This window comes from Rathayibacter sp. VKM Ac-2928 (genome assembly GCF_022815545.1).
GTDB lineage: Bacteria > Actinomycetota > Actinomycetes > Actinomycetales > Microbacteriaceae > Rathayibacter > Rathayibacter festucae.
Window position 1 is genome coordinate 1103963 of sequence record NZ_JALGRU010000001.1, and the last position, 228082, is coordinate 1332044.

The window sequence follows — 228082 nt, forward strand, 5'->3', positions numbered from 1 at the left end:
CGGACTGCCTCGATCCTGACGCGAGCGGGTGCGCACGACGATCGATCGGCGCGCGGTGACCGGTCCTTGGCACGCCGTCCGTCCCGCCGCTTCGTGCGAGTCAGGGGAGGGGACGGCGGAGGGCGTCCAGGCGCCGGCGCCAGGCGTCGAGCCGGCCCGGAACCGCGGCGAGCGCCGGTCCGTCGACCCAGCCCGTGGCCAGTCGCAGGCCGTGCAGCGCGTTCGCCGTCCACACCTCGCGGCCGTCGAGGTCCATCGGTTCAGCCGGGGCCTCGATCACATCGACTCCCAGTGCGCGCGCGAGCACGGAGACCGTGCGGGCCGTCACGCTCCGGACCCGGCGGCTGCTCGCGGGCGGGACGACCAGCGCGTCGCCGAGCCACCAGAGCACAGCGCTCGAGGCACCGTCGATCACGGCGCCGTCGGCACCGAGGATCACGGCCTCGTCCGCGCCGGCGGCGAGAGCACGGGAGCGCAGGAGTGCCAGCCGTGCGATGTCGGGTCCCTTGCGCTCCGGGGTGCGGCGCGGATCCACGGGGCTGGTCCAGAGGACGACGGTGCGGCCCCGCGGCGGGGCAGGGCGCAGCCGGAGGCGCAGACCCTCGGCGGTGAGCTCGACGCGGGGGAAGGAGTCGCCGGTGCGGGGGAGCGCCGCGATCGCGGCGTCGAGGAACGCCTCGGCGTCGTCGGGGTCTCCGCCGACGGGTCGCCCGGCGTCGCTGAGCGCGCCCAGGAACCGCTCCCGGTGCAGCTCGAGACCGCGGACGCGGCCCGCCGACACCAGCCAGGAGTCGGCCGCGAGGAGGGCGCCGGCCGGAGCGTCGACCGCGGGACCGAGCTCGTGCCCCTCCCAGACCCGCACCAGCTCGCCGTCCATGACGGCCTACGCTAGCCCAGTGGCCGCGCTCCCCGAGGTTCCTGCCGCCCGGCGGCAGCTGACCTGGGTCGATCCCGAGCGAGCATACCTCGACTTGTTCGCCTCGGCGGACGCCTCCTTCTGGCTCGACTCCGGCCGCGACGCTGTCGAGGGCCTCTCCTTCCTCGGATCCTCGGACGACGTGCTGACGGTCGGGCCCGGCGCGGACGTGTCGACGGCGCTCGCCGCCGTCGCGGCGGAGCGCACCGGCGATCGGGCGCTCGGCCGGTACGGCTGGATCGCCTACGAGGCGGGTGCGCCGTTCGTCGCCCTTCCGCCTGCACCCGTCGGTGGGGACGCTCCGCCCGCGCTCGCGCTGATCCGGGGCGATCCGGTGCTCGAGTTCGACCACGCCCGGCGGACCCTGCACCTCGTTTCCTCCCCGGAGCGGGAGCCGGAGGCGCGGCGGCTGGAGCGAGCCCTGACGGCGCTCGCCGAGACCCCGGCCGACGCCGGCGAGCCGCGCGACGCGGAGCCGTCCGGGCCCGCCGAGTGGCGGCACGGTCCCGAGCGGTACCGAGCGTTGATCGCCCACTGCCAGGCCGCGATCCGCGCGGGTGACGCCTACCAGCTCTGCCTCACCAACGAGGTGGTGGTCGAGGGCGCGTTCGACCCGCTGGAGGCGTACCGGCGCCTCCGCCGCTCGAGCCCGAGCCACCACGGCGGACTGATCCGGGTCGGCGGGCTCGCCCTCGTCAGTGCCTCGCCCGAGCGCTTCCTCGACGTCACGGCCGACGGCCGCGTCGCCACGCATCCGATCAAGGGCACCCGGACCCGCAGCGCCGACCCCGTCGTCGACGCGGAGCTGCGGGCCGAGCTGCTCGCGAGCGTCAAGGAGCGCGCCGAGAACGTGATGATCGTCGACCTCGTGCGGAACGACCTGGCCCGCATCGCCGCTCCCGCCTCGGTGCAGGTGGACCGCCTCCTCGAGATCGAGACCTATCCGCACGTGCACCAGCTGGTGAGCGAGGTGTCGGCGCAGCTCGCGCCCGGCGTCGGACCGGCCGAGCTGCTCGCCGCGACCTTCCCCGCCGGATCGATGACGGGAGCGCCGAAGCGCCGCGCGATCGAGCTCCTGCGCGAGTGGGAGGCCGGGCCGCGCGGTCTCTACGCCGGCGCGTTCGGCCGCCTCGGCGGCGACGGGTCGCTCGATCTCGCGATGACCATCCGCACCCTCGTGCTCGACGGCGCCCGCGCCAGGATCGGCACCGGCGGGGGCATCACCGCTCTCTCCGTCGCGGACGAGGAGGTGGAGGAGACCCGCCTCAAGGCCCGTGCGCTGCTGGCCGCGCTCGGAGTCGACCTGCACGTCACGGCGGAGTCGTCGCCCGGTCGCTAGAGGCCAGTAGGGTTGTTGGTCGGACGCAGGCGCCCTCCGAGCGCGCGCCCACCCCCACCCTCACAGAAGTAGGACACACCTGTGGCAGAAGAGACCTCCCAGCAGACCGGCCCGACCGACGAGGAGCGTTACGACTTCCGCGCGCTCCAGGAGAAGTGGCTCCCGATCTGGGAGGAGACCCGGCCGTTCGCGACCGGCGACTCCACCGACAAGCGCCCGCGCAAGTACGTGCTGGACATGTTCCCGTACCCCTCCGGCGACCTGCACATGGGCCACGCGGAGGCGTACGCGCTGGGCGACGTCATCGCGCGCTACTGGCGCCAGCAGGGCTTCAACGTGCTGCACCCGATCGGCTGGGACAGCTTCGGCCTGCCCGCCGAGAACGCGGCGATCAAGCGCGGCCTCAACCCGGTCACCTGGACCTACGACAACATCGAGCAGCAGAAGCGCTCGATGAAGCGCTACGCCGCGTCCTTCGACTGGGACCGCGTGCTGCACACCTCCGACCCCGAGTACTACAAGTGGAACCAGTGGCTGTTCCTCAAGATGTACGAGAAGGGCCTCGCGTACCGCAAGGACAGCTGGGTGAACTGGGACCCGGTGGACCAGACCGTCCTCGCGAACGAGCAGGTCCTCGCCGACGGCACCTCGGAGCGCTCCGGCGCCGTCGTCGTGAAGAAGAAGCTCACCCAGTGGTACTTCAAGATCACCGACTACGCCGACCGCCTGCTCGACGACCTCAACCAGCTCGAGGGCTCCTGGCCGTCGAAGGTCATCGCCATGCAGCGCAACTGGATCGGCCGCTCGATCGGCGCCGACGTCGAGTTCGAGATCGAGGGCCGCGAGGAGCGGATCACGGTCTTCACGACGCGCCCCGACACCCTCTTCGGCGCGACCTTCATGGTGGTCGCGCCCGACTCCGACCTGGCCGCCGAACTGGTCGAGGGCGCCGAGCCCGAGCTGCAGACCGCCTTCCGGAGCTACCTGGAGAAGGTGCAGAAGTCGAGCGAGATCGAGCGCCTCACCGTCGACCGCCCGAAGACCGGCGTGTTCCTCGGCCGCTACGCGATCAACCCCGTCAATGGCGAGCGCCTGCCGATCTGGTCGGCCGACTACGTGCTGTCCGACTACGGGCACGGCGCGGTGATGGCCGTCCCCGCGCACGACCAGCGCGACCTGGACTTCGCCCGCGCCTTCGACCTGCCCGTGCGGGTCGTCGTCGACACGACCGCCTCGGTCACCGGCGCGATCCCGGTCATCCCGAAGGACCCGGAGGAGCTCGCCGCGCTCGAGAAGGAGTACTCGCTCGACCCGGCCACCACCGGCGAGGCGCTGACCGGCGACGGCCGCCTGATCAATTCCGGACCCCTCGACGGACTGTCGAAGCGCACCGCCATCGAGCGCGTGATCAAGCTGCTCGAGGAGCGCGGCCGCGGCCGCTCGGCGAAGAACTACCGCCTGCGCGACTGGCTGATCTCGCGCCAGCGCTACTGGGGCACGCCGATCCCGATCATCCACGGCGAGAACGGCGAGCTGATCCCGGTCCCCGAGGACCAGCTGCCTGTGCGCCTGCCCTCGACCGACGGCCTGGACCTGCAGCCGAAGGGCTCCTCGCCTCTCGGTGCCGCGGAGGACTGGGTGAACGTCGCCAATCCGAACGACGGCAGCCCCGCGCGCCGCGACCCGGACACGATGGACACCTTCGTCGACTCCTCGTGGTACTTCCTCCGCTTCCTCTCGCCGAAGGACGACACCCAGGCGTTCGACCCGAAGCTCGCCGAGAAGTGGGCGCCCGTCGACCAGTACGTCGGCGGCGTCACCCACGCGATCCTGCACCTGCTCTACGCGCGCTTCATCACCAAGGTGCTCTTCGACCTGGGCTACGTCTCCTTCACCGAGCCGTTCACCGCGCTGCTCAACCAGGGCATGGTGCAGATGGACGGTGCCGCGATGTCGAAGTCGAAGGGCAACATCGTCCGCCTCTCCGACCAGCTGGACGAGTTCGGCGTCGACGCCGTGCGCTTGACGATGGCGTTCGCCGGCCCGCCCGAGGACGACATCGACTGGGCCGACGTCTCGCCGTCGGGCAGCGCGAAGTTCCTCGCCCGCGCCTGGCGCCTGGCGAAGGACGTCACGACCAAGCCCGACGTGGAATGGAAGAACGGCGACGCGGCGCTGCGCCGGCAGACGCACCGCTTCCTCGCCGAGTCGCCCTCGCTGATCGAGGCGTTCAAGTTCAACGTCGTCGTCGCGCGCCTGATGGAGCTGGTCAACGCGACCCGCAAGGTCATCGACTCCGGTGCCGGCGCGGGCGACCCCGCCGTCCGCGAGGCGACCGAGGTCGTCGCGATGGCGCTCAACCTGTTCGCGCCGTACACCGCCGAGGACATGTGGAACCGTCTCGGCTACGAGGGCTCGGTCGCGCACGCGCTCTGGCGCAAGGCCGACCCGACGCTCCTGGTCGAGGAGAAGGTCACCGCGATCCTCCAGGTCGACGGCAAGGTCCGAGACCGCATCGAGGTCTCGCCGAAGATCTCCTCCGACGAGCTCGAGCAGAAGGCCCGCGCGGCCACCGGTGTCGCGCGGGCGCTGCAGGGCCGCGAGGTGGTCACGGCCGTCGTCCGCGCACCGCGCCTGGTGAACCTGGTGACGAAGCCGGCCTAGGTCCTCCCGAGCACCGGCTCACCTCGAAGGGGCTCCTCCACTGCGGAGGGGCCTCTTCGGCGTTCCCGCCGGTGACGCGCTGTCAGGCGGGCGGCACGGCGCCGTTGCGGATGTGCTGGTAGACGACCGAGGTGCGGACGTCGGCGACCTCGCGGCGCTCGGTGAGGCGGTCGATGACGAAGGCGTAGAGGTCGTCGTTGTCGCGGACGGCGACGTGGATGATGAAGTCCTCGTTGCCGGCGGTGACGAAGACGCCGAGGGTATGCTCGAGGCCGCTGACCCAGTCGCGGAACGATTCGATGACCTCGCGGGACGGCGGCCGGATGCGCACGGCGATCAGCGCCTGGACGCCGCGGCCGATCGCGGCGAGGTCGACGTCGAGGGTCGTGCCGCGGATGACGCCGCGGGTGCGCAGGCGCCGCATGCGGTCGAGCGAGGTGGTGGGGGAGACGCCGATCGCGGTGGCGACGTCGCGGTTGGACATCCGCGCATCCGACTGGAGGAGGCGGAGGATGGCGATGTCGATCGCGTCGAGGACCACTCCAACGCGGTTCTGCTGGTCGTTCATACGGACATCCTGCGGCACGCGCGCGCATCCGCCTATCTTGGGCGCGGCCGGTCGGGAGGATCGACCAGAGAGGGACGACGATGAGCACGGCACCGGTCGGCTACGCCGAGGACGAGATCGACACCGCGGCGCCCACCCGCTCCGCCCGTCTGAAGTGGGTGGTCGTGGTCGACGAGGCGCTGCCGATCGGGCGGGCGGTGAACGCCGCCGTCTGCGTCGCGGCCGCGACCGGCGCGCAGGTGCCCGGACTGCTCGGTCCTGCGGCGCAGGACGCCTCGGGCTCTGAGCACCCGGGGCTGCCGTGGGCGGGCTGCACCGTGCTCGCGGCCGACGCGGCGACGCTGCGGACGATCCGGGCGAAGGCGGAGGCGCACGAGGAGACGTTCGTCGCCGACATGCCCGCCGCCGCGCAGGACACCCGCGTGTACGACGAGTACCGCGAGGTGCTCGGGGCGACCGGGCCCGAGCTCGTCGAGTACCTGGCGGTCGGTCTGATCGGGCCGAGGAATCGCGTGGACAAGATCGTCGGGCGGCTGCGACTGCTCTGAGCGGTCGGGTCGGGCGTCCTCCACAGGACGGGATGTCGAGCTTCGTCCACTGAACCGCAGGAGTCGCTAATCGCCCGAACCGGGCCGCTCTAGCGTCGTCGGATGCAGCAGACGAGCCAGGCCGACGACCCCGCGGGGCTGCTGCGCCGTCCGCGGCGAGCGCGCTCGCGCTGGCGGATCGGGGTCGGTGCGGCGATGGTGCTGGTGATCGCGGCGGCGGTCGTCGCGGTGCTCCTCGCCGGGACGCGGGCGAGCGGCCGGACGGAGGTGCTCGCGCCGGCCGGTGGTGTCACTGCTGCGGCGGGTCCGTCCGGAGCGCCCTCGTCCACGGAAGGGAACGCGACGCCCGCGGCGAGCAGCAGCCCCGGTGAGGTGCTCTACGTGCACGTCGCCGGAGCGGTCGCCGCGCCCGGCCTGTATCTGCTCGATCCCGGTGCGCGGGTGGCCGATGCGCTCGCGGCGGCGGGTGGTTTCACGGAGCCGGCCGAGCGGGCCGCCGTGAACCTCGCGCGCCGGCTCGTGGACGGCGAGCAGATCCTCGTCCCGGAGCGGGGTGCGGCGGTCGCACCGGGCGGCCCGGCTCGGGCCGCCGGAGGTGCTGCCGGCGCGGGCGGGATCGTCCGCTTGAGCACGGCCACGGCCGCACAGCTCGAGGAGCTTCCCGAGATCGGGCCCGCGACGGCGGCGAAGATCGTCGCCTACCGCGAGGAGCACGGGCCGTTCACCTCGGTCGACCAGCTGCTGGAGGTGCCCGGCGTCGGCGAGAAGACGCTCGAGGCCTTCCGCGAGCAGGTGGCACCGTGATCCGGGCCCAGGACCTGCGGCTGCTGCCGCTCGCACTCTCGGCCTGGGCGGCGGCCGCGGCGACCGGGCTGCTGCCGGTCACCGCCGTCCTCGGCGGCGGGGTGCTGCTCTGCACGGTCGCGTGGTCCGTGTGCCTCGTCGCCGTTCTGGCTCTCGGCGTGCTCCGTCGGCGCCGCGCGGCCGTCGTCCTGGCTGGGATCGCGGTCGCGTTGGGGGGAGCGGCGCTGGCCGTCACCTCCGTCGTCGTCACGACTCCCGAGCGGCATCCGCCGGAGCTGCGGGCGGCCGCGGAGTCCCGAGCGGCTGAGGCCGTGCTCGTCCGCGTCGAGACGTCCGCGAGACCGCTCGTCACCGGTGGGGTGTGGTTCGACGGCACCGCGCTGCAGCTGGAGGATCAGCCGATGTCGGCGCCGGTGCGGGTGTTCCTCGCCGAGCCCGGAGGGCGGCTGCCGGTCGGCTCCGAGGTGGTGCTGCGGGCTCGGGCCGAGGAGCCGGGCGTCGTCGGCGAGAGCACGCTCCTGACGGCGAGCGCCGTGCTCGAGCGGCGTCCGCCCGTGGGGGTGGCGGCGGTCGCGGAGGTCCTGCGCTCGGGCTTCCTGGCGCGGACCGCGGTGCTCGGGGGAGACGTGGCCGGCCTGCTGCCCGGGCTCGCGACCGGGGACACCTCCGCCCTGTCGTCCGATCTGGAGGACGACATGCGGACCGCCTCGCTCACTCACCTCACCGCGGTGTCCGGAGCGAACTGCGCGGTCGTGGTCGCGGCCGGCTGGCTCGTCGCCGCGCTGCTCGGCGCCGGCCGTCGGCTCCGCACCGTCTCGGCTCTGGCGGTCCTCGCGGCGTTCGTCGTGCTGGTCACTCCGGAGCCGAGCGTCGTCCGCGCGGCCGTGATGGCGAGCGTCGTGCTGCTCGCGCGTCTGGGACGCCGGTCGGGTGCGGCGGTCCCGGCACTGCTGGCGAGTGTCGTCCTGCTGATGCTCGTCGATCCCGCGATCGCGGGGCGGCTCGGCTTCGTGCTGTCCGTGCTGGCGACGGGCGGGCTGCTGCTCGCGGCGGAGCCGATCGCGGACCGGCTGGGCGACGTGCTGCCGCGTCCGCTCGCGCTGGTGGTCGCGGTCCCGCTGGCGGCCCAGCTGGCCTGCCAGCCCGCGGTCCTGCTGATCGACCCGTCGATCCCGGTCTACGGGGTGCTGGCGAACCTGCTCGCCGAGCCGGCGGCGCCGGTGGGCACCGGACTCGGGCTGATCGGCTGCCTCCTGGCGCCGTGGTGGCCGGGTGGCGCCGATGTCGCGATCCGTCTCGCGGCCGTACCTGCCTGGTGGATCGCCTCGATCGCGCGCGCCGTCGCCACCTGGCCGTCTCCGCGCATCGCCTGGCTGCCCGGACTCGGCGGGATGCTGGCGCTCATGGTCCTGACCGTGCTCGCCCTGCTGCTCGTCACCCGTTCGCGTCGCCTCACGCGGGCGCGACAGGTCGCGGCGACCGTGCTCGCCGGGGCGCTGGTCGTCGGGGGAGCGTCGAGCGTGGCGACGCCGCTGCTGCGCTCCGGAGCCGTCCCGTCGGACTGGCGGGTGGCGATGTGCGACATCGGGCAGGGCGACGCGGTGCTGGTCCGCGGCGACGCCGGGGTGGTCCTCGTCGACACCGGACCGCTGCCGGAGCGGCTCGACGCGTGCCTCGACCTGCTCGGCATCGACCGCCTCGCGCTGCTGCTGCTCACCCACTACGACCTCGACCACGTCGGCGGCCTGGCGGCCGTCGTCGGTCGCGTCGACGAGGCGCTCGTCGGCCCGGTGGCGGACGAGGGCGACACCCGCGATCGCGCCGACCTCGTGTCCGGCGGGGCAGCGGTGCAGGAGGCGGCGCGCGGCGACAGCGGCTCGGTCGGCTCGCTGCGCTGGCGGGTCGTCTGGCCGGAGCGGGGGACCACCCTCCGCGGCAACGAGGCGAGCGTGACGCTGCGGATCGACATCCCGGCGGACGCGATCGGCGGGCCGCTGTCCCTGGCCATGCTCGGCGACCTCGGCGCCGAGGAGCAGGGGCGGCTCGCGCGTCTGGATCCCGGCCGCGTCGACGTCGTGAAGGTGGCGCACCACGGCTCCGCCGACCAGTCGCCCGCCCTCTACGACGCACTCGGCGCCCGCACCGGGCTCGTCTCGGTCGGCGCCGACAACACCTACGGCCATCCGACGCCCTCGCTGCTCGCGCTACTGGCCGAGCGCGGCACCCGCGCCCTGCGGACGGACCTGGAGGGGACGGTGCTGCTCTCCTCGCGACCCGAGGGGGTCGTGGTCTGGACGAGCGGTGCCGCCGCGCAGGTGGCCGCTCTGGACGACCAGGGAGGTGCAATCACGCCTGTGCTCTGCCGAGGGTCGCCGGTCGCCGGGGAGGATGGTGCTGCGGGAACCCGATCCGCGGGTGTCTTGCGACGGAGTGGACAGCGTGGCGCCGCGGATCGGTCGCGGACGTCGCCGACTGCTTGGATACGGGATCGACGTGGCGTGACGAGGAGAAGGAGTCGGCGTGACTCGGAAGGAACGACCCGAACTCCGGAAGGATCAACCCGGCGTCTCGATCTCTCTGGTCATGTTCGCCCACGTGGCACTCCTCCTGTTCCTGGCCGCGGTGCCTCACCAGCCGCCGTGGTGGATCGTCGTCTCCGCGGTCGCGCTGATCGGAACAGGGATCGGCGCCTTCTCCGATTCCCGCAGGTACCGACGGAAGTACCTGGAGAGGCAGCGACGGGGCGGTCCGTCCTGACGGCGCGTCCTCTCCTCGCTTCTCCAGCGCGTGTCTCCGGACTCGTAGAATCGAGGGTCACGGAAGGACGACGGCATGGCAGGCAGAGCCCCGGCGCGCGGCAAGGCGGCCCCCTCGAAGGCGGCGATCCCGCAGCTCGCGTGGGACCAGACGCGACCCGCTCCGATCGTGCTGATCACCGGTCCCGAGCAGTTCCTCGCCGATAGGGCACTGCGGTTCCTCCGCGAGTTCCTGCGCGCCGAGGACCCGAGTCTCGAGGTCAACGACATCGACGCCGGCGGCTATGCGCCGGGAGAGCTGCTCACGCTGGCGAGCCCGTCGCTGTTCGACGAGCCGCGGCTGCTGCGCGTCTCCAACGTCGAGAAGTGCTCGGACGCGTTCCTCGTCGAGATGATCGAGTACCTCGCCCAGCCCGCGGACGGCGCGACCGTCGTGCTCCGGCACGGCGGAGGCAATCGCGGCAAGAAGCTGCTCGACGCGATCCGCTCGGGGACCGGCGGCGGCATCGAGATCGTCTGCGCCGAGCTCAAGCGGGAGAGCGACAAGGTCGACTTCGCGATCGCGGAGTTCCGCACGGCCGGGCGTACGGCGACCACCGGTGCGGTGCGGGCGCTGGTATCGGCGTTCTCCGACGACCTGGACGAGCTCGCGTCCGCCTGCCAGCAGCTCGTCTCCGACGTCACCGGAGACATCACCGAGGCGACGGTCGCGAAGTACTACGGCGGTCGCGTCGAGACCACCGCGTTCACGGTCGCCGATGCCGCGATCGCCGGCCGGCACGGGGAGGCGCTGCTGGGGCTCCGGCACGCGCTCGCGTCGGGTGCGGACCCGGTGCCGATCGTCGCGGCGTTCGCGAGCAAGCTGCGCACGATGGCGAAGGTCGCCGGGTCCCGTGAGGGGTCCGGTCAGATCGCCTCGCGGCTGGGCCTCGCGCCGTGGCAGGTGGACCGCGCTCGCCGCGATCTGGCGGGCTGGACCGGCGACGGCCTGGGGACGGCGATCCTGACCGTCGCGGAGGCGGACGCGAACGTCAAGGGCGCGACCCGCGATCCGGTGTTCGCGCTGGAGCGCATGGTGTCGGTCATCTCGGCGCGCGGGGTCTGACGTTCGGCACTTCTCCTGCCGGGGGCGGTGGGTCTCGATACGCCCCTGCGGGGCTACTCGACCAGCATGCACGGGCAGCGACGACCAGCAGCAGCAGCAGCTTTTCGGCCAGCACAGCCGGGCGGCGGTGATCGAGCATCAGGCGGGCGGCACCCGATTCATGCTGATCGAGTAGCCCGCGGAGCGGGCGTATCGAGATCCGACCCGTCAGCACCCACGGTCTCAGCCCGCTTCGATCAGCCGGGTGAGTCGATCCGCGGCGGAGGAGATCGTCGAGACGGCGACGAGCGTGAAGACGCAGGCGACGCCCCAGAACCAGGTGCGGCCGGGAGCGTGCGCGCGACGGCGGTCGAAGGCGAGCCACCAGGCCGCGACGACCGAGACGAGCGCGGCGATCACCGACCCGAGGGCCATCCTGACCCAGTCCGCGGCTTCCGGCTCCGTCCAGGAGTTCGTGCCGACCACGATCGCGGTCGGCACGACGACCATCCCGAGCAGTCCGAGGAGGATCGCCCTGTCCTGGCTCAGCGGCTTCGCCGTCTCCGTGCTGGTCATGATCCCCCGATCGCGCGCCGGGCAGCTCCCTGCGGGAGCCGTCCGTCACGGCGACGCTACCGGACGTCCTTGCGGTGGGTGGGTCTCGATACGCCCCTGCGGGGCTACTCGACCAGCAGGTGGTCGCCTCCAGGCTGATCGACCAGCATGTGGTCGCCTCCAGGCTGATCGACCAGCATGTGGTCGTGCGGGCTCGTGCTGCGTGATGTCCTGGCGAGCCGGCGCCGGTGGGCTCAAGCCGCGGCCTCGCAGGCGAACAGGCGATTCGCGTGCCAGCGAATCGTCGTAGCCGGAACGCGACCCGCTCCACTCAGCGAGACCCCTCGGGAAGCCGACCGCGCGACGGACGACGAGGAACGAGGAGTCCGTCGACGGCGAGCGGCAACGACGAAGGGCCCGGCCAGAGGCCGGACCCTTCGTCGTTGCCGTGAGACGCAGCCTTACAGCGCGGCGACCTGCTTCGCGATGGCCGACTTGCGGTTCGCGGCCTGGTTCTTGTGGATGACGCCCTTGCTCGAGGCCTTGTCGAGCTTCTTGGCGGCGAAGGCGAGCGCGGTGGCGGCCTTCTCGGTGTCGCCGGCGGCGATGGCGGAGTGCACCGCGCGGACCGCGGTCTTCAGCTCGCTCTTGACGGCCTTGTTGCGCTCGTTCGCCTTCTTGTTGGTGAGGTTGCGCTTGATCTGCGACTTGATGTTTGCCACGTCTATTACCTTCTTCTCGGATGTGTGTGCAGCCGGCTACTCGACGGAGTGCCCCTTCCGGTGGCGTGGAAACGCCATCCCGGTGCGACTGGAGGTCGCCGGCTTCTGAATCACTCCACACACGCCAATGGTGGAGCGCAAGCCAACAAGGAACTTTAGCGCACCCGCCGCCACCCTTCAACCGCGCCGCGCCCGCCGCCCACGTCCCGTCCCGCGAGATGCCACTTGCGTACGCGACACGCCGCGCGAGGCGTACGCAAGTGCCATCTCGCGGCGGGAGCCCGCCAGTAGCCTGACCAGCGATGCCCCGACTCGCCGATCACATCCCCGCCGTTCCGCCCTCGGGCATCCGCCGGCTGTTCGAGATCGCCCTCCGCCTGGACGGCGTGACGCTGCTCGCCGTGGGGGAGCCCGACGTCGCCGTCGCACCGCACATCATCGAGGCGGCCCGCGCCGCCTGGGCCGCGGACGACACCGGCTACGGCCCGAACGGCGGTCTGATGGAGCTGCGGCGCGCGATCGTCGCCAAGCTCGCCCGCGACAACGGGTTCCGCGCCGACGTCGAGCAGGTCTGGGTCACGGTCGGCGCCACGCAGGCGCTCTACCAGGCGATGACGCTGACGCTCGGCCCGGGCGACGAGGTGCTCCTGCCCGACCCCGGCTACACCACCTTCACGATGAACGCGCGGATGATCGGCGCCGTTCCGGTGCCCTACACGCTGCGCGCCGAGAACGGCTTCCTCCCCGACCTCGACGAGCTCGAGCGGATCGTCACCGACCGCACCCGCGCGATCATCGTGAACAGCCCGTCGAACCCGCTCGGCATCGTCCTGCCGCGACCGATGCTCGAGCGCCTGCTGGACTTCGCCCGCCGCCACGACCTCTGGATCATCAGCGACGAGGTCTACGAGTGCTTCACCTACGGTCGCCCGCACGTGAGCCTCGCCGCGCTCGCGCAGGAGGCCGGCCACGACGACGACCGCGTCTTCAGCGTCTTCTCGCTCTCGAAGACCTACGCGATGACCGGCGTCCGGGTCGGCTACCTGGTCACCCCGCCCGGCCTGACCTCGACGATGGTCACCGTCCAGGAGGCGTCGATCAGCTGCGTCGCGACGCCCGACCAGCGCGCGGCCCTCGCGGCGCTGACCGGGCCGCAGGACGCGGTCGCCGACGCCTCCGCGCACTACCTCGCCAACCTGCGGCTCGCGACGGCGCTGCTCGACGAGCGCGGCATCCGCTTCCGCGAGCCGGAGGGCGCCTTCTACCTCTGGATCGACGTCTCGCACGCGAGCGACGGCGACGTCGCCTCCTGGGCCGAGGCCTTCCTGCTCGAGACCCTCGTCGCCGTCGCGCCGGGCAGTGCCTTCGGGCGCACCGGTGAGGGCTGGATCCGCGTCTGCCTCGCCGCCGACCCCGCCGACCTCGAGCACGGGCTGCGCGCCCTGCCGGCCCCGATCGCGGCGGCGAGCGCATGAGCGCCGACGACGTCCTGGTCCGCCGGGTGCGCCCGGAGGAGTACGCCGAGGTCTCCCGACTGCGCCTCGCCGCGTACGCCCACGACTACGAGCTGGGGGAGGAGTACGCGGCGGACGTCGCCGACGTCGCCCGGCACGACCGCGAGGGCGAGGTCTGGGTCGCGGAGGAGCACGGCGCGATCCTCGCGACCGTCACCACCGCGGCTCCCGGCGCCACCCTGTACTCCCTCGGCCGTCCGGGCGAGCTCGACTGGCGGCTGCTCGCGGTCGCTCCGGAGGCGCGCGGTCGCGGGCTGGGCCGCCTGCTCACCGAGTTCGTGGTGATGCTCGCCGTCGAGCGGGGACTCCAGCGCGTGGTCATGAACAGCGGCACCGACATGCTCGCCGCGCACGCCCTCTACGAGAGCATGGGCTTCGTCCGGCTCCCCGAGCGCGAGAACCCGCCCGGGATCGAGCCCACGCGCACCTACGGACTCGACCTCTAGCGAGGACCGCCCGCAGAACATCAGCGGAGAAGGGCGTTCATCGCCCCTCAGCGATGAGGTCCCTCCACAGCTGACGTTCTGCCCCGCATCCGGCCGGTCCCGGCCCCTCGCCCTCCGCCGCACCCCGGCCGTGGGACACTGGACGCACGATGTCTCCACGTGCACACCTCGGGCTCGAGCCCGCCGCGACCGATCCGGCGTCCATCCGCAACTTCTGCATCATCGCCCACATCGATCACGGCAAGTCGACGCTCGCCGATCGCATGCTCGGCATCACGGGCGTGGTCGAGGACCGCGCCATGCGCGCGCAGTACCTCGATCGGATGGACATCGAGCGCGAGCGCGGCATCACGATCAAGTCGCAGGCCGTCCGCATGCCGTGGGAGCGCGACGGGCAGACCTTCGCGCTGAACATGATCGACACCCCCGGTCACGTCGACTTCTCCTACGAGGTCAGCCGCTCGCTCGCCGCCTGCGAGGGCGCGATCCTGCTGGTCGACGCCGCGCAGGGCATCGAGGCGCAGACCCTCGCGAACCTCTACCTCGCGCTCGAGAACGACCTGGCGATCATCCCGGTCCTCAACAAGATCGACCTCCCCGCCGCCGACCCGGAGAAGTACGCGGCCGAGCTCGCGAGCCTCATCGGCGGCGACCCGGCCGACGTCCTCCGCGTCTCCGGCAAGACCGGCGTCGGCGTCGAGGCGCTGCTCGACCGCGTCACGGAGCTGGTGCCCGCGCCGGTCGGCGACAAGAACGCTCCCGCCCGCGCGATGATCTTCGACTCCGTCTACGACTCCTACCGCGGCGTCGTCACCTACGTCCGGATGATCGACGGCCAGCTCTCGCCGCGCGAGAAGATCCAGATGATGTCGACGCGCGCGACGCACGAGATCCTCGAGATCGGCGTCTCCAGCCCCGAGCCCGTCTCCACCAAGGGCCTCGGCGTCGGCGAGGTCGGCTACCTGATCACCGGCGTGAAGGACGTCCGCCAGTCGAAGGTCGGCGACACCGTCACCACCGCGTCCAAGCCCGCCACCGAGGCGCTGCCCGGCTACACCGAGCCGCTGCCGATGGTGTTCTCGGGTCTCTACCCGATCGACGGCAGCGACTACCCCGACCTCCGCGAGGCACTGGACAAGCTCAAGCTCTCCGACGCGGCGCTCGTCTACGAGCCCGAGACCTCGGTCGCGCTCGGCTTCGGCTTCCGCTGCGGCTTCCTCGGCCTGCTGCACCTCGAGATCGTCACCGAGCGGCTCGACCGCGAGTTCGGCCTCGACCTGATCACCACGGCGCCGTCCGTCATCTACGAGGTGACCACCGACGACAAGAGCAAGGTCACGGTCACCAACCCGAGCGAGTTCCCGGTCGGCAAGATCGCCAGCGTCACCGAGCCGATCGTCCGGGCCGCGATCCTCGCGCCGAAGGACTACGTCGGCACGATCATGGAGCTCTGCCAGAGCCGCCGCGGCACGCTGATCGGCATGGAGTACCTCGGCGAGGACCGCGTCGAGATCCGCTACCACATGCCCCTCGGCGAGATCGTCTTCGACTTCTTCGACAACCTCAAGTCGAAGACGGCCGGGTACGCCTCGCTCGACTACGAGCCCGCCGGCGACCAGGAGGCAGATCTGGTGAAGGTCGACATCCTGCTGCAGGGCGAGCAGGTCGACGCGTTCAGCGCGATCGTCCACCGCGACAAGGCCTACGCCTACGGCGTCCTGATGACGGGGCGGCTGCGCAAGCTGATCCCGCGCCAGCAGTTCGAGGTGCCAATCCAGGCCGCGATCGGCGCCCGCATCATCGCGCGCGAGTCGATCAGCGCGATGCGGAAGGACGTCCTCGCCAAGTGCTATGGCGGTGACATCACCCGCAAGCGCAAACTGCTCGAGAAGCAGAAGGAGGGCAAGAAGCGCATGAAGATGGTCGGCCGCGTCGAGGTCCCGCAGGAGGCGTTCATCGCCGCCCTGAGTGGTGACGTCGAGACGAAGGACAAGAAGTGAGCGTCCGGCGCTCGAGCTTCGAGGGGCAGCCGCAGGTCACCTACGCGGCGGTCGGCGGCACGCTCGCGCCGGACCTGCTCGAGTACCCGCCGGACGGCTTCACCGCCGAGCGCTTCGAGGCGCGCCTGGGCTCGGGCGCCGAGCGCTTCGCGATCACGACCGCGTCGCTGATGACGTGGGGCGTGCAGCGCGGCAGCGGCATCGCCGTCACCGACATCACCGCCGGCAGCGGCGTGCAGTACACGGGCGTGAACTTCGACTCCGCCGGCACCCCGATCGACCTCGCCAGCCGCCCGACCGAAGAGCAGTTCTCGGCGGACGGCACGCCCTACATCACCGCCGGCGTGACGGCCGTGCTCAAGATCACGCTGCTCGGCCGGACGGTGAACGCCCCCGTGCGGGTCGTGTACGTCGTCGACGAGCCCGACCAGGTCGGCTTCGCCTACGGCACCCTCGAGGGCCACCCGGAGAGCGGCGAGGAGTCCTTCGTGGTCGAGAAGCGCGCCGACGACTCGGTCTGGCTCGTCATCCGCGTGTTCTCGCGGCCCTCCACCGCCCTCTACCGTCTCGGCACCCCCGTCCTCCGGGTCGTGCAGAAGCGGCAGGTCAAGAAGTACCTGCGCGCGCTGCTGCCGGCGCGCGTCAGCTGACGTGGGCAGCGCCCTCCCGCTCGCCGACCCGGCGCCCCTCGACGGACTCCTGCCGGCCTCCGTCGCCGACGGCGTGGAGACCCGCGACCTCGGGCTGTACGTGCACGTCCCGTTCTGTCGGGTGCGCTGCGGCTACTGCGACTTCAACACCTACACCGCGACCGAGCTGCGCGGCGCGAAGCAGCAGGACTACGCCGACGAGGCGGTCGTCGAGATGGCGCTCGGCGAGGGCGTGCTCGCGGCCGCGGGTCTGCCGCGACGGCCTGCGGCGACCGTGTTCTTCGGCGGCGGGACTCCGACGCTGCTGCCCGCCCGCGATCTGGTGCGCATGCTCGACGGGCTCCGGCGTCACTTCGGCGTCGCCGACGGTGCCGAGATCACCACGGAGGCGAACCCGGATTCTGTCGACGCCGCCTACCTCCGCGAGCTGGCCGACGCCGGGTTCACCCGGGTCAGCTTCGGGATGCAGTCGGCCGTGCCGCACGTGCTCGCGACGCTCGAGCGCACCCACGATCCCGAGCGCGTGCCGCTCGTCGTCGAGTGGGCGCGCGAGGCAGGGCTGCAGGTCAGCCTCGACCTGATCTACGGCACGCCGGGGGAGTCGCTGCCCGACTGGGAGCGCTCGCTCGATTCGGCGCTGGCCAACCGGCCCGACCACCTCTCGGCCTACGCGCTGATCGTCGAGGACGGGACGAAGATCGCGCGGCAGATCCGCCGCGGTGAGGTGGCCACTCCGGACGACGACCTGACCGCCGACATGTACGAGCTGGCGGACGCTCGGCTCGCTGCGGCCGGCTACTCCTGGTACGAGGTCAGCAACTGGGCGCGCGACGACGCCCACCGGTCGCGGCACAACCTGTCCTACTGGCTGGGGCACGACTGGTGGGGCGTCGGGCCCGGTGCCCACAGCCACGTCGGCGGGGTGCGCTGGTGGAACGTGAAGCACCCGGCGGCCTACGCCGAGCGGCTGCACTCCGGCTCGTCGCCGGCCGCCGGACGGGAGACGCTCGACCCGGCGACCCGCCGGGTGGAGGACGTGCTGCTGCGCTCGCGCCTGGCGGACGGACTGCCGATCGACGCGATCGACCCGGAGCGCCGCCGCGAGGTCGCAGGGCTGATCGCCGACGGCCTCGTCGACGGCCGGGCGGCCCTCCGCGGGCGCCTCGTGCTGACCCTGCACGGCCGGCTGCTGGCCGACGCGGTCGTCCGCCGCCTGACGGACGGCTGAGCCGGACCGCTCCCACTGATCGAGCAGCCCGCGGAGCGGGCGCATCGAGATCCCCTGTCCGATGTGCGTGGGTCTCGATACGCCGCCTGCGGCGGCTACTCGACCAGCATGGGGTTCCGCCTGCGGTGGCTACTCGACCAGCATGAGGTGGAGCAGGCGCGTCATGCTGATCGAGCGGCCCGCATCGTGGGCTCCTCATGCTGATCGAGTAGCCCGCGGAGCGGGCGTATCGAGATCCCGCTCGGTGCCTACTTGAAGAAGGGGATGCTCAGCGGGTACGTGTAGTACTCGCCGGCGCTGGCGCGCACCGAGGCGATGATCGCGAAGACGATCACGAGGATCGGCACGACGATGAAGACGATGAAGCCGACGAGCACGAAGCTCAGGATCGTCCCCGCGACGTAGGCGATCAGGGTCGTGAGGTGGAAGTTCAGCGCCGTCTTCGCGTGCGCCTCGAGGAAGGGCCCGCGGCCCTTGAAGACGAGGTAGACGATCAGCGACGGGATGAAGCTGAAGAAGATGCCCGTGATGTGGGTGACGATCGCCCAGGTCTTCTCGTCGGCCGGGTTCAGCGGCGGGGCGGGCGTCGAGTAGGCGGGCGGCGGGGGCGGGGTGGCCGACATGGTGATCTCCGTCTCAGGAATCGGCGCGCCGGGCGACCCCGGGCGCTCGGCGTCCATCGTGGCAGAGAGCGAGCCGCGACGGGACGGATCCAGGGCGAGCCCCGCCCTCCTTCCTCCTGCGCGGTTATGATTGGCACTCAATCTCGCGGAGTGCCAAGCTCCGCGCGGCGCCACGGCGCCGAGGTGGTCGTGCCGCGAGGCACCCGGAGTCCGGCGGGAGGTCGGTCGTATGGTGACGGAGCGCGGTCTCCAGGTCCTGCGCGTGATCGTGCAGGACTACGTCGCGAACCGCGAGCCGGTGGGCTCCAAGTCCATCGTCGAGCGCCACGCGTTCGGCGTCTCCGCGGCGACCATCCGCAACGAGATGGCGCAGCTCGAGGAGGAGGAGCTGATCGCGGCCCCGCACACCTCCTCCGGCCGCGTCCCCACCGACAAGGGCTACCGCCTCTTCGTCGACCAGCTGACCGACCTGCGCCCGCTGACCGCGGCGCAGCGGCAGGCGATCGAGACCTTCCTCGGCCAGAGCCCCGACCTCGACGAGGTGCTCGTGCGAACGGTCCGGCTGCTCTCGCAGCTCACCAACAGCGTCGCGCTCGTGCAGTACCCGTCCTTCGGGGCCGCGCGCATCCGTCACGTCGAGCTGGTCGCCCTCGCCCCGCGGCGGTTGCTCTCCGTGCTGATCACCGACACCGGCCGCGTCGACCAGCGCGTGCTCGAGACGCCCGAGGACGTCGACGAGCTGCTGCTCGGCGAGATCCGGGCGAAGCTGAACACCGCCGTCCTCGGCCTGGGGCTCGCCGCTGCGGCGGAGACGCTGCAGAGCGCGACCGCGCAGTTCAGCCCGGAGCGCCGCGCCGTCGTCGACCCGGTGGTGCAGACCCTGCTCGAGCAGGTCGGCGCGAACCGGCAGGACCGCTTGGTGATGGCGGGCGCCGCGAACCTGGTGCGCACCGAGGAGGACTTCTCGGGCAGCATCTACCCCGTTCTCGAGGCGATCGAGGAGCAGGTCGAGCTGCTGCGCCTCTTCGCCGAGATGACGCCCGATCCGCGCGGCATCTCGGTCCGCATCGGCCGCGAGAACGCGCCGTTCGGCCTGCAGGAGACCTCCGTGCTGACCAGCGGCTACAACACGGCCGGCGGCCAGGTCTCGCGCCTGGGGGTCCTCGGACCGATCAGGATGGACTACTCCGGCAACATCGCGGCGGTCCGCGCCGTCGCCCGCTACCTCTCCCGCCTCCTCGGCGAGGAATGACCCGCTCCCAGACCCTCGCCGGAACCCCGGCTCCCGACAGGTCCGCCGCGCCCGGCGCTCCGACCACGAACGAAGGACGAAGCCCCCTGTGGCCGATCACTACGAAGTCCTCGGCGTCGACCGAGACGCCTCCGCCGACGAGATCAAGAAGGCGTACCGCCGGCTTGCACGCGAGCTGCACCCCGACGTCAACCCGAGCGCGGACGCGTCCGAGCGGTTCAAGCTCGTCACGCACGCCTACGACGTCCTGAGCGACGTCCAGCAGCGACAGCAGTACGACCGCGGCCCGCAGGACGGCTTTCCCGGCGGTGGTGGGCAGGGCTTCGGCGGCTTCGGCGACATCTTCGAGACGTTCTTCGGCCAGGGCGCGCAGGGCTCCTCGCGCGGCCCGCGATCGCGTCGGGAGCGCGGCCAGGACGCGCTGCTGCGCGTCGAGGTCTCGCTCGACGAGGTCATCTTCGGCACCCACCGCGACCTCGAGGTCGACACGGCCGTGCTCTGCGAGACCTGCCAGGGCTCGTGCTGCCAGCCGGGCACCTCGCCGGTCACCTGCGACATCTGCCACGGCTCGGGGCAGATCCAGCGCACCGTCCGCTCGCTGCTCGGCAACGTGATGACGGCCAGCCCCTGCGGCACCTGCCGCGGCTACGGCACCGTCATCGCCACTCCGTGCTCCACCTGCCAGGGTCAGGGCCGCGTCCGCGCGCGCCGGACCATCCCCGTCGACGTCCCCGCGGGCGTCGACACGGGCCTGCGCCTGCAGATGCCCGGCAGCGGCGAGGTCGGCCCGGCCGGCGGCCCGAGCGGCGACCTCTACCTCGAGATCAAGGTCAAGCACCACGACATCTTCAGCCGCAACGGCGACGACCTGCTCTGCACCCTCGAGGTGCAGATGACGGACGCGATCCTCGGCTCGACGACGACCCTCGCGGCGCTCGACGGCGACATCGAGATCGAGGTCAAGCCGGGCACGCAGAGCACCGAGATCGTCACGATCAAGGGCCGCGGCGTCACCAAGCTGCGCGGCAACGGCCGCGGCGACCTCCGCGTCGGCATCCAGGTGGTCACCCCGACCAAGCTGGGGCACCGCGAGCGCGAGCTGGTGCAGGAGTTCGCCAAGCACTATAAGCCGCAGAAGCCGGCCCTCACGCACTTCCAGCAGGGGCTCTTCTCCAAGCTCCGCGACCGCTTCCTGGGCTGACCGGATCCGGCGTGGCGCACCACTACATCGACGAGTCGCTCGACTCCGGGGACTTCGTCGCCGGCGGCCGGTTGGAGCTCTCCGGCGCGGAGGCGCGCCACCTCGCAACCGTGAGCCGGATCCGCGCGGGCGAGAGCGTCCGCGTCGGCGACGGCCGAGGCCGGGTCGCCGTGGCCGTCGTCGAGAGCGCGGAGGCGTCGCGTGTCGTCCTCGCGGTCGAGTCGGTCGAGGAGGTGCCCGCGCCGAGCCCGCGCCTCGTGCTCGTGCAGGCGCTCGCGAAGGGCGACCGCGACGAGCTGGCGATCCAGGCGGCGACCGAGCTCGGCGTGGACGAGGTCGTGCCGTGGCAGGCCGCCCGCAGCGTCTCGCGCTGGTCGGGCGTCAAGGAGGAGAAGGGCCGCGAGCGCTGGCGCAGCATCGTCCGCGAGGCGAGCAAGCAGTCGCTCCGCGCCCGGGTGCCGGAGGTGTCGGCGGTCGTCGGCCTGCGTGCTCTGGTGGAGCGGGCCGCGACGGCGCGCGTGCTCGTGCTCGAGCCCTCGGCCGAGGAGCGGCTCACCGCGATCGAGCCGGACGGGCGCGACCTCGTGCTCGTCGTCGGACCCGAGGGCGGCATCGCGGCGGAGGAGCTGCGCGCCCTCGCCGACGCGGGTGCCGAGACCGTCGCACTCGGCGACTCCGTCCTGCGCACCTCCACCGCCGGCCCGGCCGCGATCGCCGTGCTCTCGGCCCGTCTCGGCCGCTGGTGATCCCCGCGGATCCGCGCGCCCTGGGCGAACGCGCCCCCGTCGTCGCCCTCGCCCCGTTTAAGATGGATGCATGACCGAGCCCACTGTCTTCACGCGCATCGTCCGCGGCGAGATCCCCGCCGACGTGGTGTTCGAGAACGAGCGGATCCTCGCGATCCGGGACATCGCGCCGAAGGCGCCCGTCCACCTGCTGATCTTCCCGAAGACCCCCGAGTACGCGAACGTCGCCGAGCTCGCCGCGGGCGATCCGGAGCTCCTCGCCGAGATGGCCGTCGTCGCGCAGACCCTGGCCGACGCGCACAGCAACGGCCAGTTCCGCCTCGTCTTCAACTCCGGCGAAGAGGCCGGTCAGACCGTGTTCCACGTCCACGCCCACGTCCTGGGCGGCCACCTGACGGAAGGCTCCCTTGCCACCGGTTGATCACGCGGGCGATCGCTCCGCGGACCAGAACCCCACTCGAACCGGCTCGACGGAGCCGTCGGTCCCGCAGAGCGACGCGGACCGGACCACCGGCGGGACCCATCGCGTCATCGCCGTCGACGGAATCGCCATGGTGCGCCTCCTCGGACCCCAGGACCGCCTCATCCGGGCGGTCGAATCGCGATTCCCCGACGTCCGGGTGCACGTGCGCGGCAACGAGGTGACCCTCGACGGCGAGGGCGCCCCCGTCGCCGCGGCGGCGCGCCTGGTGGAAGAACTGGTGCTCATGACGGCAGGCGGCCACGACCTCGACCCGGAGGGCGTGCGCGAGTCCGCGCGCATCCTCGAGAACGGCGGGCCGGTGCGTCCCGCGGACGCGTTCGGCCAGGCCATCCTCACGGCGCGCGGGAAGAGCATCCGCCCGAAGACCCTGGGGCAGCGCGAGTACGTCGACGCCGTCGATCAGAACACGATCGTCTTCGGCATCGGCCCGGCCGGCACCGGCAAGACCTACCTCGCGATGGCCAAGGCGGTGCAGTCCCTGCAGCGCAAGGAGGTCGAGCGGATCATCCTCACGCGCCCCGCGGTCGAGGCGGGGGAGCGGCTGGGCTACCTGCCCGGCTCGCTCACCGACAAGATCGACCCGTACCTGCGCCCGCTCTACGACGCGCTGAACGAGATGATGGACCCGGAGATCGTGCCGAAGCTGCTCGCGGCGGGCACGATCGAGGTCGCTCCGCTGGCCTACATGCGCGGCCGCACGCTGAACTCCTCGTTCGTCGTGCTCGACGAGGCGCAGAACACGACGCCGGAGCAGATGAAGATGTTCCTCACCCGCCTCGGCTTCGGCTCGAAGATGGTGATCACGGGCGACATCACCCAGGTCGACCTCCCCGCCGGATCGAGCGGTCTCCGCCTGGTGACCCGGGTGCTCGACGACATCGACGACATCCACTTCGCCCGGCTGACCAGCGAGGACGTGGTCCGCCACAGCCTCGTCGGCCGGATCGTCGACGCGTACACCGAGTACGACCAGCAGAAGCAGGCGCAGAGCTTCGAGCGCGAGCAGGCCCGCGAGTTCGCGGCCCGCGCCGAGCGCCGGGCGGCCACCCGCTCGACCGGCGACGCGCAGCCCAAGCGCCCGCGCGCCTGAGCGCCGTACCACCGCCTCCCGCCCCGCCGAGCCCCTCCCGATCGAAGGAAAACCGCACCCCGTGAGCATCGAGATCAACAACGAGTCGAGCATCCCTGTGGACGAGGCGACCCTGCTGCGCCTCGCGGGCTACGCGCTCGACTCGATGCACGTGCACCCCGACGCCGAGCTCGCGATCGTGCTGGTCGACGAGGGCGCGATGGAGCAGCTGCACGTGCAGTGGATGGACGAGCCCGGCCCCACCGACGTGCTGAGCTTCCCGATGGACGAGCTGCGCCCCGGCACCGAGGACGAGCCGACCCCGGCCGGCCTGCTCGGCGACATCGTGCTCTGCCCGCAGGTGGCGCAGAGCCAGGCCGAGGCCGCCGGCCACTCCGTGCTCGACGAGCTGCTGCTGCTCACGGCCCACGGGCTGCTGCACCTGCTCGGCTTCGACCACGCGGAGCCCGAGGAGGAGCGCGAGATGTTCGGCATCCAGCGCGACATCCTCGTCGGGTTCCACATCAGCGAGCGACGCCGCTAGGCCCGGCGTGCTCACCGTCCAGCTCCTCATCGCGGCCCTCGGCCTCGTCGCCCTCGGCGGTTGGCTCGCCGCCACCGACGCCGCCCTCGGCGTGCTCTCCCGCAGCGACGTCCTCGAGATGGCGAACCACTCGCGCAGCTCGCGCGCCCTGCGGGCCATCGCCGGCGACATGAGCGCGCACGTCAACGTCGTCAACTTCACCCGGATCGCGGCCGAGACCACCGCCGCGGTCTTCGTCACCACCGTGCTCGTCGTCGTGGTCGACGCCCTGTGGCTGGCGCTCCTGCTCGCGATCCTGATCATGGCGGCCGTCTCGTTCGTGCTCGTCGGCTCCAGCCCGCGCAGCGTCGGGCGCGCCCACGCCCGCGCCGTGCTCGGCTCCAGCGCCTCGCTCGTGCACGTGCTGCGGGTCGCGCTCGGCCCGGTCGCGCACGGCCTCGTCGCGCTGGGCAACCGGGTCACCCCGGGCACCGGCCGCTCGGCCGGCTTCTCCTCGGAGGAGCAGCTGCTCAGCATGGTCGACGAGGCGACCGAGCAGTCGGTCCTCGAGCAGGACGACCGCGAGCTCATCCACTCGATCTTCGAGTTCAACGACACGCTGGTGCGCGAGGTGATGGTGCCGCGGACCGACATGGTGACGATCGAGGCCGGCGCCTCGGTCGGCGCCGGCATGGGCCTGCTGCTCAGTCGCGGCATCTCCCGGCTGCCCGTCATCGGCGACGGCGTCGACGACGTGCTCGGCGTGCTCTACCTCCGCGACGTCGCCCGGCACACCTACGAGCGCCCGGACGACGACGACTCGGCGGCCGACCTCGCCCGCCCCGCGCTGTTCGTGCCGGAGTCGAAGAAGGCCGACGAGCTGCTGCGCCAGATGCAGCTCGAGTCCAACCACCTCGCCATGGTGGTGGACGAGTACGGCGGCATCGCCGGGCTGGTCACGCTCGAGGACCTGATCGAGGAGCTCGTCGGCGACATCTCGGACGAGTACGACCGCGAGGTCGACCTCTTCGAGGAGACCGAGCCGGGCGTCTACCGTGTCTCGGCGCGGCTGCCCGTCGACGAGCTGGGCGAGCTGTTCGACCTCGAACTCGAGGACGACGACGTCGACTCGGTCGGCGGACTGCTCACCAAGGCCTACGGCCGCCTGCCCGAGCGGGGCGCGACCGCCCGGATCGACGGGGTGATCCTCGAGGCCGAGCAGGCGGATCCCCGTCGCGGCACCATCTCGACCGTCATCGTGCGGCGCGATCCCGACTACGATCCCTCAGGCGAGACCGGCACCGGACCGGTCGCGATCGTCGCCGAGACAGACCACCAGGACGAGGACGCACGATGACCGACCCCAGCACTCCCACGACCCCCTACCGGGCGGGCTTCGTGTCGTTCGTGGGCCGCCCGAACGTCGGCAAGTCCACGCTCACCAACGCGCTGGTCGGCGAGAAGATCGCCATCACCAGCTCGAAGCCGCAGACCACCCGCCGCGCCATCCGCGGCATCGTGCACCGGCCCGACGGCCAGCTCATCGTGGTGGACACCCCGGGTATCCACCGCCCGCGCACCCTGCTCGGCGAGCGGCTGAACTCCCTCGTCACCTCGACCCTCGGCGACGTCGACGTGATCGGAATGCTCTTCCCGGCCGACGAGCCGATCGGCCCCGGCGACCGGTTCATCAACGAGCAGCTCGAGGCCTTCCCGCGCGCCCGCAAGGTCGCGATCGTCTCGAAGGTCGACCTCTCCTCGAAGAAGTCCGTCGCCAAGCAGCTGCTCGCCGTCTCCGAGCTGCGCGAGTGGGACACCATCGTGCCGATCTCGGCGGTCACCGAGGAGCAGCTCGACGTGCTCGCGGTCGAGCTGCTGCGCCTCATGCCGGTCTCGCCCGCGCTCTACCCCGAGGAGGCCGTGACCGACGAGGACACCGGCTCGCGCATCGCCGAGTTCATCCGCGAGGCAGCGCTCGAGGGCGTCTCCGACGAGCTGCCGCACTCGCTCGCCGTGACGCTCGACGACATGGTCGAGCGCGAGGACGGCTCCTTCATCGACATCTACGCGAACGTCTTCGTGGAGCGCGACAGCCAGAAGGGCATCATCATCGGCAAGGGCGGTCAGCGCCTGCGCGAGGTGGGCGCCGTGTCGCGCGAGCAGATCGAGCGGCTGCTCGGCCGGCGCGTGTTCCTCTCCATCCGGGTGAAGGTCGCCAAGGAGTGGCAGCGCGACCCGAAGCTGCTCGGCCGCCTCGGCTTCTGAGCCGGTGAGCGCGGCGCCGGATCGGGAGGGGGACGGCAGTCACTCTCCCGGACGACGCCCCGCGGCGACGTCGCCGCGTAGCGTGGGGCTCATGCGTGCGCTCCTGGATCGTCCGGCGACGCTCCCGATCGCGGGAGCCCTGCTCGGGGTCCTCCACCTCGGACTGAGCGCGGCCGGCCAGATCGCGCCGGAGCACCTCAGCGGCGGTCTGCTGATCGCGCTCGGCCTCGGCCTCGCGGCCTTCCTGCCGGCCCTCGCACCGTCCCTGGTCGCCGTCGGGGCGGTCACCGGCGGCGGGATCCCGCTCCTCGGCGTGCCGGTGGACGGTGTCCTCGTGGGCCTGCTCGTCCTCTGGTCCACGGCGCGCCGGCTCGGGCCCTGGACGCGGACGCTGACCCTCGTCGGCGCCCTCCTGCTCGCGGGCGTCGCCGGGCTGGTCGCCGCACTGAGCGGGACCGAGCAGCTGCTGCCGCAGGAGGCGAGCGCCGACCAGGTCCTGCTCTTCCGCGCCGTCGCCGCGCTGGTCGTCGCCGCCCTCCTCGCCGGCCTGAAGGTCCTCGTCTGGCGCGCCGGGGTGCGGCGGCCGGTCGGTCCCGGCGACAGGATCGATGCGCTCGTGGTGCGCGTCGCCGGTCCGCAGGACGGCTTCGCCGTCGGAGCGGCCGGCTGGCAGGCGCTCCTCCTGCTGCTGATCTCGACCGTGCCGTTCGCGGCGCCCGACGGCTCGCTCCAGCCGGTCGTCGGCGGAGTGCTGGCGGTCGCGCTGGTCCTGCACCGCCGGGCGCCGGCGCTCTCCCTCACGATCGCCTGGGGCGGGGCGCTCCTGCAGATGGGTCTGCAGCTGGCACCGGGACCGGCCGACCTCGCGATCCTCGCGGTGCTCTTCGGCACCGGTGCGTCCGAGCGGCGCCGGGTGCGCGCGGCAGGGGCCGTCTCCGCGGTGCTCGGCGCGATCGTGGCCGTCGTCTACCTGATCATCGTCTTCCGGCTCGTCCAGTCCATCCCCTCGCCGATCCTGACCGGGGGAGCGGTGTTCGGCGGGATCCTCGCCACGCTCGGCCTCTCCTGGACGGTCGGCCTGCTGTCCCGCTCGGTGCGGCGAGCGCGCGAGGGGCAGACCCTCCGCGCCGAGGCCGAGCGCGAGCGCGCGGCGGCGCAGCGCGAGCTGGACACGGTCGAGGAGCGCAACCGCATCGCCCGCGACATGCACGACGTCGTGGCGCACTCGCTCGCCGTCGTGATCGCGCAGGCGGACGGCGCCCGCTACCTCGGTGCGTCCAGCCCGGCACAGACGGACGCCGCCCTGCTCACCATCTCCTCGGTCGCCCGCGACGCGCTCGGCGACGTCCGCGTCCTCCTCGCTCAGCTCCGGCACAGCCAGAGCGACGGACCGCAGCCGGAGGCGCGCGACCTGCCGGCGCTGCTCGAGAGCGTCTCCGGAGCCGGGACGCAGCTGCGGTCCGAGCTCGAGGTCGACCTCGAGACCGTGCCGCGCGGCATCGGCCTCGCGCTCTACCGCATCGTGCAGGAGGCGACGACGAACGCGCTCCGGCACGGCCGGCCCGGCGCCCCGCTCGACGTCGCGCTCCGCCGCGAGTCCGGCGAGATCGTCCTCACCGTCCGCAACGCGCGCTGCGCCGACGCCGAGGCCGCCGCTCGCGTGCCCGGGGAGGGGCACGGCCTCGTCGGCATGCGCGAGCGCGCCGCACTCGTCGGCGGAGTCCTCCGCGCCGGCCCCGAGGGCGACGACTTCGTGGTCGACGCGCGCCTGCCCGCCCCCTCGTCCACCGCCCTGCCCGTCGCCTCTGGAGGCCACCCCGCATGACCGACACCATCCGCCTCGTCCTCGTCGACGACCAGGCGCTCTTCCGCGCCGGCATCCGCATGCTGCTCAGCTCCCAGCCGGACCTCGAGGTGGTCGGCGAGGCGTCCGACGGCGCGGAGGGCGCGGAGCTCGTCGGCCGGCTGGCCCCGGACGTGGTGCTGATGGACATCCGGATGCCGGGGGTCGACGGCATCGAGTCGACGCGCCGCATCCTCGCCGACGCCGCGGAGAAGGGCGTGGAGCCGCCGCGCATCCTGGTGCTCACCACCTTCGACCTGGACGAGGCGGCCGCCCGCGCGATCCGCGCCGGGGCGAGCGGCTTCCTGCTCAAGGACACCGAGCCGGGCTTCCTGCTCGCCTCCGTCCGCACGGTGCACGCCGGCACCGCCGTGGTCGCCGCCTCCGCGACGCGCGAGCTCTTCGAGCACTTCGGCGCGCCGGGGAGCGGCCGCGAGACGCCGGCCGCGTTCGGCACGCTGACCGACCGCGAGCGCGAGATCTTCCACCTCGCCGCGCGCGGCCTCAGCAACACCGAGATCGCCCGGGCGGAGTTCCTCAGCGAGGCGACGGTCAAGACGCACATCAGCCGCACGCTCGGCAAGCTCGGGCTGCGCGACCGGGTGCAGCTCGTCGTCTACGCCTACGAGAACGGTCTCGTCGCCTGAGGACGACGTCCGCGCCGCAGTGGTGCCTCGTGGGTGCCGACCCGCGGGCGCAGTGCTACCGTGGTCGCGTGCGCATCGGTCTGCTCCTTCTTAGCCGCCGCGACGAGATCTGATCCTCAGGCCCTCCTCGTCGCGGAGTCCGTCGTCGGCTGAATCAGACCCATCGTCACCACAGACCACCCGCGTGGTTCGATCCGCATCCGGATCCCCGCGAGACGAGAGACAGGCGCGTCCGCGCGCCGGGAGAGCACCCTCATGAAGAACACCCAGAAGCCGTCGTCGCTGCCGATCGGCAAGTACAAGCCGTTCCACGAGCAGATCGTCGTCGAGCTGCCCGACCGCACCTGGCCGGCCAAGCGCATCACCACGGCGCCGCGCTGGTGCGCCGTCGACCTCCGCGACGGCAACCAGGCGCTGATCGATCCGATGAGCCCCGAGCGCAAGCGGATCATGTTCGACCTGCTGGTCCGGATGGGCTACAAGGAGATCGAGGTCGGCTTCCCGAGCGCCAGCCAGACCGACTTCGACTTCGTCCGCAGCCTCATCGAGGAGGACGCGATCCCGGAGGACGTCACCATCCAGGTGCTGACCCAGGCGCGCGACCACCTGATCGAGCGCACCTACGAGTCGATCCGCGGCGCCCGCCAGGCGATCGTCCACCTGTACAACTCGACCAGCGTGCTGCAGCGCGAGGTCGTCTTCCGCAAGGACCGCCAGGGCATCATCGACATCGCCCTCGCCGGCGCTCGCAAGTGCCGCGAGATGGAGGCGTCCGTCCCCGGCACGGCCGTGTACTACGAGTACTCGCCCGAGAGCTACACCGGCACCGAGCTCGACTTCGCCCGCGAGATCTGCGACCGCGTGGTCGAGGTCTTCGAGCCGACCCCGGACCGCAAGGTCATCCTCAACCTGCCCGCCACCGTCGAGATGGCGACGCCGAACGTCTACGCCGACTCGATCGAGTGGATGTGCCGCAACCTCGCCCAGCGCGAGAACATCATCGTCTCGCTGCACCCGCACAACGACCGCGGCACCGCGGTCGCCGCGGCCGAGCTGGGCTACCTGGCCGGCGCGGACCGCATCGAGGGCTGCCTCTTCGGCAACGGCGAGCGCACCGGCAACGTCGACCTGGTCGCGCTGGGCGTCAACCTGTTCACCCAGGGCATCGACCCGCAGATCGACTTCAGCGACATGGACGGCATCAAGCGCACGGCCGAGTACTGCAACCAGCTGGCCGTGCCCGAGCGCAGCCCCTGGGCCGGCGACCTGGTCTTCACCGCGTTCAGCGGCTCGCACCAGGACGCCATCAAGAAGGGCTTCGAGGCGATGGAGGCCGAGGCGGAGCGCACCGGCGTCAGCCGCGACGAGCTGACCTGGGCGGTGCCCTACCTGCCGGTGGACCCGAAGGACCTCGGCCGCTCCTACGAGGCGGTCATCCGCGTCAACTCGCAGTCCGGCAAGGGCGGCGTCGCGTACCTGCTGAAGACCGACCACGCGCTGGACCTGCCGCGCCGCCTGCAGATCGAGTTCTCCGCGGTCGTGCAGGCCAAGACCGACGCCGAGGGCGGCGAGGTCACCAGCGAGCAGATCTGGACGATCTTCCAGGACGAGTACCTGCCCGCGCCCGCGCACCGCGCCGAGGACAAGTGGGGCCGCTTCGAGCTGGCCCGCACGAGCACCTCGAGCGACCTGGGCGGCTCGATCGCCCTCGACGCCGTGCTGCGCGTCGGCGACGAGACGGTCACCGCGAGCGCGACCGGCAACGGCCCGATCAACGCCTTCGAGGCGGTGCTGGCGCAGCACGGCGTCGAGGTCCGCGTCTTCGACTACGTCGAGCACGCTCTCAGCGCCGGCGGCGACGCGCTGGCCGCCTCCTACGTCGAGTGCTCGGTGAACGGCCGCACCCTCTGGGGCGTGGGCGTCGACGCCGACATCTCGACCGCCTCCCTGAAGGCGATCGTCTCGGCCGTCAACCGCGCGCTCCGCGAGGAGGCCCCGGACCGAGAGCTGGCGACGGCCTCGGCCTGAGCCTCGCGCGGCCCGAGTAGCCCGCGGAGCGGGCGGGCCATGCTGGTCGAGTAGCCCGCGGAGCGGGCGTATCGAGACCCCCGTCCATGCGGTGGTGGGTCTCGATACGCCGCGTGCCGCGGCTACTCGACCAGCCTGTTGCGGAGCCGTGCCGTCAGGCGCGGCCCTGCAGGATGAGGTTCCAGTAGACCCAGGGGAGCAGGTAGCGGTCGGCGAGGAAGGTGAGGCGGCGCTCCCTCGCAAGGCCCTTCCAGAAGGGGATGGTCGGCTTGGGGCGGTAGCGGTCGTCGAACTCGGCGAAGACGACGGTCGAGCGCGAGACGACGAACGGGCAGACCGAGTAGCCGTTGTAGACCTGGGGGAGCGGCTTCCCCTGGCGCGCGGCGACGAGGTTCTTCGCCAGGGTCTTCGTCTGCTGCCGGAGCGCGCCACCCGACTTCGAGTTCGTGGTCGCCGCGGCGTCTCCCAGTGCCCAGACCTCGGGGTGGCGCGGATGGCGCAGCGTCAGCGGATCGACCTCGACGAATCCGCCCGTGCTCCCCTCCGCCACGAGCCCGGTGCCCGCGAGCCAGTCCGGAGCGGACTGCGGCGGGACCGCGTGCAGCACGTCGTAAGAGAGCGTCTCCCGCTGCTCGGTGCCGACGTGCCCGGCGTCGTGGTCGACACCCAGCTGCGCGCGGCGGCCGTCCTCGCCCGCGATGACGACCGTCCGCTTCTCGGCGTCCACCTCGACCAGCTCGCGGCTGAAGCGCACGTCGATCCCGTACTCCGCCACCTTGCGCTCGAGCTCCGCGTCGATCAGCGGCATGCCGAACATCGTGGGTGTCGGCACGACCAGCACGACGTGGACGTCCGCGAGCACGCCGGTCTCGCGCCAGTAGTCGCAGGCGAGGTACATCGGCTTCTGCGAGGCTCCCGAGCAGGTGGCGGGTCCGCTGGGCTGGGTGAAGACGACGGTGCCGGAGCGGACCCCGCGGAGGACACTCGAGGCTTTCCGCGCGTACTCGAACTCGTAGTTCGAGACGCCGACCGGCGACGCCATCGCCTCCGTCAGCCCGGGCACCGCGGACCAGTCCTTCTGGATGCCGGGGCAGACGACGAGGTCGCCGTAGCCGACCCGCCGACCGGAGGCGAGCACGACCGACTTCGCAGCGGGATCGATGGCCTCGACACGGTCCCGGATCCAGGTGACTCCCTTCGGCGTCACCGAGCCCTGCGGCCGGGTCGCCTTCGAGGCGGGAGCGGTGCCGCCGGCGACGTGGGAGAACATCGGCTGGTAGAGGTGCGTCTCGCGCGGCTCGATCACCGCGACGTCCGCCACCCCGTAGCGGCGGAGGCGCCCCGCGACCGAGAGTCCCGCGTTCCCCCCGCCGATGATCAGCACGTCGTGTCGGTCGGTCGTGGTGCCCGCAGCGGTCATGCCGCCACCCTAGGTCGGACCTCCGACACGGGCGCGGGCTTCCGCGAGCCGTCCCGACGTGCATCCCCGCCGTCAGCCGCGCTTCCGCCAGCCCAGACGCGGCACCCGGCTCAGCGCCCGCTGCTCCGGCAGGCTCCAGCCGTAGCGCACCGCCAGCAGCCGGATGACGGCCGTGACCAGCACCGCGATGGGCGCCGCGTAGTCGATCACCATCCCGAACCGCAGCGCGACCACCAGCACGACGGTGCCGGCGGTCGCCGCGATCGCGTAGAGCGAGCCCACGTGCATCAGCGCGATCGGCCGGTTCAGCAGGATGTCGCGGATCACCGAGCCGCCGACGGCCGAGACGGTGCCGACGAACACGGCGGGCACCTCCGGCACGCCGAGCGAGAGCGCCTTCGTCGTGCCGATGGCGCCGAAGAGCCCGATCGTCAGCGCGTCGAGCGCCGTGATCGTGCCGTCGACCCGGTTGAGCACGTGCTGCAGCAGCATGCCGAAGAGCGAGGCCGTCACCGCGACGAGCAGGTAGGCGTTGGTGTGCAGCGCCACGAGCGGGGTCTGCAGCAGCAGGTCGCGCAGCACACCGCCGCCGAGGCCGGTCGCCGTGCCGATGATGGTGACGCCGAGCAGGTCGATCCGGCGGTCGCGGAACTCGCCGGCGAACATCGCGCCCTGCAGGCAGCCGATCGCGATGGCGAGGAGGTCGGCCCAGGCGGGGATCTCGAAGAGGGAGGCGGCCACCGAGCCATCGTTCCACGGGCGGGAGGGGGCGGGTGCCGGTCCACCGCGGGGTTGTCAGGGGTGGGGAGGATAATCGAGCGCATGCCCACCTACCGTGACGAAGCCGTCGTGCTGCGCACCCACAAGCTGGGCGAGGCCGACCGCATCGTGACGCTGCTCTCGCGCAGCCACGGCAAGATCCGCGCGGTCGCCAAGGGCGTGCGCAAGACCGGCTCCAAGTTCGGCTCGAGGCTCGAGCCGTTCATGGTCGCCGACCTGCAGCTCTACGAGGGCCGGAGCCTCGACATCGTCACGCAGGCCGAGTCGCTCGGCGCGTACGGCGCGATCATCGCGGCCGACTACGACAGCTACACCGCGGCGAGCGCCATGGTCGAGACGGCCGACCGCCTCACCGACGCCGACGCCTCGCTGCAGCAGTACCTCCTGCTCGTCGGCGCCCTGCGCTCGCTTTCGAAGCACGAGCACGAGCCGGTGCTCACGCTCGACTCCTACCTGCTGCGCGCGCTCTCGATCGCCGGCTGGGCGCCGAGCTTCGAGGACTGCGCCCGCTGCGGCGCCCCCGGCCCGCACGGCGCGGTGGTCGTCCAGCTCGGCGGGGTCGTCTGCGAGGACTGCACGCCCCCCGGCGCCCCGCGCGTCGCCCCGGAGGTGGTCGTCCTCCTCGGCGCCCTGCTCACGGGAGACTGGGAGCACGCCGAGACGACGGAGCCCTCGACCCGCTCCCGAGCGAGCGGCGTGGTCGCCGCCTACACCCAGTGGCACCTCGAGCGCGGACTGAGATCTCTGGAGCACGTCACCCGATGAAGCCGTTCACCCACAGGGACGCCGTCCCGTTCCGCCCCCTCGACTGGACCGGCGTGCACCCGCCGGAGCTGCCGCGCAAGGCGGTGCCCGAGCACGTCGCGATCGTGATGGACGGCAACGGCCGCTGGGCCAACTCCCGCGGGCTGACCCGGGTGGAGGGGCACAAGCGCGGCGAGGCGTCGCTGCTCGACGTGGTCGCGGGAGCGATCCAGATCGGCGTCAAGCACCTCAGCGTCTACGCTTTCTCGACCGAGAACTGGAAGCGCTCGCCCGACGAGGTGCGCTTCCTGATGGGCTTCAACCGCGACGTGCTGCACCGCCGCCGCGACCAGCTCAACGAGTGGGGCGTCCGGGTGCGCTGGGCCGGCCGGAAGCCGCGGCTCTGGGCGTCGGTCATCAACGAGCTGCAGTACGCCGAGAAGCTGACCGAGGGCAACGACGTCCTCACGCTCACCATGTGCGTCAACTACGGCGGCCGCACCGAGATCGCCGACGCGGTGCAGCGGATCGCCGCCGAGGTCGCCGCGGGCAGGCTGAAGCCGTCCGGCATCACCGAGAAGACGATCGGCAAGGCGCTCTACCTGCCCGACATGCCGGACGTCGACCTCTTCGTGCGCTCCTCCGGCGAGCAGCGCACCAGCAACTTCCTGCTCTGGCAGAGCGCCTACGCCGAGATGGTCTTCCTCGACCGGCTCTGGCCCGACTTCACCCGCGAGGACCTCTGGGGCGCGATCGAGCACTACGCCGGCCGCACCCGCCGCTTCGGCGGCGCCGTGGACGTGCCGGGGGCGTCGTCATGACCGGCGGGAGGACCGTCCGCGTCGGGCTCGTCGGCTACGGGCTCGCGGGGCGGATCTTCCACGCGCCGTTCGTCGAGGCGGACTCCGACTTCGACCTGGTCGCGATCTCGACGAGCGATCCCGAGCGAGGGGCGGCGGCGACGGCCGCGCATCCCGGCGCACGGATCGTCCCCGACCTCGACGCGGTGCTCGCCGAGCGACCCGACCTGGTGGTCCTCGCGACGCCGCCCTCCGTGCACCGCGAGCAGGCCGAGCAGGTGCTCGCCGCCGGCGTCGCGGTCGTGATCGACAAGCCGTTCGCGCCGAGCACGGCCGACGTCGACGCGATCCTCGCCGCCTCCGAGGCGGGCGGCGCGCCCGTGTTCGTCTTCCAGAACCGCCGCTGGGACGCCGACTTCCTCACGCTGCGCCGGCTGCTGGGGGAGGGCGCGCTCGGCGACGTGATCCGCTTCGAGTCGACGTTCGAGCGCTGGAGCGCTCCGAAGACCGGGCGCTGGCAGACGGCGATCGGACCGGCACGGGGCGGCGGCATCCTCTTCGACCTCGGCAGCCACCTCGTCGACCAGGCCCTGGTGCTCTTCGGTCCGGCCGTCGTCACCGCGGCGGAGACCCGCGTCGTGCACGCGGGCGGCGCGAGCGAGGACGACGCCTTCGTCTCGCTGCTCCACGAGTCCGGAGTGCGCTCGCACCTGACGATGAGCCGGATCGCCCGCGCCTCCGCCCCGCGCTTCCGGGTGCTCGGGACGCGGGCTGCGTTCTCGGTCGACGGCCTCGACCCGCAGGAGGGCGCGCTGCGCGGCGGCGGCGCCACTCCGCTGGACGAGGACTTCGGCGTCGTCCCGCCGGGCGCGGAGGGGATGCTGGCCGACGAGCGCGGCACGACGGCCGTGCCGAGCGAGCGTGGGAACTACGCCGCCTTCCTCGCGGGAGTCGCCCGCGCCCTGCTCGACGGCGCTCCGTCACCCGTCGACGTGCAGGACGCTCGAGCAGTGGTCGCGCTGATCGAGCAGGCCCACGCCCTCGCCGCGCGGTGACGCACGACGCGCCCGGTCCTGCCGCGAGGTTGGCGATCCGGGCGTCGAGGGGGATCCTCGGAGGGTGAGCACCGCACCCCCGGCCCCCGCCGACCTCCGAGCGCTCTTCCCCGGCGCCCGCGGGTACCACAACGCCTGCACGCTGGGCCTGCCGCCTCGCGCGACCGCCGAGGCCCTGCGCGCGGACCTCGACGAGTGGTCGGCCGGCTGCGGCACAGCCGCGGGCTACGGAGCGGTCGCCGAGCGCGCACGAGCCTCCTTCGCGCAGATCGCCGGAGTGCCGGTCGACCGGGTCGCGATCGGCTCGCAGACCTCGGCGATGGCCGCCGTGCTCGCCGCCTCGCTCCCGGACGGAGCGCACGTCCTCTGCGTCGACGGCGACTTCTCCTCCATCGTCTTCCCCTTCCTCGCCCAGGCCCACCGCGGCGTCGTCGTGCGCTCGGTGCCGCTGGAGGCGCTCGCCGATTCGGTCGAGGACGCCGACGACCTCGTCGTCTTCTCGGCCGTGCAGTCCAGCAGCGGGGCGCTCGCCGATCTCGACGCGGTCGTCGAGGCCGCCGCCCGCCACGGCGTGCGCACGGCCTGCGATCTGACCCAGGCCGCGGGCGTGCTGCCGGTGGACGCCTCCCGCTTCGACGCGACCCTCACCCACGCCTACAAGTGGCTCTGCTCGCCGCGCGGCGTGGCCTTCCTCACCGTCTCGCCCGAGTACGCGGCCGAGCTGCTGCCGGTGCAGGCCGGCTGGTACTCGGGGGAGGACGTCTGGTCCTCCTGCTACGGGCCCGCGATGCACCTCGCCGAGAACGCCCGGCGCTTCGACGTCTCGCCCGCCTGGCAGGCGTTCGTCGGGGCGGAGGCGTCGCTCGAGCTGTTCCGCTCGCTCGACCTCGACGCGGTCTGGGCGCGTGCCTCCGGGCTGGGCGATCAGCTCTGCGAGCGCCTCGACCGCGCGCCGCAGCACCGCGCGATCGTCTCCTGGCCGGACGAGGACGGCGCCGATCTGGCGCGCCTGCAGGCCGCAGGGCTACGCGTCTCGGGCCGGGGCGGACGTCTCCGCGTCGCCTTCCACCTCTGGAACGACGAGTCCGACGTCGACGAGCTCGTCCGGGTGCTGCGGGAATAGCTCCCCGTCGCCGCGGTTGTCCTCGGAGTGAGCGAAGCGCAGACCCCCATCACCGTCGACATCTGGTCCGACATCGCGTGCCCCTGGTGCTACATCGGCAAGCGCAAGTTCGAGCGCGGGCTGGCGGCGTTCCGTGCCGCGCACCCCGACGCGCCGGAGGTCGCGGTCGAGTACCGCAGCTTCGAGCTGTCGCCGGAGACGCCGGAGGACTACCGCGGCGGTACGGCCGAGTTCCTCGCCCAGCACAAGGGCGTCCCGCTGGAGCAGGCACAGCAGATGCTCGACTCCGTCACCGCGATCGCGGCGGGGGTCGACCTCGACTACCACTTCGAGTCGGTCGTGCACGTCAAGACCGTCCGGGCGCACCAGGCGCTGCACCACGCGAAGGCGAACGGGCTGCAGCTCGAGCTGAAGGAGCGACTGCTCCGCGCCTACTTCGTCGAGGGGCGCGACCTCGCGGACTCCGACGTCCTGGCCGCCCTCTCCGCCGAGGTCGGGCTCGACGCCGACGAGGCTCTACGCGCGCTGGACGAGCAGCGGCACCTCGCCGACGTGCAGTCCGACATCGCGCAGGCCCGGGAGTACGGGATCAACGGGGTGCCGTTCTTCGTGCTCGACGGCCGCTTCGGGGTCTCCGGCGCGCAGGAGCCCACCGCGTTCACCGAGGTGCTCGAGCACGTGCTGTCGCAGCGGGCGGTCGTCGCGTGAGCGAGCCAGTGCCGAGCGGGCCGTTCGAGATGCTCGGCGCGACTGACGTGCCCGTCTGCGAGGACGGGGTCTGCGAGGTCCCGGCGTCCGCGGCTCCCGCTGTCAGCGAGCAGGCTCCTCGATCGTGATGTCGGCGACCGTCGCGCCGTAGGCGGCGATCAGCGCGTCCGCGTCGACGAAGGCGCTCCGGCCGCTCGTGCCGGCGCCCAGGGCGATCCGGCGGCCGACGACCCGCTCGTCCGCGACGACGGGCCAGGCGGTGGTCGAGCCGATCGGCGTGATCGTGCCGCGGCGGTAGCCCGTCGCCTCCAGGGCCACCGACTCGTCGGGCAGCCGGAGCTTGTTCACGCCGACCACCGCGCGCAGCAGCGGCCAGGAGATCTGCCGGCCGCCGGGCACCAGCGCGAAGACGAAGCCGCCGTCGTGGCGCTTGACCACCAGTGATTTCACGATCGAGCCGGGCTCGATGCCCAGCAGCTCGGCCGCCTCGGCCAGGCTGCCGGCCTCCGGGCGGTCGACGATCTCGACGTCGAGTCCGCGCTCGCGCGCATCCGCCTCGAACCGCGCCGGGCCGTCCTCCACAGTGCGGTCCTCCGCGGTGCCGACCTCCGTAGCTCCGTCCTCCACAGTGCCGTCCTCCACAGTGCCGTTCCCGTCCATCCGTCCCCACCTCTCCGCTCGTTCGCCTTCCCCAACACAGGATCTGGGAGAATCGATACCGATGTCCTCCACTCTCATGGCCGCACCGCCCGCGCGCACCGCGCCGGCGCTCCGGATCGGCCCCCTCGAACTCGACGCCCCCGTCGTCCTCGCGCCCATGGCCGGGATCACCAACACCGCGTTCCGCCGGCTCTGCCGCGAGTTCGGCAACGGGCTCTACGTCAGCGAGATGATCACCTCCCGCGCGCTCGTCGAGCGCACCCCGGAGTCGATGCGCCTCATCCGCCACCACCCCAGCGAGAAGGTCCGCTCGATCCAGCTCTACGGGGTCGACCCGAAGACGGTCGCCGAGGCCGTCACCATGCTCGTCGCCGAGGACCGCGCCGACCACATCGACCTCAACTTCGGCTGCCCCGTCGCCAAGGTCACCCGCAAGGGCGGGGGAGCGGCCCTGCCGTGGAAGCTCCCGCTGTTCCGTCAGATCGTCGAGGGCGCGGTGCGGGCCGCGGGCGACGTCCCGCTGACGGTCAAGATGCGCAAGGGCATCGACTCCGACCACCTCACCTACCTCGAGGCCGGCCGGGCCGCGGAGGGCGCGGGAGTCGCGTCGATCGCGCTGCACGCCCGCACCGCCTCCGAGTTCTACAGCGGCCAGGCCGACTGGTCGGCGATCACGACCCTCAAGCAGGCGATCTCGAGCGTCCCGGTGCTCGGCAACGGCGACATCTGGTCGGCCGAGGACGCGCTGCGGATGATGAGCGAGACCGGCTGCGACGGCGTCGTCGTCGGGCGCGGCTGCCTCGGCCGCCCCTGGCTCTTCGGCGACCTCGCCGCTGCCTTCGCGGGCTCGGACGAGCGCTTCACACCGACCCTCGGCCAGGTCGCCACGGCCTTCCGCCGGCACGCCCAGCTGATCTGCGAGTTCTTCGAGAGCGAGGAGCGCGGCTGCCGCGACATCCGCAAGCACGTCGCCTGGTACTTCAAGGGCTACCCCGTCGGCGGCGACCTGCGCGCGAAGATGGCCTCCGTGGTCACCCTCGCCGAGCTCGACGAGCTGCTCGCCACCCTCGACCCGGACGTGCCCTACCCGGGCGAGGCGGCCGAGGGCCAACGCGGCCGCGCCGGCTCGCCGAAGACGCCGTCGCTGCCCGACCGCTGGCTCGAGTCCCGCGAGCTGAACGCCGACCAGCGCGACGCCGTCGCGGCCGCCGAGATCCACCACAGCGGTGGATGACCGCGCGCTCTGGGGGTACTCGCTCGTCGACGTCGAGCGGTTCCTGCCGGAGGACCACAGCACCCGCCGCTCCGACTTCGCCCGCGATCGCGCCCGGCTCTTCCACTCCAGCTCGCTCCGCCGCCTCGCGGCGAAGACGCAGGTGCTCAGCCCGACCGCCGGCGTCGACTTCGCCCGCAACCGACTGACGCACTCGCTCGAGGTCGCCCAGATCGGCCGCGAGCTCGCGACGAGCCTCGACCTCGACCCCGACGTCGTCGACACCGCCTGCCTCGCGCACGACATCGGCCACCCGCCGTTCGGGCACAACGGCGAGCGCGCCCTCAACACCTGGGCCGAGTCGATCGGCGGCTTCGAGGGCAACGCACAGACCTTCCGGCTGCTGACGCGGCTCGAGGCGAAGGTGTTCGGCGAGGACGACCGCCCGTACGGCCTGAACCTCACCCGCTCGAGCCTCGACGCCAGCTGCAAGTACCCGTGGCCCGACACCCGCTCCGTCGCCGACCCGTCCGGCCGCGCCAAGTACGGCTTCTACGCCGACGACGAGCCGGCCTTCACCTGGATGCGCGAGGGCGCCCCCGAGGGCGTCCGCTGCATCGAGGCCGAGGTGATGGACCTCTCCGACGACATCGCCTACTCGGTGCACGACTTCGAGGACGCCGTCTTCTCCGGCTACATCGACGTCGCCGCGCTCGGCTCCCGCGTGGACCACGACGACCTCGTCGAGTCGATGCACTCCTGGGTCGGCGGCGAGATCGGCCACGACGAGCTCGTCGCCGCCTTCGACCGCCTCGACTCCCTCGACGTCTGGGTCGACTCCTGGGACGGCTCCCGCCGAGACCAGGCCCGGCTGAAGAACCTCACCAGCCAGCTCATCGGCCGCTTCGCCGCCTCCGCCACCGAGGCCACCCGCGAGGCCTACTCCCACCCCGACCTCGTCCGCTTCGGCGGCCACGTCGTCGTGCCCCGCGAGCAGCAGGCCGAGATCGCCGTCCTCAAGGGCATCGTCGCCACCTTCGTGATGTCGCGGAACACCCGTCAGCCGATCTACGCCCAGCAGCGCGAGGTCCTCACCCGCCTCGCCGACACCCTCCTCGAGCGCGGCGCCGGCGCCCTCGACGCCGGCTTCGCCGAGGACTGGAACGCCGCCGGCACCGACGACGCCCGCCGCAGGGTCGTCGTCGACCAGGTCGCCAACCTCACCGACCAGAGCGCCCTGAGCTGGTTCGAGAGGCTGTGCCACTGAGCTCGCCGGGCGCAGCCCGGCTCGCTCGGACGCCGGTCCCCGCCCGGCGTCCGCGCAGTCGGCTCCTCGGGGTGGTGCGTTCCGCAGAGCGGAGCGCGGACGCCCAGCGCGATTCGCTGGCACGCGAATCACGCGTTCGGCTGCACCCTGCGCCGTGCCCGCCGGTCGGCTGAGCTTTCCGGCATCCATGCTGGTCGAGTAGGGCGCGGAGCGGCCGTATCGAGACCGACGAGTCCGGTTCGGTGGGAAGCCCATGCTGATCGAGTAGGCCGCGCAGCGGGCGTATCGAGATCCACCAGCGTCAGCAGGACGAGTCTGCAGACCCGCTCTGCTGATGACGGTGGGTCTCGATACGCCGCGTTCCGCGGCTACTCGACCAGCATGTGCGCGGGAGGCGGGTGCGCCGTTCGGCGCTCCTCCTTGCTGGTTCCGCGGCTACTCGACCAGCATGTGCGCAGGAGGCGGGTGCGCCGGTCGGCGCTCCTTCCTGCTGGTTCCGCGGCTGCTCGGCCGGCAGGGGAGGGGCGGAAACGGCGCACTCGGCCGGGGGGCGGGTGGCGGCGGATACGATGGGAGGCATGCCTCGGATTCGACAGACGGATGTCGAGGAGGTCAAGGCCAGGGTCAACATCGCGGACGTGGTCGGCGAGTACGTCACCCTGAAGTCGGCGGGCGTCGGCTCGCTGAAGGGGCTCTGCCCGTTCCACGACGAGCGCAGCCCGAGCTTCCACGTGCGCCCCCAGGCCGGCTTCTACCACTGCTTCGGCTGCCAGGAGTCGGGCGACGTCTACAGCTTCGTCATGAAGATGGACCACACCTCGTTCAGCGAGACGGTCGAGCGGCTCGCCGGCCGCATCGGCTTCCCGCTGCAGTACGAGGAGGGCGGCGGCCAGGCCCCCGAGACCGGCGGACGCGCCCGGCTCATCGCCGCGAACAACGCCGCCGAGGAGTTCTTCCGCGAGCAGCTCGCGACCCCCGGCGCCGACGTCGGCCGCCGCTTCCTCGGCGAGCGCGGCTTCGACCGCGCCGCCGCCGACCGCTTCGGCGTCGGCTTCGCCCCCGACGGCTGGGACGGCCTGACCACCGCACTCAAGCGCCGCGGCTTCTCCGAGGAGGAGCTCACCACGGCGGGCCTCGTCAGCAGCAGCAACCGCGGCGGCGTCTACGACCGCTTCCGCGGCCGCCTCGTCTGGCCGATCCGCGACGTCACCGGCCAGACCGTCGGCTTCGGCGCCCGCCGCCTGCTCGAGGAGGACAAGGGTCCGAAGTACCTGAACACCCCCGAGTCGCCCGTCTACCACAAGTCGCAGGTCCTCTACGGGCTCGACCTGGCCAAGCGCGACATCTCCCGCGGCCACCGGGTGGTCGTCGTCGAGGGCTACACCGATGTGATGGCCTGCCACCTCGCCGGCGTCACGACTGCGGTCGCCACCTGCGGCACCTCCTTCGGCGTCGACCACATCAAGGTCCTGCGCCGCGTGCTCGGCGACGACAGCGGGGTCGGCGAGGTCGTCTTCACCTTCGACCCGGACGCCGCCGGCCAGAAGGCGGCGATGCGCGCCTTCCAGGAGGAGCACCGCTTCGCCGCGCAGACCTTCGTCGCCGTCGCGCCCGAGGGCCTCGACCCGTGCGACCTGCGCCTCAACCGCGGCGACGACGCCGTCCGCCGGCTCATCGACGACAAGAAGCCGATGTTCGAGTTCGTCATCCGGCAGCTGCTGGCTCGCTACGACCTCGACACGGTCGAGGGCCGGATCGCCGCCCTGCGCGCCGCCGCGCCCGTCGTCGCCGAGATCCGCGACCCGGCGCTGCGCCCCGGCTACTCCCGCGAGCTGGCCCGGATGCTCGGCCTGGACATGTCCGAGGTCAACTCCGCCGTCCGCTCCGCCGGCTCGCGCGCGCGCAACGCCCCGGGCGGCCGGGACGAGCGCCCGCAGGAGGACGCCCCCGAGGCGCCCGCCGGCGCCCGGATCGCCGACCTCCCCGTCGACGTCGTCACGCGGATCGAGCGCGAGGCGCTGATGGCCATGCTCCAGCTGCCGCAGGTGATGGGGGAGTCGCTGCTCGCCCGGGCCGCGCACGCCGCCGTCACGAACGAGACCCTCCGCGTCGTCCGCGACGCCGTGGTCGCCAACCTCGAGCGCGCGCAGGACCGCGACTGGGTCGAGCACGTGGCGGCCGACGTGCCCGGGCCGTTCGCCTCGCTCGTGCACCAGCTCGCCGTGGCGCCCATCCCGGCCGCCGACGAGGCCGGCCTCGCCCGCTACTCGAAGGACGTCGCGATCTCGCTGATCGAGCGCGACCTCCTGCGCGAGATCGCCGAGCTGCGCGGCGCCCTGCAGCGCGCCTCGACCGACCCCGTGCTCTCCCGCGCCGTGCAGGTCCGCCTGGTCGAGCTGGAGCGCGAGAAGCGGGCCCTGCGCACCGAATGAGGGCGCCGCGGGTGCCCCGTGCCCTCGATGAGGGACGTGTTGCAGTCGTGTGAAGAAAGCGCTCGACGGCCCGCGCCGGTTCGGAGAGCGCTTCCGCATGTGTTACCACTGAGGAACAGCAATGCGGGCGCTCAGCGTCGTGGCCCCCGTGCGCCCAGAGAACACCGCGCGCCTGAAGGACAGTGCGCCGGATCGACACCGCTCCGCACGGACCCCGTGCGCGACGGACTCTGCGCCGCGGGACCGCGTTCCACGCCGAGGTCCGCATCCGATTTCTGACAGGAAGAGGCAGACGGAGATGACATCCGGATTCACTCGCGGTTCGCGGGCACTCGGCACGGCAGCAGGCTTCGCCGCGGTCGCGCTCGTGCTGGCGGGCTGCTCCGCCGGCGGCGGGGACTCGACCGGCGGCGCGGCCGGCGGCACGCTCACCATCGGCACCACCGACAAGATCACCACGCTCGACCCCGCCGGTTCGTACGACAACGGCTCCTTCGCCGTGATGAACCAGGTGTTCCCGTTCCTGATGAACACCCCCTACGGCAGCCCGGACGTCGAGCCCGACATCGCCGAGTCGGCCGAGTTCACGGCGCCGACCGAGTACACGGTCACGCTCAAGGACGGCCTGAAGTGGGCCAACGGCCACGACCTGACCTCCTCGGACGTCAAGTTCTCCTTCGACCGCCAGGTCGCGATCGCGGCCGAGAACGGCCCGTCGTCGCTCCTCGCGAACCTCGACAGCGTCGCGGCGCCGGACGACACCACCGTCGTCTTCACGCTGAAGTCGGAGAACGACCAGACCTTCCCGCAGATCCTCTCGAGCCCCGCGGGCCCGATCGTGGACGAGGAGGTCTTCTCGGCCGACGAGCTGACCGCCGACGCGGACATCGTCTCGGGCGACGCCTTCGCCGGGCAGTACACGATCGCCAACTACGACGTGAACAACCTCATACAGTACAAGGCGTACGACGACTACCAGGGCGTGCTCGGCGCGGCGAAGACCGGCACCGTCAACGTCAAGTACTACGCGGACAGCTCGAACCTCAAGCTGGACATCCAGGAGGGCAACATCGACGTCGCGTACCGGAGCCTCTCCGCGACCGACGTCGAGGACCTCCGCGGGAACGACGCGGTCAAGGTCGTCGACGGTCCCGGCGGCGAGATCCGCTACATCGTCTTCAACTTCGACACGCAGCCGTTCGGCGCGACGACCGCCGAGGCCGACGCGGCCAAGGCTCTCGCCGTCCGCCAGGCCGCGGCCGATCTGATCGACCGCCAGGAGATCGCCGACCAGGTCTACAAGGGCACCTACACCCCGCTGTACTCCTACGTCCCCCAGGGCCTCACCGGCGCGACCGAGTCCCTCAAGGGCCTCTACGGCGACGGCCAGGGCGGTGTCGACGCCGACAAGGCGGCCGCCACGCTCCAGGCCGCGGGCGTCACCACCCCGGTCACCCTGAACCTGCAGTACTCGAACGACCACTACGGTCCGTCCTCGGGCGACGAGTACGCGCTGATCAAGGACCAGCTCGAGTCCACCGGCCTGTTCACCGTGAACCTGCAGACGACCGAGTGGGTCCAGTACTCCAAGGACCGCTCGAGCGACGTCTACCCGGCGTACCAGCTCGGCTGGTTCCCGGACTACTCCGACGCCGACAACTACCTGTCGCCGTTCTTCATCAAGGAGAACTTCCTCGCGAACCACTTCGACGACGCCGACGTGCAGAGCCTGATCGCCGAGCAGGTCTCCACCACCGACGCCGATGCGCGCACCGCGCTGATCGAGGAGATCCAGGACAAGGTCGCGGCGCAGCTGTCGACCCTGCCCTACCTCCAGGGCTCGCAGGTCGCGATCGTCGGCAGCACCGTGAGCGGAGCCGAGGACACCCTCGACGCCTCGTTCAAGTTCCGCTACGCGGCGCTCAGCAAGGGCTGATCCACCCCTCCGGCCGGCGCCTCCCCACCCGGGAGGCGCCGGCCGTTCTCCACGAAAGGCATCACGTGACGACAGCCACGACGGCTGCGGCGACGGCGCCCACCCGGCGACCGCGCGGCTCCGGAGGAGGACTCGGGCGCTATCTGCTCGTCCGCTTCCTGCTCATCATCCCGACCGTCTTCATCCTCGTGACGATGGTGTTCCTGCTCATGCGCTCGACGGGCGACCCGATCACCGCGGCGCTGGGCGGTCGGCTCACCGCCGACCAGCTGGCCGAGCGCGTCGCCGCGGCCGGCTACGACCGCCCGCTGATCGTGCAGTACCTCGAGTACCTCGGCAACCTGCTGCGCGGCGACTTCGGCACCACCCTGAGCGACAACCGCCCGGTCACCGAGGTGCTGGTCACCTACGGCGCCGCGACCGTCGAGCTCGCCTTCTACGCTCTGATCGTGGCGTTCCTCGTCGGCATCCCGCTCGGAATGCTCGCCGCCTACCACCGCGACCGCACGCCCGACGCGGTCCTGCGCATCTTCGCGATCCTCTGCTACGCGACCCCCGTCTTCTTCGCGGGGCTGCTGCTCAAGCTCGTCTTCTCGGTCTGGCTCAAGTGGTTCCCGGTCGCCGGTCGCGCGACCACGAACACCGAGCTCTCGCTGCAGTTCCTCGAGAACAAGACCGGCATCTACCTGATCGACGCGATCCAGACCGGCGACCCCGCCGCCGTCGCCGACGTGCTCTCGCACGCGGTGCTCCCGGCGATCGCGCTCGGCCTGCTCACCGCCGGCATCTTCCTCCGCCTCGTGCGCACGAACGTGATCGGCACCCTCGGCACCGACTACGTCGACGCCGCCCGCTCGCGCGGAGTGAGCGAGTTCCGCCTGGTCCGCACACACGCCTACCGTCCGGCGCTCATCCCGATCATCACCGTCATCGGCCTGCAGATCGCCCTGCTGCTGGGCGGCGCGGTGCTCACCGAGACGACCTTCGAGTGGAAGGGCCTCGGCTTCCAGCTGGCCGAGTACCTCCAGGCGCGCGACTTCGTCGCCGTGCAGGGCATCGTCGCCCTGCTGGCCGTGATCGTGGCGCTGACCAACTTCATCGTCGACGTCATCGCGGCGCTCATCGACCCGCGAGTGAGGTACTGACCCATGAGCACCACCACTCCGGCGCGCCCGCGCCGCCGCCTCGTCGACCGGCTGCCGGTCGTCCACCAGCTCCGGCAGAGCGTGGGCCTGCAGCGCGGGATGCTCGTCACCGGTCTCGTGATCACCGGCGCGTTCCTCCTCGTCGCGGCCCTCGCCCCGCTGATCGCCCCCTACGGCTACTCACAGCTGCGCACCGGCACCGAGTCGTTCGGCGCGCAGCAGCCGCCGAGTGCCGAGCACCTGCTCGGCACCACCGTCGGCGGCTACGACGTGCTCTCGCGCGTGATCTGGGGCGCCCAGACGGCGTTCCTCGTCATCGTGGTCGCCGTCGTGCTGTCGATCTTCCTCGGCGTCTTCCTCGGTCTCGTCTCGGGCTACCTCGGCGGCTGGCTCGACCGCGTGCTCGTCGTGATCTGCGACGCGATCTACGCCTTCCCGACCCTGCTGCTCGCGATCGTGATGTCGATCGTGATCTCCGGCGGGCAGTCGAACCTCTGGTCGGGCATCTTCGCCGCCGCGGTCTCGATCACGGTCGTCTACATCCCGCAGTACTTCCGGGTGATCCGCGCCGAGACGGTCCGGATCAAGGGCGACGCCTTCGTCGAGTCGGCGAAGGTCATCGGAGCGTCGACCCCGCGGATCATGTTCAAGCACGTGCTGCGCAACGCCACGCGCACCCTGCCGCTGATCTTCACGCTGAACTCGTCCGAGGCGATCCTCACCCTCGCGGGCCTGGGCTTCCTCGGCTTCGGCATCGAGCCGACCTCGGCCGCCGAGTGGGGCTACGACCTCAACAAGGCGCTGTCCGACGTGACCAGCGGCATCTGGTGGACCTCGGTCTTCCCGGGCCTGGCCATCGTCCTCGTCGTGCTCGGCATCACGCTGGTCGGCGAGAGCCTCAACGACCTCGCCGACCCGCGCCTGCGCGGCCGGCGCGCGGTGGCCGCCGGTTCCGGCGACGTCGCCGCGACGTCCGTCGTCCCGGGCGGTGCGCTCCCCGCGGACGGCCTGGAGACGCCGGGACATGATCCCGTCGCCGGAGTGGAGAAGACCCGATGAGCGTCCAGCGTCCCGCCGACAGCCGTCCCGCCGACGCGGGCTCCCGCCCGATCGTCGACATCCAGGACCTCGAGGTCGCCTTCGCGAGCGATCGCGGCGCCGTTCGCGCGGTGGCCGGCGTCAGCCTCCGCGTCGAGCGCGGCGAGGTGCTCGCCATCGTCGGCGAGTCCGGCAGCGGCAAGACCGTGACCGCCAAGACCATCCTCGGGCTGCTGCCCGAGACGGCGACGGCGTCCGGCGTCATCCTGCTCTCGAAGAAGGACGGCAGCTCGTCGACCGACGTCGTCTCGGTGCCGAAGTCGCGCCTGCGCGAGCTCCGCGGCACCGACGTCGCGATGGTCTTCCAGGAGCCCGGCACCGCCCTCAACCCGGTCTTCACCGTCGGCTGGCAGATCGCGGAGGGGCTGCGCGCGCACGCCTCCGTCTCGCGCAAGGACGCGCGGAAGCGCGCCATCGACGTCCTGCGCACGGTCGGCATCCCCGAGCCGGAGAAGCGGGTCGACTACTACCCGCACCAGTTCTCCGGAGGCCAGAAGCAGCGCGTCGTCATCGCGATGGCGCTCGTGCTCGACCCGGGGCTGATCGTCGCCGACGAGCCGACCACGGCCCTCGACGTGACGGTGCAGGCGGAGATCCTCGACCTGCTCCGCCGCTGCCGCGACGACTTCGGCACCTCGATCGTCCTGATCACCCACAACATGGGCGTCGTCGCCGACCTGGCCGATCGCGTCGCGGTGATGTACCAGGGCGAGCTGGTCGAGGAGGCGCCGGTCGCCGAGCTGTTCGCCGCACCGAAAGCCGAATACACCCGCAAGCTCCTCGCCGCCGTGCCGCACGTGGGCCAGGGCGTCGCCCGGGCGAAGGAGCGCGCCATCGAGCGCGCCGGCGCCCCGGAGGCGGAGACGCTCGTCCTCGCCGAGGATCTGCGGATCCAGTACCCGGGCCGCCTCGGCCGCCCCGGCTTCGTCGCCGTCGACGGCGTCTCCTTCCGCATCCGCGCGGGCGAGGTGCTCGGCCTGGTCGGCGAGAGCGGCTCGGGCAAGACGACCATCGGCCGCGCGATCGCCGGACTCACCACCGTCACCGGCGGCTCGCTGCGGGTGCTCGGCAAGGAGATGCGCGGCATCCGCGAGCGCGCCTTCCGCCCCGTCCGCGGCGACATCGGCTTCGTCTTCCAGGACCCGGCGTCGAGCTTCAACCCGCTTCTGACGATCGCCGAGTGCGTCGCCGAGCCGCTGATCGTGCACGGGCGAGCCCGCGACGCCGGTGCCGCCCGGAAGCGGGTCGACGAGCTGCTCGAGGCGGTGCAGCTGCCGCGCTCCTACGGCGACCGCTACCCGCACGAGCTCTCCGGCGGCCAGCGCCAGCGCGCGAGCCTCGCGCGCTCGCTCGCCCTCGAGCCGAAGCTGCTGATCGCCGACGAGCCGACCTCGGCGCTCGACGTCTCGGTGCAGGCGCGCGTGCTCGAGCTGTTCGCGGAGCTGCAGCGCGAGTTCGGCTTCGCCTCGCTCTTCATCAGTCACGACCTCGCCGTCGTCGACCTGCTCGCCGACCGGATCGCCGTGCTCTACCGCGGCGAGCTGGTCGAAGAGGGCACGGGCGAGGAGGTGCTGTCCGCGCCGAAGCACCCGTACACGCAGCGGCTGCTGGCCTCGCTGCCGGTGCCGGACCCGGGGGAGCAGGCCGAGCGCCGCGAGCTCCTGCGCAGCATCGTCGAGGCGGAGCGGAAGGCGTGAGCCGAGCCGCCGCCGCCTCGGCGCCCATCGTCGTCGACGACCTGAGCGTCGAGTACCCGCCGCGCGGCATCAGCGGGCGCTGGACCGCGCTGCGCGGGGTCAGCCTGCGCGTCGAGCCGGGTGAGGTGCTCGGGATCCTCGGCGGCAGCGGCTCCGGAAAGTCGACGCTGGCGCGCGTCCTCGGCGGCGAGGGTCTCGATGGCCCGGCCGGTGCCGGGGCGCGGACGCGGCCGGTGATCATCGGCGGCGAGGCCACCGTCTCCGGCCACCGACTCCGCGGGATGCCCGCCCGCGAGGTCAAGCGCTTCACTTTCGACGTCGCGCACCTCGCGCAGGACGCCGGCGCGGTGCTGCGCCCGGAGCTGACCGTCTCCGAGCTGATCGCCGAGCCGATCTTCCTCCGCGACCGGCACTACGACCCGAAGAGCGCCGCGGTGCGGGTGGCGACGCTGCTCGACTCCGTGCACCTGCCGCTGTTCCTGCTCGACCGCTTCCCCTACGAGCTCTCCAGCGGTCAGCGGCAGCGCGTCGCGATCGCGCGCGCGCTCGTCCTCGGCCCGAAGGTGCTGATCGCGGACGAGCCGACCTCCGGCATCGACGCGACCGTCCGCGAGTCGATCGTGGACCTGCTGACGGATCTGCGCCGGCAGGAGGGCTTCGCCGCGGTCGTCGTGAGCCACGACATCGACGTCCTCAGCCGGGCCACCGACCGGATCGCCGTGCTGGTCGAGGGCGAGGTGGTCGCCTACGGCCCGCTGCTCGAGGTGCTGAACGACTCCCGGCACCCGTACGTCCGCGAGCTCGGCGCCGCCTTCGCCGAGTTCGAGCGCTTCGACGCCACCCGCGCCGCGCGCACGGCGCCCGCGGAGGAGGCCGGATGAGCGCGCCGCGCGTCGCCGTCCTGCCCCGGCCGAAGCAGACCTTCACCGACGCGATCGAGGCCGGCGGCGGCACCGTCGTCGGCGTCGAGGACGCGGAGGCGCTGCTCTGGCTCTCCTACGGCCGCACCGACGAGCTCGCGGCGGTCCTCGCGGAGCACCCGGGCCTCCGCTGGGTGCAGCTGCCCTGGGCGGGCGTCGACGTGTTCGCGCCCGTGCTGCGCAGCACCGCGCATCGAGGGCTGCGCTGGACGAGCGCGAAGGGCGCCTACGCCGAGCCGGTCGCCGAGCACGCTCTCGCGCTGACCCTCGCGCTGCTGCGCTCGCTGCCCGAGCGCGCGCGTGCCGACTCCTGGGGGGCGAAGCGCGCCAGGACGCTGCACCGCGCGCGAGTCGTCGTCGTCGGCGCGGGCGGCATCGCCGTGGAGCTGCTGCGGCTGCTCAGCGTCTTCGACGCCCACGTCACCGTGGTGCGCCGGACCGACGCCGCCCTGCCCGGAGCCGACCGCACGGTCCCCGCGGAGCAGCTGCCCGACGTGGTCGCCGACGCGGACGTGCTCGTGCTCGCGGCCGCCGCGACCGACGGCACGGCCCGGCTGGTCGACGCCGAGCTGCTGCGGCGGCTGCCGGCCGAGGCCGTGCTGGTCAACGTCGCCCGGGGGAGTCTCGTCGACACGGACGCTCTCGTGACCGCCCTCGCGGAGGGACGGCTCGCTGGAGCCGCTCTCGACGTCACCGACCCGGAGCCGTTGCCAGACGGGCACCCGCTGTGGAGCGAGCCGCGCTGCCTGATCACCCCGCACTCCGCGGACACCCCGGAGATGACGACGCCGCTGCTCGCCGAGCGGGTCCGCGCCAACGTCGCCGCCTTCGCCGCGGGCCGCGAACTGCTCGGCGTCGTCGACCCGGTGCTCGGCTACTGATCCAGGATTTGGAGTTCGCGCAGACTTTGCTAAAGTAGTCACGCGCTGCTTGCCTCCGGGTGAGCGGATGATCCTCGATAGCTCAATTGGCAGAGCAATCGGCTGTTAACCGGTAGGTTCTTGGTTCGAGTCCAAGTCGGGGAGCGAAGGGCCTGGGACTCCACTCCTGGGCCCTTTTTCGTGCCCTCGAGTCGGTCCTCCGGGCCCGGTCTCCGCGCCTCGTTCCCTGCGTGCTCACCGGTCCGCCGTGCTCCCCGCCACGACCCCGACCGGAGCCCCCATGCGCGACGACGTCCTCGACCTCCTCCGCCGCCGGCCCGACGTCGAGGCCCCCGACCTCGTCGCGGTCGACGCGAGCGACCGCCTCCTCCTCGACCTCGCCGCGGGGCACTCCCGGGTCGCCGTCGTCGGCGACGCCTTCGGCGCGCTGACGCTCGCCCTCGCCGCCGACGGCGTGGCGGTCTCCTCCGCCCAGGACTCGATCGTCGCCGAGCGGGCCCTCGCGGCCAACGCCGAGGCGGTCCGCGCCGCCGGCATCGAGCTCGCGCTCTTCACGATCGCCGACTCGATCGCCCAGGCGGTCGAGGGCGCCGAGATCGTGCTGCTGCGCCTCCCGCGCTCGCTCGACGCGCTGGCCGCCGTCGCGGCCGAGGTCGCGCTCGCGAACCCCGCCGCGCAGCTCATCGGCGCCGGGCGGATCAAGCACATGTCGCTCGGCATGAACGAGGTGCTGGCCCGCCGCTACGACCGGATCGACGTCAGCCTCGCGCGGCAGAAGTCGCGGGCGCTGCTCGCGAGCGAGGCGAAGGCGGAGCAGCCCCCCGCCGCCGGTGCGGAGCGCCGCCGTCTGGCCGAGCACCGGCTCGAGGTCGTCGCACTGCCCGGCGTCTTCGCCGGCGCCAAGCTCGACCTCGGCACCCGGGCGCTGCTCGCCGCGCTCGACCCGGCCGCGCTGCCCGGGGGAGTCGCGGTCGACCTCGGCTGCGGCTCCGGAGTGCTCGCCGCGTCGCTCGCGCTCGCCCGCCCGGACCTCGACGTGATCGCCACCGACAGCTCCCGCGCGGCCGTCGAGTCCGCCGGCCTGACCGCCGAGGCGAACGGCCTGGGCGACCGCATCCGGCTGCTCCGCGACGACAACGCCTCCACGCTCGCCGACGGCTCGGTCGACGTGGTGCTCTGCAACCCGCCGTTCCACTCCGACGGCGCGGTGACCGACCTCGTCGCGCGCCGGATGATCGCGGCCGCCGGCCGCATCCTCCGCCCCGGCGGCGAGCTGTGGACGGTCTTCAACTCGCACCTCGCGCACCCGGCCGAGCTGCGCCGCTCCGTGGGGCCGACCAAGATCATCGAGCGCAGCGCGAAGTTCACCGTCGCGCGCAGCCGCCGCGAGGGCTGAGCGCTCACTCGAGTCGGGTGAGTCGACCGCAAGCCCCGCCGCGCCTCCGGCTCTCGCGCCCGCTCCCGGGTACCATCGCTCTCCGGCGTCCCCCCGCGCCGTTCCCTGATGCCCCGGAGGCCGTCGTGCTCGAAGTCGTCCTCGTCCTCGCCCTGATCGTCGCGGCGGGGGCGATCGTCCTGTGGCGCCGCTCCGCCGCCGCCGAGCGCCGCGCGCTCGACAGCCGGGCCGAGGAGACGGCGCGCGCCGTCGCCCTCGAGCTGTCCGTCCGGGAGCAGGAGGCGCGGCTGCGCATCGTCGGCGAGCTCGAGCAGCTCGCCGTCCGCGCCGCGTCGAAGGTGGTCGAGGAGGCCGAGAGCGTGCGCCTCACCATCGACCGCGATCCCGCCGCCGCCTCGCGCTCCGCCGGGCGGGCCGTCAGCGCCGCGGAGGCGTCGCTCGCCCAGCTGCGCCGCATCGCGACGGTCGCCGCGGTCGATCCGCGCGAACTCCCCGCGACCGGCGGGACGGACGCCCTCATCGAGAGCGCCCGCGAGCGCGGCCTGGTCGTGCAGGAGGAGACCTTCGGCGAGCCATTCCCGCTGCAGGACGGCGCGGACGTCGCCGTGATGCGCGTCCTCGAGTACGCCTTCGACGAGGCCCTGGAGTCCGGCGGCACCGGCACCGAGCTGCGGATCACCTCCCGCTGGACCGCCACCGGCCTCCGCGTCGAGGTCGACGACGACCGCGAGCGCCACGCCGGCGCGGAGTCCGACGCGAGCGCCGTCGACGCCGACCTGCATGCGCTGACCGACCGGATCGACAGCCCCGCGCTCTCGGAGCTGCGTGAGCGGGCCGGCCTCTTCGGCGGCGACGTCGTCGAGAAGCGCACGCCCGGCGTCGGACGCAGCGTCACCGCGTCCTTCCCGACCGTGCGCCACCACAACGGCGTGCACGGCGTCGACCTGGCCTAGGTCGGGGACCGCCGGCCGGGAATCGGAGCGCAGTCGGGGCGCCTCGGACGCTCAGTCCTCGAGGTGCTCGACGCCCGGGGTCCAGGAGACGCCGGGCACGCCCCAGCCGCGCTTGCGGGTGATCTTCGCGACGGGCTTGGCGTACTCGTGCTCGAGGCGGTCCGTGTAGAGGACGCCGTCGAGGTGGTCGAACTCGTGCTGGAAGACGCGGGCGAACCAGCCCTCCGCCTCGATCTCGAACGGCGCGCCGTCGAGGTCGACCGCGCGCAGGATCGCGCGCTCCGAGCGCCGCAGCGGGAAGCGCTCGCCCGGGAACGACAGGCAGCCCTCGGACTCGGTGTCCTCGTCGGCCTCGCCCAGCGGCGTCGGCGTGACGAAGAGCTCGGGGTTGATCGCGACACCGCGGCGGGGAGTGCCGTCGTCGGCCTCGTAGTCGTAGACGAAGAGCCGCAGCGGCACGCCGACCTGCGGTCCGGCCAGTCCGACGCCGGGCGCCGTGTCCATCGTCTCGAACATGTCCGCGACGAGCGTGCGGAGCGCGTCGTCGAACTCGGTGACGGGGGCGGCGGGGGAGTGCAGGACGGGGTCGCCGGCGATGCGGATGGGGAGGACGGCCATGGGGATCAGGGTATCGCGGGCCCTGCGGGCGGCCGTCCTGATCGTCATCCGCTGGTTAGCCGAGGTCCCCCGTGCGTCGGAGGATGCGCGGATCGATCGTGGGTAGGGTCGTGCCCATGCCCACTGACCTCGCCGACCTTCTGAACGACCCGGCGAAGTTCATCGGCATCCCGATCGCTCTGATCGGCGCGGTCTTCCTCTCCCTCGGCGCGCAGTTCCAGCACCGCGGAGTCGTCAAGGTCGAGCGGTTCTCCAAGCGCTCCGGGTCGAGCGGGCTGAGCGGCGGGCAGCTCTTCGCGCTGCTCTCGCGACCGTCCTGGGTGATCGGCACGCTGATGCTGGCGCTCGCGATCGTCTTCCAGCTCACGAGCCTCGGCTTCTCGCCGCTGATCGTCGTCCAGCCGCTCGGTGCGGTCGCGCTCGTCATCACGGCGATCGTGAACGCCCGGGTGAGCAAGGTGCGGCTCAACGCGTCCTCGATCCGCGCGATCATGCTCTGCGTCGGCGGCGTCGGGGTCTTCGTGCTGGTCGCCGCCTTCAATGCGGTCGACGAGTCGATCCGGACCTCGCAGCTGATCACGATCCTGGTGATCCTCGCGGTCGTCATGACGATCTTCGTGATCGCCTTCCGCGTCTTCCGCAAGAAGGCCCGCGCGATCTTCTACATCCTCGGCGCCGGCGTCGTCTACGGCTTCGTCGCCACCCTTGCGAAGGTCGTCCTCAACCGGATCAAGTTCGGCGAGTTCGACCCGCTGACCGTCGTCTGCATCGTGGCGCTCCTGGCGGCGACCGCGCTCGGCGGCTACTTCGTGCAGAACGCCTACGCCTCCGGGCCGCCGGACCTCGTCGTGGCCGGCCTGACCGTCGTCGACCCGCTGGTCGCCGTCGCGATCGGCATCATCGTCCTCGGCGAGGCGCAGTACGCGGCGCCGTGGGCGATCCCGCTCTTCATCGCGGCGGGAGTGGTCGCCATCTGGGGCGTCTTCCTCCTCGCGAAGCACCACCCGCAGGCCCGCTGAGCCGCCCGACGCGAGGCGCCGCAATCCCGGGTTCCGGCGCCCTCCCCGCCTACACTGGGACCGCTTCGAGACGCCGTGCACCCGCCCGAACCCACGCCGATCGCTCCACTCCCTCGAGCGACACGACATCGTTAGGACCCACTCCGTGTCAGATCCCCGCGACGCGTCACGCCCCGAGTCGTCGACCGGCGACTCCGCTCCGGCGGACGCCGCCCGCCGCCCGCTGACCGTCGTGATCGGCTGCGACACCTTCGCGCCGGACGTCAACGGAGCCGCCAAGTTCGCCGAGCGCCTCGCCGCCGGCCTGCAGGCGCGCGGCCACGAGGTGCACGTCGTCGCCCCGTCCGCCGACGGCTGGAGCGGCACCCGCGTCGAGGACCACGAGGGCCAGCGGATCATCGTGCACCGCCTCTTCAGCCTCCGGTGGCCCCCGCACGACTGGCTGCGCTTCGCGATGCCGTGGCGCATCCGCCAGAACAGCGCGCGGATCCTCGACGAGGTGAAGCCCGACGTCGTCCACTTCCAGTCCCACGTCATCGTCGGCCGCGGCCTCGGCCAGGAGGCGGCCAAGCGCGGCATCCGCATCATCGGCACCAACCACTTCATGCCCGAGAACATGCTCGAGTTCACGCTCCTGCCCAAGGCCGCCCAGGCGAAGGCCGTGGCGATGGCCTGGCGGGCCGCCCGCCGCACCTTCGGCCGCGCGGAGGCCGTCACGACGCCGACCCGCAAGGCCGCGCAGTTCCTCGAGAAGTACACCGGCCTGCAGGGTGTGCACGCCATCTCCTGCGGCATCGACGCCGACAACTACACGCCCGACTTCACCCCGCGCACCGCCAACCGCATCCTCTTCGTGGGGCGCGTCACCGGCGAGAAGCACATCGACGTCCTGCTCCGCGCGGTCTCTCTGCTCGACCCGTCGCTGGATGCGCAGCTCGAGATCGTCGGCGGCGGCGACCAGATGCGCAACCTCCAGCAGCTCGCCACCACCCTCGGCATCGCCGACCGCGTCCACTTCACCGGCTACGTCTCCGACGCCGAGCTGAAGCAGGCGTACAGCCGGGCGACCGTCTTCGCGATGCCCTCCATCGCCGAGCTGCAGAGCATCGCCACCATGGAGGCGATGGCCTCCGCCCTGCCCGTGGTCGCCGCCGACGCGATGGCCCTCCCGCACCTCGTCCACGAGGGCGAGAACGGCCACCTCTTCGAGCCCGGCAGCGCGCAGGCCCTCGCCGACGGCCTCACCGACGTCCTGACGGCCGACCCCGAGCGCCTCGAGGCCCTCAAGCGCAGCTCGCTCCGCATCGTCGCCGCCCACGACATCAACCGCACGATCAGCACTTTCGAGAGCCTGTATCGTGGGGAGCCGGTGGCCGATCCGGCCGCCGACGCAGCGTCCGCTCCGGCAGGCCGAGCCGCCTCCTGACGGCCCGCCCCGCTCGCCTCGGGCGCCGCGGGGCGTTAGCTCAGCCGGTCAGAGCAGCGGACTCATAATCCGTCGGTCACGGGTTCAAGTCCCGTACGCCCTACCAATTAAGTACTGGGGAGTGCGGCTTTCCGGTTGGAAGCTCAAGAAGCAGATTCCCTCCGATATCTTTCCGAGGGTCTCATATTCGCTTCGACGGAGGCTCCTACTGGCTCCGTGCGCTCGCTTCGGAGCGTGAGCGGATGCGTTCGATAACTGCAACGCTCTGAAAGATTTCGTGCAGCAGCTGATCTATGAGCGAGAGCACGTCTTCAGCATCCTGCGCCTTCACTTCGTTGGCAATGTCGCTGTGTGCCTTGGTTTTCCGAGGAGACGAATCGCATGGGCAGCCTCCGCTAACCCTGCCCCCTGCTTCACGTAGCGCGTCAATCTTTTCACAAAGATTTCCTTTCAGAATCTGCTTCTCCTTCGCTGATGCCTCCAGAACCGTTCGTGCCATCAAGGTCGCGGCCGTTTGAGAGTCGATGCTACTGCACGTGTGAGCTTTTTTCGAAGCCCGCGCAATGTGATTGGTATATCGGGGAAAACAGGAGATACCCCGGTTCGTGGTAACCATGACCAATCGGAGTCGCTGTGGAATCTAAAGTACGAGAGGGGCGAGCTGGTCGAGTCACGAGGGCCCCGGTTCGCAATCCCGATGCTCGGCAAGTAGCACTGGTCACACTCGAATCCGACCTGCATACTTTAGGTTTGGGAGGTTGGATCATCGCACATGGAAGTACAGCGCTCCCTCGTAGGGGACCACCGGCCGCAGTATGCGCATGTAGTCGATGTAATCTATAGACCATTGCAGGAATCACCAACATCTGCTGGACGGTTCTCTCTGGCCGTGCGACGCCCACCATAGTCCGCGGGCCCTCAGCAGCGCTGCGGCCATGGTCGGGCGAGCGGTACTCCTCAAGCTGGCCCATATCGGCTGCGTGATCGTCTGCGAAGAAGTGCAGCTAGACCTTGCAGGTAGTGGCGGTATCGGCGCGGCACAAGATGCGCGAGATCCTTGCCAGCGGCACCCTCGACGCCGCGAACAGCGACGTTACGATGTACCGGAGGTCATTGGAAGCGTCGCCAGCAGGGCGACGGCCTTTGGTACGTCTATGGTCTAATGTAGACATACGACTTTTTCGTCCGTGTACATCGACAATTCGAGTACGGCGCGAAAACAGCCGAAACCCGGCGTAGTTGCGCCCGACCAAAGCGACTCTGTTGGCTGTGCAGCGTACGGGTGCTCGGCGAGACTCTTGGCCAGCTCATGCCGCAGCGGCATCGACCAAATCGACGTGGCCGATTTAGGAAAGTCCTCACCGAAGCCGTCCCTCGTTCGGAGCAGCATCAGTCGAGTCGCCAGCGGCAGACGAACCAAGTTGACGTCGCGCATCTGTGGCGCTTGAACCGTGTTGCAGCGGATGTCAGTGTTGGCGGCCGCCCGCAAGAACTGCGCATGCGGCGAGTGGTCGTCCGAGGCAGCACTGAGTAGAGTTACCTTCGAGGCGATACATTAGCGCCGTAGCGGAACACCCCACTGGCCAAGATGACAGTTTGCTCGAGTCGTAAGACAGTAGATGAAACTTGCTGGTTTCGTGAAAACACAAAATTTGGCGCCGCCCCTTTCCTTTTGACGACAGGCTCTTACTGAAAATTCAAATTTCAGTCGGATCCATAGCGTATTACTGGAGTCCGTCGATGTTTTTGTGCCAGCTAGGGTGACGCTCATCGAGTGGTGGAGTGCGCAAGCGAAAAGTTCCGCGGTGACTGCTGGCGACACATACGCTCCGAACGGAAGGAACGCCGCGTGAAAGTCGCACTTGGCCCGCAATCGGTGCAAAACTCGCGCTACCGGAGCAACGATCTGATGGGTGGTATCTCCTGCGCGCATTACCTCAGTAGTAACTGTGTCGGCAGGTGAGGACAAAATTTCTTCAATCCATCCGGCGAAAATGCTGCCCGACCTCGAGCGCAGTCCCGTTCTCAAGCTAAAATCGCCAAGATGTGACCACTTCCGTTACTTGTGTCCCTCGATCCGATGCCGGTATGTTCAGGATCGGCGTTTTGTCATAAAACGATTGATCCTCATAGGCGCGAAGATTGGAAGCTGATGCAAGAGGCACTTGTAAGTGCAATTCGTGGCGGTTCGGCGATCCTTGTTGTTGGTACGGGTCTATCGATGGCGGGTAGTAGAAATGCTGATTGCGCAAGTTGGGCAGGTTTGCTTAAGAATGGAATCGGTCGTCTAATCGACATCGATGTGAAGGACTCGGCTTGGGCGAAACTTGTCGAGTCAATGCTCGACGCCGGTTTTGAAGGAGATGATTCGTCATTTGCAGTGCAGGCTGCTTCTCAGGTGGGTGAGGCATTCGAGGCACTTGGTGGAACTGCTTACGCGGACTGGCTCAATGGTACTGTCGGAAATCTTGCCGTTATTGACGCCGCCGTACCTAAAGCTGTCTGCGCACTAGGAATACCAATTTTGACAACCAATTACGATACTCTTATTGAGCAGGTCGATGATCGCGGATCTGCCACGTGGAAAAACCCGACAGAGATGCAAAGAATTATTTCTGGTAATTCTTCGTCTATTGGGCATCTCCATGGCATATGGTCAGAACCAGATTCAGTAGTTCTTACTAATGCGGATTACGAAGGTCTTCGGGCGAGCCCCGCGGCGCAAGCAATTCAGACCGCATTCGCGACTGACAAAAGTATCATTTACATAGGTGTCGGTAGTGGGTTAAGTGATCCAAACTTTTCCCGGTTCATTCGGTGGCAGAGGGAGACTTTCCCTAATCCCGGAGTCAGACATTATAGGTTGTGCACGAATCGGGAGAAAGCTGCCCTCGAAGTGATACACCGAGCTGATCCGATCGAGCTCATCGTGTACGGTGAGAAGCATGAAGAGCTAGAGACGTTCCTTGCTTCAATACGAGAAATGGTCAGGGAGCCACTACAGGACCCGATCAAGAATCTCGTACCCTCAGTGAAGGATGCACGTGACGCCTTCGTGGACGCAATTAAAGCGGAACTGATCGGTAACGCGTCCGGCGAGGATGCGGAGAAGACTGTTGACGAACTATCTTTAACGCCAATTTTTCTTAGCGTTCCCTATTCGCAATACCTCGCGTCAAAAATGTCAAACGAAAAGGTTGAAAAGCAAAAGCGGCTCGATCCACTTCTGGACGTCACGACAACAGAAGTAATACTTATCGTTGGTGAAGAGAACTCGGGCTTGAGTTTTGCTGCGAAGTGGCTCGCACTCAAACGCGCCGAGCACGAGGGTAACTTACCGCCGGTCTATGTAAACTTCACAGAATGCAAAAAGGGGCCCAAGCCGCTTATCTCGCGGATTCGCGCGGAGCTTAATGCAAATGGATATAGCATCGGTCGGCGCGATACGACACCTGAAGTCTCGTTGGTCCTGGACGATTATAGTCCTTACGTTAGAGGCATTTCGGATCGGGTTATTGATGATATCATGGCTCTTGAAAAAAGTCGACTTGTTGTATGTGTAAGACAAGGTACTGAAGAGGATACGAAGGCTCGTCTTCAAGCTCGTGGACTCGATGTTTCCGTTCGCTACATTGGTCGAATGGAGCGACTCGATGTTCAGCTCTTAGCTGAAATAGTTGCTCCAACTAGAGCAATTTATTTGACGGTCGAAGTGATGAAGCTCCTCCGCTCCGAGCATTTGCCTAGAACGCCTTTCACGGTTTCGCAGCTACTCTATATATTAGTCCGAAATGGTTCGGTTGGGGCGAGTGCAAGCTCAACTTCTGTTTTGGAAGAATTCGTCGCGGTCTTACTCGGACGCGGTGATCCTCATGATGATGCCCGTTTCGACATCGATCACGTTCAGCGGATGACAATCCTCGAGCGATTAGCCGAAAAGTTCGTCGTGGAAGATGAGGCGGGTCTGAGCGAAGCAAGTGCGGTTGCTTCTTTTGAAACGACTTTAGATAGCCTTGGCTGGCCAGAATCCGCGACGGATGTCATTCGTAATTTTGTCGATCGGCGTGTTCTTGCCAAGCGGGGGAAGTTCATCGTCTTTGCTCGAAGCAGCTTTCTTCATCTTTTTGCTGCAAAACGCGCGCAGAAGAGCATTGAATTTCGTGATAACATGTTGGCTCGTCCTGTTTATTATGCATCTGCCATCACGGACTATGCTGCCCTGAATAGGCATGATACGCAACTCTTGAATAATATGGAAGAGCTGCTTGGTACACTGCAGTTCGATGCTCCAAAAGCGAAAACGTTCGAAGAAGTTGAGTTGAGAAGTCCAAATATGGATCCGCTCGACATCCCGGAGCTTGATGATCGGGACGCCGATCGCCAGCCTAATCCATTTGAAGGAGCCGCGGATCTCGAACATCCCAGTGATATCGATGATGATGATCCGCCGCCCTTTCCCGTGGCGAAGGAGGAGGATATTCCCCCGGTTTGGAGGGCACTTCAGGCGGTAGATCTCGCATCTCGAGTCGTTCGAGACGCGGATGAAGCGGGGGACGTTAGCGACAAAGAGCGACTTCTGGGAAAGCTCTTGTTTGCCTGGGGTCAGGTCGCGAATTTGGTAGGTGCTGACCCAAGCTTTCAAAATATGGTCCAAGAATCTGCTGAGGCGGCGCGAAAGGAGGGCACCTCGCATGGTTTTTCAGAAGTCGATGATGACATACGCGCGACGGAGAATATCGAGCGAGTACTGCCTGCTGCGGTCATATTCGGCGGGATCAACGATTCCCTCGTGACGCGGAAACTTCTCGTGCCCATGAACAGAATCATCGACCGTCGCGCGGATGATCTTGAGACTGAATCTGCACTCGCTGCGATCGCGTTCTTATTTGCCGCTGAAGAGCGCGGGTGGCCGAGTAAAGTCCGAACAATTTTAAAAGATCAGCCCAAAGCCTGGATCTTTCAGCAGTTTATTTTGCTGGTCCTCATAAATTCACATGGGCTAGCACAACTCGATCCGACTGACGAGGCTGAAGTGGTTGAAGCAATAGTTGATCTTGTGGCGAAAGGAGCAAAGTATTCAAACGACGCGCAGAGAAAACAGCACGCGAAAAAGATTCGTTCCGATCTACCGAGAATGCGAGAGGAAGCGCACAAGAAGGCGAAAGCGCAAGAGGCGATCTCTCGTGGACGGGAAATCGACAATTCGGAGTGAAATGATCGATATTCATACCCTCGATTTACTCTTGCTGCCCTTAGTGCCTTCGGGCTGCTCTGTGAAAAGAGTTCCTGCTACGTGAGTGTCTCGATGTGCTTTCAGTGGAGAGCTCGCGGTAAGGCTTCAATAGAATGTATCGACCATCTTCTATGAGAAGAATTTCATTTCCTTGAGTTGCAGTAACATTTTGTCTCTTTTATTTGTCTGAAACGATCGGTTATGTTCTCAGAATTCTTGAACATGGTGTTGCAAGAGGATCTTCATGCCCCTTACCTTTCACTGCCATCGACTTCGAGACCGCGAACGAGCAGCGGGCCTCGGCCTGTGCTGTCGGCGTGGCACAGGTGACGAACGGGGTCGTCACCTATCGGGCCTCGACCAGGATCCGCCCGCTGACGGGCGACACCTTCTCGATGCGGAACACGTTGATCCACGGGCTGACGTGGGAGGACTGCGCAGGAGCCCCGGAGTGGCCGGCCGTGTCGGAATGGCTCGGGCAGGTCGTTCGCGATGCTCCGATCGTCGCTCACAACGCCTCCTTCGAGAAGGGGGTCCTCACCGCTTCGAATGCTCTCGCCGGGATGGACCGCCCGACACCGGACCTGCTGTGCTCTGTGGCGCTCTCGAAAGCCCACCTCGTGCTCGACTCCTATCGGCTCCCCGCGGTCGCCCGGCATCTGGGAGTCCGGCTCGACGACCATCACGATGCCGAGGCGGATGCCGTCGCCAGTGCCGAGGTCGTGCTGGCCATCGCCCGGAGGACGATGCGCGACGACATCGCTCATCTCTGGGAGGAGACGCGAACGGCGAAGAGAGCCGTACCGGCCGCGCGTCAGTACGGCCGCCTGGCGGATCTTCCTCAGGCCAGTTCGAGCGCTGACCCGGACAGTCCTCTGCTCGGAGAGGTCGTCGTCTTCTCCGGCGAGATCGAAGGGATCCCGCGAAAGGAGGCGCAATCGCTGGTCGCGCGCTTCGGTGCGACCGTGGGGTCGAACGTGACGAAGAAGACGACTCTCGTCGTGCAAGGAGTCTTCGGCCCGGGTGAGTTGAAGCCTGGCGAGACGGTGAGCGCGAAGATCCTGAAGGCGCGCGAGCTGGCGTCGAAGGGTCAGCGCGTCGAGGTCATCGACCAGACGGCGTTCCTCGATCTCCTGCGCTCGGTGGGCGCGGTGCTCTGACCTGGAGCAGCGCGGCGAACCGTCCGCGATCAGTGCGCGTGCCGGTACACCTGTGCTCGCTCACGTGCGCGAGTACGCAGAAGTCGGCGTACTCGGGCGGCGAGTACGACGACTTCTGCGGAGTGGGCGGAGTGGCGGCCGGTCAGTCGTCCGGGCGGGACTTCTTCAGGCGGGACTTCGCGGCGCGCTCGGTGAGGACGGAGAGGTAGTCCTGGACCGGGCGGTCGGCGAGGGAGTCGAGCTCCTTCTGGACGGCCGACTCCACCTCAGCGGCGGGGCGGTCGGGGAAGCGGGTGCGCAGGCGCGCGGACACTTCGGAGACGATCTGGTCGAGGTTCACTTCAGCGGTCACGGGCGGATCTTCCTCCCCGTTGGTTAACGGATGGTGTTCCGTCGGCGTCGACCACGTCCGCGCTAGCACGTCCGCCGCCCGGAAGCCCGTAGTGGCCGGTCTCCGCACGACGTGGTTCGCTGTTCTCGTGCCTGACCTCCCGATGTTCCCGCTCGGCTCCGTGCTGCTGCCGCACATGCCGCTCCCGCTCCGGCTGTTCGAGCCGCGGTATCTGCGGATGCTCGGCGACGTGCTCGAGGACGACACGCTCTCGTTCGGCGTCGTGCTCATCGAGCGCGGGCAGGAGGTCGGCGGCGGCGACCAGCGCTTCCCGATCGGCACGGTCGCGCGCATCCTCAACATCGACGGCGCCGAGTCGTTCGTCACCATCGACAGCGTCGGCGAGAACCGCTTCGAGGTCGTCCGCTGGTACGACGACGACCCGTATCCGAAGGCCGAGGTGCGTCCCGTCGCGCCGCTGGAGTGGGCGCCGGAGCACGAGGAGCTGCTGCGCTCCGCCGAATCGGCGGTGCGGACGGCGCTGGCGGTCGCGAGCGAGTTCGTCGAGCAGCGCTACGGCGCCGTCGTCGAGCTGGCCGAGGACCCGGCCGCGCACGCCTGGCAGCTCGCGGGAGTCGCTCCGGTGACCGAGCTCGACCGGCTCGCATTCCTGCGCAGCACCTCGATGATGGAGCTGCTCGAGGCCGTGCGCGAGCGCTCGTCCGAGGCGACCGAGTCGTTCCGGGCCGGCTGGGCCTGATCGTCGCCTCGCGCTGATCTACTTCAGCCGCTGATCCGGTGACTCGCGCCGACCGCGAGAGCCCGCCTCATTCCTCGAGCGCGACTCCGCGCTCGGCCGCGAGCTTCGCCAGGTCGTCGACGACGACGAGTGCCATCCGCACCGAGCGGTCTCGCTGATACTCCTCGTCGTCCGCGTCGATCAGCGGCGCGCGGTCGAGGGTCTCCTCGATCGACTGCGACAGCTCGCGCCAGGCGTCCTGCCGGGCGTCGTCGACGAGCGAGGCCAGGTACTGCTCGTCCCGCGCGCGGTGGCGCAGGGAGTCGGCGACCGCGAGCGAGAGCCGCTCGCGGTGGTCGAGGTTGTCGATGTCGGCGGAGCGGTAGTCGTGCACGTGGTCGGAGCGGCCGCCGACCAGGGTCGCGTCCGCGGCAATGGCGCGCAGGCGCTCGGCCGCCGCCTCCGACTCGTCGGCGAGCTTCTCCAGCTCGGCGGCGGCGATGACGGAGTAGTGCCGGACGTCGAAGGGGACGCCCTCGGCCAGGCCGTCCATCAGCACGCGGTTCTTCACGGCCATCCGGCTCGCGTACTGGGCGAGCAGCAGGCCCTCCTCCGCCGCCTCCTCGACCGAGACGGGCTCGCGCGACGGGTTCTCGTCCGGGTCGTACGGCTCCATCTTGAACCTGCGTCGACGGCGGAACCACACGCGCGTCACCTGCACCCTCGGTTCGAGCGCCCCGCCCGCCGGAGCACCTCTTCGAGAGTACCGGTCGGGCGGGCGCGATGGTCGGCCGGTCAGGCGTCCCGCCAGTCGTCCTGCAGCAGGTGCGAGCCGGCCTGCGGCCCCATCTGCAGCATGCCGCCGTCGACGGCGTAGGACGCTCCCGTGATGTAGGCGCCCGCGGGCGAGGCGAGGAGGGCGATCACGGCCGCGATCTCGCGCGCGTCGCCGGGACGGCCGAGCGGGATGCCCGGGCGGTCGATGCCGTGCGGATCCACGTCCTCCGCGTCGTTCATCGGGGTCGCGATCTCGCCCGGTGCCACCGCATTGGCGGTGATGCCGTAGCGGCCGAGCTCGAGGGCGGCGACCTTCAGCAGCCCGCCGAGTCCGTGCTTGGCCGCGACGTAGGCGCTCGCGCCGACGCGGGGCTGGTGCTCGTGCACGCTGGTGACGCCGATGAGGCGGCCGCCGGTGCCCTGCTCGACCATGATGCGGGCGGCGCGCTGGAGGCCGACGAACGCTCCGTCGAGGTTCAGCGCGACGACCTCGCGCCAGCTCGCCAGGCTCTGCTCGAGGAAGGTCTCGCCGCCGCCCCCGCCCGCGTTGTTGACGAAGACGTCGAGTCCGCCGAGGCGGCGAGCCAGGTCCTCGATCACGTCGCCGACCCGGTCGAGCTCGGTCGCGTCGAGGCGGGCGACCTCGGCGCGGCGGCCGTGCGAGCGCACCTCGTCCGCGGTCTCCAGGGCGCCCTGCTCGTCGCTGTGCCAGGTGATGCCGACGTCCATGCCGGCCTCGGCGAGGGCGACGGCGGCGGCCCGGCCGATGCCGGAGTCCGAGGCCGTGACGACGGCGCGGGTGGGGCGGAAGTCGCGGGGTCCCTGGGTCATGACGTCTCCTGTTCCGAGGTGGCGGCGCGCCTCCTCGATCCCGATCCCAGCACCGGCGTCGCCCGGCCGGCAGACGCTTGACACGCCGACCGCCGCGGTCGCGGGCGTGGCGGATGTCCGGGCGGGGGCCCGGATCGAGTTGACTGTCCTGATGGACTCCCGACGCATCTCCGTCGTCGTCCCCGTCAAGGACGACGCCCGGCACCTCGAGCGGCTGCTCGCCCTCCTGGCCGAGCAGACCCTCGCCCCCTTCGAGATCGTCGTCGTCGACGACGGCAGCACCGACGACAGCGCGGACGTCGCCCGTGCAGCGGGCGCGCGGGTGATCGTGCACGGCGGGACCGGCATACCCGCCAGCACGGCGCACGGCTTCGACGAGGCGGAGGGCGACGTGCTCGCCCGGCTGGACGCCGACTCTCAGCCCGACCGGCACTGGCTCGCGCGGATTGCCGCGCACTTCGCCGACCCGGGCGTCGGAGGGGTGACCGGCCCCGGCCGGTTCGTCGAGCTCGGCCCGGTCGCGCGAAACCTCGCCCGGATCGTCTACATGGACGCGTACTTCGTGCTGATGGGCTCCGCGCTGGCCAACTGGCCGCTCTTCGGCTCGAACTGCGCCGTCCGCCGCTCGGCCTGGCAGGAGATCGCGGGGGAGATGCACCGCGACGATCCCTACGTGCACGACGACGTCGAGATCAGCGTGCACCTGGGCCTGCGCCACCGGATCGTCTACGACCGCCACCTGGAGGTCGGCATCTCGGCGCGACCGTTCGGCGCCGCGGCCGACATGGTGCGGCGCCTCGACCGCGCCCTGCACACGCTGCGCCGGCACCCCGGGCTCGGCGACCCGGTGCAGCGCTGGATCCACCGCACCCGGCGCGGGCACGTGGAGCGGCTGAGGGCCCTCTCCGCCGCCCGCCGCGCTCCGCGCTAGGACTCCGCGGGGGTCGCGGCCGGAGCCTCGGCCGGTCGCGGGTCGTCCTTCGGCATCGCGCGGACCGCGAAGAGCATGCCGACGGCGAGCACCGTCAGCGCGATGCAGACGAAGCGGGTGCCGGCCGCGAGGCCCTCGGGCGTCGGATCGCCGCCACCGGCCTGGGCGTTGACGATCGCGCCGAACACCGCGACGGCGATCGCGCTGCCGATGTTGCGGGCGAAGAAGTTCGTCGAGGACACGACGCCGCGCTCGTTCCACTCGACGCTCGCCTGCGCGCGGATGAGGGTCGGCGTCGCGACCAGGCCCATCCCGGCGCCGATCAGCACGCAGAAGCCCGCGATCTCCCAGAGGCTCGACGAGGCGCCGAGGAGGATCGTCAGCCCGGTGCCGATGGTGACCAGCGCCGCGCCGAGGAAGGCCGTGCGGCGGAAGCCGATCCGCAGGTAGAGCCTGCCGGAGAGGCTCGCCGCGACCGGCCAGCCGATCGTCATCGCGGCGACCGCGAAGCCGGCGCCGAGGGCGGAGCTGCCGAGGACGCCCTGCGCGAAGGTCGGGAAGTAGGAGGTGACGCCGAGCGTGATCGCGCCGACCGTTACCGAGACGAGACTCGTCGAGAGCAGCACCCGCCGCGTGAGCACCCAGAGCGGCAGCACCGGGGCGACCGCTCGGCGCTCGATGGCGACGAAGCCGGCGAAGGCGAGCGCCGCGACGACGAAGACGCCGACGCCCGCGGGCGAGAGCCAGGGCCAGGCGTTGCCGCCCTCGAGCAGGCCGAGGATCAGCAGCGCGGTGCCGACGGCGAGCACCGACGCGCCCGCGAGGTCGAGCGGGGTGCGCTCGCCGCGGGTGGTCTCGCGGAAGCTGCGGATCAGGAGGAAGGCCGCGAGCAGGCAGAGCGGGATGTTGACCAGGAAGATCCAGCGCCAGGCGCCCAGGTCCGAGAGCACGCCGCCGAGAGTGGGGCCGACGACCGAGGAGATGCCCCAGACGCTGGCGAGGTAGCCCTGGGTCTTCGCCCGCTCGGCGACCGTGTAGATGTCGCCGGCGATGGTGATGCCCATCGGCTGGATCGCCCCGGCGCCGAGGCCCTGCAGGGCGCGGAAGGCGATCAGCGCGGGCATGCTCCAGGCCAGGCCGCAGAGCAGCGAGCCGACGAGGAAGAGGCCGATCCCGATCAGCATGATGGGCTTCCGCCCGATCACGTCGGAGAGCTTGCCGTAGAGGGGGACCGAGACCGCCTGGGCGAGCAGGTAGATCGAGAACAGCCAAGGGAACTGCTCGAAGCCGCCGAGGTCCGCGACGATCGAGGGCACCGCGGTGGAGAGGATGGTCGCGTCGAGGGCGACCAGCGCGGTCGAGATCATCAGCGCCAGGAGGATCGGACCGCGCTCGGAGCGCAGTCCGACGCTCGCGCGCGTAGGGGAGTCGGTCATTCCGCTCACGCTATTGCAGAGCCGGGCGATGGAACGGGGGCTCGACGCACTCGGTAGACTGGCCCTATGGAACTCGTGCTCTGGCTCGTCGTAGCCGCCATCGCCGGTGTCGGCCTCGTCTCCGGAGTCGCGGCTCTGGTCGCCATGACGAAGGCGCCCTGGTCGGACGGCAAGTAGCGGGGTCCGGGATCGCACCCGCCCGCCCTCACTCGTAGCACCGCACCACGCTCCAGCACGGATCTGTCGAGGCGACGACGTCGAGCACGAACGCTCCGCCCGTCTCGAGATCGGTCGCCTGGAAGCGCCAGCCGCCGATGCTGACCGGCACGCCGCCGAACGTCGGCGGGAAGCCGTCGAGCGGCGCCCACCAGTCGCTGGTGCGCGTCCAGACCGTCGGCCGATCGCTCACCCGATAGCTGGCGCCGCGCCATTCGAGTGCGACAGGCACTCCGTCGCCGTCGGTCGCGACCATCGCCGTCTCCTCGATCACCGCCATCGTGGGTGCTCCCGCCTGCTCCGTTCGACCCGCCGGACTCGACTGGCCGTTCGAACATGTGTTCGATAGTCTGCGAGTGTACGCCGCGGCGCCCGTGCTCGCCACGGCAGCGGATCGACCGGGCAGGAGGCGAGATGATCGAGTGGAGTCCCCTCCAGATGCTGCGCAGCAGCGGGCCCGACGAGTGGGTCATGGTGGACGCGATGCGGACCGGGCGGATCGGGCTGATCCGCAGGATCGAGACGGGACCGTACCGCGAGAGCTGGTATCGGGCCGTCACCTGGGCCGCGGAGCCGGGCAAGCGGACGCTGGTGGGCTACTCGCGGTCGATGGAGACCATCGCGGCCACGCTGTGGGCGCATCAGCCGCTGACCGCGCAGGAGAAGCCGTTCCCGGGCTACCCGGCATCGAGGCCGGCCGGGGCGCCCGCGCCGTGAGTCCGGCGGCCGAGGCCGTCGTCCGAGCTCGCGCCCCCGCGGAGGAGAATGGCCGGATGCTTATCGCGCTCACCGGTGGCCCCACGGGGGAGTGGCGGGCGGTCGTCGCGGACGGCTCGGGGGCCGAGGCGGGCGGCGGGCGCGGTCCGGTCGAGCTGGCCGCCTTCGTCCGCCAGCGGGAGGCGGAGCGTCCGCGCTGGGTCTGGGACGACACCGCCCGCTGGTACCAGGCGCTCCTGGCCGAGGGCGTACACATCGCGCGCTGCCACGATCTCCGCCTCGCCCGGGCGATCCTCCGCCGTTCGGAGCAGACGGCGCGCTCGCCGCTCGCCCGCTCGGCTCCCGACGCGTGGGACGCCGGGGCCGCCGCCCCGGTCGCCGGCGACACGCTGCTCGGCTTCGAGGAGGCGCCCGCGGAGACGGACGAGCTGGACCCGCTGGTCGAGCTCGCCCGGCAGGAGGAGGCGCTGGCTGCGGCCGCGCAGGGCGGGCGCCTGCGGCTCCTGCTCGCCGCGGAGTCGGTCGGCGCGCTGATCGCCCGCGAGATCGCCGCGGCCGGGCTGCCGTGGCGCGCCGACGTCCACGACCGCGTCCTCACCGATCTGCTCGGCCCGCGTCCGCGCTTCGGCGGTCGGCCGGCCCGCCTCGAGGCACTGGCCGACGACATCCGCCGCGAGCTGGACGCGCCCGAGTTGAACCCCGACTCACCGGCGGACCTCCTGCGTGCGCTCCGCCGCGCCGGACTCACGGTCGAGTCGACCCGCTCCTGGGAGCTGACCTCGATCGAGCATCCGGTGATCCCGCCGCTGCTGGAGTACAAGAAGCTCTCGCGCCTGCTGACCGCCAACGGCTGGGCCTGGCTCGACGCCTGGGTGCACGACGGGCGCTTCCGGCCCGAGTACGTCGTCGGCGGCGTCGTCACCGGCCGCTGGGCGACGTCGGGCGGGGGAGCGCTGCAGCTGCCGCGGCAGATCCGCGCCGCAGTGACCGCCGACGCGGGCTGGAAGCTGGTGGTCGCCGATGCGGCGCAGCTGGAGCCGCGCATCCTCGCCGCGCTGGCGGGCGACTCCGTGATGGCCGCGGCCGGGCGGGGCAAGGACCTCTACCAGGGCATCGTCGACGCGGGCGTCGTCCCGGACCGGCCGCGGGCGAAGGTGGCGATGCTCGGCGCGATGTACGGGGCGACGAGCGGTGAGGCCGGGCGGCTGCTCCCGCGGCTCACGCGCGCATACCCCCTCTCCGTCGCGCACGTCGAGGCGGCCGCCCGCGCCGGCGAGCGGGGCGAGCGGGTGTCGACCCGGCTCGGACGCAGCTCACCGCCCGGCGACGTCGACGCCGGTGGTCAGCGCGCCCGCGACTGGGGGCGCTTCACCCGCAACTTCGTCGTGCAGGGCACGGCCGCCGAGTGGGCGCTCTGCTGGATGGGGGAGCTGCGGGCCCGGCTGCGCGCGGAGGGCGCGCTCGCGCACCTCGTCTACTTCCTGCACGACGAGGTGATCGTGCACGCGCCCGCGGAGGAGGCGGAGCGGGTCGCCGCGGTCATGCGCGAGGCCGCCGTGCGCGCCGGGCGGGCGCTGTTCGGCGATCAGGACATCGACTTCCCGGTCACCGTCGCGATCGTCGACGCCTACGACGAGGCGAAGTGACGCGACTGCCCGACCGAGGCTCCAGTGCGGTGGCTCAGTACCAGTGCGGCGAGCGGTTGTTCCAGGCCGACCAGGCCGCGCACGGCGAGCCGTAGCGGTCGGAGATGTAGGCGAGACCCCAGTCGATCTGGGTCGCGGCGTTGGTCTGGTAGTCCGCGCCGTAGGTCGCCATCTTGCTCGCCGGCAGCGCCTGCGGGATGCCGTAGGCGCCCGAGGAGCGGTTCAGCGCGTTCCAGCGCCAGCCCGACTCGCCGTTCCAGAGCGGGATGAGGCAGCTGTCGGCCTGGTCCTGGCCCCAGCCGTGGACGCCCATGACGGAGCGCGCGTAGTTCTGCGCCTGCGCCGGCGACATGCCGTCGGTCCGGCCGGCGTAGCTGCCGAGCGCGGCGATGGTCTTCGCACTGCTGTCCTTGCCGGACGCGTCGTCGTCGCCGAGCTCGACCGGGCCGCCGCCTCCGCCTGTCGACGGGGCCGCGGGCGCCGCCGGTGCCGGAGCGGAGGGTGCGGACGGCGCCTTCGCGGCCTGCTGACGCCGGGCCTCCGCCTCGGCGGCGAGGCGGGAGAGGCGCTCCTGCTCCTCGAACGCGGCCTTCGCCTCCTGACCGGTGGCGAACTCCTCCTCGAGCGCGGCCGTGGTGTTCTTCAGCGAGGCGAGCTGCTCGTAGAGCCCGGCGCTGTACTGCTCCTGGTCGGCGACCTTCGCGTCGGCCTCGGACTGCGCGGCCTGCGCCGTGGCGAGCGCGTCCTGCGCGGCGCTGACGAGGGAGAGCCGCTCCGTGCGCGCCTGCTCCGCCTGCTCGGCGAGGGAGGCGGCGGCGTTCTCGGTCGACTCGGCATCGCTCTGGAGGCGGCTGGTCTGCAGGGTGAGCTGGCTCATGGTGCCGAGGCGGTAGAGCAGCTGGTCGGACTGATCGCCGCCGACCAGGAGGTTGAGCGTGGCGTCGGTGCCGCCGTTGCGGTAGAGCTGAGCGGCGAGCCGGCCTGCCTGCTCCTTCGCGGCGTCCGCGTCGGCACGGGCCGCGGCGGCGCGCTCCTCGAGGGCGGTCACGCGCTGGGTGGCCTCGTCGAGCGCGCTCTGAGCGGCGTCGGCTTCGGCGGCACGGGAGATGGCGGCGTCGGTGAGGGCGGCGGCCTGATCGCGCAGGTCGGCGAGGATCGCGGTGATGCGGTCGACCTCGGCGGCGGTCGCGGTCTCGCTCGACTTCGCGGCCTCGACGTCCGACCAGGACGGGTAGTCGGCCGGGTCGTAGGCGTTGGCCGCCATCGGCGCGGCCAGGGCGGCGCAGAGGACGAGGACCGTGCCCGCTCCGGCTGCGACGAGCCGTCGGCGCGCGGAGGTGGACACGCGGAGGCCGAGAGGCGAACGGATCATAGCCCCCACCCTAGGCGACGGCGCCCGCGCCTGTCTCGTGCCGGTCGTTCTGTGCGCTCAGCGGCCCCTCGGTCGCGGCGTCGTCCCGCGCCGCCGCCTTGCGTCCGCGCCGCGGGCGCTCGAGGGCGTAGCCGCGGACGGCCGCTCCGTCGCCCGCCCCGGCGAGCTCCTCTCTGGCGGCGTCGAGGAGCCGGCGCAGCGCGTCGTCGCGCACCAGCACCGCCCGTGCGGCGAGGCGGCGCTGTGGGTGCTCGTCGAGAGCCTCCTGCTCCTCGGGGAGCGTGCTCCCGTAGGCGTCGAGGACCGCATCGAGGTCGGCGTCGGAGAGGCTCGAGGCGAGGAGGATGCGGTCGAGCACGTCGTCCCAGTCCTCCTCGGCGGAGGCGCCGTCGCCGCTCAGCCAGGCGAGCGCCTCGGCCCGGCCCTCGTCGGTGAGCGCGTGCAGGGGGAGGCCGTCCTCCGTCGATCCCGCCGCGGTGACGAGGCCGCGCTCGCGGAGCCGGTCGAGCGTGGAGTAGATCTGCCCGACGTTGACCCGGCGGCGGTGGGCCGCCCGATCGAGCAGCTCGGCGTGCAGCTGCAGCCCGTACGCGGGGCCGAGGGTGAGGAGAGCGAGCAGACCGTCGCGGACCGACACGGGGCTCCTCTCGAGCGGGTCGCGGGCCCGGATCCGGGCGACGCCGCGGTTCGGGCGGACTTTCCCGAGTATAGGCAGGGGATCTGCGCGACCCGGCGGCGGGAGCGGCGAGGCGCCTTGTCGTGGCGCGGAGGGTCCTGCATAATCTCGACTGGTGGCTCGTCCACCGCACAAGAAGGCACTGCACGTCGCTCGTGGTCCAGGTCGTTGGGGAAGACGCACCAGGACGGACGGAGGACAGCGTGGTGACGCAACAGACTCGGGGTGTGCTCTTCGTGCACTCCGCCCCCCGCGCGCTCTGCCCCCATCTGGAATGGGGAGCGGGTCGCGCTCTCGGTCGTGCCGTGAACTTCGACTGGATCGAGCAGCCGGTGCAGCGCGGCGCCCAGCGCACCGAGTACGCCTGGGAGGGACCGGTCGGCACCGGCGCGGCGATCGCCTCCGCGCTCCGCGGCTGGGCCGACGTCCGCTACGAGGTGACCGAGGACCCCTCTCCTGGCGTCGACGGCGGCCGCTGGATGCACACGCCCGAGCTGGGCGTCTTCTACGCGCAGACGGACAGCGCCGGCAACACCGTCGTCCCCGAGGACCGCATCCGCTCCGCCATGGAGACCGCCGGAGCCGACCCCATCGAGCTGCACCGCGAGCTGCGCCTCGCCCTCGGCCAGGCCTGGGAGGACGAGCTCGAGCCGTTCCGCGCCGCCAGCGACTTCGCGCGGGTCATCTGGATGCACAGCGTCGGCTGAGCGGGCGGTGCCCACTTCTGCGCCGCTCCTTGCGCGGCGCAGCGCGGTCGGCTCGGGGAGGTGGTCGCGTTCTGCAGAGCGGGGTGCGGGCGGCGACGGCGATTCGCTGGCACGCGAATCGCCGGATGCGCCTCGGGGCGCCCGGCGATACGGTGCGCGCGACACTCTGAAGGGTGGGCGCATCTTCGGCTCGTGAGACGCGCTTCGGCTCGTCGGAACGTCGGGATCCGGCTGCTGGTCCGCCGTGCTGGGGACGGTGGGTCTCGATACGCCCCTGCGGGGCTACTCGACCAGCAAGCTCGTCATGGTGATCGAGTAGCCCGCGCAGCGGGCGTATCGAGATCCACCACCGCCTGAACGCGGGCCGGCGTCGGTGGGTCTCGATACGCCCCTGCGGGGCTACTCGACCAGCATGGCCGGGCGCTGGCGGAGGTTCCGGACGGAGCGAGCCGCAGGCGATGCGGTCACTTCACCCGGAGTGCTGCAGCGAGTGCCCGGCCGAGCGAGCCGCAGGCGATGCGGTTTTGTTGCCAGAACTGTGGGCGAGGGCTCGCGGTGAACGACCACCCTAGCGGCACGAGGCGCATCCGGCGATCCGCGTTCCAGCGGATCGCCGTCGCCGCACCGCACCGGCCCTGCGGAACGCGACCATGCAGGGAGCGGACGCGCCTGCGCCGCGCGATGCGCGGCGCAGCCCGCGTTCCGCTCGGAGTGACGGGGCTACGCCCCGTTACACCGACCGGAACGCGGCAACAGCATTGTGCCCCCCGAACCCGAACGAGTTGGAGAGGGCGACGAGGGGCCCTGCTCCGAGGTCGCGCGGGCTGGTGACGACGTCGAGCGGGATCTGCGGGTCCTGCTCGAAGAGGTTGATGGTGGGCGGGGCGGTGCGCTCGTGCAGGGCGAGGACGGTGAAGATCGCCTCGAGGGCGCCGGTGCCGCCGAGGAGGTGGCCGGTGGCGGCCTTGGTGGCGGAGACGGCGATGTTCGGGAGGTGGTCGCCGAAGACGCGGGCGAGGGCGCGGTACTCGGCGATGTCGCCGACGGGGGTGCTGGTCGCGTGGGCGTTGACGTGGGTGACGTCGGTGCGGGCGGCGCCGGCCTGCTCGAGAGCCTCGATCATGGCGCGGGCGGCGGCGGAGCCCTCGGGGTCGGGGGCGGTGATGTGGTACGAGTCGCTGGTGACGGCGCCGCCGGCGAGCTCGGCGTAGATGCGGGCGCCGCGGGCCAGGGCGTGCTCCTCGGTCTCGAGGACGAGGGTGGCGGCGCCCTCGCCGAGGACGAAGCCGTCGCGGGAGACGTCGTAGGGGCGGGAGGCGGTGGCCGGGTCGTCGTTGCGGCGCGAGAGGGCCTGCATCGAGGCGAAGGCGGCGAGGGGGAGCGGGTGGACGACCGACTCGGTGCCGCCGGCGATGACGACGTCGGCGAGGCCGCGCTGGAGGTGCTCGTAGGCGTTGGCGATCGCCTCGGTGCTGGACGCGCAGGCCGACACGTCGGTGCGGGCGTAGGCGCGGGAGGGGATCGACATGCTGATCGCGGCCGCGGCGGCGTTGGGCATGAGCATGGGGATGGTCATCGGGAGGACGCGGCGGGGGCCGCGCTCGCGGAGGGTGTCCCACGCGTCGATGAGCGTCCAGAGTCCGCCGATGCCGGTGGAGTAGTCGACGCCGACGCGCAGCGGGTCGACGTCGGTGATGCCGGAGTCGGCCCACGCCTCGCGGGCGGAGATCAGGGCGAACTGGCTGGAGGGGTCGAGGCGCTTGGCCTCGGGCCGGGGGAGGACCTCCTCCGGGCGCACCTTCGCCTGCGCGGCGAAGGTGACGGGGAGCTCGAGCTCGGTCACCCAGTCGGCGTGGATCGTGCTGACGCCGGACTCACCCGCGAGAAGGGCGTTCCAGGACTCGCGAGCGGTGCCGCCGAGGGGCGTGCTGGCTCCGATGCCGGTGACGACGATTTTCTTGGGACTCATGACGACGATCTCTGTTCCGTGACGGGTGGGTTCCGGGCGCACCCCGGCCGGGCTCAGGGCCCTGGCCGGGGTGTCCGCCGCGAGGACGGGAAGCGCGGGGCGCTGGTTACGCGGAGGCCTTGACGATGAAGGTGACCGCGTCGCCGACCGTCTTGAGGTTCTTGACCTCGTCGTCCGGGATCTTCACGTCGAACTTCTCCTCGGCGTTGACGACGATGGTCATCATCGAGATGGAGTCGATGTCGAGGTCGTCGGTGAACGACTTCTCCATCTCGACGGAATCGGTCGCGATGCCCGTCTCGTCGTTGACCAGTTCGGCCAGGCCGGCGAGGACTTCTTCGTTGGACAGTGCCATGGTTCTCTCCTTGAGGGGTGTTCGATCAGGGTGTTTCGACTCGGTGTACGTCGAGATCGAGGTGTTCGTCGTGTGACCGTAGGTCAGTTTAGGGGTGGGCCTGCGCCCCCTAAGGGAGCACCACGACCTGCGCGCCGAAGACGAGTCCGGCGCCGAAGCCGATCTGCAGGGCGAGTCCGCCGCTGAGCTCGGGGTGCTCCTCGAGCAGGCGGTGGGTCGCGAGCGGGATGGAGGCGGCCGAGGTGTTGCCGGTCGTCTCGATGTCGCGGCCGATGGTCACGGTCTCGGGCAGCTTCAGCTGCTTCGCGAGCTCGTCGATGATGCGCATGTTCGCCTGGTGCGGGATGAATGCGGCGAGGTCCTCGGGCGCGACGCCCGCCTCGGCCAGCGCCTGCTTGGCGACCTTGGCCATCTCCCAGACCGCCCAGCGGAAGACGGAGGGGCCGTCCTGGCGCAGCGTCGGCCACTCGGCGACGCCGTCGCGGTAGGCGGCGAGCGGGTTGTCCATCCCGACGGTGTCCCACTTCGAGCCGTCGGAGCCCCAGACGGTCTTCGAGATGCCGACGGTGTCGCTCGGGCCGACGATCGCGGCGCCGGCGCCGTCGCCGAGGAGGAAGGAGATGCTGCGGTCGGTCGACTTCACGATGTCGGAGAGCTTCTCGGCCCCGACGACGAGGACGTACTCGGCGAGGCCGGAGCGGACGAACGAGTCGGCCTGGGCGATGCCGTAGGTGTACCCGGCGCAGGCGGCGGAGATGTCGTAGGCGGGGGCCGGGTTCGCGCCGATCCGATCGGCGAGGAGCGCCGCCAGCGACGGGGTCTGCACGGTGTTGCTGATCGTGGAGACCAGCACGAGGCCGATCTGGTCGGCGCGGATCCCGGCCTTCTCGATCGCCTCGAGCGAGGCGGTCGTCGCGAGGTCGACGGCCTGGATCTCGGAGGAGGCGCGGCGGCGCTCGACGATGCCGGTGCGCTGGCGGATCCACTCGTCGGAGGAGTTGATCGGGCCGACGAGGTCGTCGTTCGGGACGACGAGGTCGCCACGGGCTGCGCCGATGCCGAGGATGCGGGTGTACTGGCTGCCGCTGGACTGGGTGAGGGAAGGGGTCGTCATGGGTCTCTCCTGCTAGGCGGCGTGCTCGTCGATGAAGGCGCGGGCGGCGTCGAGGTCGTCGGGGGTCTTGATCGCGAGGGTCGGGAGGCCCTTGAGGCCGCGCTTGGCGAGGCCGACGAGGGCTCCGGCGGGGGCCAGCTCGATGAGCCCGGTCACGCCGGCCTCGGCGAAGGCCGCCATGCAGAGGTCCCAGCGGACGGGCGAGGCGACCTGGCCGACGAGCAGCTCCAGGAAGCGGGAGCCGCTGTCGACGACGGAGCCGTCGCTGTTCGTCCAGAGGCGCAGCGTCGGGTCGGCCGGGGTGATCGAGGCGGCGACGCCGGCGAGGGAGTCGCGGGCCGGCGCCATGTAGCGGGTGTGGAAGGCGCCGGCGACCTGCAGCGGGACGACGCGGGTGCCGCGGAGGGGCTCGTCCTTCAGCGCTTGCAGGGCGTCGACCGCGCCGGCGACGACGATCTGGCCGCCGCCGTTGTAGTTGGCCGGCTCGAGGCCGAGCTCGTCGAGGCGGGCGAGGAGCGCCTCCTCGTCGCCGCCGAGAACGGCGCTCATCGCGGTGGGCGTCGCGGCGGCCGCGGCGGCCATGGCGCGGGCGCGCTCGCGGACGAAGACGAGGGCGTCGGGCTCGGAGAGGACACCGGCTCCGGCCGCTGCGGTGATCTCGCCGACCGAGTGGCCGGCAATGCCTGCGATGCGCTCGCGGCGGCCGCCCTCGAGCAGCGCGGCCAGGCTGACCAGCCCGGCGGAGACGATCAGCGGCTGGGCGACAGCGGTGTCGCGGATCGTGTCCGCGTCCGAGACGGTGCCGTGGGCGGCCAGGTCGATGCCGACCGCCTCCGAGTGCGCGGCGACCTGCTCGGCGACCGAGGGGACGGCGAGCCAGGGCTCGAGGAATCCGGGGGTCTGGGAGCCCTGACCCGGGGCGACGACGACGATCACGCTTTCAGTCTTCCGATCCGCGCCGGTTCGTGCGGCGCTCTGAGGTACTGACAAACCACAAAGAGCTTGTGGCGGTTCTACAACGGGGTGCGAGGAGGGAGCGGCTCACTTGCGGGTCGGACGGCGGCGGACCGCTCCGTCCGGGTCGCTCATCGAGCCGAGGATGAGGGCCGACTGGAGGATGAGCGCCTCGCGGGCGCCCGTCGCGTCCCAGCCGATCACCTCCGCCACCCGCTTCAGGCGGTAGCGGACGGTGTTGGGGTGCACGAAGAGCTCGCGGGCCGTCGCCTCCAGCGAGCGGCCGTTGTCGAGGTACGCCCACAGCGTGGTGAGCAGCTCGGTCGAGTGCTTCTGCAGCGGCTTGTAGATCTGGGTGATCAGGCTGTGCCGGGCGAGGGGATCGCCGGCGAGGGCGCGCTCGGGGAGGAGGTCGTCGGCGTTCACCGGCCGTGGGGCGTTGCGCCAGGAGCGCGCGACCGCGAAGCCGGCCAGGGCGGCGCGGGCGCTGCGCGAGGCCTCGACGAGCGTCGGCACCTCGTGGCCGAGGACCAGGTGACCGGAGCCGAAGCCCGGCTCGAGCGCGTTCGCGATCTCGAGGAAGGCGACCGGCGGGCCGGTCTCCTCCGTCGCGTTCTCGCTCGGCTCGGCGCGGCCGATCACCAGCACGAGCCGGCTGCCCTGCACGCCGATCAGCACGTCGGCGCTCATGTGCCGGGCGGTGCGGCGGAGCTGGTCGACGTCGAGCATCTTCGGCGCGGTGCCCACGAGCACCGCGACCTCGCCGTGGCCGTGCCAGCCGAGGGCCGCGATGCGGCTCGGCAGCTCGTCGTCGGCCTCGCCCGTGAGGATCGAGTCGACGACGAGCGCCTCGAGCCGGGCGTCCCAGAGGCCGCGCGCCTCGGCCGCACGGGCGTAGACGTCGGCCGCGGCGAAGGCGATCTCGCGCGAGTAGAGCAGGATCGCCTCGCGCAGGTCCTCGCCGCGGTTGGTGATCCGCTCCTCGACGACCTCGACGGTGACCTTGATCAGCTGGAGGGTCTGGGTCAGCGAGACGGAGCGGAGCAGCTCCCGGGGAGCCGCTCCGAAGACGTCGGCGGCGATCCACGGCGTCGCCGAGGGGTCGTCGAACCAGGAGATGAACGAGGTGATGCCGGCCTGCGCGACCATGCCCACCGCGGAGCGGCGGCCCGGGGGCATGCTGCCGTACCAGGGCAGCGTGTCCTCGAGCTTCTTGATGGTCTGCGTGGACAGCTCGCCCGAGAGGGTGCGCAGCCACGCGAGGGTCTGCTCCTTCGTGCGCGGAGCGCCCGGCCGGGTGGCCGGACGCTCCGCGGAAGGGGCAGTGCCCCGCGTCGACTGCGCGTCGTCGGAGGAGAGCACCGAGCCGTCCGTCAGCTCTCGCCGCCCGCGTTGCCGGTGGTGCCGGCGTTCACGTCGTGGAGGCTGTACTTCTGGATCGCCTGGGCGGAGAGCGAGGGGTCGACCTCGCCGCGCTTGGCGAGCAGCTGCAGCGTGCGCACCACGACCGACGGTCCGTCGATCTTGAAGTGGCGACGTGCGGCGGCGCGGGTGTCCGAGAAGCCGAAGTCGTCCGCTCCGAGCGTCGCGAAGTCGCCCGGGATGAACTGGCGCAGCTGGTCCGGGACCTGGTGCGAGAAGTCCGAGACGGCGACGAAGGGGCCCTTCGCGTCGGCGAGCTTCTGCGTGACGTAGGGGACCTGCGCCTCGTCCTCGGGGTAGAGGAAGTTGTGGTGCTCGGCGTTGATGCCGTCGCGCCGCAGCTCGTTCCACGAGGTGACCGACCAGACGTCGGCCGACACTCCCCAGTCCTCGGCGAGGAGCTTCTGCGCCTCGATCGCCCACGGCACGGCGACGCCGGACGCGAGCAGCTGGGCCTTCGGGCCGTCCCACTGACCCCAGGAGACCCGGTGGATGCCGCGGACGATGCCGTCCACGTCCACGTCCTCGGGCTCCTTCGGGTGCACGATCGGCTCGTTGTAGACCGTCACGTAGTACATGACGTTCGGCTCCGGGTGCTTGCCGCCGTACATCCGCTCGAGACCGGACTGCACGATGTGCGCGATCTCGTAGCTGTACGCCGGGTCGTAGCTGACGACGGCCGGGTTGGTGGCGGCGAGGATCGGCGAGTGGCCGTCCGCGTGCTGGAGGCCCTCACCGGTCAGCGTCGTGCGACCGGCGGTCGCCGCGATCATGAAGCCGCGGGCCATCATGTCGCCCGCCGCCCAGATCGCGTCGGCCGTGCGCTGGAAGCCGAACATCGAGTAGAAGACGTAGACCGGGATGAGCGGCTCGCCCTGCGTCGAGTAGGACGTGCCGACCGCGGTGAACGCCGCGAGGGCGCCCGCCTCGTTGATGCCGACATGCAGGATCTGACCCTGCGGGCTCTCCTTGTAGGCCAGGAGCAGCTCGCGGTCGACCGACGTGTAGTGCTGACCGCGCGGGTTGTAGATCTTCGCGTTCGGGAAGAACGCGTCCATGCCGAAGGTGCGGGCCTCGTCGGGGATGATCGGGACGACGCGGTTGCCGAAGTCCTTCGAGCGCAGGATGTCCTTCAGGATGCGGACGAACGCCATGGTGGTGGCGATCTCCTGCGTGCCGGAGCCCTTCTTGCCGATCTTGTAGGCCGAGTCGTCCGGCAGCGAGAGCTGCGTGTACTTCGACCGGCGCTCGGGCAGGTAGCCGCCGAGCGCGCGGCGGCGCTCCTGCATGTACTCGATCGCCTCGTCGCCCTGACCGGGGTGGTAGTACGGCGGGAGGTAGGGGTTCTCCTCGAGCTGGGCGTCCGTGATCGGGATCCGCATGGTGTCGCGGAAGCCCTTCAGGTTGTCGAGCGTCATCTTCTTCATCTGGTGGGTCGCGTTGCGGCCCTCGAAGCTGCGGCCGAGACCGTAGCCCTTGATGGTGTGCGCGAGGATGACGGTCGGCTGGCCCTTGTGCTCCGTCGCGGCCTTCATCGCGGCGTAGATCTTGCGGTAGTCGTGACCACCGCGGCGCAGGCCCCAGATCTGCTCGTCGCTGTAGTCCTCGACGAGCTTCTTCGCGCGCTCGTCGCGGCCGAAGAAGTTCTCGCGGACGTAGGCGCCGTCCTCGGTCTTGAAGGTCTGGAAGTCGCCGTCGGGCGTCTTGTTCATCAGGTCGAGCAGCGCGCCCTCGGTGTCGCGGGCGAGCAGGTCGTCCCACTCGCGGCCCCAGATGAGCTTGATGACGTTCCAGCCGGCGCCGCGGAAGAACGACTCCAGCTCCTGGACGATCTTGCCGTTGCCGCGGACCGGGCCGTCGAGGCGCTGCAGGTTGCAGTTGATGATGAAGTTGAGGTTGTCGAGGCCGTCGTTCGCGGCGACCTGGAGCTGACCGCGCGACTCGACCTCGTCCATCTCGCCGTCGCCGAGGAACGCCCAGACCTGCTGGTCGGAGGCGTCCTTGATGCCGCGGTTGGTGAGGTACTTGTTCGCCTGCGCCTGGTAGATCGCGTTGATCGGGCCGAGGCCCATCGACACGGTCGGGAACTGCCAGAACTCCGGCATGAGGCGCGGGTGCGGGTAGCTGGAGAGCCCGCCGCCCTGGTGCGACTTCTCCTGGCGGAACCCGTCGAGCTGGTGCTCGCTCAGGCGTCCCTCGAGGAAGGCGCGCGCGTAGGGGCCGGGGGAGGCGTGGCCCTGGATGAAGATCTGGTCGCCGCCGCCCGGGTGGTCCTGGCCGCGGAAGAAGTGGTTGAAGCCGACCTCGTAGAGCGAGGCGCTCGACGCGTAGGTCGAGATGTGCCCGCCGACGCCGATGCCGGGGCGCTGCGCGCGGTGCACGAGGATGGCCGCGTTCCAGCGGATCCAGGCGCGGTAGCGGCGCTCGACGTCCTCGTCGCCGGGGAAGTCGGGCTCGTTCTCGGCCGCGATGGTGTTGATGTAGTCCGTCGTCGGCACCATCGGAACGCCGAGGTGCAGCTCCTTGGAGCGCTTGAGGAGGCTGAGCATGACGTCGCGTCCGCGACCGGCACCCCGCTCCTCGACGAGCGCGTCCAGCGACTCGTTCCACTCCGACGTTTCCTCGGGATCCGAGTCGACGTGTCCGACGGAATACGGGTCCTGATCGTTAACAGTCACCCTCGACCTCTCTCTGGGGGCAGATCGTGCCCGAGACATCACTCTCATGAAGCGGTGCGGATCCGCGCGCAGGACCCTCGGATGACGAGGAGCGCGCGGGCACCCGTGCAAGCCTAGCGATTCCGGTCATGTGTGGCGATCCACGACGGAACCGCACAGGGCACTGTGGGATTTCTCCATCCGGACCGCGTCCAGCGGCCGATCGTCGCGGTCCCTTGGCCGATCGGCGGAGCGGGTCTAGCATTGCCCCTCGTGCTCGCGCGACATTCGTGCGCATGGAAGGACATCGTCCGATGGCTCTCGAGAAGCTCACGCTGGCTCCCGACTTCGAACTCGCGAACCAGTACGGCGAGCGCATCCAGCTCGGCGACTTCCACGGGCGGCGCAACGTCGCCCTCGTCTTCTTCCCCCTCGCCTTCTCCGGCACCTGCACCGGCGAGTTCTGCGCACTGCGCGAGAACCTCTCGCTGTTCGAGCACGCGGAGGTCGAGCTGATCGGCATCTCCGTCGACTCCAAGCACACCCTGCGCGCCTGGGGCGAGAAGCAGGGCTACGACTTCACGCTGCTCTCCGACTTCTGGCCGCACGGCGACGTCGCCAAGCAGTACGGCGTCTTCCTCGAGGGCAAGGGCTACGCGACGCGCGCGACCTTCCTCATCGACAAGGAGGGCGTCATCCGCGACACCTTCATCACGGCTCCCGGCGAGGCCCGCTCGATGGACGACTACCGCGCCGCGATCGACGCGCTCACTCCGGCCCACGCCTGACACCCTCCGCGAGATGCCACTTGTGACCGCCTTTCACGGCGTGTCGCGCTCATAAGTGGCATCTCGCGGGAGGGGTGCAGGGGTGCACACGCCAGGGCGTCAGTTGAGGATGTTCACCGCTCGGGAGATGACCAGGGCCAGCAGGACGAAGCCGGTGAAGCCCTCGAGGGCCATCAGGAGCTTCACCCGGCTGGACAGCGGCATCGTGTCGGTGGGGCTGAACGCCATGGTGTTCGTCGTCGAGACGTAGAGGTAGTCGACGAAGCCGGGGCGCCAGTCGGCCTTCTCGGAGGAGCCGACCGCGACCTCGCTGACGGTGTCGCGGTAGGTGTCCTGCGGGAAGGCGAAGTCGGCGGGCGGCAGCTGCGCGCGCTCGAGCGTGCCGCGCGAGACGGGGCCGCCGCGGTCGAGCTCCCAGTAGATCAGCGCGTAGGCGACGACGTTGGTGACCCAGACCTGCAGCGCGGTGAGCAGCAGGAGCGGGCCGTCGGCGGATCCGTCGACGAGGTCGATCACGACCCGGACGACGTTGATCTGGTTCGCCGCGGCGAGCACGACCGCGAGGGCGATCGACACTCCGCGGGACCAGCGGGTCTCGGTGTCCAGGCGCCGCGGGTTGACCACGAACAGCGGGATCAGCAGCGCGAGTGTCAGGACCGCCGCGGCGATCCGGACGACCGAGGTGCCGGGATCGTGCCCGACGAGGTTGAGCGCCACGGCCACGAGGATCGCGGCGGACGCCGGCCAGCGGCTCTCGGCCCGGCGCCTCGCGCGGGTGTCGTCCGTGTCCGCCATGCGCCGAGAGTAGCGCTGCGAGCCGTGTCGTAGGATCGATCCGATCGTCCGCGGCCCGGCCGCGACGGGGGCCTTTAGCTCAGTTGGTAGAGCGCCACGTTTACACCGTGGATGTCATCGGTTCGAGCCCGGTAGGGCCCACAGGAGAACCTCGCGGGACCTCGGGTCAGCGGGACTGGCGGCGCTTGTAGGGCTTGGGCTGGCCCTTGACGACGGGGGCGCGGCCGGTGCCCTTCGAGGCCTTGGCCTTGCCGCCGGACTTGGGGGCCTCCTCCGGCTCGTCGCCGAGGGCGGCGAGCTCCTCGCGGGCCGAGACGAGGCGCTGGCGGCCGGCGGCGGTGAGGGTCGTGGCGGCGGCGCCGGGCTCGAAGAGCGGGCGGCCGAGGTCGAGCTCGACGGCGGCGACGGAGGAGTCGAGCTTCGCGCGGGAGATGCCGAGCTTCTCGGCGGCGCGCACGAAGTGGAGCTCCTCGGCGACGGCCACGAAGTGACGCAGCTGGCTGATCTTCATGAGGAACCCTTCGCGGCCGCTCGCTGCGACCGCCTCCACCCTAGGCGGACCCCGGCGCGCGGCGGACACGCGCCCCGGCGCGGACGGACCCTCGCGGACACCCGCCCGGTCGACGCCGGCCCTACGCGGACGGCGTCAGCCGCTGATCGCCGACGACCCCGAGCAGCCGGAGGGCCTCGGCGGAGGCGGGCGATCCGGCGCGCGGCGTGAGAACCAGCAGCACCTGCGCCTGGTTCTCGGTGAAGAGGGCCTGGCAGTCGACGTCGATCTCGCCGACCTCGGGGTGGCGCAGGGTCTTGTGGTCCTCGAAGCGGGCGGTGACCTCCTGGAGCTCCCAGTAGCGGCGGAACTCCTCGCTCCGACCGAGCAGCGACTCGATGATCCGGGCGGCCAGCGGGTCGGCGTCGGGTACCGCGGCGGCGAAGCGCAGCTGGGCGGTCTGCATCCGCCCCTGGTGCTCGTGCTCGCGCTCGGGGTAGCTGCGCCGGGCCTCGTCGGGGTGCGCGAACCAGCGGTGGATGCCGCTGCGGTCCAGGCCGGTCCAGTCGGCGCCGTCGCCGAAGAGGGCGCGGGCCAGACGGTTCTGCACCAGGGTCTCGCCGAGTTCCGTGATCACCAGCGCGGGAGTGTCGTCCAGCCGGTCCAGCACGCGGAGCAGCCCGGGGGAGACGTGCTCGTCGCGCCGGTGCCGCGCGGGCGGGGTCTGCCCGGCGAGTCGGAAGAGGTGGTCGCGCTCGTCGAGGTCCAGGCGCAGCCCGCGGGCGATCGCGGTGAGCATCTGCTCGGACGGCTGCGGTCCGCGCTGCTGCTCCAGCCGCGACCAGTAGTCGGCGGACATGCCGACGGCGGCGGCGATCTCCTCCCGGCGCAGGCCCGCGGTGCGGCGGCGCGCTCCGGGCGGCATGCCGACGTCGGACGGCTGCAGCCGCTCGCGTCGGCCGCGGAGGAACTCGGCGAGCGCAGGTCGGTCCATGCGCTCATCCTGCCGGTCCGCGCGCATCGCGGACCAGGGACCGCCGATCCCTGGATCGTCCAGCCCTTCCGGCCCGTGCGGCGCAGGGCGACGCTGGGGTCAGCCGGGCGGGACAGCCCGGGACACGGAGGAGACCACATGAAGACCACGGGCAGCACCATCCTGATCACCGGCGCGACCTCGGGCATCGGCCGGGGCCTCGCCGAGCGCTTCCTCGACGCGGGCAGCACGGTGATCCTCGGCGGTCGCCGCAGCGAGCTGCTGGACGAGTTCACGGCGGCCCACCCCGGCTCGCACTCGGTCGTGATCGACGTCACCGATCCGGAGTCGATCGCCGCCGCGGTCGAGACGGTCACCCGGGAGCACCCCGACCTCGACGTTGTCGTCACGATGGCCGGCATCATGCTGCCGGAGGACCTGCGGGACTCGGGGCACCTCGACACCGCCGCGGCGATCGTCGAGACCAACCTGCTCGGCACGATCCGCACGCTGACCGCGTTCACGCCGTGGATCGCCGCGAAGCCGGACGGCGTGCTGATGACGGTGTCCTCGGGGCTCGCGTTCGTGCCGCTGCCGGCGACCCCGACTTACAGCGCGACCAAGGCCGCGGTGCACTCCTACACGCAGAGCCTGCGGGCGCAGCTCGCGGAGACTCCGGTGCAGGTGATCGAGCTGGTGCCGCCGGCCGTGCAGACGACGCTGATGGGGCAGCAGGACGACCCGAGCGCGATGCCGCTGGACGAGTTCCTCGACGAGACGGTGCGGATCCTCGCCACGCAGCCGGAGGTGGAGGAGGTGCTCGTCGACCGGGTGCGCTTCCTCCGCGACGCCGAGGCCGAGGGGCGCCACGCCGACGTGCTGGCGCTGCTCAGCAGCAGGCACTGAGCCCGGAGGGGGACGCCCCGCGCCGCTCGGCCGTCGTTCGGCGACTGTTCTCCGGCAGCCGTTGCGCTGGAGCGCTCTCACGCCTACCCTCGCGGGCGTGGTCGGAACCCGAATCCGGCTGCAGAGGAGGCCGATGTGGGCGCGCTCGTCTACAGCGGTGTCGCCTCGATCGACGGCTACACCGTCGACGAGACCGGGGATTTCAGCTGGGCCACGCCCCGTCCCGAGGTGCACCGCTTCATCAACGAGACCGAGACCGGGGTGGGCACGTACCTCTACGGTCACCGGATCTACGAGACCATGCGCGGCTGGGACGCGGGCTACGAGCTCGCCGAGCAGTTCGCCTTCATCCACGACTTCCAGGAGATGTGGCGCGCGGCCGACAAGGTCGTCTACTCGACGACCCTGCCCGCCGTGCGCACCCGCCGCACCCGGCTCGAGCGGACGTTCGATCCGGTGGGCGTGGCGCAGGAGGTGCGCTCGAAGCCGCACGACGTCTCCGTCGGCGGTGCGACCCTCGGGGCGCAGGCGCTCCTGGCCGGCGTGGTCGACGAGATCCGCTGGTACGTGGCGCCGATCGCGGTGGGCGGCGGAACGCCGTTCCTCCCGCACGGCTTCCGCAGCCGCCTCGAGCTCCGGCAGCAGCGCAGCTTCGCGGACGGAACGGTGTTCCTCCGCTACGGCGTGAAGCGCTGAGGAGGAGCGACGCGGGCGCCGGTCAGGCGCGGGCCGGCTCGTCCGCGCCGACCAGTGCGGCGATCCGGGCGGCGATCCGCGCGCCCTGCGCCCGGCCGGCCTGCGCGGCGGCGGGACGGACCTCGGGGTCGAGCGAGTTCGGGCCGAAGGCGGCGATCGACGCCTCGTCCGCGTAGACGACCTCGACGCGCGAGCCCGACAGCGCCTCGAGCTCGGCGGTGGGCAGCGTGCCGACACCGGGCGAGCCGATGCCGGACATCGGCGTGATGACGACCACCCAGTCGGCACCCGCGGCGAGGTCGGCGTTGCTCCCGGAGCGCACGCCGCCGTCCATGTAGCGGACGCCGTCGATGCTGACCGGCGGCCAGACACCGGGCACCGCGCAGCTGGCGGCGATGGCGTCGACGAGGCCGACGCCGCTCGTGCGGTCGAAGACGGCGAGCGCCCCGGTGGCGGTGTCGATCGCGGTGATCAGGAGGCGCTGCTCGGGCCAGTCGGCATCGGCGATCCGCGCGGCGATGACGTCGCGGCGGGACTCCTCGGAGAGGGTCGCGGTCTCGAGGGCGAGCACGCCGATGCGGCGCCGGGCGTCCTCCGGCGAGGTCGCGCCCTCGATCGCGGCGGCGTAGCTCGCCTGCAGGCGCTCGACGTCGACGACGGCGCCGATCTCGGCGGACTCCTCGCGCAGCTGCGACGCGTAGGCCTCGTCGAGGCCGACGGAGGTGCTCAGCTGCGAGGCGACGGCGGAGCCGGCCGAGGTGCCGATCAGGGTCGTCGAGGGGTCGAGGAGGAGGCGGGCCGCCTCGGGCGAGGCGTCGCTGAGGCCGCGGACGATGCCGAGCTCCCAGGCGATTCCGGCGAGGCCGCCTCCGGCGAGGACGAGGGCTCCGGGCATGGGTGGTCCTTTCGATGGTGCGGTGAGGGGTGCTGCCAGCCTGGCCCCCGAGGCTGGGAGGCGCCGGCCGGTGGCGCGTGTCCGGCGCCGGTCAGGCGCGGGCTGCGGCGATCGCGTCGGCCGCGAGCCGCGCTGAGCTGTCCCGGTCGCGGAGCCAGAGCGGGACCGAGTGGACGCGCAGACCGGTGCCGTCGAGGGCGCCGACGGCCGCCGCGTCCTCCTCGCCGACCAGCCAGGCGTCGAGCAGGCCGCCGGCCGAGCGGGCGCCGTAGTGCCGGCCCACCGCCTCCGCCGAGGTCTCGACGCCGATCGCGGGCAGGCAGTGGTCGGCCATGCCGCGCACCACCGCGCCGCCGATGATCGGCGAGACGCCGACGACCGGAGCCGACGTGGTCCGCACGGCCTCCGCGATGCCGGGAACGCCGAGGATCGTCCCGATCGACACCACCGGGTTGGACGGCGCGATCAGGACCGCATCGGTGTCGGCGATCGCCTCGAGCACGCCCGGGGCGGGGCGCGCCTCCTCGACGCCCCGCTGGACGAAGCGGCGGGCGGGCACCGACGCGCGCAGCCGCACCCACCACTCCTCGAAGTGCAGCAGCCGGACGCCCTCGCCGGGCAGGTCGACCTCGACGTGGGTCTCGACGTCGGAGTCGGACATCGGCAGCAGGCGGACGCCCAGCGGCCAGCGCGCGGTGATCCGCTCGGTGGCCTCGGAGAGGGTGAGCCCGTCGCGCAGCATCGAGGTGCGGGCGAGGTGCGTGCCGATGTCGAGGTCGCCGAGGGTGAACCACGGCCAGCCGACGCCGAACGCGGTCAGCTCGGCCGAGACGCGCTCGCTCTCGCCGGCCCGGCCCCAGCCGCGCTCGGTGTCGTTGACACCGGCGAGCGCGTAGGTGAGCGAGTCGAGGTCGGGGCAGACCTTCAGGCCGGTCAGCCACATGTCGTCGCCGGTGTTGGCGACGACCGTGATCTCGGAGGGACCGCCGCCGGCCGCCTCGAGGTCGCGGAGGTGCTCGCGCACCGCGGAGGTGAAGCGGGCGCCGCCGACGCCGCCGGCCAGGATCGTGATGCGCATCCGTCGACGCTACCGCGGACCGCGGACACCGCGGATTCCGAAGGGGCCGAGGCCTTAATGCTGCGGATCCGCGCCGGAAACACCCGGGAAACGTCGGAGGACGACGATGAACCCCTGTCCGGCGCACGGAGCGGAAGCGGTCATTGCCTTCGACCCTCGCGCGGACCACAGTGAGACCACGGCCCCTCGGCGCCGCCTCCCGCGTCTCGCGGGACCTCGGCGGAGCCTCGACCGGGCCGACCGAAGCATGGAGGTACCGATGACCATCGTCCGCGCAGCGATCACCCAGACCACGTGGACCGGCGACAAGGAGTCGATGCTCGACAAGCACGAGCAGTTCGCCCGCGACGCCGCCGCCCAGGGAGCGCAGATCGTCTGCTTCCAGGAGCTGTTCTACGGCCCGTACTTCGGCATCACCGAGGACAAGAAGTACTACCGCTACGCCGAGCCGGCCGACGGCCCGATCGTGCAGCGCTTCGCCGCGCTGGCGAAGGAGCTCGGCACGGTGATGATCCTGCCGATCTACGAGGAGGACATCACCGGCGTCTACTACAACACCGCCGTGGTCGTCGACGCCGACGGCACGATCCTCGGCAAGTACCGCAAGCACCACATCCCGCACCTCGACCGCTTCTGGGAGAAGTTCTACTTCCGCCCCGGCAACCTCGGCTACCCGGTCTTCGACACCGCCGTCGGCAAGGTCGGCGTCTACATCTGCTACGACCGGCACTTCCCCGAGGGCTGGCGCGAGCTGGGCCTGAACGGCGCGCACATGGTGTTCAACCCGAACGCGACCAAGCCGGGCCTCTCGAACCGCCTGTGGGAGGTGGAGGGCCCGTGCGCCGCCGTGGCGAACGGCTACTTCGTGCTCCAGCCCAACCGGGTCGGCCGCGAGGACAACGAGTACGGCGAGCTGGCCGTCGACTTCTACGGCACCAGCCAGGTGATCGACCCGCGCGGCAACTTCGTCGGCGAGCGCGGCTCGGGCGACAGCGAGGAGATCCTGATCCGCGATCTCGACCTCGACATGGTGCAGCAGATGCGCGACGACTGGCAGTTCTACCGCGACCGCCGGCCGGACTCGTACACGAGCATCCCGAAGCCCTGACCGCCGACGTCCTGACCGCGCGACCGCCGCAGCACCGGAACCACCGAGGAGCATCGATGAAGACCCTCATCACGAACGGCACGGTCGTCAACGCGACCGGCACCGCCACCGCCGACGTCCTGATCGACGGCGAGACCATCGCCGCGGTGCTCGCGCCCGGCTCGACGCTGCTGGGCTTCGACCTCGCGGCGAACGTCGACCGCGTGATCGACGCGACCGGCAAGTACGTCATCCCCGGCGGGATCGACGCGCACACGCACATGGAGATGCCGTTCGGCGGCACCTTCGCCTCGGACACCTTCGAGACCGGCACCCGCGCCGCGGCCTGGGGCGGGACCACGTCGATCGTCGACTTCGTCGTGCAGTACCCGGGCGAGAGCGTGGTCGACCGCTACCAGGCCTGGCAGGAGAAGGCGGCCGGGAACTGCGCGATCGACTACGGCTTCCACCAGATCCTCTCCGACGTGCAGGACTCGTCCCTGGTGGCGATGGACGAGCTGATGGACGAGGGGGTGACCAGCTTCAAGCTGTTCATGGCCTACAAGGGCGTGTTCCTCTCGGACGACGGGCAGATCCTGCGGGCGTTCCAGAAGGGCGCCTCGAACGGCGCGATGATGATGATGCACGCCGAGAACGGCGCGATCATCGACGAGCTGGTGAAGCAGTCGCTCGCCGCCGGCAACACCTCGCCCTACTTCCACGGCACCTCGCGGCCGTGGCAGGCGGAGGAGGAGGCGACGCACCGGGCGATCATGATCGCGGACCTCACCGGCGCGCCGCTCTACGTGGTGCACGTGTCGGCGAAGCAGGCGGTGGAGCAGATCGCGCAGGCCCGCGACCGCGGGATGAACGTGTTCGGCGAGACCTGCCCGCAGTACCTCTACCTCTCGCTCGAGGAGCAGCTCGGCGCACCGGGCTTCGAGGGCGCGAAGTGGGTGTGCTCGACGCCGCTGCGCTCGAAGGCGGAGGGGCACCAGCACCACATGTGGCAGTCGCTGCGGACCAACGACATCCAGATGGTCTCCACCGACCACTGCCCCTTCTGCATGAAGGGCCAGAAGGACATGGGCGTCGGCGACTTCTCGAAGATCCCCAACGGCATCGGCTCGGTCGAGCACCGGATGGACCTGATGTATCAGGGCGTCGTGTCCGGGCAGATCTCGCTGCCGCGCTGGGTCGAGCTCACCTCGACCACTCCGGCGCGGATGTTCGGGATGTACGGGAAGAAGGGCGTGATCCAGCCCGGGGCCGACGGCGACGTGGTCGTCTACGACCCGAACGGGCACACCTCGATCGGCATCGGCGAGGGCCGCAGCCACCACATGAACATGGACTACTCCGCCTGGGAGGGCTTCGAGATCGACGGCCACGTCGACACCGTGATCTCCCGCGGCAAGGTCGTCGTCGACTCCGGCGACTACATCGGCACCAAGGGCGACGGCAAATACATCAAGCGAGGTCTCTCGCAGTATCTGATCTGACCTGAAGTCATCTTTTTCCCACCGCAACGAAGGAAGCCCCATGGACTTCGGAGTCGTCCTCCAGACCAACCCGCCCGCCTCGCGCACCGTCGCGCTCGCCGTCCTCGCCGAGACCTACGGCTTCGACTACGCGTGGACGTTCGACTCGCACCTGCTCTGGCAGGAGCCGTACGTCATCTACTCGCAGATCCTCGAGAAGACCCACCGGATCACCGTCGGCCCGATGGTGACCAACCCGGCGACCCGCGACTGGACCGTCATCGCCTCGCTGCACGCGACCCTCAACGAGATGTACGGCAACCGCACCGTCTGCGGCATCGGCCGCGGCGACTCCGCCGTCCGCGTCACCGGCGGTGCTCCCACCACGCTGAAGACCCTGCGGGAGTCGATCCACGTCATCCGGGAGCTCGCCAACAGCCGCTCGGTCGAGTACAACGGCTCGACCCTGCAGTTCCCGTGGAGCCGCGGCTCCTCGCTGGAGATGTGGGTCGCCGCCTACGGGCCGCTCGCGCTCAAGCTGGCGGGGGAGACGGGCGACGGGTTCATCCTGCAGCTCGCCGACCTCGACATCGCGCGCTGGATGATCCAGACGGTCAAGGACGCGGCGGCGAACGTCGGCCGCGACCCGGAGTCGCTGCAGTTCTGCGTCGCGGCGCCGATGTACATCGGGACCGACCGCGCGCACATGTACGACCAGTGCCGCTGGTTCGGCGGGATGGTCGGCAACCACGTCGCCGACATCGTCGGCCGCTACGGCACGAGCGGCGCCGTCCCGCAGGCACTGACCGACTACATCGCCGGGCGCGAGGGCTACGACTACAACGAGCACGGGCGGGCCGGCAACTCGCACACCGCGTTCGTGCCCGACGAGATCGTCGAGCGCTTCTGCGTCCTCGGCACCGCCGACGAGCACATCGCGAAGCTGACGGCGCTCGCCGAGATCGGCGTCACGCAGTTCGCCGGCTACCTCCAGCACGACAACAAGGAGGAGACGCTGCGCGTGTACGGCGAGCGGGTCATCCCGGCCCTCGGCCCGCACATCGTGGCGAAGGCATGAGGTCGCCGGCCGCGACGCGCGGGGTCCTGCTCGGCGCGGCCGGGCTGCTCCTGCTCGCGGTGCTCTGGGAGGTCTACAAGGCCCTCGGGCCGGAGACCGGCGTCGTGATCCAGGGCGTCACCGTGCTCCCGCGCACCAGCGCCATCGCGATGCCGCACCTCTGGGAGATCGCCGGCCGGCTCGCGGAGCCGATCACCGGCGCCCGCAACGCCCCGGTGCTCTGGCTCGCTGTGCTGCAGGCCAGCGCCTTCTCGCTCGGGGTCGCGGCCGTGGGCTGGGTCGTCGGCGTGGTCGTCGGGCTGCTGCTCGCCGTGCTGATGCAGCGCTTCCGCACGGCCGAGTCCGCGGTGCTGCCGTGGATCGTGCTGAGCCAGACGGTGCCGCTGATCGCGATCGCACCGCTGGTGCGCCGCTGGGGCTCGCAGCTCGAGCTCGGCGCGTTCACCTGGGAGAACTGGATGTCGGTGGCGCTGATCGCCTCCTACCTCGCCTTCTTCCCCGTCTCGATCGGGGCGCTGCGCGGGCTCAACGCGCCGTCGGCGCACCAGGTCGAGCTGATGCGCGTCTACGGCGTCGGCTGGTGGAAGACGCTGCTGCGGCTGCGCCTGCCCGCGAGCGTGCCGTTCCTCCTCCCGGCGCTGCGGCTCGGTGCCGTCAGCGCCGTGATCGGCACCGTCGTCGCCGAGGTCTCGATCGGCCTGCGCGGCGGCATCGGTCGCATGATCATCGAGTTCGCCTCCTCCGCCGGGGGAGACCCCGCCAAGCCCTGGGCGCCGATCCTGGGCGCGGTGCTGGTGGGCCTCGCGGCCGCCGGCGTCGTCGGCCTGATCGGCACCGCCCTCCGTCCGTTCCGCAGAGGGGAGCAGCCCGCATGAGCGCTGCCGAACCGGCCGTCGTCGTCGACTCCGTCACCAAGACGTTCACCACGAAGAAGAACACGAGCGTCATCGCGCTCGACACCGTCTCGCTCGAGATCGCCGCGGGGGAGTTCGTGTCGCTGATCGGGCCCTCCGGCTGCGGCAAGTCGACGCTGCTGCGCCTGATCGCCGACCTGGACGAGCCGACCTCGGGCACGATCTCGGTGTTCGGCAAGACGGCGCGGCAGGCGCGGCTCGACCAGGAGTACGGGATCGCGTTCCAGCAGGCGGGGCTGCTGCCCTGGCGGAGCATCCGCGCGAACATCGCGCTGCCGCTCGAGCTGCACGGCGTCGGCACCGCGGCCCGCCGGTCGCGGGTCGACGAGCTGCTGGCGCTCGTGGGGCTCGGCGACTTCGCCGACTCCTACCCCGACCAGCTCTCCGGCGGGATGCAGCAGCGGGTGGCCATCGCGCGCGCCCTCGCCGAGAGCCCCCGGCTGCTGCTGATGGACGAGCCGTTCGGCGCCCTGGACGAGATGACCCGCGAGCGGATGCAGACCGAGCTGCTGCGCATCCGGAGCGAGACGGGGGCCGCCGTGGTCTTCGTGACGCACTCGATCCCCGAGGCGGTGTTCCTCTCCGACCGCGTCGTGGTGATGTCGCCGCGGCCTGGACGGATCCGGGACGTGCTGCGGATCGCGCTGCCCGACTCCTCCGAGCGCGAGGCGGGGGTGCGCGAGGACGCGGCGTTCTTCTCGGACGTCGGGGCCGTGCGCGAGCTGCTGCACGGCGACGCCGCGGCTGTGCCGCGCGGGGTGGAGAACCGGTGAACAGCCCCGCGCTCGCCCGGGCGGTCGTCGCGCCGCTCGTGCTCGGCGTCGCGGCGCTGCTGCTCTGGCAGGTCGGCGTCGCGGCGCTCGACGTGCAGCCGTTCGTGCTGCCGTCGCCGCTCGCGATCGGGGCGGAGTTCGCGCAGAACGCCGGCTCGGTCCTCGCCGGGAGCCGGGTGACCGGCGGCAACGCGCTGATCGGGCTCGTCGCCGGGGCGGTGCTCGCGGTGCTCGTCGCCGCGGTGTCGGCGCTGGTGCGGGTCTTCGACGGGCTGACGGCGGCGATCGTCGCCGCCGCGGCCGTCGTGCCGATCGTGGCACTGGCCCCCGTGCTCTACACGATGTTCGGCGCCAACGTGGAGACGGCGCGGCAGCTCGTGGCCGCGCTCGCGGTCTTCGTGCCGGTGTACGTCAACACGCTGCGAGGGCTCCGGCAGGCTGCTCCCGTGCACCGCGATCTCATGCGCGCCTACGCCGCCTCGCCGTGGCAGACGGCGCGGACGATCACGCTGCCCGGGGCGGTGCCGTTCTTCTTCACCGGACTGCGGATCGCCTCCTCGCTCGCCGTGATCTCGGCGCTGGTCGCCGAGTACTTCGGCGGGCCGATCGGGGGCCTCGGCAAGTCGATCACCTCGGCGGCGTCGGGCAGCGACTACGCGCTGGCCTACGCCTACGTGCTCGGCGCCGTGCTCGTCGGCCTCGTCTTCTACTGCGTCACCGCGGGCCTCGAGGCGCTCGCGCTGCGGCGCAGCCACGCGCGCTGAGACGCGCCCCTCGACTCCCGCCGGCTCGCGCCGGACGGGCACTTCGGCACCACCCGAACGCACCACCCGCACCACTGCACTCGCACCACCGCACTCGCTCCATCCGCTCCACCGCTCCATCCGCACCACGGCACTGACGGCCCGTCCGGGCCGCATCCCGCACCGCACCGCACCAGGAGGAACAGTGAACAGACGCACGCGCATCGCGATGACGACCACGGCGGGGCTCGCCGCCGTCGGCCTCGCGCTCACCGGCTGCAGCGCAACCAGTGACACCGGCTCCGGAGCCTCGGGGGACTCCGGGGATCTCACCCCCGTCACCCTGCAGCTCCAGTGGGTCGCCCAGGCCCAGTTCGCCGGCTACTACGCCGCCGTCGACCAGGGCTACTACGAGGACGAGGGCCTCGACGTGACCATCGCCGAGGGCGGCGGCGACATCGTGCCGCAGGACGTCCTCGCCTCCGGGGACGCCGACTACGCGATCTCCTGGGTCCCGAAGGTGCTCGGCTCGATCGAGAACGGCGCGAACATCACCGATGTCGCGCAGATCTTCGAGCGCAGCGCGACCACGCAGATCTCGTTCAAGGACAAGGGCATCACCTCGCCCGCCGACCTCGCGGGCAAGCAGGTCGGCAGCTGGGGCTACGGCAACGAGTGGGAGCTCTTCGCCGGCATGCAGAAGGACGGCGTCGCGCTCAGCGACATCTCGCTCGTGCAGCAGCTCTTCGACATGAACGGCTTCCTCGCCGGCGACATCGACGCCGCGCAGGCGATGACCTACAACGAGTACGCGCAGGTCCTCGAGACGGTGAACCCCGACACGGGCGAGCTGTACACGCCGGACGACCTCAACGTGATCAGCTGGAACGACGTCGGCACCGCGATGCTGCAGGACGCGATCTGGGCCGACGCGGACAAGCTCTCGAGCGACGACGCCTACGCCGAGCAGACCGTCGCCTTCATCAAGGCGTCGATCAAGGGCTGGATCTACGCGAAGGACAACCCGCAGGAGGCGGCGGACATCGTCACCGCGGCCGGCTCCACGCTCGGCACGAGCCACCAGCTCTGGATGACCAACGAGGTCAACAAGCTGATCTGGCCCTCGACCGACGGCGTCGGCATGATCGACGAGGCCGCCTGGGACCAGACGGTCGACATCGCCAAGACGACGGAGAACGAGACCGGCGCGACCATCATCAGCGAGGACCCGCCGGAGACCGCCTACTCGAACGAGTACGTCGAGAAGGCGCTCGCCGAGCTCGCGGACGAGGGCGTCGACACCAGCGGCGCCGACTACGAGCCGATCGAGGTGACCCTGCAGGAGGGCGGCGCCTGACGCGTCCTTTCCCACTGACCACCCTCTCCACTCCGCAGAAGTTGCGGTAGTCGATCCCGGCTACCGCAACTTCCGCGTACTCGGCCGCATCTTCTGAGGAGTGAGGGTGCGGGGTGTCGGCGGGATCCGCCGGACCTCCGCCCGGGCGTGGCGCGGGGGACTAGGCTCGATCCTCGTGACTACTTTCAAGAAGACGCCGTTCACCGTGAACGTGCGCGACATCGTGAACCGCCCGGGGGAGATGCGCGAGCACCGTCTCGACCTCGAGGCGCCCGAGGCCTTCGGCGAGGGAATCGTCGCCGTCCGCCAGGGCGCGCCGCTCGATCTCGACGTCCGGATCGAGTCGGTGCACGAGGGCATCCTGGCCAGCGTCCAGGTGTCCGCGGAGGCCGTCGGCGAGTGCAGCCGCTGCCTCACCGACATCTCCCTGCCTGTCGATGTCGAGTTCCAGGAACTTTTCGCGTACTCTTCTGACGAAGCTTTCGACTATGAGGTTCACGACGACCACGTGGATCTTGAACCTCTGGTCAGGGATGCGGTGGTGCTGTCGCTGCCGTTCCAGCCGGTCTGCCGGCCGGATTGTCCGGGCCTCGACCCTGTCACGGGGGAGCGGCTGGCCGAGTCCTCCGTGTCCGAGCCCGAGGCTCCGCGCGACTCCAGGTGGGCCGCGCTCGCCGGGTTGGGCGAGTCGGGGACCGGTGGGGCCGCAGCGCCCGGAGCTTCCGCAGACAGTGGTGCCGGCGCCGAGCCGCGCACCGAAGACGACCGAACCTGATCAGCCCCGCCTGATCCGACCGAGCTAGAGAAGAGAGAATCATGGCTGTTCCCAAGAGGAAGAAGTCCCGCGCGAACACCCACGCTCGTCGTTCGCAGTGGAAGGCGGAGGTCCCGCCCCTGGTGAAGACCGTCGAGAACGGCAAGACCGTCTACAGCCTCCCGCACCGCGCCAAGGTCGTCGAGGACTCCGCGGGCACCGCGCTGTTCCTCGAGTACAAGGGCCGCAAGGTCGCGAACGTCTGATCCAGTCCCTTCGGCTCCGCGTCGCTCCGCGACACGAGCCGTGCGGTCCATGGTGAACCAGACCTCTGCCACACCCTCCAGCGACGACCGGTCGCGTCTGGAGGCCACGCTCGGCGTGAGCCTCGATGGTGAGCTCTTCGAGCTCGCCCTGACGCACCGGTCGTTCGCTTTCGAGCACGGCGGCCTCCCGCATAACGAGCGCCTCGAGTTCCTCGGCGACTCGATCCTCGGGCAGGCCGTGACGGTCATGCTCTACACCGAGTACCCCGCGCTGAGCGAGGGCGACCTGGCCAAGCGCCGGGCGAGCCTGGTATCGACGGTCGCGCTGGCCGAGATCGCCCGCGGCATCGGCCTGGGCGAGCACCTCCGCCTCGGCCGCGGCGAGGAGATGACCGGCGGCCGCGACAAGTCGTCGATCCTCGCGGACACCGTCGAGGCGATCATCGGCGCGGTCTACCTCGGCACCGGCCCGGACGCCGCGCGCGATCTCGTGCTGAGGCTGATCGCCCCGCTGACCGCGGATCCGCTGCGCTTCGGCGTCTCGATGGACCCGAAGACGAGCCTCCAGGAGGCGGCGGCCGAGCGCGGTGCGCCCGCGCCCCGCTACGAGATCGCGGCGACCGGACCGGACCACAGCAAGGTCTTCGTCGCCACCGTCGTCGTCGGCGGGCTCGTCACGGCGCGCGGCGAGGGGACGAGCAAGAAGGCGGCCGAGATGGCCGCCGCTCTCGACGCCTGGACGCGCCTCTCGGCGACGGCTCCGGGTGAGCCGGTCGCGCCCGCGGCGCCCGCCGCTCCGATCGAGGGCTGACCGTGCCCGAGCTGCCCGAGGTCGAGGTGGTGCGGGCCGGGCTCGCTCCCGCCGTCACCGGCTCGCTGGTGACGAGTGTGGAGATCGTCGACGAGCGCTCGCTCAAGCGCCATGTGCACCCGCTCGGCTCGTTCGAGGGGCTGCTCGTCGGGCGGCGGCTGCGCGGCGCGGTGCGGCGCGGCAAGTTCCTCTGGCTGCCGGCCGGTCGCGACGAGGCGCTGCTCGTGCACCTCGGAATGAGCGGGCAGGTGCTGCTGCGGACGGCCGACGCGGCTCTCGCGAAGCTGACCCGGATCCGGATCGGCATCGAGCATCCGGAGCACGGCGAGCTGGCGCTGCACTTCGTCGACCAGCGGATCTTCGGCTCGATGGCGATCGACTCGCTGGCTCCCACCGCGGACGGTGCTCCGGGCGGCTACGCCGGCGACGACGCGGTCGACGGCGACTGGCTGCGCGCCGTGCCCTCGCAGGTCGCGCACATCGCCCGCGATCCGCTCGACCCGTTCTTCGACCTCTCCGCGGTCCTCGGCGTGCTGGCCCGCCGGAACAGCGGCATCAAGCGCTCCCTGCTCGACCAGACGCTGGTCAGCGGCATCGGCAACATCTACGCGGACGAGTCGCTCTGGGCGGCCGAGCTGCACCCCGAGACGCCGAGCTCGTCGCTGACCGAGGCGCGGATCCGCCGTCTCTTCGCCGAGGTCCGCTCGGTGCTCGAGCGCGCCCTGGCCGAGGGCGGCACCAGCTTCGACGCCCAGTACGTCAACGTGAACGGCGCCTCCGGCTACTTCTCGCACAGCCTCAACGCCTACGGCCGGACCGGCAAGCCCTGCCCGCGCTGCGGCGAGCCGATCGTCCGCGTGCCGTTCATGAACCGCTCGTCGCACCTCTGCCCGCACTGCCAGCGCGCACCGCGCTGAGCGGTGCGACCTCCGGTTCGGTCGGCGCTGCCTCCGATGGAGGAGCCGCTGCAGAACATCAGCTGAGGTGGCAGGTCAGCGCTGATGGGCGATGAGCAGGACTCCTGGCTGATGTTCTGCGTCGGCCCGCTCTGTAGGGCGGGGTCGAGCCGGGTCAGGCCGCGGCCTTCTCCTCCGCGGGGATGGCGTGCTTGACGTGGGCGAGGAGGTGGCCGAGGAGCGAGGCGATCAGGGTGATCGCGGCGGCGATCGCGAGACCGAGCCAGAGGCCGACATTCAGTGCCAGGGCGCCGACTCCGGCGCCGGCGGCGATCAGGACGACGGCGGTGGCGCGGCGGAACCAGGGCTGGCCCTTGCCGCCGCCGAGTCGGGAGTCGGCGGCGAGGCCGGTGATGGTCGAGGTGACGACGACGGTGGTGACGTCCTTGACCGCGATGTGGCGGGCGGTCGCGGCCTGGAGGCCCATCGCGAGGCCCAGGACGCCGGTGACGGTGAGGGCGAGAAGCTCGGGGTGCTCGGGGACGACGCCGAGCACGACGGCGAGCACGGCCATCAGCAGGCCGACGACGGTGAAGAGCCAGGAGGAGCGGGTGGTCCAGCCGGCCTTCACCGGGCGCAGGACGCGGCCGCCGATCGCGGCGCCGAGCATGAAGCCGGCGAGGGCGATGATCGGGCCGACGATGGGGAGGTCGTCGGCGCCGGCGAGCGCCATGCCGAGGATGACCACGTTGCCGGTCATGTTGCCGGTGAAGACCCGGTCGAGGCCGAGGTAGCCGACGGCGTCGATGATGCCGGTCGAGAAGGTCAGGGCGAGCATGAGGCCGAGGTGGACGTTGTCGGTGCGCGTGCGCAGGCGTCGGAACACGGGGGTCCTGTCGTCGGAGGGGTGGGCGGGCACCGCGAGATGCCACTTGTGAGCGCCTCCGTCGGCGTGTCGTGTGCACAAGTGGCATCTCGCGGGAGGGAGCGAGGGTGGTGCGGGGCCGATACTGCCATGGATGCGGCGGGCGGCCGGGACACGAGGGCGCAACACGGCGCCGCTACTGTCGGACGGAGTGCGGGGCGGGCCCGCGCGGAGAGGCGGCCATCGTGCAGGACGTGCAGAGGCGGGACGCGCAGGGGCGGCCTGCGCAGGAGCGGTCGGCGGTGTGGGCGGTGCAGCCCGGGGAGGGACTTCCGGAGGGGGTCGAGTACCTGCCGGCCGGTCCGGGATCGGTGCTGTGGGGGCGGCTGCCCTGCGCGAGCGACCGGGCGGTGCTCACCGTGGACTCCGGTGCCGAGGTCGTCATCGACACGCTGAGCCACGAGGGGGTTCTGGAGGATCAGGGGCGCGATCCGGTCGCGTTCTTCGGGGCGCACGGTGTGGCTCCCGAGGGGGTGCTGCGCGACGCGATCGAGCTCGCCGCGGCCGGGCCCTTCCGCGACACCGCCGTCGACGGGCCGCACGTGGTGACCGGGCCGATCGCGGTGCGCGGCGCGCAGCCGGGCGATCTGCTCCGGATGACGCTGCTCGAGGCCGAGCCGCGCGTCCCGTACGGCGTGATCTCGAACCGGCACGGGCGCGGCGCGCTGCCGGGGGAGTACCCGCTCGCTGCCGGCCCGTTCAGCGCCTTCGCTCGGGTGGAGGAGGGCGTCGACGGCATCCGGCGGGGCGTGCTGCCGCTGACCCCGGGCGGTGAGCGCTCGGCGCGGTTCGAACTGCACCCGTTCCTCGGGATCATGGGCGTCGCGGTGGCGGGCGACGAGCGGCCGCACTCCGTGCCCCCGGGCGCGCACGGCGGCAACATCGACATCTCGCTGCTCACGGCGGGCACGAGCGTGTACCTGCCGGTGCAGGTGCCGGAGGCGCTCGCCTACGTCGGGGACCCGCACTTCGCGCAGGGCGACGGCGAGGTCGCGCTGACCGCGATGGAGGCGAGCCTGCGGGTGCGGGTGCGCTTCGAGGTGATCCCGCGGGCGGAGGCGCTCGCCGCGTTCGGCGAGATCGCCGGGCCGCTCGGCGAGACGGCCGAGTTCCTGGTGCCGACCGGGATGGACGAGGACCTCGACGTCGCGGTGCAGAACTGCGTGCGGGCGGCGATCGCGCTGCTCCAGGCCCGCTACGGAATGGACGCGAGCCTGGCCTACGCGTACCTCAGTGCCGCGACGGACTTCAACATCTCGCAGGTCGTCGACCTGGTGAAGGGCGTGCACGCCCGCGTGCGGACGGCGGACTTCGATGACTGAGCAGGACGGCCCTGATCCGCGCGTCACGACACTGGAGGGGCAGCTGCCCGACGGGCTCGTCGACGCGGTGCTCGCCTACGAGGCCGCGCTGGCGGCCGACGACGTGCCGGCGCTCGCCGACGCCTTCGTCCGAGAGCCGACGACGCTGCGCGGCGACGCCTCCGGGCTGCTCGTGGGGCACGAGGCGATCACGGGGTTCCGCGGTCGGCGCGGCGGGACCCCTCCGAGGGCTCTCGCGGAGCTGCACGTGCGGGCCCTCGGGGCGGACGACGCGCTGGTCGTGACGGTGAACCTGCCGGCCCGCGGGGGGCGCGGGCTGGTGACGCAGCTGTGGACGCGGGACTCCGGAACCTGGCGGGTGCGCGCCGCGCAGGTGCAGGCGCCCGCGCCGGCGCTCGACGTGCGGGTGTGGCGGGCGGTCGGGGCGCCGCTCGTGCCCGCCTCCGCGTCGGGGCCGCTCGACGGGCTGGACGTGGCGGTGAAGGACCTGTTCGCGATCGAGGGGCAGCGGATCGGCGCGGGGATCCCCGTGCGGCTGGCGGAGGCCGAGGTCGAGCGATCCACCGCTCCCGCCGCCGCGATGCTGCTGGGCGCGGGGGCATCGGTGCGCGGGATCGCGCAGACCGACGAGTTCGCGTACAGCATCGCGGGGCGGAACTCGGGCTACGGGACGCCGCCGAACCCGGCGGTCCCGGGGGCGATCCCAGGCGGCTCCTCGAGCGGACCCGCGACCGCGGTCTCGCTCGGGCAGGCGGCGGTCGGGCTCGCCACGGACACGGCGGGGTCGATCCGCGTGCCCGCTTCGTACCAGGGGCTCTGGGGGCTGCGGACGACCCACGGCGCGGTGCCGGTCGCGGGGCTGCTTCCGCTCGCTCCGAGCTTCGACACGGTGGGGTGGCTGACGCGGGATCTCGAGACGTTGCGGAAGGTCGCCGCGGTCGCGCTGACCGGGCCTGCGGAGTCGCCGGTGAGTGGATTCGTCGTGGCCGAGGCGCTGCTCGAGAGGGTCGACGCTTCGGTCGCGACCGCGTTCTCGGCGGTGGTCGACGGGCTCGAGGTGGAGCGGATCGCGCTGCCGCCGGTGGCGGAGATGTTCGAGGCGTTCCGGCTCGTGCAGGCCGCGGAGGCGTGGGCGTCGGACGGTGCCTGGGTCACCGCGCACCCGGGCGTGCTGGCGCCGGACGTGCAGGGCCGGTTCGACGCGGCGGCGCGGACCGATGCCTACACCGAGGCGGCGGCGCGGGAGCGTGTCGCGGGGTTCCGCGAGCAGCTCGACGCGGCGCTCGGCGGGCGGGTGCTGCTGCTGCCGTCGGCGTCGTCGGTGGCGCCGGCGCTCGACGCGTCGGCCGAGGTCATCGACGCGGCTCGGACGGCGACTCTCGGGTTGACCTGCCTCGCGGGGATCGGCGGGTATCCGGCGCTGTCGGTGCCGCGGTTGAGCGTCCACGGCAAGCCGGTGGGGCTGTGCCTGGTCGGGCCGCGCGGGGCGGATCTGGCGCTGCTGGAGCTGGCGGCGGAGGTGCTGGGGTAGGCGGGTCTCCCGGAGCAGAGCACCTTGTCGATGGTGGATGACCCCACGCATGCTGATCGAGCAGCCCGCGGAGCGGGCGTATCGAGATCCGCCCGCGCCAGGACAGGAGTCTGCAGACCTGCCCTGCTGATGACGGTGGGTCTCGATACGCCGCTGCGGGGCTACTCGACCAGCAAAGGCTGCGGGCGTCTCTTCCCCGTGGACCCTCCGGCGCCGAAACATCGACGAAACGTCTGTTGCAGTAGAGTCGTGACCTGAAACAGGTTTTTCTCTGCACGTCCGACTGCGAAGAAGGTGGCTCCCATTCCGACCGCGCCCGCGATCTCGACGTTCCTCCCCATCGACCCGCCGCCCCGGCTGCTGATGGGCCCCGGCCCGATCAACGCCGACCCGCGGGTGCTCCGCGCGATGTCCGCGCAGCTGGTGGGCCAGTACGACCCGTTCATGACCTCGATGATGAACGAGACGCAGGAGCTCTACCGCCGCGTCTTCGCCACCTCGAACGAGAAGACGATGCTGGTCGACGGCACCAGCCGCGCCGGCATCGAGGCGGCGCTCGTCTCGATGCTCGAGCCGGGCGACAGGGTGCTGGTGCCCGTCTTCGGCCGCTTCGGCCACCTCCTCCGCGAGATCGCCGAGCGCTGCGGCGCCGAGGTGCACGTGATCGAGGCGGAGTGGGGCCAGGTGTTCCCGGTCTCGGTCATCGCCGAGGCGATCGAGCGCGTGCGCCCGAAGGTGCTCGCAGTCGTGCACGGCGACACGTCGACGACGATGGCGCAGCCGCTCGAGGAGCTCGGCGCGGTCTGCGAGAAGCACGGCGTGCTGTTCTACACCGACGTCACCGCGTCGCTCGCGGGCAACGCGTTCGGCGCCGACGAGCTCGGCCTCGACGCCGTCTCGGCCGGCCTGCAGAAGTGCCTGGGCGGGCCGTCCGGCTCCGCTCCCGTCACCTTCTCCGAGCGCGCCGTCGCCGTGATCGAGGCGCGCAAGAGCATCGAGGCCGGGATCCGCGACGAGGGCGACGCGGTCAGCGCGCACCCGGTCCGCTCCAACTACTTCGACCTCGGCATGGTCTTCGACTACTGGGGTCCGCGCCGGCTCAACCACCACACCGAGGCCACGACGATGCTCTACGGCGCGCGCGAGTGCGCCCGGCTGATCGTCGAGGAGGGCCTCGACACCACCATCGCGCGGCACGAGCTGCACGGTGCGGCGATGCTCGCCGGCGTCCAGGGTCTCGGCCTCCGCGTCTTCGGCGACCTCGCGCACAAGATGAACAACGTCGTCGCAGTGCACATCCCGGACGGCGTGAACGGCGATGCGGTGCGCGGCGCGATGCTGGAGGACTTCGGCATCGAGATCGGCACCTCCTTCGGGCCGCTGCACGGCAAGGTCTGGCGGATCGGCACGATGGGCTACAACGCGCGCCAGGACACGGTGCTGACCACCCTCGCCGCGCTCGAGGCGGTCCTGCGCCGCGCGGGCGCGACCGTCGCTCCGGGCGGCGGCGTCGCGGGCGCCTACGGCGTCTACGACTCCGCACGGGGAGGCGCGGCGTGAGCGTCGTCGACGCCGCCGCGATCATGGCGCGCTGCGACGAGCTCGCCGCGGTGTCGAGCACCCGCGGCGCGATCGAGCGCGTCTACCTCTCTCCGGAGCACGCCCGCGTCAACGCGATGGCCGCGCGCTGGATGGAGGACGCCGGCATGCGCACCTGGCAGGACGCGGCCGGCAACCAGTGCGGCCGCTACGAGGGCGCCACGCCCGGACTGCCCGCGCTGCTGCTGGGCTCGCACCTGGACACCGTGCCCGATGCGGGGCGCTACGACGGGATCCTCGGCGTGATGCTCGCGATCGCGGTCGTCTCCCGGTTGAACGCGGCTAGGACCCGGCTGCCGTTCGCCGTCGAGGTCGTCGCGTTCGGCGACGAGGAGGGCACCCGCTTCGGCACGGCCCTGCTCGGCTCCCGCGCGGTCGCCGGCACCTGGGACGAGCGCTGGTGGGAGCTGGAGGACGCGCACGGCACGACCCTCGTCGAGGCGTTCCACGAGTTCGGCCTCGACCCCTCGCGCATCTCGACCGCGGCGCGCGACGCCGCCGACGTCCTCGCCTATCTCGAGACGCACATCGAGCAGGGCCCGTACCTCGAGGAGGCGGACCGCGCCCTCGGCGTCGTCTCCTCCATCGCCGGCGCCCGCCGCTTCGCGCTGACCCTCACCGGCAAGGCCGGGCACGCGGGGGGCGTGCCGTTCGACCGCCGCCGCGACGCGCTGACCGGGGCCGCCGAGGCCGTGCTCGCCGTCGAGCGCATCGCCCGCGAGCACGGGGCGATCGCCACCGTCGGCCGCCTGGAGGCGTTCCCCGGCGCGGTCAACGTGATCCCGGGCCGGGTGGAGTTCTCGCTCGACCTGCGGGCCGAGTTCGACGACGTCCGCGACACCGTCTGGGACGGGATCGAGCACGCGATGTCGGAGACGGCCCGCCGCCGCCGGCTCGCGCTGACCGTCGAGGAGACGCACGGGGCGCCCGCCGTCGTCGCGGCCGACTGGCTGCAGGACGTGGTCCGCGCCGGCATCCGCGCGACCGGCGACGAGGAGCCGATGGTGCTGTTCTCGAAGGCCGGGCACGACGCGATGGCGATCGCCGACCTCACCGAGTACGCGATGCTCTTCGTCCGCTGCGAGGGCGGCGTCAGCCACCACCCGGAGGAGAACGTGACCGAGGCCGACGTGGCGACGGCACTGGACGCCTTCGAGGCGGCGGTGCACGCGTTCGCCGAGGCGCGGGCAGGACGGGTGTGACCGCCTCGGCGCCGATCTCCGAGCACCGCGCCGAGGCCTCCGCACCGAGCATCGGCCGTCGGATCGACGCGGGCTACGCCTCGCTCTCGCGGCAGGAACAGCGCGCGGCCGACTTCATCCTCGACCATCTCGGCGACCTCGCCAGCTACACCGCCACCGAGCTCGCGCAGCACAGCGGGGTGTCGAAGGCCACGGTCTCGCGGCTCTTCCGCCGCCTGGGCTTCTCCAACTCGCAGGAGGTGCGCGAGCACGCCCGCGCGCTGCGCAGCTCCGGGGTCCCCGTCGGCCCGGCCTCGGCCGGAGCCCCCGCCGACGCGCTCGCCGCGCACCTCCAGAGCGAGCACGCGAACCTCCGCCGCCTCGCCACGACCTTCGCCGACGGGCGGCTCGAGGAGTCCGTCCGGCTGCTCTCCGGCGCCCGCGAGGTCGTCGTGATCGGCCTGCGCAACAGCTACCCGGTCGCGCTGCACCTGCGCCAGCAGCTCGCCCAGGCGCGCGCCCGAGTGCGGATCGCGCCGCAGCCCGGGCAGTCGCTCGGCGAGGAGATCGCCGGGCTCGGTGCGGAGGACGCGGTGGTGCTGGTCGGCTTCCGGCGGCGGCCCGCCTCCTTCGCGGTCGTCGTCGAGGTGCTGGCCGCGCACGGGGTGCCGGTCGTGCTGCTCGCCGACGCGCACGCGCGGCGGTTCGCCGACCGCTGCGCGGTCTGGCTGGAGTGCCCCGTCGACAGCGAGACGGCCTTCGACAGCTACGCGGCGGCGATGAGCGCGGTCGCCGTGCTGGCCGCCGGGGTGCTCGGCGCCGTGCCGCGCGAGTCGCGCGAGCGGATCGCGGGCATCAGCACCCTGTACGCCGAGCTGGCCGAGTTGGAAGAGCGGCCGTGAGCGCCGAGGCGGCCGAGCTGATCCGGGCGCACGCGCGGCACCCGGTCGGGCGCGACGACGCGATGCCGGCCGGGGTGCTCGGCCGGGCCGAGCTGCTCACGCCGACCTGCGGCGACCGGATCGAGGTCCGGGTCTCCGGAGACGCGACGGCGCTGGCGATCAGCTGGAGCGGGCGCGGCTGCGAGGTGTCGCAGGGCTCCGCGTCGCTGCTCGCGGACGAGCTCGACGGGCTCGACGCGGTCACTGCCCGCGGGCGCGTCGCCGCCTTCCTCGACGCGATGGCGGCGCACGACGCGGTGTCCGGTCGCGGGGCGGATCCCGACGGCCCGGCGGGCCAAGCGCTCGGCGACGAGGCGGCGCTGCTGCTGGTCGCCGCGAACCCGGTGCGCTCGGTCTGCGCGGCGCTCGCCTGGCGCGCGCTGCGCGACGCGCTCGACGTGAGCGGGCTCGGATGACCGCGTCAGCCGGGTCCGTCGCGGTCGGCCCCCGAGGAGAGATCGCCGCACTCCACCGCGAGGGCGCCGTGCCGCGCGAGGTAGTCGCGGGCGCCGGAGTCGCCGGTGAGCGTTGCCGCGAGCGGCCGCCAGTGCGCGCTGCCCAGCAGCACGGGATGACCGGGGCGACCGCGGTAGGTCGCGCGGGCGAGCACCGACGGGCCGACGGGGGAGTCGCGGAGGACGCGCTCGCCGACCGCGGCGGGTTCGTCCGGCAGATCGACGAGCGTCACCAGGGCGGCGTCACCGTGCGCGGCGCGCAGCCCGGTGCGCAGGGAAGCGGACAGTCCCTCGGCCCAGTCCTCCGCGACGACGACCGCCGCTCGTTCGGGCACCAAGGGGCGCGCCTCGTCGGCCTCAGCGCCGAGCACGACCAGCACGCTCCCGCAACCCGCGTCCTCGAGTCGCGCCACGGCACGCTCGACCCAGCTCACGCCCTCCGCATCGACCCGCAGCGCCTTCGGCCCGCCCGCCCGGCGGCCGGCACCCGCGGCGAGCACCACCCCCACCACGTCCATCCGACCATCGTGCCGCACACCCGGGCCGACGAGGAGACCGCATGACCGACCCCACCCCCCTCCGCGACGCGCTGCTGGCGTGCCTCGCCGTCCCGCGCTGGGCCGATGAGGTCGCCGCGGGCGCGCCCTACGCCTCGACCGGGGCTCTCGCCGCCGCGGCCGACGCGAGCGCGCGCACGCTGACCGCCGACGAGGTGGAGGCGGCGCTGGCCGACCACCCCCGGATCGGCGAGCGGCACGCGGGGACCGGACGCTCCTCCGACTTCTCCGCCGCCGAGCAGGCGTCGAGCCTCTCGCCGGACGAGGCGCTGGCCGAGCGGCTGCTGGCCGGCAACCGGGCCTACGAGGAGCGGTTCGGGCGGGTGTTCCTCATCCGCGCGGCCGGGCGCGACCGGGCCGAGATCGTCGCCGAGCTGGAGCGCCGGCTCGGCCTCGACGAGGACACCGAGCGCGGGATCGTCGCCGACCAGCTGCGCGAGATCACGGTGCTGCGGGTGCGCGCGCTCGGACCCGAGACCGGCGCCGTCGCGGAGGCGGCTCGATGAGCGCGCACCGCAGCCACGTCACGACGCACGTGCTCGACGCCGTGCTCGGCCGGCCGGCGCAGGACGTGCCGGTCGCGCTCGAGGCGCGACGAGGATCCGGCTGGGAGCTGATCGCGACCGCGCGGACCGACGCCGACGGCCGCGTCGCCGAGTTCGGTCCGGTCGAGCTGCCCGCGGGGATCTACCGGGTCGTCTTCGACACCGCCGTGTACTTCGAGCGCTCGGGCACCGCGTCGTTCTACCCCGAGGTGGTCGTCGCGTTCCGCCTCGAGGACACGGCCGCGCACTTCCACATCCCGCTGCTGCTGAGCCCGTTCGCCTACTCGACCTACCGGGGGAGCTGAGCGTGCAGCTCCGGGAGCTCCTCGACGCGCCGACACTGCGGATCCGCGCCGTGCACACCACCGAGGAGGCGCTCGCTCGCGAGGTGAACTGGACCTTCACCACCGATCTGCTCGACCCGCGCCGCTACCTGGCGCGCGACCAGCTCGTGCTCACCGGCATGATGTGGCGGCGCACGGCCGAGGACAGCGAGACCTTCGTGTCCGCGGTCGCCTCCTCCGGCGCCGTCGCGCTGCTGGCCGGCGAGGGGCTCCTGGGCTTCGTGCCCGACGACCTTGTCGCCGCCTGCCGCGCGCACGGCGTCGCGCTGTTCGCCGTGCCGGCCGACGTGTCCTTCGCCGCGATCACCGCGCACCTCTCCAATGCGCTGGCGGGCGACCGGGTCGCGCGGCTGACCGCCGGGCTCGCGCGCCAGCGGCAGCTGCTGACCGAGGTCTACCGCGGTCAGCTGCTCGACGAGCTGATCGCCCGCACCTCGACCGAGCTCGGGAGGCCGGTGCGGGTGCTGACCGCGACCGGGCGCTCCGCCGCCGCGTCCGCGGACCCGCTGAGCGCCGACGAGGTCGACCGCGTCGTGCACGCCGCCCTCACGTCGCGCCGCACTCCGGTGACGGTGCCGGACGCGCACGGAGGAGTGCTGTCGATCCTCGCCGTCGCGGGAGCGGAGGAGCACCGCGCCGCCTCCTGGTTCGTCGTCGTCGCCGGCGACTGGAACGAGTGGCACCCCTCGCTGCTCGACGCGATCACCGAGCTGACCGGCGTCATCGGGCTCTACCGGCTGCAGCGCGAGGCGGCCCTGCTCGCCGACGCGGCGCTCGTCGACCGGCTGCTCGAGCTGATCGAGGAGGACAGCGAGCAGCCCGAGACCACGGTCTACCTCCGCCAGCTGGGCCTCGGCGGCGTCGAGCGCTTCGCGGTGCTGGCGGCCGCGGCGGACGGCGACGGCGAGCTCGCGCGCTCGGTGCTCACGGATGCGGTGGCGCACCTGGGGCGGGCCGTGGTGGGGCGCGATGCCGACGGAGCGGTGGCGCTGGTCCCGGTGGCGGACGACGAAGCCCTGGCCGTCGTGACCGCGGCGCTGCGCCGGGCCGGTGCGGCGTTGGACGGCGCGGTGCTGCGGGTCGGAGTGAGCGCGCCGAGTCCGCTGGCCGCGCTCGGCGGGGCGCTGCGGTCGGCGCGCTACGCGCTGCGGCTGCCGTCCGCGCCGGGCGACGCGTCGCCGGTGCGGATCGGGACAGCCGGCGAGGTGACTTCGGCGGTGCAGCTGCTGAGCGCGGTGCCGGACCACCTGCGCGCGGTGTTCGTCGAGCTGGTGCTGGGCCGGCTGATCGAGCACGACGCGCGCTACAACTCGCAGCTGGTGGCGACTCTGTCGGCGTTCCTCGACTGCGGCGGCTCCTGGGTGCGCGCGGCCGAGCAGACGCACCTGCACCTCAACACGGTGCGCTACCGCATCGCCCGGGTGGAGGAGCTGACGCAGCGCGACCTCTCGAACACGTCGGACCGCGCCGACCTCTTCCTGGCGCTGCGGCTGCGCTGAGCAAACCATGTCGATCGAGTAGCGCGCGCAGCACGCGTATCGAGATCCACCGTCGTCTGCGCGCGTGGGTCTCGATACGCCCCTGGCGGGGCTACTCGACCAGCATGAAAGGGGCCCTGCGGGGCTGTTCGACCAGCATGATGCGTGGGCGCAGGCGCTTCCTTCGCTGGTCGAGTAGCGCGCACAGCGCGCGTATCGAGATCCACCCACCGTTCGGACCGGGTGGGTCTCGAGACGCCCCTCCGGAGCTCCTCGACCACCATGAAGCCCGGGGCTACAGGGACGGAGCGACGACGCGGCGGCCCTGCACGTGGACCGCCGCGATGGCGGGCTCGCGCAGGCCCAGGAGCAGGGCGAACAGCAGCTGGGCCGTCGCCTCCTCCGGGTCGTCGGCGCGGACGCCGAGGGCGAGCACCTCCGCGAGCGGCTCCCAGCGGTCGGGCTCGATGCGGAGGAAGTCCGCGTCCTTGCCGAGGTCGAAGTTGCCGAAGCGCTCCTCCATGTCCAGCGCCCGCGCGCCGGCCAGCGTCGCGGTGAAGAGCAGCTGGGCCGGGTGCAGCGCGATCGACGCGTCGCCCTCCTCCGACAGGTGCACCTTGAAGGTGTCGTTCGCCACCCGCGCGAGCAGCCACTCGTCGCCGGCGCCGATGTCGCTGCCGAGCGCGATGGTCACGCCCGCCGCCGCGGTGCGCCGCCACGGCATCGTCCCCGAGCCGAGGAACTGCTGCGAGGTCGGGCAGTGCGCGATCGAGGTGCCGGTCGCGGCCATCCGGTGCAGCTCGGCGTCCTGGCAGTGCACGGCGTGCGCGAGGATCGTGCGGCGACCGAGCAGGGACGAGCCGCCGCGCTGCGAGCCGGGCAGGAACAGCCCGTCGTAGGTGTCCAGGTAGCTGCGGGTGCCGAAGCTCGCCCGGACCGCCGCGATCTCGCCGTCGCCCGGCCGGTCGTTCTCGTTGAGGTGGCTGTGCACGTACACGCCGCGGTCGCGCACACCGTCGTAGAGCTCGCCGAGCCCGGCGAGCGTCGTCGGCGTCACCGACAGCGAGAAGCGCGGCACGATCGCGACCTGCTGCAGCGCCGTCGAGGGGTCGCCGGTGTCGACCGCGTGCCAGCGGTCGATCTCCTCGGCGACGAGCGCGAGCGCCTCGTCCTCGCCGGTCAGCAGCGCCGCGGCGGACGGCGGCCCGACCGTCTGCAGTCCGCGACCCGACACCGTGCGCAGGCCCGCCGCGACACTCCGCTCGAACAGCGCGTCCTGCGCGTGCGGGAACGCCGAGCCGAAGACCATCGCCGCGGTCGTCCCGGCGCTCACCCGGCGGCGGGTGAAGGCGCGTGCGATGCGGCTCGCGAACTCCTCGTCGGCCAGCCGCGACTCCGCCGGGAAGATCGCCGTGTCCAGCCACTCCAGCAGCTGCCCGCCGCCGAACGCGTCGGTCGAGTACGTCTGCGGGAAGTGCAGGTGCGTGTCGACGAAGCCCGGCAGGAGGAACGCGCCCGCGTCGCCGGTGACCGGCCAGTCCGCGTAGTCGCGGGGGAGGGCCGCGTGCGGTCCGACCCAGAGGATCGTCCCGGTGTCGCCGACGACGAGCGCGCCGTCGGGGATCGAGACCAGCGCGTCGGCGGCCGTCTCGACGGTGGGCCGGCCGGCCACGTGCAGGACGTGGCCGCGGTGCACGCCGCGCGGGCCTGCGCCCGGACCGGACCCTCCGCTCACACCAGTCCCGAGTACGCGTACCAGGCGGGCCCGGCGTCCGGCGCGTCGTCGCGGGTGACGGCGGCCTGGATCAGCCCGTACGGCCGGTCGGCGGCGTGGTAGACCTCGTTGTCGTTCTCCACGCCGAAGGGCGAGAGGTCGTAGAGGAAGTGGTGCTTGTTCGGGGCCGAGAGGCGCACCTCGACGATCTGCGGGAACTCCTCCAGCACCGCCTTGCCCATCTCGAAGAGCGTCTGCTGCAGGGCGAGCGAGTGCACGGTGGCGAAGCGGCTGATCATCAATGCCTTCACTCCGGCGTAGACGGCCTCCCAGTCGCTCGCGGCGATCTCCTCGTCGCTGAGGGCGAAGCGCCACTTCGCGACCAGCGAGGTCGCCATCACGCGGTCCCGGGTGGGCGGGAGCACCGTGTACGGGTCGGTGAGGAAGCCGTGGAACTCCGAGCCGGTGGACTTGAGGATCGTCAGGTCCTTGAAGCCGCCGGTGATCCAGACCTGCTGCGCGTCGCCGGTGCCCTCGACGGTGACGGAGGCGATGCGCACCTCCTGGCCCTTGCGGACCCAGGTGTGGTCGTGCTCGGCGCCGTCGACCAGGACGCGCTCCCAGGCGAACTCCTCGATCTCGATCCGCGCGCCGTGCACGGTCGCGGTGCCGTCGACGAAGTGCCGGGCCAGCTCGAGGCCGTACGCCTCGATCGAGCGCAGCCCCTTCTCCTTGGCGAAGGAGTAGGCGGTCTGCTTCTGGGTGTCGGTGGGGAGGACCGCGGACTGGTCACCGGTCAGGTGCGCGGCCGCGAAGTCGCCGCGCAGGGCGGTCGAGACGTTCACGTCGTGGATCTCGTGCCGGGGGCTGTCGCGGTAGATCCGGACGACGCGGTTCTCGGCCTTCCCGTACTGGTGGTCTCCGAGGATGATCGACATGTCCGCTCCTGTTCGCGTTCGGTGGTTCGTGGCGGTGCGCGGAGTCCGCGGCCGCGGCCGGGCGGTGCCCGTCTGCCAGGATGCCGCGCGCGGAGCCGCCGTCGCACCGGCGGAGCACTCAGCGTCCGGCGCCCGCCTCACCCGAGTCTTGTGCGATCCGCCCGGAACCGCGCCCGGAACCGCGGGAGTTCACACGGCGGAAACGTGACCGGAACACGCGGCCCGGCCTCGTCACTGCGACTCCGCTGCCGGTGACGGCTCAGGGCCGCTCGAGCAGCCGGCCGACCGGCGCCGAGGTCTCGCCCGTGACCCGGATTCCGCCGATCCACGTCGCCGCGACGGCGCCGCGCAGCACGCGGCCGTCGTAGGCGGAGACCTTGTTCTTGTGCGAGAGCGCGTCGACGTCCACCGGCGACGCGGCCTCCGGCTCGAACGCGACCAGGTCGGCGTCGGCGCCGGCCCGCAGCAGCCCCTTCTGCCCGAGCCCGGCGAAGGCGGCGGTCGCCGTCGACATCCAGGCGACGACCTGCTCCAGCGGGATCCCGCGCTCGCGCGCGCCCGTCCAGACCGCGCGGAAGCTCAGCTCGAGCCCCGAGATGCCGCCCCAGGCGAGGCCGAAGTCGCCGTCGTGCGCGAACTTGAGCTCGGCCGTGGCGGGGGAGTGATCGGAGGCGATCAGGTCGATCGTGCCGTCGAGCAGTCCCTTCCAGAGCAGCTCGCGGTTGCGCTCGTCCCGGATCGGCGGGCAGCACTTGAACTGCGTGCCGCCGTCGGGGATCGTCTCCGCATCGAAGGTGAGGTAATGCGGGCAGGTCTCCGCGGTGATCCGCAGCCCCTCGGCCTTCGCCTCGCGCAGCAGCGGCAGCGCCTCGGCAGAGGACAGGTGCAGGATGTGCGCCCGCCCGCCCGTCTCGCGGACGGCCTGGATCACGCTCGCGATCGCCGAGTTCTCGGAGGCGGGCGGCCGGGAGTCGACGAAGGCGTCGTAGGAGGTGCCGCCGCTGTTCGCGCTCGCCTCGAGCTCGTCCGGGTCCTCGGCGTGCACGATCAGCAGGCCGTCGAACGCGGCGATCTCGGCCATCGCCTCGAACAGCTGCTCGGTGCTGAGGTGCGGGAACTCGTCGACGCCGCTCGGCGAGAGGAAGCACTTGAAGCCGAAGACGCCCGCGTCGTGCAGCGCGCGGAGGGTGCCGAGGTTCTCCGGGATCGCCCCGCCCCAGAAGCCGACGTCGACGAGCGCCTGCGGACCGGCCGCGGCCTTCTTGGCGTCCAGCCCCGCGACGGTGGTGGTCGGCGGGATCGAGTTCAGGGGCATGTCGATGATCGTGGTGACCCCGCCCGCGGCGGCAGCGCGGGTGGCGGAGGCGAAGCCCTCCCACTCGGTGCGGCCGGGCTCGTTCACGTGCACGTGCGTGTCGACGATCCCCGGCAGCAGCACCTGACCGGCGGGGAGGACGACCTCCTCCAGGGTCTTCCAGGGCGCGTCGATGTCGCCGACGGCGACGATGAGGCCGCCCGCGACGGCGACGCTGGCGGGCCGCGTCCCGTTCTCGGTGAGGACGGCGGAGGAGCGGATCACGAGGTCGAGCGAGGGGGAGTCGTCGGGCATGGGTTCGACCATATACTCGGCATGTTTCCCGCGTGTGAGCGCCCGCCGGCCGCACGACCCGGCTCCGCGCCCTCCCGCCCGTCGACGTCGGAGGCCGCCGTGCTCGAACTCGCCGTACCGCTCCTCGCGCGCGTCGAGGCGGGCGAGAGCGTCGCCGTGGTCACCGTCACGCACGTCTTCGGCTCGGCGCCGCGTGCCCTCGGCTCCTCGATGGCGGTCGACGCGGCCGGCAGCGCCATCGGCTCGATCTCGGGCGGCTGCGTCGAGGCCCAGGCCTACGCGCTCGCGCAGGAGGTGCTCGGCTCCGGCGGCTCCGGCTCGGAGCACTTCGGCTTCGACGACGAGGCGGCCTTCGCGGCCGGTCTCTCCTGCGGCGGGCAGCTGCGGGTCTTCGGCCACGTCGTCGACGCGAGCTCGGGGGCCGTGCTGGCCGAACTGCGGGCCGCGCGGGCCGGGCGGCCGGCGGGACTGGCGATGATCGTCGGCGGGCCGGCCGAGCTCGTCGGCCTGGTGCTGACGGGCGCGACCCGCGCTCAGGACGTGGTGGGACCGTCGCTGGACGAGGACACGGTGCGCCGGATCCTCGCCGAGCGGGCCGCGCGCCTGGCCTCGGGCCGCTCGGCGACGGTGGAGATCGCCTGCCAGGGCACCGAGCTCGAGGTGACCTACGTCGTGAGTGCCGAGAAGCCGCGTCTGCTGATCTTCGGCGCCGTCGACTTCTCCGCGGCGCTCTGCGCGGCCGGGGCGCTGCTCGGCTACCGCGTGACGGTCTGCGACGCGCGACCGGTCTTCGCGACGGCGGAGCGGTTCCCGGGCGCCGACGAGGTCGTGGTCGACTGGCCGTCCGACTACCTCGCGGCGACGGAGGTGGATGAGCGCACGGTGATCGCGGTGCTCACCCACGACGAGAAATTCGACGTGCCGCTGCTCGAGACGGCGCTGACCCTGCCGGCCGCCTACATCGGCGCGATGGGCTCGCGGCGCACGCACGAGCGGCGGCTGCGGCTGCTGCGCGAGGCCGGGGTGGCGGAGGAGTCGCTCGCCCGGCTGCACTCGCCGATCGGCCTGGACATCGGCGCGTCGACGCCGGAGGAGACGGCGGTCTCGATCCTCGCGGAGGTGCTGGCGGTGCGCGCCGGGGCATCCGGGGCGCCGCTGGCGGGGCGGTCGGGTCCGATCCACGCCTCGAGCTAGAGGTCGGTACCGAGGGCGGATGCGCTGAGGGGCGGGCGCGCTCCGCTCCGGGGTGCGGATCCTCCGATGGAAACCGCAGCGAAACACCGCGCTGGCATTCTGGGGGGATGCAGCGTCACGTCATCACCGGAGCCCACGTCGCCACCGTCGACGCCGCCGGGGCCGAGCACCCCGGCGGCCACGTGGTCGTCGACGACCGGCGGATCGTCGCCGTCGGCGCGGGGGAGCCGCCCGCCTGGGCCCTGGACGGCCGGGCGCCGACCGGGCTCCCGTCCGCGGAGCCGGTCGTGCTCACCCGGGTCGACGGCCGCGGCCACCTGCTGACCCCGGGGCTCGTCAACACCCACCACCACCTGTACCAGTGGCTGACCCGCGGCTGGGCGCAGGACTCGATCCTCTTCGACTGGCTCGTCGCGCTGTACCCGGCCTGGTCGCGGATCGACGCCGATCTGACCCGGTCCGCCTCGCTCGGTGCGATGGGGGTGCTCGCCCGCTCGGGCTGCAGCACCGTCGGTGATCACCACTACGTCTTCCCGCGCGGGTCCGGCGACATCGTGGGCGGGATCGTGGACGCCGCCTCGACGCTCGGGCTGCGCCTGCACGCGACGCGGGGCTCGATGGACCTCGGCGAGTCGCAGGGCGGGCTGCCGCCGGACTTCGCGGTCGAGACGACCGCGGCGGCGCTGCAGGCGAGCGGCGAGGCCGTCGAGCGCTACCACGACGCCTCCTTCGAGGCGATGGTGCGCGTCGCGATCGCGCCGTGCTCGCCGTTCTCGGTGACCCCGGACCTGCTGCGCGAGTCGACGGTCCTCGCTCGGCAGCTCGGCGTGCGGCTGCACACCCACGGCTCCGAAACGGTCGAGGAGGACGCTTACACCCGCGAGACCTTCGGGATGTCGCCCACGGACTACCTCGAGTCGCTCGGCTGGCTCGGCGACGACGTCTGGATGGCGCACGGCGTGCACCTCGACGACGACGCGATCGCGAAGTTCGCCGCCACGGGCACCGGAGTCGCGCACTGCCCGTCCTCGAATGCGCGGCTCGCGGCGGGCATCGCGCCGATCCCGCAACTGCTGGCGGCCGGGGCTCCGGTCGGGCTCGGCGTGGACGGCGCGGCGTCGAACGAGTCCGGGCAGCTGGGCTCCGAGATCCGCGCGGCCGTGCTGATGAACCGGCTCCGCGCCGGCGCAGACCGGATGGGCGCGCGGCAGGCGCTCTCGATCGCGACGATCGGCGGCGCGCGCGTGCTCGGCCGCCAGGACGAGATCGGCTCGATCGAGGTGGGCAAGCTCGCCGACCTGGCGCTGTGGCGGATCGACGGGGTCGAGCACGCCGGCATCGCCGATCCGGTCGCGGCCCTCGCGCTCGGCGCGCAGCCGCCGCTGACGCTGCTGCTCGTGAACGGGCGGCCCGTGGTCGCGGACGGGCACCTCGTCTCCGCGGACGAGGACGCGATCGCCCGCGAGGTCGCCCGCGCGAGCGCGGAGCTGGCGGCGCGCGTCTGACTGAGCACGGCCCGGATTGCGGACCACCCTCCGCCGCTGAGGGAGCGACCCGTGCGGCGGCCCGCCCGTTCTTGCTGATCGAGTAGGCCGCGAAGCGGGCGTCTCGAGATCCACGGTCGTCCGTGGGGCGGTCTGCAGACACCGCGTGCTGGCGGTGGTGGGTCTCGATACGCCCCTGCAGGGCTACTCGACCAGCACGGGCGGCCCTGGCCACGGCCGCCGCTCGGGTCAGCCGGGGGGCGCGCCTGCATCGACCGTCGGCACGGGGGGCGCGTCGGGGTGGAGCAGGCGCCAGACGCGGTCGCGGGAGACGGGCAGGGCGTGCGGCCGGACGCCGACGGCGTCGCGGACGGCGTTGGCGAGGGCGGGCGCCACCGGGTTGTAGGGCGCCTCGCTCATCGATTTCGCGCCGAACGGGCCTAGCTCGTCGGCCGTGTCGGCGAAGTAGACCTCGGTCGGCGGCACGTCGGCCATCTGCGGGATGTGGTAGTTCCGCAGGATCGCCGTGGTCACGGTGCCCTCGCCGTCGAGGATCACCTCCTCGTACAGCGCCGAGCCGATCGCCTGGGCGACGCCGCCCTCGACCTGCCCGCGGAGCTGCGCCGGATTGATCACGAAGCCCGCGTCGACCGCCTGCACCGACTGCAGGATCCGCACCTCGCCGGTCGGCGCGTGCACCGCGACGCGGAAGCCCTGCACGTTGAAGGCGAGCGAGCGCTGCGCGCCGTCCTCGCTTCCGGTCGCCGACACCGGTCCGCCGGCCGCGAGCACCAGGTCCGCGTAGCTCACCCGGGTCCCATCGGCGGCGAGGAGCCCCTCGTCGTCCGGCTCGAACTCGCTGCCGTCGTGACCGGTGAGCCGCTTCGCCAGCGAGCGCAGATCGGCGAGGAGCCGCAGCGCCGCGCTGTACACGGCCTTGCCGGCGACGACCGTCCCCGCGGAGCCGAACGCGCCGGTGTCGTACCGGGCCGCGGCGGTGTCCGACTGGCGGATCCGCACCCGGTCCGCCGAGGCGCCGAACGCACTCGCGACGAGCTGCGTGTGCACGGTCGTCGTCCCGTTCCCGAACTCCGCGGTGCCCACTCCGATCGTCAGAACGCCGTCGGCGTCGACCGACACGGTCGCCTCCGAGAAGTGGCCGCGCGGAGGCAGCGTCGCGATCATCGCGACCGCCATGCCGCGCCCGGTGCTCCAGCCCGGTCCCTCCGGAGCCGGCGCGCCCGTCGCGCGGTCGAGCGCCGCCTCCGCGAGATCGAGGCACTGGTCGAGCCCGTAGGAGGCGAAGCCGATGTCGTCGCCCTCCACATGGGTCACGACGAGCGGCTCGCCCGGCTTCACCGCGTTGATCCGCCGCAGCTCGAACGGGTCGATGCCGAGCTCGCCAGCGAGCTCGTCCATCGCGGACTCGATGCCGAAGATCACCTGGCCGAGGCCGTAGCCGCGGAACGCGCCCGAGGGCAGGTTGTTCGTGTAGACCGCCTGCGCGTCGACGCGCTTGTTCGGCGCCGTGTAGGTCGCGACCGACTCCGACGTGCCGTGGAACATCACCCCGGGGCCGTGGTTGCCGTAGGCGCCGGTGTCCGAGAGCACGTCGACGCTCAGCGCGGTCAGCGTCCCGTCGCGGCGCGCGCCGAGCGTGACGTCGACCCGCATCGGGTGCCGGCAGGGCGCCATCGTGAACTCGTCGGAGCGGGTGAACTCGAACTGCACCGGCCGCCCGGTCGCCAGCACGGCCAGCGCGACGACGTCCTCGGTGAGGATCTCCTGCTTGCCGCCGAAGCCGCCGCCGACCCGCGCGGTGAAGACCCGCACGGTCGCGGGGTCGCGGTCGAAGATCCGCGCGATCTCGTCGCGGACCAGGAACGGCACCTGGGTGGAGGTGCGCAGCACCAGCTCGTCGCCCTCGAGCCAGCCGATCGTGCCGTGCGTCTCCAGCGCGGTGTGCGCGACGCGGGAGGTGGTCCACCGCCCCTCGACGACGACGTCCGCCTCGGCGAGGCCGGCCGCGACGTCGCCGTACTCGCCGTGCAGCTCGGCGACCACGTTCGAGCCGGGGTCGGCGATTCGCGAGGCGATCGGGTCCTTGTCCGCGTGCAGGAGCGGGGCACCGGGCGCGCGCGCCTCCTCCGGGTCGAAGACCGCGGGCAGCAGCTCGTACTCGACCTCGATCGCGCGGCAGGCGGCCTCGGCCACTCCGACCGACTCGGCGACGACGACCGCGACGCGCTGGCCGCGGAAGCGCACGACGGTGTCGAGCATCCGGGTGTCGTCGGGGTCGTCCAGCCGCGACTCGTGCCGCGCGGTGGAGTAGAGGATGTCCGGCACGTCCGCGGCGGTCAGCACGGCCACGACGCCGGGCATCGTCGCGGCGACCGCGGTGTCCATCGAGAGGATGCGGGCGTGTGCGTGCGGGCTCTGCAGCACCTTGAGGTGCAGCAGCCCGGGCACGGCGACGTCGAGCGTGTACGGCTCCTGGCCGGAGACGATGCGGCGGCCGGCGGGGGCGCCGAGCGAGCGGCCCACCCGTGACTCATCGGCGGAGGTGCGCCCGGTGCGCCGCACGGGGGTCAGCCCGGTGGGCGGCGCGCAGACGTGCTCGGACACCGCCTCGCGGATCGGCCGGTAGCCGGTGCAGCGGCAGAGGTTTCCCTTCATCAGGCGGGGGAGGTCCCCCTCCCGCGCCCCCTGGAGGGCGCTCGCGGTGACGACCATGCCCGCGGTGCAGAAGCCGCACTGGAACGCGGCGTGGTCGACGAACGACTGCTGCACCGCGCCGGGTTCCTCCGGAGTGCCGAGTCCCGCGGCGGTGGTGACCTCGCGCCCCTCGATGCGGTGCGCGGGGTAGAGGCAGGAGTGGAAGGGCGTGCCGTCGACGAGCACCGAGCAGGCGCCGCAGTCGCCCGCGTCGCAGCCCTTCTTGACCTCGAAGTGCTCGTGGTCGCGCAGCAGCGTCCGCAGCACCTGGCCGGGGCGGGGCGACGCGTCGACCGGTTCGCCGTTGACGGTGAATCTCATGCGGCGCCTCCCGCGGTCGGGGTGGTCTCGCCGCTCGTCGCCGGCTGGTCCGCTCCGCCCAGCTCGTCGCGGATCTCCTCGGCCAGCACGCCGACCACCGCGCGCCGCCAGTCGGCCGTGCCGTGCGGGTCGGTGAACCAGGTCGTGATCGCGCCGAGCGCGGCGTCGAGCTCCTCGGCCGTCGGGAGCGCCGTCCAGCGCAGCACCTCGGGCCGGATCGTCGCGGCGGTGACCGTGACCACGACCTCCCCGTCGGCGTCCACCCGGCCGATGACGAGCGCGCCGGAGCGCCCGAGCGGCGACAGCGCGATCTTCCGGTACGCCGTCCGCGCCGCCAGCGCCCGGCGCGGGATCTCGATCGAGCGGATCACGTCGCCGTGCCCGAGCGAGGTCGTCATGTTGCCCGTGACCAGCTCGGCGACCGGCACGAGAGCGTCGGAGCCGTCCGCGCGCCAGACGAGCGCCTCGGCGTCGAGCGCCGCGGTGAGGCTGATCATCGGCCCGGCCGGGAGTGCGTTGGCGATGTTGCCGCCGACCGTCGCGACGTTCCAGATCTTGAAGGAGCCCAGCAGTGCCGTGCAGCACTGGAAGAAGAGCGGGTGCGCGGGCCGACCGCCGTCCGGCATCGCCGACAGCTCGGCGAGCGTGCAGGTCGCCGCGATCGAGAGGCCCTCGGCCGTCTCGCGGTACGGCTCCCAGCCGAAGCCCTGCAGGTCGAGCAGCTCGTCGAGGTGGTCGTGCGGGAGCGAGAACACCCAGGACCCGCCGCCGATCACCGCGGTGCGCGGACCCATCGCGGCCAGGTCGGCGCGCTCGCGGACGACGCGCACGCGCTGGATCGTGTTCAGGTCCATGCCGCGCCCTCCGCTCCGTGCGCCGACGGCGCGCTCCTCCCAGTGAACCCCAGACGTGTGACGCTCGTGTTTCCGAGCCCGCCGCGGCCGATCAGCCGAGCGACGCGACCCACTCCGAGCTGCCGTCGACGAACGACTGCTCCTTCCAGATCGGCACGGTCGCCTTGATGTCGTCGACCAGCGCCGCGCAGGCCTCGAAGGCCGCGGCGCGGTGGGCGGAGGCGACGGCGCAGGCGAGCGCGAGGTCGCCGACCACGAGGTCGCCGACCCGGTGCACCGCGGCGACGCGCACCTCCGGGAACCGCTCGACGATCCGCCGGGCCGAGGCGAGCAGTGCGGCAGGCGCCTCGGGGTGCGCCTCGTAGGAGAGGCGCAGCACCCCGCGGCCCTCGTCGTGGTCGCGGACGATCCCGGCGAAGGTGACGACGGCGCCGTGGGTCGGCGACTCGACGGCGTGCTCGCACTCGTCGACGGTGACGGGGTCGCGGGCGATCCGGGCCAGGGCGACGGGATCAGCGGACATGATCGCCCCCGCCCAGCTGGTCCAGCACGTGGCCGATGATCGGCTCCAGCACCTCGATGCCGTCGCGGACGCCCCCGGGAGAGCCGGGCAGGTTCACGATGACGCTCCGGCCGCTGACTCCCGCGCGCCCACGGCTGAGTACCGCGGTGGGCACGTGCGCGGCCCCGCGCGCGCGGATCGCCTCGGCGAGTCCGGGCAGCTCGCGCTCGAGCAGCGGCGCGGTCTGCTCCGGAGTGACGTCGCTCGGTGCGACGCCCGTGCCGCCGGTGGTGATCACCACGTCGATGCCGGCCGAGAGCGCATCGGAGATCGCCTCGCCCACCGCGTCGCCGTCGGCGACGACGACCACGCGGCCGCTCCAGCCGCGGCTCTCGAACCAGGTGAGCAGCGCCGGACCGGTGCGGTCCTCGTAGACGCCCGAGGCGGCGCGGGTGGAGGCGACCACCGCGACCGCGGTGCGGCTCACGACCGGCTCCACGAGCCGCTCCTGCCGCCCTCTTTCGCCAGGACCCGTATCCCGGTGATGACGGCGCCGCGGTCGACGGCCTTGATCATGTCGTAGACCGTGAGCGCGGCGAGGCTGACCGCGGTGAGCGCCTCCATCTCGACGCCGGTGCGGCCGCTCGTGCGCACGCGCGCCTCGATCCGGACCCGGTCGTCGCCGGGCTCGAGGTCGATGTCGACGCCGTCGAGCACCAGCGGGTGGCAGAGCGGGATCAGCGCGGAGGTGGCCTTGGCGCCCATGATCCCGGCGATGCGCGCGACGCCGAGCGCCTCGCCCTTGGGCAGCTCGCCCTGCGCGAGGAGGCGGACGACGTCGGGAGTCGTCTCGACGAACCCCTCCGCGACCGCGACCCGCGAGGTGACCTGCTTGCCGCCGACGTCGACCATGTGCACGGCGCCGTCGCCGCGGACGTGGGTCAGCTCGGTGCCGTCGGCCGTCCCGCCTCTTCCGGTCGTGTCCGTCGTGTCAGTCATCGATCCTCCAGATCTCGACCGTGTCTCCGGTCGCGGCGTGCTCGGTCCCGATCGGGACGTGGATCAGCACGTTCGATCGAGCGTAGGACGCGAGCAGGTGCGAGCTCGGCCCGCCGACGGCGTGCACGAGCCCTTCGTCGTCGAGGGTGCCGCGCCGGATCTGGTGCAGATGCCCGGGGGAGTCGAGCGGCGTGGCCAGCCGCGCGCGCAGCCGGGGACGCTCGGCCGGCAGCCGGCCGGCGAGGGAGCGGAGCACGGGGCGCAGGAACAGCTCGAACGAGACCAGGGCGCTGACCGGGTTGCCCGGCAGCGAGACGATCGGCAGGTGCAGGTCGTCGCGGACCCGGACCAGGCCCAGGCCCTGCGGTCCGCCCGGCTGCACGGCGACGTGGCCGAACTCGGAGCCGGCCGCCCCGAGCGCGTCGCGGACGACCTCGTAGGCGCCGGCGCTGACCCCGCCGACGGTGATCGCGAGGTCGGCCTCGGCCGCGTGCGCGTCGAGGAGCGCGAGGAGGTCCTCCGCCCGGTCGCTGCCGCAGGGCACCACGATCGGCAGGCCACCGGCCTCGCGGACCGCCTCGGCCAGCAGTGAGCCGTTGGCGTCGAAGATCTGGGCGTCCTCGAGCTCCGAGCCGGCCGCGCGGATCTCGTGCCCGGTCGGCACGACCAGCACGCGGACGCGGGGGAGCACCTCGACCTCGGTCAGGCCGAGCGAGGCGAGCAGCCCGTAGTGCGCGGCGCGGAGGACGGTGCCGGCGGGCAGCGCGAGCTCGCCCTGCCTCGCGTCGCTGCCCCGGGCGCGGACGAAGGCCGCCGCGACGACGGGGCGCGAGAAGGCGACCTGGGCGTCGGTGCTGCCAGGGGCAGGGAAGCGCGGCGGGTCGACGGTCTCGATCGCGACGACGGCGTCGGCGCCGGCCGGCAGCGGCGAGCCCGTCATGATCGGCACCGCGGTGCCCGCCTCGTGCCGGGGAGCGCGGTCGCCGGCCGGGATCGGCGCGGCTACAGGCAGCGAGACCGGGCTGCCGGCGCTCGCCGCGGCGAGGTCCGCCGCGCGCACCGCGAAGCCGTCCATCTGCGAGTTGTCGAAGCGCGGCAGATCCAGCGGAGCGTCGACCGAGCGCGCGAGCACGCGGCGGTCGTACGCACCCGGGTCGGCGGCGACGGCGGCGGGAGCGAGCGTCAGCGTCTCGCGGGCGCCGCGGGTGGCCAGCGGCGAGAGCAGCGCGCGCACGCGGGCGGCGTGCAGATCGATCGAGGTCATCGGGTCCTCTCGGAGGTCCTGGCCGGCGAAAGCGCTCCTGACGGGGCGGGGCGTTCCTGACGGGGCGGAGGCGTTCCTGACCGGCGGCAGGGACGTCTCCATCTTGCCCGCTCCGGCCCGGATCCGGCGCGTAGTCTGTCCGGATGAGCACAGCACTCGGGATCCCCGGCATCCGGCCCCGCCCACGCGGTGCGGTCCTCCCGGCCGAGCGGCCCGAGACCCCGCTGCTGCTCGACAGCTACGGCCGCGTCGCCGACGATCTGCGCATCTCGCTGACCGATCGCTGCAACCTCCGCTGCACCTACTGCATGCCGGCCGAGGGACTGCCGTTCCAGCCGCCCGCGTCGCTGCTGAACCGCGAGGAGATCGTCCGCCTCGCCCGCATCGCCGTCGAGCAGTTCGGCGTCCGCCAGATCCGCTTCACCGGCGGCGAGCCGTTGCTGCGCAAGGACCTCGTCGACATCATCCGCGACGTCGCCGCGATCGAGCCGCGCCCCGAGATCTCGCTGACCACCAACGCGATCGGCCTCTCCGGCCGCGCGCAGTCCCTCGCTGACGCGGGCCTGGACCGGGTGAACGTCTCGCTCGACTCCATCTGCGCCGAGACGTTCGCGAAGGTCACCCGCCGCCCCTTCCTCGACCGGGTCCTCGCCGGCATCGACGCGCTCGGCCCCGCCGGGCTCCAGCAGACCAAGATCAACGCCGTGCTCCTGCCCGGGATCAACGACCACGAGGCGCCCGAGCTGCTCGCCTGGGCGCTCGCCGGAGGGCACCAGCTCCGCTTCATCGAGCAGATGGCCCTCGACGCCGACCACGGCTGGGACCGCTCCACCATGATCACGGCGGCGATGATCCGAGACCTGCTCTCGGAGCGCTTCGTCCTCACGCCGAACGCCGCGCCGCGCGACGGCGCGCCCGCCGAGCTCTTCGACGTCCGCGCGATCGGCTCCGACGAGCTGCTCGGCACCGTCGGCATCATCGCCTCCGTCACCGAGGCGTTCTGCGGCGACTGCCGCCGCACCCGGCTCACCGCCGAGGGCGGCGTTCGCAGCTGCCTCTTCTCCAACGAGGAGACCGACCTGCTCGGCGCGATGCGCTCCGGCGCCGACGACCATCACGTCGCCCAGCTCTGGCGCGGCGCGATGTGGGCCAAGCCGGCCGGCCACGAGATGAACCGGGCCGGTTTCGTGCAGCCCGAGCGCACCATGAGCGCGATCGGCGGCTGAGCGTGCGCGTCCGCTACTTCGCCGCGGCGAAGGCCGCCCTCGGGCGCGCCTCCGACGAGCTCGACGGCGTGGCCGACCTGGCCGCCCTGGAGGCGGAGCTGGTCGCCTCCGCGCCGTCCGCGGCCGACGTCCTCGCCCGCTGCAGCTACCTGGTCGACGGCGTCTCGACGACCGACCGCGCCACGCCGCTGCCCGCCGGCGCCGCGGTCGACGTCCTGCCGCCCTTCGCCGGCGGCTGACCCCTGCGCCCTCGCCGTTCTGCAGGCTCGTGTCCGTTGTGCAGGAGATCTCGGCTCCGGTCGGCCGCGCCACGCGGCGAGACGGCACAGGGAACGCGGAAGACCTGCGAATCGGACCTCTGACCGGATCAGCGCCAGCCCACCATCCCGCCGAGCAGAGAGTCGGAGGCGATCCCCGCCGCCGCCGCCCGGTCGGCCGCGATCCGCGAGCGCACTCCCGAGGCGCAGTGCAGCACCAGCGGCCCCGCGGGCAGCAGCGCCGGATCGAACCGCGACATCGGCAGCCGCACGGCCCCGGGGATCGCGACGGAGCGGTCCTCGTCGTCCTCTCGCAGATCGACGACCGTCGGCGGCGTCGGCCCGGCGAGCCGCGCCCGCAGCTCGTCGGCGGTCACCGCTCCGGCCACGGCGAGCACCACAGCCACCGGCGGCACCGCGCGGGCCAGCGGCAGCTCGCTCCAGGTGCTGTCCAGCGCGTCGTGCACGACGACCCGCCCGAACAGCGGCTCGCCGACGCCCGTGACGAGCTTGACCACCTCGCTCGCCATCGCCGAGCCGATCGCCGCGCAGAGCGAGCCGAGCACCCCGACCGTCGCACAGCTGTCGGCCGCGTCCTCGGCCCCGGGGTGCAGGGCGCGCAGGGTGACTCCGCCCCCGGGCGCGTCGGCCCAGAACGTGGACAGCTGCCCGTCGAAGCCGAGCGCCGAGCCCCAGACGTGCGGGACCCCGGCCCGGGTCGTCGCGTCGGAGGCGAGGTAGCGCGAGCCGAAGGTGTCGAAGCCGTCGACCACCACGTCCCAGCCGGCGACGAGCGCGTCGGCGTTCGCAACGGTGAAGGAGACGGGGAAGGCCTGCACATCGATCCCGGGGGAGAGCCGCCGCGCGGTCGCTGCCGCGGACTCCGCCTTCGACGAGCCGATCGACGACTCGTCGTGCGCCGTCTGCCGCGCGAGATTCGACGCCTCGACGACGTCGCCGTCGACGATCCCGAGATGACCGACTCCGGCCGCGGCGAGCGCCGTGATCACCGGGGAGCCGATGCCGCCCGCGCCGAGGACGAGCACCCGCGCATTCCGCAGGCGTCGCTGCCCGAGCTCGCCGAGCGGCGACAGCCGGATCTGCCGGGCGAAGCGCTCGCGCTCGGCGGCGGTCAGCGGCGGCCCCGGCTCCACCAGCGGGATCACGGCGCCACCTCGTCGAGCCGCCACTGCCCCTCCACGGCGATCGCCCGGAACCCCACGGCCTCGTTGACGGCGAGCATCGGCCGGTTCTCCTCCGCGTTCCAGGTGTAGACGGCTCGGCAGTCGGGATCGGCCGCGGCCAGGTGCTCGAGCGCGTCGAGCTTCAGCAGCATGCCGAGCCGGTGCCCGCGGTGCGCCGGCTGCACGAGCGTCGCGCCCCAGAGCGCCGCGCGGCCGGGCAGCACGTCGACGGTGCAGTAGCCGACCGGCCGGTCCTCGTGCAGGGCGACCGAGGTCAGCTCCACCCGTCCACCGGCGGTCGACTCGCGGTCGTGCGCCTCGAGGCGCTCGCGGGTCCAGGTCTCCTCCGGCACCGACAGCCCGGCCGTGGGCGCCTGCGCGGACATGCTCGCGCGCAGGGCGAGCATCCCGTCGACGAGCTCCGCGGGCGTCGCACCGCTCCAGTGCCGCAGCTCGTAGCCCTCGGCGTGCGCCAGGGCACCGCGGCGCCGGGACGCGGCGAGCACGGGGTCCAGCGGCAGCCGCACCGCGCTGACCCGCTCCACCTGCTCCAGCACCCAGCCGCGGGAGGCGAGCCAGCGCGCGCCGGGGTCGTCGGCCGGAACGGAGCCCGCCCCGGAGCGCGCGGCCCGGCGCGGCCCCGAGCGGTCGGCCCGGTGCGCCGTCCAGGTCTGCAGCACGGTGCGCCCGAGCGCGTGCGCCTCCGCCGTCAGCCGCTCCAGCAGGGCGGAGCCGACCCCGCGCCCGCGCTCCGCGGCGAGGACGGAGAACGCCAGCCAGGCCGCGTCGTCGCCCTCCTCGGTGCTCCAGTGCAGCTCGCCGCTGCCGACCGCGCGGACTCCCTCGGCGTCCACCAGCTCGGCGAGGAATGCGCGGCGCGGGTCGAACTCCTGCTGCCGCCACTCGCCGAGGTTCGTCTCGGCGGGGAAGCCGAGCTCGTCCGTGCCGGTGCCCTCGGCCTCGACGGCGTTGCCGATCGCGGTGAGGGTGACGAAGTCGTCCCAGCCCCCGGCGCCCGGGTGCTCGGGGATCGGCAGCTCGCGGATCCGGAGCGCGGGGTCGGTGGGGCTCGTCACCTCCCCAGTGTGCACGCCGCCGGGCCGCACCGCGCGGTTCCGGGGCACGACGGAGCCCGTCGAGTACCGTAGGGAGCGTTTTCGAGCGGAGCGAGGCGGCCGGGTGTACCTGAAGAGCCTGACCCTCAAGGGGTTCAAGTCCTTCGCGCAGCCGACCACGTTCGCCTTCGAGCCCGGGGTCACCTGCGTCGTCGGGCCCAACGGCTCGGGCAAGAGCAACGTCGTCGACGCTCTCGCCTGGGTGATGGGGGAGCAGGGCGCGAAGACCCTCCGCGGCGGCAAGATGGAGGACGTCATCTTCGCCGGCACCTCCACCCGCGGCCCGCTCGGCCGCGCGGAGGTCGCGCTCACCATCGACAACACCGACGGCGCGCTGCCGATCGAGTACACCGAGGTGACGATCAAGCGCACCCTGTTCCGCAACGGCGGCAGCGAGTACGCGATCAACGGCCGCGCCTGCCGGCTGCTCGACGTCCAGGAGCTGCTGAGCGACTCCGGTCTCGGCCGCGAGATGCACGTCATCGTCGGCCAGGGCCAGCTCGACGCCGTCCTGCACGCTACCCCGGAGGAGCGCCGCGGCTTCATCGAGGAGGCGGCCGGCATCCTCAAGCACCGCCGCCGCAAGGAGAAGACCCTCCGCAAGCTCGACGGCATGCAGGCGAACCTGACCCGCCTCTCCGACCTCGCCGGCGAGATCCGCCGCCAGCTCAAGCCGCTCGGCCGCCAGGCGGAGGTCGCCCGGCAGGCGCAGACCATCGCCGCCGTCGTCCGCGACGCCCGCGCGCGCCTGCTCGCCGACGACGTCGTCACTCTCCGCACCGCGCTCGACGGCTTCGCCCGCACCGAGAGCGAGCGGCACAGCGAGCGCCTCGTGCTGCAGGAGCGGCTCGAGCAGAGCACGCTGCGCACCGCCCGGATCGAGTCCGAGATGGTCGGCGACGCGGTCGACGACGCCCGGCGCACCACCTTCGAGCTCGAATCGGTGCAGGAGCGGCTGCGCAATCTGGCGGCGCTCGCCGGCCAGCGCCTCGCCCTGCTCGAGGCGGAGTCGGAGCAGCCCGCCGTGCAGCCCCGCGTCACGGCGCCGATGGTCGAGGAGGCGCGCGCCGAGCTGGAGCGCCTCCGCGTCGCCGTCCTCGACGCCGAGACCGCGTGGACCGACTCACAGAAGGCGACGGTGCGCGCTCGCGGCGCCCTGGACGCGACCGACGAGGAGATCGCGGCGCAGTCGGCGCTCGTCTCCCGGCACGACCTCGAGCTGTCCAAGCTGACCGGCCAGGCCGACACCGCCGCCTCCCGCCTCGCGGCCGTCCGCGGCGAGGTCCTCCGCGCGCAGAACACCCTCGACTCCGCCGTGCAGCGCCGCGAGGCGGCCCAGCGCCAGCTCGACGCGCTCGAGGACGAGATCGGCGAGGCCGGCGGCGGCACCGACGGCACGCTCGACGAGGGCTACGAGCTCGCGCAGTCCTCGGTCTTCGAGGCGGAGGGCGAGATCGAGCGGCTCCGCGAGGAGCTGCACGCGCTCGAGCGCGAGCGCGACGGACTCGCCGCCCGCCGCAGCGCCCTCTCGCTCGCCCTCGACGTCTCCGACGGCTCGGCCGAGCTGATCGCCACCCGCCTCGACGGCATCCGCGGCCGCGTCGCCGAGCGGATCCAGGTCCGCCCCGGCTACGAGGCGGCGATCGCCGCGGCCCTCGGTGCCGCCGCCGACTCCGTGCTCGCCGACTCGCAGCCGCACGCCGAGGCCGCACTCGACGAGGCGATCCGTCGCGAGCTCGGCCGGGTCGAGCTGCTGATCGGCGACGCCGCCCGCCCCGCCCTCGCGATCGAGGTGCCGGAGGGAGCCACCCGCGCCCGCGATCTCGTCACCGGCCCCGACGGCGTCCTCGCCCTCCTCGAGCAGGTCGTCGTCGTCGACGACCTCGACACCGCCCGCCGGCTCTGGCCCGCGCTGGCCGGCGGCGAGCACCCCGTCACCGTCGTCACGCGGGACGGCGCCTCGGTCTCCGACGCCGTGCTCAGCGGGGGAGCGGGCGGGCAGCGCAGCCGCCTCGAGCTGGTCTCCGAGCGCGACGCGGCTGCGAGCCGGCTGGAGGAGATCGAGGGCCGGATCGACCGCCTCCGCTTCGACCTCGCCGAGCAGACCGGCGCCCTGCGCGCCGCCAAGGAGCAGTCGCGCCTCGCCCTCGCCGCCCTGCGCGAGCACGACGCCGCCCGCGCCGCGCACACCGAGCGCCTCGGCCGTGTCCGCGCGCAGCTCGAGGGCGCCACCGCCGAGCTCGGCCGCGGCGAGAAGGCCCTGACCATCGCCACCGAGCGGGTCGGCGACGCCGAGGCCGCCGCGCAGAGGGCGAAGGGCGAGCTCGACGTCGCCCGCTCGCGCCCGCGCCCGGTCCTCGACGTCAGCGCCCGCGACGGCCTCCAGCGCGAGGTCGACGCGGCCCGCGAGCGCGAGATCGAGGCGCGCCTCGGCGTCGAGACCGCCAAGGAGCGGGTCCGAGCCGAGCAGTCCCGCGGCGAGTCGCTCGAGCGCCAGCTCGCCGCCGACCGCGCCGCCGCCGACGAGGCCGCCCGCCGCGCCGTGATCCGCCGCCGCCAGCACGACGCCGCGGCCGACGTGACCGGCGCGATCCCCGCCGTGCTCGCCTCCGTCGACCGCTCGGTGCAGCAGTCGCGCGCCGAGCTGCTCCGCGCCGAGACCGCGCGCTCGCAGCAGAACGAGGAGCTGCAGGCGCTGCGCCGCGAGGAGGGCGTGCTCCGCGACCGGCTGCAGAGCGTCACCGAGAGCGTGCACGGCCTGGAGCTGCAGATCTACGAGAAGCGCCTGCAGCTCACCGGGCTGCTCGAGCGCGCCGGCTCCGAGCTCGGCCTGGTCGAGGACGTGCTCGTCGCCGAGTACGGCCCCGAGGTCCCGGTCCCCGACGAGGCCGACGCCGAGGCGCCCGCGCGCCCGTTCCTCCGCGACGAGCAGCGCCGCCGGCTGGACAAGGCCGAGAAGCAGCTCGGCCAGCTCGGCCGGGTGAACCCGCTCGCCCTCGAGGAGTTCGCGGCTCTGGAGCAGCGCCACGTCTTCCTCACCGAGCAGCTGACCGATCTGACGAACACGCGGCGCGACCTGCTCACCATCATCGAGGAGCTCGACGAGACGATGCAGACGGTCTTCGCCTCGGCCTTCGACGACACCCAGGCCGCCTTCGCGGACGTCTTCCCGGTGCTCTTCCCCGGCGGCACCGGCAGCATCCGGCTCACCGACCCGGAGAACCTGCTCACCACCGGCATCGAGGTGGCCGTGCGCCCGGCCGGCAAGAAGATCGAGCGGCTGTCGCTGCTCTCCGGCGGCGAGCGCTCGCTCGCGGCGGTGGCCTTCATGGTCGCGATCTTCAAGTCGCGGCCGAGCCCGTTCTACATCATGGACGAGGTGGAGGCGGCGCTCGACGACGCGAACCTCGGCCGCCTGCTCAGCATCTTCCAGGACCTCCGCACGTCGAGTCAGCTGATCGTCATCACGCACCAGAAGCGCACGATGGAGATCGCCGACGCCCTCTACGGCGTCTCGATGCGCCAGGACGGGGTCTCCGCCGTGGTCGGTCAGCGCGTGGAGGCGCCGGCGGTCTGACGCCCGCGTCCGATTCGCAGGCGATGCCGGCCGGCAGGCCCGTCCTGCCGCAGGTGCAGGCGCCGCGAAGGGCGGATCGCCTGCAGATCGGACGTCCACCCGCCGGTAGCCTGGGCGCATGGCAGAACGCAGCTCCTGGTCGCTCGGTCGCGCACTCCGCGGCCTGTTCGAGAAGCGCACGATCGACGAGCAGACGTGGGACGACCTCGAGACGGCCCTGATCACCGCCGACTTCGGGCCCGACATCACCGAGGAGATGGTCGAGGACCTCCGCGCCAAGGTCGCCCGCTACAACACGACCGACCCCCGCGACCTCCAGCGCATGCTCCGCGAGTCGCTCGAGGAGCGCCTCTCCAAGTACGACACGACCCTGAAGCTCAGCGAGCGGCCCGCGGTCATCCTGGTCGTCGGCGTCAACGGCGTCGGCAAGACCACGACCATCGGCAAGTTCGCGAAGTTCCTCCGCAACTTCGACCGGAGCGTCGTGGTCGGCGCCGCCGACACCTTCCGCGCCGCCGCGGTCGACCAGCTCGCCACCTGGGCGCAGCGCGCCGACGCGCAGATCGTCCGGCCGCAGCAGGAGCGCCAGGATCCGGCCTCCGTCGCCTACCAGACCGTGGAGTACGCGAAGACCCACGGCATCGAGATGGTCATCATCGACACCGCCGGCCGCCTGCACACCAAGGGCGGCCTGATGGACGAGCTCGGCAAGATCAAGCGCGTCGTCGAGAAGCAGGCACCGATCTCCGAGATCCTCCTCGTCCTCGACGCGACCACCGGTCAGAACGGCCTGATGCAGGCCCAGGCCTTCATCGAGCACGCCGGCGTCACCGGCCTCGTCATCACCAAGCTCGACGGCTCGGCCAAGGGCGGCTTCGTCCTCGCCGTCCAGGAGAAGACCGGCATCCCCATCAAGCTCGTCGGCCAGGGCGAGGGCATCAACGACCTCACCGGCTTCACCCCCCACGTCTTCGCCGCCCAGCTCGTCGCCTGACCCGGGGAGCCCTCCCTCCCCCTCCGCGAGATGCCACTTGTGCACACGACACGCCGTGAAAGGCATGCACAACTGGCATCTCGCGAAGCAGTTCAGTCCCCGCCGCAGCGTGAGTCACCACTGACCGCCGGGCCGAGAGTGGACGCGAACCGAGTTCTGCGGGCGGGCAATGGCCCGAGACGGATCGACTCGGCGAACAGCCCTCTCGGAAGACCGGCCACTTTGCTGATCGAGTAGCCCGCGGAGCGGGCGTATCGAGATCCACCAGCGTCAAACAGCGAGTCTGCAGACCACCCCTGCTGACGATCGTGGGTCTCGATACGCCCCTGCGGAGCTACTCGACCAGCGAGGGTCCCCAGGACCTCGTCCGCGAGATGCCACTTCTGCACTCGACACGCCGTGCAAGGCGTGCACAAGTGGCATCTCGCGGGGAGAGCGGGTCAGACCGCCTGGGAGAAGCCGAGGGCCGCGTCCGCCAGGTGGCGCAGGTGCTCCGGGACCGGCAGGCCCTTCGACTCCATCGAGCGGGCCCAGAGGCGACCGGCGCGGTACGAGGAGCGGACGAGCGGGCCGGAGAGCACGCCGAGGAAGCCGATGTCCTCCGCCTCCTCCTTGATCGCGACGAACTCCTCCGGGTGCACCCAGCGATCGACCGGCAGGTGCCGCGGCGTCGGGCGCAGGTACTGCGTGATCGTCACGATGTCGGTGCCCGCGTCGTGCAGGTCCTGCAGCGCCTGCGAGATCTCCTCGCGCTCTTCGCCCATGCCGAGGATGAGGTTCGACTTCGTGATCAGCCCCGCGTCGCGCCCCTGGGTCAGCACGTCGAGCGAGCGCTCGTAGCGGAAGGCCGGCCGGATCCGCTTGAAGATGCGCGGCACCGTCTCGACGTTGTGCGCGAACACCTCCGGCCGCGCGTCGAACACCCGCTGCAGGTGCTCGGCGCGCCCGGTGAAGTCGGGCACCAGGATTTCCACGCCCGTCCCGGGCGCCTGCGCATGGATCTGCCGGATCGTCTCGGCGTACAGCCAGGAGCCCTCGTCCGGCAGGTCGTCGCGGGCCACCCCGGTCACCGTCGCGTAGCGGAGGTTCATCCGCGCCACCGACTCGCCCACCCGGCGCGGCTCGTCGGCGTCGTAGTCCGCGGGCTTGCCCGTGTCGATCTGGCAGAAGTCGCAGCGCCGCGTGCACTGCGAGCCGCCGATCAGGAAGGTCGCCTCGCGGTCCTCCCAGCACTCGAAGATGTTCGGGCAGCCGGCCTCCTGGCAGACCGTGTGCAGCTCCTCGTCCTTCACCAGCGACTGCAGCTGCCGGTACTCCGGGCCCATCACGGCCTTGGTCTTGATCCACTCGGGCTTGCGCTCGATCGGCGTCTCGGCGTTGCGCACCTCGAGGCGCAGCAGCTTCCGGCCGCCGGTCTCGGCGCTCACGCCGCGACCCCCGCGATCGCGTCCACGGCCGCGAAGGCGGGCGCCGCCTCCCGGAACCGCGCCTCGACCCGTGCCCGCACCGCCGCCATCGACGGCGCCTCGCCGCGCTCGCGCTCGCGCTCGACGGTGGTGACTCCGGCATCGGCGATGCCGCACGCGATGATCCGGGAGTAGGGCTCCAGGCTGTTCGACACGTTGAGCGCGAAGCCGTGCATCGTCACGCCGTGCGCCACCCGGATGCCGATGGCCGCGATCTTGTCGGCGCCCTCGCCCCGGCGGATCCAGACCCCCGAGCGCCCGTCGACCCGCACCCCGGCGACACCGAGGTCGTCGAGCACGTCGATCAGCACGCCCTCGAGCGAGCGGACGTAGGCGACCACGTCGACCGGCTCCCGCAGCCGCACGATGGGATAGCCGACCAGCTGCCCCGGCCCGTGCCAGGTCAGCCGTCCGCCTCGGTCGACATCGACCACGGGGGAGCCGTCGACCGGGCGCTCGTGCGACTCCGTGCGCTTGCCCGCCGTGTAGACGGCGGCGTGCTCGCAGAGCACGAGCGTGCCCGGCCGGGAACCGGCGACCACCTCGCCGTGCAGCCGGCGCTGCAGCTCCCAGCCGTCGCGGTAGTCCAGGGGATCCGCGGCGTCGCCCGCGAGCAGTGTCTCGATCACCCGGCCACCCTAGACGAGTTCCTGCACTCGGTACAGTTAATCGACGCGGGCCGCCGTCGTCCGACCCCCGGGAAGGCTCCGGTAGAATTCCCGGCATCATGGCTACTTTCGGCACCCTCTCCGATCGACTCGTCGAGACCTTCAAGAACCTGCGCACGAAGGGCAAGCTCTCGGCCTCGGACGTCGACGGCACCGTCCGCGAGATCCGGCGCGCGCTGCTCGACGCCGACGTCGCGCTCGACGTCGTCAAGGCGTTCACCGGCAAGATCAGGGAGCGCGCCCTCGGCGACGAGGTGAACAAGGCGCTGAACCCCGCGCAGCAGGTCGTGCAGATCGTCAACGAGGAGCTCGTCGCGATCCTCGGCGGCCAGTCGCGCCGCCTCGAGTTCGCCAAGCGCCCGCCGACGGTCATCATGCTCGCCGGCCTCCAGGGCGCGGGAAAGACGACCCTCGCCGGCAAGCTCGGCAAGTACCTCGGCAAGGTCGGCCACACGCCGCTCCTCGTCGCGGCCGACCTCCAGCGCCCCAACGCGGTGCAGCAGCTGCAGGTCGTCGGCGAGCAGGCCGGCGTCGCCGTCTACGCGCCCGAGCCCGGCAACGGCGTCGGCAACCCGGTGAAGGTCGCGCAGAACGCGATCAAGTTCGCCACCGACAAGCAGTACGACACCGTCATCATCGACACCGCCGGCCGCCTCGGCGTCGACGCCGACATGATGAAGCAGGCCTCCGATATCCGCCGGGTGACGAACCCGGACGAGGTCCTCTTCGTCATCGACGCGATGATCGGCCAGGACGCGGTCGCCACCGCAAAGGCCTTCCAGGAGGGCGTCGACTTCACCGGCGTCGTCCTCTCCAAGCTCGACGGCGACGCCCGCGGTGGTGCGGCTCTCTCCGTCGCCTCGCTCACCGGCCGCCCGATCCTCTTCGCGTCCACCGGTGAGGGCCTCGACGACTTCGAGCAGTTCCACCCGGACCGCATGGCGAGCCGCATCCTCGACCTCGGCGACGTCCTTACCCTCATCGAGCAGGCGCAGAGCGCGTTCGACGAGGACGAGGCGCGGAAGATCGCCGAGAAGATCATGGGGGACACGTTCACCCTCGACGACTTCCTCGGCCAGATGCAGCAGCTGCGCAACATGGGCTCGATCAAGAAGATGATCGGCATGCTGCCCGGCGCGAAGGGCATGCGCGAGCAGCTCGACCAGTTCGACGAGCGCGAGATCGTGCGCACCGAGGCGATCATCCAGTCGATGACCAAGGCCGAGCGGGTGAACCCGAAGCTGCTGAACGGCTCGCGGCGCCTGCGCATCGCGCGCGGCTCCGGCATGACTGTGACCGACGTCAACCAGCTCGTCCTGCGCTTCGACCAGGCCGCGAAGATGATGAAGACCGTCGCCAAGGGCGGCGTGCCGAACGTCCCCGGCATGGGCCCCGTGCCCGGTGCCGGCTACCAGGGCCGCCCGAAGCCGCAGAAGAAGAAGAGCAGCAAGTCGGGCAACCCGGCCAAGCGCGCCGCGGAGAACGCGGCGATCAGCTCCGGTCCGCAGTCCACGAACGCGGGCGGCTCGGGCTTCGGCCTCGGCGGCGGCTCCGGTGCGGGTGCGCAGCCCACTCCGGAGGAGCTGGAGCAGCTGCAGAAGCTCCTCGGCCGATGAGGGGCCTGCGCGCCGGTCTCGCGGTCGCCGCGGCGGCCGCTCTCGCCCTAGGGCTGGCGGGCTGCTCCGAGGGCTCGGGAGTGGACGCCGCCTCGGCCCCGTCGCCGGACGAGCTCGTCGGCCGCTGGGTCACGGGAGTCTCCTACGAGTCGCCGGACGTCCCGTTCCTGCTCCTCGCTGAGGACGGCACCTGGACCGGCTCCGACGGGTGCAACGGCGTGCAGGGCGAATGGTCGATCGACGGCGAGGGCGCGCTGACCGTCGACGCCGGCCCCAGCACGATGATCGCCTGCGACGGCGTCGCCCTGCCGATGATCTTCGCCGACGCGATGATGGCCTCGATCGACGGCGGCCGCCTCCGCCTCTTCGACGCCGACGGCGCCACCACCGTCAAGCTCGCCCGCTCCACCAGCGACGACGCCCCCACCGCGTCCCCCGACCCGGCCGGCGAGTAGCCACCCCGGCCGGCCTCCCTTGGTCCGCTTGCTCTGCATGCTGGTCGAGTAGCCCCGCAGGGGCGTATCGAGACCCACAGCCGTCAGCACGAGAGCCGTGCAGTCCGCCCGCCGCGAGGTCTAGCGTGAAGGCATGACAACCGCTTCTCCGCGCCCCGTCCGCATCGGCGTCCAGATCGCTCCGCAGCACGTCTCCTACGAGGTCATCCGCGACACGCTCGCCGAGCTCGAGGACATCGGCGTCGACATCGCCTTCAACTGGGACCACTTCTACCCGCTCTCCGGTGAGCCCGACGGCCTGCACTTCGAGGGCTGGAGCATGCTCGCCGCCTGGGCCGAGCAGACCAGCCGCATCGAGTTCGGCCCGCTCGTCACCTGCAACAGCTACCGCAACCCCGACCTGCTCGCCGACATGGCCCGCACCGTCGACCACATCAGCGCGAAGGGCGCCGAGGGCCGCCTGATCTTCGGCATCGGCTCCGGCTGGTTCGAGCGCGACTACCAGGAGTACGGCTACGACTTCGGCACCGCCGGCTCGCGCCTCGACGAGCTCTCCGAGGCCATGCCCCGCATCCGCGCCCGCTGGGACAAGCTGAACCCCGCTCCCACCCGCGACATCCCCGTGATGATCGGCGGCGGCGGCGAGAAGAAGACCCTCCGCATCGTCGCGGAGCACGCCGACATTTGGCACAGCTTCTCCGACGTCCCCACCCTCGAGCGCAAGCTCGGCGTCCTCGCCGACTGGTGCGGACGCGTCGATCGCGACATGGACGCCATCGAGATCTCGACCGGCGCGAGTGTCCGCGGGGGCGTCGGCGACGCCTCCTTCGGCGTGCTCGACCAGCAGTTCGACCTCGGCGCCCGGCTCTTCACGCTCGGCATCACCGGCCCGGACATCGACCTCCAGCCGGTGCGCGACCTGCTCTCCTGGCGCGACGGCAAGAACAGCACCACCCGCTGAGCGGCTCCCCGGGGGTCAGCCGGGCGCGTCCGTCGCCCGCTGGTCCCCGGGGATCGCCTGCGCGAGCCCGGCCTTCTCCGCGGCGAGCACGAAGGCGTCCGCGAGCGCGACCTGGCCCTCGGCCGTCGGATGCACGCCGTCCTCGGCGAGCAGCCCGTCGGCGCGCAGCGGGTCCGGGTACTCGAGGGCGATCCCGCCTGCCGCGTCCACGGCGCCGACGAGCACCGCATCGTACGCGTCGAGGTCCTCGGGTCGCGGATCCGGCCCCCACACCGAGTCGAGCGCGATCAGCTTCGCGGAGGGGGAGGCCTCCGCGATCGCCTGCACCGCCGGGCCCATCGCGTCGGCGACCTCCTCGGGCGTCCAGCCGAGGTCGTTGCTGCTGGCGATCAGCACGATCGCGTCCGGCCGGGTGTCGGCGATCTCCTCGGCCCGGTCGCCGATCGCGACGCCGCAGTCGCCGGGCTCGATGAAGCCGCCGCCGTCGCAGCCCAGGTTGACCACGTTCCAGCCCAGGTCGTCCCCGACGAGCGCCGGCCAGGCCTGTCCGGGATCGAGCCCCAGACCGCGGACGATGCTGTCGCCCACGATGGTCACCCGCGCGCCGGCGGGCAGCGCGCCGCCGAGGGCGAGGGGAGCGGAGTCGGACAGCGGATCCGAGGTCGGCGACGGCAGGGCAGTGGCCGTCGCGGTGGACGCCGTGGGTGTCGCACCCGCTCCGGCGGGAGCGCCGCTGGCACTCGAGCACCCGGCGAGAGCCAGCACGCTCGCGCCGAGCAGCAGCGCGCCTGGGAGGAGCCGTCGTGTCATGCCCGCGGGTCCTTGAGTCCGTCACGCAGCTCGCCCGCCAGAGCCCGGACCACGGCCTTCAGATCGCCGTCGTTCTCGGCCGCGGTGCGCAGCTGGCGCTGGTAGCTCGCTCCCGCGACCAGGATCAGCTCGACGTCGGCCAGCTCCGCCGCGCAGTCGAGCCGCTCCGCCACCGGCGCGAGCGTCGTGAGCAGATCGCGGATGTCGTCCGTGACGAGCCGCTCGTTCCCGGCGGCGTCGAGGATGATCTCGGCATCGAGTCCGTAGCGCGCCGCGCGCCACTTGTTCTCCCGGACGTACCAGGGCTGCATCGTCGCGAGCGTCCCGCCCTCGTCGAGCTGGGTGGAGAGGTGCTCGACCAGGCACTGGATCAGCGCCGCGACCGCGCCGATCTCCTCCGGCGAGGACAGCCCGTCGCAGGCGCGCATCTCGATCGTGCCCCACTGCGGCGAGGGGCGGATGTCCCAGCGGACCTCGGTGTGGTCGTCGATGACGCCGGTGCGCATCATGTCGTCGACGTACTCCTCGTAGTTCGCCCAGGCGCCGAACTGCGGCGGCAGCCCGGCGGTCGGCAGCTGCTGGAACATCAGCGCGCGGTTCGAGGCGTAGCCGGTGTCGACGCCGCCCCAGAACGGGCTGGACGCCGAGAGCGCCTGGAGGTGCGGGTAGTAGTCGAGGAGCGCGTTGAGGATGGTGAGGACCTTGTCGCGGTCCTCGATCCCCACGTGCACGTGGATGCCCCAGATCATCATGTTGCGGCCCCACCATTGGGTGCGGTCGATGAGCCGGTGGTACCGCTCCTTGTCGGTGATGGTCTGGTCGTACCACTGCGCGAACGGGTGCGAGCCGGAGCAGACGAGGTCCAGGCCCATCGGGTCGGTGATCTCGCGCACCTGGCGCAGCTGGTCCTGCAGGTCGGCGACGGCGTCGCGGACGGTGCGGTGCACCCCGGAGACCAGCTCGACGGTGTTCTTCAGCAGCTCGCCGGTGATCCGCGGGTGCGGCGATCCGTCCTCGCCCCGGAGCGCCTCGAGCACGACGTCGGCGACGTTGGCGAGGTCGCCCGTCTGCCGGTCGACGATGGCGACCTCCCACTCGATCCCGAGGGTGGAGCGGTCGGATTCGGCGAAGGTGATCTCCATGACGGCGTCCTCGTCAGTCCGGCGTCCACCGGGCGGGACGCGCCCCCACATCCTCGCACCCGAGACCGGAGCGGACGCCGAGTGACGGGTGTCAGTGTCGGGGCCGCAGGCCGGGGGTTTTTCTGGCAGAATGATCCGTCGGGTCCGAGGCGGTCGACCCTCTACTCACCGCCGAAGAAACCCCCTCGAGCTTCCGGCCGGGTGTGCACCCCACGCTCACGGCTCAGTTCATCCATCATCGACCTCACGGTCAACGACCACACAGGAGAATTGTGGCTGTCAAGATTCGTCTGAAGCGCCTCGGCAAGATCCGAGCGCCCTACTACCGCATCGTCGTCGCCGACTCGCGCACCAAGCGCGACGGCCGCGTGATCGAGGAGATCGGCCAGTACCACCCGACCGAGCAGCCCTCGTTCATCAAGGTCGACTCGGAGCGCGCGCAGTACTGGCTCGGAGTCGGCGCGCAGCCGACCGAGCAGGTCGCCGCGATCCTCAAGCTGACCGGCGACTGGGGCCGCTTCAAGGGCGACGCCGACGCCGTCAGCACCGTCCAGGTGAAGGAGCCCAAGGCTCCGTTCGTCGTCGACGCCAAGAAGAAGCCGGTCCTCAAGCCGAAGTCCGAGGCTCCCGCCAAGGCCACCGCGCCCGAGGCGCCCGCCGCCGACGAAGCCTCCACCGAGGCGTAGTCCATGCTCGCTCCCGCCGTCGAACACCTCGTCAAGGGGATCGTCGAGAACCCCGATGAGGTCAAGGTCGTGGCTACGAGCTCCCCGCGCGGAGAGGTCCTCGAGGTGCGCGTGCACCCCGAGGACCTCGGCCGCGTGATCGGACGTTCCGGTCGCACCGCCAAGGCCGTCCGCACTCTCGTCGCTGCCCTCGCCGACGGGCGACGCGTGCGCGTCGACGTCGTCGACACCGACAAGTAGGGTGGCGGCCCCCGCAGCGGGCACGACGCAGCTCCGCGTCGCCCGACTCACCAAGGCCCACGGGCTCAAGGGCGCGATCAAGCTCGAGCTCTACACCGACGAGCCCGACAAGCGCTTCACCCCCGGCGCCTCCTTCACGCTCCAGGTGCCGCGCACCTCCGAGTGGCACGGCAAGAAGCTCGAGCTCGTCGAGCTGCGCTGGTACAACAGCCACCCCGTCGCGTTCTTCAAGGGCATCGCCGACCGCGACGCCGCCGAGACCCTCCTCAAGGCGATCCTCTGGATCGACGAGGAGGTGCAGACCGAGCCCGGCGACGACGACTCCTGGTACGACTACCAGCTGGTCGGCATGTCCGTCGTCCGCGACGGCCGCGAGGTGGGCACGGTCCGCCGCGTCGACCACTTCCCCGCGCAGGACCTCCTGATCGTCGGCACGCCGTCCGGCGAGGTGATGGTCCCGTTCGTGAACGCGATCGTCCCGTCCGTCGACCCGGTCGCCGGCGTCGTCACCGTCACGCCGCCGATCGGCCTCTTCGAGGAGGCTCCCGAGGAGGAGCCCGCCGAGGTGGACCTCAGCGGTATCGACCTCTCCGACCCCGAGCTGGCCGCGGCCGCTCCGGTCGAGGACGAAGCCGACGCCGACGCCGAAGCCGAATCCGAGTCCGCCGACGTGACAGCCGACTCCGCTCCGGCCGACTCCGCCGACGCCGACGCCGCGGATGCCGCGACCCCGGACTCCCAGGAGGAGCCGCGGTCGTGAGGATCGACATCGTCACGATCTTCCCGGAGTTCTTCGGCGTCCTCGACATCAGCCTGCTCGGGCGCGCGCGCCAGAGCGGGCTGATCGAGCTTGGGGTGCACGATCTCCGCTCCTTCACCCACGACCGGCACCGCACCGTCGACGACACGCCCTACGGCGGCGGCGCCGGCATGGTGATGCGGCCCGAGCCGTGGGGCGAGGCGTTCGACACGATCCTCGATCCCGCGGCGGACCCGCTGGTGATCTTCCCCTCGCCCGCCGGCGAGGTCTTCACCCAGGCGACCGCGCGCGAGCTCGCGCAGGAGTCGTCCCTCGTGTTCGGCTGCGGCCGCTACGAGGGCATCGACCAGCGCGTCGTCGACCACACCGCCGAGCGCGCCCGCGTGCGGATGATCAGCCTCGGCGACTACGTCCTCAACGGGGGAGAGGTCGCCGTGATGGCGATGATCGAGGCCGTCGGCCGCCTCGTGCCCGGCGTCGTCGGCAACCCGGCGAGCCTGGTCGAGGAGAGCCACTCCGACGGCCTGCTCGAGTACCCCAGCTACACCAAGCCCGCCTCCTGGCGCGGCCTCGACGTCCCCCCGGTGCTGCTCAGCGGCAACCACGGAGCGATCGCCGCCTGGCGCCACGAGCAGAGCGTCGAGCGCACCCGCCGCGTCCGCCCGGAGCTCCTGCCCTGACCCGCCTCCGCGCCTGGCCCCGATCCCGCGAGATGCCACTTGTGCACACCTTCTGCGGCGTGTCGCGCTCATAAGTGGCATCTCGCGGAGGGGGGTTACGTCGCGCGCGTCAGGGTGAGGTGGCGCTCGCGGAGGGCGAGGAAGAGGGGGAAGGCGAAGGCCAGGGCGACCAGGGGCGCGAGCAGGACGAGGATCCACACCCGCTTCATGCCGATGCGGCGGCCCTCGGCGATCATGAAGGCGACGGCGGCGATCGCCACCACCAGCAGGTCCGTCGTGATCGACGAGACCGCCGGTCCACCGCCCGCGAGGTCGCCGAGGAAGTCGACGCTCTCCAGCACGGCCCGGACGTTGTACGTCCAGGTGCCGACGAGGCCGGCGACGGCGAGCAGCAGGTAGATCACGGCGGGCGGCGTCCAGCCGCGGCGCAGCCGGCTCATCGCGCCACCTCGGCGGAGGCGCGGCGGACCGCGACGACTCCCGCGATCACGAGGGCGAGCACGACAGCGCCGCCGACGGCGAGGGTGAGCGCATCCGGAGCCACGATCGACTGCCCGCGCAGCGCCTGCCAGCAGGTCAGCGCGACGACCGCGGACCACGTGAGCGCCGCAAGCGCGACGAGCCGCAGCCGGAGAGTCGCATCGCCGAGCAGCCGCGCCCGCGTCCCCAGCCGTGCGAGTGCGAAGGCCAGCAGCGGCAGCCCCTGCAGCGCGTGCATCCCGAGGAAGTGCGGGATCCGCAGATCGCCGCCCGTGGTGCTCCAGCCGAGCAGCGGCAGACCTGCGCCGCCGTCCTCCACGCCGACCGCGTGCGCACCGACGAATCCCTGGTAGTCCGAGAGCTGCGACGCGGTCGGCCCGGTCATCAGGAAGGCGAGCGCCATCCCGACGAGTCCGATCACGAGGCCGGCCCGGACCGCGAGGGTGAGCGAGGGGTCGCCGAGCGGCACCCGCGCCAGGAGCGCCGCCAGCACCAGCGTGACCAGCCAGACGACGACGATCGACACCGCCATCGCCGCCCAGAGCGCCGAGTGCAGCGGGGTGGTGACGTTGAAGTGGCTCGTGACGCCGACCGCCGCGGCGCCGCCGATGACGACCATCTCGATCGCGAGACCGGCGACCGCGATGCTGCCGAGGATCCGCGCGAGTCGCCGGCGGCGCTCGGGGACGAGGCCGATCAGCCAGGCGAGCGTCAGTGCGTAGACGGCGATGGAGAGGCAGAACTTCAGCGGCTTCGCCCAGAGCGGCTGGCCGCCGAGCTCGCGCGTGTCGACGAGCAGCAGGACGAGGCAGGCCAGGACGCCGACCGCCATCGCCGCGGCGAGGACGAGGAGCGGGCGGTGCGGGCGGGCGGGGACCGCTGCCGCACGCTCCGGACGCTGGATCGTGGCGGTCAACGCGCCACCTCGGCGTTCTCTCGCACCGCGCTGTGCTCGGAGGCGGAGGTCGAGTCCTGCCGCTCTCCGAACCGCCGCTGCGTCTCCCGGGCCTGGGCGACCCGGCGCATCGACTGCAGCACGACATCACCGAGGGCCGTGCCCACCGCCGCGATCGACGTCTGCTCACTCACGCTGCTGCGCGCCTCGAGCTCGTCCAGGTCCGCGCTCGCGACGATCGCCGCCGCCCGGGCGTAGGCGTCGAGCCAGGACGGCGTCATGCCGCCCCCGGAGAGCTCCAGGGCGTCGAGCGCCCGAGCCGCTGTCCGCACGGCCGGGTGCTCGCAGTAGTCGTCCCCGACGATGGCCCGCACCCGCTCGAGCGTGTCGTCTGAGGCGACGGCCTCGGAGTCGACGTTCGCGGAGACGACGTCCTGCGCTACCTCGAACGCGACCGCCGGGGGAGCGCCCTCGTCCAGAACGGCAGTGATCCGCTTCGCGCCGGCGATGCCGACGCCGCCGCTCTCGATCAGCGCGCGGAGCAGGCGGAGCCGGGCGAGGTGCTCGTCGCCGTAGTCGGACCGCTGCGGCCCCGAGGCCGTGCCCGGCGGCAGCAGCCCCTCCCGGATGTAGTACTTGATCGTAGGCAGGCTGACGCCGCTGAGGCGGCTGAGCTCCGAGACTCGCATGCGGATAGTATTGCTATCAGATACCGCTCCTGTCCAGTACTCGGCGGGAGAACCTCCAGGGGTGGGCTCAGTCGCGCGCGGAGAGGACGACGTTGCCGGTCTCCGTGATGGCGATGGTGTGCTCCATGTGCGCGCCGCGCGAGCCGTCGCGGCTGCGGAGGGTCCAGCCGTCCTTATCGGTGTAGATCTCGTCGGTGCTCTGCAGGAACCACGGCTCGATCGCGACGACCAGGCCCGGGCGCAGCGGGTAGCCGCGGCCGGCGCGGCCGTCGTTTGCGATGTGCGGGTCGCCGTGCATGGTGCGGCCGACGCCGTGGCCGCCGAAGTCGGTGTTGATGCTGAGCCCCTCGGCGCGGGCGACCGCGGCGATGGCGGCTGAGATGTCGCCGATCTTCTTACCCGGCTGCGCGGCGGCGATGCCGGCCTCGAGCGCGCGGGTCGTGGTGTCGACGAGCTTCAGGTCCTCGGGGCGGGGCGTGCCGACGGCGACGGTGATCGCGGAGTCGGCGACCCAGCCGTCGACGGAGGCGGCGAAGTCCAGGGTCAGCAGGTCGCCGTCGCGCAGGCGGTAGTCGAAGGGGAGGCCGTGCAGCACGGCGTCGTTCACCGACGTGCAGATCACCTTGCCGAACGGGCTGGCGCCGAACGAGGGGTGGTAGTCGATGTAGCAGGACTCCGCGCCGGCCGAGCGGATCATGTCGTGGGCGAGGCGGTCGAGCTCGAGCAGGTTGACGCCCACGGCGGCCGCGGCGGACGTCGCCTTCAGCACCTCGGCGACGAAGCGGCCGGCCGGGCGCATCTCCTCGATCTCGGCGGGTGTGCGCAGCTCGATCATGCTGATCCTCTCTCGGGGGTCGCTGAGGCGTTCTTCAGCGGTCGTGGGTACCGTCGGTGCATGCGCACGAGACGGGCTTTCGGTTCCTGGCTGTACCCTGCGGCGGTCGTCCTGCCGCTCTGGATCCTCCTGGGGTACGGACTCTTCGGAGGATCGAGCGGCTGGACCGTGCTCGGCCTGGTCATCGCCCTCCCCATTCTGGCGGTCGCTCTGGCCGTCGTCGCGAGCGTCGTGGCGTTTCGGGTGACCGTGCGGCCCTCGCGGACCCCCGCCTGGGGCGACGTGGCGGCGCTCGGCGCCTGGCACGTCTCGCTGATCGCCTTCGGCTTCTTCCCTCCCGGGGCGTGGGCGCTCGGCCTGCTCTCGATCCTCCTGGGCGTCGTCGCCTTCACCCACTCCGTCTGGCGCTTCTTCACGGACGCGCGCGCGACGCTCCTCGCGTTCGCCGCGGCCGCAGAGGTGCAGGCCCAGGGCGGCCCGCAGCCGCAGCCGGTGACGGACGAGCGCTTCGACCCGGACCGCCCCCAGGACGGGCAGACGATCGTCCTGTGAGGCCGCGCGCCGGGCTCGCGGCGCCTCCGACTCCGCCGCCGAGTCCTCGAAAGTTGCGGTAGTCGAGCGCGACTACCGCAACTTCTGCGTAGCGGCGAGAATCCGGCCGGCCCGCCGCTTTGACGCCGGCTCCGGCGCCATGGCAGAATGAGCGCTTGTGCCTCGCGCAGGCTCTGCCACAGGGGAGCCGCGACGACGTGGGCACGACCGACTTCCATCAACGAAACGGTGTTCGACCTGTGGCGGGCACGGAGAGCGATACAGCATGCACATCCTCGACTCACTCGATGCGGCGTCACTCCGCACCGACATCCCCGAGTTCCGCGCCGGCGACACCGTCAAGGTGCACGTCAACATCGTCGAGGGCACCCGCTCGCGCATCCAGATCTTCCAGGGCGTCGTCATCGGCCGCTCGAACGAGGGCGTCCGCGAGACCTTCACGGTCCGCAAGGTCAGCTTCCAGGTCGGCGTCGAGCGCACCTTCCCGGTCCACTCCCCGGTGATCGACCACATCGAGGTCGTCACCCGCGGTGACGTGCGTCGCGCGAAGCTCTACTACCTCCGCAACCTCCGCGGCAAGAAGGCGAAGATCAAGGAGAAGCGCGACTCCTGAGCGGCGTCCGCACAGCGATTCCCGGACCCCGGCCCATCTATGATGGACCGGGGTCCGACCCTTTTCCGGGGCGGTACGACCCGGTGATCCACAGACCGGCGCGGCACCGCGCGGGTCGACCACAGTAGGGGCCACGGCACGCGATGACAGACAGCACGGCCCCCGTGACCCTCCCGCACGACGGCGGCCGCCACTCCGCCGATCCGGACGGCGAGCACCGCCCGCGCCGTCGCCGACGGGGGGTGCTCCTCTTCCTCCGCGACGTGCTGATCATCGTCGTCGTCGCCGTGCTGGTGTCCTTCCTCGTCAAGACGTTCCTGATCCGCTCGTTCTACATCCCGTCCTCCTCGATGGAGCAGACGCTGGTCGAGAACGACCGCATCCTCGTGAACGAGCTGGTCCCCGGGGTCGTCCCGATCTCGCGCGGCGACGTGGTCGTCTTCCGCGATCCGGGCGGCTGGCTCTCGCCGACCTCCGAGCCCGAGGTCCCCGCGTTCCAGGCCGCCATCGACTCCGCCCTCGCGCTCGTCGGCCTCACCGCGCCCGACAGCAACGACCACCTGATCAAGCGTGTCATCGGCCTGCCCGGCGATCACGTCACCTGCTGCACGCCGCTCGGCCAGGTCGAGATCAACGGCAATCCGATCTCGGAGCCGTACGTGAAGCTCCCCGACGGCGTCCAGGCGGTCTCGGCGACCCCGTTCGACGTGGTCGTGCCCGAGGGCTCGCTCTGGGTGATGGGCGACAACCGCTACAACTCCGCCGACTCCCGCTACAACACCGACAAGCCCGGCAATGGCTTCGTGCCGATCGACAACGTCGTCGGCCGCGCGATCCTGGTCACCTGGCCGGTGCAGCAGTGGGCCTGGCTCGACGACTACCCCTCGGTGTTCCGTGGCGTCGACACCGAGGCGTCCGACGAGCAGTCGGAGGACGACCGGGCCAGCGCGGGCGGGCGCTAGGTGGTCGTCGCCGACCCGGACCTCCGCGAGGAGCGCCGGCTCTTCCGTCAGGGCTTCGAGAGCGTCATCGGCTGCGACGAGGTCGGCCGCGGCGCGATCGCCGGACCGGTCTCCGTCGGCGTCGTCGAGATCGGCTCGCGCTGCGGCCGCTTCCCGGAGGGCCTGCGCGACTCGAAGATGCTCGCCCCCGCCCGTCGCGAGGCGCTGCTGCCCGGCGTGGTGAAGTGGGTGTCCGGCTGGGCGATCGGCGAGTCCTCCGCCGACGAGATCGACGACACCGGGATCATCGCCGGCCTCGGCCGCGCCGCCTCGCGCGGCATCGAGCGCCTCGTCGACCAGGGCGTGGAGCTGTCGCGCGCCGTCGTCCTGCTGGACGGCAAGCACGACTGGCTGACGCCCGCGCTCGGCCCGTGGGCGGCGGAGCTGACGATCGTCACCCGGATCAAGGCCGACCGCGACTGCGCCTCCGTCTCGGCCGCCTCCGTGCTGGCGAAGGTCGGCCGCGACGGCCAGATGGTGCGCCACCACGACGACTTCGCCGACTACGCCTGGGACAGCAACAAGGGCTACGGCAGTGCCGCGCACTGGGCCGGCCTCGACCGCGTGGGGCCGTCGCCGCTGCACCGGGTGACCTGGCTGTCGCGCTCGCGCGAGGCCGGAGTCGACGCCGTCTCCGCCTAGGGCGGTCCCGGCGCCGGGCGGTGTCGCGTAGAATCGACGGACGATGGATGAGGACGAGTTCGAGGACTACGACCGCGAGGTCGAGCTGGCACTGTACCGGGAGTACCGCGACGTCGTCTCGCAGTTCTCGTACGTCGTCGAGACCGAGCGGCGCTTCTACCTCGCCAACGAGGTCGAGCTGGTCCGCCGCGACACCGAGCACGACTTCTACTTCGAGCTGACCATGCGCGACGTGTGGGTCTGGGACGTCTACCGCTCCGACCGCTTCGTGAAGTCCGTCCGCGTCCTCACCTTCAAGGACGTCAACGTCGAGGAGCTCTCCCGCAAGGAGTTCGAGCTCCCGAAAGAGCTCGCCCTCGACGAGTAGGGCCTTCGGCTCGTTCTCTCCGGGTTGAGGAGCGCTTCCAGCGCACACTCCCCCCTGCCGAGGAGCGCTTGCAGCGCTTCATTCTCCGGCTGAGGAGCGCTTGCAGCGCACTCTTCCCTCCGCTGATCGAGTAGCGGTGGCGCTCATCGAAACCTCGCAGACGGACGTCGCTGACGGCTCTTCCCTCGCGACGCCGCCGGCACCACCCATGCTGGTCGAGTAGCCGCCGAAGGTGGCGTATCGAGACCCACCCTCACAAGGGGCCGGCAGCGGCTGGTCTCACGATTCCGGCATGCATCACGCACCGCCCGGCCTTCATGCTGGTCGAGTAGCCGCCGCTGGCGGCGTATCGAGACCCACTGTCGACGGACGATCCCGCGCCGATCGACGCCGCCGGGCCCGCCCTCCACAGCTCCGGATTCCCCGCTCCCTCCCCAGTTCTGCCGCCGCTCGCCCCGTGCCCCTTCTCCCTCCGCGACCCTTCCGCAAGGAGGTTCTGCATGGACAAGGACGAGTTGGGCCGCCGTGGCGAGGAGATCGCTGCGGCGCATCTGAGGGAGCGCGGTTTCGAGATCCTCGACCGCAATTGGCGGGTGCGGGAGGGGGAGTTGGACATCGTGGCGCGGGAGGGTGCGGCGCTGGTGGTGGTGGAGGTGAAGACGCGGTCGTCGACGCGGTTCGGGTTGCCGATCGAGGCGATCACTCGGGTGAAGGCGCAGCGGTTGCGGCGGCTCGCATATGCGTGGGCTCGGGAGCACGACGAGCGTTCGCGGCACCTGCGGATAGACGCGGTCGGGATCGTCGCGCCGGAGGGTGTGCCGTCTCAGGTGCGGCACGTGCGGGCGGTGGCGTGATGGGGCTGGGGCGGACGTCCGCGGTCGGTCTGGTCGGCTTCACGGGTGCCGTGGTGGGAGTGGAGGCGCATTCCGCGGACGGCACTCCGGGGATGGTGATCATAGGGCTGCCGGATGCGGCGCTGTCGCAGGCGAAGGAGCGGGTGCGGTCCGCGGCGATCAACTCGGGGAGCGGGATCGCGGAGTACAAGCTGACGGTGAACCTGTCGCCGGCGGCGATGCCCAAGCACGGGTCGGCGTTCGATCTCGCGATCGGGCTCGCGGCTCTGGCGGCGCTGGGGGAGGTGAACCGGGAGTCGGTCGCGGCGGTCGTGCACATCGGCGAGCTCGGGCTGGACGGGCGGCTGCAGTCGGTGCCGGGGGTGCTGCCCGCGGTGCTCGCCGCGGCGCGGGCCGGCCGATACAGGGTGATGGTGCCTGAGGACGACCGGCTCGAGGCGGAGCTGGTCGAAGGAGTCGACGTGATCCCGGTCTCCTCCCTGGCGGCGGCCGCCGTCTGGCACGGGGCGGAGTGGGACGTGCCGGTCCTGCCGGAGCGCTCTACTGCGCCTCCTGCCGCTCGTGAACCGGAGTCCCGGCTCGACTTCGCGGACGTGATCGGCAACGAGGAGGCGGCGTCCGCGATGGTCGCCGCAGCGGCGGGCGGTCACCATGTGTTCCTCCTGGGTCCGCCCGGTGCGGGGAAGACGATGCTCGCCTCGCGCCTGCCCGGCATCCTGCCGGATCTCGACGACGAGGCGGCACTCGAGGCGACCTGCATGCGTTCCCTGGTCGGGGAGCACACCGGCGGGACACTGGTGAGGCGTCCGCCCTTCGAGAGCCCGCACCACTCCGCCTCCGCCGCCGCGATCGTCGGCGGTGGCAGCGGGAGGATCCGCCCGGGAGCCGTGGCTCGCGCCACCCGCGGGGTCCTCTTCCTGGACGAGGCGCCGGAGTTCTCCGCCGTCGCCCTCGACGCGCTGCGGCAGCCGCTCGAGTCGGGCGTGATCCGCATCCACCGTGCGAACGTCATGGCGGAGTTCCCGGCCCGCGTGCAGCTCGTGCTCGCGGCGAACCCGTGCCCCTGCGGGCGCCACGGCATCCGGGGTGAGATCTGCTCGTGCTCGCCGCCGGTGCGGCGCCGCTACCTGGCGCGGCTGAGCGGTCCGCTGCTCGACCGCGTCGACATCCGGCTGACGGTACGGCGCATCGGGGCGGCACAGCTCGCCGTCCGTCGCGACGAGCCGGGCCTCTCGACGGCGCAGGCTCGTGCCCGAGTGGTCGCCGCGCGTGCTCGCGCTCGGGCGCGTCTGGCAGGCACCCCCTGGTCGGTGAACGCCGAGGTCGACGGCGCGTGGCTCCGCGCGAGCCCGCAGCGCCCGACCGCCCGGGAGTCGAGCACCCTCGACCTGGCCCTGGAGCGCGGGCTGGTGACGATGCGCGGCTACGACCGCGTGCTCCGCCTCGCCTGGACGCTCGCCGACCTCGACGAGGTCGACCGCCCCGCTGCGAGCCACCTCGCCCGCGCACTGATTCTGCGGGGAGCGGGCTCGTGACGGCCGTCGCCGAGCTGTTCGACCGGACCGAGACGCGCCTCGCGAGGCGCCTGCTTCCCGAGGACAGCGAGTCCGACCCGGTGGAGACGCTCGCGCGCGCGGCCTGGTCGTCGCTCGCCGAGCCGGGCGATGCGGTGGCAGGAACGCTGATCGAGCGATTCGGTGCCGGCGGTGCGCTCGCCCACGTCGTGGGGTCGGCGTCGGCGGGGGAGATCCTCGCGGAGTCGGCGGCGGCGGACGTGCGCCGGGTCGAGGCCGGACCCGCGGACGACGCTGCTTTGGAGACCGGCCGCTCCGAGAACTCGTTCGACTCGACGATGGGCGGAGAGAGCGACGGCGACGATTCCCGGAGCGGAACGAGAGTCCTCGCCGCCGGATTGGCGCGCTGGCGCCCCCGCGTCGACAGGGCCCTGCTCCTCCGCCGCCTGGAGATCGCGCACCGTCTCGACGCACGCCTCCTGCTGCCGGGCTGCGAGGGCTGGCCCCAGCCGCTCGCCGACCTGGGGGAGCACGCGCCGTTCATGCTCTGGAGCCGCGGCGATCCGCTCGCCCTCGCCGCTCCGTACCGCCTGGCCGTCGTCGGGGCCCGCGCCGCGACCGGCTACGGCGAGCACGTCGCCGCGGACCTCGCCGCCGGTACCGCCGAGCGCGGCGTCCTCATCGTCTCCGGAGCCGCCTTCGGGATCGACGCGGTCGCACACAAGGCCGCCCTCGGAGCGGGTGGCAGCACGGTCGCCTTCCTCGCCGGCGGCTCCGACCGGCTCTACCCGACGGCGCACACCGACCTCCTGCACCGCGTCATCGCGACGCCCGGCTGCTTAGTGGTGACGGAGGTGCCGCCGGGCACGACGCCGACGCGTTGGCGCTTCCTGCAGCGCAACAGGCTGATCGCCGCGTCGACCGCTGCCACGGTCGTCGTGGAGGCGGGAGCCCGCTCCGGGTCGCTGAACACCGCCGGCCACGCTGCGGCGCTCGGGCGCCCGCTCGGTGCAGTGCCCGGCCCAGTGACGAGCGCCTCGTCGGCGGGCTGCCACCGGCTCCTTCGGGAGTACGCCGCGACCTGCGTGACGTCGGCTCCGGAGGTCGTCGAGCTGCTCGGCATGTCCGCGGTACTCGCTGCTGTACCGGAGGTCTCACGGACGGCGTCGCGCGTCCTGGACGTCCTCCGCTCGGACGGTGCGCACGAGACCGAGGTGCTCGCGCAGCGCTCCGGCCTGTCCGTCTCCGAGATGCTCGACCTGCTCGGGACCTGCCTCGCGACCGGGCTCGTCCAGCGCGACGCGGAGGGGAGGTGGAGGGCAGCCGCGTGAGAAGCGGGTGAGGGGAGGTGGCGGTCCGCCGCAGGAGGACGGGGTGACGTTCCGCTCCGTCCCTCGCCGTCCGGCGAGGCATCCGGTCCTCGACGGCCCTGAAGGCGAGCGACTCGCGGGACGAGGTTCTTCCGGCCTCGCGAGGCGCGGCGAAAGGCCCCGCCTCAATTCACGGCGAAGCAAGCCAGTCCGGAGCATCCCGCGCGCACGGCCTGCCGCCGAGGCGACGGGGCGCTGTCGGCGGTGCGCCCTACGCTGTCGATCAAGCAGCGAGGGGAGCCGCATGGGTGACGAGACGACGACGAGGACGCAGCCGGAGAATCCGCAGCTCGGGCACTTCCGGGCCGCCGACCGGGTGGTCGCGCACCTCAGCGACATGCACTTCCTCGCGGAGGGCGCTCCGCTCTACGGGCGCGTCGACACCGTCTCCCGGCTCGAGCAGGCCGTCGCGCGGCTCGTCGAGCGCGGCGGTCGGCTCGACGCGATCGTCGTCACGGGGGACGTCGCCGATCGCGGTGAGGAGGACGCCTACCGGCGGGTCAAGGACGTCCTCGATCCCGTGGGCGAGCGCTTCGACTGCCCGATCGTCTGGGTGATGGGCAACCACGATGAGCGCGGTGCGTTCCGCCGGGTGCTCCTCGATCAGGAGCCGGGCGACGTGTCCAGCGATGCCCCGATCGACCAGGTCGTCGACCTCGGCGGGCTGCGGCTCATCGCGCTCGACAGCGCGGTGCCGGGCTACCACCACGGCGCGCTCACCGGCGAGCAGCTCGAGGCGCTCCGAGCCGAGCTCGCGACGCCTGCTCCACTCGGCACGATCCTCGCGCTGCACCACCCGCCGCTGCCGACGCCGCTCGGAGCGATGACCGTGCTCGAGCTCCGCGGAATGGACCGGCTGGAGGAGGTGGTGCGCGGGACCGACGTGCGCGCGATCCTCGGCGGGCACCTGCACTATCCGACGGCCGCCACCTTCGCCGGCGTCCCGGTCTTCGTCGCCGGAGCGACCAGCTACACGATGGACCTCGGCGCTCCGGAGCGCGAGCTCGCCGGCATCGACGGCGCGCAGAGCTTCTCGCTCGTCCACGTGCACCCGGAGACCGTCGTCACCTCGCTCGTCCCGAGCGCCACCGCGCCGATCGCCACCCGCTTCGGCACGGATCTGATCGAGAAGCTCGAGAGCCTCGACGAGCAGGGCCGCATCGACCTGTGGTCGCGGATGCCGGGCACCGATGGCTGACACGCCTCCCGCAGGCCTGCCCCCGCGTGGCGAGCCGCTCGCGGCGGCCGTCGAGGACTTCCTCCGCTACGTCCTCGACGAGCGCTCCCTCTCACCCGCCACGGCCCGCGGCTACCGCGCGGACCTCTCGACGCTGATCGACTTCGCCGCAGGCAGGAAGCAGCCGATGCTCGCCCAGCTCGACCTCGAGCTGCTGCGCGACTGGCTCTGGCACGAGTCGCAGACCGGCGTCGCACGCGCGACGCTCGCCCGGCGGACCGCGGCCGTCCGCTCCTTCTCGTCCTGGGCGCAGCGCTCCGAGCGCCTGCCGATCGACGTCGCCGCACGCCTGCGCACGCCGAAGGGCGGGCGCCCGCTGCCGCGCGTGCTCACCGAGCCGCAGACCGAGCACCTGATCGACGTGGTCGCGGCGCGCGGGGCGACCGAGGACCCGGTGGCCCTGCGCGACCTCGCGATCATCGAGCTGCTCTACGCCTCCGGCATCCGCGTCTCCGAGCTCGTCGCGATCGACGTCGGCGACCTCGACCTGAGCCGGCTCACCGTGCTGGTCACCGGCAAGGGGAGCAAGCAGCGCGTCGTGCCGTTCGGCGTGCCCGCGAAGGAGGCGCTCATCGCCTACCTGGAGAAGGCCCGCCCGCAGCTGCTCCCGGACGCGGAGGCCAGCGCGACCGGGACGAGCACCCCGGCCCTTTTCCTCGGCCGTCGCGGCGCCCGCCTCACCCCGCGCACCGTCTACGGCGTCGTCGCCCGGCTCCTCGACGGCGGCCAGGGCTCCGGCCCGTCCGGCCCGCACACCCTCCGGCACACCGCGGCGACGCACCTGCTCGACGGGGGAGCGGACCTCCGCGCCGTCCAGGAGCTGCTCGGCCACGCGAGCCTCGGCACCACCCAGATCTACACCCATGTCTCGACCGAGCGGATCCGCGAGGCCTACCGCCTCGCCCACCCGCGCGCCTGAGCGCGCCGCCGTCACCACCGCCTGCTCCGGATCGGCGACCGCTCCTGCGGCCACTCCGTCCATCGGCAGCAGCACCGCCCGCGGGATCCCGCCGAAGAACCGCATCGGGTTCACGTACTCCCCGTCCTCGCGCACCCCGAGGTGCACGCACGAGCCGTCGCAGTGCCCGCCCGAGCCCACCGAGCCGACGACGTCCCCGGCGCGGACCTCCTGACCCTCCGCGACGGACGGCTCGACCGGCTCCACGCTCGACACCAGCCCGTCGGCGTGCGCGATGCTGACCACGCTCCTGTCGACCACCCGCCCCGCGAAGGACACCCGCCCGTCCGCGACGGCCCGCACCGGAGAACCCGCCGTGGCAGCGAGGTCGATCCCGCGATGCCCCGCGGCGTAGCGATGCGCGGGCGCCCGCCACGGCTCGACGACGGAGAAGCCGTCCACCGGCGGGGTCCAGAGCATCGGAGCGAGCAGGGCGAGCACCAGGAACACGCCCGGGCGGAGGAGGAGAGGAGCAACCATGCGGACACCCTCGCCGACAGCGCAGAGGCGCGGGCGACTCGCGGCCCGACCGGGGGAGAAGCACCGGAGTACGCCGCCTGTGGAGGAGCGACTGCGAAAGCAGCGCTCCGCAACCCGTCCCGGCGGATTGGCAGGCGGGAGTAACGTGCCTGTGATCCGGAGCGGGCGCGGAGACACCGCACCCACCGGCGGCGAGAATCGGAGACGACCATGACCAGCGGACGATCTGACACCATCCCGAACCCCTCGGCGGCGAAACTGAAGAGGAAGGTGATCGGTCTCGCCATCGCGGCGGCGGTCGGCGGCTTCCTCTTCGGCTTCGACTCGTCCGTGGTCAACGGAGCGGTCGAGGCGGTGCAGGGCGAGTTCGAGCTGTCGGCCGCGCTGATCGGCTTCGCCGTCGCGTCGGCACTCCTCGGCTGCGCGGTCGGCGCCTACCTCGCCGGTCGCCTCGCGGACCGCTGGGGCCGCATCAAGGTCATGCTGCTCGGCGCAGGCCTCTTCTTCATCTCCTCGATCGGCGCCGGCGCGGCCTTCGCCGTGTGGGACCTCGTCCTCTGGCGCGTCGTCGGCGGCCTGGGCATCGGCATCGCCTCGGTGATCGCCCCCACCTACATCTCCGAGATCGCACCCAAGGCGATCCGCGGGGCGCTCGCGTCGCTGCAGCAGCTCGCGATCACGCTCGGCATCTTCGCCGCGCTGCTCTCGGACACCGTCATCGCCGAGGGCGCCGGCGGAGCGTCCGAGCCGTACTGGTTCGGCGTCGCGGCCTGGCGCTGGATGTTCATCGCCTGCGCCGTCCCCGCCGTGATCTACGGACTGCTCGCCCTGACGCTGCCGGAGTCGCCGCGCTACCTGGCCACGCGGGGTCGCTCGCAGGACGCGCGCAAGGTCCTCGCGACGGTGACCCCGCGCGACGAGGTGGACGAGGCACTGGCCGACATCCAGAAGAAGATCGACGAGGACGCCGAGAACGCCCAGCGCTCGAGCCTGCGCGGTCCGGCGCTCGGCCTGCTGCCGGTGGTCTGGGTCGGCATCCTGCTCTCGGTGTTCCAGCAGTTCGTCGGCATCAACGTGATCTTCTACTACTCGACCTCGCTCTGGAGCGCGGTCGGATTCGACGAGTCGAACTCGTTCGCCATCTCGGTCTTCACCTCGGTCGTGAACGTCGTGGTCACCTTCGTCGCGATCTTCCTGGTGGACAAGGTCGGCCGGAAGCCGCTGCTGCTCGTCGGCTCCGCCGGCATGGCGATCTCGCTCGGACTGATGGCGCTCGCGTTCAGCCAGTCGACGATCAGCGGCGAGGACGTCTCGCTGCCCGGCGCCTGGGGTCCGATCGCGTTGGTCTCGGCCAACGCCTTCGTGGTCTTCTTCGGCGCGACCTGGGGCCCGCTGGTCTGGGTGCTGCTCGGCGAGATCTTCCCGAACCGGATCCGCGCCGCCGCCCTGGGCCTCGCCGCCTCGGCGCAGTGGATCGCCAACTTCGCGATCACGGTGACGTTCCCGATCCTGTCGCAGGACGTCTCGCTGACCCTCGCCTACGGCCTCTACGCGGCGTTCGCCCTCATCTCGTTCTTCTTCGTCTTCCTGTTCGTGCCCGAGACCAAGGGCCGCTCACTGGAGGAGATGGACACCCTGCACATCCGCACCGTGATGAAGTCGGCGCGCAAGTAGGGCCGCACCGCGCCCCTTTCCGAGCTCCGGCTCGCGAGAACGCCTCCGGCTCGTGGAATCCCAGCGGTTCTACGTGCCGGAGGCGTTTCCGCGTGCCGGAGCCGCGTGGCTGAGCTGCGCGGCGGACTTCGGGCTCGTGATTGCGGGTCGGGCTCGTCAGATCGGGTGGTTCCTGCGTGCCGGAGGTGTTTCTGCGTGCCGGAGCCGCGCGGCGGGACGTCGGGCCCGAGGTTTCGGTCCGGGCTCGTGGGATCGGGCGGCTTCCGAGTGCCGGAGGTGTACTCACCTGCCGAACGTGGGTGGTGGAGCCCCGGGCTCGCGATTTCGGCTCGGGCTCGTCGGATCGGAGATTCTCCGCGTGCCGGAGGTGTTTCTGCGTGCCGGAGGTGAGCAGCGGGACCCCGGGCTCGTGATCTCGGCTCTGGCTCGTCGAATCGGGCGGTTTCCGCGTGCCGGAGGCGTCTCCGCGTGCCGGAGGTGGTCGGCAGCCGGGCGGCGGACGCGCGGGTCCCGCACCCGCGGGGGAGGCGGCCGTCCTGGTGCTAGTCTTCTCGGAGCACCTCGCTCGTCGGGGTGACTACGCGCGCCCATTCGGCCAACGCTCCCCACGGTCCCCTTCGCCCAGTGCGAGGAGGGCGGGAGCGCGCCGGGCGCCAGGGCGACGTGCCGACCGGCCGTCGCGGACAACCGAACGGGAGTTCGGCGCCGTCGTGCGCCCGAGCCCCAGAGAAGGAGAACGACTCATGGCAGTCGTCACCATGCGCCAGCTGCTCGACAGCGGCGTTCACTTCGGGCACCAGACCCGTCGCTGGAACCCGAAGATGAAGCGCTTCATCCTGACCGAGCGCTCGGGCAGCTACATCATCGACCTCCAGCAGTCGCTGGCCTACATCGACAAGACCTACGACTTCGTCAAGGAGACGGTCGCCCACGGCGGCACCATCCTCTTCGTCGGCACGAAGAAGCAGGCGCAGAACGCGATCTCCGAGCAGGCGACCCGCGTCGGCCAGCCCTACGTCAACCAGCGCTGGCTCGGTGGCCTCCTCACCAACTTCCAGACGGTCTCCAAGCGCCTCGCGCGCATGAAGGAGCTCGAGGAGCTCGACTTCGACGACACGTCGAAGAGCGGCTTCACGAAGAAGGAGCTCCTCATCAAGAAGCGGGAGCTCGACAAGCTGCACAAGTCGCTCGGCGGCATCCGCAACCTCTCGAAGACGCCGTCGGCCCTGTGGGTCGTCGACACCAAGAAGGAGCACCTCGCGATCGACGAGGCCAAGAAGCTGGGCATCCCGGTCATCGGCATCCTCGACACGAACTGCGACCCGGACGAGGTCCAGTACCCGATCCCGGGCAACGACGACGCGATCCGCTCGGTGAGCCTGCTCACCCGCATCGTCGCCGACGCCGCGGCCGAGGGCCTCATCCAGCGTCACCAGAAGCCCGAGGCCGAGGGCAACGTCTCCGCCGTCGAGCCGCTGGCCGAGTGGGAGAAGGAGCTGCTCACCACGAGCGACGACTCCGCCGCCTCGACCGACGCCCCGGCGTCCGACGTCCAGGAGCCCGCCGAGCAGGCCGGCGCCGAGACCGAGAAGGTCGCCGACGCCGAGCTCGCGACCGCCGACGAGGCCGTCGCCGAGGCCGAGGCGCCCGCCGAGGCCGACTCGACCACCGAGTCCGCGACCGACGAGACCCCGGCGTCCGTCTGACACCCGCACTGAGCCGGGGGTCGGACGGGTCGCGAGAGCGCCCGGCCGACCCCCGCTCATTCGGTGCACGTTCACCACGAAGCAGAACCGCCGACACCCCGGCGTGATGGAGTCCTCGACACCGAGGCCCGTCGCCGCGGGACCGGCAGACCACGACGTCCTGGCGGGCGCGGGTGCGCGAAGCACCGCGCCGACCGGACACAACAGAGGAGTTCGCAGAACTATGGCTAATTTCAGCCTCGCTGACGTCAAGACGCTGCGCGAGCAGCTCGGAACCGGCATGGTCGACACCAAGAACGCGCTCGTCGAGGCCGACGGCGACCTGGACAAGGCGGTCGAGATCCTCCGCCTCAAGGGCGCCAAGGGCAACGCGAAGCGCGCCGACCGCTCCACGAGCGAGGGCCTCGTCGCCGCCGCCGAGAAGGACGGCGTCGCCACCCTGATCGAGCTCGCCTGCGAGACCGACTTCGTCGCCAAGGGCACCAAGTTCATCGCCCTGTCCGAGGGCGTGCTGGACGCGGTCGTCGCCGCCGGCGCGACCACCGTCGAAGAGGCCCTCGCGGCCCCCGCCGGCGACAAGACCGTCGCCGACCTCATCAACGACGAGGCCGCGATCCTCGGCGAGAAGGTCGAGCTCCGCCGCGTCGCCACCGTCTCCGGCGAGCACTTCGCCGTCTACCTGCACAAGACCAACAAGGACCTGCCCCCGCAGGTCGGCGTGGTCCTGGGCTACTCGGGAGACGACGCGGAGACCGCGCGTTCGATCGCGCAGCACATCTCGTTCGCCAACCCCTCCTACCTGTCGCGCGAGGACGTGCCGCAGTCGGAGGTCGACAACGAGCGCCGCATCGTCGAGGAGATCTCGCGCGGCGAGGGCAAGCCCGAGGCCGCCCTGCCGAAGATCATCGAGGGTCGCGTCAACGCGTACTTCAAGCAGGTCGCGCTGCTCGACCAGGACTACGCCAAGGACAACAAGCTGTCCATCAGCAAGGTCGTGGCGGACGCCGGTCTGACCGTGTCGGGCTTCGCCCGCTTCAAGGTCGGCGCGTAGCACGCACAGCGAGGGGAGTCCGGGTCGTTCAGTCGACCCGGACTCCCTTCGCTCTGCCCGGGGGAGGCGCCCGGGCGTGGTCGCGGGGCGTCCCCCGCGCGGGATAGGTTTGTACGGGTCTACGGGAGGAAACGTCCATGACGGAGACGGATGCGAAGACGACGGGCAAGCGCCGCAGGGTGCTGCTGAAGCTGTCGGGGGAGGCGTTCGGAGCCGGCACTCTCGGGGTGAACCCGGACGTGATCAGCGCCCTGGCGCGCGAGATCGCCGACGCCGCGACCGAGGTCGAGATCTCGGTGGTCGTCGGCGGCGGCAACTTCTTCCGCGGGGCCGAGCTCTCGCAGCGCGGCATGGACCGCGGCCGCGCGGACTACATGGGCATGCTCGGCACGGTGATGAATGCCCTCGCCCTGCAGGACTTCCTCGAGCAGGCCGGCGCGGAGACGCGCGTGCAGTCCGCGATCGCGATGACGCAGGTCGCCGAGCCCTACATCCCCCGCCGGGCGATCCGGCACATGGAGAAGGGCCGCGTCGTGATCTTCGGCGCGGGCGCGGGCCTGCCCTACTTCTCCACCGACACCGTCGCCGCGCAGCGCGCGCTCGAGACGCACGCCGACGTCGTGCTCGTCGCGAAGAACGGCGTCGACGGGGTCTACGACGCCGACCCGCGGACCAACCCGGACGCGAAGAAGCTCGACACCCTCACCTACCAGGAGGCGCTGCAGCGCGGTCTCAAGGTCGTCGACTCGACCGCCTTCAGCCTCTGCATGGACAACGGCATGCCGATGCAGGTCTTCGGGATGGAGCCGGCCGGCAACGTCGCGCGCGCCATCCGGGGCACCCGGCTCGGCACGCTCGTCTCCAACTAGGGCGCCCCCGCCCCGAACTAGACTGACCACTTCCCTCTCTTAAGGAGCCCCCTGTGATCTCGGATGTACTCGCCGACGCGACCGTCAAGATGGACAAGGCCGTCGGAGTCGCCAAGGAGGACTTCTCCACGGTGCGCACCGGTCGGGCCAACCCCGGCCTGTTCCAGAAGGTGCTGGTGAGCTACTACGGCACGCCCACCCCGCTCTCGCAGCTCGCGTCGCTGCAGAACATCGAGGCGCGCACGCTGCTGGTCACCCCGTACGACAAGGGTGCCCTGCGCGACATCGAGCAGGCCATCCGGGACATGCCGAACCTCGGCGCCAACCCGACGAACGACGGCTCGGTCATCCGCATCAACCTCCCCGAGCTCACCGCCGAGCGCCGCAAGGAGTTCGTGAAGATCGTGCGCACCAAGGCGGAGGACGCGAAGATCGCCGTCCGCAACATCCGCCGCAGCGCGAAGAGCGACCTCGACGCGCTCAAGGGCGACATCGGCGACGACGAGCTCTCCCGCGGCGAGAAGGAGCTCGAGGCCCTGACCAAGCAGCACGTGGACGCCATCGACGAGGCGCTCAAGCGCAAGGAATCCGAACTGCTCGAGGTGTAGTGCCGTGCCCGTGAACCCCGAGGATCCCGAGAGCAGCGACGACGCTCCGGCGCCGCACGTTCCGGGCGCCCGGGGTTCGCGCATGGTCACGCGCGACGCCCTGCGCGCGCGGGCCCAGCAGGGCCGGGCCGACGTCGAGCGACAGCTCGAGGCGACCCGTGCCCAGCTCGAGGCGACCAACGAGCGGCTGACCGCGCGCTCGGGCCGGAACCTCGTCTCCGCGACCGTCATCGGCCTGATCGGCGGCGGCGCGATGGTCGTCAGCCTGCTGGTCGTCAAAGAGCTCTTCATGGTGCTGGCCGGCGCGTTGGTGCTGCTGGCGGCGCTCGAGCTGTCGAGCGCGTTGCGCCACGCCGGCCGCGACATCCCGCGCATCCCCACCGGGGTCGTAGCCGTGGTCGCCGTGCCGGCGGCCTACTACGGCGGGATGCAGGCCGCCTGGTTCGCCGTGCTGGGCGGCTCGGCGCTGGTCGCCCTCTGGCGGCTGGGGGAGCAGCTCCTCCGCCGGACGAGGTCGACCGGTCGCGAGCTCCTGCTCGACGTCGGGCTCGGCGCGTTCGTGCAGATCTACGTCACGTTCCTCGGCGCCTTCGCGATCCGCCTCGTCGCGGAGGAGGGCGGCCAGTTCTGGGCGCTGTCCTTCCTGATCCTCGTGATCGTCGTCGACACCGGCGCCTACGTCAGCGGTCTCACCTGGGGCAAGCACCCGATGGCGCCGCGGATCAGCCCGAAGAAGACCTGGGAGGGGTTCGCGGGAGCGGCGGTCGCGGGCGTCGTCGTCGGCGTTCTCCTCGCCCTCCTGCTGCTCGGCCAGCCCTGGTGGGTCGGCGCCGTGTTCGGCGCGGTCGTCCTCCTGACGGCGACGCTGGGCGATCTCGCCGAGTCGCTGATCAAGCGCGACATCGGCATCAAGGACATGAGCTCGTGGCTGCCCGGGCACGGCGGCTTCCTCGACCGGCTCGACTCGATCCTCCCGTCGGCCGCCGCGGCCTACGTGCTCTACTTCGTCTTCGCGCACTGACCGCGCACGCGCTGATCGGGCCGTGGCCGAGCGCACGGCCTCCGGCCCCTCGCGGCGCGGTCGACGCGTCGATTCCCGGACCGGGCCGCCGTCTTGGCAGAATGACGGGATGAACGCTCCCTTCCCCCGCGCGCGCGAGTCCCGGCCCGGCTACGACACGGACGAGGTCGACTCCTTCCTCGCCTCGGCCAGGGACGCCTACGCCCAGCTCTCGGGCGGTCCGGCCGACCTGCGCGCGGTGGATCTGCGGCACACCGCCTTCTCGCTGAAGAAGGGCGGCTACTCGGCGCCGCACGTCGACGCCGCGCTGGAGCGCCTCGAGGACGCCTTCGCCGTGCGCGAGCGCCAGTACGCGATCGCGGCGCAGGGCGAGGAGGCCTGGCTCCGGAGCGCCCGCGAGACCGCGCAGGAGATCGTGAACCGCCTGGCACGGCCCGCGCGGGAGCGCTTCACCCGCGCCGGCGTGCTGACCACCGGCTACAACATCCGCCAGGTCGACGCCTTCTCCGACCGCGTCTCCGGCTACTTCCGGGACGGCTCCGTGCTGACCGTGGACGACGTCCGGACGGTGTCGTTCGCGCCGCAGCGCGGCGGCTACTCCGAGCCGCAGGTGGACCTCGTGCTCGACGCCGTGGTCGACGTGATGCTGGCGGTGCGCTGAGCGGTCGGCCCCGCACTGGCGGATCGAGAGGTCCTCCGTTATGCTTTCGTGATCGTGGGTATGCATCAGAGAACGTCCGTCGCGCAGCCACCCGTCTCTCGATCCTCGGTCGAGACCTCGAAGCGCCCGGCGGCCCGTCGGTCCCGGACCCGTGTCCCGCTGGCGTTCCTCGCCTTCGCCGCCTCCATCGGCTTCGTCGCCGTCAGCGCGGTCGACCCGTCCAGCGGCGCCGTCGCGTCGCCCTTCTACCAGGCCCCGGAGCGCTTCAACGGCGACCCGGCCCAGCGCCTCGTCGTCGCCGAGGCGGCGGTCGAGCGCACCGTCCAGCGCGACACCTTCGACGCGCAGGCCAAGCCGACCCCCACGCCGACTCCGACGCCGACCCCCACTCCGACGAAGTCGAAGCAGGCCGTCGTCGAGGACGACGAGGAGGAGGAGTCGGCCGCCGCGGCGCCCGTCGCCCGCTCGGCCGCTCCGGACCCCGGCTCGGCGAAGGCCCTCGCCTACGACCAGATCGTGCAGCGCGGCTGGGCCGACAGCGAGTACGACTGCCTCGTGCTGCTGTGGAACCGCGAGTCCGGCTGGAACGTCTACGCCGAGAACAAGTCCAGCGGTGCCTACGGCATCCCGCAGGCGCTCCCCGGCAGCAAGATGGCGACCGTCGGCGGCGACTGGCAGACCAACGCCAACACCCAGATCACCTGGGGCCTCGGCTACATCTCGGGCCGCTACGGCTCGCCGTGCGGCGCCTGGGCGCACTCGGAGAGCGTCGGCTGGTACTGATCCCCGCCGCTGCCCGTCCGCAGGGGAATCGGCACGCCCGATAGCCTGATCGCGTGGATTACGCGCTGCTCGGGGTCGTCGGGATCATCACCGTCGTCACCGTCGCGCGCTTCTCGAGTCGGCTCGGGGTCGCAGCGCCGCTGCTGCTCGTCGTCATCGGCATCGGCGCGTCCTACCTCCCCGGCGTCCCCGAGATCGAGGTCGAGCCGGAGCTGATCCTCGCCGGGGTGCTGCCACCGCTGCTGTACTCCGCGGCGATCCAGGTGCCGCTCGCCGACTTCCGGCGGAATCTGCGCTCGATCTTCGGGCTGTCTGTGCTGCTCGTCGTCGTCACGGCGCTCGTCGTCGGCTTCTTCCTCTACATGCTGCTGCCGGACCTCAGCCTCCCGGCCGCCATCGCGCTCGGCGCCGTGGTCAGTCCGACCGACGCGGTCGCGGCCACCTCGATCGGCAAGAAGCTCGGCCTGCCGCCCCGGCTCGTGACGGTGCTCGAGGGCGAGAGCCTCGTCAACGACGCGTCGGCGCTCGTGCTGCTGCGCGCCGCCACGGCCGCGACTGCGGTGGTGGGCGCCTCCGTCTCGAGCGACGCCATCGACATCGGCGAGGTCGGCGTGCTCTTCGTGTACTCGGTCGTGATGGCCGTCGTCCTCGGGCTGGTGATGGGCGTGCTGACCGTCTTCGTGCGCTCGAAGCTGCGCGACCCGGTGCTCGACACCGCGGTCTCGTTCGCGGTGCCCTTCCTCGCCTACATCCCGGCGGAGGAGCTCGGCGCCTCGGGTGTCCTCGCAGTGGTCGTCACGGGCATCTACACCGGGCACAACAGCGCGCGCTTCCTCAGCCCGCAGTCGCGGATCAGCGAGCGGGTGAACTGGCGGACGGCGCAGTTCCTGCTCGAGAACGGCGTGTTCCTCCTGATGGGCGCCGAGATCAAGGCGATCGTCGGCGACATCGAGCCGGGCGGCGTCGGCGTCGACACCGCGGTCCTCCTCGGGCTCGCGACGGTCGTGATCCTGATCGTGCTGCGCACCCTCTTCGTCTGGCCGCTGCTGCTCTGGCTGCGCGGCTCGGGCCGGCGCGCGGAGCGGATCAACCGCCGGCTCGCGGTCGGGGTGATGCGCCTGCGCAACAGCGCCAGCAGCGACGAGCGGTTCGTCCGCCGCCAGCAGCGGGCGGAGCGGCTGTACCAGCGGCGGGAGACCGACCTCGCGGCGACGACGAGCGAGGCCTTCGGCTGGCGCGGCGGCGTCATCCTCTCCTGGTCCGGGATGCGCGGCGTGGTCACGCTCGCGGCGGCGCAGTCGCTGCCGGAGGAGACGCCGTACCGCTCGCAGCTGATCCTGATCGCCTTCACGGTCGCGGTGGTCACCCTCCTGCTGCAGGGGGCGACCCTGCCGGCGCTCATCCGGGTCACGGGCATCCAGGGGAGCGACGGCGACGCCGACCGCCGCGAGCTGGCCACGCTGCTCGACGAGGTCGCCTCGACCGGCATCCAGGCGCTGCCCGAGGCGGTCGAGGACCTGCCGGCCGGCAGTGTCGGCGAGCGGGTGCTGGAGCGGGTCCGCCGGGACACGCTGACCCGCTCGCAGGTCGCGTGGGAGCAGGTGGAGCGCGAGGCCGACGGCCCGCTGGGCCCGCAGGGGCAGTATCTGCACCTGCGGCGGGCGGTGCTCAGCGCCGAGCGCGAGGCGCTGCTGGAGGCGCGCGGTCGAGGGGTCTACTCCTCGCGGATCCTGCGGCGGGCGCAGCTGATGCTCGACGCCGAGGAGACGCGGCTCGAGATGGACGACTCCTCGCACTGACCCGCCCGGGAGGGACGGCTGCGAGCGAGTGCTCGCGCGGCGGCTCCTAGACTGGAGCAATGCCGCGCAGCAATCGACCCCGCGGACGCGGGCGCGAGGACGACGACGAGCAGCGCGACCTCTCGCAGATGCTCGCCGGCTGGCGCCGCACCGAGACGCGCCGAGGCCGGGAGTGGAACGTCCAGCCCGTCTCGTCGTCGCGCGCGGTCAAGAACTACCTCTGCCCGGGCTGCGGCCAGACCATCGACATCGGCCTCGCGCACGTCGTCGTCTGGCGCGGCGACGGAGCACTCGGCGACGCCGCGGACCTCGCCGGCCGTCGCCACTGGCACACCCACTGCTGGCGGATCGAAGGAGCACGATGACGCACGAGATCCGCGGAGGAGTCGTCCTCCCCGCCCGCCGCGAGGACGTGGAGCTGCGCACCGCCGACGGGCTGACCCTGGTCGGCGAGCTGGCCCTGCCGCTCGAGGGCGAGCCGGTGGCCACGCTGGTCACCCTGCACCCGCTGCCGACGCACGGCGGCTTCATGGATTCGCACATCCTGCGGAAGGCCGCCGCGCGGCTGCCCGCCCTGGCCGGGGTGGCGGTGCTCCGCTTCAACACCCGCGGCACGAGCTCGCCGCGCGGGACGAGCGAGGGTGCCTTCGACGGCGGCGCCGCCGAGCGGGCCGACGTCGCCGCGGCGATGGCGCTGGTCGCCGAGCGCGGGCTGCCGCACCCCTGGCTGGTCGGCTGGTCCTTCGGCACCGAGCTGGCGCTGAAGTGGGGGAGGGAGCACCCCGTCGACGGCGCGATCCTGCTGTCGCCGCCGCTGCACCGGGCGACGGCCGAGGAGGTCGCGGCCTGGGGCGAGGACGGCCGCCCGCTGGTCGCGCTGATCCCCGAGTTCGACGACTACCTGCGGCCGGACGCGGCCGCCGAGCGGTTCGTCTCGGTCCCGCAGCTCGAGCTGGTCGCCGTCGAGGGCGGCAAGCACCTCTGGGTCGGCGAGGCGCAGACGCGCCGCGTGCTCGACGAGATCGTGCGGGTGGTGGCGCCGGAGTCGTCGCCGCTGCCGACGGAGTGGGCGGGCGAGCTCGGCTGAGCCCGCCCGCGCCGGTCAGCGGTTCGCCGCGCCCCCGTCGTTCTTCGATCCGCCGCCGTCGTTCTTCGAGTCGCCGTCGTTCTTCGAGTCGCCGTCGTCGTCCTTCGATCCGCCGTCGTCGTCCGACAGGCCGTCGATGTGCCCGATCAGGCCGCGGAGGCCCGTGACGTAGCCGGCGATCGCGTCGCGCTCGGTGCGGATCTCGTCGAGACGGGACTCGGCCGTGTTCTGCAGCTCGCGGGTGCGCCGCTCGGCGTCGGCGATCATCTCGCGGGCGCGGTCGCGCGCGGAGTCGAGCAGCGCGTCCGACTCGTCCTGCGCCTCGCGGCGCAGGCGCGTGACGTCGTCGAGGGCGTCGCTGCGGAGCGCGTCGGCCTCCAGGCGCTTGTCGTTCGCGCGGCGGATGGCGTCGGCGAGCTGCAGGTTCGACTCGTCGAGGTAGCGCTGCGTCTGGGCGACCGCCTCCTGGTGGCGGAGCAGGTAGTCGCGGTCCGCCTCCTCGCGGCGGGCGGCGAGCTCGACGACGAGATCGATCCGGGCCTGCTCGACCTCGCGCGAGAGTGCTGCGGCCTCGTCGGAGGCGGCGGAGCGCAGCGCGGCGAGCTCGGCGTCCAGGAGGGCGACGGCCTCGGCCCGGTCGCGGGCGAGCTGGGTGCGCAGATCGGCGAGCTCGCGCGCGCCCTCGGCGCGACCGGTGGCCAGCTCCGCGGCGAGGTCGGCGCGGCCGGACAGGACCTCGGCCTCGAGGTCGGCGCGGGCGGCCAGGACCTCGGCCTCGATCGCGGCACGGGCCTCGGCGACCTCGGCGGTGACGGCGGCGCGCAGGCGGTCGACCTCGGAGGCGACCTCCGCGCGCAGCAGCTCGTTGCTCTGCGCCAGGCGGGCGGCCTCGGCGCGGGCCACCTCGACCTCGCGGGCGGCGACGGCGCGCATCTCGGCGGCCTCGCGGCCGGCCTCGGAGCGGATCGCTGCGGCCTCGCGCTTCGCGGTCGCGCGGGTCTCGGCGGCCTCGGTGGCGACGGTGCCGCGGATGGCGGCGGCCTCGCGGACGGCGTCCTGGGTCATCACGTCGCGGTCGTCGGCGGCCTTGCCGAGCGTCGCGGCGGCCTGCGCCTCGGACTCCTCGCGGGTGCGGTCGGCGCGGCGGCGCGCCTCCGTCACGAGGCGCTCGGCCTCGTCGCGCGCGTCCTTCAGCAGGCTGTCGCGGTCGTCGCGGGTCGAGCGGCGCAGCGCCGAGGCGTCGTTCTCCGCCTGGGCGATGATGCGCTCCGACTGCTCCTCGGCCACCCGGAGGGTGTGCTCGAGCTTCGCCCCGAGTCCCGCGTAGGTGGGCGCACCGACCTGCTGCAGCTCCTTCTCGAGCCCGTCGATCCGGGAGGAGAGACGCTTGGCCTCGCGACCGCTCTCAGCGGCCTGGGTGTTGGCGTGGATGAGCTCGCGGCGCAGACCCTGGATGGCCTTGTCGACCTCGTCCCGGTCGTAGCCCCGGAACACCTGGGTGAATTCGGCCTCGTCGCTTGCCACGTCGTCTCCTCCGGAACACGGCCGCGGTGGGGTCGCGGCACTCCAGGGAGTTTAGTCAGCGGGTGCCTCGCGGCCCGGGCCGACACCCGCACCGCGCGCCCCTGGATCGGGGCTCTCGGCCGATCCCTGGGTTCGGCTCGGCCCATCCGCTAACCTGGACTGTCTTTGTCTGTTGCCGTCGCGCCCCGGTCCGGCCGTCACCGGAGCCGTCCCGGGCCGCCACCCCCCCCCGATCCGGCAACGCAGGAGGAGTTCTTTCGTGCGGTTCGTCTTCGCCATCATCGCCACCGTCATCGCCGCGGCGCTCATCGCGCTCGGCATCGGCCAGCGGACGGTGTGGGCTCCACCGGAGTCGCTCACCGCGCAGACCGCGCTCGAGTCCGGCGCCCCCTACGCCGTCATCGACGGCAGCACGCTTGGCGCCAATCCCGGCCGGCAGACGATCACGGTCGAGGGCGAGGGCGACCTCGTGATGGCGTACGCGCCGACGACCGACGTGCTGGGCTGGGTCGGCGGCTCCGACTACGACCGCATCGACTACGCGAGCAGCGAGGACGGCGCGGACAGCCTGTCCGCCGAGCAGGAGACCGGGACGGCGCTGACGCTGGCCTCCGACGTGGCGGACGCGAACGCCGCCGTCGTCGATCCCCGCGATTCCGACCTCTGGCTCGAGCAGTTCGAGGGCACCGGCAGCATCACTGTCGCCCTCGACCTGCCGGAGGACGTCTCGCTGATCGTCGCCACCGACGGGACCGCCCCGGCCGCGAGCGACATCCGGGTGAGCTGGCCGGTCGACACCGCGACGCCGCTGGCCGGTCCGCTGCTGCTGGGGGGAGCCGTGTTCCTGCTGATCGGGCTGATCCTCTACATCTGGGCGTTCCTGCACCTGCGCCGCCAGCACGGACCGCGCCGCAAGGGCCCGCAGGGCAAGGTGCCGCGCGGTGTCCGGCTGCCGCGCGCCCGCGCCGGCATCCAGTCCTCCCTCGCGGCGGCTCAGCCCTCGCGGCGCCGCCGGCTGCTGGTGCTCCCGATGGCGCTCGGCGCGACCGTGCTGCTCGCCGGCTGTAGCTCCGACTACTGGCCCGACCTCGCCGCGAGCGCCTCCGGGACGCCGACGGCGTCCGCCACCGCGACCCCGGGCGCCGAGCCCGTCGCCGAGGAGCCGACCCCGGTCGTCACCACCCAGCAGGCGGAGGCGATCGTCGCCTCGGTCTCCGAGGTCGCGGCTGCCGCCGACGCCGCTCGCGACGCGAGCATCCTCGCGGAGCGCTTCCAGGGCGAGGCACTGACCGAGCGCACCACGAACTACGAGGTCCTGACGAAGGGCGGCACGATCGACGCGCCGCAGGCGATCCCGGCGTCGCCGGTGAGCCTCGTCCTCCCGCAGGACACCGACAGCTGGCCGCGGCTGGTCACGGCGGTCGTGCAGAACACCGCCGACGCCACGCAGGCGCCGATCGCCCTGATGATGAGCCAGGCGAGCCCCCGCCTCGACTACAAGGTCGACTACGCGATCTCGCTCGAGGCCAACGCGCGGATCCCCGACGTCGCGCCGGTCACGGTCGGCACCTCGATCGTCGCCCCCGACTCGAAGCTGATGAAGCTCGCTCCGGAGAACGTCGGCGCGGCCTACGCGGACATCCTCGCCAACGGCGACTCCAGCCAGTACGCCGGGACCTTCTCGGGCGACGGCGACACCCTCCGTGGCCAGGTCGGCGTCGACAAGAAGAACGCCGATCGCGAGGCGCTGCCGGACACCGCCTCGATCGAGTTCACCAACGCAGCGGGGACCTCGGACACCATCGCCCTCGCCACCAACGACTCCGGCGCGCTCGTCGCCGCGAGCATCGCCGAGACCGCGACGGTCCGCCCGACCGCCGAGGGCTCGACCGTGTCGACGTCCGGCGCCTCGCAGACCCTGCTCGGGATCGACAAGTCGACCACGGGCATCGCGACCACCTACGGTTATCAGTTGCTGTTCTACGTACCGCCCGTCGGATCGGAGGAGAAGATCGTCATGCTCGGATGGAGCCAAGGACTCGTCTCGGTGGTGCAGCTGCCGTGAGCACCCCCCTGCCCCCGCTGCCCGGCAACCTGCGCGGTGCCGTCGACCTGTCCACTCTCGTGAACCGGCGCACCCCGCCGGCCGCGCCCTCCGCACCCGCGGGCGGCGGTGAGGCCCCCCAGGGCGCCCCCGTCGCGAACCCGCTGCTGCTCTCGGCCGGTGACGCGGAGTTCGACCAGGTCGTCCAGCTGTCCTCGCGGGTCCCCGTGATCATCGACCTGCGCGGCTCGTGGTCCGACCAGAGCCTGAGCATGACCGCTCTGCTCGAGAAGGTCGTGATCTCCTACGCCGGTGCCCTCGTGCTGGTCGGCGTCGACGTCGAGTCGAGCCCCCAGCTCGCGCAGGCGTTCCAGGTGCAGTCGGTCCCGACGATCGCCGCGGTGATCGCCGGCCGCCCGGTGCCGATGTTCAACGGCCTCATCACCGAGGAGCAGCTCCGCGACCTGCTCGAGCAGGTCCTCCAGCTCGCCGCGCAGCAGGGCGTCACCGGCACCGTTCCCGTCGACCCGGCCGCCGGTGCCGAGCCGGGCGCCGAGCCCGAGGCCGCCCCGCTGCCCCCGCACCACCAGGAGGCGTACGACGCGATCGACCGCGGCGACTACTCCGCCGCGATCACCGAGTACGAGACCGCCATCGCGCAGAACCCGCGCGACGACCTCGCCGTCGCGGGACTCGCCCAGGTGAAGCTGCTGCAGCGCCTGCAGGGCCGCACCCTCGACGACATCCGCTCGACCGCGGCCGCCGAGCCCGCGAACCTCGACGCGCAGCTCGCCGTCGCCGACCTCGACGTCTCCGGCGGCCACGTGGAGGACGCGTTCGACCGCCTCCTGTCGATGTACCCGCGCCTCGACGCCGACGGCAAGGCGAGCGTCCGCGCCCGCCTGCTCGAGCTGTTCGAGATCGTCGGCACGACCGACCCGCGCGTGAACAAGGCGCGAGCGCGGCTCACGGGGTTGCTGTACTGAATTGAATTGCGGGAGGAGCGCTAGCGCTCCTCCCGCCGCGGTCGGCAGATCGTGTGCGTGCGTTCCGCAGAGCGTCCTGCGTCCGGCTCGCGAGAAACGCTGGCACGCGTTTCTCGCTCATCGCCTTGTGGGACTCGGCTGGTTCTGGGGACGGGCGGCTCAGCATTCGTTGTCGTCAGCGCACGTGCTCCGCAGAGGCCGACCTCTGGCCGCTGTATCCCGCATCCGGCCATGGTGGTCGAGTAGTCCCGCAGGGGCGTGCCGAACATGCTGGTCGAGTAGACCCGCGGGGGTGTGCCGGACATGCTGGTCGAGTGGCCCCGGAGGGGCGTATCGAGACCTGCCGTCGACCGGGGTGGAGGCTGCCGCCTCCGTGGATCGAGGGTTGCGATCGTGCCGCTGCGCGAGCTGCTCCTCGCGTGAGGCAGCAAGGGCGAGGCCTGAGGTCGCGGGTCGAGCAGTGCGCAGGGCTCAGCGGGGCCCGCTGGTGCAGGTGGAGGGGACCGGCGCTGCTGGTTCCGACCGTGGTGGATCTCGATACGCCCGCTGCGCGGGCTACTCGATCAGCATGCGGGGGCCGCGTCGGGGCGGGGTCGGCAGCGTTCGGGCGGGGCGTCGCGCTCAGCCGCAGGAGCAGTTCTCGGAGCGGGGGGCGGTGATGCTGCGCTGGTGGACGAGCACCTCGCGGGCCACGATCGGCAGGTCGAGACCGCTCGACGCCGCCTCGGCGCGCAGCGTGAGGAAGGCGACGTCGGCGGAGATCCGCAGGCTAGCGCTCAGGAAGCCGACGGCCTGGAGGACCGCCGCCTCCTCGTCCGTGACGTCGGGCAGGGACTCCACCCAGGAGACGAACACACCGTCGACCGAGTCCTCAGGCACGGGGGCCACCACCGGCACGACGACGGCTCAGGGAGGTACGGAACGGTGACAGCATCCCCATCAGTGTCACCGAAACGGTGACATGAGCGCGGGGGGCTCGCCGCTGCGGGAGGAACACGGACGAGGACGACCGGTCCCGCCTCGTGTCGGGCGCCTCAGGGGCGGTGCGTGCCGAGTGAGGAGTGGACACCCGGCGCTCGGAGTCGACGCGAGGTCCCGCGGTCAGCCGATCCGGCGGATCGCTTCGGGTCGGCGCGGATCGACCGCGGAGAAGTTCCATGGTGGTCGTCCTGTCTGCCGGGGTCTGGGGCGGATCGGATTGTCGGATCGACGCAGACAAGGTAACTTTTTTGCCGGTATCTCCTTCCTGTGCGGTTGTCCGCTCAGCGCACTCCTCGCACCGGGAGGTCGCTCACGGCGGCGGCTACCGCGGATCGGCACGGGCGGAAGGGGGAGCAGTGGCGGAGCACCTGCAGTTCGAGCCGAGCGGAGACCGGGCCGCGCGCCTCGTGGAGGCGGTCGTGCACGCGCAGGACGCCCAGCGCCGGTTGACCGCCCGAGGGCGGGTGCAGCTCGGCCTCGGCGCGACCGACATCGCGGCCCTGCAGTACGTGGCGCGGACCGGCCGCTCCCCGGTGACCCTCGGCCAGCTCGCCGACTGGCTCGACGTCACTCGCGCTGCGGCGTCGATGGCCGCCAAACGGCTGGTCGCGGCCGGCTACCTGCACCGCGTCGACGACGAGTCCGACGGCCGACGGCGCTGGCTCGCCCTCACTCCACGCGGTCGCGAGGCGATCGACGAGGCGTTCGGCCCTGCCGACCGGGATGCGTCGGCGCTCGTCGCGCAGCTCGACGACGCCGTGGTCGAGTCCGTGCTCTCGACCCTGCAGCAGCTCGCGACCGTGCTCGACCCGCCCGGTGGGCCGGAGCGGACGAGAGCGCAGCATGGCGACTGATCGGGCTCCGGACTCCGCACGGGAGGATCGGGGGAGCATCCGCATCGAGGCGGTCGGCACCGACCTCGAGCGCGCCTCCGAGGTCCTCGGCGGCTTCTACTCGGGGACGGGGTGGTCGGTGGCGGCCACCGAGCAGCCGTTCTCGTTCCGCTACGCGGCGCTGGGCGACCCGGTGATGACGCTGCGCACCTCGCAGATGCGCGGCGCGACCACCGGGGAGGACCCGGCCGGCGGCGACTACGTCGTGCAGTGGCTGGTCGAGGGCAGGGGGATCGTCGACGTCCACCGGGACGCGATGCCGGTGACGCGTGGTGTGCCGCTCCTGAATCCGGCCCATCGACCGTTCGTCTTCTCCTACGCCGACTACGACCAGAAGCTCGTGCACCTGAGCCGTGAGCACGTCGACCGCAGCGCCCGCGAGCACGGCTACCGCCGCACGGGCGCGCTCCGCTTCGACCACCTGCACCGCCACGGCGTGGAGGCCGTGGCGCAGTGGCACGCGGTGATCGGCGAGATCTCCACGGCGATCCGCACCGGCCGGGTGACGCCGCTGCTCTGGGACCGGCTGACCCGCCGGGCGGCGGCCGCGTTCCTGGAGCTGTACCCGCCCGAGGGCGCGGCGCTCCCGGAGGTCCTGCTCGCCCCGAGCAACGCCGGGATGCGCTCCGCCGTCGAGTTCGTGCACGAGAACGCGCATCTCCCGATCGGACCGATCGAGATCGCCGCAGCCGCGCACCTCAGCGTGCGCGGTCTGCAGGTCGCGTTCCAGCGCCTGCTCGGCACCACGCCGCTGCAGTACGTCCGCGACGTGCGCCTCGACCGGGTGCACGCGGACCTGCGCCTGGGCGATCCGGCGCGCTCGAGTGTCGCCGGCACGGCACGCAGCTGGGGCTTCGGACACCTCGGCCGGTTCTCCGCCGCCTACGCCGCGCGCTTCGGCGAGTACCCGAGCAGCACCCTCGGCCGCTGATGCGGGCGTCCGGTCAGGGGCGGTAGAGCGCCCACTCGTCCCGGGGCAGCTCGCGCAGCTCGTCGACGACCCGCAGCTGCCAGGTCGCCGGCGTGTGCCCCTCGAGGCGCCCGTGCACGGTCTCGCTGGTCCAGCCGTCGCGGGTGCGGGTGTAGCGGATGAATCGGACGTGCCGGCCCTCGAGGGGTGCTCCGCTGGTGGCCATCCCTCGATGGTCCCCGATCCGAGGGGCGGTTATCCGCTCTTGACAATGCGCGCGACCAGCTGGGCGACGTACGGGAAGGGGATCGGCGGCTGAGCACCGACCGCGGAGTGCGGTCGGGGCGCTCGCCACCGACCCCTAGGGTGAGCGGATGAGCACCGCCGCCCTCTCCCCGAGCGCCCGATTCCACCAGCGATTCCTCGTCGAGCAGCGGGAGATGACGGAGCCCGCCCGCCGCCGCCTGATGCGCGCGGGAGGCGGTTCGGTGGCGGTCGGTCTCGTGCTCTTCGCCGCGCTGATCGTCCAGGTCGCGACGGGCACCGGCCTGGCGGCGCTCGACCCCGCGGTCTCGGAGTGGTTCCGCGCGAAGCGCTTCGCGGAGGGGACGGTGGTGATGGACACGCTGGCCACGGTGTTCGGCCCGGTCTTCCTGCCGATCATCATCCTCGGCGTGCTCGTGCTGTGGATCGCGCTCGCCCGGCACCTCTGGCGGCCGCTCCTGCTCGCGGGCGGGATGATCACGGGGATGCTCAGCGTCCAGCTCGCCGCGCACCTGGTGCAGCGGATGCGGCCGCCCGTGGAGTACATGCTGCTCGGGGCCGACGGGACGTTCTCCTTCCCGTCCGGCCACGTGACCGGCGTCTGCGACTTCTTCCTGATCACGACCTTCCTGCTCGCCTCGCGCCGCTCCTCGCCGGTCTGGGCGATCGGCGGCTTCGCGCTCTCGCTCGGGATGATCGCCGGCCAGGTCGTCGCCCGCCTGTACCTCGGCTACCACTGGCTGACCGACACTCTCGCCTCGGTGGCGCTCGCGCTCGTGATGCTCGGGTCGGTCGTGCTCATCGACACCTGGCGCACCGCGGTGGCGCGCGGGGACGAGGCCTGACCGGAGGTCGCCGAACCGCACCGCTCAACGACGACGCCCCCGGGCCGCAGGGCTCGGGGGCGTCGTCGTCCATCGGGGGAGCGTCAGCCGCCGACGGCCTGGCGTGCGCTGTCGAGTCCGGAGGAGAAGGCGTCCGCCGACGAGACGTTGCCGGACTCCAGCTCGACCAGGGCGCCGGAGAGCGCCGCGCCGATCACGCCGGTGTCGGGCCCGTTGACGAAGGACGGGAACTGCTCGACGGAGGTGGCGATCACGTCGCCGATCTTCGAGTCGCCGAAGAACGGGTCCGTGTAGGCGCGGACGCTCTCGCTCTCGAGGGCGTCGGTCGCCGCCGGGAAGGTGCCCGAGGTGGCGAAGTGGTCCTCCTGGCCCTCGGCCGACATCATCGTCTCGATGTACTGCCAGGCGGCCTCGGGGTGCTCGGCGCGGGCCGGGATGGCGATGACGCTGCCGCCCCAGTTGCCGCCGACGCCGGGGACCGTGGTGACCCGCCAGTTCCCGGCGGTGTCGGGGGCGTCGGTCTTGATACCCTGCAGGATCCACGAGGGAGCGACGGTCACGGCGAACGCGCCGTTCGCGCGCCCGGGGCCCCAGCCCGAGGAGAACGCGGCGATGCCGGCGCTGATGCCCGCGTCGTGCGCCTGCACGGCGGTGTCGAAGGCGTCCTCGACCTGCGGGTTGGTGTCGTAGACCAGCTCGCCGTCGGGGGAGTAGTACTTCTCGGTCACCTGGTTGATGGTCGAGTAGAAGACGCTGGTCTCCACGTTGTCGACGAACGGCTTGCCGGTCGCGGCGGTGTACTTCTCGCCCGTCGCGAGGAAGCCGTCCCAGTCGCTCCAGAGCGCGGCGACCTCGGCAGGGTCGGTCGGGAGGCCGGCCTGCTCGAAGAGGTCGGCGCGGTAGGCGAAGCTCAGTCCGCCGACGTCGGTCGGGATGCCGACGACCGAGCCGTCCTGCGCGGTGCCGGCGTCGGCGGCCCACTTCAGATAGGAGGCGTCGAGGTCGTCGCCGCCGAGGGTGCGCAGGTCGAGGAAGTTGGCGCTGTTCTCGACGAAGCGGGGCAGGTCGTCGCCCTGGATCATGACCAGGTCCGGCACCTTGCCGCCGGCGAGCGCGGCGGTCAGGGCGGTGGCGGTCTCCTGCGAGGAGCCGACCTCGGTCAGCTTGACCTTCGCGTCGGGCTTCTTGGCCAGATACTCGCTGACGTTGTCCTTCGCCTGGATGCCGGTGAAGGACCAGAACTGGACCTCGGCGTTCGGGTCGTCGGACGCGCCGCCGCCACCGCCCGAGGAGCAGCCGGTCAGGGCGAGGGCGACGGTGGCGACCGCGGCGGCCGCGGTCAGGATTCTTCTTCTCACGGGGGAGTCCTCTTCATCGGGGAGTCGCGGTGGTGCCCCGCGCGCGGGCGGGAGAACGATCTCTAGCTCGACGCTATCCCGCGCCTGGCCCCCTACGCAACAGCTGTCGGTCTCGGCGAGAGTTCGATCTCCCATCCACGGCGGGTCCGTGCATGCTGGTCGAGTAGCCCCGCAGGGGCGTATCGAGACCCCAGGTCCTCTGCAGGGCGGTCTGCAGACTCGGCTTCTGACGCCGGGGGATCTCGATACGCCCGCTCCGCGGGCTACTCGATCAGCATGAGGTGGCCCGTTGCGCATGCAGATCGATCAGCATGCGGTGGCCCGCTCCGCGGGCTGCTCGATCAGCATGGCCCGGTCCGCTGAGCGGCCGCCCGACCGGCACGACGACGAAGGCGGGCGGAGGGACGCGTGTGCGTCCGCTCCGCCCGCCTCCGGGTGGGGTGGTGCCGGTCAGCCCAGGTGGCGCAGGAAGAGCGCGCCGAGCGGGGGCAGGATCAGCTCGGCCGAGGCGGGTCGGCCCGCCCAGGGCTCGTCGCGGGCCTCGACGGCGCCGAAGTTGCCGACTCCGGAGCCTCCGTAGATCTCGGCGTCCGTGTTGAGCAGCTCCTCCCAGCGGCCGGCCTCGGGGAGGCCGACGCGGTAGCCGTGCACCGGCGAGCCGGAGAAGTTGACGATGACCGCGACCGCGCGGCCGGCCTTGTCCTTGCGGAGGAAGGAGATCACGTTCGGCGCCGCGGCACCGCCGTCGATCCACTCGAAGCCGGCCTGGTCGTTGTCGAGCTCGTTCAGCGACGGGACCTCGCGGTAGAGCCGGTTCAGCTCGCCGACGAGGCTCCACAGCCCGCGGTGGCTGGGCTGGTCGAGGATCCACCAGTCGAGCCCGCGCTCCTCGGACCACTCCGAGTACTGCCCGAACTCCTGGCCCATGAAGAGCAGCTGCTTACCCGGGTGCGCCCACATGAACGCCAGGTAGGCCCGCACGTTGGCCAGCTGCTGCCAGTGGTCGCCCGGCATCTTCTGGATCAGCGAGCCCTTGCCGTGCACGACCTCGTCGTGGCTGATCGGCAGCACGAACTGCTCGCTGAAGGCGTAGACGAAGGAGAAGGTGATCTCGCCCAGGTGGTACTGGCGCCACAGCGGGTCGTTCGCCATGTAGCGCAGCGAGTCGTTCATCCAGCCCATGTTCCACTTGAGCCCGAAGCCGAGCCCGCCGGAGACGGTGGGCTGGGTGACGCCGGGCCAGCTGGTGGACTCCTCGGCGATCATCATGATGCCGGGGTAGAGCTTGTACGCGGTGGCGTTCACCTCCTGCAGGAAGCTGATCGCCTCGAGGTTCTCGCGGCCGCCGAACTGGTTCGGCAGCCACTCGCCCTCCTTGCGGGAGTAGTCGAGGTAGAGCATCGACGCCACGGCGTCGACCCGCAGGCCGTCGACGTGGAACTCCTCGAGCCAGAACAGCGCGTTGGCCACGAGGAAGTTGCGGACCTGGGTGTGCCCGAAGTCGAAGACGTAGGTGCCCCAGTCCATCTGCTCGCCGCGGCGCCAGTCCGGGTGCTCGTAGAGCGGCTCGCCGTCGAAGCGGGCGAGCGCGAAGTCGTCCTTCGGGAAGTGCCCGGGCACCCAGTCGACGAGCACGCCGATGCCGGCCTGGTGCAGCCGGTCGATCAGGTACTTGAGGTCGTCGGCGGTGCCGAAGCGGCTCGACGCGGCGTAGTAGCCGGTGACCTGGTAGCCCCAGGAGCCGCCGAAGGGGTGCTCGGCGAGCGGCATGAACTCGACGTGGGTGAAGCCCAGCGTGGTGACGTACTCGATCAGCGGATCGGCGAGGTCGCGGTAGCCGAGACCGGGCTTCCAGGAGCCGAGGTGCATCTCGTAGACGCTGATCGGCTGGGTGTGCGGGTCGATGCTCGCGCGCTGCTCCATCCAGCCGGAGTCGCTCCACCGGTGGTGGGAGACGGGGACGCGCGAGGCGGTCGCCGGCGGCACCTCCGTCGCGCGGGCCATCGGGTCGGCCTTCCGGACCCAGCGGCCGTCCCGCGAGAGCAGGTCGAACTTGTAGGAGGCGCCGGGCTCGACGCCGGGGACGAAGATCTCCCAGACGCCGTTGACGCCGAGGTTGCGCAGGGCGTGGCCCTCGCCGCTCCAGTCGTTGAAGTCGCCGACGACGCGGGCGGCCTGGGCGTGCGGCGCCCAGACGGCGAACGAGGTGCCCCAGACACCCTCGTGCTCGCGGTGCCGCGCACCGAGCGCCTCCCAGAGCCGCTCGTGCCGGCCCTCGCCGATCAGGTAGAGGTCGAAGTCGCCGACCGTCTTCGAGAAGCGGTACGGGTCCTCGGCGGTCCAGGAGGAGCCGTCGCCGTAGTGCGCCTCGACGGTGTACGCCTGCGGGTCCTCGTCGTGGACGCCCTGCCAGAGGCCGTCGTGCAGGTGCTCGAGCTCGACGCGGACGCCGCCGGCCAGGACGGCCGTGACGGCGTCGGCGAGCGGCCGGCGCACGCGGACGACCGCGCCGCCGCCGGGGAGCGGGTGCTGCCCCAGGACGTCGTGGGGGAGCGCGTTGCTGCCGGTCGCCAGCTGCTGGAGGACCCACTCGGGGAACTCGGGGAGCGCGTCGACCTCGGCGTCCGGCGCCGGGGCGGGGTCGGAGTCGCTCGTCTCGGCGATCGGTGCGTCGGCCGCGGCGGTCGGCTCCGGCGGCGTCAGCGGCTCGAGGGTCGCGGACGGAGCGGTCGGCTCCGGCGGCGTGAGCGGCTCGGGGGTCGCGGACGCCGTGGTCGGCTCGGGCGGCAGGAGCCGCTCGGGCGGCGCGACGGGCTCGGGCGGGGTGAGCCGCTCGGGCGCCGCGGACGACTCCTCGGCCGCGGGCTCCGCGACGTGCGCGCCCGTGGTCGTGGCCGAGCTCGTGCCGGTCGTCACGACCGTCTCCGTGCGCGGCTCGACGTCCGCCGCGTCGGCGGGGCTGCCGGCCTCGGCGGGGACGACGTTCTGCGCCGGCCCCGTCCCGCGCTCGCTCTCGTCCGTGCTCTCGGCCGGGCTCGTGCCCTTGCCCTCGGGAACCGTCATCGTCCGTCCGCCTTCACGCTCAGGATGTGCGCGGGCTCGACGAAGGAGTCGAGCCGCACGTAGTTGTCGCTGCCCCAGGTCCACACGGCACCGGTGATCAGGTCCTCGACCTCGTAGGTCGAGCTCCAGTCCAGCCCGAGGGACGGCAGGTCGATGTGCACCGTGGTCTCGCGCGCCGAGTGCGGATCGGTGTTGACGACGACCAGGAGGGTGTCGTCGCTGCCGGTGCCGGTGAACGCGCGGTCCAGGTGCTTGGAGTAGACGAGGATCGCGTCGTCGTCGCTGCCGTGCACCTGCAGGTTGCGGCGCTGGGCGAGCGCGGGGTGCGCCCGGCGGATCTCGTTGAGCCGGGTGATGTACGGGGCGATCGTGGTCCCGGCGGCGTCGGCCGCGGCCCAGTCGCGCGTCTTGTACTCGAACTTCTCGTTGTCGATGTTCTCCTCGGCGCCGGGGCGCGCGACGTTCTCGATCAGCTCGTAGCCGGCGTACACGCCCCAGAGCGGCGAGGCCGTCGCGGCGAGCGCGGCGCGGACCTTGTAGGCCGAGCGGCCGCCGTACTGGAGGTACTCGGTGAGGATGTCCGGCGTGTTCACGAAGAGGTTCGGCCGCATGTAGTCGGCCGTCTCGTGCGAGATGCTCGTGAAGAACTCCTCGAGCTCCTCCTTGGTGTTGCGCCAGGTGAAGTACGAGTACGACTGCTGGAAGCCGACCTTGCCGAGCGCCCGCATGATCGCCGGGCGGGTGAACGCCTCCGCGAGGAAGACGACCTCGGGGTTCTCGGCGTTGACCTCGTGGATGATCCACTCCCAGAAGTCGAGCGGCTTCGTGTGCGGGTTGTCGACGCGGAAGATCTTCACGCCGAGCGAGATCCAGTACCGCAGGACGCGCAGCGCCTCCTGGCGGATGCCCTCGGGGTCGTTGTCGAAGTTGATCGGATAGATGTCCTGGTACTTCTTCGGCGGGTTCTCGGCGTAGGCGATCGAGCCGTCCGGCAGCGTCGTGAACCACTCCGGGTGGCTGGTCACCCAGGGGTGGTCGGGCGAGGCCTGCAGCGCGAAGTCGAGCGCGAGCTCGAGGCCCGCGGCGGTGACGGCGTCGTGGAAGGCGGTGAAGTCCTCGACCGTGCCGAGGTCCGGGTGGATCGCGTCGTGCCCGCCCTCGGGGGCGCCGATCGCCCACGGCGAGCCGGGGTCGCCCGGGCCGGCGTTCAGCGTGTTGTTCGGGCCCTTGCGGAAGTTGCGGCCGATCGGGTGGATCGGCGGCAGGTAGAGCACGTCGAAGCCCATCGCCGCGACGGCGGGGAGGCGGTCGATCGCGGTGCGGAAGGAGCCGGAGGTGACGGTGCCGTCCTCGTTCCGGACCGCGCCCTCCGAGCGGGGGAAGAACTCGTACCAGGCGCCGACGCCGGCGCGGGTGCGCTCGACGTGCACCGTGCGCGGCTCCGAGACGCTCGCGAGACTCATCACGGGACGCGCGGTGAAGGCGCCGTGCACGGCGGGATCCTCGGCCGCGGCGAGGCGCGCCTCGGGGGAGAGCGACTCGTCGGCGACCGTGGCCGCCGCGTCGGACAGGAGGGAGCGCTCGGCCTCGGAGCGGGAGTCGTCGCCGGCCGCGGTGCGGAGGAGGCCCTCGCCGATCGCGAAGGTGACGGCGATGTCCAGGCCGGCCGGGATCTTGACCTCGGCGGTGTGCAGCCAGGTCGCCCAGTCGTCGGCGAAGGCGCGGATGCGGTACGTCCAGTCGCCCTCGTCGTCGAGGAGGACGAGGCGCCCGTAGCGGTCGGTGCCGGTGGCGATCAGTGCCATCCGGTGCTCCGACTCGGTGCCGGCGGGGGAGGTGAGCAGCAGGTCGACGCCGATCAGGTCGTGACCCTCGCGGAACGCCGTCGCCGCGAACGGGACGACCTCGCCGACGAAGGCCTTCGCCGGCCAGCGGTCGTCCTCGAGCCGCGGCTGCGGGTCGATGATCGGGATGCGCTCGGCGCGCACCCGGTAGCCGGAGCCGGTCGGAGGGGACTGCTCCGCGGTCTCCGCCGCAGCCTCGGGAGCCGGCGCCGCGTCGGCCGTCCCCGGTGCCACGGGCGCCTGCGCCTGCGCGGCCGGAGCCGGTGCCGGTGCCGTGCGATCCTGCGCATCCTGTGCCGCCGCCTCGGGCGACAGGGGTGTCTGCGCGGCGGGAGTCTCCTCCCGGGCCGCACCTCCCCGAGCCGCTCGTCGTGCGTCCTTGCCGTGCGAAGCCTTGCCGAAAGGTGTCTGAGCCACGTCACGACAGTAGCGACCGGCGATGCCTTTGGCACGCCGGTTGCGAACGCGCGCGCCGCTGTGCAAAAGGGCCTGCGCCACGGCCGACGGCGCCCGCGGGCACTCCGCTACAGTGTGCGAGCGCGACCGCCCCGGCCGTCCGCAGGGGGTGCTCGCCGGGGTCCGCAGTCGCCGGGATCAGCCGGTCGTCGTACCGGCAGAGAGTCGAGGAGTGCCGTGAAGGCCATCCGCCGCTTCACCGTCCGATCGGTCCTGCCGCCCGAGCTGTCCGCGCTCGGCGAGCTGGCGGGCAATCTGCGCTGGGCCTGGCACGAGCCGACCCGTCGCCTGTTCGAGCGGGCGGACGCCGAGCTGTGGCAGCGCAGCGGCGGCGACCCGACCGCGCTCCTCGGCGCGATCGCGCCCGAGCGCCTCGCCGAGCTGGCCCGCGACCAGGGCTTCGTCGACGACGCCTGGCGCCTCCGCGACGACCTCGAGCGCTACCGCACCGAGCCGCGCTGGTACCAGTCGCTGCCGGAGTCGGCGCCGCGCTCGATCGCCTACTTCTCGCCCGAGTTCGGCATCGCCGCGGCGCTCCCGCAGTACTCCGGCGGCCTGGGCATCCTCGCGGGCGACCATCTCAAGGCGTCCTCGGACCTCGGCGTCCCGCTGACGGGCGTCGGCCTCTTCTACCGCTCGGGCTACTTCTCCCAGGGCCTCTCCGCCGACGGCTGGCAGCTCGAGTCCTACCCCTCGCTCGACCCCGACGGCCTGCCGCTGCGGATCGTGCGGCTGGCCGACGGCTCGGCGGCGCGGATCGTCCTGGCCCTGCCGGACGGGCGCGCGCTCTACGCGCGGGTCTGGCGGGCCGAGGTGGGCCGGGTGACGCTGCTGCTCCTCGACACGGACGTCCGCGAGAACGAGGACGCCCTGCGGACGGTCACCGACCGGCTCTACGGCGGCGGCGGCGAGCACCGCCTCCTGCAGGAGCTGCTGCTGGGCATCGGCGGCGTGCGCGCCCTCGAGCTGTGGGCCGAGGTCTCGGGCACGCCGCTCCCGGAGGTGTTCCACACCAACGAGGGGCACGCGGGCTTCCAGGGGCTCGAGCGCATCTCCGGCCTGATCGGCTCGGGCCTCGACTTCGACCAGGCGCTGCAGGTCGTCCGGGCGAGCACGGTCTTCACCACGCACACGCCGGTGCCGGCGGGCATCGACCGCTTCGACCGCGGGATGATCGAGCAGTACTTCACCACCGAGCTGCTGCCGGGCGTGCAGATCGAGGACGTGCTGGCGCTGGGCTCCGAGTCGACCACGGGGGGCGCGAGCGACGTCTTCAACATGGCGTTCATGGGGCTCCGCCTGGCGCAGCGCTCCAACGGCGTCTCGAAGCTGCACGGCGAGGTGAGCCGCTCGATGTTCTCCGGTCTCTGGCCGGGCTTCGACACGGCGGAGGTGCCGATCGGCTCGGTCACCAACGGCGTGCACGCGGCGACCTGGACCGATCCGATCCTCCGGGGTCTCGCCCGCGACCGGCTCGGCACCGACGACACCACCCGCGCCGACTGGGCGTCCGGCGCCCTGAGCGACGGCGAGCTCTGGCAGGCGCGGCGCTCGATGCGCGAGCAGCTGGTGCGCGACGCCCGGGCGCGCGCCGCCCGCAGCTGGCGCGAGCAGAACCCCGGCGGCCTCACTCCGGCCTGGCTCGACGAGCTGCTCGACCCGGACGTGCTCACCATCGGCTTCGCCCGGCGAGTGCCCACCTACAAGCGGCTGACGCTGATGCTGCACGACCCGGAGCGGCTGCGCGCGCTGCTGACCCACCCGGAGCACCCGATCCAGATCGTGATCGCCGGCAAGTCGCACCCCGCCGACGAGGAGGGCAAGCGGCTGATCCAGAAGCTGGTCCGCTTCGCGCAGGAGCCGGACGTGCGCCGGCGGATCGTCTTCCTGCCCGACTACGACATCGCGATGGCGCAGCTGCTCTACCCGGGCACCGACGTCTGGCTGAACAACCCGCTGCGTCCGCTCGAGGCCTGCGGCACCTCCGGGATGAAGGCCGCGCTGAACGGCTCGCTGAACCTGTCGATCCTCGACGGCTGGTGGAACGAGTACTTCGACGGCGAGAACGGCTGGGCGATCCCGTCCTCCGACCGCGACCTCGACCCGGAGTCGCGCGACACGCTCGAGGCCGATGCGCTCTACGAGCTGCTCGAGAGCGAGGTCGTGCCGCGCTACTACGAGCGCGATCACGACGGAGTGCCGCGCCGCTGGGTGCGCTCGATCCGGCACACGCTGGCGACGCTCTCGCCGGAGCTGTCGGCCGAGCGGATGGTGCGCCAGTACGTCGAGGCGCTCTACCAGCCCGCCGCGGAGGCCGGGCGCGAGATCGCGGCCGACCACTTCGAGCCCGCCAAGGAGCTGTCGTCCTGGAAGCAGCGGGTCCGCGCGGGCTGGCCGGGAGTGGCGGTCGCCTCCGTGGAGTCCGGCGGCATCGACGCGGTGCCCCAGCGCGGCGACCGGCTCGCCCTGCGCGCGGGAGTGCGCCTCGGAGAGCTCTCGCCCGAGGACGTCGTGGTGCAGGTCGTCTCCGGCACGACCGCGGCGGACGGCTCGCTCGTCGACGTGCGCCTGCACGAGCTCGAGGTCGCCGAGGAGTCGGGCGCGGTCGTGCCCGCCGACGCGGTCGGCCGCGTGCCCTACGCCGGCGAGATCGTCCTCGACCGCAGCGGCTCCTTCGGCTACACCGTCCGCGTCGTGCCGCGGCACCCGCTGCTCGCCCGCTCGGCCGAGCTCGGCCTGGTCGCGGCGGCCGGCTGACGCGCCCCATGCCGGTCGAGTAGCCGCGCAGCGGCGTCTCGAGCGGGGAAGCCGCTCCGCGTCTCAGTGGTGAGCTGAAGGACGCGGCTGCGCCGCGACATGCTGGTCGAGTAGCCCCGCAGGGGCGTATCGAGACCCGACGTCACCAGAAGGGCTGGTCTGCAGACTCAGGTTCTGACGGTGGTGGATCTCGATACGCCCGCTCCGCGGGCTACTCGATCAGCGTGGAAGCCCGCTGCGCGGGCTGCTCGATCAGTATTGACGTGGCCTCAGTGCATGCCGGTGGAGCTGCCGCGAAGCGTCCTCTCAGATGCATGCTGGTCGAGTAGCCGCGCAGCGGCGTATCGAGACCCGCCCCGCTCAGCGCGCGATGTCCGCCAGGGTCGCGCCCGTCGCGGCGACGAGGTCCGCCGGCGCGAGCTCGATGTCGAAGCCGCGCCGCCCGCCCGAGACGAGCACGGTGTCGTACAGCTCCGCCGTCTCGTCGAGCACCGTGCGGTGCCGCGTCTTCTGCCCGATCGGCGAGATGCCGCCGAGCACGTAGCCGGTGCCCCGCTGCGCCAGCGCCGGGTCGGCCATCGCGGCTCGCTTGCCGCCGACCGCCGCCGCGAGCTCCTTGAGCCCCAGCTGCCCGGTCACCGGCACGATGCCGACGACCAGCTCGCCGTCGACGTCGACCAGCAGCGTCTTGAACACCCGCTCCGGCTCCACCCCGAGCGCCTCGGCCGCCTCGCCGCCGTAGCTCGCCGCCCCGGGATCGTGCCGGTACTCGCGCGGCACGAAGGCGATCCCCGCCGCGGTCAGCGCGAGCGTCGCCGGAGTCCCCGGTCCGCCCTTCATCAGCTCGCGGCGGCCGGACGCGGGCCGTGCGCGGCGAAGAGCTGCATCGACGTGCCGGCGACGCGGACGACCTGCCCCGGCTCGAACGACTCGCCGTGCTCGAGCGGCACCGACTCCTCGCTGCTCCAGAGTCGCGTGTACCCGGTGACCCCCTCGCTCTCGGCGAGGACCACCGAGGTGTCCGCCTCGACTCCGTGCACGATCAGCAGGACGCGGTCGAACTCCTCCGTCTCGGGAGTCGACGCGGCGAGGTACTGCAGCGTGCGGTTCTCCGCCGAGGTCCAGTCGTGCTCCGACATCGTCCGCCCGTGCGCGTCGAACCACTGCATGCTTGTGGCTCCCGGTGTCACCGCACCGCCGCGCCCGTAGTGCGAGGGCCGCAGCGCCGGGTGCTCGCGGCGCAGGCGGATCAGCGTCCGTGCGTGCTCCCGCAGCTCGAGCTGCCAGTCGCTGCGCCCGTCCCAGCGCAGCCAGGTGAGGTCGGAGTCCTGGCAGTAGGCGTTGTTGTTGCCGCGCTGGCTGCGGCCGAACTCGTCGCCGGCGGTGATCATCGGGACGCCGGCCGAGAGCAGGAGCGTCCCGAGCAGGTTCCGCATCGCCTTCCGCCGGCCCCGGTTGACGCCGTCGTCGGCGGTCGGGCCCTCGAAGCCGTGGTTGAATGAGCGGTTGGTGTCGGCGCCGTCGCGGTTCGACTCCCCGTTGCCGATGTTGTGCTTGACGTTGTAGGAGACCAGGTCGGCGAGCGTGAAGCCGTCGTGCGCCGTGACGAAGTTGATGGAGGCGAGCGGCCCGCGCTCGAGCGAGAACGTGTTCGACGAGCCGGAGAGCCGGGTCGCGAAGCCGCCGATGCCGACCGGCGCCGTTCCCGCGCGCCGGGCGTAGTCGATGTCCGAGAGCCAGAAGTTGCGCGCACGGTCGCGGTAGCGGTCGTTCCACTCCGACCAGCCGTCCGGGAAGTTGCCGGTCTGCCAGCCGCCCATGCCGACGTCCCAGGGCTCGGCGATCATCTTCACGTCGGCGAGCGACGGGTCCTCGACGGCCGCGCGCAGCAGCGGGTGGTCGCGCTGGAAGTGCGCGATCTCGTCCCGCCCCAGCGTCGCCGCGAGGTCGAGACGGAACCCGTCGACCCCGACCTCGTCGGACCAGTAGCGGAGCGAGTCGAGCACCAGGCGCTGCGCGACCGGCCGGCCGAAGTCGATGGTGTTGCCGCAGCCGGTCACGTCGATGTAGTGGCCCTCGCCGGTCTGGCGGTAGTACGCCTGGTCGTCGATCCCGCGCAGACTCGAGCGCGGACCCTGTGGCCCCTCCTCGGCGGTGTGGTTGTAGACGACGTCGAGGATCACCTCGAGCCCGGCCTCGTGCAGCAGCTTGACCATGCCCTTGAACTCGCGCAGCACCGCGGTCGGGCCGCCGCGCTGGGCGGCGGGGGAGGCGTAGGCGGCGTGCGGGCTGAAGAAGTTGAGGGTGTTGTAGCCCCAGTAGTTGGTGAGCCCCTGGCGCAGCAGCCGCTGCTCCGAGACGAACGCGTGCACGGGGAGGAGCTCGACGGCGGTGACCCCGAGGTCGAGGAGCGACGAGACGGTTGACTCGTGCGCGAGGCCGGCGTAGCTGCCGCGCAGCTCGACGGGCAGGGCCGGGTTGAGCTTGGTCAGGCCCTTCACGTGCGCCTCGTAGATCACGGTGCGATCCAGCGGCGTGCGCGGCTTCTCGGAGGAGCCCCAGTCGAAGGAGTCGTCCACGACGACGGAGCGCCACTCGTTCTCGGCGACCCGGTGCAGCCCGCGGGAGTAGGGCTCGAGCAGGGGGACCCGCGGATCGAAGCGCCCGGGGACGCCGGAGGGCCCGTCCACCTTGATCGCGTAGCGGCGGCCGACGGTCAGCTGCGCGGCCCGGGCCGACCAGACGGCGTCCTCCCCGCGCACCAGCGGCACCGTGCGGGTGACCCAGCTCGGGTCCTTCTCGTCGTAGAGCAGCAGATCGATGGCGGTCGCGTGCTCCGACCAGACCCGCAGCTCACCGCCCTCCGCGTCCACGACGACTCCGAGGCGGGCCAGGGAGTCGCGTGTCTGCATGCGACCTACAGTAGTGAGGGGCCGGAGACCTGCTCCGCACCCCGGACGCGGGACGGAGGGCGCCATGATCTATCTCGACCACGCGGCGACCACCCCGCTCCGGGCCTCGGCGCTCGCCGCCTTCGCCGAGGCGTCCGCGCAGCCCGGCAACCCCTCGTCGGTGCACGGCTCGGGCCAGGAGGCGCGCCGCCGGCTCGAGGACGCCCGCTCGGCGATCGCCGTCGCCCTCGGCTGCGAGCCGATCGAGGTGATCCTCACCGCGGGCGGCACCGAGGCGATCAACCTGGCGCTCAAGGGCCTCTACTGGCAGCGCCTCGCGGAGTCCCCGGCGCGCACGCGCATCCTCGTGCCCGGCGGCGAGCACCACGCCACGATCGACACGGTGGAGTGGCTCGCGGCCCACGAGGGAGCCCGGATCGAGTGGCTCGCGCTCGACGCGGAGGGGACGCTGCGGCCCGAGACGCTCGAGGCGGCGCTCGCCGCGGATCCCGGCTCCGTCGCGCTGGTCTCCGCGCTCTGGGTGAACAACGAGATCGGCACGATCGCGCCGGTCGCCGAGCTGGCCGCGGTCTGCGCGCGGGCCGGCGTGCCGTTGCACCTCGACGCGGTCGCGGCGCTCGGCCACGTGCCGCTCGAGATCGCGGCGGTGCGGCGCGCCTCCGGCTCCCGCGACGGCGCGGGTCTCGTCGCGGTCAGCGTCTCGGGGCACAAGGTCGGCGGGCCGATCGCGACCGGCGCCCTCATCCTGGCGCGCGACGCCCGGGTCGTGCCGGTGCTGCACGGCGGCGGCCAGCAGCGCGGCGTCCGCTCGGGCACCCAGGACGTCCCCGGGGCAGCCGCGTTCGCGGCGGCCGTGATGGACGCGGTCGCGGAGCTGCCCGGCGAGGCGCTGCGACTGGCGGCTCTGCGCGATCGGCTCGTCGCGGGGATCCTCGCGGCCGTCCCCGGTGCGACGCTGACCGGGCCGGCCGTCGACTCCGGCCGGCGGGTCGCGAGCAACGCGCACGTCGCCTTCCCCGGTGCGCAGGGCGACTCGCTCCTCTTCCTCCTGGACATGGCGGGCGTCTCGGTGTCCACCGGCTCGGCCTGCACGGCGGGCATCCCCGAGCCCTCGCACGTGGTGCTGGCGCTCGGCCGCAGCGAGGACGAGGCGCGCGGCGTGCTCCGGATGACGCTGGGCTGGACCACGACGGACGCTGACGTCGACGCGCTGCTCGCGGCGCTGCCGGACGCGTACGCGCGGGCGGCCCGCGCCGGGTTGTCCAGCCGCGCCGTGCTGCCCGGCTGACGCCGCCTCCGCGCGCCCGCCCGCCCGGTCCGTTGTGCAGGCGTCCGGCGCGAGTCGCCCGCTCCTCCGTGCAGGTCTGCACCGAACGCACGCGATCGCCTGCAGATCGGACGCGACGGGGGACGGACCGCCGCGAATCGCGCACACCGCACGCCCGCCGCCCGCTCGTAGACTCGGACGGTGAAGGTTCTTGCGGCGATGAGCGGTGGAGTGGACTCGGCGGTGGCCGCGGCCCGCGCGGTGGAGGCGGGGCACGAGGTGGTCGGCGTGCATCTCGCGCTGAGCAGGATGCCCGGCACGCTGCGCACCGGCAGCCGCGGCTGCTGCACGATCGAGGACTCGATGGACGCCCAGCGCGCCGCGAACGTCCTCGGCATCCCCTACTACGTGTGGGACTTCTCCGAGCGGTTCAAGCTCGACGTGGTCGACGACTTCGTGGCCGAGTACGCCGCCGGCCGCACCCCCAACCCGTGCATGCGCTGCAACGAGCGGATCAAGTTCGCCGCCCTGCTCGAGAAGGCGCTCGACCTCGGCTTCGACGCCGTCTGCACCGGCCACTACGCCTCCCTCGAGACCGCGGCCGACGGCAGCCCCGAGCTGCACCGCGCGAGCGACGAGGCGAAGGACCAGTCCTACGTGCTCGGCGTGCTCACCACCACGCAGCTCGAGCACTCGATGTTCCCGCTCGGCTCGACGCCGTCGAAGGCGGTCGTCCGCGCGGAGGCGGCCCGCCGCGGCCTGAGCGTCGCGAACAAGCCGGACAGCTACGACATCTGCTTCATCCCCGACGGCGACACCCGCGGCTGGCTCTCGGAGCGCGTCGCCCCCGAGACCGGGGCGATCGTCGACCGCGACGGCGCGGTGGTGGGGGCCCACGAGGGTGCCCACGGCTACACGGTCGGTCAGCGCCGGGGCCTGCACCTCGGCGTGCCCGCGCCGGACGGACGACCGCGCTTCGTCCTCGAGGTGCGGCCGAAGACGAACGAGGTCGTCGTCGGTCCGCGGGAGGCGCTGCGCATCGGCGAGATCGCCGGCGCGCGCTTCACCTGGGCCGGCGCGGCGCCGGAGGACGCGTCGACGCCGTTCCGCTGCGACGTGCAGATCCGCGCACACGCCGACCCGGTCCCGGCGACCGCCGTGGTGTCGGACGTCTCTGGGAAGGTGGAGCTCGTGATCACTCCCGACTCGCCGCTCGACGGCGTCGCCCCCGGCCAGACGGCCGTCGTCTACCTCGGCACCCGCGTGCTCGGCCAGTGCACCATCGACCGCACGGTCGCGGCCGACCTCGTCGGTGCCTCCGCGAGCGGGGCGGTGCTCTGATGGCCGCGACGTCCGAGGCGGGCGCGACTCCGGCGGCGGACCTCGATCCGGCGCAGCGCGTCGACGAGCTGCGCGCGCGGATCCGCTCGGCGAGCGAGGACTACTACGCGGCCGACGCCTCGCCGCTCGCCGACGCCGAGTACGACGCGCTGGTCCGCGAGCTCGCCGAGCTCGAGACGGCGCACCCCGAGCTGGCCAGCGAGGACTCGCCGACGCAGACCGTCGGGGGAGTGGTCGCCGCCGGTCTCGACCCGATCGATCACGCCGAGCGGATGCTCTCGCTCGACAACGTCTTCTCGGCCGAGGAGCTGCGCGAGTGGTGCGACAAGACCGTCGCCTCCGCCGCCCGCCCGGTCGCCTGGCTGACCGAGCTCAAGATCGACGGCCTCGCCATCTCGCTGCACTACGAGAACGGCCGCCTCGTCACCGCGGCCACCCGCGGCGACGGGCGGACCGGCGAGGACGTCACCGTCAACGCACTGCGCGTGGCGGGCATCCCTCAGCAGCTGGCGGGCGAGGGGCACCCCGCGCTGGTCGAGGTCCGCGGCGAGGTCTTCATCCCCGTGCGCGAGTTCGCGGCACTGAACGCCCTGCAAGAGACCCTGCGGGACGAGGCCGTCGAGGAGGCGCGCGAGCGCTGGTCGGCCCGGCCGAGCGCCACCCGCAAGCCCTTCGACGAGGAGCGGGTCCGCGACAGCGCCCTGCGCCGCTTCCCCACCTTCGCCAACCCGCGGAACGCCGCGAGCGGCGGGCTCCGCCAGCAGCTCGACAAGAAGTCCGGCCTCGACCTCCGCGCCGGCGAGGCGCGCGTCGGCTCGCTCGCGCTCTACGTGCACGGCATCGGCGCCTGGCCGGACCCGCCGGTGCAGAGCCAGTCCGAGGTCTACGGGCTGCTCGCCTCCTGGGGGCTGCCGGTCAGCGCGCACAACCGGGTGTCGGAGTCGGTGGACGAGGTCCTCGCCTTCGTCGAGCAGTACGGCCGCGAGCGCCACTCGGTCGAGCACGAGATCGACGGCGTCGTCGTCAAGGTGGACGAGCTGGAGCTGCACGACGAGCTCGGCGCCACCAGCCGCGCCCCGCGCTGGGCCATCGCCTACAAGTACCCGCCCGAGGAGGTGCACACCAAGCTCCTCGACATCGTCGTCAGCGTCGGCCGCACCGGCCGGGCCACCCCGTTCGCGCAGATGGAGAAGGTCAAGGTCGCCGGCTCCGAGGTGCGCCAGGCCACGCTGCACAACGCCGACGTGGTGAAGGCCAAGGGCGTGCTGATCGGCGACACCGTCGTCCTGCGCAAGGCCGGCGACGTCATCCCCGAGGTGCTCGGCCCGGTGATCGAGCTGCGCGACGGCAGCGAGCGCGAGTTCGTGATGCCGACGCAGTGCCCCGAGTGCGGCACGACCCTCGCTCCCGCCAAGGAGGGCGACGTCGATCTGCGCTGCCCGAACGCCCGCTCCTGCCCCGCGCAGGTGCGCGGCCGCGTCGAGCACATCGGCAGCCGCGGCGCGCTCGACATCGAGGTGCTCGGCGAGGTGACCGCCGCGGCGCTGACCCAGCCGTTCGTGCCCGCGGAGCCGCCGCTCGACACCGAGGCGGGCCTGTTCGAGCTGCGGATCGAGGACGTCTTCCCGATCGAGGTCGTCGTCCGCGACAGCGAGACCGGGCTGCAGAAGCTCGACGACCGGGGCGAGGCGAAGGTCGTCGGCCCGTTCAAGCGCAAGCGGCAGAAGCGCGACGGCCCGTTCGACCCGGAGGCGGAGGTGTTCGGCGGCGACGCCGAGTACGTGCCCTCGACGACCGGCCTCGCGCTGATCGCCAACATCGAGAAGGCGAAGACCTCGCCGCTCTGGCGCTTCCTGGTCTCGCTCAGCATCCGGCACGTCGGCCCGGTCGCCGCCCGCGCCCTGGCCGGGCACTTCGGCTCGCTCGACGCGATCCGCGCGGCCAGCCGCGAGGAGCTCGCGGCGGTCGACGGCGTCGGCGGCATCATCGGCGACGCGGTGCTCGCCTGGTTCGAGGTCGACTGGCACGCCGAGATCGTCGACCGCTGGGCGAAGGCCGGCGTGCAGTTCGCCACGCCCGGCCACCCCGGCCCCGGCGCGGCCGACGCCGCGGGCGGCGTGCTCGCCGGGCTGACCGTCGTCGCGACCGGCTCGCTCGAGGGCTACAGCCGCGAGGGGGCACAGGAGGCGATCCTCGCCGCCGGCGGCAAGGCCGGCTCGAGCGTGTCCAAGAAGACGCACTACGTCGCCGCGGGGCCCGGTGCCGGGAGCAAGCTCGGCAAGGCCGAGGCGCTCGGCGTGCGGATCATCACCGCCGCGGAGTTCCACCTGCTCGTGACCGAGGGGCCCGAGGCGATCGCGCTGCCCGAGGAGGCGGCCTCGGAGGAGACGGCCGGCGACGCGCCAGTGGCCGACGCGCCCGCCGCCGACGGCACCGACCCGGTCGCCGCCGAGGCGCCGGCCGACGAGACCGCCGATGCGTCGACCGCCGATGCGCCCGCCGCCGAGGAGACCCCCGACGCGGATGCCTGACCGGCCCGGCGAGGAGCGGCGGGCGTTCCTCCGCCGCTCCCTCGCCGAGGCCGCCTCGACCGCGCTGGACGCCGCCGCCCGCGCCGTGCCGCTCACGACTCGCGAGCGCGAGGCCGCCGCCGCACTGGCCCGGATCGACCACCTCGTCGTCGTCTCCTTCGCCGGCCGGCCGCGCCGGGAGGTCTTCGGTGCCCTCGACGGCGAGCCGGGCACCGACTTCGCGGGCGGCACCGACGAGGTGCTGACCGCCCCCGGCCCCGGAACCGAGGGCGACCGCTTCGCCCACGCGATGCTCCCCGTGCACACGCTGCTCGCGCAGTCGTTCGCGCGCGCCGACCACTGGCGCGCGGACGGCCGTGACCCGCTCCGCTCACTGCTCGACTCGGCCAGGCACGTCGGCACCCCCTGGTGCCTGGTCGTCGACGACCGGCAGGGTGTCTCGACCACGCTGCTCGCCGACCCCGAGTGGCCGCACCACGACCCCGCGGCCGTCGCCGCCGCCGAGGGAGTCCTTCTCCCGCTCTCCCGTCTCGCGGAGGCGGCCGCCGCGGGCACCCTGCCGCCGGTCGTCCTGGTCGAGCCCCGCTCGCTCGTCGATCCGGCCGACTTCGCCGCCGCCGACGATCCGAGCGCCTCGCGGTCCGCGGACGCGCGGGTCGCCGAGCGGCTCCTGCACGAGACCGTCGACGCGGTCCGGGCGGCGGAGTCGGCCGGCCGCCGAGTGCTCCTGCTCGTCATCGCGCGCGGACCGGCCGGTCGCCCCGGCGACGTCCCGGCCCTCCTCATCGCCTCGAGCGCGCGGCCCGGTGATCGTCTGACTGCCCGGCTCGGCCCGGCGACTCCCGCCCTCCTGCACCGCGCCCGCTTCGCCGCGGACCGCCGGGCGCTGGCGGACGACGGCGTGCTCGCCGTCGCCGAGGCGCTCTCCGGGCCCGCCCGGCCGCTGTCGCGCTACCCGCGCACGGCACCCGCCTTCGCGCCGGAGGACCGGGAGCGCTCGATCGGGCCGGCCCTGGCCGCAGCCCTCGCCGCGGCAGGCGTCAGCGGCGCGCCCATCGACGTCGATCAGGCCCTCATGATGCTCCGAGCCGCCGCCCCGGGCGCGTCGCTACACTCCCGGGAGGCACGGATCCGCAGCACGCGGGAAGGGCGGGACGCATGAGCGGCACCGACGGCGGCGGCGATCGCACCCCGCGAGACGATGCCCCTCGTTCGCGCTCCCGCCGCCGCTTCCTGGCCGGCGGCGCGGTCGCCGGCGGAGTCGCCGCCGCGGGCCTCACCGGCGGAGCGATCGGCGCGGCCGTCGCCTCCGGCCGGGACCGCGAGGCGGAATCGCCGCTGCCCGAGCGCAGCGAGCCGGGCTTCGACCACGTCGTCGTCGTGATGTTCGAGAACCGCTCCTTCGACAACATCCTCGGGCAGCTCTACACGGCCGACGGCCCGCCCGCGGGCGCGACCTTCGAGGGCCTGCAGAGCGGCGAGCACTCCAACACCACCGCCGCGGGTGACACGGTCGCCGCGCACGTCTACCAGGGCGCGACCGACACCGTCATGCGCCAGCCCGATCCCGACCCGGGCGAGGAGTACCCGCACGTCAACACCCAGCTCTTCGGCACGATCGACCCGCCGTCGAACGCCGGGGCGTCCGTCGGCGCGATGACGGCCCCCTACAACGCGCCCGCCGACGCCTCCGCGCCGACGATGAGCGGGTTCCTCGAGGACTACGTGCAGAACCTCCGCCACCTGAAGAAGGGCGAGGAGCCGACCCGCGAGGAGTACGGCACCATCATGGGCGGCTTCTCGCCCGACATGCTGCCCGTCTTCTCGACACTGGCCCGCGAGTTCGCCGTCTTCGACCACTGGTTCTGCGCCGTCCCCTCGCAGACCTTCTGCAACCGCTCGTTCTTCCACGCCTCGACCTCGCACGGCTTCGTCACCAACAAGCACGGCGGCGGCTACGAGAAGTGGCTCGCCGACGACCTCGCCGACGCGCCGACGGTCTTCAACCGCCTCGAGGAGGCCGGGAAGAGCTGGCGGGTCTACTTCGACGCGCTCCAGGTCGTCTCCTACACCGGCTTCCTGCACGCGCCGGCGCTCGAGAAGTACTGGAAGACCAACTTCGCCCCGATGGAGCAGTTCCACGCGGACGTCGCGAACGGCGAGCTGCCCGACTACGCCTTCGTCGAGCCGCGGCTCGTCTTCGACCACAACGACATGCACCCGCCGACGGGCGTCCTGCACGAGGACGAGGTCGACGGGCAGCCGCTCTACGACAGCGCGCTCTCCGACGTGCGCGCGGGGGAGCTGCTGCTGCACGAGATCTACTCGGCGATCCGCGAGAGCGCGTCGACGACGGGCTCGAACGCGATCAACACCCTGCTGCTGGCCACCTTCGACGAGCACGGCGGTCTCTACGACCACGTGCCGCCGCCCGCCGCGACCCCGCCCGGCGACGGCCGCGAGGGCGAGATGGGATTCGGCTTCGACCGCCTCGGCTGCCGCGTGCCGGCGATCGCGATCTCGGCCTACACGCGGGCGGGCACGATCCTGCACGACGAGATGCATCACGGCGCCCTGATCCGCACGCTCAGCCGCCTGCACGGGCTCGAGCCGCTCACGGCGCGCGACGCGGACGCGCCCGACCTCTTCGGCGTGGTCACCCTCGACACCCCGCGGCAGATCGACGACTGGCCGACCACCGTGCCGCAGTACCTGCCGCCGAATCCGGAGGCGACCCCGCCGCACCCGGCCAACGCGAACAGGGACAAGCCGCTCAGCCCGCCGGCCCTCGGGCTGATGGGCCTGCTGCTCGCCCGCTACGGCGAGCCCGGCGACGACCTGCCGACCACTTACCAGGGCGCCTACGAGGCGCTGCTGAAGCACGGCACGAGCCTCTTCGGCACCGGCACAATCACTGCCTCGCCCACCGCCTCGCCCACCGCGTCGCCCGGGGCCTGAGCGGAGGGAGCGTCGGTGCCCCTGGCTAGACTGGACGCCGATTCCCACGAACCACCCGACGGAGACGCATGTCCGAGATCACGGCCGACACGGTCGCCCATCTGGCCTCGCTGGCCAGGATCGACCTCACCACCGAGGAGATCGAGAACCTCACCCGGGAGCTCGGTCAGATCGTCGACTCGGTGACGGCGATCCAGGCCGTCGCCACCCCCGACGTCCCGGCCACCAGCCACCCCATCCCGCTCGAGAACGTGTTCCGCCCCGACGTCGTGGGCGAGACGCTGACCCTCGAGCAGGCGCTCTCCGGTGCTCCCGAGCACGACGGCAGCCGCTTCCAGGTCTCCGCGATCCTGGGGGAGGAGCAGTGAGCGCCCACGGCGACGAGCTCGTCCGCCTCAGCGCCTCCGCCCTCGCCTCGCACCTCGCCGACGGCTCCGTCTCCTCGCGCGAGGCGACGCAGGCGCACCTCGACCGCATCGCCGCCGTCGACGGCGCAGTGCACGCCTTCCTGCACGTCGCGGGCGACGCCGCGACCGCGACGGCCGACGCGATCGACCGCCGCCGCGCCGAGGGCGAGTCGCTGCACCCGCTCGCCGGCGTCCCGCTCGCGGTCAAGGACGTCATCGTCACGAACGACATGCCGACCACCGCGGGCTCGCGCATCCTCGAGGGCTGGCGCCCGCCGTACGACGCGACCGTCATGCAGAAGGTCCGCGCGGCCGGCCTCGTGCCGATCGGCAAGACCAACATGGACGAGTTCGCGATGGGCTCGACCACCGAGCGCTCCGCCTACGGCCCCACCCACAACCCGTGGGACCTCGACCGCATCCCCGGCGGCTCCGGCGGCGGCTCGGCCGCGGCCGTCGCGAGCTACGAGGCGCCGCTGGCCCTCGGCTCGGACACCGGCGGCTCGATCCGCCAGCCCGCGCACGTCACCGGCACCGTCGGAGTCAAGCCGACCTACGGCGGGGTCTCCCGCTACGGCGCCGTCGCCCTGGCCTCGAGCCTCGACCAGATCGGCCCGGTCTCGCGCACGGTCCTGGACTCGGCGCTGCTGCACGACGTCATCGCCGGGCACGACCCGCGCGACTCGACCTCGCTCCGCGACGAGTGGCCCTCCTTCGCCGATGCGGTCCGCCGCGCCGACGTGAAGGGCCTGCGGATCGGCGTACTCAAAGAGCTCGACGGGGGAGAGGGCTTCCAGCCCGGTGTCCTCGCGCGCTTCCACGAAGCCCTCGCGGTGCTCGAGAAGGCCGGCGCCGAGATCGTCGAGGTCAGCGCGCCGAGCATCGAGCACGCCGTCGCGGCGTACTACCTGATCCTCCCCGCGGAGGCGTCGAGCAACCTCGCGAAGTTCGACTCCGTCCGCTTCGGCCTGCGGGTCACCCCGCAGGGCGGCGGCACCGTCGAGCAGGTCATGGCCGCGACCCGCGAGCAGGGCTTCGGCCCCGAGGTGAAGCGCCGGATCATCCTCGGCACCTACGCGCTCTCGGCCGGCTACTACGACGCCTACTACGGCAGCGCGCAGAAGGTGCGGACCCTGGTCCAGCGCGACTTCGACGCCGCCTTCGCCTCGGTCGACGTGATCGCCTCGCCGACCGCGCCGACCACCGCCTACCGGCTCGGCGAGAAGCTCGACGACCCGCTGGCGATGTACCGGGGCGACATCGCCACCATCCCGGCGAACCTGGCCGGCATCCCCGGCATCTCGGTCCCCGCCGGTCTCGCCGACGAGGACGGCCTCCCGGTCGGCGTCCAGTTCCTGGCCCCCGCCCGCCAGGACGTCCGGCTCTACACCGTCGGCGGCGCGCTCGAGGCGCTCCTGGAGGAGCAGTGGGGCCACCCGCTGCTCTCGCAGGCGCCCGATCTCGCCGCCGCCCAGCTCTCCGCCCCCCAGGAAGGTGCCGTCTGATGGCCTCCGCGCACGCGTCCGCCCCCGAGCTGATGGACTACGACGAGGTCTTCGAGCGCTTCGAGCCGGTCCTCGGCTTCGAGGTGCACATCGAGCTCAACACGAAGACGAAGATGTTCTCGGACGCCCCGAACATCGCCGGCTCCGAGCCGAACACGAACACGACGCCCGTGTGCCTGGGCCTGCCCGGCTCGCTGCCGGTCGTCAACGAGCAGGCCGTCCGCTACTCGATCAGCCTCGGCCTCGCGCTCGGCTGCTCGATCGCGCCGTCCAGCCGCTTCGCCCGGAAGAACTACTTCTACCCGGACATGGCGAAGAACTACCAGATCTCGCAGTTCGACGAGCCGATCGCGTTCGAGGGCTCGGTCGAGGTCGAGCTCGCCGACGGCAGCGTCGTGCACATCCCGATCGAGCGCGCGCACATGGAGGAGGACGCGGGCAAGCTGACCCACGTCGGCGGCTCCACCGGCCGCATCCAGGGCGCGGAGTACTCGCTGGTCGACTACAACCGCGCCGGCGTCCCGCTGGTCGAGATCGTCACGAAGCCGATCCACGGCGCGGGCAAGAGCGCTCCGGAGTACGCGAAGGCCTACGTCGCCACCATCCGCGACATCGTCCTCGCGCTCGGCATCTCCGACGCGAAGATGGAGCGCGGCAACCTCCGCTGCGACGCGAACGTCTCGCTCAAGCCGATCGGCCAGGAGAAGCTCGGCACCCGCACCGAGACCAAGAACGTCAACTCGCTCCGCTCGGTCGAGCGCGCCGTGCGCTACGAGATCCAGCGCCAGGGCGCGATCCTCGCCGCCGGCGGCACGATCACCCAGGAGACGCGGCACTGGCACGAGGACACCGGCCGCACCTCGGCCGGGCGCCCGAAGAGCGACGCCGACGACTACCGCTACTTCCCGGAGCCCGACCTGCTGCCCGTGGTGCCGAGCCCCGAGCTGATCGAGGAGCTGCGCGCCGCGCTGCCCGAGAAGCCCGCCGCCCGCCGCCGCCGGCTGAAGGCCGACTGGGGCTTCACCGACCTCGAGTTCCAGGACGTCGCGAACAGCGGTCTCCTGGTCGAGATCAGCGAGACCGTCGCCGCCGGCGCCTCGCCGCAGGCCGCCCGCAAGTGGTGGACCGGCGAGATCGCCCGGCTCGCCAATGCGGCGGGGCAGGACCCGGCCGAGCTGGTCGCTCCCGAGCAGGTCGCCGAGCTCGCGACGCTGATCGACGCCGGCACCCTCACCGACCGGCTCGCCCGCGAGGTGCTCCAGGGCGTCATCGCCGGCGAGGGCACCCCGCAGGAGGTCGTCGACGCCCGCGGGCTCGCGGTCGTCTCGGACGACGGCGCCCTCATCGAGGCGATCGACGCCGCCCTGGCCTCGCAGCCCGACGTGCTCGTGAAGATCCGGGACGGCAAGGTCCAGGCCGCCGGCGCGGTCATCGGCGCGGTGATGAAGGCGATGAAGGGCCAGGCCGACGCCGCCCGCGTCCGCGAGCTCGTCCTCGAGCGCGCGGCCGGCTGAGTCGATGCGCGGGGAACGGACGGCGGCGTGAGCACCCTGCCCGGCGACGCGTCCGTCCCCGCTCGGCTCGATCTGCCGGGCGGGGCGTTCCTCCGCCCGCTCGTGACGAGCGACGCGGATCTGCTGCACCCGGTGATCGGGCAGCGCCGCGGCTGGCTCGCCGCGCTGCTGCCCAAGGGCGACCCGAGCGGCCTGCCCTCCGCCTCCCCGGGTGACGACCTGCGCGCGCTCCGGCGGCTCGAGACCGCCGCGCGCGAGCGGCGCCTCTTCGCCTACCTCCTCGTCGGCGCGGACTGGACCGAGGTCCTCGGTGCCCTGAGCGTCCGGCCCGTCGGCGACGACCACGGCGAAGCGTCCTGGTGGGTGGTGCCGAGCCTCGTCGGGTCCCGCCTCGAGGAGGAGCTCGACGCCTACGCGCGACGCTGGCTGCTGCTGCGCTGGCCGTTCGAGCGCGTCGAGACCCCCGACAACCACCCCGAGGAGCCGGCCGCCCTGGCCGGGGCCAACCTGCTCCCGCTGCTCCCCGAGACTCCGGCGCGCACGCCGCTGCCCGAGCCGGACCCCGCGGCGGCGGAAGTACTCTGGGCCGCCTACCGGGCGCACGAGCCGACTGCGCCCGAGGAACTGCCCCTCGTCGAGTCCTTCGGCGACTCGGTCGAGCTCGCCGACGAGCTGCTCGCCCTGGTGCGGCGCGGCGTCAAGACCGCGACGGCCTCGCTCGTCGGCGACGAGCCCGTGCTCCGCGTCGGCGACCACTGGATCGTCTGCGACGGCGCCGGTGTCGCCCGCGTCGTGCTGCGGACCGTCGAGATCCGTCTCGGTCCCCTCGACAGCGTGGACGACGCCTTCGCCTGGGACGAGGGCGAGAACGACCGCTCGCGGGAGTCCTGGCTCGCCGGGCACCGGCGCTACTTCGAGCGCGAGTCACCGGGCGGCATCGGCACCGTCGTCTTCGAGCGCTTCCGCCTGGTCTGGCCGGAGGAGGATGCGACCGTCGCCGCGGGCTTCTCGCGGCGGATCGCCTCCGAGCGGCCGGACGGCGCACCCTAGGCCGGTTCGGGGGGTTCCCCTGATGCTCCACTCAGCGGCCCTGCGTCAGAGTGGAGGCATGGCTACTCTCGTGCGCCCCCGTCGGGGCAAGATCATCGCCGGCGTCTGCGCCGGCCTCGCTAACCGCTTCGGCTGGAGCCCCTTCCTGGTCCGGCTGCTCTTCGTGCTCTCCTGCCTGCTCCCCGGGCCGCAGATCATCGCGTACCTCGTGATGTGGGTGGTCGTCCCGAAGCAGAAGTGATCCCGGCGCTCCTCCGCCCCTCCGCCTCCCTCGGGAGCGGTGGCGGGGGAGCGTCTCTCTTCACGTGGTGAACGTTCACGGCGACGTACCGCGCCACGCTTGACCCGACCCCTCGTGCCGCTCTACCGTGATGCGTGAACGTTCACGTCGACGACGCCGCGAAAGGGCTACGCATGACCGACTCCACCACGACCACCGCCACCGCACCGGGCTGGGCGGTGCTCGGCCCCGGCAGCATCGCGCGCCGGTTCCTCTCCCAGCTCCCGGCGAGCAGCCGCGGGGCCCGGCTCGTCGCGGCGGGCAGCTCCGATCAGGGGCGCGCCGCCGCCTTCGCCGCCGAGGCCGTCGAGCACGGCTTCCCGGACGCGACCGCCGGCGACTACGCCGCGGTCCTCGCCGATCCGCAGGTCAGCGCCGTCTACATCTCCACGGTGCACACCGGCCACGCGGCGCTCGTCCTCCAGGCGCTCGAGGCCGGCAAGGCCGTGCTCTGCGAGAAGCCGCTCGCCGTCAATCACGGCACCGCGATGGCCCTGGTCGACGCCGCCCGCAGCGCCGGGCTGCCGCTGGTGGAGGCGTACATGTACCGCTTCCACCCGCAGACCGCCGCGCTGCTCGACCTCGTCCGCGACGGCGTGATCGGCGACGTCGTGCACATCGACGCCTCCTTCTCCTTCCGCACCGGCGCCCGCGAGGGCCGGCTGTACGACGTCGCGACGGCCGGCGGCGGCATCCTCGACGTCGGCGGCTACACCGTCACCGCCGCGGCGGCCGTGGTCCAGGCCGCGACCGGCGTCGCCGTCGCCGAGCCCGTCGAGTTCGACGCGCAGGGCATGCTCGGCCCGACCGGCGTCGACGAGTGGAGCGTCGCCCGCGCGACCTACCGCGGCGGCATCACCGCGACCCTCCGCACCGGAGTGGCGCTGGACGACGTGAACGCCCTGACCGTCCACGGCACTCGCGGCCGTCTGCACGTGGCCGACCCGTGGTTCGGCGCCGCGGAGACGGGCATCGAGATCAGCGTCGTGGGCGAGGAGCCCCGCCTCGTGGCCTTCGAGGGGGAGAGCCCCTACGCGCTCGAGGCGGACGCGACGACCGACGCCCTGGCCGCCGGCGCTGTCGAGGTGCCGCAGATGACCCTCGACGAGACGCTCGCGACCGCACGCACGCTCGACCGCTGGCGCTCCGCGGTCGGCCTGCGCTTCCCGTTCGAGGTCGAGACCGCGGACATCCCCACCGTCTCCGGTCGGCCGCTCCGCATCGCGGCGGACGCCCCGATGCTCTCCGGTGAGATCCCCGGCGTCGGCAAGCGGATGTCGCGGCTCGTGATGGGCGTCGACAACCAGCCCGACCTGGCGCACGCCTCGGCGATCTTCGACGCCTTCGTCGAGCAGGGCGGCACCGCCTTCGACACCGGCTACATCTACGGCGGCGGCGTGCTCGAGGGCCGTCTCGGGCAGTGGATCCGGAACCGCGGCATCCGCGAGGACGTCGTCGTGATCACCAAGGGCGCGCACACCCCGTACTGCGATCCGGAGTCGCTCACCCGCCAGCTGCTCGAGAGCCTCGAGCGCCAGGGCACCGACTACGCCGACATCTACCTGATGCACCGCGACAACCTCGAGGTGCCGGTGGGCGAGTTCGTCGACGTGATGGACGAGCACCAGCGCGCCGGGCGGATCCGCGCCTACGGCGTCTCGAACTGGACGCCCGCACGCTTCGACGAGGCGCAGGAGTACGCCCGGGCCAACGGCCGGGCCGGCTTCCAGGCGCTGAGCAACCACTTCGGCCTGGCCGAGGCGTACGACGTGCCGTGGGACGGCTGCGTGCACGTCACCGACCGGGCCTCGAAGGAGTGGCTGGTCGAGCGGCAGATCCCGCTGCTGCCGTGGTCCTCGCAGGCCCGCGGCTTCTTCACCGGCCGCGCCCGACCGGATGACACCAGCGACGCCGAGCTGGTGCGCTGCTACTACGGGCCGGACAACTTCGAGCGGCTCCGCCGGGCCGAGCAGCTGGCGGCCGAGCACGGCGTCGGAGCGACGGCGATCGCCCTGGCCTACGTGCTCGCGCAGCCGTTCCCGACCTTCCCGCTCTTCGGACCGCGCACGATCACCGAGCTGCGCTCGTCGATGCGCGGCCTGTCGATCGAGCTGACTCCGGAGCAGACGGCGTGGCTCGACCTCCGCGCCTGAGCGGTGCCGAGGCCGGCGGTCGCGCGACGATTCACGACGTCGCCGCGGCCGCCGGGGTCTCCCGCCAGACCGTCACCCGGGCGATGAACGGCATGCCGGGCATCAGCGAGGAGACGAAGCAGCGGGTCCTCGAGGCGGCGGAGCAGCTGTCCTACCGGCCGTCGCGCTTCGGCCGCGGCCTGGTGACGGGTGGCGAGCACCAGCTCGGGCTCGTCGTCGACGACCTGCGGAACCCGTGGTCGCCGGAGCTCGCCTCCGCCGTCGTCCGGGTCGCCGCGGCGCGGGGCTGGAACGTCTCGCTCGCGGACGTCGGCCTAGCCGCCGACTCCGACCGGATGATCCAGGCGCTCGGCGCGCAGACGGACGCGGTGATCGGCACCTTCGGCGATCGGGCTGCCGAGTGGATCGAGCGGCTCGGCTCCGTGCCGGTCGTCGAGCTCGATCCGACCGGGGACCCGCTGAGGGGCGCGGTGCTGCTCGACCATTCCGACGCGGTCGGGGCGCTGGCCGAGCACCTGGCCGAGGTGGGGGTGCGGCGTCCGGTGGTCGTCGACGTGTCGCGGGACGCGCGGCCGAGCCCGCGGGCGGAGCTCCTGCTGGGCGCCTTCGCCGCGCACGGGCTCGAGGCCTCGGTCGTCCGCGCGGACGTCCCGACCGCGCAGGCCGCGGCGGAGGCGACCGAGCGGATCGTCGCGCGGCCGCGGGTCGCGGATGCGATCGTCGCCTTCAACGACCTCTGCGCGCTCGGCGTGCTCTCCGCCTGCCGCCGCGCGGGCGTGGACGTGCCCGGTGACGTCCGGGTGGTCGGCATCGACGGCCTCTCGATCGGGCGGCTGCTCGCCCCGACGCTGACGACCCTCGCCGTCGACCTCGACGAGCTCGCCCGGCACGCCCTCGACCTCGCCGTCGCCATGATCGCCGGTGAGCTCCCGAAGGGGGGCCCGTCGGTGCACCGCACCGTCCGTCACCAGCTCGTCCTCCGCGAGTCCGCCTGACCCCCGCGGAGGTCTCGCGTGCCGCGAGCCGCGCCGTCATGCTGGTCGAGTAGCCCCGGAGGGGCGTATCGAGACCCGCCGTCATCAGCAGGGCGGGTCTGCAGACTCGTCTTCTGATGCTGGTGGATCTCGATACGCCCGCTGCGCGGCCTACTCGATCAGCATGAAAGGCGGGCGTTCCTCTGAGGTGGCGCCCTCCTGCTGGTCGAGTAGCCCCGGAGGGGCGTATCGAGACCCGCCGTCGTCAGCAGGGCGGGTGTGCAGACTCGTCTTCTGACGCTGGTGGATCTCGGTACGCCCGCTCCGCGGCCTACTCGATCAGCAGGGAGACGGAGTGGCGCTTCGCGCCACCTCTCCTGTCTCCGTCGACGGCTGACGACCGACGCTGGGCTCGCTCTGAGTGAACCCTCAGCGATCCCTGCGGAGGGAGGCATAGCGTTGCGCTGTGCGTGCGCATCCTGCCGCGCCGAGGAGGAGATCATGGGATTCCTGGACCGACTGCTGGGCCGCGAAGAGCGACCCGAGGAGCGCCGCGCCGCCGCCGGCTACCCGGCCCCTGCGGCCGCGGAGCGCCGCGCCGACGCCCCGTCCTACGGCACCCCGCCCGCGCAGTCCGCGCGCAGCAAGGACGAGATCGCGATCGAGCGCTACCGCTACCTCCTCCGCACCGCGCCGCCCGAGGCGATCGAGCAGGTGCACCGCGAGGCGTTCGAGCAGCTCACGCCCGAGCAGCGCCAGCAGGTCTTCCGCGAGCTCAGCGAGGGCGCGCCCGCGGGCGACGCCCCGCGCGCCGACGACGCGCAGTCGCTCGCCCAGTCCGCGACCCGCAGCGAGCTGCGCCAGCCCGGCTTCATGGAGCGGCGCTTCTCCGGCGGCGGCGGCGCCGGCGGCATGGGCTTCGGCGGCGTGCTCGCCTCATCGATGCTCGGCACCATCGCCGGCTTCGTGATCGGCTCGGCCATCGCCGACGCGTTCATCCCCGACGGGGTCGGCGAGTCGGTCCAGGCCGACGGCGGAGACGGCGGAGACGGCGGAGACGCGGGAGCGGACGGCGGCGACGCCGGTGCCGGCGACGCAGGAGGCGACTACGGCGGGGGAGACTACGGCGGAGGCGACTTCGGCGGCGGAGGCGACATCGGCGGAGGCGGCGACTTCGGGGGCGGCGACTTCGGCGGAGGCTTCGACTTCTGACCCCCGCGAGTCCTGAGGCCGGCGAAGGACCGCCCGGCCTCAGGACTCGTCGAGCAGCAGCGCCTTCACCTCGCGGCGCAGCACCTTCCCGATCATGCTCCGCGGCAGCTCGTCGACGACGACGATCCGCTTGGGCACCTTGTAGGGCGTGAGCGCCTCGCGCACGGTGCGGCGCGCCTCCTCCTGATCGAGGTGGGCACCCGGCTCGAGGACGACCGCGGCAGCGACCTGCTCGCCGCTGCGGGCGTCCGGCAGGCCGACGACGGCCACGTCGCGGACGGCGGGCAGTCGGCGCAGCACTTCCTCGACCTCCGACGGTGAGACGTTGAACCCGCCGGTGATGATCAGCTCCTTGATCCGATCGACGATGGTGACGAAGCCGTCCTCGTCGATCGTCGCGATGTCGCCGGTGCGGAACCAGCCCTCGGCGGTGAACACGGCCGCGGTCTCGTCGGGCTTGCGGTGGTAGCCGCGGAACACCTGCGGGCCGCGGACGACGAGCTCGCCCTGGCCGCCGGCCTCGACCTCGGTCTCCGGGTCCTCAGGATCGACGATCCGCACGTCCGTCCCCGGCAGCGGCAGCCCGACGGTCCCGGCCCGGCGCGCGGTGCTGACCGGGTTCGCCATCAGCACGGGCGAGGTCTCCGACAGCCCGTAGCCCTCGACGAGCGTGCCGCCGGTGAGCGCCTCGAACGACTCGACCAGGTCCGGGTCGAGCGGCATGGCGCCCGAGATCGCGATCTCGATGCCCTGCAGCGAGACGCCCTTCTCCTTCGCGCGGAGAGCGAGCCGCTCGGCGATCGGCGGGACCGCAGGCAGGAACGTCGCCGGGTGCTTGCGGACGACCTTGAGGACGAGGTCCGGATCGAACTTGGGGAACAGCACGAGCCGCGCACCCATGCTCATCGCGAAGGTGAGGCAGAGGGTCAGCCCGTAGGCGTGGAACATCGGCAGGACCGCGTAGACGACGCAGTCGCCGCGGCGCACCGTCGGCACCCACGCGCGGGACTGCGCGGCGTTGGCCGTGAGGTTGAGGTGCGTCAGCTCCGCGCCCTTCGGGGCGCCGGTCGTGCCGCTGGTGTACTGGATGACCGCGAGGTCCTCCGCCGTCGGCCGCGAGTGCGCCGGGTCGAGACGGCGGCGCAGCAGCGAGTCCCACTCGATCGCGCCGCGGACCTTCCCGGTCAGGGCGGCGCGCGACTCGCGGGCCTTGCGGATCGGCAGCCGGAGGGCCGCGCGCATCGGCGCGGGCATCGCCCGGGTCAGGTCGACGGAGACGATCGTCTCGACGCCGAGGTCCTCGGGGAGGTCCTGGACGAGCGGCACCACGCGGTCCCAGGCGATCGCGACCCGCGCGCCGTGGTCCTCGAACTGGTGCCGCAGCTCGCGCGGCGTGTAGAGCGGGTTGTGCTCGACGACGACCGCGCCGAGACGCAGGACCGCGTAGAAGGCGACCACGTGCTGCGGGCAGTTCGGCAGGATCAGAGCGACCGGGTCGCCGGACCGGACGCCGAGCCGGCGCAGGCCCTCCGCGGCCTTCTCCACGTCGTCCGCGAGCTGGGCATAGCTGGTCGAGCGGCCGAAGAACTCGAGCGCGACCTGGTGCGGATAGAGCCGCGCGGACTCGGTGACGATGTCGACGAGCGAGCCGGTCGGGAGCTCCAGCTCCTCCGGCACTCCCTCGGCGTAGCTGCGGATCCAGGGGCGGGGGGGGGGGGGGGGGGCCCCCCCCCCCCCCCCCCCCCCCCCCCGAGGGTCAGATCACTTCTGATACTTCGCGGCGACCTTCTCCGCGAGGGCCTGCCCGTCGGCGACGGCGTCCTCGACCGAGGTCTGCCCGGCGATCGCCGAGCTGATGGACTGCGACGCCTGAGTGGCCATGTCGGCGAACTCGGGGATCGCGACGAACTGGATGCCGGGCGCGGGACGCGGCTGGACACCCGGGTCGTCGGGAGTCGCGCTCTGGATCGCGTCGCGGGTCTGCTCGTAGAACGCACCAGCGGACGCCTGGTAGTCGGCGTTGTCGTAGGTCGAGGTGCGCTTGCCGGCGGGGACGCTGGACCAGCCAATCTGCTCACCGACGAGCTGCTCGTACTCCTTGCTCGAGGCCCACTCGATGAACTTCGCGGCGGCGTCCTGGTTCTTCGCGGCCTTCTGAATGCCCCACGCCCACGAGTACAGCCAGCCCGAGCTCTCGGTCTCCACGACCGGCGCGGCGACGTAGCCGAGCTTGCCCTTCACGGGCGAGTCGTCGGCCTCCAGCGAGCCGGCGGCGGCGGTGGAGTCGTACCACATCGCGACCTTGCCCTGCTGCAGGTTGTTGAGGCACTCCGTGTAGCCGGCCTGCGAGGCGCCGCTCTCACCGTGCTGCTGCACGAGGTCGACGTAGAACTGCACGGCCTCGGTGAACTCGGGGCTGTCGGCCTGCGCAGTCCAGTCCTCGTCGAACCAGGTGCCGCCGAAAGTGTTCACGACGGTCGTGAGCGGGGCGTAGACCTGGCCCCAGCCGGGCTGACCTCGGAGGCAGATGCCCTTCATGCCCGGCTCGACGCCGTCGACCTGCGCGGCGAGGTCGGCGACCTCCTGCCAGGTGGGGTTGTCCGGCATCGTGACGCCGGCCTTCTCGAAGACGTCGGTGCGGTACATCAGGAACGACGACTCGCCGTAGAACGGCTCGGCGTAGAGCTTGCCGTCCTCGGCGGTGAGGGACTTCGTGATCGGCTCGAGCACATCGGCCTGGTCGAAGTCCTCGCTGGCGGCGACGGTGTCATCCAACGGGGTCAGCCAGCCGTTCTTCGCGAACGTCGGCACCTCGTAGTTGCTGATGCTCGCGACGTCGTACTGGCCAGCCTGTGCGGAGAACTCCTGCGCGATCTTCGCGCGGACATCGTTCTCGGGGAGAACGGTGTAGTTCACCTTGATGCCGGTCTCCTTGGTGAAGTTGTCGGCAGTGAGCTTCTGCAGATCGGTCATCTGCGGGTTGTTGACCATGAGGACGTTGACCTCGTCCGCTCCGCCGCCGGAGGAGGTGTCGCCTCCGGCACCGCCGCAAGCGGTGAGAGCGAACGCGAGGATCGTGGTTCCGGCGATTGCGGAGGCGATACGCCTGCCTCTTGTGACCATGGAAGGACTCCTTCGTTCTTCGGCTCCCGACCCACCGCCGTGGTGGATCGGCCGGCATCCGAACCCCCGAGACGGGTGCCGTGCTGCCTGGAACGAGTGTGAAGCGGGGCAGCGACCCGTTCTAGCTCGTCCGCTAGCCCAAACTGATAGGAATCTGTACCGTGACTGACGTGGCTACCGTCAGAGAAGACGATCACGCGACGATGCTCGCGGAGCGCCTCACCGGCATGTGCGCCGCACGCGAGGTGATCACGCTCGATGAGAACCACTCCGTCCGGTGGACCGAGCACGACTATCCGACCCCGGTCGCCCGCTGGAACTACCACCCCGAGTACGAGATCCACCTCATCCGCCGAGGGACCGGCCGGTTCATCGTCGGAGACCATGTCGGCACCTTCGCCGCCGGTCACGTCTCGCTCATCGGCTCGGGCCTGCCGCACGACTGGGTCAGCGACCTCGAGCCGGGCGAGGTGATCACGAACCGCGATGCCGTGATCCAGATCGACCCCGCATGGATCGCACGGTGGATCGACCTGATGCCTGAGGCTCGAGAGATCCGGCCGCTACTCGACGAGAGCGCGCGCGGTGTCGAATTCGCACCGCGGACAGCGCTGCTCGCCGCACCCATCATCAACAGGATCGGCCCCGCCACAGGACTAGAGCGGGTCGCGCTTCTCGTCGAGCTGCTGAAGATCCTCGCCCGATCACCGCGCGCCGATCGCACTCTTCTAGCGACGGAGTTCTTTCGACCTCAGCTCGACGATCGCGCTGCAGCGATCGTCGACATCGTGCTCGAATACGCCTTCGCGGGCCATGCCGGTCAAGTCAGCGTGGCGGAGGCCGCCGACCTCGTCGGCATGCACGAGGCCACGTTCTCGAAGTACTTCAAGAAGGCGACCGGGCAGAACTTAAGCGAGCTGATCAGGAAGCTGCGCATCGCGCACGCCGGCCGCCTGCTGACCACCACGTCCCTCCCGATCGCCTCGGTCTGCTTCGAGGTGGGTTACGCGAATCTGTCGAACTTCAATCGTCAGTTCCTCGCGGAGAAGGGAGTGACTCCGCGGCAGTACCGCCAGGACGCCGACAAGAGGCCGCCAGAGACGGTGTCCACGACAGGCCCGACCCCTTAGGGAGAGACGCCTCCTCGTCATCGCCTCATCCGCTGTCGCGGCTCTTCGGCTGATCGAGCAGTCCAAGCACCTCGACTGTCGTCCCCGTCTCGCCGAGCACTGGCAGCACCCGCCGCAAGCTGTTCTCGTGCGACGGCTCCTGCAGATCGGTGACGGCGTCGACCACGACGACTACCGAGTAGCCGCGGTCGTAGGCATCACGCGCCGTCGATTCCACGCCGAAGCTCGTCGCGACGCCCGCGAGGACCACCTGGGTCACGCCGCGCTCCGCGAGCAGCTCGTGCAGTCCGGTGCCGGCGAAGGCGCTCCAGCCGCGCTTGACCAGGACAAGGTCCTCACTCGACCGGCCGAGCTCGATCAGCGGATCCGACCACTCCGGAGGCAGCACCGGTGCCATCCGCCCGCGTCCCACGTCGGTGCGCCCCGCGTTCGGGCGTCCGAGATCGACGGTGACAAGAACCACCGGCAGCACGCGGTCACGGAACGCGTCAGCGAGCGATGCGGCCCGGGCCACGACGTCACCGATCGGATGCACCATCGGATTCGCGACGGTCGCCCGCTGCAGGTCCACGACGACGAGCGCGACGCCCTCGTCGAGCGCCTCGACGCTCACGCGTCCGCTCCGAACACCACGACCACCTTGTCGGCTGCACCCGGAGTGGCCGCTAGCCGGAAGGCGCGGTCGGCTTCCGAGAAGTCGATCGTGTCACTCACGATCACGGCGTACTTCTCCCAGTTCGCCACGATGTCCTCGGTCACCTCGAAGATCTCGGTGGGGTAGCCCATCGCGAGAACGATGGTCAGCTCGGAGCCCAGGATCGCGCCGAAGTCGACATCGATGGGCGTCTTGTGGACCGCCACGATGCCGAGTGTTGCGCCGTGCTTCGCAGCACTCAGGACCGTCTGCACCACGATCGGCGCGCCGGCCGCATCGAGGAACACGTCGGTGGCAGGCTTCCGCTGCCCACGGCGCGCGGGCCCTTCGCCCTGCAGCTCGATCAGCCGCTCGACCACGTCCTCGGTGGACGAATCGATGACTGCGTCGGCTCCGACCTTCAACGCTTTCTCGAGACGAGAGGCGATCACGTCCACCACGGTGATGTGCCCCACCCCGAGGGAGCGGTACGCGAGAACTGCTCCGAGCCCGATCGGCCCGGCTCCGAACACCACGACCGCGTCCCCCGGACGCGGTGCGGTGCGATTGACCGCGTGGCGAGCGACGGCCATCGGCTCGTTCAGCGCCGCCACCTCGAAGGGCACGTCATCGGGCACGATCGCAAGAGAGCGACCGAGCACCGCTTCCTGGACCAGCAGGAACTCCGCCATACCACCGGTCGTACCGCCCGAACCGATGATGCCGGTCGGCGCCGCCATGGGATTGATCACAACATGCGCGCCCACCGGAATCCCGGCCACCTCCTCGCCGACCGCGACGACTTCGCCCGCGGGCTCGTGCCCGAGCGGGGTCCGCCCCTCGAGCCCGGGCAGCCCGCCGAGCCCGATGTACATCGCGTCGGAGCCGCAGATCCCACACGCGCGCACTCGCACGAGCACGTCAGCAGGGCCTGCCACAGGCGTCTCGACGTCCATCGTGGTCGTCTCGCCGGGCCCGGTCGCCATCGACAGCTTCATCACATCTCCTCCGCTCGTCGACGAGCGCCGCCGACCTGCGAGCAAAACTAGCCGATCGGCTAGTTTCTGTCGACGCCGCTCTAGGATCGTCAGCGGACAGGGAGGTGCGATGGTCAGGCGAGGGGAGTCTCGGGCAAAGCTGCTGCGGACGGCGCTCCGCCTCTTCGCAGAGCGCGGAGTGAACGGCACCTCGCTGCAGGCGATCGCCGACGAGCTCGGCGTGACCAAGGCCGCCGTGTACCACCAGTTCGCAACGAAGGACGAGATCGTGCTCGCAGTCGTGCGACCCGCGCTAGAGCGGATGGCCGAGCTTGTCCACGAGGCAGACGCCGGGATCGACCCCTTCGAGATCACCCTCACTGGGCTCGTGAGCCTCGCGGTCGAGCACCGCGAATTCGCCGCGGCAATCCAACGCGACCCTGCTGTCATTCAACTTCTGCGCCAAGATCCCACCTTCGTCGCCGCGACGACGGGCATCGACCGTCACCTGATCGGCACCGATCCGACCCCGGAGGCGCGCATCGCCCTCGCCGTCGCAGGCGGCGGTCTCATGATCGCCGGCATGGATCCGTCGCTGCGGGCCACTGACCCCGAAGTCCTCACGAGGGTGCTACTCAAGTCGGCACGGACAGTGTTGGCGCCCTACAAGACCGAGGCCGCCATAAACTGACATAATGTGCATTATCGGATGTCTGCACAACGTGCGGCCGAGAGCGCATGTTCCGCGAACAGGCACGGTCCACCGTTCCTTCCACAGACCAGTCGCGTGCTGCGCGTTCGTCGAGCCGGTCGAGCGGCACGGTGACATGACCCCACGGCAATCGGGCAACAGCCTGTTGCCCGATTCCCGGCTCGGGCCAGGCAGCGGTGAAAGCGCGCATGGAGAGCGCGGGTGACCCCCCCCATGCGATCAGGGCGCGGGCGCGCCCACCGGCGGCTCCGGCAGCACGCTCAGGCCTCGGCTGCTGTTCGCCTCCGCCATCAGGGCGCGCAGCCAGAGCGGGTTCGGGGCGACCTCGGCGGTGCCGCGGAGGGTGAAGGCCAGAGCGGTCGACGGGTGCATCCACAGCGTGCGGCGGCCGTGGCCGAGTGCCGCGCCGATCGGGAGCTGGAAGCAGAAGCCCTCGCCGCGACGGAGCTTCGCGAGGATCACCGCCTGGAGGTGGACGAGCGCGCGATCGTCGAACTGGAAGGGGACGGGCGGGGATCCGTAGAGCAGTGTGCCCACGAGCTGGAGAAGTCCTCACGGTCGGGAGAAGGCCTCGACCGGATGATCGAGCCTGCTCAGCAGGCTACGAACGACCACCGACATCGGCGGTCCTGGAGGGCCCCGGCCGGCCGAGCGGTCGGCTCTCCTCGCGCTCGAGCGGGGCCCGGGGTAGCGTGCCCCATGCCCACTCCGCCTCGTGTCCTCCGCCGCCTCGGCAGCGTCTCGCTCTCCGTCGCGAACCGCGCCGAGACCGGGCTGCGCGGTCGTCTCTCCGCTCGGGCCCGGAAGCAGGGCTGGTCCCCCGCGCTGCTCCCCTTCTCCGGCTACGCGAGCGCGGGAACGGCGCGGGTCCTGGCGCGGGTCGTCCTCGCCCCGGCCGCGGTGGAGCCGTCCGCACGGCGGGGACTGCGCGCCTGGCACCGCCTGCTCACCCTCGAGAGCCCCGGAGTGCCGGTGCGGATCGAGTTCGCGGGCGCGAGCGCCACGGGGACGAGCGACGACGCGGGGATCGTCGACGCGCGCTTCGCCGTTCCCGACGGTCTCGAGCCCGGGCCGGCGGAGGCCCTGCTGCAGGTCGCAGGGCGTGCTCCCGTTCCGGTGACGGTGCACGTGGTCACCTCGGAGCCCGCCCGCGGGGTGGTCTGCGACGTGGACGACACCGTGTGGGTGACTGGGATCTCGCATCCGGCGCGCGCGGCCTGGCGGACCTTCTCGACGACGAGCGCCACCCGGCGGTCGGTGCCGGGGATGGCGGAGCTGCTGCAGGAGGCGATCGCCGGGCAGGACGGGACCGCCGTCGTCTACGTGAGCAACGGGCCGTGGAATCTGGCGGGCGTCGTCTCGCGGTTCCTCGCCCGGCGCGGCTTCCCCGCCGGACCGGTCCTGATGACCGACTGGGGCACGAGCCCGCGGCGGTGGTTCCGCGACGGCGAGGAGCACAAGCGGGACTGCCTCGCCCGCCTGCGCGAGGACCTCCCCCACCTCTCCTGGGTCCTCGTCGGCGACGACGGCGAGCACGACCCGCAGCTCTACAGCGACTTCGCCCGCCGCCACCCGGACGCCGTCACCGCGATCGCCCTGCGAAGGGTCGCACCGGCCCGTCCCGGAGCGGCGCCCGACGTCGACGACGTCGCCGGCGTCCCGGTCGTGCGCGGCGTCGACGGCGACGCCCTTCGGCCCCTCCTGCAGGAGGCGCTCGGCCGCTCCCGTCGCTGACGCTCCTCCAGGCTCCCGGCTCTCTCCGGTGCCGGGGACGCAGCGAGTCCTCGGCCGCCCCCGGAAAGGGCCGGTCGGCGAGGCCGTGCGCCGGAGGCGGCCCGCCGTCCCGCCCGTAGAATCGCGGCCGTGCACTCCCCCGTCCTGACGACCGTCTTCCAGCCGATCGTCGACCTCGCCACCCGTCGGCCGGCGGCGTACGAGGCGCTGACGCGGGTCCGGGGGGCCGGCGGGGACGCGTTCCCGTTCGAGCTCCTCGAGGCGGCGCAGGCCGACGGCCGGATCGCCGAGTTCGACGGCGCCTGCTGGCGGAGCGCCTTCGGCTCCGCGACCGCGGCGGGTCTCACGACTCCGCACGCGCTCTTCGTGAACGTGGAGGCGGAGTCGCTGCGCGGGGGCCTCCTCGAGCAGGTCGCCTCCCCCGCGCCGATCGTCCTGGAGGTCACCGAGCGCGCCCTCCTGGCCTCGCCCGGCGGCCTGCTCGCGGTGATCGAGGAGGCGCGCCGGGCCGGCCACGCGATCGCCATCGACGATCTCGGGACCGACCCCGCGTCCCTCGCTCTGCTGCCGCTGATCGATCCCGACGTGATCAAGATCGACATGCGCATCATCCAGGGGCACGCGGACACCGACGCCGCCCGGATCATGAGCACCGTGAACACGCTGACGGCGGCGCGCGACGTGGTCGTCGTGGCGGAGGGCATCGAGACCGAGGAGCATCTGCTCACCGCGCGGGCGATCGGCGCGACGCACGGGCAGGGCTGGCTCCTCGGCCGGCCGTCCCCGGTCGTCCCGGCGGCGCCCTCCGCCTCGCTCCTCCGGCACGTCGTCGAGCCCACGGCGGACGAGGCGGGCGCGGGGACGCCCTTCGAGATCGTGGCCTCCGTGCTGCCCAGCCGCCGCTCCTCCCGCGATCTGCTCCTGCAGATGAGCCACTTCCTCGAGGCGCGTGCGCGAGCGAGCGGCGACTCCGCGATCCTCCTCTCGACCTTCCAGCAGGGGTCGAACCTCACGCCGCGCACCGCCGACCGCTACGCCGCGCTGGCGGAGGAGTGCGCTCTGGTCTTCGCCTTCGCGGCGGGAGCGCCGGACTCCCTCTCCCCCGCGATCCGGGTGCAGGAGATCGACGAGGACGAGCCGCTCGCGGCGGAGTGGGACGTCGTCGTCCTGACCGCCGACTTCGCCGCGACCCTCGTCGCGCGGGAGGTCGACCCGGCTCGGCACGCGGCCGGGCTCTACGACTTCGTGCTCACTCACGACCGCGGGCTCGCCGTCGACGTCGCGCGCCACCTGCTCCAGCGGACGACCCGCAGCGCCTGACGCGGGACGCCGCCGCCGACCGTCCCCGCTGACCCGCAGCCCTACCAGGTCCGAGCGGCTTCCGGAGCACCTTGTGGGCGAGTCCTCGTCCCGGCACTCTCGTGCCGAGACGGACTGTTCGTCACCGAGAGGGAGTCATGGACGACGAGACCCTGCTGGGCATTCTGCTGCGCGGGCGGCCCGCGACGCTCGAGGACGCGGTGCTCGCGACTCACCTCGAGCCCGCGCAGGTCGCGGCGGCCGTGCAGCGGCTCCGCGACCGGGGGCTCATCGGCGGCGCAGGCGACCTGCTGGCCTATCCCCCGCCCGCGGACTGGGCGAACGAGGCCGTCTCGGTGCACACCCGCCGGGTCCGGGTCGCGGCCGAGGACGCCATGTCCGGCATCGAGAAGATCCTGGAGAACCTGCCCACCGTGCTCCGCGCCTGGTCGACCGGCGAGGCGGCCGCCGACCTGGTGCCCACGGTGCTGCGCCACGGGCCCTACGCCGCGGAGGACCTGCTGTGGGAGCTCGTCGGGACCCCGTCGGGCTCCCTGGTCGCGGTGTTCGCCAGCATCGACCGGCTGATGACGGCGCCGATCGACCGGGCCGTCCGCTTCGGTGACGCCCTGCAGGAGAGGGACACGGTGCGCATCATCGTCCCCTCGTCCGCTGCCGCCGACCCGCGAGTGCTCGAGCGGATGGCCGTCTACGGACGTGTCGGGCTCGAGTACCGCTCGCTCGACCGGCCGCCGGGCTGGTTCTGGGTCGATGGCGACCACATCGCGCTCCCCTTCGTCTGGGGCGAGGCGACCCCGACGAGCGTGCTCGGAGTCCGCCACGCGGGCCTCGCGAACATCGTCCGCGCCTACTTCGACGAGCTCTGGCAGCGCGCGGACCCGCTGGGCAGCGACGAGCACTCCTGGCTGCCGCTCCTGCGACTGATGCAGCAGGGCAACACCCTCGACAGCGCCTCCAACCGCCTCGGCATCAACCCCCGCACCGGCCGCCGCCGCATCTCCGCCGCGATGGAGCACTACGGCGTGGACACGCTCTTCGGGCTCGGCGCGGCATGGGGCGCGGGACGAGCGGGCAATACGACGCGATCCGAGGGGTGACGGACTCCCGCCCGCTCAGGTCTGCGGGCGTCCGTGCCGAGGAGATCCGCCCTGCTGCTGGACCAGCCAGCTCCGGGGCGAGCTCACGAGCGCGAGCGCGCTGACTCCGCACCGCGGGACTCCTCCCGCAGCCGCATCGCGGCCTCGTCGTCGAGCCAGTTCGGCCCGGTGTTGCGGAGGAACACCGCGTAGACCACCAGGGAGACGGCGATCACGGCGGTCGCGTAGCCGATGAAGGCCGACACCTGGTCGGCGCCGAGCGCGCCGGCGTAGAGCAGCGGCGCGGTGCCGCCGAAGACCGAGTTGGCGAGCGCGTAGCCGAAGCCGAGCCCGAGGGCGCGGACGTGCGTGGGGAACAGCTGCGCCTTCACGACGGCGTTGATGGAGGTGTAGCCGGTGAGGATCACGAAGCCGCCGACCAGGATCGCGAAGGCGGCGAGCGGGGCGGTCTGCTGCGGCAGGGCGGTGAGGAGGAACCAGGTGTAGAGCACTCCCCCGATCCCGAAGAAGACCAGGAGGGTCTTCCGGCCGATGAGGTCCGAGAGCCAGCCGCCGAGCGGCTGCAGGAGCATCAGCGTCGTCAGGGCGATGAGGTTGATGACGGTGCCCGTGACGACGTCGTCTCCGGCGAACGCGCTCTTGATGATGCTCGGACCGGTCACCGAGTAGGTGTAGAAGGCGACCGTGCCGCCCATCGTCACCGCGAAGCAGAGCAGCAGCGGCCGCCACTGGTGGACGAGGAGCTCCCGCATCGAGCCGCTCCGGCGGGACTCCCCTGCTCTGACGGCGTCGATCCGGGTCGTCGCCAGCGATTCGTCCATGCTGCGGCGGAGCCAGAACACGACGACCGCGGCGACGCCGCCGATGCCGAAGGCCACCCGCCAGCCCCAGGCCGAGATCGCCTCGTCGGGCAGGGTCAGCACCATGACCAGCAGCGTCAGCTGAGCGAGGACGTGGCCGCCCACGAGGGTGACGTAGTGGAACGACGAGAGGAAGCCGCGCCGACCGGGGATCGCCGCCTCCGACATGTAGGTGGCGCTCGTTCCGTACTCCCCGCCGGTGGCGAAGCCCTGCAGCAGGCGCGCGAGCACCAGGAGGACCACCGCTCCCCCGCCGATCGACTCGGCCGTCGGCGCGAACGCGACGAGGAGGGAGCAGGCGGCCATCACGGAGACCGAGACGGTCAGCGCGAGGCGGCGCCCGTGCCTGTCGGCGAAGCGGCCGAAGAACCAGGACCCGATCGGCCGCATGAGGAAGGTGACCGCGAAGATCGCCCAGATGTAGAGGGTCGAGTTCTTCTCGCCGGGAGCGAAGAACTGCGACTCGAAGTAGACGGCGAAGACGGAGTAGACGTAGACGTCGAACCACTCGACGAGATTGCCCGCGGAGCCCTTCAACGTGTTGGAGATGGAGCGGCGGAGGCTGGTGGGGGTCGTCGTCGTCGTCGACATGATGGTCCGATCATCAAGGGTTCGGGGTGGAAAAGGTTCTCGGAGCGACGAGGGAGCCGCGGCGGCGTGGCCGTCGGCGCCCCGCGTCGCCGCGAGCCCAGGGGCATCTCTACCGCATTTCCGGTGGCGGATCCGGAAACCTAACGGTCTCCTGACGCGATCCGCTTCGGACCGCGACGAGGTCGCTCCGTCTCGCGCCAGTCAGGCGGCGATACCGACCAGACCAGTATGGTCCCTCGGTGGAGGTAGACGCATGAGGATCCGTACTGAGAACTCGCTGAGGTCATCGGTGACGAGGGCTCTTGCCGTCCTTTCGATCGTCGCCATCGCCACTTCGCTCTCCGGGTGTTCAGCGGGAGACGCCGCGCCGCCGAAGCCGACCGTCCCGCCGCTCCCGGCTGCCGAGGTGGAGCGCGCACTGGTCCAGAAGCAGGATGCCGCCTGGGAGCTGCTGGCAGTGAAGTATCCGAACGCGGTACGGCCCGAGGTCGACGTGATCCGCACCGTGAATCCCGCGGAGTCGACGTCATCGATCGCGGACTGCATGGTCTCAGCCGGCTTTCCGGAGACCAAGGCTGGTCCGGACGGCGGCCTCGACTACGGTTCCTTCCCCACGGAGCAGACGCAGACTCACGACATCGCCCTGTTCGTGTGCAGAGCGCAGTACCCGATGGATCCGAGATTCGACACGCCACCGACCGAAGCGCAGTACGAGTACCTCTACCACTATTTCGCGCACGACCTCACCGAGTGCCTGGAGAGTCACGGCATCGACGTGCCGGAGGCGCCCACCTACGAGACCTTCGGCGACACCATCAATTCGCGCGAGGCGTGGAGTCCCTACCTCAGCTATGAGCCGACCGGGAACACGCAATGGCTCGCCGTGAACACGGACTGCCCGCAGATGCCTCCGGGCTACTTCGGCGAGTGATGAGCGCCTCGCTGCTCCACTCGCTTGAACGCTGCGACCGCCGATGACAGTCGCCCTCTGACCGATCTCCGTGCGAAAGGCCTCTGCTGGTGAAAGGACTGTGCTGGTGAAAGCCGATCGATCGCCTTGGAGACGTCTTCTCTCTCCCGTCGCCGCTCTCGCCTTCTGCCTGGTGGTGCTGGCCGCCGCGGCGGGTGACTGGGCTGGAGCGGTGATCTTCGCGCCCGCGGAGGAGGTCGTGGCGGGGACCGACTACACGACCGCTGTCGCTCGCGCCGGTGCTGTCGGCGCGGCGGTGAACCTGGTGGCGACCGCCCACTGGACCCAGTCCCCCGCGGGGACCAATTCGGCGCAGGGCACGGTGACGACGGTGAGTCATGTGCCCGGCGAAGTCGCCCACCAGGGCGAGGAGCTCTACACCGTGGACCTTCGTCCCGTGGTTCTCGCGCGCGGCGTGATCCCCGCGTTCCGGGACATCGACGGGACGAGCGAGGGCGAGGACGTGGAGCAGCTGCAGGAGCTGCTGGGCGACCTCGGGTTCTACCGCGGCGCTGCGGACGGTGCACCCGGGCCGCGGACCGCGGCCGCGATCAAGGAGTGGCAGAAGGCCGCAGGATTTCCGGTGGACGGCGTCGTCCGACGGGGCGATCTGGTCTTCGTGCCCGAGGTTCCGACCCGGCTGGTCGTCGACGAGACCCTTATCGCTCGAGGAGCAGTGGTCTCGGGCGGCGAGGTCGTCGCGAGGACGCTGCCGAAGACTCCGACCTTCTCCGTCACGGCGACAGCGGCGCAGGCCGCCCAGATCGGCGTGGGAGTCGCGGCGGAGATCACCGGACCGGACGGACCCTGGCGGGCGGTCACGGCGGTCCAGGAGGTGAAGCCCGAGGTCGGGGTGTCGATAGCGCTCGGCGGCGTGGACGGCGAGGTCATCTGCGGCGAGGAGTGCGCGGATCTCGATGTGACGCAGGACACCCTCCTCCCCGTCCTCCTCACGACGACACCCGAGACGTCCGGTCTGACCGTCCCGACCGCGAGCATCCGGACCGACGTGAACGGGGATCTCGAAGTGACCGATTCGGCCGGCGAGAGGCATCGTGTCGAGGTCGTCGCTGCCGCGAAGGGCGTCTCGGTCGTGACCGGTCTCGTGGAGGGCGTGGAAGTGCGCGTCTACGGCGATGACGCCGCACCCCGATGATCACTGCTGAGAGCATCGGCTTCCGCTATCGACGAGGTCCTCGGATACTGACCGACTTCAGTGCTGCCGTGACGCACTCCGAGATGGTCGCGATCACCGGCTCGTCGGGGAGGGGCAAGTCGACCCTGCTCTACATCCTGGGCCTCATGGCGACTCCGGAATCGGGACGAGTCCGGATCGACGGCGTCGATGTGAGTGGCATGAGCGATCGATCGAGGTCGGAGTACCGAGCCGAGAACATCGGGTTCGTCTTTCAGGACGCCGCTCTGGATCCCACGAGAACGGTCCTCGACAACATCGTCGAGACGGCTCTCTATCGCGGGTGCCGGAACTCCGCAGTGGAACTCGCGGCGCACGGGCTGATGGAGCGCTTCGGGGTCGCCCTGCGCTCCTCGGCGAGACCCCACCAGGTCTCCGGCGGCCAGGCGCAGCGGATAGCACTGTGCCGGGCGCTCATCAACGATCCGACGATCATCCTCGCGGACGAGCCGACGGGGAATCTCGATCCGGACTCCGCGGCGGTGGTCGTCGACGCACTGCGAGAGCGCGCCTGCTCGGGATCCTCGGTGATCGTGGTCACGCACGACGAGACGGTCGTCGCCTCCTGCGATCGGAGGATCCGCCTGTGAAGCGGAGATTCGTCCTGCCCGTGTTCCGGGAAGCCCTCGCCTCCTCGCTCGCGCAACCGGTGACCTCCCTCCTCACCCTGGTGATGGTGGTGGCGATGTGCGCCGGGATCGTTCTGACGACCGGGCGGACGGTGGGAGCGGAGCAGAGCGTTCTCGCGACGGTGGACTCGGCGGGGACGCGGTCCATCCTGGTCCGAGGAGAGGCGGAGGCGGGCCTGTCGTCGGACGCAGTGGAGAGGATCTCCCGACTCTCCGGAGTGCAGTGGGCGGCGGCGTTCTCGGATGCCAGTGACGTCGGGAACTCCCGGATCGCGGAGGGGAGGAAGGTCGCTCTTCGATCGGTGTGGTCCTCCGACTTCGCAGAGCTGGGCATCGGTGCGGCGCGCTTTCCCAGCGGATCGGCGTGGGCGTCCGAGGACGCGCTCGCGGCTCTGGGCTTCGCCGAGGAGACCGGCTCGGTCTCGACGGGCAGTGGAGCCGGGGTCGACGTCGTCGGGACCTTCACCTCGTCCGAGTACCTGTCCTTCCTCGGCCCGTCCGTCCTGGTCCCGATGCCTCCGTCCTCGACCGGGAGTGTGGGCTATCTGATCGTCATCGCTTCGGAGCCCGAGATGATCCGCGCGCTGACGCGATCGATCGGCTCCCTTCTGGCTCCGACGAACCCGCAGGGCGTCACCGTGACCACGAGCGCTCGGTACGCGGACCTGCGCGCCGTTCTCGAGGGCACTCTCGGGGGCTTCGGGCGAGATCTCGTCGGTCTCATCGCCGGCGCCGGCGCCGTCCTGGTCGGTGCGACGCAGTACGGTCTCGTCCTGATGCGACGCAAGGACTTCGGACGCCGAAGGGCTCTCGGCGCCACGAGAGGCCTCATCGTCCTGCTCGTCGTCTGTCAGGTCCTCCTCGTCGCGACGGTCGGCGCTCTGCTGGGGACGGCGGGTTCCGCCGTGCTCCTGGTGGCCGGCGGCGACCCGCTCCCCGGCGTCGACTTCCTGGTCGCCACAGGCACTCTGGCGATCGTGGTCTCCGTCGTCGCCGCTCTGTTCCCCGCTCAGCGGGCGGCGAGCAGAGACCCTCTGCACGAGCTGAGAGTGCCGTGATCCTGTCGGATCTCGCTCGACGACGAAGCCGCGTGCGACCTGCCCCGCTCGCCGACATCCGATGGACGCGCTCCTCCGATGGACCGGCTCCTCCGATGGACCGGCTCCGCCGTTGGACAGGATCTGCTGTGCCGAACCCCGGTGAACAGCAGCGGATTCGCTACGCGGTGGTGGCCCGGGCGGCCCGGGTGCGCGTCCGCAGCCGGTACAGGCTGGTGGTGGCGGCGATGAAGAGGTCGGTGCCGTCCGGCCCGCCGAAGCAGACGTTCGCCACGACCTCCGGCACGGGCACGAAGAGCAGCTCGGCGCCGTCCGGGGCGAAGACGTGCACGCCGTCTCCGGCGGAGGACCACACCCGGCCGCGCTCGTCGACGGCGATCCCGTCGGGCAGGCCGTGCTCGATCTCCGCGAAGAGGCGGCCGTCGCGGGCGCCGGCGCCGCGGTCAGCGACGTCGTATGAGTCCTGCGCTTCGGAGCGCGGCCGAGCTCTCCGGAGCGCCCTGCGGCCGCGGTCCCCGGGAGGCGGGGCGCTTCGCACTACGCCGGGAAGGCCCCCGCGGCCCGGCTGCGCGTCCGCAGCCGGTAGAGGCTGGTGGTGGCGGCGATGAAGAGGTCGGTGCCGTCCGGTCCGCCGAAGCAGACGTTCGCCACCACCTCCGGCACGGGCACGAACAGCAGCTCGGCGCCGTCCGGGGCGAAGACGTGCACGCCGTCTCCGGCGGAGGACCACACCCGGCCGCGCTCGTCGACGGCGATCCCGTCGGGCAGGCCGTGCTCGATCACCGCGAAGAGGCGGCCGTCGCGGGCGCCGGCGCCGCGGTCGACGACGTCGTAGGCGCGGATCCAGTGTCCGGGGCCGTCCTCGAGGCTCATCGCGGTGTCGGTCACGTAGACGGTCGCGCCGTCCGGTGAGAAGGCGATGCCGTTCGGCTGCACGATGTCGGTGACGACCGGCGTGAGGCCGTCCTCGGCGCTCCAGCGGAAGACCCAGCGCTCCTCGTACTCGCGCTCGCCCGGGTGCCCCTCGGCCGGCTGCCGGATGCCGTAGTCCGGATCGGTGAACCAGTAGGAGCCGTCGGGCGCGACCGCGACGTCGTTGGGCGAGTTCAGCCGGCCGCCGTCCCAGCTCGAGACGAGCTCCTCGACCGTGCCGTCCGGCCGCTCGCGCTCCAGTCGGCGCAGCCCGTGCGAGCACTGCACGACGCTCCCGTCGGCGTCGAGGAGCCGGCCGTTGGTGAACTCCCCGCCCTCGCGGTGCACCGAGGTCTCCCCGGTCGCGCTGTGCCACTGCAGGATGCGGTCGTTCGGGATGTCGCTCCAGCGCAGGCCCCCCTCGGCCGGGATCCACAGCGGCCCCTCGCTCCAGACGGCGCCCGTCCACAGCCGCTCGAGCCCGCCGTCGCCCCGGAGGAGCGCCTCGTCGTCCGTGCGTCCCTCGTCCGTCCGTCCCTGGTTCGCTGTCTCGTCGCTCATCAGCTTCCCGCCCGTCCTGTTCCTCTCATTCTCGCGGAGGCGACCGCGGCGCCCGCCCTGGCGGAGGACCGCGTTCTCCGGTCGCGGGGTGACGGGTCTCGCTCGTTCGGGGGGTAGGGACGGCGTGAGATGACGGCCGGGACCCGTTGTCGCGGGTCATCGCGAGTGCCAGGGTCGGCACTGGGCGAGTCGTGCAGGCGCCCGGTCGCTCCACTTGGAGAGGAACCCGCTGATGCGTTTCACCATCCGCCGATCCATCGTCCCCCGCAGTCTCGCCGTCGCCGTGCTGGCGGTCGCGCTCATCGTCTCGGGCGCTCCCGCCCAGGCGGCGCCCGCTCCGGCGCAGGCGGTGGCAGCAGCGGCCCCCGTGGTCGGCCCGATCACCGGGGTCGCGTCGAAGCGCTGCCTGGACGTGCCGAACGGGTCGACCGCGAACCGGACGATCGTCGTCCTCTACGACTGCAACAGCGGCGCCAACCAGAAGTGGACGATCGCCACGACCGGCGAGATCACCGTCTACGGCGGCGCGAAGTGCCTGGAGGTGCGCAACCGCGCGACGACGGCAGGCGCCGACGTGCAGATCTCGGACTGCGTCGGCGGAGACGGGCAGCGCTGGCGAGTCGAGAGCGACGGCACGATCCGCGCCGTCGCCTCGGGCCTGTGCCTGAGCGTGAAGGACCGGAAGACGGCGAACCGCTCGTCGGTGCAGATCGCGGCCTGCGCCGGCGGGGAGTGGCAGAAGTGGCGGACCACCGCGGCCGTCGCGGACACCACGGCCCCGTCCGCGCCGACGAGCCCGCGGGTGACGAACCTGGCCTGCCGCACGGCGACCTTCTCCTGGAACGCGTCCTCGGACGCCGTCGGAGTGGCGGGATACGACGTGTACCACGACGGCCAGTTCATGACGTCGGTCGCCGGGAACGTCCTGTCGACCGGCCTCGACGTGGTGCCGGGCGCGCAGTGGGGGCTCTACGTGAACGCCCGCGACGCCGCCGGCAACGTCTCGCAGGCCAGCGCCACCGTCGCCGTCACCATCCCGCAGTGCAGCACCGACACGCAGGCGCCCACCCGTCCGACCGGCCTCACCGCGAGGGCGTCCGGCACGGCCGTCACCCTCACCTGGACCGCGAGCACCGACGACGTCGGGGTCCGCAGCTACACCGTCTTCCGCGGCTCCGCGCAGGTCGGCACGGTCGCCGGCAGCGGCGCGACGGCGCCCGTCACGACCTTCACCGAGAGCGGCCTCGCGGCGAACACCGCGTACTCGTACACCGTCGCGGCCGTCGACGCGCAGGGCAACACCTCCGCTCGCAGCGCCGCTGCCGCCGTGACCACGGGCGGGGCCTGCAGCACCGCGTTCTGCACCGTCACCCAGGTCGCCACCGACACCGACATCCCCTGGGGGCTGACCACCGTCCCCGACGGGACCGTGCTCTACTCCCGCCGCGACGCGCAGGACATCGTCCGCCTGAACCCCACGACGGGCGTGAAGACCAGCCTGGGGACGGTGCCGAACGTGCAGAGCACGGACGGCGAGGGTGGCCTGCTGGGCATCGCGGTGTCGCCGACGTTCACCACCGACCAGTGGCTGTACGTGATGCACACCTCCCCCACCGACAACCGGGTGATCCGACTGAAGGTCGTCGGCGACCGACTGGACACGAGCACGGTGCAGGTCCTCGCCTCCGGGATCCTGCGGAACAAGTACCACAACGGCGGGCGACTGCGCTTCGGCCCCGACGGCAAGCTCTACGTCAGCACCGGCGACGGCCAGAACACCGCCACCGCGCAGAACCTGAACTCCCTCAGCGGCAAGATCCTGCGGATCAACCCGGACGGCTCGATCCCCTCGGACAACCCGTTCGGGAACGCCGTCTGGAGCTACGGGCACCGGAACCCCCAGGGGCTCGCCTTCGACTCGCAGGGCCGTCTGTGGGAGCAGGAGTTCGGCAACAGCGTCATGGACGAGACGAACCTCATCGTCCGCGGCGGCAACTACGGCTGGCCGGCCTGCGAGGGCACCTCCGGCAGCTGCGGCACCGCCGGCTTCCTCGCCCCGAAGGCGACGTACCCGACCTCCGCCGGCTCCTGCTCCGGCCTGACGGTCGTCCGCGACGTCGTCTACATCGCCTGCCTCCGCGGCACCCGCCTCTACCGTGCCCCGATCACCGGCGACGCGCTGGCCACCCCGACCTCCGCCTTCGTCGGCACCTACGGCCGCCTGCGCACGGTCGAGCCCGACGGCCAGGGCGGCCTCTGGATGACGACCTCCAACACCGGCGACAAGGACAGCATCCCCAACAACAGCAGCGAGAAGATCCTCCGCGTGACCCTCGGCGGCTGACCCGCTGGATCGGCCGGCAGACCCGTCTTCTGACGCTGGTGGATCCCGATACGCCCGCTGCGCGAGCTACTCGATCAACATGCATCCTCGCTCGACGGCCGCATGCCGGCATGCCCCTCGCATGCTGGTCGAGTAGTGGCCGCAGGCGGCGTATCGAGACCCACCGTCCTCAGCGGGATGGTCTGCAGACCCGCCTTCTGGTGCGGGTGGATCTCGATACGCCCGCTCCGCGGGCTACTCGATCAGCATGGATCCCCGCTGCGCGGGCTACTCGATCACCAGGCATCCGCCCTATCTCTTCGCGCGAAGCGTGCGCGGCCTCTGACGAGCGCGATTGACTACGCAGTCAAACCGTGTTGTACTCGTCGGACCGCGCAGTTGACTGCGCTGTCAACCTCGGGTCCGAGGACGAGCGAAGGAGCTGCGACGTGGACGCATCGAAGGCTGTGCCGCAGCCGGACGACCGCGGTCGCCGGGTCTCGATGGCCGACGTGGCCCGCGCCGCCGGCGTGAGTCAGAAGACGGTCTCCCGCGTCGTCAACGGGGAGGCGCACGTCTCCCCCGAGATCGGCGAGCGCGTCGCCACGGCGATCCGCACCCTCGGCTTCCGGCCGAACGCCGCCGCCCGAGCCCTGGTCACCCAGCGGAGCCGCCGGATCGGCATGGTGACGATGAGCACCTCCCTCTACGGTCCGTCCGCGATCCTCGACGGCGTCGAGCAGGCCTCCCGTGCCGCCGGCTACTCCCTCAGCGTCGTGCGCACGGCGCAGAACAGCGGCGCGGAGCTGCAGGAAGCGGTCGACGCCCTCGTCGATCAGGGCGTCGACGGCATCATCCTCTCGGAGCCGGTCGATCTCGGGCATCCGCGCCTCACCATCCCCGCCGACGTCACGGTGCTCAGCTTCGACCACCCGAGCGAGGCGCACCGCCCCGAGGAACTCGTGGTCGGCACCGATGAGGCCGGGGCCGCCCGCAGCGCCACCGAGCACCTCCTCGCCCTCGGCCATGAGACGGTCTGGCACATCGCCGGCGCCGGCACCTGGTCGGCCACCCGCCGTCGCATCGACGGCTGGCGGACCGCCCTCGCCGACGCCAACGCCGCCGAGCCGCCCGTGCTGAGCGGCGACTGGAGCCCGCGCTCGGGGGCGGAGGCGATGGCGTCGATCCTGCACCGCCGCGATGTCACCGCTGTCTTCGCCGCCAACGACCAGATGGCCGTCGGGGCGATCCACGCCGCCGAGGCGGCCGGCCTGCGCATCCCCGAGGACCTCAGCGTCGTCGGCTTCGACGACGACCCGATCTCGGAGTTCCTGCACCGGCCGCTCACCACGGTCAAGCAGGACTTCGCCGAGGTCACGCGCATCGCGATGCACCGGATGATCCGCACCCTCGACGGCCACGCGCCGACCGAGCGGCACCGCTCGGTCCCCGCCCAGCTGATCGTCCGCGCGTCCAGCGGGCCCGCGAACCCCGAGCGCGCGGCGCTGGCGCCGGCGTCGCCCGTCCCTGTCCCGTAGCTCACCGTCCCGTAGCTCCCCGTCCCGTAGCTCCCCGTCCCGGCTCTCGGCCCTCGGCTCCCCCTTCCAGCTCTCTCCCTGTCCCTTCCCACCGCCGTCCGTGCGGTCAGCACGAGCCGCCTCCGCGCGGTCCCTCCGGCGCGCCCGCAGGCCCGTCCCTCCCCCTTCTCCGAAGGAGCTCCTCCATGCACCCACTGTCCCCCGCGCTCTCGCGCCGCGGGCTGCTCCGTCTCGGCGCCGCCGCCGGCGGCTCGGCGGCCCTCGCCTCCCTGCTCGCCTCGTGCGCCGCGACCGGCCCGCAGGCGGCCGTCGAGTCCGGAGCCGTCGACCTCTCGTTCTGGACGCACGACGACGGCTACGTGACGTTCTTCACGGAGGCGCTCGCCCTCGCCGATGCACGCACCGACTTCTCCTACTCGCTCGATGTCACCAAGATCGGCGCGACCGACATCGTCACCAAGCTGATCGCGCAGGCCGTCGCCGGCTCCGGCACGCCGGACCTCGTCGGCATCGAGGTCGCGAACTTCGCCCGCACGCTCCGCGGCTCGATCGCCCCCGAGCTGCTGGTGGACCTCACCGAGGCGACCGCCCCCTACCGCGACGACCTGATCGCCGCCCGCGTCGACGCGTTCAGCAAGGACGGCGCCCTCTACGCGCTCGACTCCGACACTCCGCTCGCCGTCTACTACTACCGGGAGGACGAGTTCGCGCGCCTCGGCGTGCCGACCGACCTCGAGACGTGGGAGGAGTTCGCCCGGGTCGGCGGCGAGATCAGCGCGCGGGAGGGCGTGTCCTTCGGCGCGCTCTCCGTCGGAAGCGATCTGCCGCAGGTCGTGCAGGGCTACCAGCTGCTGCTGATGCAGCGCGGCGGACAGCTCTTCGACCGTGACGGGAACCTCGACCTCGCCACTCCGGAGGCCGAGGAGGCCCTGCAGTTCGCGGTCGACGGACTCGCCTCCGGCTTCTTCACGACCGTCGCCGACTACTACGGCCCGAGCATGCAGAGCGGCCTGAAGCAGGGCTCGATCGTCGGGGTCGACATGCCCACCTGGTACTCGAGCTACGGCATCAAGCCGAACGTGCCCGAGCAGGCCGGCCTCTGGCGGGTGAAGACGCTCCCCCGCTTCGCGAACGGCGGCAGCCGCACGGCCGTGGGCGGCGGCACCGGGTTCGCCGCGGTCACCGGCAAGGCCAACAGCGACGCCGCGGTCGAGCTCGTCCTCGCCGCCTACCTCGACCCGGCCCAGCAGGTGAAGCGCTACCGCGACCTCGGCTATCTGCCGACACTGCGCTCGGTCTACGACGACCCCGAGCTCGCGACGATCACCGACGACTACTTCGGCGGCCAGGCGCTCTTCGACGTCTACGGCGAGATCATCGACGAGGTCCCGTCGCTCTTCCAGAGCCAGGACCAGCAGATCCTCACGACCGTGCTGTCGGGCTACCTCCTCCAGGCCTACAAGGGCACCCTCTCCCCGGCGCAGGCGCTCCGCGCCACGGCCGAGGACTTCCGCGGCCAGGCCCGCAGCTAAGGATCGATGATGTCGACTCTCACCACGGCCGGGGCGCCCGCCTCCGCTCAGGACGGCCGCGGCGGCTCACCGCTCGAGGCCCGGCGCGCCGCGAAGCGGAAGCGCCTGAACACCTCCGGCGGCCGGGCCCCGTACCTCTTCATCGCGCCGTTCTACCTGCTCTACGCGCTGTTCATGATCGTCCCGGTCGGTGCGGCGATCTACCTGAGCCTCACGGAGTGGGTCGGCCTCGGCTCCCCCGAGTTCGTCGGGCTGGCCAACTACGGCAACCTGCTCGGCGACACGAGCTTCGGCGTCGCGCTGGTGAACACGCTGATCTACACGCTGATCGCGGTGTTCGTCATCGTGCCGTGCTCGCTGCTGATCGCGCAGGGCCTGAACGCCCGCGGGCTCAAGGCGCGCGACCTCTTCCGGCTCACCTTCTTCATCCCGATGGTGCTCTCGCCGATCGTCATCGCGCTGATCTACAGCCTGATCTTCGATCGCAGCTACGGACTCCTGAACTCGCTGATCCGCGCGGTCTTCGGATTCGGCGACATCGACTGGCTCGGCGACCCGACGCTGGCCAAGGTCGCGATCGGCTTCGTCCTGCTCTGGCGCACGGTCGGCTACCTGACGATCTTCTTCCTCGCCGCACTGCAGGCCGTGCCGAAGGAGCTGTACGAGGCGGCCGAGCTCGACGGCGCCGGCGTGCTCGCGAAGTTCCGCACCGTCACGCTCCCCGCGATCCGCCCGGTGACCGCGTTCGTCGTCGTCACCTCCTTCATCAGCGCCGCCCAGCTCTTCGACGAGCCGTACCTGCTCACGCGGGGCGGACCGGGCGAGGCGACCCTCTCCGTCTCGATGTTCATCTACCGCGCCGCGTTCGAACGCCAGCAGTTCGGCTACGCCGCCGCGGCCGGAGTCGTGCTCTTCGTGCTCGTCTTCGCCGTCAGCCAGATCCTCAACCGCGCCCTCGCCATCGGGAGAACCTCATGACCGCCACCACGGGAATCGTCACCGCCGACGCTCCGGAGCGCCGCATTCCGCGGAGGCAGCGCCGGGCGAGCGGCGGCGAGCGCGCCCGCCGCGGACTGCTCTACGTCACCCTCTCGGCCCTGCTGCTCGTCTTCGTGTTCCCGCTGCTGTGGGCGCTGAGCGGCTCGTTCAAGAACCGCGGCGACATCTTCTCCACTCCCCCGTCGCTCGTCCCGAACCCCGCGACCACCGACAACTACGTCAACCTGCTGACCACGCAGCCCTTCTGGGCCTGGTTCGGCATGAGCGTCGGCACCTCGCTGCTCGCGACCGCGGTCTCGGTCTTCGTCTGCGCCATGGCCGGCTACGGCTTCGCGAAGTTCGCCTTCCGCGGCAAGAAGGTGCTCTTCACGATCATGTTCTCGTCGCTGTCGGTGCCGTTCGTCGTGATCCTGGTGCCGCTGTTCATCCTGATCGTGAAGGCGGGGCTCTCGAACCCGTGGTTCGCGCTGATCGTGCCGTGGGTCGCCCCCGCGTTCGGGATCTTCATGATGCAGCAGTTCATCGTCCAGTCGATCCCGGACGAGATCATCGAGGCGGCCCGGATCGACGGCAACAGCGAGTTCGGCACCTTCTGGCGCGTGGTGCTGCCGCTGCTGCGCCCCTCCCTCGGAGCGCTGGGCGTCTGGGGCTTCCTGCAGAGCTACAACAGCTTCCTCTGGCCGCTCGTGCTGCTCTCGGACTCGTCGCAGTACACGATCCCGCTGGGCCTGAACATCCTCTTCGCGTCGGAGAACCGCTCCTACGACCTCGTCCTGGCGGGCGCGGTCCTCGCCTCGGTGCCGACGATCCTGGTGTTCTTCCTGCTGCGCAAGCAGCTGCTCGACGGGCTGACCGCGGGCGCCGTCAAGGGCTGACACCCCCACCGCCCTCCTCCGCCACTCCTCTCCCGAACGTCCGAAAGGCCCTCCCATGCAGCACCTCACCGACCGCATCCTGTTCGGCGCGGCCTACTACCACGAGTACCAGCCGACCTCTCGGCTGGGTCACCGTGACCTCGCCGAGGACTTCCGGCTGATGAAGGCCGCGGGCTTCACGGTCGTCCGCGTCGGCGAGTCGGTCTGGTCCACCTGGGAGCCCGAGAACGGCGTCTTCGAGCTCGACTGGCTGCAGCCGGTGCTCGATGCGGCCCACGAGCACGGCATCGCGGTCGTGCTGGGCACGCCGACCTACGCGGCGCCGATGTGGCTCGCTCGGCTGTACCCCGAGATCAACGTCGAGCGCTCGAGCGGTCGGCCGATGGGCTGGGGAGCCCGGCAGGAGATCGACTACTCGCACCCGGCCTTCCTCTTCCACGCCGAGCGGCTCATCCGGAGGATCGTCGAGCGCTACGCCGCGCATCCCGCGGTGATCGGCTTCCAGGTCGACAACGAGCCCGGCAACGAGATCTTCCACAACCGGCAGGTCTTCCAGCGCTTCGTCGACCACCTGCGCGCGCGCTACGGCACCGTCGAGACGCTGAACGACGAGTGGGGGCTCACCTACTGGTCGCACCGCCTGTCGACCTGGGCCGACCTCTGGACCCCGGACGCCAATCAGCAGCCGCAGTACGACCTGGCCTGGCGCCGCTTCCAGGCCTCGCTGACCACGGACTTCATCGGCTGGCAGGCGGACATGGTCCGGGAGATCACCGCGCGGGCCGGCCGCGAGGACCAGTTCGTCACCACCTGCATCTCCTACGAGCGCCGGACGGTGCAGGACGAGGAGCTCGTGCGCTCCCTCGACATCGCCGCCGGCAATCCCTACTACCGGATGCAGGACGGGCTCGAGCTGCCGGACGCGCGGGTGTTCGACCAGCACTGGACGACCTCGGGCACCTGGGCGCTCTACGCCACCGCGGACCGGATGTACGGATCGAAGCAGGCGCCGTTCCTGGTGACCGAGACCGACGCGCAGGCGATCGGCATGCCGTGGTCGAACGAGCCCGGCTACGACGGGCAGTGGCGCCAGGCCGCCTGGGCTCTGGTCTCGCGGGGCGCGACGATGATCGAGTACTGGCACTGGCACACGCTGCACCACGGTGCCGAGACCTACTGGGGCGGGATCCTGCCGCACTCGCAGGAGCCGGGCCGGGTCTACGAGCAGATCGCCGCGCTGGGTGCCGACTTCGCTGCCGCCGGCGATCGGGTGACCGAGCTGACCCCCGACTCCGATGTGGCGATCCTGTTCTCGAACGAGAGCAAGTGGGCACTCGAGGAGTACCCCTCGTTCAGTGACCCGACCCAGGGCACCGGCGCCGCCCGCGGCGTGCCCGTCGCGTCGACGCGCACCTTCCAGACCGTCTTCGACTCCTTC

The 228082-nt window shown here is 72.0% G+C and carries 203 protein-coding genes, 3 tRNA genes and 1 pseudogene (1 of these 207 only partly in view); 141 read left to right on the plus strand and 66 right to left on the minus strand.

The window, feature by feature from the left end:
* Nucleotides 1–100: 100 nt before the first annotated feature.
* Nucleotides 101–877: an aminotransferase class IV gene (locus tag MT350_RS05165; protein ID WP_243599039.1), complete on the minus strand. Its 777-nt coding sequence runs from the start codon at nucleotides 875–877 to the stop codon at nucleotides 101–103.
* Nucleotides 878–896: 19 nt separating this feature from the next.
* On the opposite strand from MT350_RS05165, the gene MT350_RS05170 reads away from it, so the two are divergent.
* Nucleotides 897–2255, plus strand: coding sequence for an anthranilate synthase component I family protein (locus MT350_RS05170; RefSeq protein ID WP_243599040.1), 1359 nt, complete (start codon nucleotides 897–899; stop codon nucleotides 2253–2255).
* Nucleotides 2256–2336: 81 nt separating this feature from the next.
* Complete coding sequence (gene leuS / locus MT350_RS05175) at nucleotides 2337–4919, plus strand: leucine--tRNA ligase (RefSeq protein ID WP_243615499.1); 2583 nt, start codon at nucleotides 2337–2339, stop codon at nucleotides 4917–4919.
* An 82-nt stretch (nucleotides 4920–5001) separates the two neighbouring features.
* Here the strand turns inward: leuS and MT350_RS05180 are convergent, their stop codons facing one another.
* Nucleotides 5002–5487 (minus strand): Lrp/AsnC family transcriptional regulator, encoded by a 486-nt coding sequence (locus tag MT350_RS05180; RefSeq protein WP_243615500.1) that lies wholly within the window; start codon nucleotides 5485–5487, stop codon nucleotides 5002–5004.
* 80 nt (nucleotides 5488–5567) lie between these two features.
* On the opposite strand from MT350_RS05180, the gene MT350_RS05185 reads away from it, so the two are divergent.
* The 4 genes from MT350_RS05185 to holA all read left to right on the plus strand — a co-directional run bounded on the left by MT350_RS05185 (nucleotide 5568) and on the right by holA (nucleotide 10700).
* On the plus strand, nucleotides 5568–6035 hold the full coding sequence (locus MT350_RS05185) for a DUF2000 domain-containing protein (protein ID WP_243615501.1): 468 nt from the start codon (nucleotides 5568–5570) through the stop codon (nucleotides 6033–6035).
* A gap of 102 nt (nucleotides 6036–6137) precedes the next feature.
* Nucleotides 6138–6839: a ComEA family DNA-binding protein gene (locus MT350_RS05190; protein ID WP_243615502.1), complete on the plus strand. Its 702-nt coding sequence runs from the start codon at nucleotides 6138–6140 to the stop codon at nucleotides 6837–6839.
* On the plus strand, nucleotides 6836–9802 hold the full coding sequence (locus tag MT350_RS20385; RefSeq protein WP_243615503.1) for a ComEC/Rec2 family competence protein: 2967 nt from the start codon (nucleotides 6836–6838) through the stop codon (nucleotides 9800–9802). The genes MT350_RS05190 and MT350_RS20385 overlap by 4 nt, the downstream gene beginning before the upstream one ends.
* The gene (gene holA / locus MT350_RS05200; RefSeq protein WP_243599289.1) at nucleotides 9723–10700 is read left to right on the plus strand and encodes a DNA polymerase III subunit delta; all 978 of its coding nucleotides are present in this window, start codon (nucleotides 9723–9725) and stop codon (nucleotides 10698–10700) included. The genes MT350_RS20385 and holA overlap by 80 nt, the downstream gene beginning before the upstream one ends.
* A gap of 222 nt (nucleotides 10701–10922) precedes the next feature.
* On the opposite strand, the gene MT350_RS05205 is transcribed toward holA, so the two are convergent.
* Both MT350_RS05205 and rpsT read right to left on the minus strand, forming a co-directional pair.
* Entirely contained in the window at nucleotides 10923–11255 is a 333-nt protein-coding gene (locus MT350_RS05205; RefSeq protein ID WP_243599046.1) for a hypothetical protein, read from the minus strand.
* A 440-nt stretch (nucleotides 11256–11695) separates the two neighbouring features.
* A complete protein-coding gene (rpsT, locus tag MT350_RS05210; protein ID WP_123445612.1) occupies nucleotides 11696–11956 on the minus strand; it encodes a 30S ribosomal protein S20 in 261 nt (86 codons plus the stop codon).
* A gap of 302 nt (nucleotides 11957–12258) precedes the next feature.
* Here rpsT and MT350_RS05215 point away from each other — a divergent pair, with 302 nt between their 5' ends.
* The 5 genes from MT350_RS05215 (at nucleotide 12259) to hemW (ending at nucleotide 17794) form a co-directional block, all read left to right on the plus strand.
* Entirely contained in the window at nucleotides 12259–13431 is a 1173-nt protein-coding gene (locus MT350_RS05215) for a pyridoxal phosphate-dependent aminotransferase (protein ID WP_243599047.1), read from the plus strand.
* Nucleotides 13428–13916, plus strand: coding sequence for a GNAT family N-acetyltransferase (locus MT350_RS05220; protein WP_123732102.1), 489 nt, complete (start codon nucleotides 13428–13430; stop codon nucleotides 13914–13916). Before MT350_RS05215 ends, MT350_RS05220 begins: the two co-directional genes overlap by 4 nt.
* Nucleotides 13917–14065: 149 nt before the next feature.
* Complete coding sequence (gene lepA, locus MT350_RS05225) at nucleotides 14066–15916, plus strand: translation elongation factor 4 (RefSeq protein WP_243615504.1); 1851 nt, start codon at nucleotides 14066–14068, stop codon at nucleotides 15914–15916.
* On the plus strand, nucleotides 15913–16566 hold the full coding sequence (locus MT350_RS05230) for a DUF1990 family protein (RefSeq protein WP_123445616.1): 654 nt from the start codon (nucleotides 15913–15915) through the stop codon (nucleotides 16564–16566). Before lepA ends, MT350_RS05230 begins: the two co-directional genes overlap by 4 nt.
* Nucleotide 16567: 1 nt before the next feature.
* On the plus strand, nucleotides 16568–17794 hold the full coding sequence (hemW, locus tag MT350_RS05235) for a radical SAM family heme chaperone HemW (RefSeq protein ID WP_243599048.1): 1227 nt from the start codon (nucleotides 16568–16570) through the stop codon (nucleotides 17792–17794).
* Nucleotides 17795–18042: 248 nt separating this feature from the next.
* On the opposite strand, the gene MT350_RS05240 is transcribed toward hemW, so the two are convergent.
* A complete protein-coding gene (locus MT350_RS05240) occupies nucleotides 18043–18417 on the minus strand; it encodes a DUF4870 domain-containing protein (RefSeq protein WP_123704749.1) in 375 nt (124 codons plus the stop codon).
* A gap of 229 nt (nucleotides 18418–18646) precedes the next feature.
* Here MT350_RS05240 and hrcA point away from each other — a divergent pair, with 229 nt between their 5' ends.
* The 11 genes from hrcA to leuA all read left to right on the plus strand — a co-directional run bounded on the left by hrcA (nucleotide 18647) and on the right by leuA (nucleotide 30475).
* Complete coding sequence (gene hrcA, locus MT350_RS05245; RefSeq protein WP_243599049.1) at nucleotides 18647–19669, plus strand: heat-inducible transcriptional repressor HrcA; 1023 nt, start codon at nucleotides 18647–18649, stop codon at nucleotides 19667–19669.
* A gap of 88 nt (nucleotides 19670–19757) precedes the next feature.
* Nucleotides 19758–20870 (plus strand): molecular chaperone DnaJ, encoded by a 1113-nt coding sequence (gene dnaJ / locus MT350_RS05250; RefSeq protein ID WP_243599050.1) that lies wholly within the window; start codon nucleotides 19758–19760, stop codon nucleotides 20868–20870.
* 11 nt (nucleotides 20871–20881) lie between these two features.
* Nucleotides 20882–21616, plus strand: coding sequence for a 16S rRNA (uracil(1498)-N(3))-methyltransferase (locus MT350_RS05255; protein ID WP_243599051.1), 735 nt, complete (start codon nucleotides 20882–20884; stop codon nucleotides 21614–21616).
* Nucleotides 21617–21686: 70 nt separating this feature from the next.
* Nucleotides 21687–22037, plus strand: a complete 351-nt coding sequence (locus MT350_RS05260) for a histidine triad nucleotide-binding protein (protein ID WP_123735452.1) — start codon at nucleotides 21687–21689, stop codon at nucleotides 22035–22037.
* Nucleotides 22038–22167: 130 nt separating this feature from the next.
* The gene (locus tag MT350_RS05265) at nucleotides 22168–23190 is read left to right on the plus strand and encodes a PhoH family protein (protein WP_123445998.1); all 1023 of its coding nucleotides are present in this window, start codon (nucleotides 22168–22170) and stop codon (nucleotides 23188–23190) included.
* Nucleotides 23191–23251: 61 nt separating this feature from the next.
* A complete protein-coding gene (gene ybeY, locus MT350_RS05270) occupies nucleotides 23252–23713 on the plus strand; it encodes an rRNA maturation RNase YbeY (protein WP_123445622.1) in 462 nt (153 codons plus the stop codon).
* A gap of 7 nt (nucleotides 23714–23720) precedes the next feature.
* A complete protein-coding gene (locus MT350_RS05275; protein ID WP_123445623.1) occupies nucleotides 23721–25049 on the plus strand; it encodes a hemolysin family protein in 1329 nt (442 codons plus the stop codon).
* Nucleotides 25046–25957 carry a GTPase Era gene (gene era / locus MT350_RS05280; protein WP_123732108.1) on the plus strand — a complete coding sequence of 304 codons (912 nt, stop codon included), beginning with the start codon at nucleotides 25046–25048 and terminating at the stop codon, nucleotides 25955–25957. Before MT350_RS05275 ends, era begins: the two co-directional genes overlap by 4 nt.
* A 91-nt stretch (nucleotides 25958–26048) precedes the next feature.
* Nucleotides 26049–27782, plus strand: coding sequence for a histidine kinase (locus MT350_RS05285; RefSeq protein ID WP_243599052.1), 1734 nt, complete (start codon nucleotides 26049–26051; stop codon nucleotides 27780–27782).
* Nucleotides 27779–28447, plus strand: a complete 669-nt coding sequence (locus MT350_RS05290; RefSeq protein ID WP_123445626.1) for a response regulator transcription factor — start codon at nucleotides 27779–27781, stop codon at nucleotides 28445–28447. Before MT350_RS05285 ends, MT350_RS05290 begins: the two co-directional genes overlap by 4 nt.
* 255 nt (nucleotides 28448–28702) lie before the next feature.
* On the plus strand, nucleotides 28703–30475 hold the full coding sequence (gene leuA / locus MT350_RS05295; protein ID WP_127886284.1) for a 2-isopropylmalate synthase: 1773 nt from the start codon (nucleotides 28703–28705) through the stop codon (nucleotides 30473–30475).
* A gap of 154 nt (nucleotides 30476–30629) precedes the next feature.
* Here the strand turns inward: leuA and MT350_RS05300 are convergent, their stop codons facing one another.
* Entirely contained in the window at nucleotides 30630–31895 is a 1266-nt protein-coding gene (locus tag MT350_RS05300) for an NAD(P)/FAD-dependent oxidoreductase (protein WP_243615505.1), read from the minus strand.
* Nucleotides 31896–31967: 72 nt separating this feature from the next.
* Complete coding sequence (locus MT350_RS05305) at nucleotides 31968–32636, minus strand: trimeric intracellular cation channel family protein (protein WP_243586590.1); 669 nt, start codon at nucleotides 32634–32636, stop codon at nucleotides 31968–31970.
* 81 nt (nucleotides 32637–32717) lie between these two features.
* On the opposite strand from MT350_RS05305, the gene recO reads away from it, so the two are divergent.
* The 5 genes from recO (at nucleotide 32718) to MT350_RS05330 (ending at nucleotide 37105) form a co-directional block, all read left to right on the plus strand.
* Nucleotides 32718–33440 (plus strand): DNA repair protein RecO, encoded by a 723-nt coding sequence (recO, locus tag MT350_RS05310; RefSeq protein WP_123445629.1) that lies wholly within the window; start codon nucleotides 32718–32720, stop codon nucleotides 33438–33440.
* The gene (locus MT350_RS05315) at nucleotides 33437–34240 is read left to right on the plus strand and encodes an isoprenyl transferase (RefSeq protein ID WP_123703114.1); all 804 of its coding nucleotides are present in this window, start codon (nucleotides 33437–33439) and stop codon (nucleotides 34238–34240) included. The genes recO and MT350_RS05315 overlap by 4 nt, the downstream gene beginning before the upstream one ends.
* The gene (locus MT350_RS05320) at nucleotides 34237–35274 is read left to right on the plus strand and encodes a Gfo/Idh/MocA family oxidoreductase (protein WP_243599055.1); all 1038 of its coding nucleotides are present in this window, start codon (nucleotides 34237–34239) and stop codon (nucleotides 35272–35274) included. Before MT350_RS05315 ends, MT350_RS05320 begins: the two co-directional genes overlap by 4 nt.
* A gap of 64 nt (nucleotides 35275–35338) precedes the next feature.
* Nucleotides 35339–36397: an aminotransferase class V-fold PLP-dependent enzyme gene (locus tag MT350_RS05325; RefSeq protein WP_243599056.1), complete on the plus strand. Its 1059-nt coding sequence runs from the start codon at nucleotides 35339–35341 to the stop codon at nucleotides 36395–36397.
* A 27-nt stretch (nucleotides 36398–36424) separates the two neighbouring features.
* Nucleotides 36425–37105 (plus strand): DsbA family protein, encoded by a 681-nt coding sequence (locus tag MT350_RS05330; protein WP_123735461.1) that lies wholly within the window; start codon nucleotides 36425–36427, stop codon nucleotides 37103–37105.
* Nucleotides 37106–37207: 102 nt separating this feature from the next.
* Here the strand turns inward: MT350_RS05330 and MT350_RS05335 are convergent, their stop codons facing one another.
* Entirely contained in the window at nucleotides 37208–37732 is a 525-nt protein-coding gene (locus MT350_RS05335; protein WP_374206628.1) for an aminoacyl-tRNA deacylase, read from the minus strand.
* Nucleotides 37733–37826: 94 nt separating this feature from the next.
* Between MT350_RS05335 and dusB the strand changes: the two genes are divergently transcribed.
* The 12 genes from dusB to MT350_RS05395 all read left to right on the plus strand — a co-directional run bounded on the left by dusB (nucleotide 37827) and on the right by MT350_RS05395 (nucleotide 52703).
* Complete coding sequence (dusB, locus tag MT350_RS05340; protein WP_243599058.1) at nucleotides 37827–38999, plus strand: tRNA dihydrouridine synthase DusB; 1173 nt, start codon at nucleotides 37827–37829, stop codon at nucleotides 38997–38999.
* Entirely contained in the window at nucleotides 38992–40245 is a 1254-nt protein-coding gene (locus MT350_RS05345; RefSeq protein ID WP_243599059.1) for a deoxyguanosinetriphosphate triphosphohydrolase, read from the plus strand. Before dusB ends, MT350_RS05345 begins: the two co-directional genes overlap by 8 nt.
* A gap of 578 nt (nucleotides 40246–40823) precedes the next feature.
* Nucleotides 40824–42677 carry a DNA primase gene (gene dnaG / locus MT350_RS05350; RefSeq protein ID WP_123445638.1) on the plus strand — a complete coding sequence of 618 codons (1854 nt, stop codon included), beginning with the start codon at nucleotides 40824–40826 and terminating at the stop codon, nucleotides 42675–42677.
* Nucleotides 42678–42975: 298 nt separating this feature from the next.
* Nucleotides 42976–44613: an ABC transporter substrate-binding protein gene (locus MT350_RS05355; RefSeq protein WP_127886292.1), complete on the plus strand. Its 1638-nt coding sequence runs from the start codon at nucleotides 42976–42978 to the stop codon at nucleotides 44611–44613.
* Nucleotides 44614–44678: 65 nt separating this feature from the next.
* Nucleotides 44679–45758 carry an ABC transporter permease gene (locus tag MT350_RS05360; RefSeq protein WP_123735467.1) on the plus strand — a complete coding sequence of 360 codons (1080 nt, stop codon included), beginning with the start codon at nucleotides 44679–44681 and terminating at the stop codon, nucleotides 45756–45758.
* A 3-nt stretch (nucleotides 45759–45761) separates the two neighbouring features.
* Nucleotides 45762–46817: an ABC transporter permease gene (locus MT350_RS05365; protein WP_123732121.1), complete on the plus strand. Its 1056-nt coding sequence runs from the start codon at nucleotides 45762–45764 to the stop codon at nucleotides 46815–46817.
* Complete coding sequence (locus MT350_RS05370) at nucleotides 46814–48553, plus strand: ABC transporter ATP-binding protein (protein WP_123735468.1); 1740 nt, start codon at nucleotides 46814–46816, stop codon at nucleotides 48551–48553. Before MT350_RS05365 ends, MT350_RS05370 begins: the two co-directional genes overlap by 4 nt.
* Nucleotides 48550–49434, plus strand: coding sequence for an ATP-binding cassette domain-containing protein (locus tag MT350_RS05375; protein ID WP_243599060.1), 885 nt, complete (start codon nucleotides 48550–48552; stop codon nucleotides 49432–49434). The genes MT350_RS05370 and MT350_RS05375 overlap by 4 nt, the downstream gene beginning before the upstream one ends.
* On the plus strand, nucleotides 49431–50354 hold the full coding sequence (locus tag MT350_RS05380; protein WP_243599061.1) for a D-isomer specific 2-hydroxyacid dehydrogenase family protein: 924 nt from the start codon (nucleotides 49431–49433) through the stop codon (nucleotides 50352–50354). Before MT350_RS05375 ends, MT350_RS05380 begins: the two co-directional genes overlap by 4 nt.
* 71 nt (nucleotides 50355–50425) lie before the next feature.
* Nucleotides 50426–50498: transfer RNA gene (locus MT350_RS05385), tRNA-Asn, on the plus strand.
* 136 nt (nucleotides 50499–50634) lie between these two features.
* Entirely contained in the window at nucleotides 50635–51750 is a 1116-nt protein-coding gene (locus MT350_RS05390) for a class I SAM-dependent methyltransferase (protein ID WP_243599062.1), read from the plus strand.
* Nucleotides 51751–51875: 125 nt separating this feature from the next.
* Nucleotides 51876–52703 carry a hypothetical protein gene (locus tag MT350_RS05395; protein ID WP_243586603.1) on the plus strand — a complete coding sequence of 276 codons (828 nt, stop codon included), beginning with the start codon at nucleotides 51876–51878 and terminating at the stop codon, nucleotides 52701–52703.
* A 51-nt stretch (nucleotides 52704–52754) separates the two neighbouring features.
* Here MT350_RS05395 and def read toward each other — a convergent pair whose 3' ends face one another.
* Nucleotides 52755–53321 (minus strand): peptide deformylase, encoded by a 567-nt coding sequence (def, locus tag MT350_RS05400; protein ID WP_243615506.1) that lies wholly within the window; start codon nucleotides 53319–53321, stop codon nucleotides 52755–52757.
* A 116-nt stretch (nucleotides 53322–53437) separates the two neighbouring features.
* Here def and MT350_RS05405 point away from each other — a divergent pair, with 116 nt between their 5' ends.
* The 3 genes from MT350_RS05405 (at nucleotide 53438) to MT350_RS05415 (ending at nucleotide 55872) form a co-directional block, all read left to right on the plus strand.
* Nucleotides 53438–54340 carry a DMT family transporter gene (locus MT350_RS05405; RefSeq protein ID WP_123445647.1) on the plus strand — a complete coding sequence of 301 codons (903 nt, stop codon included), beginning with the start codon at nucleotides 53438–53440 and terminating at the stop codon, nucleotides 54338–54340.
* Nucleotides 54341–54485: 145 nt separating this feature from the next.
* Nucleotides 54486–55766 (plus strand): glycosyltransferase, encoded by a 1281-nt coding sequence (locus MT350_RS05410; RefSeq protein WP_374206629.1) that lies wholly within the window; start codon nucleotides 54486–54488, stop codon nucleotides 55764–55766.
* Nucleotides 55767–55795: 29 nt separating this feature from the next.
* A tRNA-Ile gene (locus MT350_RS05415) sits at nucleotides 55796–55872 on the plus strand.
* 99 nt (nucleotides 55873–55971) lie between these two features.
* Here MT350_RS05415 and MT350_RS05420 read toward each other — a convergent pair.
* Nucleotides 55972–56382 carry a DUF4145 domain-containing protein gene (locus MT350_RS05420; protein ID WP_243615507.1) on the minus strand — a complete coding sequence of 137 codons (411 nt, stop codon included), beginning with the start codon at nucleotides 56380–56382 and terminating at the stop codon, nucleotides 55972–55974.
* A 1449-nt stretch (nucleotides 56383–57831) separates the two neighbouring features.
* Here MT350_RS05420 and MT350_RS05425 point away from each other — a divergent pair.
* Both MT350_RS05425 and MT350_RS05430 read left to right on the plus strand, forming a co-directional pair.
* Nucleotides 57832–60978 carry an SIR2 family protein gene (locus MT350_RS05425; RefSeq protein WP_243615508.1) on the plus strand — a complete coding sequence of 1049 codons (3147 nt, stop codon included), beginning with the start codon at nucleotides 57832–57834 and terminating at the stop codon, nucleotides 60976–60978.
* A gap of 203 nt (nucleotides 60979–61181) precedes the next feature.
* Nucleotides 61182–62159 carry an exonuclease domain-containing protein gene (locus MT350_RS05430; RefSeq protein ID WP_279396244.1) on the plus strand — a complete coding sequence of 326 codons (978 nt, stop codon included), beginning with the start codon at nucleotides 61182–61184 and terminating at the stop codon, nucleotides 62157–62159.
* Nucleotides 62160–62301: 142 nt separating this feature from the next.
* On the opposite strand, the gene MT350_RS05435 is transcribed toward MT350_RS05430, so the two are convergent.
* Complete coding sequence (locus MT350_RS05435; RefSeq protein WP_243615510.1) at nucleotides 62302–62511, minus strand: three-helix bundle dimerization domain-containing protein; 210 nt, start codon at nucleotides 62509–62511, stop codon at nucleotides 62302–62304.
* 127 nt (nucleotides 62512–62638) lie between these two features.
* On the opposite strand from MT350_RS05435, the gene MT350_RS05440 reads away from it, so the two are divergent.
* Complete coding sequence (locus MT350_RS05440; protein ID WP_243615511.1) at nucleotides 62639–63250, plus strand: LON peptidase substrate-binding domain-containing protein; 612 nt, start codon at nucleotides 62639–62641, stop codon at nucleotides 63248–63250.
* Nucleotides 63251–63317: 67 nt separating this feature from the next.
* On the opposite strand, the gene MT350_RS05445 is transcribed toward MT350_RS05440, so the two are convergent.
* Together MT350_RS05445 and MT350_RS05450 are read right to left on the minus strand one after the other, a co-directional pair.
* Nucleotides 63318–63905, minus strand: coding sequence for a hypothetical protein (locus MT350_RS05445; RefSeq protein ID WP_123445650.1), 588 nt, complete (start codon nucleotides 63903–63905; stop codon nucleotides 63318–63320).
* Between the two features lie 119 nt (nucleotides 63906–64024).
* The gene (locus tag MT350_RS05450; protein ID WP_243615512.1) at nucleotides 64025–64837 is read right to left on the minus strand and encodes an SDR family oxidoreductase; all 813 of its coding nucleotides are present in this window, start codon (nucleotides 64835–64837) and stop codon (nucleotides 64025–64027) included.
* A gap of 151 nt (nucleotides 64838–64988) precedes the next feature.
* Here MT350_RS05450 and MT350_RS05455 point away from each other — a divergent pair, with 151 nt between their 5' ends.
* Nucleotides 64989–65768, plus strand: a complete 780-nt coding sequence (locus MT350_RS05455; protein ID WP_243615513.1) for a glycosyltransferase family 2 protein — start codon at nucleotides 64989–64991, stop codon at nucleotides 65766–65768.
* On the opposite strand, the gene MT350_RS05460 is transcribed toward MT350_RS05455, so the two are convergent.
* Together MT350_RS05460 and MT350_RS05465 are read right to left on the minus strand one after the other, a co-directional pair.
* Nucleotides 65765–67204 (minus strand): MDR family MFS transporter, encoded by a 1440-nt coding sequence (locus MT350_RS05460; protein WP_243599067.1) that lies wholly within the window; start codon nucleotides 67202–67204, stop codon nucleotides 65765–65767. The two genes, MT350_RS05455 and MT350_RS05460, sit on opposite strands and share 4 nt — an antisense overlap.
* Before the next feature lie 205 nt (nucleotides 67205–67409).
* Nucleotides 67410–67676 carry a hypothetical protein gene (locus tag MT350_RS05465; protein ID WP_243615514.1) on the minus strand — a complete coding sequence of 89 codons (267 nt, stop codon included), beginning with the start codon at nucleotides 67674–67676 and terminating at the stop codon, nucleotides 67410–67412.
* A 158-nt stretch (nucleotides 67677–67834) separates the two neighbouring features.
* Here MT350_RS05465 and MT350_RS05470 point away from each other — a divergent pair, with 158 nt between their 5' ends.
* Together MT350_RS05470 and MT350_RS05475 are read left to right on the plus strand one after the other, a co-directional pair.
* Entirely contained in the window at nucleotides 67835–68137 is a 303-nt protein-coding gene (locus MT350_RS05470; protein ID WP_243615515.1) for a hypothetical protein, read from the plus strand.
* 56 nt (nucleotides 68138–68193) lie between these two features.
* A complete protein-coding gene (locus MT350_RS05475; RefSeq protein WP_243615516.1) occupies nucleotides 68194–69783 on the plus strand; it encodes a bifunctional 3'-5' exonuclease/DNA polymerase in 1590 nt (529 codons plus the stop codon).
* A 34-nt stretch (nucleotides 69784–69817) separates the two neighbouring features.
* Here the strand turns inward: MT350_RS05475 and MT350_RS05480 are convergent, their stop codons facing one another.
* Nucleotides 69818–71155 (minus strand): hypothetical protein, encoded by a 1338-nt coding sequence (locus tag MT350_RS05480; RefSeq protein WP_243615517.1) that lies wholly within the window; start codon nucleotides 71153–71155, stop codon nucleotides 69818–69820.
* 10 nt (nucleotides 71156–71165) lie between these two features.
* On the minus strand, nucleotides 71166–71792 hold the full coding sequence (locus tag MT350_RS05485) for a PadR family transcriptional regulator (RefSeq protein ID WP_243615518.1): 627 nt from the start codon (nucleotides 71790–71792) through the stop codon (nucleotides 71166–71168).
* A 242-nt stretch (nucleotides 71793–72034) separates the two neighbouring features.
* Here MT350_RS05485 and MT350_RS05490 point away from each other — a divergent pair, with 242 nt between their 5' ends.
* On the plus strand, nucleotides 72035–72538 hold the full coding sequence (locus tag MT350_RS05490; protein ID WP_243615519.1) for a DUF3145 domain-containing protein: 504 nt from the start codon (nucleotides 72035–72037) through the stop codon (nucleotides 72536–72538).
* A 730-nt stretch (nucleotides 72539–73268) separates the two neighbouring features.
* Here the strand turns inward: MT350_RS05490 and MT350_RS05495 are convergent.
* The 6 genes from MT350_RS05495 to aceE form a co-directional block, all read right to left on the minus strand.
* Nucleotides 73269–74507 (minus strand): beta-ketoacyl synthase, encoded by a 1239-nt coding sequence (locus MT350_RS05495; RefSeq protein ID WP_243615520.1) that lies wholly within the window; start codon nucleotides 74505–74507, stop codon nucleotides 73269–73271.
* Between the two features lie 106 nt (nucleotides 74508–74613).
* Nucleotides 74614–74862 carry an acyl carrier protein gene (locus MT350_RS05500; RefSeq protein ID WP_123445660.1) on the minus strand — a complete coding sequence of 83 codons (249 nt, stop codon included), beginning with the start codon at nucleotides 74860–74862 and terminating at the stop codon, nucleotides 74614–74616.
* Between the two features lie 109 nt (nucleotides 74863–74971).
* Nucleotides 74972–75976, minus strand: coding sequence for a beta-ketoacyl-ACP synthase III (locus MT350_RS05505; protein WP_243599070.1), 1005 nt, complete (start codon nucleotides 75974–75976; stop codon nucleotides 74972–74974).
* Nucleotides 75977–75988: 12 nt separating this feature from the next.
* Entirely contained in the window at nucleotides 75989–76912 is a 924-nt protein-coding gene (locus MT350_RS05510; RefSeq protein ID WP_243615521.1) for an ACP S-malonyltransferase, read from the minus strand.
* Nucleotides 76913–77017: 105 nt separating this feature from the next.
* On the minus strand, nucleotides 77018–78184 hold the full coding sequence (locus tag MT350_RS05515) for a CdaR family transcriptional regulator (protein ID WP_207901826.1): 1167 nt from the start codon (nucleotides 78182–78184) through the stop codon (nucleotides 77018–77020).
* Between the two features lie 119 nt (nucleotides 78185–78303).
* Entirely contained in the window at nucleotides 78304–81030 is a 2727-nt protein-coding gene (gene aceE / locus MT350_RS05520) for a pyruvate dehydrogenase (acetyl-transferring), homodimeric type (protein WP_123445664.1), read from the minus strand.
* Nucleotides 81031–81323: 293 nt separating this feature from the next.
* On the opposite strand from aceE, the gene MT350_RS05525 reads away from it, so the two are divergent.
* On the plus strand, nucleotides 81324–81797 hold the full coding sequence (locus MT350_RS05525) for a peroxiredoxin (protein ID WP_123445665.1): 474 nt from the start codon (nucleotides 81324–81326) through the stop codon (nucleotides 81795–81797).
* A gap of 99 nt (nucleotides 81798–81896) precedes the next feature.
* On the opposite strand, the gene MT350_RS05530 is transcribed toward MT350_RS05525, so the two are convergent.
* Entirely contained in the window at nucleotides 81897–82592 is a 696-nt protein-coding gene (locus tag MT350_RS05530) for a hypothetical protein (RefSeq protein ID WP_243615522.1), read from the minus strand.
* 68 nt (nucleotides 82593–82660) lie between these two features.
* Between MT350_RS05530 and MT350_RS05535 the strand changes: the two genes are divergently transcribed.
* Nucleotides 82661–82733, plus strand: a tRNA-Val gene (locus tag MT350_RS05535).
* Between the two features lie 25 nt (nucleotides 82734–82758).
* On the opposite strand, the gene MT350_RS05540 is transcribed toward MT350_RS05535, so the two are convergent.
* Nucleotides 82759–83103: a LysR family transcriptional regulator gene (locus MT350_RS05540; protein WP_243615523.1), complete on the minus strand. Its 345-nt coding sequence runs from the start codon at nucleotides 83101–83103 to the stop codon at nucleotides 82759–82761.
* A gap of 121 nt (nucleotides 83104–83224) precedes the next feature.
* The gene (locus MT350_RS05545; RefSeq protein ID WP_243615524.1) at nucleotides 83225–84076 is read right to left on the minus strand and encodes a helix-turn-helix transcriptional regulator; all 852 of its coding nucleotides are present in this window, start codon (nucleotides 84074–84076) and stop codon (nucleotides 83225–83227) included.
* Nucleotides 84077–84214: 138 nt separating this feature from the next.
* Between MT350_RS05545 and MT350_RS05550 the strand changes: the two genes are divergently transcribed.
* Together MT350_RS05550 and MT350_RS05555 are read left to right on the plus strand one after the other, a co-directional pair.
* A complete protein-coding gene (locus MT350_RS05550; protein WP_243599075.1) occupies nucleotides 84215–84961 on the plus strand; it encodes an SDR family oxidoreductase in 747 nt (248 codons plus the stop codon).
* A 135-nt stretch (nucleotides 84962–85096) separates the two neighbouring features.
* Nucleotides 85097–85657 carry a dihydrofolate reductase family protein gene (locus MT350_RS05555; RefSeq protein ID WP_123732139.1) on the plus strand — a complete coding sequence of 187 codons (561 nt, stop codon included), beginning with the start codon at nucleotides 85097–85099 and terminating at the stop codon, nucleotides 85655–85657.
* A 22-nt stretch (nucleotides 85658–85679) separates the two neighbouring features.
* Here the strand turns inward: MT350_RS05555 and MT350_RS05560 are convergent, their stop codons facing one another.
* Together MT350_RS05560 and cofD are read right to left on the minus strand one after the other, a co-directional pair.
* A complete protein-coding gene (locus tag MT350_RS05560; RefSeq protein ID WP_123445671.1) occupies nucleotides 85680–86552 on the minus strand; it encodes a patatin-like phospholipase family protein in 873 nt (290 codons plus the stop codon).
* A 91-nt stretch (nucleotides 86553–86643) separates the two neighbouring features.
* Complete coding sequence (cofD, locus tag MT350_RS05565) at nucleotides 86644–87630, minus strand: 2-phospho-L-lactate transferase (protein WP_243599076.1); 987 nt, start codon at nucleotides 87628–87630, stop codon at nucleotides 86644–86646.
* 259 nt (nucleotides 87631–87889) lie between these two features.
* On the opposite strand from cofD, the gene MT350_RS05570 reads away from it, so the two are divergent.
* The 11 genes from MT350_RS05570 (at nucleotide 87890) to mutM (ending at nucleotide 97811) form a co-directional block, all read left to right on the plus strand.
* Nucleotides 87890–88738, plus strand: a complete 849-nt coding sequence (locus MT350_RS05570; RefSeq protein WP_123445673.1) for a nitrilase-related carbon-nitrogen hydrolase — start codon at nucleotides 87890–87892, stop codon at nucleotides 88736–88738.
* Between the two features lie 56 nt (nucleotides 88739–88794).
* On the plus strand, nucleotides 88795–90219 hold the full coding sequence (hydA, locus tag MT350_RS05575; protein ID WP_243599077.1) for a dihydropyrimidinase: 1425 nt from the start codon (nucleotides 88795–88797) through the stop codon (nucleotides 90217–90219).
* 40 nt (nucleotides 90220–90259) lie between these two features.
* Nucleotides 90260–91276, plus strand: coding sequence for a TIGR03842 family LLM class F420-dependent oxidoreductase (locus tag MT350_RS05580; RefSeq protein ID WP_123735494.1), 1017 nt, complete (start codon nucleotides 90260–90262; stop codon nucleotides 91274–91276).
* Nucleotides 91273–92151, plus strand: a complete 879-nt coding sequence (locus MT350_RS05585) for an ABC transporter permease (protein ID WP_243586615.1) — start codon at nucleotides 91273–91275, stop codon at nucleotides 92149–92151. The genes MT350_RS05580 and MT350_RS05585 overlap by 4 nt, the downstream gene beginning before the upstream one ends.
* Nucleotides 92148–92963, plus strand: coding sequence for an ABC transporter ATP-binding protein (locus MT350_RS05590; RefSeq protein ID WP_243599078.1), 816 nt, complete (start codon nucleotides 92148–92150; stop codon nucleotides 92961–92963). The genes MT350_RS05585 and MT350_RS05590 overlap by 4 nt, the downstream gene beginning before the upstream one ends.
* The gene (locus MT350_RS05595; protein WP_243599079.1) at nucleotides 92960–93727 is read left to right on the plus strand and encodes an ABC transporter permease; all 768 of its coding nucleotides are present in this window, start codon (nucleotides 92960–92962) and stop codon (nucleotides 93725–93727) included. The genes MT350_RS05590 and MT350_RS05595 overlap by 4 nt, the downstream gene beginning before the upstream one ends.
* 184 nt (nucleotides 93728–93911) lie before the next feature.
* A complete protein-coding gene (locus MT350_RS05600) occupies nucleotides 93912–95063 on the plus strand; it encodes an ABC transporter substrate-binding protein (protein WP_243599080.1) in 1152 nt (383 codons plus the stop codon).
* 175 nt (nucleotides 95064–95238) lie between these two features.
* Complete coding sequence (locus tag MT350_RS05605; RefSeq protein WP_372487848.1) at nucleotides 95239–95838, plus strand: DUF177 domain-containing protein; 600 nt, start codon at nucleotides 95239–95241, stop codon at nucleotides 95836–95838.
* Nucleotides 95839–95879: 41 nt separating this feature from the next.
* Entirely contained in the window at nucleotides 95880–96083 is a 204-nt protein-coding gene (gene rpmF / locus MT350_RS05610) for a 50S ribosomal protein L32 (protein ID WP_123445680.1), read from the plus strand.
* A gap of 49 nt (nucleotides 96084–96132) precedes the next feature.
* Complete coding sequence (gene rnc / locus MT350_RS05615) at nucleotides 96133–96894, plus strand: ribonuclease III (RefSeq protein WP_123732146.1); 762 nt, start codon at nucleotides 96133–96135, stop codon at nucleotides 96892–96894.
* A 2-nt stretch (nucleotides 96895–96896) separates the two neighbouring features.
* Entirely contained in the window at nucleotides 96897–97811 is a 915-nt protein-coding gene (gene mutM / locus MT350_RS05620) for a bifunctional DNA-formamidopyrimidine glycosylase/DNA-(apurinic or apyrimidinic site) lyase (protein WP_243599081.1), read from the plus strand.
* Between the two features lie 154 nt (nucleotides 97812–97965).
* Here mutM and MT350_RS05625 read toward each other — a convergent pair whose 3' ends face one another.
* Complete coding sequence (locus MT350_RS05625) at nucleotides 97966–98676, minus strand: YoaK family protein (RefSeq protein ID WP_308197314.1); 711 nt, start codon at nucleotides 98674–98676, stop codon at nucleotides 97966–97968.
* 233 nt (nucleotides 98677–98909) lie between these two features.
* On the opposite strand from MT350_RS05625, the gene MT350_RS05630 reads away from it, so the two are divergent.
* The 6 genes from MT350_RS05630 to MT350_RS05655 all read left to right on the plus strand — a co-directional run bounded on the left by MT350_RS05630 (nucleotide 98910) and on the right by MT350_RS05655 (nucleotide 105705).
* The gene (locus tag MT350_RS05630) at nucleotides 98910–100037 is read left to right on the plus strand and encodes an acetamidase/formamidase family protein (RefSeq protein ID WP_243599294.1); all 1128 of its coding nucleotides are present in this window, start codon (nucleotides 98910–98912) and stop codon (nucleotides 100035–100037) included.
* Nucleotides 100030–101568, plus strand: coding sequence for an AtzH-like domain-containing protein (locus tag MT350_RS05635; RefSeq protein ID WP_243599082.1), 1539 nt, complete (start codon nucleotides 100030–100032; stop codon nucleotides 101566–101568). The genes MT350_RS05630 and MT350_RS05635 overlap by 8 nt, the downstream gene beginning before the upstream one ends.
* Nucleotides 101569–101931: 363 nt before the next feature.
* Nucleotides 101932–103128, plus strand: a complete 1197-nt coding sequence (locus MT350_RS05640; protein WP_123735632.1) for an alanine--glyoxylate aminotransferase family protein — start codon at nucleotides 101932–101934, stop codon at nucleotides 103126–103128.
* Nucleotides 103125–104369, plus strand: coding sequence for an allantoate amidohydrolase (locus MT350_RS05645; RefSeq protein WP_243615525.1), 1245 nt, complete (start codon nucleotides 103125–103127; stop codon nucleotides 104367–104369). Before MT350_RS05640 ends, MT350_RS05645 begins: the two co-directional genes overlap by 4 nt.
* Entirely contained in the window at nucleotides 104366–105250 is an 885-nt protein-coding gene (locus tag MT350_RS20390) for a MurR/RpiR family transcriptional regulator (protein ID WP_243599084.1), read from the plus strand. Before MT350_RS05645 ends, MT350_RS20390 begins: the two co-directional genes overlap by 4 nt.
* Nucleotides 105247–105705 (plus strand): iron-sulfur cluster assembly scaffold protein, encoded by a 459-nt coding sequence (locus MT350_RS05655; protein WP_243599085.1) that lies wholly within the window; start codon nucleotides 105247–105249, stop codon nucleotides 105703–105705. Before MT350_RS20390 ends, MT350_RS05655 begins: the two co-directional genes overlap by 4 nt.
* Nucleotides 105706–105710: 5 nt before the next feature.
* Here MT350_RS05655 and MT350_RS05660 read toward each other — a convergent pair whose 3' ends face one another.
* Nucleotides 105711–106262 (minus strand): NTP transferase domain-containing protein, encoded by a 552-nt coding sequence (locus MT350_RS05660; protein ID WP_243599086.1) that lies wholly within the window; start codon nucleotides 106260–106262, stop codon nucleotides 105711–105713.
* A 41-nt stretch (nucleotides 106263–106303) separates the two neighbouring features.
* Here MT350_RS05660 and uraD point away from each other — a divergent pair, with 41 nt between their 5' ends.
* The 3 genes from uraD to MT350_RS05675 are packed head-to-tail and all read left to right on the plus strand — an operon-like array spanning nucleotide 106304 to nucleotide 108689.
* Entirely contained in the window at nucleotides 106304–106807 is a 504-nt protein-coding gene (gene uraD / locus MT350_RS05665) for a 2-oxo-4-hydroxy-4-carboxy-5-ureidoimidazoline decarboxylase (protein WP_243599087.1), read from the plus strand.
* On the plus strand, nucleotides 106804–107151 hold the full coding sequence (gene uraH, locus MT350_RS05670; protein ID WP_243599088.1) for a hydroxyisourate hydrolase: 348 nt from the start codon (nucleotides 106804–106806) through the stop codon (nucleotides 107149–107151). The genes uraD and uraH overlap by 4 nt, the downstream gene beginning before the upstream one ends.
* A gap of 2 nt (nucleotides 107152–107153) precedes the next feature.
* Nucleotides 107154–108689, plus strand: a complete 1536-nt coding sequence (locus MT350_RS05675) for a helix-turn-helix domain-containing protein (protein ID WP_243599089.1) — start codon at nucleotides 107154–107156, stop codon at nucleotides 108687–108689.
* A gap of 274 nt (nucleotides 108690–108963) precedes the next feature.
* Here MT350_RS05675 and MT350_RS05680 read toward each other — a convergent pair whose 3' ends face one another.
* From MT350_RS05680 to allB, 3 genes are all read right to left on the minus strand, one after another.
* On the minus strand, nucleotides 108964–110364 hold the full coding sequence (locus MT350_RS05680; RefSeq protein ID WP_243599090.1) for an amidohydrolase family protein: 1401 nt from the start codon (nucleotides 110362–110364) through the stop codon (nucleotides 108964–108966).
* 35 nt (nucleotides 110365–110399) lie between these two features.
* Nucleotides 110400–111320, minus strand: a complete 921-nt coding sequence (gene pucL, locus MT350_RS05685) for a factor-independent urate hydroxylase (RefSeq protein ID WP_123703219.1) — start codon at nucleotides 111318–111320, stop codon at nucleotides 110400–110402.
* Between the two features lie 259 nt (nucleotides 111321–111579).
* On the minus strand, nucleotides 111580–112929 hold the full coding sequence (gene allB, locus MT350_RS05690) for an allantoinase AllB (protein ID WP_243599091.1): 1350 nt from the start codon (nucleotides 112927–112929) through the stop codon (nucleotides 111580–111582).
* A gap of 99 nt (nucleotides 112930–113028) precedes the next feature.
* Here allB and MT350_RS05695 point away from each other — a divergent pair, with 99 nt between their 5' ends.
* Both MT350_RS05695 and MT350_RS05700 read left to right on the plus strand, forming a co-directional pair.
* Entirely contained in the window at nucleotides 113029–114123 is a 1095-nt protein-coding gene (locus MT350_RS05695; RefSeq protein ID WP_243599092.1) for an XdhC family protein, read from the plus strand.
* Nucleotides 114124–114230: 107 nt separating this feature from the next.
* Entirely contained in the window at nucleotides 114231–115628 is a 1398-nt protein-coding gene (locus tag MT350_RS05700) for an 8-oxoguanine deaminase (RefSeq protein WP_243599093.1), read from the plus strand.
* 228 nt (nucleotides 115629–115856) lie between these two features.
* Here the strand turns inward: MT350_RS05700 and MT350_RS05705 are convergent, their stop codons facing one another.
* The 6 genes from MT350_RS05705 to glp form a co-directional block, all read right to left on the minus strand.
* Nucleotides 115857–118643, minus strand: coding sequence for a molybdopterin-dependent oxidoreductase (locus MT350_RS05705; RefSeq protein WP_243615526.1), 2787 nt, complete (start codon nucleotides 118641–118643; stop codon nucleotides 115857–115859).
* Nucleotides 118640–119497, minus strand: coding sequence for a xanthine dehydrogenase family protein subunit M (locus MT350_RS05710; protein WP_243599095.1), 858 nt, complete (start codon nucleotides 119495–119497; stop codon nucleotides 118640–118642). Before MT350_RS05710 ends, MT350_RS05705 begins: the two co-directional genes overlap by 4 nt.
* 91 nt (nucleotides 119498–119588) lie before the next feature.
* A complete protein-coding gene (locus tag MT350_RS05715) occupies nucleotides 119589–120020 on the minus strand; it encodes a molybdenum cofactor biosynthesis protein MoaE (RefSeq protein WP_243599096.1) in 432 nt (143 codons plus the stop codon).
* Nucleotides 120010–120486 carry a molybdenum cofactor biosynthesis protein B gene (locus tag MT350_RS05720; protein WP_123446009.1) on the minus strand — a complete coding sequence of 159 codons (477 nt, stop codon included), beginning with the start codon at nucleotides 120484–120486 and terminating at the stop codon, nucleotides 120010–120012. Before MT350_RS05720 ends, MT350_RS05715 begins: the two co-directional genes overlap by 11 nt.
* Nucleotides 120483–120998: a cyclic pyranopterin monophosphate synthase MoaC gene (gene moaC, locus MT350_RS05725; RefSeq protein WP_279396247.1), complete on the minus strand. Its 516-nt coding sequence runs from the start codon at nucleotides 120996–120998 to the stop codon at nucleotides 120483–120485. The genes MT350_RS05720 and moaC overlap by 4 nt, the downstream gene beginning before the upstream one ends.
* On the minus strand, nucleotides 120991–122262 hold the full coding sequence (glp, locus tag MT350_RS05730; protein ID WP_243599097.1) for a gephyrin-like molybdotransferase Glp: 1272 nt from the start codon (nucleotides 122260–122262) through the stop codon (nucleotides 120991–120993). The genes moaC and glp overlap by 8 nt, the downstream gene beginning before the upstream one ends.
* Nucleotides 122263–122405: 143 nt before the next feature.
* Between glp and moaA the strand changes: the two genes are divergently transcribed.
* A complete protein-coding gene (moaA, locus tag MT350_RS05735; RefSeq protein ID WP_132437818.1) occupies nucleotides 122406–123488 on the plus strand; it encodes a GTP 3',8-cyclase MoaA in 1083 nt (360 codons plus the stop codon).
* A gap of 2 nt (nucleotides 123489–123490) precedes the next feature.
* Entirely contained in the window at nucleotides 123491–123727 is a 237-nt protein-coding gene (locus MT350_RS05740; RefSeq protein ID WP_308197315.1) for a MoaD/ThiS family protein, read from the plus strand.
* A gap of 128 nt (nucleotides 123728–123855) precedes the next feature.
* Here the strand turns inward: MT350_RS05740 and MT350_RS05745 are convergent, their stop codons facing one another.
* Both MT350_RS05745 and MT350_RS20395 read right to left on the minus strand, forming a co-directional pair.
* Entirely contained in the window at nucleotides 123856–124911 is a 1056-nt protein-coding gene (locus MT350_RS05745) for a ThiF family adenylyltransferase (RefSeq protein WP_243599098.1), read from the minus strand.
* Nucleotides 124908–126005 (minus strand): GNAT family N-acetyltransferase, encoded by a 1098-nt coding sequence (locus MT350_RS20395; RefSeq protein WP_243599099.1) that lies wholly within the window; start codon nucleotides 126003–126005, stop codon nucleotides 124908–124910. Before MT350_RS20395 ends, MT350_RS05745 begins: the two co-directional genes overlap by 4 nt.
* A 103-nt stretch (nucleotides 126006–126108) precedes the next feature.
* Here MT350_RS20395 and smc point away from each other — a divergent pair, with 103 nt between their 5' ends.
* Entirely contained in the window at nucleotides 126109–129621 is a 3513-nt protein-coding gene (gene smc, locus MT350_RS05755; RefSeq protein WP_243599100.1) for a chromosome segregation protein SMC, read from the plus strand.
* A 118-nt stretch (nucleotides 129622–129739) separates the two neighbouring features.
* Nucleotides 129740–130615 carry a signal recognition particle-docking protein FtsY gene (gene ftsY, locus MT350_RS05760; protein ID WP_123445706.1) on the plus strand — a complete coding sequence of 292 codons (876 nt, stop codon included), beginning with the start codon at nucleotides 129740–129742 and terminating at the stop codon, nucleotides 130613–130615.
* A 440-nt stretch (nucleotides 130616–131055) separates the two neighbouring features.
* Here ftsY and lipA read toward each other — a convergent pair whose 3' ends face one another.
* Nucleotides 131056–132042 (minus strand): lipoyl synthase, encoded by a 987-nt coding sequence (gene lipA, locus MT350_RS05765; RefSeq protein WP_208323042.1) that lies wholly within the window; start codon nucleotides 132040–132042, stop codon nucleotides 131056–131058.
* On the minus strand, nucleotides 132039–132710 hold the full coding sequence (lipB, locus tag MT350_RS05770) for a lipoyl(octanoyl) transferase LipB (protein ID WP_243599101.1): 672 nt from the start codon (nucleotides 132708–132710) through the stop codon (nucleotides 132039–132041). Before lipB ends, lipA begins: the two co-directional genes overlap by 4 nt.
* 98 nt (nucleotides 132711–132808) lie before the next feature.
* Here lipB and ffh point away from each other — a divergent pair, with 98 nt between their 5' ends.
* The 3 genes from ffh (at nucleotide 132809) to MT350_RS05785 (ending at nucleotide 135781) form a co-directional block, all read left to right on the plus strand.
* Nucleotides 132809–134365, plus strand: coding sequence for a signal recognition particle protein (gene ffh / locus MT350_RS05775; RefSeq protein WP_243615527.1), 1557 nt, complete (start codon nucleotides 132809–132811; stop codon nucleotides 134363–134365).
* Nucleotides 134362–134820, plus strand: a complete 459-nt coding sequence (locus MT350_RS05780) for an META domain-containing protein (protein ID WP_243599102.1) — start codon at nucleotides 134362–134364, stop codon at nucleotides 134818–134820. Before ffh ends, MT350_RS05780 begins: the two co-directional genes overlap by 4 nt.
* Nucleotides 134821–134953: 133 nt before the next feature.
* On the plus strand, nucleotides 134954–135781 hold the full coding sequence (locus MT350_RS05785) for an LLM class F420-dependent oxidoreductase (protein WP_123732175.1): 828 nt from the start codon (nucleotides 134954–134956) through the stop codon (nucleotides 135779–135781).
* A gap of 15 nt (nucleotides 135782–135796) precedes the next feature.
* On the opposite strand, the gene MT350_RS05790 is transcribed toward MT350_RS05785, so the two are convergent.
* Nucleotides 135797–136591 (minus strand): SGNH/GDSL hydrolase family protein, encoded by a 795-nt coding sequence (locus MT350_RS05790; RefSeq protein ID WP_243599103.1) that lies wholly within the window; start codon nucleotides 136589–136591, stop codon nucleotides 135797–135799.
* The gene (locus MT350_RS05795; protein ID WP_132437826.1) at nucleotides 136588–137733 is read right to left on the minus strand and encodes a glutamate--cysteine ligase; all 1146 of its coding nucleotides are present in this window, start codon (nucleotides 137731–137733) and stop codon (nucleotides 136588–136590) included. The genes MT350_RS05790 and MT350_RS05795 overlap by 4 nt, the downstream gene beginning before the upstream one ends.
* 272 nt (nucleotides 137734–138005) lie before the next feature.
* On the opposite strand from MT350_RS05795, the gene rpsP reads away from it, so the two are divergent.
* From rpsP to trmD, 4 genes are read left to right on the plus strand one after another with little or no spacing between them, the layout of a single operon-like run.
* Nucleotides 138006–138419: a 30S ribosomal protein S16 gene (gene rpsP, locus MT350_RS05800; protein ID WP_123445713.1), complete on the plus strand. Its 414-nt coding sequence runs from the start codon at nucleotides 138006–138008 to the stop codon at nucleotides 138417–138419.
* A 3-nt stretch (nucleotides 138420–138422) separates the two neighbouring features.
* Nucleotides 138423–138659 (plus strand): RNA-binding protein, encoded by a 237-nt coding sequence (locus MT350_RS05805; protein WP_123445714.1) that lies wholly within the window; start codon nucleotides 138423–138425, stop codon nucleotides 138657–138659.
* Between the two features lies 1 nt (nucleotide 138660).
* Nucleotides 138661–139419 (plus strand): ribosome maturation factor RimM, encoded by a 759-nt coding sequence (gene rimM / locus MT350_RS05810; protein ID WP_374204645.1) that lies wholly within the window; start codon nucleotides 138661–138663, stop codon nucleotides 139417–139419.
* Nucleotides 139416–140099: a tRNA (guanosine(37)-N1)-methyltransferase TrmD gene (gene trmD, locus MT350_RS05815; RefSeq protein WP_123445716.1), complete on the plus strand. Its 684-nt coding sequence runs from the start codon at nucleotides 139416–139418 to the stop codon at nucleotides 140097–140099. The genes rimM and trmD overlap by 4 nt, the downstream gene beginning before the upstream one ends.
* A gap of 95 nt (nucleotides 140100–140194) precedes the next feature.
* On the opposite strand, the gene MT350_RS05820 is transcribed toward trmD, so the two are convergent.
* The 4 genes from MT350_RS05820 to map form a co-directional block, all read right to left on the minus strand.
* Nucleotides 140195–140539 (minus strand): DUF2834 domain-containing protein, encoded by a 345-nt coding sequence (locus MT350_RS05820; protein WP_243599104.1) that lies wholly within the window; start codon nucleotides 140537–140539, stop codon nucleotides 140195–140197.
* Nucleotides 140536–141495, minus strand: a complete 960-nt coding sequence (locus MT350_RS05825) for a hypothetical protein (protein WP_243599105.1) — start codon at nucleotides 141493–141495, stop codon at nucleotides 140536–140538. The genes MT350_RS05820 and MT350_RS05825 overlap by 4 nt, the downstream gene beginning before the upstream one ends.
* A complete protein-coding gene (locus MT350_RS05830; protein WP_243599106.1) occupies nucleotides 141492–142163 on the minus strand; it encodes a MerR family transcriptional regulator in 672 nt (223 codons plus the stop codon). The genes MT350_RS05825 and MT350_RS05830 overlap by 4 nt, the downstream gene beginning before the upstream one ends.
* A 67-nt stretch (nucleotides 142164–142230) precedes the next feature.
* Nucleotides 142231–142998, minus strand: coding sequence for a type I methionyl aminopeptidase (gene map, locus MT350_RS05835; protein WP_243599107.1), 768 nt, complete (start codon nucleotides 142996–142998; stop codon nucleotides 142231–142233).
* A 60-nt stretch (nucleotides 142999–143058) separates the two neighbouring features.
* On the opposite strand from map, the gene MT350_RS05840 reads away from it, so the two are divergent.
* The 10 genes from MT350_RS05840 (at nucleotide 143059) to MT350_RS05885 (ending at nucleotide 152067) form a co-directional block, all read left to right on the plus strand.
* Nucleotides 143059–143550: a hypothetical protein gene (locus MT350_RS05840; RefSeq protein WP_123445721.1), complete on the plus strand. Its 492-nt coding sequence runs from the start codon at nucleotides 143059–143061 to the stop codon at nucleotides 143548–143550.
* A gap of 265 nt (nucleotides 143551–143815) precedes the next feature.
* A complete protein-coding gene (rplS, locus tag MT350_RS05845) occupies nucleotides 143816–144163 on the plus strand; it encodes a 50S ribosomal protein L19 (protein ID WP_123445722.1) in 348 nt (115 codons plus the stop codon).
* 143 nt (nucleotides 144164–144306) lie between these two features.
* A complete protein-coding gene (gene lepB / locus MT350_RS05850) occupies nucleotides 144307–145125 on the plus strand; it encodes a signal peptidase I (RefSeq protein ID WP_243599108.1) in 819 nt (272 codons plus the stop codon).
* The gene (locus MT350_RS05855) at nucleotides 145126–145806 is read left to right on the plus strand and encodes a ribonuclease HII (protein WP_243599109.1); all 681 of its coding nucleotides are present in this window, start codon (nucleotides 145126–145128) and stop codon (nucleotides 145804–145806) included.
* 43 nt (nucleotides 145807–145849) lie between these two features.
* Nucleotides 145850–146173 carry a DUF2469 family protein gene (locus tag MT350_RS05860; RefSeq protein WP_056044100.1) on the plus strand — a complete coding sequence of 108 codons (324 nt, stop codon included), beginning with the start codon at nucleotides 145850–145852 and terminating at the stop codon, nucleotides 146171–146173.
* 500 nt (nucleotides 146174–146673) lie between these two features.
* Nucleotides 146674–147027 carry a YraN family protein gene (locus MT350_RS05865; RefSeq protein ID WP_123704773.1) on the plus strand — a complete coding sequence of 118 codons (354 nt, stop codon included), beginning with the start codon at nucleotides 146674–146676 and terminating at the stop codon, nucleotides 147025–147027.
* Nucleotides 147027–148562, plus strand: a complete 1536-nt coding sequence (locus tag MT350_RS05870) for a YifB family Mg chelatase-like AAA ATPase (protein WP_243599110.1) — start codon at nucleotides 147027–147029, stop codon at nucleotides 148560–148562. The genes MT350_RS05865 and MT350_RS05870 overlap by 1 nt, the downstream gene beginning before the upstream one ends.
* Nucleotides 148559–149872, plus strand: a complete 1314-nt coding sequence (dprA, locus tag MT350_RS05875) for a DNA-processing protein DprA (protein WP_243599111.1) — start codon at nucleotides 148559–148561, stop codon at nucleotides 149870–149872. Before MT350_RS05870 ends, dprA begins: the two co-directional genes overlap by 4 nt.
* 283 nt (nucleotides 149873–150155) lie before the next feature.
* Nucleotides 150156–151109, plus strand: coding sequence for a phosphodiesterase (locus tag MT350_RS05880; protein ID WP_243599112.1), 954 nt, complete (start codon nucleotides 150156–150158; stop codon nucleotides 151107–151109).
* Nucleotides 151102–152067 (plus strand): tyrosine recombinase XerC, encoded by a 966-nt coding sequence (locus MT350_RS05885; RefSeq protein WP_243599113.1) that lies wholly within the window; start codon nucleotides 151102–151104, stop codon nucleotides 152065–152067. The genes MT350_RS05880 and MT350_RS05885 overlap by 8 nt, the downstream gene beginning before the upstream one ends.
* Before the next feature lie 117 nt (nucleotides 152068–152184).
* Here the strand turns inward: MT350_RS05885 and MT350_RS05890 are convergent.
* Nucleotides 152185–152586: pseudogene (locus tag MT350_RS05890) on the minus strand (M23 family metallopeptidase); the annotation flags it as partial.
* Nucleotides 152587–152796: 210 nt separating this feature from the next.
* Here MT350_RS05890 and MT350_RS05895 point away from each other — a divergent pair.
* From MT350_RS05895 to MT350_RS05945, 11 genes are all read left to right on the plus strand, one after another.
* Nucleotides 152797–154260: a sugar porter family MFS transporter gene (locus tag MT350_RS05895; protein WP_123445729.1), complete on the plus strand. Its 1464-nt coding sequence runs from the start codon at nucleotides 152797–152799 to the stop codon at nucleotides 154258–154260.
* 743 nt (nucleotides 154261–155003) lie between these two features.
* The gene (gene rpsB, locus MT350_RS05900) at nucleotides 155004–155966 is read left to right on the plus strand and encodes a 30S ribosomal protein S2 (protein WP_243599114.1); all 963 of its coding nucleotides are present in this window, start codon (nucleotides 155004–155006) and stop codon (nucleotides 155964–155966) included.
* A gap of 223 nt (nucleotides 155967–156189) precedes the next feature.
* Nucleotides 156190–157017 (plus strand): translation elongation factor Ts, encoded by an 828-nt coding sequence (gene tsf, locus MT350_RS05905; RefSeq protein ID WP_123732203.1) that lies wholly within the window; start codon nucleotides 156190–156192, stop codon nucleotides 157015–157017.
* A 137-nt stretch (nucleotides 157018–157154) separates the two neighbouring features.
* Nucleotides 157155–157886, plus strand: a complete 732-nt coding sequence (gene pyrH / locus MT350_RS05910; RefSeq protein WP_123445732.1) for a UMP kinase — start codon at nucleotides 157155–157157, stop codon at nucleotides 157884–157886.
* 53 nt (nucleotides 157887–157939) lie between these two features.
* A complete protein-coding gene (frr, locus tag MT350_RS05915) occupies nucleotides 157940–158494 on the plus strand; it encodes a ribosome recycling factor (protein WP_123445733.1) in 555 nt (184 codons plus the stop codon).
* An 82-nt stretch (nucleotides 158495–158576) separates the two neighbouring features.
* A complete protein-coding gene (locus MT350_RS05920; protein WP_243599115.1) occupies nucleotides 158577–159515 on the plus strand; it encodes a phosphatidate cytidylyltransferase in 939 nt (312 codons plus the stop codon).
* A 109-nt stretch (nucleotides 159516–159624) separates the two neighbouring features.
* A complete protein-coding gene (locus MT350_RS05925; protein ID WP_243599116.1) occupies nucleotides 159625–160176 on the plus strand; it encodes a DivIVA domain-containing protein in 552 nt (183 codons plus the stop codon).
* Nucleotides 160177–160236: 60 nt separating this feature from the next.
* A complete protein-coding gene (locus tag MT350_RS05930) occupies nucleotides 160237–160959 on the plus strand; it encodes a lytic transglycosylase domain-containing protein (protein ID WP_123736859.1) in 723 nt (240 codons plus the stop codon).
* 53 nt (nucleotides 160960–161012) lie between these two features.
* A complete protein-coding gene (locus MT350_RS05935; RefSeq protein ID WP_243599117.1) occupies nucleotides 161013–162758 on the plus strand; it encodes a sodium:proton antiporter in 1746 nt (581 codons plus the stop codon).
* A 59-nt stretch (nucleotides 162759–162817) separates the two neighbouring features.
* Nucleotides 162818–163123 (plus strand): hypothetical protein, encoded by a 306-nt coding sequence (locus MT350_RS05940; RefSeq protein ID WP_123445737.1) that lies wholly within the window; start codon nucleotides 162818–162820, stop codon nucleotides 163121–163123.
* A complete protein-coding gene (locus MT350_RS05945; RefSeq protein ID WP_243599118.1) occupies nucleotides 163120–163845 on the plus strand; it encodes an alpha/beta hydrolase in 726 nt (241 codons plus the stop codon). Before MT350_RS05940 ends, MT350_RS05945 begins: the two co-directional genes overlap by 4 nt.
* Before the next feature lie 15 nt (nucleotides 163846–163860).
* Here the strand turns inward: MT350_RS05945 and MT350_RS05950 are convergent, their stop codons facing one another.
* Nucleotides 163861–165369, minus strand: coding sequence for a DivIVA domain-containing protein (locus tag MT350_RS05950; protein ID WP_243599119.1), 1509 nt, complete (start codon nucleotides 165367–165369; stop codon nucleotides 163861–163863).
* A 259-nt stretch (nucleotides 165370–165628) separates the two neighbouring features.
* On the opposite strand from MT350_RS05950, the gene MT350_RS05955 reads away from it, so the two are divergent.
* Complete coding sequence (locus MT350_RS05955; RefSeq protein ID WP_243599120.1) at nucleotides 165629–167434, plus strand: hypothetical protein; 1806 nt, start codon at nucleotides 165629–165631, stop codon at nucleotides 167432–167434.
* The gene (locus tag MT350_RS05960; RefSeq protein WP_374204646.1) at nucleotides 167395–168399 is read left to right on the plus strand and encodes a tetratricopeptide repeat protein; all 1005 of its coding nucleotides are present in this window, start codon (nucleotides 167395–167397) and stop codon (nucleotides 168397–168399) included. Before MT350_RS05955 ends, MT350_RS05960 begins: the two co-directional genes overlap by 40 nt.
* Before the next feature lie 621 nt (nucleotides 168400–169020).
* Here MT350_RS05960 and MT350_RS05965 read toward each other — a convergent pair.
* Complete coding sequence (locus MT350_RS05965) at nucleotides 169021–169278, minus strand: ANTAR domain-containing protein (protein WP_243599122.1); 258 nt, start codon at nucleotides 169276–169278, stop codon at nucleotides 169021–169023.
* A gap of 458 nt (nucleotides 169279–169736) precedes the next feature.
* Between MT350_RS05965 and MT350_RS05970 the strand changes: the two genes are divergently transcribed.
* Both MT350_RS05970 and MT350_RS05975 read left to right on the plus strand, forming a co-directional pair.
* Nucleotides 169737–170234 (plus strand): MarR family winged helix-turn-helix transcriptional regulator, encoded by a 498-nt coding sequence (locus MT350_RS05970; RefSeq protein WP_243599123.1) that lies wholly within the window; start codon nucleotides 169737–169739, stop codon nucleotides 170232–170234.
* Complete coding sequence (locus MT350_RS05975; protein ID WP_243599124.1) at nucleotides 170224–171204, plus strand: AraC family transcriptional regulator; 981 nt, start codon at nucleotides 170224–170226, stop codon at nucleotides 171202–171204. Before MT350_RS05970 ends, MT350_RS05975 begins: the two co-directional genes overlap by 11 nt.
* Before the next feature lie 13 nt (nucleotides 171205–171217).
* Here the strand turns inward: MT350_RS05975 and MT350_RS05980 are convergent, their stop codons facing one another.
* A complete protein-coding gene (locus tag MT350_RS05980; RefSeq protein ID WP_243599125.1) occupies nucleotides 171218–171409 on the minus strand; it encodes a hypothetical protein in 192 nt (63 codons plus the stop codon).
* A gap of 148 nt (nucleotides 171410–171557) precedes the next feature.
* Between MT350_RS05980 and MT350_RS05985 the strand changes: the two genes are divergently transcribed.
* The gene (locus MT350_RS05985; RefSeq protein ID WP_123736867.1) at nucleotides 171558–172292 is read left to right on the plus strand and encodes a phosphatase PAP2 family protein; all 735 of its coding nucleotides are present in this window, start codon (nucleotides 171558–171560) and stop codon (nucleotides 172290–172292) included.
* A gap of 83 nt (nucleotides 172293–172375) precedes the next feature.
* Here the strand turns inward: MT350_RS05985 and MT350_RS05990 are convergent, their stop codons facing one another.
* The 3 genes from MT350_RS05990 to MT350_RS06000 form a co-directional block, all read right to left on the minus strand.
* The gene (locus MT350_RS05990) at nucleotides 172376–173650 is read right to left on the minus strand and encodes an ABC transporter substrate-binding protein (protein WP_243615528.1); all 1275 of its coding nucleotides are present in this window, start codon (nucleotides 173648–173650) and stop codon (nucleotides 172376–172378) included.
* 450 nt (nucleotides 173651–174100) lie between these two features.
* Nucleotides 174101–176713, minus strand: coding sequence for a 1,4-alpha-glucan branching protein GlgB (glgB, locus tag MT350_RS05995; protein WP_243599127.1), 2613 nt, complete (start codon nucleotides 176711–176713; stop codon nucleotides 174101–174103).
* Nucleotides 176710–178791, minus strand: a complete 2082-nt coding sequence (locus MT350_RS06000) for an alpha-1,4-glucan--maltose-1-phosphate maltosyltransferase (RefSeq protein ID WP_374204647.1) — start codon at nucleotides 178789–178791, stop codon at nucleotides 176710–176712. The genes glgB and MT350_RS06000 overlap by 4 nt, the downstream gene beginning before the upstream one ends.
* A gap of 399 nt (nucleotides 178792–179190) precedes the next feature.
* Between MT350_RS06000 and glgP the strand changes: the two genes are divergently transcribed.
* Nucleotides 179191–181770 carry an alpha-glucan family phosphorylase gene (glgP, locus tag MT350_RS06005; RefSeq protein WP_243599128.1) on the plus strand — a complete coding sequence of 860 codons (2580 nt, stop codon included), beginning with the start codon at nucleotides 179191–179193 and terminating at the stop codon, nucleotides 181768–181770.
* 360 nt (nucleotides 181771–182130) lie between these two features.
* Here the strand turns inward: glgP and ybaK are convergent, their stop codons facing one another.
* Together ybaK and glgX are read right to left on the minus strand one after the other, a co-directional pair.
* Nucleotides 182131–182610: a Cys-tRNA(Pro) deacylase gene (gene ybaK / locus MT350_RS06010; RefSeq protein WP_243615529.1), complete on the minus strand. Its 480-nt coding sequence runs from the start codon at nucleotides 182608–182610 to the stop codon at nucleotides 182131–182133.
* Nucleotides 182610–184682 (minus strand): glycogen debranching protein GlgX, encoded by a 2073-nt coding sequence (gene glgX / locus MT350_RS06015; protein WP_243599129.1) that lies wholly within the window; start codon nucleotides 184680–184682, stop codon nucleotides 182610–182612. Before glgX ends, ybaK begins: the two co-directional genes overlap by 1 nt.
* A 64-nt stretch (nucleotides 184683–184746) precedes the next feature.
* Between glgX and MT350_RS06020 the strand changes: the two genes are divergently transcribed.
* The 13 genes from MT350_RS06020 (at nucleotide 184747) to MT350_RS06080 (ending at nucleotide 201874) form a co-directional block, all read left to right on the plus strand.
* Nucleotides 184747–185970: a cysteine desulfurase family protein gene (locus MT350_RS06020; RefSeq protein WP_243599130.1), complete on the plus strand. Its 1224-nt coding sequence runs from the start codon at nucleotides 184747–184749 to the stop codon at nucleotides 185968–185970.
* Nucleotides 185971–186150: 180 nt separating this feature from the next.
* Nucleotides 186151–187290 carry a tRNA 2-thiouridine(34) synthase MnmA gene (gene mnmA, locus MT350_RS06025; RefSeq protein WP_243599131.1) on the plus strand — a complete coding sequence of 380 codons (1140 nt, stop codon included), beginning with the start codon at nucleotides 186151–186153 and terminating at the stop codon, nucleotides 187288–187290.
* Nucleotides 187290–189821, plus strand: coding sequence for an NAD-dependent DNA ligase LigA (gene ligA / locus MT350_RS06030; protein ID WP_243615530.1), 2532 nt, complete (start codon nucleotides 187290–187292; stop codon nucleotides 189819–189821). The genes mnmA and ligA overlap by 1 nt, the downstream gene beginning before the upstream one ends.
* On the plus strand, nucleotides 189814–190983 hold the full coding sequence (locus MT350_RS06035) for a hypothetical protein (RefSeq protein ID WP_243615531.1): 1170 nt from the start codon (nucleotides 189814–189816) through the stop codon (nucleotides 190981–190983). The genes ligA and MT350_RS06035 overlap by 8 nt, the downstream gene beginning before the upstream one ends.
* Complete coding sequence (locus MT350_RS06040) at nucleotides 190980–192779, plus strand: alkaline phosphatase family protein (RefSeq protein WP_243615532.1); 1800 nt, start codon at nucleotides 190980–190982, stop codon at nucleotides 192777–192779. The genes MT350_RS06035 and MT350_RS06040 overlap by 4 nt, the downstream gene beginning before the upstream one ends.
* A gap of 68 nt (nucleotides 192780–192847) precedes the next feature.
* Nucleotides 192848–193147 (plus strand): Asp-tRNA(Asn)/Glu-tRNA(Gln) amidotransferase subunit GatC, encoded by a 300-nt coding sequence (gatC, locus tag MT350_RS06045; protein ID WP_123445757.1) that lies wholly within the window; start codon nucleotides 192848–192850, stop codon nucleotides 193145–193147.
* On the plus strand, nucleotides 193144–194691 hold the full coding sequence (gatA, locus tag MT350_RS06050) for an Asp-tRNA(Asn)/Glu-tRNA(Gln) amidotransferase subunit GatA (RefSeq protein WP_243615533.1): 1548 nt from the start codon (nucleotides 193144–193146) through the stop codon (nucleotides 194689–194691). Before gatC ends, gatA begins: the two co-directional genes overlap by 4 nt.
* Nucleotides 194691–196205, plus strand: coding sequence for an Asp-tRNA(Asn)/Glu-tRNA(Gln) amidotransferase subunit GatB (gene gatB / locus MT350_RS06055; protein WP_243599135.1), 1515 nt, complete (start codon nucleotides 194691–194693; stop codon nucleotides 196203–196205). The genes gatA and gatB overlap by 1 nt, the downstream gene beginning before the upstream one ends.
* Before the next feature lie 27 nt (nucleotides 196206–196232).
* Nucleotides 196233–197255: an ASCH domain-containing protein gene (locus tag MT350_RS06060; RefSeq protein WP_243599136.1), complete on the plus strand. Its 1023-nt coding sequence runs from the start codon at nucleotides 196233–196235 to the stop codon at nucleotides 197253–197255.
* A 58-nt stretch (nucleotides 197256–197313) separates the two neighbouring features.
* Nucleotides 197314–197496, plus strand: a complete 183-nt coding sequence (locus MT350_RS06065; protein WP_123445760.1) for a PspC domain-containing protein — start codon at nucleotides 197314–197316, stop codon at nucleotides 197494–197496.
* 173 nt (nucleotides 197497–197669) lie between these two features.
* A complete protein-coding gene (locus tag MT350_RS06070; protein WP_243615534.1) occupies nucleotides 197670–199688 on the plus strand; it encodes an aldo/keto reductase in 2019 nt (672 codons plus the stop codon).
* The gene (locus tag MT350_RS06075) at nucleotides 199667–200683 is read left to right on the plus strand and encodes a LacI family DNA-binding transcriptional regulator (protein WP_243599138.1); all 1017 of its coding nucleotides are present in this window, start codon (nucleotides 199667–199669) and stop codon (nucleotides 200681–200683) included. Before MT350_RS06070 ends, MT350_RS06075 begins: the two co-directional genes overlap by 22 nt.
* Before the next feature lie 480 nt (nucleotides 200684–201163).
* Nucleotides 201164–201874: a hypothetical protein gene (locus MT350_RS06080; protein ID WP_243599139.1), complete on the plus strand. Its 711-nt coding sequence runs from the start codon at nucleotides 201164–201166 to the stop codon at nucleotides 201872–201874.
* 39 nt (nucleotides 201875–201913) lie between these two features.
* On the opposite strand, the gene MT350_RS06085 is transcribed toward MT350_RS06080, so the two are convergent.
* Both MT350_RS06085 and MT350_RS06090 read right to left on the minus strand, forming a co-directional pair.
* Nucleotides 201914–203551: a long-chain-fatty-acid--CoA ligase gene (locus MT350_RS06085; RefSeq protein WP_374206630.1), complete on the minus strand. Its 1638-nt coding sequence runs from the start codon at nucleotides 203549–203551 to the stop codon at nucleotides 201914–201916.
* A gap of 84 nt (nucleotides 203552–203635) precedes the next feature.
* Entirely contained in the window at nucleotides 203636–204997 is a 1362-nt protein-coding gene (locus MT350_RS06090) for a sugar ABC transporter substrate-binding protein (RefSeq protein ID WP_243600189.1), read from the minus strand.
* Nucleotides 204998–205200: 203 nt separating this feature from the next.
* Between MT350_RS06090 and MT350_RS06095 the strand changes: the two genes are divergently transcribed.
* The gene (locus MT350_RS06095; protein ID WP_243600190.1) at nucleotides 205201–206127 is read left to right on the plus strand and encodes an AraC family transcriptional regulator; all 927 of its coding nucleotides are present in this window, start codon (nucleotides 205201–205203) and stop codon (nucleotides 206125–206127) included.
* Nucleotides 206128–206152: 25 nt separating this feature from the next.
* Here the strand turns inward: MT350_RS06095 and MT350_RS06100 are convergent, their stop codons facing one another.
* Both MT350_RS06100 and MT350_RS06105 read right to left on the minus strand, forming a co-directional pair.
* Nucleotides 206153–206740 (minus strand): cysteine hydrolase family protein, encoded by a 588-nt coding sequence (locus tag MT350_RS06100; RefSeq protein WP_243600191.1) that lies wholly within the window; start codon nucleotides 206738–206740, stop codon nucleotides 206153–206155.
* Nucleotides 206737–207759: a zinc-binding dehydrogenase gene (locus tag MT350_RS06105; protein WP_243600192.1), complete on the minus strand. Its 1023-nt coding sequence runs from the start codon at nucleotides 207757–207759 to the stop codon at nucleotides 206737–206739. Before MT350_RS06105 ends, MT350_RS06100 begins: the two co-directional genes overlap by 4 nt.
* Before the next feature lie 109 nt (nucleotides 207760–207868).
* Here MT350_RS06105 and MT350_RS06110 point away from each other — a divergent pair, with 109 nt between their 5' ends.
* A complete protein-coding gene (locus tag MT350_RS06110; protein WP_279392416.1) occupies nucleotides 207869–208429 on the plus strand; it encodes a helix-turn-helix domain containing protein in 561 nt (186 codons plus the stop codon).
* Between the two features lie 240 nt (nucleotides 208430–208669).
* Here MT350_RS06110 and MT350_RS06115 read toward each other — a convergent pair whose 3' ends face one another.
* A complete protein-coding gene (locus MT350_RS06115) occupies nucleotides 208670–208987 on the minus strand; it encodes an ATP-dependent DNA ligase (RefSeq protein ID WP_243600194.1) in 318 nt (105 codons plus the stop codon).
* Between the two features lie 162 nt (nucleotides 208988–209149).
* Between MT350_RS06115 and MT350_RS06120 the strand changes: the two genes are divergently transcribed.
* From MT350_RS06120 to MT350_RS06130, 3 genes are all read left to right on the plus strand, one after another.
* Entirely contained in the window at nucleotides 209150–210184 is a 1035-nt protein-coding gene (locus tag MT350_RS06120) for an App1 family protein (protein ID WP_243600195.1), read from the plus strand.
* A 129-nt stretch (nucleotides 210185–210313) separates the two neighbouring features.
* A complete protein-coding gene (locus MT350_RS06125) occupies nucleotides 210314–211504 on the plus strand; it encodes an EAL domain-containing protein (RefSeq protein WP_243600196.1) in 1191 nt (396 codons plus the stop codon).
* A 137-nt stretch (nucleotides 211505–211641) separates the two neighbouring features.
* A complete protein-coding gene (locus MT350_RS06130) occupies nucleotides 211642–212601 on the plus strand; it encodes a hypothetical protein (protein ID WP_243600197.1) in 960 nt (319 codons plus the stop codon).
* Nucleotides 212602–212684: 83 nt separating this feature from the next.
* On the opposite strand, the gene MT350_RS06135 is transcribed toward MT350_RS06130, so the two are convergent.
* Nucleotides 212685–214052, minus strand: a complete 1368-nt coding sequence (locus MT350_RS06135; RefSeq protein ID WP_243615535.1) for an MFS transporter — start codon at nucleotides 214050–214052, stop codon at nucleotides 212685–212687.
* Between the two features lie 253 nt (nucleotides 214053–214305).
* Between MT350_RS06135 and MT350_RS06140 the strand changes: the two genes are divergently transcribed.
* The 4 genes from MT350_RS06140 (at nucleotide 214306) to MT350_RS06155 (ending at nucleotide 217904) form a co-directional block, all read left to right on the plus strand.
* Nucleotides 214306–214983, plus strand: a complete 678-nt coding sequence (locus MT350_RS06140; protein WP_243615536.1) for a hypothetical protein — start codon at nucleotides 214306–214308, stop codon at nucleotides 214981–214983.
* A gap of 211 nt (nucleotides 214984–215194) precedes the next feature.
* Nucleotides 215195–216178 carry a peptidoglycan-binding protein gene (locus tag MT350_RS06145; protein WP_243615537.1) on the plus strand — a complete coding sequence of 328 codons (984 nt, stop codon included), beginning with the start codon at nucleotides 215195–215197 and terminating at the stop codon, nucleotides 216176–216178.
* A complete protein-coding gene (locus tag MT350_RS06150; RefSeq protein ID WP_279396249.1) occupies nucleotides 216175–216807 on the plus strand; it encodes an ABC transporter ATP-binding protein in 633 nt (210 codons plus the stop codon). Before MT350_RS06145 ends, MT350_RS06150 begins: the two co-directional genes overlap by 4 nt.
* Nucleotides 216804–217904 (plus strand): ABC transporter permease, encoded by a 1101-nt coding sequence (locus tag MT350_RS06155; RefSeq protein WP_243600202.1) that lies wholly within the window; start codon nucleotides 216804–216806, stop codon nucleotides 217902–217904. The genes MT350_RS06150 and MT350_RS06155 overlap by 4 nt, the downstream gene beginning before the upstream one ends.
* A gap of 160 nt (nucleotides 217905–218064) precedes the next feature.
* On the opposite strand, the gene MT350_RS06160 is transcribed toward MT350_RS06155, so the two are convergent.
* Together MT350_RS06160 and MT350_RS06165 are read right to left on the minus strand one after the other, a co-directional pair.
* Nucleotides 218065–218442 carry an SMP-30/gluconolactonase/LRE family protein gene (locus MT350_RS06160; RefSeq protein WP_243600203.1) on the minus strand — a complete coding sequence of 126 codons (378 nt, stop codon included), beginning with the start codon at nucleotides 218440–218442 and terminating at the stop codon, nucleotides 218065–218067.
* On the minus strand, nucleotides 218442–219377 hold the full coding sequence (locus MT350_RS06165) for an SMP-30/gluconolactonase/LRE family protein (protein WP_243600204.1): 936 nt from the start codon (nucleotides 219375–219377) through the stop codon (nucleotides 218442–218444). Before MT350_RS06165 ends, MT350_RS06160 begins: the two co-directional genes overlap by 1 nt.
* A gap of 232 nt (nucleotides 219378–219609) precedes the next feature.
* On the opposite strand from MT350_RS06165, the gene MT350_RS06170 reads away from it, so the two are divergent.
* The 6 genes from MT350_RS06170 to MT350_RS06195 all read left to right on the plus strand — a co-directional run.
* Nucleotides 219610–221721: a PQQ-dependent sugar dehydrogenase gene (locus tag MT350_RS06170; protein WP_243615539.1), complete on the plus strand. Its 2112-nt coding sequence runs from the start codon at nucleotides 219610–219612 to the stop codon at nucleotides 221719–221721.
* 428 nt (nucleotides 221722–222149) lie between these two features.
* Entirely contained in the window at nucleotides 222150–223238 is a 1089-nt protein-coding gene (locus MT350_RS06175; protein WP_243600206.1) for a LacI family DNA-binding transcriptional regulator, read from the plus strand.
* Nucleotides 223239–223423: 185 nt separating this feature from the next.
* Nucleotides 223424–224770 (plus strand): ABC transporter substrate-binding protein, encoded by a 1347-nt coding sequence (locus MT350_RS06180; protein WP_243600207.1) that lies wholly within the window; start codon nucleotides 223424–223426, stop codon nucleotides 224768–224770.
* Between the two features lie 9 nt (nucleotides 224771–224779).
* Nucleotides 224780–225748, plus strand: a complete 969-nt coding sequence (locus MT350_RS06185) for a carbohydrate ABC transporter permease (RefSeq protein WP_123446502.1) — start codon at nucleotides 224780–224782, stop codon at nucleotides 225746–225748.
* Entirely contained in the window at nucleotides 225745–226644 is a 900-nt protein-coding gene (locus MT350_RS06190; protein ID WP_123703850.1) for a carbohydrate ABC transporter permease, read from the plus strand. Before MT350_RS06185 ends, MT350_RS06190 begins: the two co-directional genes overlap by 4 nt.
* A 55-nt stretch (nucleotides 226645–226699) precedes the next feature.
* Nucleotides 226700–228082: the 5' portion of a beta-galactosidase gene (locus MT350_RS06195; RefSeq protein ID WP_243600208.1), read on the plus strand. It continues 759 nt past the right edge of the window; 1383 of the gene's 2142 nt are visible here — the first part of the coding sequence; the start codon lies at nucleotides 226700–226702; its stop codon lies beyond the right edge, outside the window.

Excerpts from the sequence above, each read along its gene's own strand:
- MT350_RS05165 (WP_243599039.1), bottom strand. The coding sequence starts at position 877 with ATGGACGGCGAGCTGGTGCGGGTCTGGGAGGGGCACGAGCTCGGTCCC.
- MT350_RS05180 (WP_243615500.1), bottom strand. The coding sequence starts at position 5,487 with ATGAACGACCAGCAGAACCGCGTTGGAGTGGTCCTCGACGCGATCGAC.
- MT350_RS05185 (WP_243615501.1), top strand. The coding sequence starts at position 5,568 with ATGAGCACGGCACCGGTCGGCTACGCCGAGGACGAGATCGACACCGCG.
- MT350_RS05190 (WP_243615502.1), top strand. The coding sequence starts at position 6,138 with ATGCAGCAGACGAGCCAGGCCGACGACCCCGCGGGGCTGCTGCGCCGT.
- MT350_RS05205 (WP_243599046.1), bottom strand. The coding sequence starts at position 11,255 with ATGACCAGCACGGAGACGGCGAAGCCGCTGAGCCAGGACAGGGCGATC.
- MT350_RS05215 (WP_243599047.1), top strand. The coding sequence starts at position 12,259 with ATGCCCCGACTCGCCGATCACATCCCCGCCGTTCCGCCCTCGGGCATC.
- MT350_RS05220 (WP_123732102.1), top strand. The coding sequence starts at position 13,428 with ATGAGCGCCGACGACGTCCTGGTCCGCCGGGTGCGCCCGGAGGAGTAC.
- lepA (WP_243615504.1), top strand. The coding sequence starts at position 14,066 with ATGTCTCCACGTGCACACCTCGGGCTCGAGCCCGCCGCGACCGATCCG.
- MT350_RS05240 (WP_123704749.1), bottom strand. The coding sequence starts at position 18,417 with ATGTCGGCCACCCCGCCCCCGCCGCCCGCCTACTCGACGCCCGCCCCG.
- hrcA (WP_243599049.1), top strand. The coding sequence starts at position 18,647 with ATGGTGACGGAGCGCGGTCTCCAGGTCCTGCGCGTGATCGTGCAGGAC.
- MT350_RS05260 (WP_123735452.1), top strand. The coding sequence starts at position 21,687 with ATGACCGAGCCCACTGTCTTCACGCGCATCGTCCGCGGCGAGATCCCC.
- MT350_RS05265 (WP_123445998.1), top strand. The coding sequence starts at position 22,168 with ATGGTGCGCCTCCTCGGACCCCAGGACCGCCTCATCCGGGCGGTCGAA.
- era (WP_123732108.1), top strand. The coding sequence starts at position 25,046 with ATGACCGACCCCAGCACTCCCACGACCCCCTACCGGGCGGGCTTCGTG.
- MT350_RS05285 (WP_243599052.1), top strand. The coding sequence starts at position 26,049 with ATGCGTGCGCTCCTGGATCGTCCGGCGACGCTCCCGATCGCGGGAGCC.
- MT350_RS05290 (WP_123445626.1), top strand. The coding sequence starts at position 27,779 with ATGACCGACACCATCCGCCTCGTCCTCGTCGACGACCAGGCGCTCTTC.
- leuA (WP_127886284.1), top strand. The coding sequence starts at position 28,703 with ATGAAGAACACCCAGAAGCCGTCGTCGCTGCCGATCGGCAAGTACAAG.
- MT350_RS05300 (WP_243615505.1), bottom strand. The coding sequence starts at position 31,895 with ATGACCGCTGCGGGCACCACGACCGACCGACACGACGTGCTGATCATC.
- recO (WP_123445629.1), top strand. The coding sequence starts at position 32,718 with ATGCCCACCTACCGTGACGAAGCCGTCGTGCTGCGCACCCACAAGCTG.
- MT350_RS05315 (WP_123703114.1), top strand. The coding sequence starts at position 33,437 with ATGAAGCCGTTCACCCACAGGGACGCCGTCCCGTTCCGCCCCCTCGAC.
- MT350_RS05320 (WP_243599055.1), top strand. The coding sequence starts at position 34,237 with ATGACCGGCGGGAGGACCGTCCGCGTCGGGCTCGTCGGCTACGGGCTC.
- dusB (WP_243599058.1), top strand. The coding sequence starts at position 37,827 with ATGTCCTCCACTCTCATGGCCGCACCGCCCGCGCGCACCGCGCCGGCG.
- dnaG (WP_123445638.1), top strand. The coding sequence starts at position 40,824 with ATGCCTCGGATTCGACAGACGGATGTCGAGGAGGTCAAGGCCAGGGTC.
- MT350_RS05355 (WP_127886292.1), top strand. The coding sequence starts at position 42,976 with ATGACATCCGGATTCACTCGCGGTTCGCGGGCACTCGGCACGGCAGCA.
- MT350_RS05365 (WP_123732121.1), top strand. The coding sequence starts at position 45,762 with ATGAGCACCACCACTCCGGCGCGCCCGCGCCGCCGCCTCGTCGACCGG.
- MT350_RS05370 (WP_123735468.1), top strand. The coding sequence starts at position 46,814 with ATGAGCGTCCAGCGTCCCGCCGACAGCCGTCCCGCCGACGCGGGCTCC.
- MT350_RS05380 (WP_243599061.1), top strand. The coding sequence starts at position 49,431 with ATGAGCGCGCCGCGCGTCGCCGTCCTGCCCCGGCCGAAGCAGACCTTC.
- MT350_RS05390 (WP_243599062.1), top strand. The coding sequence starts at position 50,635 with ATGCGCGACGACGTCCTCGACCTCCTCCGCCGCCGGCCCGACGTCGAG.
- def (WP_243615506.1), bottom strand. The coding sequence starts at position 53,321 with ATGGCCGTCCTCCCCATCCGCATCGCCGGCGACCCCGTCCTGCACTCC.
- MT350_RS05405 (WP_123445647.1), top strand. The coding sequence starts at position 53,438 with ATGCCCACTGACCTCGCCGACCTTCTGAACGACCCGGCGAAGTTCATC.
- MT350_RS05420 (WP_243615507.1), bottom strand. The coding sequence starts at position 56,382 with ATGGTTACCACGAACCGGGGTATCTCCTGTTTTCCCCGATATACCAAT.
- MT350_RS05445 (WP_123445650.1), bottom strand. The coding sequence starts at position 63,905 with ATGGAGCCGTACGACCCGGACGAGAACCCGTCGCGCGAGCCCGTCTCG.
- MT350_RS05450 (WP_243615512.1), bottom strand. The coding sequence starts at position 64,837 with ATGACCCAGGGACCCCGCGACTTCCGCCCCACCCGCGCCGTCGTCACG.
- MT350_RS05455 (WP_243615513.1), top strand. The coding sequence starts at position 64,989 with ATGGACTCCCGACGCATCTCCGTCGTCGTCCCCGTCAAGGACGACGCC.
- MT350_RS05460 (WP_243599067.1), bottom strand. The coding sequence starts at position 67,204 with ATGACCGACTCCCCTACGCGCGCGAGCGTCGGACTGCGCTCCGAGCGC.
- MT350_RS05465 (WP_243615514.1), bottom strand. The coding sequence starts at position 67,676 with ATGGTCGCGACCGACGGCGACGGAGTGCCTGTCGCACTCGAATGGCGC.
- MT350_RS05470 (WP_243615515.1), top strand. The coding sequence starts at position 67,835 with ATGATCGAGTGGAGTCCCCTCCAGATGCTGCGCAGCAGCGGGCCCGAC.
- MT350_RS05475 (WP_243615516.1), top strand. The coding sequence starts at position 68,194 with ATGCTTATCGCGCTCACCGGTGGCCCCACGGGGGAGTGGCGGGCGGTC.
- MT350_RS05480 (WP_243615517.1), bottom strand. The coding sequence starts at position 71,155 with ATGATCCGTTCGCCTCTCGGCCTCCGCGTGTCCACCTCCGCGCGCCGA.
- MT350_RS05495 (WP_243615520.1), bottom strand. The coding sequence starts at position 74,507 with ATGAGTCCCAAGAAAATCGTCGTCACCGGCATCGGAGCCAGCACGCCC.
- MT350_RS05500 (WP_123445660.1), bottom strand. The coding sequence starts at position 74,862 with ATGGCACTGTCCAACGAAGAAGTCCTCGCCGGCCTGGCCGAACTGGTC.
- MT350_RS05505 (WP_243599070.1), bottom strand. The coding sequence starts at position 75,976 with ATGACGACCCCTTCCCTCACCCAGTCCAGCGGCAGCCAGTACACCCGC.
- MT350_RS05525 (WP_123445665.1), top strand. The coding sequence starts at position 81,324 with ATGGCTCTCGAGAAGCTCACGCTGGCTCCCGACTTCGAACTCGCGAAC.
- MT350_RS05530 (WP_243615522.1), bottom strand. The coding sequence starts at position 82,592 with ATGGCGGACACGGACGACACCCGCGCGAGGCGCCGGGCCGAGAGCCGC.
- MT350_RS05540 (WP_243615523.1), bottom strand. The coding sequence starts at position 83,103 with ATGAAGATCAGCCAGCTGCGTCACTTCGTGGCCGTCGCCGAGGAGCTC.
- MT350_RS05545 (WP_243615524.1), bottom strand. The coding sequence starts at position 84,076 with ATGGACCGACCTGCGCTCGCCGAGTTCCTCCGCGGCCGACGCGAGCGG.
- MT350_RS05550 (WP_243599075.1), top strand. The coding sequence starts at position 84,215 with ATGAAGACCACGGGCAGCACCATCCTGATCACCGGCGCGACCTCGGGC.
- MT350_RS05560 (WP_123445671.1), bottom strand. The coding sequence starts at position 86,552 with ATGCCCGGAGCCCTCGTCCTCGCCGGAGGCGGCCTCGCCGGAATCGCC.
- cofD (WP_243599076.1), bottom strand. The coding sequence starts at position 87,630 with ATGCGCATCACGATCCTGGCCGGCGGCGTCGGCGGCGCCCGCTTCACC.
- MT350_RS05570 (WP_123445673.1), top strand. The coding sequence starts at position 87,890 with ATGACCATCGTCCGCGCAGCGATCACCCAGACCACGTGGACCGGCGAC.
- hydA (WP_243599077.1), top strand. The coding sequence starts at position 88,795 with ATGAAGACCCTCATCACGAACGGCACGGTCGTCAACGCGACCGGCACC.
- MT350_RS05580 (WP_123735494.1), top strand. The coding sequence starts at position 90,260 with ATGGACTTCGGAGTCGTCCTCCAGACCAACCCGCCCGCCTCGCGCACC.
- MT350_RS05585 (WP_243586615.1), top strand. The coding sequence starts at position 91,273 with ATGAGGTCGCCGGCCGCGACGCGCGGGGTCCTGCTCGGCGCGGCCGGG.
- MT350_RS05590 (WP_243599078.1), top strand. The coding sequence starts at position 92,148 with ATGAGCGCTGCCGAACCGGCCGTCGTCGTCGACTCCGTCACCAAGACG.
- rpmF (WP_123445680.1), top strand. The coding sequence starts at position 95,880 with ATGGCTGTTCCCAAGAGGAAGAAGTCCCGCGCGAACACCCACGCTCGT.
- rnc (WP_123732146.1), top strand. The coding sequence starts at position 96,133 with ATGGTGAACCAGACCTCTGCCACACCCTCCAGCGACGACCGGTCGCGT.
- MT350_RS05635 (WP_243599082.1), top strand. The coding sequence starts at position 100,030 with ATGACTGAGCAGGACGGCCCTGATCCGCGCGTCACGACACTGGAGGGG.
- MT350_RS05640 (WP_123735632.1), top strand. The coding sequence starts at position 101,932 with ATGGGCCCCGGCCCGATCAACGCCGACCCGCGGGTGCTCCGCGCGATG.
- MT350_RS05660 (WP_243599086.1), bottom strand. The coding sequence starts at position 106,262 with ATGGACGTGGTGGGGGTGGTGCTCGCCGCGGGTGCCGGCCGCCGGGCG.
- uraD (WP_243599087.1), top strand. The coding sequence starts at position 106,304 with ATGACCGACCCCACCCCCCTCCGCGACGCGCTGCTGGCGTGCCTCGCC.
- uraH (WP_243599088.1), top strand. The coding sequence starts at position 106,804 with ATGAGCGCGCACCGCAGCCACGTCACGACGCACGTGCTCGACGCCGTG.
- pucL (WP_123703219.1), bottom strand. The coding sequence starts at position 111,320 with ATGTCGATCATCCTCGGAGACCACCAGTACGGGAAGGCCGAGAACCGC.
- allB (WP_243599091.1), bottom strand. The coding sequence starts at position 112,929 with ATGCCCGACGACTCCCCCTCGCTCGACCTCGTGATCCGCTCCTCCGCC.
- MT350_RS05700 (WP_243599093.1), top strand. The coding sequence starts at position 114,231 with ATGCAGCGTCACGTCATCACCGGAGCCCACGTCGCCACCGTCGACGCC.
- MT350_RS05705 (WP_243615526.1), bottom strand. The coding sequence starts at position 118,643 with ATGAGATTCACCGTCAACGGCGAACCGGTCGACGCGTCGCCCCGCCCC.
- MT350_RS05710 (WP_243599095.1), bottom strand. The coding sequence starts at position 119,497 with ATGGACCTGAACACGATCCAGCGCGTGCGCGTCGTCCGCGAGCGCGCC.
- MT350_RS05715 (WP_243599096.1), bottom strand. The coding sequence starts at position 120,020 with ATGTCCGCTGATCCCGTCGCCCTGGCCCGGATCGCCCGCGACCCCGTC.
- moaC (WP_279396247.1), bottom strand. The coding sequence starts at position 120,998 with ATGACTGACACGACGGACACGACCGGAAGAGGCGGGACGGCCGACGGC.
- glp (WP_243599097.1), bottom strand. The coding sequence starts at position 122,262 with ATGACCTCGATCGATCTGCACGCCGCCCGCGTGCGCGCGCTGCTCTCG.
- moaA (WP_132437818.1), top strand. The coding sequence starts at position 122,406 with ATGAGCACAGCACTCGGGATCCCCGGCATCCGGCCCCGCCCACGCGGT.
- ftsY (WP_123445706.1), top strand. The coding sequence starts at position 129,740 with ATGGCAGAACGCAGCTCCTGGTCGCTCGGTCGCGCACTCCGCGGCCTG.
- ffh (WP_243615527.1), top strand. The coding sequence starts at position 132,809 with ATGGCTACTTTCGGCACCCTCTCCGATCGACTCGTCGAGACCTTCAAG.
- MT350_RS05780 (WP_243599102.1), top strand. The coding sequence starts at position 134,362 with ATGAGGGGCCTGCGCGCCGGTCTCGCGGTCGCCGCGGCGGCCGCTCTC.
- MT350_RS05785 (WP_123732175.1), top strand. The coding sequence starts at position 134,954 with ATGACAACCGCTTCTCCGCGCCCCGTCCGCATCGGCGTCCAGATCGCT.
- MT350_RS05790 (WP_243599103.1), bottom strand. The coding sequence starts at position 136,591 with ATGACACGACGGCTCCTCCCAGGCGCGCTGCTGCTCGGCGCGAGCGTG.
- MT350_RS05795 (WP_132437826.1), bottom strand. The coding sequence starts at position 137,733 with ATGGAGATCACCTTCGCCGAATCCGACCGCTCCACCCTCGGGATCGAG.
- MT350_RS05805 (WP_123445714.1), top strand. The coding sequence starts at position 138,423 with ATGCTCGCTCCCGCCGTCGAACACCTCGTCAAGGGGATCGTCGAGAAC.
- MT350_RS05820 (WP_243599104.1), bottom strand. The coding sequence starts at position 140,539 with ATGAGCCGGCTGCGCCGCGGCTGGACGCCGCCCGCCGTGATCTACCTG.
- MT350_RS05830 (WP_243599106.1), bottom strand. The coding sequence starts at position 142,163 with ATGCGAGTCTCGGAGCTCAGCCGCCTCAGCGGCGTCAGCCTGCCTACG.
- map (WP_243599107.1), bottom strand. The coding sequence starts at position 142,998 with ATGATCGAGCTGCGCACACCCGCCGAGATCGAGGAGATGCGCCCGGCC.
- MT350_RS05840 (WP_123445721.1), top strand. The coding sequence starts at position 143,059 with ATGCGCACGAGACGGGCTTTCGGTTCCTGGCTGTACCCTGCGGCGGTC.
- rplS (WP_123445722.1), top strand. The coding sequence starts at position 143,816 with ATGCACATCCTCGACTCACTCGATGCGGCGTCACTCCGCACCGACATC.
- lepB (WP_243599108.1), top strand. The coding sequence starts at position 144,307 with ATGACAGACAGCACGGCCCCCGTGACCCTCCCGCACGACGGCGGCCGC.
- MT350_RS05860 (WP_056044100.1), top strand. The coding sequence starts at position 145,850 with ATGGATGAGGACGAGTTCGAGGACTACGACCGCGAGGTCGAGCTGGCA.
- MT350_RS05865 (WP_123704773.1), top strand. The coding sequence starts at position 146,674 with ATGGACAAGGACGAGTTGGGCCGCCGTGGCGAGGAGATCGCTGCGGCG.
- MT350_RS05870 (WP_243599110.1), top strand. The coding sequence starts at position 147,027 with ATGGGGCTGGGGCGGACGTCCGCGGTCGGTCTGGTCGGCTTCACGGGT.
- MT350_RS05880 (WP_243599112.1), top strand. The coding sequence starts at position 150,156 with ATGGGTGACGAGACGACGACGAGGACGCAGCCGGAGAATCCGCAGCTC.
- MT350_RS05885 (WP_243599113.1), top strand. The coding sequence starts at position 151,102 with ATGGCTGACACGCCTCCCGCAGGCCTGCCCCCGCGTGGCGAGCCGCTC.
- MT350_RS05895 (WP_123445729.1), top strand. The coding sequence starts at position 152,797 with ATGACCAGCGGACGATCTGACACCATCCCGAACCCCTCGGCGGCGAAA.
- rpsB (WP_243599114.1), top strand. The coding sequence starts at position 155,004 with ATGGCAGTCGTCACCATGCGCCAGCTGCTCGACAGCGGCGTTCACTTC.
- tsf (WP_123732203.1), top strand. The coding sequence starts at position 156,190 with ATGGCTAATTTCAGCCTCGCTGACGTCAAGACGCTGCGCGAGCAGCTC.
- pyrH (WP_123445732.1), top strand. The coding sequence starts at position 157,155 with ATGACGGAGACGGATGCGAAGACGACGGGCAAGCGCCGCAGGGTGCTG.
- MT350_RS05920 (WP_243599115.1), top strand. The coding sequence starts at position 158,577 with ATGGTCACGCGCGACGCCCTGCGCGCGCGGGCCCAGCAGGGCCGGGCC.
- MT350_RS05925 (WP_243599116.1), top strand. The coding sequence starts at position 159,625 with ATGAACGCTCCCTTCCCCCGCGCGCGCGAGTCCCGGCCCGGCTACGAC.
- MT350_RS05930 (WP_123736859.1), top strand. The coding sequence starts at position 160,237 with ATGCATCAGAGAACGTCCGTCGCGCAGCCACCCGTCTCTCGATCCTCG.
- MT350_RS05940 (WP_123445737.1), top strand. The coding sequence starts at position 162,818 with ATGCCGCGCAGCAATCGACCCCGCGGACGCGGGCGCGAGGACGACGAC.
- MT350_RS05945 (WP_243599118.1), top strand. The coding sequence starts at position 163,120 with ATGACGCACGAGATCCGCGGAGGAGTCGTCCTCCCCGCCCGCCGCGAG.
- MT350_RS05960 (WP_374204646.1), top strand. The coding sequence starts at position 167,395 with ATGGAGCCAAGGACTCGTCTCGGTGGTGCAGCTGCCGTGAGCACCCCC.
- MT350_RS05975 (WP_243599124.1), top strand. The coding sequence starts at position 170,224 with ATGGCGACTGATCGGGCTCCGGACTCCGCACGGGAGGATCGGGGGAGC.
- MT350_RS05980 (WP_243599125.1), bottom strand. The coding sequence starts at position 171,409 with ATGGCCACCAGCGGAGCACCCCTCGAGGGCCGGCACGTCCGATTCATC.
- MT350_RS05985 (WP_123736867.1), top strand. The coding sequence starts at position 171,558 with ATGAGCACCGCCGCCCTCTCCCCGAGCGCCCGATTCCACCAGCGATTC.
- glgB (WP_243599127.1), bottom strand. The coding sequence starts at position 176,713 with ATGACGGTTCCCGAGGGCAAGGGCACGAGCCCGGCCGAGAGCACGGAC.
- ybaK (WP_243615529.1), bottom strand. The coding sequence starts at position 182,610 with ATGAAGGGCGGACCGGGGACTCCGGCGACGCTCGCGCTGACCGCGGCG.
- glgX (WP_243599129.1), bottom strand. The coding sequence starts at position 184,682 with ATGCAGACACGCGACTCCCTGGCCCGCCTCGGAGTCGTCGTGGACGCG.
- MT350_RS06020 (WP_243599130.1), top strand. The coding sequence starts at position 184,747 with ATGATCTATCTCGACCACGCGGCGACCACCCCGCTCCGGGCCTCGGCG.
- ligA (WP_243615530.1), top strand. The coding sequence starts at position 187,290 with ATGGCCGCGACGTCCGAGGCGGGCGCGACTCCGGCGGCGGACCTCGAT.
- MT350_RS06035 (WP_243615531.1), top strand. The coding sequence starts at position 189,814 with ATGCCTGACCGGCCCGGCGAGGAGCGGCGGGCGTTCCTCCGCCGCTCC.
- MT350_RS06040 (WP_243615532.1), top strand. The coding sequence starts at position 190,980 with ATGAGCGGCACCGACGGCGGCGGCGATCGCACCCCGCGAGACGATGCC.
- gatC (WP_123445757.1), top strand. The coding sequence starts at position 192,848 with ATGTCCGAGATCACGGCCGACACGGTCGCCCATCTGGCCTCGCTGGCC.
- gatB (WP_243599135.1), top strand. The coding sequence starts at position 194,691 with ATGGCCTCCGCGCACGCGTCCGCCCCCGAGCTGATGGACTACGACGAG.
- MT350_RS06065 (WP_123445760.1), top strand. The coding sequence starts at position 197,314 with ATGGCTACTCTCGTGCGCCCCCGTCGGGGCAAGATCATCGCCGGCGTC.
- MT350_RS06070 (WP_243615534.1), top strand. The coding sequence starts at position 197,670 with ATGACCGACTCCACCACGACCACCGCCACCGCACCGGGCTGGGCGGTG.
- MT350_RS06080 (WP_243599139.1), top strand. The coding sequence starts at position 201,164 with ATGGGATTCCTGGACCGACTGCTGGGCCGCGAAGAGCGACCCGAGGAG.
- MT350_RS06090 (WP_243600189.1), bottom strand. The coding sequence starts at position 204,997 with ATGGTCACAAGAGGCAGGCGTATCGCCTCCGCAATCGCCGGAACCACG.
- MT350_RS06095 (WP_243600190.1), top strand. The coding sequence starts at position 205,201 with ATGCTCGCGGAGCGCCTCACCGGCATGTGCGCCGCACGCGAGGTGATC.
- MT350_RS06105 (WP_243600192.1), bottom strand. The coding sequence starts at position 207,759 with ATGAAGCTGTCGATGGCGACCGGGCCCGGCGAGACGACCACGATGGAC.
- MT350_RS06110 (WP_279392416.1), top strand. The coding sequence starts at position 207,869 with ATGGTCAGGCGAGGGGAGTCTCGGGCAAAGCTGCTGCGGACGGCGCTC.
- MT350_RS06120 (WP_243600195.1), top strand. The coding sequence starts at position 209,150 with ATGCCCACTCCGCCTCGTGTCCTCCGCCGCCTCGGCAGCGTCTCGCTC.
- MT350_RS06130 (WP_243600197.1), top strand. The coding sequence starts at position 211,642 with ATGGACGACGAGACCCTGCTGGGCATTCTGCTGCGCGGGCGGCCCGCG.
- MT350_RS06135 (WP_243615535.1), bottom strand. The coding sequence starts at position 214,052 with ATGTCGACGACGACGACGACCCCCACCAGCCTCCGCCGCTCCATCTCC.
- MT350_RS06140 (WP_243615536.1), top strand. The coding sequence starts at position 214,306 with ATGAGGATCCGTACTGAGAACTCGCTGAGGTCATCGGTGACGAGGGCT.
- MT350_RS06150 (WP_279396249.1), top strand. The coding sequence starts at position 216,175 with ATGATCACTGCTGAGAGCATCGGCTTCCGCTATCGACGAGGTCCTCGG.
- MT350_RS06165 (WP_243600204.1), bottom strand. The coding sequence starts at position 219,377 with ATGAGCGACGAGACAGCGAACCAGGGACGGACGGACGAGGGACGCACG.
- MT350_RS06170 (WP_243615539.1), top strand. The coding sequence starts at position 219,610 with ATGCGTTTCACCATCCGCCGATCCATCGTCCCCCGCAGTCTCGCCGTC.
- MT350_RS06180 (WP_243600207.1), top strand. The coding sequence starts at position 223,424 with ATGCACCCACTGTCCCCCGCGCTCTCGCGCCGCGGGCTGCTCCGTCTC.
- MT350_RS06185 (WP_123446502.1), top strand. The coding sequence starts at position 224,780 with ATGTCGACTCTCACCACGGCCGGGGCGCCCGCCTCCGCTCAGGACGGC.
- MT350_RS06190 (WP_123703850.1), top strand. The coding sequence starts at position 225,745 with ATGACCGCCACCACGGGAATCGTCACCGCCGACGCTCCGGAGCGCCGC.